This window comes from Streptomyces sp. NBC_00988 (genome assembly GCF_045162645.1).
Classification (GTDB): domain Bacteria; phylum Actinomycetota; class Actinomycetes; order Streptomycetales; family Streptomycetaceae; genus Streptomyces.
Genome location: NZ_CP108730.1, coordinates 4,300,255 through 4,529,306 on the forward strand (window position 1 = coordinate 4,300,255; position 229,052 = coordinate 4,529,306).

205 protein-coding genes, 4 tRNA genes and 3 pseudogenes (2 of these 212 only partly in view) are annotated in these 229,052 nt (G+C 70.2%); 116 read left to right on the top strand and 96 right to left on the bottom strand.

Annotated features, from left to right (window positions below; genetic code table 11):
* Together OG496_RS19550 and OG496_RS19555 are read left to right on the top strand one after the other, a co-directional pair.
* A protein-coding gene (locus OG496_RS19550) for a hypothetical protein (protein ID WP_405971790.1) crosses the window boundary here: on the top strand, positions 1-811 show its 3' portion. It extends 470 nt beyond the left edge of the window; only the last 811 of its 1,281 coding nucleotides appear in the window; its start codon lies off the left edge, out of view; the stop codon is at positions 809-811.
* A gap of 125 nt (positions 812-936) precedes the next feature.
* Positions 937-1,104, top strand: coding sequence for a hypothetical protein (locus OG496_RS19555; protein ID WP_366491177.1), 168 nt, complete (start codon positions 937-939; stop codon positions 1,102-1,104).
* 77 nt (positions 1,105-1,181) lie between these two features.
* Here OG496_RS19555 and OG496_RS19560 read toward each other — a convergent pair whose 3' ends face one another.
* From OG496_RS19560 to OG496_RS19570, 3 genes are read right to left on the bottom strand one after another with little or no spacing between them, the layout of a single operon-like run.
* The gene (locus tag OG496_RS19560; protein ID WP_366491176.1) at positions 1,182-2,132 is read right to left on the bottom strand and encodes a 3-oxoacyl-ACP reductase; all 951 of its coding nucleotides are present in this window, start codon (positions 2,130-2,132) and stop codon (positions 1,182-1,184) included.
* 28 nt (positions 2,133-2,160) lie between these two features.
* Positions 2,161-3,237: a Zn-dependent alcohol dehydrogenase gene (locus OG496_RS19565; protein WP_384159741.1), complete on the bottom strand. Its 1,077-nt coding sequence runs from the start codon at positions 3,235-3,237 to the stop codon at positions 2,161-2,163.
* Positions 3,238-3,293: 56 nt separating this feature from the next.
* The gene (locus OG496_RS19570) at positions 3,294-4,163 is read right to left on the bottom strand and encodes a MaoC/PaaZ C-terminal domain-containing protein (RefSeq protein WP_405971791.1); all 870 of its coding nucleotides are present in this window, start codon (positions 4,161-4,163) and stop codon (positions 3,294-3,296) included.
* Between the two features lie 511 nt (positions 4,164-4,674).
* Between OG496_RS19570 and OG496_RS19575 the strand changes: the two genes are divergently transcribed.
* The 3 genes from OG496_RS19575 (at position 4,675) to OG496_RS19585 (ending at position 7,843) form a co-directional block, all read left to right on the top strand.
* Positions 4,675-5,637 (top strand): ABC transporter ATP-binding protein, encoded by a 963-nt coding sequence (locus OG496_RS19575; protein ID WP_405976648.1) that lies wholly within the window; start codon positions 4,675-4,677, stop codon positions 5,635-5,637.
* Positions 5,638-5,807: 170 nt separating this feature from the next.
* Positions 5,808-6,524 (top strand): ABC transporter permease, encoded by a 717-nt coding sequence (locus OG496_RS19580; protein WP_366491395.1) that lies wholly within the window; start codon positions 5,808-5,810, stop codon positions 6,522-6,524.
* Between the two features lie 17 nt (positions 6,525-6,541).
* On the top strand, positions 6,542-7,843 hold the full coding sequence (locus tag OG496_RS19585) for a sensor histidine kinase (protein WP_405971792.1): 1,302 nt from the start codon (positions 6,542-6,544) through the stop codon (positions 7,841-7,843).
* On the opposite strand, the gene OG496_RS19590 is transcribed toward OG496_RS19585, so the two are convergent.
* The gene (locus tag OG496_RS19590) at positions 7,821-9,383 is read right to left on the bottom strand and encodes an alpha-L-arabinofuranosidase B (protein WP_405971793.1); all 1,563 of its coding nucleotides are present in this window, start codon (positions 9,381-9,383) and stop codon (positions 7,821-7,823) included. The two genes, OG496_RS19585 and OG496_RS19590, sit on opposite strands and share 23 nt — an antisense overlap.
* A 357-nt stretch (positions 9,384-9,740) precedes the next feature.
* On the opposite strand from OG496_RS19590, the gene OG496_RS19595 reads away from it, so the two are divergent.
* On the top strand, positions 9,741-10,373 hold the full coding sequence (locus tag OG496_RS19595) for a response regulator transcription factor (RefSeq protein WP_033281879.1): 633 nt from the start codon (positions 9,741-9,743) through the stop codon (positions 10,371-10,373).
* A gap of 18 nt (positions 10,374-10,391) precedes the next feature.
* On the opposite strand, the gene OG496_RS19600 is transcribed toward OG496_RS19595, so the two are convergent.
* From OG496_RS19600 to OG496_RS19625, 6 genes are all read right to left on the bottom strand, one after another.
* The gene (locus tag OG496_RS19600) at positions 10,392-11,156 is read right to left on the bottom strand and encodes a class I SAM-dependent methyltransferase (RefSeq protein ID WP_405971794.1); all 765 of its coding nucleotides are present in this window, start codon (positions 11,154-11,156) and stop codon (positions 10,392-10,394) included.
* A gap of 223 nt (positions 11,157-11,379) precedes the next feature.
* Positions 11,380-12,333: a GNAT family N-acetyltransferase gene (locus OG496_RS19605; RefSeq protein ID WP_405971795.1), complete on the bottom strand. Its 954-nt coding sequence runs from the start codon at positions 12,331-12,333 to the stop codon at positions 11,380-11,382.
* Between the two features lie 136 nt (positions 12,334-12,469).
* Positions 12,470-13,300: a hypothetical protein gene (locus tag OG496_RS19610; RefSeq protein ID WP_405971796.1), complete on the bottom strand. Its 831-nt coding sequence runs from the start codon at positions 13,298-13,300 to the stop codon at positions 12,470-12,472.
* Entirely contained in the window at positions 13,300-13,848 is a 549-nt protein-coding gene (locus OG496_RS19615; RefSeq protein ID WP_366491168.1) for a SigE family RNA polymerase sigma factor, read from the bottom strand. Before OG496_RS19615 ends, OG496_RS19610 begins: the two co-directional genes overlap by 1 nt.
* A gap of 51 nt (positions 13,849-13,899) precedes the next feature.
* Positions 13,900-15,456 carry an MFS transporter gene (locus OG496_RS19620; RefSeq protein ID WP_405971797.1) on the bottom strand — a complete coding sequence of 519 codons (1,557 nt, stop codon included), beginning with the start codon at positions 15,454-15,456 and terminating at the stop codon, positions 13,900-13,902.
* A 102-nt stretch (positions 15,457-15,558) separates the two neighbouring features.
* Positions 15,559-16,776, bottom strand: coding sequence for a lipid-transfer protein (locus OG496_RS19625; RefSeq protein WP_405971798.1), 1,218 nt, complete (start codon positions 16,774-16,776; stop codon positions 15,559-15,561).
* Between the two features lie 203 nt (positions 16,777-16,979).
* Between OG496_RS19625 and OG496_RS19630 the strand changes: the two genes are divergently transcribed.
* Together OG496_RS19630 and OG496_RS19635 are read left to right on the top strand one after the other, a co-directional pair.
* Positions 16,980-18,713, top strand: a complete 1,734-nt coding sequence (locus OG496_RS19630) for an MFS transporter (RefSeq protein ID WP_405971799.1) — start codon at positions 16,980-16,982, stop codon at positions 18,711-18,713.
* Positions 18,714-18,823: 110 nt separating this feature from the next.
* The gene (locus OG496_RS19635) at positions 18,824-19,474 is read left to right on the top strand and encodes a class I SAM-dependent methyltransferase (RefSeq protein ID WP_405971800.1); all 651 of its coding nucleotides are present in this window, start codon (positions 18,824-18,826) and stop codon (positions 19,472-19,474) included.
* 2 nt (positions 19,475-19,476) lie between these two features.
* On the opposite strand, the gene OG496_RS19640 is transcribed toward OG496_RS19635, so the two are convergent.
* Positions 19,477-20,457 carry an alpha/beta fold hydrolase gene (locus OG496_RS19640; RefSeq protein WP_405971801.1) on the bottom strand — a complete coding sequence of 327 codons (981 nt, stop codon included), beginning with the start codon at positions 20,455-20,457 and terminating at the stop codon, positions 19,477-19,479.
* A gap of 113 nt (positions 20,458-20,570) precedes the next feature.
* Between OG496_RS19640 and OG496_RS19645 the strand changes: the two genes are divergently transcribed.
* The 3 genes from OG496_RS19645 to OG496_RS19655 all read left to right on the top strand — a co-directional run bounded on the left by OG496_RS19645 (position 20,571) and on the right by OG496_RS19655 (position 23,469).
* A complete protein-coding gene (locus OG496_RS19645; RefSeq protein WP_405971802.1) occupies positions 20,571-21,485 on the top strand; it encodes an N-acetylmuramoyl-L-alanine amidase in 915 nt (304 codons plus the stop codon).
* An 86-nt stretch (positions 21,486-21,571) separates the two neighbouring features.
* Entirely contained in the window at positions 21,572-22,345 is a 774-nt protein-coding gene (locus tag OG496_RS19650) for a hypothetical protein (RefSeq protein WP_366491161.1), read from the top strand.
* A 119-nt stretch (positions 22,346-22,464) separates the two neighbouring features.
* Positions 22,465-23,469 (top strand): LLM class F420-dependent oxidoreductase, encoded by a 1,005-nt coding sequence (locus OG496_RS19655; RefSeq protein WP_405971803.1) that lies wholly within the window; start codon positions 22,465-22,467, stop codon positions 23,467-23,469.
* A 19-nt stretch (positions 23,470-23,488) separates the two neighbouring features.
* Here the strand turns inward: OG496_RS19655 and OG496_RS19660 are convergent, their stop codons facing one another.
* Complete coding sequence (locus tag OG496_RS19660) at positions 23,489-24,064, bottom strand: hypothetical protein (protein ID WP_393757011.1); 576 nt, start codon at positions 24,062-24,064, stop codon at positions 23,489-23,491.
* Positions 24,065-24,207: 143 nt separating this feature from the next.
* Between OG496_RS19660 and OG496_RS19665 the strand changes: the two genes are divergently transcribed.
* Positions 24,208-24,498 (top strand): hypothetical protein, encoded by a 291-nt coding sequence (locus OG496_RS19665; protein WP_033281865.1) that lies wholly within the window; start codon positions 24,208-24,210, stop codon positions 24,496-24,498.
* A 46-nt stretch (positions 24,499-24,544) separates the two neighbouring features.
* Here OG496_RS19665 and OG496_RS19670 read toward each other — a convergent pair whose 3' ends face one another.
* The 3 genes from OG496_RS19670 to OG496_RS19680 are packed head-to-tail and all read right to left on the bottom strand — an operon-like array spanning position 24,545 to position 27,752.
* Positions 24,545-25,612: a prenyltransferase/squalene oxidase repeat-containing protein gene (locus OG496_RS19670; RefSeq protein ID WP_405971804.1), complete on the bottom strand. Its 1,068-nt coding sequence runs from the start codon at positions 25,610-25,612 to the stop codon at positions 24,545-24,547.
* A complete protein-coding gene (locus tag OG496_RS19675; protein ID WP_318016035.1) occupies positions 25,609-26,343 on the bottom strand; it encodes a class I SAM-dependent methyltransferase in 735 nt (244 codons plus the stop codon). The genes OG496_RS19670 and OG496_RS19675 overlap by 4 nt, the downstream gene beginning before the upstream one ends.
* Complete coding sequence (locus tag OG496_RS19680; protein ID WP_405971805.1) at positions 26,337-27,752, bottom strand: glycosyltransferase family 4 protein; 1,416 nt, start codon at positions 27,750-27,752, stop codon at positions 26,337-26,339. The genes OG496_RS19675 and OG496_RS19680 overlap by 7 nt, the downstream gene beginning before the upstream one ends.
* Before the next feature lie 210 nt (positions 27,753-27,962).
* On the opposite strand from OG496_RS19680, the gene OG496_RS19685 reads away from it, so the two are divergent.
* Both OG496_RS19685 and OG496_RS19690 read left to right on the top strand, forming a co-directional pair.
* Positions 27,963-28,595 carry a TetR family transcriptional regulator gene (locus tag OG496_RS19685; protein ID WP_365299915.1) on the top strand — a complete coding sequence of 211 codons (633 nt, stop codon included), beginning with the start codon at positions 27,963-27,965 and terminating at the stop codon, positions 28,593-28,595.
* 7 nt (positions 28,596-28,602) lie between these two features.
* Positions 28,603-29,226: a maltokinase N-terminal cap-like domain-containing protein gene (locus OG496_RS19690; RefSeq protein ID WP_405971806.1), complete on the top strand. Its 624-nt coding sequence runs from the start codon at positions 28,603-28,605 to the stop codon at positions 29,224-29,226.
* Positions 29,227-29,244: 18 nt separating this feature from the next.
* Here OG496_RS19690 and OG496_RS19695 read toward each other — a convergent pair whose 3' ends face one another.
* Together OG496_RS19695 and OG496_RS19700 are read right to left on the bottom strand one after the other, a co-directional pair.
* Positions 29,245-30,144, bottom strand: coding sequence for a hypothetical protein (locus OG496_RS19695; protein ID WP_405971807.1), 900 nt, complete (start codon positions 30,142-30,144; stop codon positions 29,245-29,247).
* Complete coding sequence (locus tag OG496_RS19700; protein WP_366491153.1) at positions 30,141-30,515, bottom strand: peptidase inhibitor family I36 protein; 375 nt, start codon at positions 30,513-30,515, stop codon at positions 30,141-30,143. Before OG496_RS19700 ends, OG496_RS19695 begins: the two co-directional genes overlap by 4 nt.
* A gap of 195 nt (positions 30,516-30,710) precedes the next feature.
* Here OG496_RS19700 and OG496_RS19705 point away from each other — a divergent pair, with 195 nt between their 5' ends.
* Positions 30,711-33,896 carry an AfsR/SARP family transcriptional regulator gene (locus OG496_RS19705; protein ID WP_405971808.1) on the top strand — a complete coding sequence of 1,062 codons (3,186 nt, stop codon included), beginning with the start codon at positions 30,711-30,713 and terminating at the stop codon, positions 33,894-33,896.
* An 11-nt stretch (positions 33,897-33,907) separates the two neighbouring features.
* Here the strand turns inward: OG496_RS19705 and OG496_RS19710 are convergent, their stop codons facing one another.
* A complete protein-coding gene (locus OG496_RS19710) occupies positions 33,908-34,141 on the bottom strand; it encodes a ferredoxin (protein ID WP_033281857.1) in 234 nt (77 codons plus the stop codon).
* Positions 34,142-34,148: 7 nt separating this feature from the next.
* Positions 34,149-35,606 carry an aldehyde dehydrogenase gene (locus tag OG496_RS19715; RefSeq protein ID WP_405971809.1) on the bottom strand — a complete coding sequence of 486 codons (1,458 nt, stop codon included), beginning with the start codon at positions 35,604-35,606 and terminating at the stop codon, positions 34,149-34,151.
* Positions 35,607-35,731: 125 nt separating this feature from the next.
* Here OG496_RS19715 and OG496_RS19720 point away from each other — a divergent pair, with 125 nt between their 5' ends.
* Together OG496_RS19720 and OG496_RS19725 are read left to right on the top strand one after the other, a co-directional pair.
* Positions 35,732-36,757 carry an MBL fold metallo-hydrolase gene (locus OG496_RS19720; RefSeq protein WP_366491394.1) on the top strand — a complete coding sequence of 342 codons (1,026 nt, stop codon included), beginning with the start codon at positions 35,732-35,734 and terminating at the stop codon, positions 36,755-36,757.
* A 42-nt stretch (positions 36,758-36,799) separates the two neighbouring features.
* Positions 36,800-37,246 (top strand): nuclear transport factor 2 family protein, encoded by a 447-nt coding sequence (locus OG496_RS19725; RefSeq protein ID WP_405971810.1) that lies wholly within the window; start codon positions 36,800-36,802, stop codon positions 37,244-37,246.
* Here the strand turns inward: OG496_RS19725 and OG496_RS19730 are convergent.
* Together OG496_RS19730 and OG496_RS19735 are read right to left on the bottom strand one after the other, a co-directional pair.
* Positions 37,240-39,372 carry an ATP-binding protein gene (locus tag OG496_RS19730; RefSeq protein WP_405971811.1) on the bottom strand — a complete coding sequence of 711 codons (2,133 nt, stop codon included), beginning with the start codon at positions 39,370-39,372 and terminating at the stop codon, positions 37,240-37,242. The two genes, OG496_RS19725 and OG496_RS19730, sit on opposite strands and share 7 nt — an antisense overlap.
* Before the next feature lie 186 nt (positions 39,373-39,558).
* Positions 39,559-40,284 carry an alpha/beta hydrolase gene (locus OG496_RS19735; protein ID WP_405971812.1) on the bottom strand — a complete coding sequence of 242 codons (726 nt, stop codon included), beginning with the start codon at positions 40,282-40,284 and terminating at the stop codon, positions 39,559-39,561.
* 145 nt (positions 40,285-40,429) lie between these two features.
* Here OG496_RS19735 and OG496_RS19740 point away from each other — a divergent pair, with 145 nt between their 5' ends.
* Both OG496_RS19740 and OG496_RS19745 read left to right on the top strand, forming a co-directional pair.
* Positions 40,430-41,338 (top strand): helix-turn-helix domain-containing protein, encoded by a 909-nt coding sequence (locus OG496_RS19740; protein ID WP_405971813.1) that lies wholly within the window; start codon positions 40,430-40,432, stop codon positions 41,336-41,338.
* Between the two features lie 40 nt (positions 41,339-41,378).
* Positions 41,379-42,611 carry a hypothetical protein gene (locus tag OG496_RS19745; RefSeq protein ID WP_405971814.1) on the top strand — a complete coding sequence of 411 codons (1,233 nt, stop codon included), beginning with the start codon at positions 41,379-41,381 and terminating at the stop codon, positions 42,609-42,611.
* A gap of 33 nt (positions 42,612-42,644) precedes the next feature.
* Here OG496_RS19745 and OG496_RS19750 read toward each other — a convergent pair whose 3' ends face one another.
* On the bottom strand, positions 42,645-43,394 hold the full coding sequence (locus OG496_RS19750; protein ID WP_405971815.1) for a glutamate ABC transporter substrate-binding protein: 750 nt from the start codon (positions 43,392-43,394) through the stop codon (positions 42,645-42,647).
* A gap of 457 nt (positions 43,395-43,851) precedes the next feature.
* A complete protein-coding gene (locus OG496_RS19755) occupies positions 43,852-44,544 on the bottom strand; it encodes a phosphotransferase (protein WP_405971816.1) in 693 nt (230 codons plus the stop codon).
* Positions 44,545-44,909: 365 nt separating this feature from the next.
* Between OG496_RS19755 and OG496_RS19760 the strand changes: the two genes are divergently transcribed.
* From OG496_RS19760 to OG496_RS19770, 3 genes are all read left to right on the top strand, one after another.
* Positions 44,910-45,326, top strand: coding sequence for a transglycosylase SLT domain-containing protein (locus tag OG496_RS19760; RefSeq protein ID WP_366491143.1), 417 nt, complete (start codon positions 44,910-44,912; stop codon positions 45,324-45,326).
* Between the two features lie 71 nt (positions 45,327-45,397).
* Positions 45,398-46,090, top strand: coding sequence for a YoaK family protein (locus OG496_RS19765; RefSeq protein WP_366491142.1), 693 nt, complete (start codon positions 45,398-45,400; stop codon positions 46,088-46,090).
* A 67-nt stretch (positions 46,091-46,157) separates the two neighbouring features.
* Positions 46,158-46,742, top strand: coding sequence for a TerD family protein (locus OG496_RS19770; RefSeq protein ID WP_365299941.1), 585 nt, complete (start codon positions 46,158-46,160; stop codon positions 46,740-46,742).
* A gap of 86 nt (positions 46,743-46,828) precedes the next feature.
* Here the strand turns inward: OG496_RS19770 and OG496_RS19775 are convergent, their stop codons facing one another.
* The gene (locus OG496_RS19775; protein WP_366491141.1) at positions 46,829-48,064 is read right to left on the bottom strand and encodes a cytochrome P450; all 1,236 of its coding nucleotides are present in this window, start codon (positions 48,062-48,064) and stop codon (positions 46,829-46,831) included.
* A gap of 231 nt (positions 48,065-48,295) precedes the next feature.
* Here OG496_RS19775 and OG496_RS19780 point away from each other — a divergent pair, with 231 nt between their 5' ends.
* Positions 48,296-49,465 (top strand): steroid 3-ketoacyl-CoA thiolase, encoded by a 1,170-nt coding sequence (locus OG496_RS19780; RefSeq protein WP_366491140.1) that lies wholly within the window; start codon positions 48,296-48,298, stop codon positions 49,463-49,465.
* Here OG496_RS19780 and OG496_RS19785 read toward each other — a convergent pair.
* Positions 49,449-50,348 carry a LysR substrate-binding domain-containing protein gene (locus OG496_RS19785; protein WP_366491139.1) on the bottom strand — a complete coding sequence of 300 codons (900 nt, stop codon included), beginning with the start codon at positions 50,346-50,348 and terminating at the stop codon, positions 49,449-49,451. The two genes, OG496_RS19780 and OG496_RS19785, sit on opposite strands and share 17 nt — an antisense overlap.
* Positions 50,349-50,503: 155 nt before the next feature.
* On the opposite strand from OG496_RS19785, the gene OG496_RS19790 reads away from it, so the two are divergent.
* A complete protein-coding gene (locus OG496_RS19790) occupies positions 50,504-51,397 on the top strand; it encodes an SDR family oxidoreductase (RefSeq protein ID WP_405971817.1) in 894 nt (297 codons plus the stop codon).
* Here OG496_RS19790 and OG496_RS19795 read toward each other — a convergent pair.
* Together OG496_RS19795 and OG496_RS19800 are read right to left on the bottom strand one after the other, a co-directional pair.
* Entirely contained in the window at positions 51,381-51,593 is a 213-nt protein-coding gene (locus OG496_RS19795; protein ID WP_405971818.1) for a DUF397 domain-containing protein, read from the bottom strand. The genes OG496_RS19790 and OG496_RS19795 overlap by 17 nt on opposite strands.
* The gene (locus OG496_RS19800) at positions 51,550-52,416 is read right to left on the bottom strand and encodes a Scr1 family TA system antitoxin-like transcriptional regulator (RefSeq protein WP_405971819.1); all 867 of its coding nucleotides are present in this window, start codon (positions 52,414-52,416) and stop codon (positions 51,550-51,552) included. The genes OG496_RS19795 and OG496_RS19800 overlap by 44 nt, the downstream gene beginning before the upstream one ends.
* A 116-nt stretch (positions 52,417-52,532) precedes the next feature.
* Here OG496_RS19800 and OG496_RS19805 point away from each other — a divergent pair, with 116 nt between their 5' ends.
* Positions 52,533-52,964 carry an ATP-binding protein gene (locus OG496_RS19805; protein ID WP_405971820.1) on the top strand — a complete coding sequence of 144 codons (432 nt, stop codon included), beginning with the start codon at positions 52,533-52,535 and terminating at the stop codon, positions 52,962-52,964.
* Positions 52,965-53,291: 327 nt separating this feature from the next.
* On the opposite strand, the gene OG496_RS19810 is transcribed toward OG496_RS19805, so the two are convergent.
* The gene (locus tag OG496_RS19810) at positions 53,292-55,352 is read right to left on the bottom strand and encodes a bifunctional glycosyltransferase 87/phosphatase PAP2 family protein (RefSeq protein ID WP_405971821.1); all 2,061 of its coding nucleotides are present in this window, start codon (positions 55,350-55,352) and stop codon (positions 53,292-53,294) included.
* A 287-nt stretch (positions 55,353-55,639) separates the two neighbouring features.
* On the opposite strand from OG496_RS19810, the gene OG496_RS19815 reads away from it, so the two are divergent.
* Together OG496_RS19815 and OG496_RS19820 are read left to right on the top strand one after the other, a co-directional pair.
* Complete coding sequence (locus OG496_RS19815; RefSeq protein ID WP_405971822.1) at positions 55,640-56,791, top strand: DUF2330 domain-containing protein; 1,152 nt, start codon at positions 55,640-55,642, stop codon at positions 56,789-56,791.
* Between the two features lie 56 nt (positions 56,792-56,847).
* Entirely contained in the window at positions 56,848-57,528 is a 681-nt protein-coding gene (locus OG496_RS19820; RefSeq protein WP_405971823.1) for an O-methyltransferase, read from the top strand.
* A 22-nt stretch (positions 57,529-57,550) separates the two neighbouring features.
* On the opposite strand, the gene OG496_RS19825 is transcribed toward OG496_RS19820, so the two are convergent.
* Positions 57,551-57,943, bottom strand: a complete 393-nt coding sequence (locus tag OG496_RS19825; RefSeq protein ID WP_366491133.1) for a hypothetical protein — start codon at positions 57,941-57,943, stop codon at positions 57,551-57,553.
* An 83-nt stretch (positions 57,944-58,026) separates the two neighbouring features.
* Between OG496_RS19825 and OG496_RS19830 the strand changes: the two genes are divergently transcribed.
* On the top strand, positions 58,027-58,467 hold the full coding sequence (locus tag OG496_RS19830) for a DUF1992 domain-containing protein (RefSeq protein WP_405971824.1): 441 nt from the start codon (positions 58,027-58,029) through the stop codon (positions 58,465-58,467).
* Here OG496_RS19830 and OG496_RS19835 read toward each other — a convergent pair.
* Positions 58,456-59,190: a hypothetical protein gene (locus tag OG496_RS19835; RefSeq protein WP_405971825.1), complete on the bottom strand. Its 735-nt coding sequence runs from the start codon at positions 59,188-59,190 to the stop codon at positions 58,456-58,458. The genes OG496_RS19830 and OG496_RS19835 overlap by 12 nt on opposite strands.
* A 5-nt stretch (positions 59,191-59,195) precedes the next feature.
* Positions 59,196-59,834 (bottom strand): hypothetical protein, encoded by a 639-nt coding sequence (locus OG496_RS19840; RefSeq protein ID WP_405971826.1) that lies wholly within the window; start codon positions 59,832-59,834, stop codon positions 59,196-59,198.
* 177 nt (positions 59,835-60,011) lie between these two features.
* Between OG496_RS19840 and OG496_RS19845 the strand changes: the two genes are divergently transcribed.
* Positions 60,012-60,638: a dihydrofolate reductase family protein gene (locus tag OG496_RS19845; RefSeq protein ID WP_399395065.1), complete on the top strand. Its 627-nt coding sequence runs from the start codon at positions 60,012-60,014 to the stop codon at positions 60,636-60,638.
* A 10-nt stretch (positions 60,639-60,648) separates the two neighbouring features.
* Positions 60,649-60,822, top strand: a pseudogene (locus OG496_RS19850) (GNAT family N-acetyltransferase); the annotation flags it as partial.
* Between the two features lie 14 nt (positions 60,823-60,836).
* On the opposite strand, the pseudogene OG496_RS19855 reads toward OG496_RS19850, so the two are convergent.
* A pseudogene (locus tag OG496_RS19855) lies at positions 60,837-61,839 on the bottom strand (IS5 family transposase).
* Between the two features lie 73 nt (positions 61,840-61,912).
* Between OG496_RS19855 and OG496_RS19860 the strand changes: the two are divergent.
* Positions 61,913-62,239: pseudogene (locus OG496_RS19860) on the top strand (GNAT family N-acetyltransferase); the annotation flags it as partial.
* Positions 62,240-62,241: 2 nt separating this feature from the next.
* Here the strand turns inward: OG496_RS19860 and OG496_RS19865 are convergent.
* Complete coding sequence (locus tag OG496_RS19865; protein WP_405971827.1) at positions 62,242-64,323, bottom strand: DHA2 family efflux MFS transporter permease subunit; 2,082 nt, start codon at positions 64,321-64,323, stop codon at positions 62,242-62,244.
* 157 nt (positions 64,324-64,480) lie between these two features.
* Between OG496_RS19865 and OG496_RS19870 the strand changes: the two genes are divergently transcribed.
* Positions 64,481-65,512 (top strand): peptidoglycan-binding protein, encoded by a 1,032-nt coding sequence (locus OG496_RS19870; RefSeq protein ID WP_405971828.1) that lies wholly within the window; start codon positions 64,481-64,483, stop codon positions 65,510-65,512.
* A gap of 302 nt (positions 65,513-65,814) precedes the next feature.
* On the opposite strand, the gene OG496_RS19875 is transcribed toward OG496_RS19870, so the two are convergent.
* A complete protein-coding gene (locus OG496_RS19875) occupies positions 65,815-66,474 on the bottom strand; it encodes an HAD-IA family hydrolase (protein ID WP_405971829.1) in 660 nt (219 codons plus the stop codon).
* A 236-nt stretch (positions 66,475-66,710) separates the two neighbouring features.
* Positions 66,711-67,292, bottom strand: coding sequence for a TMEM165/GDT1 family protein (locus tag OG496_RS19880; RefSeq protein WP_366491124.1), 582 nt, complete (start codon positions 67,290-67,292; stop codon positions 66,711-66,713).
* Between the two features lie 396 nt (positions 67,293-67,688).
* Here OG496_RS19880 and OG496_RS19885 point away from each other — a divergent pair, with 396 nt between their 5' ends.
* The 4 genes from OG496_RS19885 to OG496_RS19900 all read left to right on the top strand — a co-directional run bounded on the left by OG496_RS19885 (position 67,689) and on the right by OG496_RS19900 (position 72,668).
* Entirely contained in the window at positions 67,689-68,333 is a 645-nt protein-coding gene (locus OG496_RS19885) for an HNH endonuclease family protein (protein WP_366491123.1), read from the top strand.
* Between the two features lie 125 nt (positions 68,334-68,458).
* Positions 68,459-70,087 carry an alkaline phosphatase D family protein gene (locus tag OG496_RS19890; protein WP_405971830.1) on the top strand — a complete coding sequence of 543 codons (1,629 nt, stop codon included), beginning with the start codon at positions 68,459-68,461 and terminating at the stop codon, positions 70,085-70,087.
* A 98-nt stretch (positions 70,088-70,185) separates the two neighbouring features.
* Positions 70,186-72,108, top strand: coding sequence for an FAD/NAD(P)-binding protein (locus OG496_RS19895; protein WP_405976649.1), 1,923 nt, complete (start codon positions 70,186-70,188; stop codon positions 72,106-72,108).
* A 98-nt stretch (positions 72,109-72,206) separates the two neighbouring features.
* A complete protein-coding gene (locus tag OG496_RS19900; RefSeq protein WP_366491391.1) occupies positions 72,207-72,668 on the top strand; it encodes a DoxX family protein in 462 nt (153 codons plus the stop codon).
* Positions 72,669-72,719: 51 nt separating this feature from the next.
* Here the strand turns inward: OG496_RS19900 and OG496_RS19905 are convergent, their stop codons facing one another.
* Positions 72,720-73,259 (bottom strand): superoxide dismutase family protein, encoded by a 540-nt coding sequence (locus OG496_RS19905; protein ID WP_366491120.1) that lies wholly within the window; start codon positions 73,257-73,259, stop codon positions 72,720-72,722.
* 219 nt (positions 73,260-73,478) lie between these two features.
* Between OG496_RS19905 and OG496_RS19910 the strand changes: the two genes are divergently transcribed.
* Entirely contained in the window at positions 73,479-74,120 is a 642-nt protein-coding gene (locus tag OG496_RS19910) for a VTT domain-containing protein (protein WP_366491119.1), read from the top strand.
* Between the two features lie 464 nt (positions 74,121-74,584).
* Here OG496_RS19910 and OG496_RS19915 read toward each other — a convergent pair whose 3' ends face one another.
* Positions 74,585-74,815 (bottom strand): DUF2277 domain-containing protein, encoded by a 231-nt coding sequence (locus tag OG496_RS19915; protein ID WP_405971831.1) that lies wholly within the window; start codon positions 74,813-74,815, stop codon positions 74,585-74,587.
* 117 nt (positions 74,816-74,932) lie between these two features.
* Here OG496_RS19915 and OG496_RS19920 point away from each other — a divergent pair, with 117 nt between their 5' ends.
* Positions 74,933-75,838 carry a ketopantoate reductase family protein gene (locus OG496_RS19920; RefSeq protein WP_405971832.1) on the top strand — a complete coding sequence of 302 codons (906 nt, stop codon included), beginning with the start codon at positions 74,933-74,935 and terminating at the stop codon, positions 75,836-75,838.
* 31 nt (positions 75,839-75,869) lie between these two features.
* On the opposite strand, the gene OG496_RS19925 is transcribed toward OG496_RS19920, so the two are convergent.
* Positions 75,870-76,370: a GNAT family N-acetyltransferase gene (locus OG496_RS19925; RefSeq protein ID WP_405971833.1), complete on the bottom strand. Its 501-nt coding sequence runs from the start codon at positions 76,368-76,370 to the stop codon at positions 75,870-75,872.
* A 250-nt stretch (positions 76,371-76,620) separates the two neighbouring features.
* Between OG496_RS19925 and OG496_RS19930 the strand changes: the two genes are divergently transcribed.
* Both OG496_RS19930 and OG496_RS19935 read left to right on the top strand, forming a co-directional pair.
* Entirely contained in the window at positions 76,621-77,787 is a 1,167-nt protein-coding gene (locus OG496_RS19930) for a hypothetical protein (protein WP_405971834.1), read from the top strand.
* A gap of 89 nt (positions 77,788-77,876) precedes the next feature.
* Positions 77,877-78,227, top strand: coding sequence for a hypothetical protein (locus tag OG496_RS19935; protein ID WP_405971835.1), 351 nt, complete (start codon positions 77,877-77,879; stop codon positions 78,225-78,227).
* 29 nt (positions 78,228-78,256) lie between these two features.
* Here the strand turns inward: OG496_RS19935 and OG496_RS19940 are convergent, their stop codons facing one another.
* Complete coding sequence (locus tag OG496_RS19940; protein ID WP_405971836.1) at positions 78,257-78,601, bottom strand: hypothetical protein; 345 nt, start codon at positions 78,599-78,601, stop codon at positions 78,257-78,259.
* Positions 78,602-78,658: 57 nt separating this feature from the next.
* Positions 78,659-79,549 (bottom strand): SDR family NAD(P)-dependent oxidoreductase, encoded by an 891-nt coding sequence (locus OG496_RS19945; RefSeq protein ID WP_405971837.1) that lies wholly within the window; start codon positions 79,547-79,549, stop codon positions 78,659-78,661.
* A gap of 134 nt (positions 79,550-79,683) precedes the next feature.
* Here OG496_RS19945 and OG496_RS19950 point away from each other — a divergent pair, with 134 nt between their 5' ends.
* Together OG496_RS19950 and OG496_RS19955 are read left to right on the top strand one after the other, a co-directional pair.
* The gene (locus OG496_RS19950) at positions 79,684-80,157 is read left to right on the top strand and encodes a MarR family winged helix-turn-helix transcriptional regulator (protein WP_405971838.1); all 474 of its coding nucleotides are present in this window, start codon (positions 79,684-79,686) and stop codon (positions 80,155-80,157) included.
* A gap of 62 nt (positions 80,158-80,219) precedes the next feature.
* Positions 80,220-81,059 carry a hypothetical protein gene (locus OG496_RS19955; RefSeq protein WP_405971839.1) on the top strand — a complete coding sequence of 280 codons (840 nt, stop codon included), beginning with the start codon at positions 80,220-80,222 and terminating at the stop codon, positions 81,057-81,059.
* Here OG496_RS19955 and OG496_RS19960 read toward each other — a convergent pair.
* Both OG496_RS19960 and OG496_RS19965 read right to left on the bottom strand, forming a co-directional pair.
* Positions 81,056-81,475 (bottom strand): hypothetical protein, encoded by a 420-nt coding sequence (locus OG496_RS19960; RefSeq protein WP_399395041.1) that lies wholly within the window; start codon positions 81,473-81,475, stop codon positions 81,056-81,058. The two genes, OG496_RS19955 and OG496_RS19960, sit on opposite strands and share 4 nt — an antisense overlap.
* A 260-nt stretch (positions 81,476-81,735) precedes the next feature.
* Positions 81,736-81,810 (bottom strand) — tRNA-Val (locus OG496_RS19965).
* A gap of 192 nt (positions 81,811-82,002) precedes the next feature.
* On the opposite strand from OG496_RS19965, the gene OG496_RS19970 reads away from it, so the two are divergent.
* Both OG496_RS19970 and OG496_RS19975 read left to right on the top strand, forming a co-directional pair.
* Positions 82,003-82,812, top strand: a complete 810-nt coding sequence (locus OG496_RS19970) for a DUF4097 family beta strand repeat-containing protein (protein ID WP_405971840.1) — start codon at positions 82,003-82,005, stop codon at positions 82,810-82,812.
* A 71-nt stretch (positions 82,813-82,883) separates the two neighbouring features.
* Positions 82,884-84,275: a hypothetical protein gene (locus OG496_RS19975; protein ID WP_405971841.1), complete on the top strand. Its 1,392-nt coding sequence runs from the start codon at positions 82,884-82,886 to the stop codon at positions 84,273-84,275.
* A 69-nt stretch (positions 84,276-84,344) separates the two neighbouring features.
* Here the strand turns inward: OG496_RS19975 and OG496_RS19980 are convergent, their stop codons facing one another.
* The 3 genes from OG496_RS19980 to OG496_RS19990 all read right to left on the bottom strand — a co-directional run bounded on the left by OG496_RS19980 (position 84,345) and on the right by OG496_RS19990 (position 89,131).
* Positions 84,345-85,514: an amidase domain-containing protein gene (locus OG496_RS19980; protein WP_405971842.1), complete on the bottom strand. Its 1,170-nt coding sequence runs from the start codon at positions 85,512-85,514 to the stop codon at positions 84,345-84,347.
* Between the two features lie 109 nt (positions 85,515-85,623).
* Entirely contained in the window at positions 85,624-86,904 is a 1,281-nt protein-coding gene (locus OG496_RS19985; protein ID WP_366491104.1) for a hypothetical protein, read from the bottom strand.
* Between the two features lie 43 nt (positions 86,905-86,947).
* A complete protein-coding gene (locus tag OG496_RS19990; protein ID WP_405976650.1) occupies positions 86,948-89,131 on the bottom strand; it encodes a transglycosylase domain-containing protein in 2,184 nt (727 codons plus the stop codon).
* Positions 89,132-89,432: 301 nt separating this feature from the next.
* Between OG496_RS19990 and OG496_RS19995 the strand changes: the two genes are divergently transcribed.
* Complete coding sequence (locus tag OG496_RS19995; protein WP_405971843.1) at positions 89,433-89,648, top strand: zinc ribbon domain-containing protein; 216 nt, start codon at positions 89,433-89,435, stop codon at positions 89,646-89,648.
* A gap of 20 nt (positions 89,649-89,668) precedes the next feature.
* Here OG496_RS19995 and OG496_RS20000 read toward each other — a convergent pair whose 3' ends face one another.
* From OG496_RS20000 to OG496_RS20010, 3 genes are read right to left on the bottom strand one after another with little or no spacing between them, the layout of a single operon-like run.
* Complete coding sequence (locus tag OG496_RS20000; protein ID WP_405971844.1) at positions 89,669-90,472, bottom strand: HAD family hydrolase; 804 nt, start codon at positions 90,470-90,472, stop codon at positions 89,669-89,671.
* Positions 90,472-92,919 (bottom strand): phosphoribosyltransferase, encoded by a 2,448-nt coding sequence (locus OG496_RS20005; protein WP_405971845.1) that lies wholly within the window; start codon positions 92,917-92,919, stop codon positions 90,472-90,474. The genes OG496_RS20000 and OG496_RS20005 overlap by 1 nt, the downstream gene beginning before the upstream one ends.
* A gap of 14 nt (positions 92,920-92,933) precedes the next feature.
* Positions 92,934-94,100 (bottom strand): HpcH/HpaI aldolase/citrate lyase family protein, encoded by a 1,167-nt coding sequence (locus OG496_RS20010; RefSeq protein ID WP_405971846.1) that lies wholly within the window; start codon positions 94,098-94,100, stop codon positions 92,934-92,936.
* A gap of 176 nt (positions 94,101-94,276) precedes the next feature.
* Between OG496_RS20010 and OG496_RS20015 the strand changes: the two genes are divergently transcribed.
* Positions 94,277-95,062 (top strand): TerD family protein, encoded by a 786-nt coding sequence (locus OG496_RS20015; protein WP_405971847.1) that lies wholly within the window; start codon positions 94,277-94,279, stop codon positions 95,060-95,062.
* Positions 95,063-95,177: 115 nt separating this feature from the next.
* Here OG496_RS20015 and OG496_RS20020 read toward each other — a convergent pair whose 3' ends face one another.
* The 6 genes from OG496_RS20020 to OG496_RS20045 all read right to left on the bottom strand — a co-directional run bounded on the left by OG496_RS20020 (position 95,178) and on the right by OG496_RS20045 (position 99,732).
* On the bottom strand, positions 95,178-95,912 hold the full coding sequence (locus OG496_RS20020; RefSeq protein ID WP_033286889.1) for a Tellurium resistance: 735 nt from the start codon (positions 95,910-95,912) through the stop codon (positions 95,178-95,180).
* A 116-nt stretch (positions 95,913-96,028) separates the two neighbouring features.
* Complete coding sequence (locus tag OG496_RS20025; protein WP_405971848.1) at positions 96,029-97,174, bottom strand: DUF475 domain-containing protein; 1,146 nt, start codon at positions 97,172-97,174, stop codon at positions 96,029-96,031.
* 154 nt (positions 97,175-97,328) lie between these two features.
* Positions 97,329-97,904, bottom strand: coding sequence for a TerD family protein (locus OG496_RS20030; RefSeq protein WP_033286888.1), 576 nt, complete (start codon positions 97,902-97,904; stop codon positions 97,329-97,331).
* A gap of 104 nt (positions 97,905-98,008) precedes the next feature.
* Positions 98,009-98,584: a TerD family protein gene (locus OG496_RS20035; protein WP_019060360.1), complete on the bottom strand. Its 576-nt coding sequence runs from the start codon at positions 98,582-98,584 to the stop codon at positions 98,009-98,011.
* A gap of 113 nt (positions 98,585-98,697) precedes the next feature.
* On the bottom strand, positions 98,698-99,156 hold the full coding sequence (locus OG496_RS20040) for a peroxiredoxin (protein ID WP_026150930.1): 459 nt from the start codon (positions 99,154-99,156) through the stop codon (positions 98,698-98,700).
* Positions 99,157-99,294: 138 nt separating this feature from the next.
* Positions 99,295-99,732 (bottom strand): DUF3052 domain-containing protein, encoded by a 438-nt coding sequence (locus OG496_RS20045; protein ID WP_019060358.1) that lies wholly within the window; start codon positions 99,730-99,732, stop codon positions 99,295-99,297.
* 428 nt (positions 99,733-100,160) lie between these two features.
* On the opposite strand from OG496_RS20045, the gene aceE reads away from it, so the two are divergent.
* Together aceE and OG496_RS20055 are read left to right on the top strand one after the other, a co-directional pair.
* Complete coding sequence (aceE, locus tag OG496_RS20050) at positions 100,161-102,908, top strand: pyruvate dehydrogenase (acetyl-transferring), homodimeric type (protein ID WP_405971849.1); 2,748 nt, start codon at positions 100,161-100,163, stop codon at positions 102,906-102,908.
* A gap of 98 nt (positions 102,909-103,006) precedes the next feature.
* Positions 103,007-103,804: a potassium channel family protein gene (locus OG496_RS20055; protein WP_405971850.1), complete on the top strand. Its 798-nt coding sequence runs from the start codon at positions 103,007-103,009 to the stop codon at positions 103,802-103,804.
* A 19-nt stretch (positions 103,805-103,823) separates the two neighbouring features.
* Here OG496_RS20055 and OG496_RS20060 read toward each other — a convergent pair whose 3' ends face one another.
* Both OG496_RS20060 and OG496_RS20065 read right to left on the bottom strand, forming a co-directional pair.
* Complete coding sequence (locus tag OG496_RS20060; protein ID WP_366491095.1) at positions 103,824-104,102, bottom strand: DUF4190 domain-containing protein; 279 nt, start codon at positions 104,100-104,102, stop codon at positions 103,824-103,826.
* A gap of 249 nt (positions 104,103-104,351) precedes the next feature.
* Entirely contained in the window at positions 104,352-105,971 is a 1,620-nt protein-coding gene (locus OG496_RS20065) for an MFS transporter (RefSeq protein WP_405971851.1), read from the bottom strand.
* Between the two features lie 83 nt (positions 105,972-106,054).
* Between OG496_RS20065 and OG496_RS20070 the strand changes: the two genes are divergently transcribed.
* The 3 genes from OG496_RS20070 to OG496_RS20080 all read left to right on the top strand — a co-directional run bounded on the left by OG496_RS20070 (position 106,055) and on the right by OG496_RS20080 (position 108,923).
* On the top strand, positions 106,055-106,690 hold the full coding sequence (locus OG496_RS20070) for a TetR family transcriptional regulator (protein ID WP_399395019.1): 636 nt from the start codon (positions 106,055-106,057) through the stop codon (positions 106,688-106,690).
* Between the two features lie 93 nt (positions 106,691-106,783).
* The gene (locus tag OG496_RS20075) at positions 106,784-108,016 is read left to right on the top strand and encodes an alpha/beta hydrolase (RefSeq protein ID WP_405971852.1); all 1,233 of its coding nucleotides are present in this window, start codon (positions 106,784-106,786) and stop codon (positions 108,014-108,016) included.
* Between the two features lie 58 nt (positions 108,017-108,074).
* The gene (locus OG496_RS20080; RefSeq protein ID WP_405976651.1) at positions 108,075-108,923 is read left to right on the top strand and encodes a DUF4429 domain-containing protein; all 849 of its coding nucleotides are present in this window, start codon (positions 108,075-108,077) and stop codon (positions 108,921-108,923) included.
* Between the two features lie 105 nt (positions 108,924-109,028).
* Here OG496_RS20080 and OG496_RS20085 read toward each other — a convergent pair whose 3' ends face one another.
* Together OG496_RS20085 and OG496_RS20090 are read right to left on the bottom strand one after the other, a co-directional pair.
* On the bottom strand, positions 109,029-110,048 hold the full coding sequence (locus tag OG496_RS20085) for an aldo/keto reductase (protein WP_399395015.1): 1,020 nt from the start codon (positions 110,046-110,048) through the stop codon (positions 109,029-109,031).
* Positions 110,045-110,506: a MerR family transcriptional regulator gene (locus tag OG496_RS20090; protein WP_366491090.1), complete on the bottom strand. Its 462-nt coding sequence runs from the start codon at positions 110,504-110,506 to the stop codon at positions 110,045-110,047. Before OG496_RS20090 ends, OG496_RS20085 begins: the two co-directional genes overlap by 4 nt.
* 97 nt (positions 110,507-110,603) lie before the next feature.
* On the opposite strand from OG496_RS20090, the gene OG496_RS20095 reads away from it, so the two are divergent.
* Both OG496_RS20095 and OG496_RS20100 read left to right on the top strand, forming a co-directional pair.
* The gene (locus OG496_RS20095; protein WP_399395013.1) at positions 110,604-111,071 is read left to right on the top strand and encodes a GNAT family N-acetyltransferase; all 468 of its coding nucleotides are present in this window, start codon (positions 110,604-110,606) and stop codon (positions 111,069-111,071) included.
* Between the two features lie 19 nt (positions 111,072-111,090).
* On the top strand, positions 111,091-111,915 hold the full coding sequence (locus OG496_RS20100) for a serine hydrolase domain-containing protein (RefSeq protein ID WP_405971853.1): 825 nt from the start codon (positions 111,091-111,093) through the stop codon (positions 111,913-111,915).
* A 21-nt stretch (positions 111,916-111,936) separates the two neighbouring features.
* Here OG496_RS20100 and OG496_RS20105 read toward each other — a convergent pair whose 3' ends face one another.
* A complete protein-coding gene (locus OG496_RS20105) occupies positions 111,937-112,587 on the bottom strand; it encodes a pirin family protein (protein WP_405976652.1) in 651 nt (216 codons plus the stop codon).
* Between the two features lie 73 nt (positions 112,588-112,660).
* Here OG496_RS20105 and fasR point away from each other — a divergent pair, with 73 nt between their 5' ends.
* From fasR to OG496_RS20130, 5 genes are all read left to right on the top strand, one after another.
* Positions 112,661-113,866 (top strand): fatty acid biosynthesis transcriptional regulator FasR, encoded by a 1,206-nt coding sequence (gene fasR / locus OG496_RS20110; protein WP_328683584.1) that lies wholly within the window; start codon positions 112,661-112,663, stop codon positions 113,864-113,866.
* An 89-nt stretch (positions 113,867-113,955) separates the two neighbouring features.
* Positions 113,956-114,873, top strand: coding sequence for an ACP S-malonyltransferase (locus OG496_RS20115; RefSeq protein WP_405971854.1), 918 nt, complete (start codon positions 113,956-113,958; stop codon positions 114,871-114,873).
* 18 nt (positions 114,874-114,891) lie between these two features.
* Positions 114,892-115,887 carry a ketoacyl-ACP synthase III gene (locus OG496_RS20120; RefSeq protein WP_366491085.1) on the top strand — a complete coding sequence of 332 codons (996 nt, stop codon included), beginning with the start codon at positions 114,892-114,894 and terminating at the stop codon, positions 115,885-115,887.
* A 105-nt stretch (positions 115,888-115,992) separates the two neighbouring features.
* Positions 115,993-116,241, top strand: a complete 249-nt coding sequence (locus OG496_RS20125) for an acyl carrier protein (RefSeq protein WP_015660680.1) — start codon at positions 115,993-115,995, stop codon at positions 116,239-116,241.
* Between the two features lie 115 nt (positions 116,242-116,356).
* Positions 116,357-117,628 (top strand): beta-ketoacyl-[acyl-carrier-protein] synthase family protein, encoded by a 1,272-nt coding sequence (locus tag OG496_RS20130; RefSeq protein WP_327404364.1) that lies wholly within the window; start codon positions 116,357-116,359, stop codon positions 117,626-117,628.
* Positions 117,629-117,700: 72 nt separating this feature from the next.
* On the opposite strand, the gene OG496_RS20135 is transcribed toward OG496_RS20130, so the two are convergent.
* On the bottom strand, positions 117,701-118,195 hold the full coding sequence (locus OG496_RS20135) for a DUF3145 domain-containing protein (protein WP_366491084.1): 495 nt from the start codon (positions 118,193-118,195) through the stop codon (positions 117,701-117,703).
* 254 nt (positions 118,196-118,449) lie between these two features.
* On the opposite strand from OG496_RS20135, the gene OG496_RS20140 reads away from it, so the two are divergent.
* Both OG496_RS20140 and OG496_RS20145 read left to right on the top strand, forming a co-directional pair.
* Positions 118,450-119,355: an SGNH/GDSL hydrolase family protein gene (locus tag OG496_RS20140; RefSeq protein ID WP_405971855.1), complete on the top strand. Its 906-nt coding sequence runs from the start codon at positions 118,450-118,452 to the stop codon at positions 119,353-119,355.
* A 10-nt stretch (positions 119,356-119,365) separates the two neighbouring features.
* The gene (locus OG496_RS20145) at positions 119,366-120,346 is read left to right on the top strand and encodes an aldose epimerase family protein (RefSeq protein ID WP_405971856.1); all 981 of its coding nucleotides are present in this window, start codon (positions 119,366-119,368) and stop codon (positions 120,344-120,346) included.
* 82 nt (positions 120,347-120,428) lie between these two features.
* On the opposite strand, the gene OG496_RS20150 is transcribed toward OG496_RS20145, so the two are convergent.
* The gene (locus OG496_RS20150) at positions 120,429-122,912 is read right to left on the bottom strand and encodes a beta-glucosidase (RefSeq protein ID WP_405971857.1); all 2,484 of its coding nucleotides are present in this window, start codon (positions 122,910-122,912) and stop codon (positions 120,429-120,431) included.
* Positions 122,913-123,019: 107 nt separating this feature from the next.
* Between OG496_RS20150 and OG496_RS20155 the strand changes: the two genes are divergently transcribed.
* A complete protein-coding gene (locus OG496_RS20155; protein WP_366491080.1) occupies positions 123,020-123,625 on the top strand; it encodes a TetR/AcrR family transcriptional regulator in 606 nt (201 codons plus the stop codon).
* Between the two features lie 51 nt (positions 123,626-123,676).
* Here OG496_RS20155 and OG496_RS20160 read toward each other — a convergent pair whose 3' ends face one another.
* Positions 123,677-124,042, bottom strand: coding sequence for a YrdB family protein (locus OG496_RS20160; protein WP_405971858.1), 366 nt, complete (start codon positions 124,040-124,042; stop codon positions 123,677-123,679).
* 25 nt (positions 124,043-124,067) lie between these two features.
* Positions 124,068-124,457 (bottom strand): RidA family protein, encoded by a 390-nt coding sequence (locus OG496_RS20165; protein WP_405971859.1) that lies wholly within the window; start codon positions 124,455-124,457, stop codon positions 124,068-124,070.
* A 49-nt stretch (positions 124,458-124,506) separates the two neighbouring features.
* Here OG496_RS20165 and OG496_RS20170 point away from each other — a divergent pair, with 49 nt between their 5' ends.
* Both OG496_RS20170 and OG496_RS20175 read left to right on the top strand, forming a co-directional pair.
* A complete protein-coding gene (locus OG496_RS20170; RefSeq protein WP_405971860.1) occupies positions 124,507-125,475 on the top strand; it encodes a LysR family transcriptional regulator in 969 nt (322 codons plus the stop codon).
* 76 nt (positions 125,476-125,551) lie between these two features.
* On the top strand, positions 125,552-126,814 hold the full coding sequence (locus tag OG496_RS20175; RefSeq protein WP_405971861.1) for a pyroglutamyl peptidase: 1,263 nt from the start codon (positions 125,552-125,554) through the stop codon (positions 126,812-126,814).
* On the opposite strand, the gene OG496_RS20180 is transcribed toward OG496_RS20175, so the two are convergent.
* Both OG496_RS20180 and OG496_RS20185 read right to left on the bottom strand, forming a co-directional pair.
* On the bottom strand, positions 126,809-127,606 hold the full coding sequence (locus OG496_RS20180) for an EI24 domain-containing protein (RefSeq protein WP_405971862.1): 798 nt from the start codon (positions 127,604-127,606) through the stop codon (positions 126,809-126,811). The two genes, OG496_RS20175 and OG496_RS20180, sit on opposite strands and share 6 nt — an antisense overlap.
* A gap of 26 nt (positions 127,607-127,632) precedes the next feature.
* Positions 127,633-128,496 carry a hypothetical protein gene (locus OG496_RS20185; protein WP_405971863.1) on the bottom strand — a complete coding sequence of 288 codons (864 nt, stop codon included), beginning with the start codon at positions 128,494-128,496 and terminating at the stop codon, positions 127,633-127,635.
* Between the two features lie 195 nt (positions 128,497-128,691).
* Between OG496_RS20185 and OG496_RS20190 the strand changes: the two genes are divergently transcribed.
* A complete protein-coding gene (locus tag OG496_RS20190) occupies positions 128,692-131,277 on the top strand; it encodes a M14 family zinc carboxypeptidase (protein WP_405971864.1) in 2,586 nt (861 codons plus the stop codon).
* On the top strand, positions 131,274-132,428 hold the full coding sequence (locus tag OG496_RS20195; RefSeq protein WP_405971865.1) for a serine hydrolase domain-containing protein: 1,155 nt from the start codon (positions 131,274-131,276) through the stop codon (positions 132,426-132,428). The genes OG496_RS20190 and OG496_RS20195 overlap by 4 nt, the downstream gene beginning before the upstream one ends.
* Before the next feature lie 58 nt (positions 132,429-132,486).
* Here the strand turns inward: OG496_RS20195 and OG496_RS20200 are convergent, their stop codons facing one another.
* Positions 132,487-133,485: an NADP-dependent oxidoreductase gene (locus tag OG496_RS20200; protein WP_405971866.1), complete on the bottom strand. Its 999-nt coding sequence runs from the start codon at positions 133,483-133,485 to the stop codon at positions 132,487-132,489.
* Between the two features lie 127 nt (positions 133,486-133,612).
* On the opposite strand from OG496_RS20200, the gene OG496_RS20205 reads away from it, so the two are divergent.
* Positions 133,613-134,050, top strand: a complete 438-nt coding sequence (locus OG496_RS20205) for a MarR family transcriptional regulator (RefSeq protein WP_366491072.1) — start codon at positions 133,613-133,615, stop codon at positions 134,048-134,050.
* Between the two features lie 34 nt (positions 134,051-134,084).
* On the opposite strand, the gene OG496_RS20210 is transcribed toward OG496_RS20205, so the two are convergent.
* Positions 134,085-134,822 carry a hypothetical protein gene (locus tag OG496_RS20210; RefSeq protein WP_405971867.1) on the bottom strand — a complete coding sequence of 246 codons (738 nt, stop codon included), beginning with the start codon at positions 134,820-134,822 and terminating at the stop codon, positions 134,085-134,087.
* 414 nt (positions 134,823-135,236) lie between these two features.
* Between OG496_RS20210 and OG496_RS20215 the strand changes: the two genes are divergently transcribed.
* The 8 genes from OG496_RS20215 to OG496_RS20250 all read left to right on the top strand — a co-directional run bounded on the left by OG496_RS20215 (position 135,237) and on the right by OG496_RS20250 (position 145,780).
* Complete coding sequence (locus tag OG496_RS20215) at positions 135,237-136,394, top strand: mandelate racemase/muconate lactonizing enzyme family protein (protein WP_365300054.1); 1,158 nt, start codon at positions 135,237-135,239, stop codon at positions 136,392-136,394.
* Positions 136,391-137,395, top strand: a complete 1,005-nt coding sequence (locus OG496_RS20220; RefSeq protein WP_405971868.1) for a zinc-binding dehydrogenase — start codon at positions 136,391-136,393, stop codon at positions 137,393-137,395. Before OG496_RS20215 ends, OG496_RS20220 begins: the two co-directional genes overlap by 4 nt.
* A gap of 121 nt (positions 137,396-137,516) precedes the next feature.
* Positions 137,517-138,491 carry a hypothetical protein gene (locus OG496_RS20225; protein WP_366491069.1) on the top strand — a complete coding sequence of 325 codons (975 nt, stop codon included), beginning with the start codon at positions 137,517-137,519 and terminating at the stop codon, positions 138,489-138,491.
* A gap of 228 nt (positions 138,492-138,719) precedes the next feature.
* Positions 138,720-139,829 (top strand): multiple monosaccharide ABC transporter substrate-binding protein, encoded by a 1,110-nt coding sequence (gene chvE / locus OG496_RS20230; RefSeq protein WP_405971869.1) that lies wholly within the window; start codon positions 138,720-138,722, stop codon positions 139,827-139,829.
* 47 nt (positions 139,830-139,876) lie between these two features.
* A complete protein-coding gene (gene mmsA / locus OG496_RS20235) occupies positions 139,877-141,427 on the top strand; it encodes a multiple monosaccharide ABC transporter ATP-binding protein (RefSeq protein ID WP_405971870.1) in 1,551 nt (516 codons plus the stop codon).
* Positions 141,424-142,668, top strand: a complete 1,245-nt coding sequence (mmsB, locus tag OG496_RS20240) for a multiple monosaccharide ABC transporter permease (protein ID WP_365300062.1) — start codon at positions 141,424-141,426, stop codon at positions 142,666-142,668. Before mmsA ends, mmsB begins: the two co-directional genes overlap by 4 nt.
* A gap of 73 nt (positions 142,669-142,741) precedes the next feature.
* Positions 142,742-143,899, top strand: coding sequence for an aldose epimerase family protein (locus tag OG496_RS20245; protein WP_366491066.1), 1,158 nt, complete (start codon positions 142,742-142,744; stop codon positions 143,897-143,899).
* 180 nt (positions 143,900-144,079) lie between these two features.
* A complete protein-coding gene (locus OG496_RS20250) occupies positions 144,080-145,780 on the top strand; it encodes a pyridoxal phosphate-dependent aminotransferase (RefSeq protein ID WP_405971871.1) in 1,701 nt (566 codons plus the stop codon).
* A gap of 82 nt (positions 145,781-145,862) precedes the next feature.
* Here the strand turns inward: OG496_RS20250 and OG496_RS20255 are convergent, their stop codons facing one another.
* From OG496_RS20255 to OG496_RS20265, 3 genes are all read right to left on the bottom strand, one after another.
* Positions 145,863-147,470 (bottom strand): methyltransferase, encoded by a 1,608-nt coding sequence (locus OG496_RS20255; protein WP_405971872.1) that lies wholly within the window; start codon positions 147,468-147,470, stop codon positions 145,863-145,865.
* A 54-nt stretch (positions 147,471-147,524) separates the two neighbouring features.
* Entirely contained in the window at positions 147,525-148,712 is a 1,188-nt protein-coding gene (locus OG496_RS20260; RefSeq protein WP_405971873.1) for a 4-hydroxybenzoate 3-monooxygenase, read from the bottom strand.
* Positions 148,713-148,843: 131 nt separating this feature from the next.
* Positions 148,844-150,190 (bottom strand): DUF3500 domain-containing protein, encoded by a 1,347-nt coding sequence (locus OG496_RS20265; RefSeq protein WP_405971874.1) that lies wholly within the window; start codon positions 150,188-150,190, stop codon positions 148,844-148,846.
* 202 nt (positions 150,191-150,392) lie between these two features.
* Between OG496_RS20265 and OG496_RS20270 the strand changes: the two genes are divergently transcribed.
* Positions 150,393-151,397: a catalase gene (locus OG496_RS20270; RefSeq protein WP_405971875.1), complete on the top strand. Its 1,005-nt coding sequence runs from the start codon at positions 150,393-150,395 to the stop codon at positions 151,395-151,397.
* A 44-nt stretch (positions 151,398-151,441) separates the two neighbouring features.
* On the opposite strand, the gene OG496_RS20275 is transcribed toward OG496_RS20270, so the two are convergent.
* The 3 genes from OG496_RS20275 to OG496_RS20285 all read right to left on the bottom strand — a co-directional run bounded on the left by OG496_RS20275 (position 151,442) and on the right by OG496_RS20285 (position 154,187).
* Positions 151,442-151,975, bottom strand: a complete 534-nt coding sequence (locus OG496_RS20275; protein WP_405971876.1) for a hypothetical protein — start codon at positions 151,973-151,975, stop codon at positions 151,442-151,444.
* Positions 151,976-152,016: 41 nt separating this feature from the next.
* Complete coding sequence (locus OG496_RS20280) at positions 152,017-153,042, bottom strand: NAD-dependent epimerase/dehydratase family protein (RefSeq protein ID WP_405971877.1); 1,026 nt, start codon at positions 153,040-153,042, stop codon at positions 152,017-152,019.
* A gap of 275 nt (positions 153,043-153,317) precedes the next feature.
* Positions 153,318-154,187, bottom strand: a complete 870-nt coding sequence (locus OG496_RS20285) for an alpha/beta fold hydrolase (RefSeq protein ID WP_405971878.1) — start codon at positions 154,185-154,187, stop codon at positions 153,318-153,320.
* A gap of 76 nt (positions 154,188-154,263) precedes the next feature.
* Between OG496_RS20285 and OG496_RS20290 the strand changes: the two genes are divergently transcribed.
* On the top strand, positions 154,264-154,761 hold the full coding sequence (locus OG496_RS20290) for a MarR family winged helix-turn-helix transcriptional regulator (RefSeq protein WP_405971879.1): 498 nt from the start codon (positions 154,264-154,266) through the stop codon (positions 154,759-154,761).
* A 186-nt stretch (positions 154,762-154,947) separates the two neighbouring features.
* A complete protein-coding gene (locus OG496_RS20295) occupies positions 154,948-155,712 on the top strand; it encodes an intradiol ring-cleavage dioxygenase (RefSeq protein WP_405971880.1) in 765 nt (254 codons plus the stop codon).
* 91 nt (positions 155,713-155,803) lie between these two features.
* Here the strand turns inward: OG496_RS20295 and OG496_RS20300 are convergent, their stop codons facing one another.
* Positions 155,804-156,457 carry a DUF4360 domain-containing protein gene (locus tag OG496_RS20300; protein WP_366491056.1) on the bottom strand — a complete coding sequence of 218 codons (654 nt, stop codon included), beginning with the start codon at positions 156,455-156,457 and terminating at the stop codon, positions 155,804-155,806.
* 268 nt (positions 156,458-156,725) lie between these two features.
* On the opposite strand from OG496_RS20300, the gene OG496_RS20305 reads away from it, so the two are divergent.
* Positions 156,726-157,583 carry an intradiol ring-cleavage dioxygenase gene (locus tag OG496_RS20305; protein ID WP_405971881.1) on the top strand — a complete coding sequence of 286 codons (858 nt, stop codon included), beginning with the start codon at positions 156,726-156,728 and terminating at the stop codon, positions 157,581-157,583.
* A 182-nt stretch (positions 157,584-157,765) separates the two neighbouring features.
* Here the strand turns inward: OG496_RS20305 and OG496_RS20310 are convergent, their stop codons facing one another.
* Positions 157,766-158,335, bottom strand: coding sequence for a TlpA family protein disulfide reductase (locus OG496_RS20310; RefSeq protein ID WP_405971882.1), 570 nt, complete (start codon positions 158,333-158,335; stop codon positions 157,766-157,768).
* A gap of 36 nt (positions 158,336-158,371) precedes the next feature.
* Positions 158,372-158,845 carry an Rrf2 family transcriptional regulator gene (locus OG496_RS20315; protein WP_366491053.1) on the bottom strand — a complete coding sequence of 158 codons (474 nt, stop codon included), beginning with the start codon at positions 158,843-158,845 and terminating at the stop codon, positions 158,372-158,374.
* Positions 158,846-158,963: 118 nt separating this feature from the next.
* On the opposite strand from OG496_RS20315, the gene OG496_RS20320 reads away from it, so the two are divergent.
* Entirely contained in the window at positions 158,964-161,939 is a 2,976-nt protein-coding gene (locus tag OG496_RS20320) for a glycoside hydrolase family 35 protein (RefSeq protein WP_405971883.1), read from the top strand.
* Between the two features lie 12 nt (positions 161,940-161,951).
* Here OG496_RS20320 and OG496_RS20325 read toward each other — a convergent pair whose 3' ends face one another.
* From OG496_RS20325 to OG496_RS20345, 5 genes are all read right to left on the bottom strand, one after another.
* Complete coding sequence (locus tag OG496_RS20325) at positions 161,952-163,466, bottom strand: alpha-N-arabinofuranosidase (RefSeq protein ID WP_405971884.1); 1,515 nt, start codon at positions 163,464-163,466, stop codon at positions 161,952-161,954.
* A gap of 92 nt (positions 163,467-163,558) precedes the next feature.
* Positions 163,559-164,527, bottom strand: coding sequence for an arabinan endo-1,5-alpha-L-arabinosidase (locus OG496_RS20330; protein WP_405971885.1), 969 nt, complete (start codon positions 164,525-164,527; stop codon positions 163,559-163,561).
* A gap of 21 nt (positions 164,528-164,548) precedes the next feature.
* Positions 164,549-165,421: a carbohydrate ABC transporter permease gene (locus OG496_RS20335; protein WP_405859126.1), complete on the bottom strand. Its 873-nt coding sequence runs from the start codon at positions 165,419-165,421 to the stop codon at positions 164,549-164,551.
* Positions 165,418-166,356 carry a sugar ABC transporter permease gene (locus tag OG496_RS20340; protein ID WP_366491048.1) on the bottom strand — a complete coding sequence of 313 codons (939 nt, stop codon included), beginning with the start codon at positions 166,354-166,356 and terminating at the stop codon, positions 165,418-165,420. Before OG496_RS20340 ends, OG496_RS20335 begins: the two co-directional genes overlap by 4 nt.
* Positions 166,353-167,702, bottom strand: coding sequence for an extracellular solute-binding protein (locus OG496_RS20345; RefSeq protein ID WP_405971886.1), 1,350 nt, complete (start codon positions 167,700-167,702; stop codon positions 166,353-166,355). Before OG496_RS20345 ends, OG496_RS20340 begins: the two co-directional genes overlap by 4 nt.
* 259 nt (positions 167,703-167,961) lie before the next feature.
* On the opposite strand from OG496_RS20345, the gene OG496_RS20350 reads away from it, so the two are divergent.
* Genes OG496_RS20350 through OG496_RS20365 form a run of 4 tightly spaced genes read left to right on the top strand, consistent with a single transcriptional unit; the run spans position 167,962 to position 172,263 of the window.
* A complete protein-coding gene (locus OG496_RS20350; RefSeq protein ID WP_366491046.1) occupies positions 167,962-169,302 on the top strand; it encodes a DUF6545 domain-containing protein in 1,341 nt (446 codons plus the stop codon).
* Between the two features lie 38 nt (positions 169,303-169,340).
* The gene (locus tag OG496_RS20355; protein WP_405971887.1) at positions 169,341-169,877 is read left to right on the top strand and encodes a toxin; all 537 of its coding nucleotides are present in this window, start codon (positions 169,341-169,343) and stop codon (positions 169,875-169,877) included.
* The gene (locus OG496_RS20360; RefSeq protein ID WP_405971888.1) at positions 169,874-171,079 is read left to right on the top strand and encodes an MAB_1171c family putative transporter; all 1,206 of its coding nucleotides are present in this window, start codon (positions 169,874-169,876) and stop codon (positions 171,077-171,079) included. The genes OG496_RS20355 and OG496_RS20360 overlap by 4 nt, the downstream gene beginning before the upstream one ends.
* Positions 171,076-172,263: an MAB_1171c family putative transporter gene (locus tag OG496_RS20365; protein WP_405971889.1), complete on the top strand. Its 1,188-nt coding sequence runs from the start codon at positions 171,076-171,078 to the stop codon at positions 172,261-172,263. Before OG496_RS20360 ends, OG496_RS20365 begins: the two co-directional genes overlap by 4 nt.
* Positions 172,264-172,357: 94 nt before the next feature.
* On the opposite strand, the gene OG496_RS20370 is transcribed toward OG496_RS20365, so the two are convergent.
* From OG496_RS20370 to OG496_RS20385, 4 genes are all read right to left on the bottom strand, one after another.
* Positions 172,358-173,200, bottom strand: coding sequence for an SMP-30/gluconolactonase/LRE family protein (locus tag OG496_RS20370; RefSeq protein WP_405971890.1), 843 nt, complete (start codon positions 173,198-173,200; stop codon positions 172,358-172,360).
* A complete protein-coding gene (locus OG496_RS20375) occupies positions 173,197-173,970 on the bottom strand; it encodes an IclR family transcriptional regulator (RefSeq protein WP_328683543.1) in 774 nt (257 codons plus the stop codon). Before OG496_RS20375 ends, OG496_RS20370 begins: the two co-directional genes overlap by 4 nt.
* 144 nt (positions 173,971-174,114) lie before the next feature.
* Positions 174,115-175,332, bottom strand: coding sequence for a helix-turn-helix domain-containing protein (locus tag OG496_RS20380; RefSeq protein ID WP_405976653.1), 1,218 nt, complete (start codon positions 175,330-175,332; stop codon positions 174,115-174,117).
* Between the two features lie 28 nt (positions 175,333-175,360).
* The gene (locus OG496_RS20385; protein ID WP_327404313.1) at positions 175,361-175,513 is read right to left on the bottom strand and encodes a hypothetical protein; all 153 of its coding nucleotides are present in this window, start codon (positions 175,511-175,513) and stop codon (positions 175,361-175,363) included.
* A gap of 329 nt (positions 175,514-175,842) precedes the next feature.
* On the opposite strand from OG496_RS20385, the gene OG496_RS20390 reads away from it, so the two are divergent.
* The 10 genes from OG496_RS20390 (at position 175,843) to OG496_RS20435 (ending at position 187,990) form a co-directional block, all read left to right on the top strand.
* Positions 175,843-176,820, top strand: coding sequence for a DUF3068 domain-containing protein (locus tag OG496_RS20390; protein WP_405971891.1), 978 nt, complete (start codon positions 175,843-175,845; stop codon positions 176,818-176,820).
* A 238-nt stretch (positions 176,821-177,058) separates the two neighbouring features.
* The gene (locus OG496_RS20395; RefSeq protein ID WP_405971892.1) at positions 177,059-178,246 is read left to right on the top strand and encodes a glycosyltransferase family 4 protein; all 1,188 of its coding nucleotides are present in this window, start codon (positions 177,059-177,061) and stop codon (positions 178,244-178,246) included.
* A gap of 50 nt (positions 178,247-178,296) precedes the next feature.
* A complete protein-coding gene (locus tag OG496_RS20400; protein ID WP_405976654.1) occupies positions 178,297-179,070 on the top strand; it encodes a class I SAM-dependent methyltransferase in 774 nt (257 codons plus the stop codon).
* Positions 179,067-183,395: a DUF3367 domain-containing protein gene (locus OG496_RS20405; RefSeq protein WP_405976655.1), complete on the top strand. Its 4,329-nt coding sequence runs from the start codon at positions 179,067-179,069 to the stop codon at positions 183,393-183,395. The genes OG496_RS20400 and OG496_RS20405 overlap by 4 nt, the downstream gene beginning before the upstream one ends.
* Positions 183,392-184,693 carry a condensation protein gene (locus OG496_RS20410; RefSeq protein ID WP_405971893.1) on the top strand — a complete coding sequence of 434 codons (1,302 nt, stop codon included), beginning with the start codon at positions 183,392-183,394 and terminating at the stop codon, positions 184,691-184,693. The genes OG496_RS20405 and OG496_RS20410 overlap by 4 nt, the downstream gene beginning before the upstream one ends.
* A complete protein-coding gene (locus OG496_RS20415; RefSeq protein WP_405971894.1) occupies positions 184,690-185,427 on the top strand; it encodes a methyltransferase domain-containing protein in 738 nt (245 codons plus the stop codon). Before OG496_RS20410 ends, OG496_RS20415 begins: the two co-directional genes overlap by 4 nt.
* Before the next feature lie 23 nt (positions 185,428-185,450).
* Complete coding sequence (locus OG496_RS20420) at positions 185,451-186,356, top strand: hypothetical protein (RefSeq protein ID WP_405976656.1); 906 nt, start codon at positions 185,451-185,453, stop codon at positions 186,354-186,356.
* Positions 186,353-186,562, top strand: coding sequence for a Trm112 family protein (locus OG496_RS20425; RefSeq protein WP_262057673.1), 210 nt, complete (start codon positions 186,353-186,355; stop codon positions 186,560-186,562). The genes OG496_RS20420 and OG496_RS20425 overlap by 4 nt, the downstream gene beginning before the upstream one ends.
* Positions 186,559-187,512 (top strand): FkbM family methyltransferase, encoded by a 954-nt coding sequence (locus OG496_RS20430; protein WP_366491037.1) that lies wholly within the window; start codon positions 186,559-186,561, stop codon positions 187,510-187,512. The genes OG496_RS20425 and OG496_RS20430 overlap by 4 nt, the downstream gene beginning before the upstream one ends.
* A complete protein-coding gene (locus OG496_RS20435) occupies positions 187,400-187,990 on the top strand; it encodes a hypothetical protein (RefSeq protein ID WP_405971895.1) in 591 nt (196 codons plus the stop codon). Before OG496_RS20430 ends, OG496_RS20435 begins: the two co-directional genes overlap by 113 nt.
* A 3-nt stretch (positions 187,991-187,993) precedes the next feature.
* On the opposite strand, the gene OG496_RS20440 is transcribed toward OG496_RS20435, so the two are convergent.
* Complete coding sequence (locus OG496_RS20440) at positions 187,994-188,872, bottom strand: RimK family alpha-L-glutamate ligase (RefSeq protein ID WP_405971896.1); 879 nt, start codon at positions 188,870-188,872, stop codon at positions 187,994-187,996.
* 156 nt (positions 188,873-189,028) lie between these two features.
* On the opposite strand from OG496_RS20440, the gene OG496_RS20445 reads away from it, so the two are divergent.
* Genes OG496_RS20445 through OG496_RS20455 form a run of 3 tightly spaced genes read left to right on the top strand, consistent with a single transcriptional unit; the run spans position 189,029 to position 192,951 of the window.
* Positions 189,029-190,069: a MerR family transcriptional regulator gene (locus tag OG496_RS20445; RefSeq protein ID WP_405971897.1), complete on the top strand. Its 1,041-nt coding sequence runs from the start codon at positions 189,029-189,031 to the stop codon at positions 190,067-190,069.
* A 58-nt stretch (positions 190,070-190,127) separates the two neighbouring features.
* On the top strand, positions 190,128-191,594 hold the full coding sequence (locus OG496_RS20450) for an acyl-CoA synthetase (protein WP_405971898.1): 1,467 nt from the start codon (positions 190,128-190,130) through the stop codon (positions 191,592-191,594).
* Positions 191,595-191,601: 7 nt separating this feature from the next.
* Positions 191,602-192,951, top strand: a complete 1,350-nt coding sequence (locus OG496_RS20455) for a carboxyl transferase domain-containing protein (RefSeq protein ID WP_405976657.1) — start codon at positions 191,602-191,604, stop codon at positions 192,949-192,951.
* Positions 192,952-193,018: 67 nt separating this feature from the next.
* Here the strand turns inward: OG496_RS20455 and OG496_RS20460 are convergent, their stop codons facing one another.
* Positions 193,019-196,666, bottom strand: coding sequence for a S8 family serine peptidase (locus OG496_RS20460; RefSeq protein ID WP_405971899.1), 3,648 nt, complete (start codon positions 196,664-196,666; stop codon positions 193,019-193,021).
* Between the two features lie 310 nt (positions 196,667-196,976).
* Between OG496_RS20460 and OG496_RS20465 the strand changes: the two genes are divergently transcribed.
* The 3 genes from OG496_RS20465 to OG496_RS20475 all read left to right on the top strand — a co-directional run bounded on the left by OG496_RS20465 (position 196,977) and on the right by OG496_RS20475 (position 200,537).
* Entirely contained in the window at positions 196,977-198,017 is a 1,041-nt protein-coding gene (locus OG496_RS20465; protein ID WP_262057666.1) for a rod shape-determining protein, read from the top strand.
* Positions 198,018-198,034: 17 nt separating this feature from the next.
* The gene (locus OG496_RS20470; protein ID WP_405971900.1) at positions 198,035-199,453 is read left to right on the top strand and encodes a GAF domain-containing protein; all 1,419 of its coding nucleotides are present in this window, start codon (positions 198,035-198,037) and stop codon (positions 199,451-199,453) included.
* A 241-nt stretch (positions 199,454-199,694) separates the two neighbouring features.
* Positions 199,695-200,537, top strand: a complete 843-nt coding sequence (locus OG496_RS20475; RefSeq protein ID WP_405971901.1) for a DUF1932 domain-containing protein — start codon at positions 199,695-199,697, stop codon at positions 200,535-200,537.
* A gap of 1 nt (position 200,538) precedes the next feature.
* On the opposite strand, the gene OG496_RS20480 is transcribed toward OG496_RS20475, so the two are convergent.
* The 4 genes from OG496_RS20480 to OG496_RS20495 are packed head-to-tail and all read right to left on the bottom strand — an operon-like array spanning position 200,539 to position 204,205.
* A complete protein-coding gene (locus tag OG496_RS20480; protein WP_405976658.1) occupies positions 200,539-201,018 on the bottom strand; it encodes a hypothetical protein in 480 nt (159 codons plus the stop codon).
* Positions 201,019-201,064: 46 nt separating this feature from the next.
* Positions 201,065-201,265 (bottom strand): hypothetical protein, encoded by a 201-nt coding sequence (locus tag OG496_RS20485; RefSeq protein WP_366491027.1) that lies wholly within the window; start codon positions 201,263-201,265, stop codon positions 201,065-201,067.
* Positions 201,266-201,269: 4 nt separating this feature from the next.
* Positions 201,270-201,908, bottom strand: a complete 639-nt coding sequence (locus OG496_RS20490; RefSeq protein WP_405971902.1) for a hypothetical protein — start codon at positions 201,906-201,908, stop codon at positions 201,270-201,272.
* The gene (locus OG496_RS20495) at positions 201,905-204,205 is read right to left on the bottom strand and encodes a polymorphic toxin-type HINT domain-containing protein (RefSeq protein WP_405976659.1); all 2,301 of its coding nucleotides are present in this window, start codon (positions 204,203-204,205) and stop codon (positions 201,905-201,907) included. Before OG496_RS20495 ends, OG496_RS20490 begins: the two co-directional genes overlap by 4 nt.
* A gap of 143 nt (positions 204,206-204,348) precedes the next feature.
* Here OG496_RS20495 and OG496_RS20500 point away from each other — a divergent pair, with 143 nt between their 5' ends.
* The 13 genes from OG496_RS20500 (at position 204,349) to OG496_RS20560 (ending at position 221,087) form a co-directional block, all read left to right on the top strand.
* The gene (locus OG496_RS20500) at positions 204,349-206,121 is read left to right on the top strand and encodes a LamG domain-containing protein (protein WP_405971903.1); all 1,773 of its coding nucleotides are present in this window, start codon (positions 204,349-204,351) and stop codon (positions 206,119-206,121) included.
* Positions 206,122-206,417: 296 nt separating this feature from the next.
* Positions 206,418-207,152 carry a polyprenyl diphosphate synthase gene (gene uppS, locus OG496_RS20505; RefSeq protein WP_405971904.1) on the top strand — a complete coding sequence of 245 codons (735 nt, stop codon included), beginning with the start codon at positions 206,418-206,420 and terminating at the stop codon, positions 207,150-207,152.
* Positions 207,153-207,208: 56 nt separating this feature from the next.
* Positions 207,209-208,642 carry an oxygenase MpaB family protein gene (locus tag OG496_RS20510; RefSeq protein ID WP_405976660.1) on the top strand — a complete coding sequence of 478 codons (1,434 nt, stop codon included), beginning with the start codon at positions 207,209-207,211 and terminating at the stop codon, positions 208,640-208,642.
* 220 nt (positions 208,643-208,862) lie between these two features.
* A complete protein-coding gene (locus OG496_RS20515) occupies positions 208,863-210,083 on the top strand; it encodes a cytochrome P450 (RefSeq protein ID WP_405971905.1) in 1,221 nt (406 codons plus the stop codon).
* 416 nt (positions 210,084-210,499) lie between these two features.
* Positions 210,500-211,636 (top strand): acyl-CoA dehydrogenase, encoded by a 1,137-nt coding sequence (locus OG496_RS20520; RefSeq protein WP_405971906.1) that lies wholly within the window; start codon positions 210,500-210,502, stop codon positions 211,634-211,636.
* A 35-nt stretch (positions 211,637-211,671) separates the two neighbouring features.
* Positions 211,672-212,892, top strand: coding sequence for a GNAT family N-acetyltransferase (locus tag OG496_RS20525; protein ID WP_405971907.1), 1,221 nt, complete (start codon positions 211,672-211,674; stop codon positions 212,890-212,892).
* Positions 212,880-213,395 carry a type II toxin-antitoxin system RatA family toxin gene (locus tag OG496_RS20530; protein ID WP_405971908.1) on the top strand — a complete coding sequence of 172 codons (516 nt, stop codon included), beginning with the start codon at positions 212,880-212,882 and terminating at the stop codon, positions 213,393-213,395. The genes OG496_RS20525 and OG496_RS20530 overlap by 13 nt, the downstream gene beginning before the upstream one ends.
* Complete coding sequence (locus OG496_RS20535; protein WP_405971909.1) at positions 213,392-214,636, top strand: aspartate aminotransferase family protein; 1,245 nt, start codon at positions 213,392-213,394, stop codon at positions 214,634-214,636. The genes OG496_RS20530 and OG496_RS20535 overlap by 4 nt, the downstream gene beginning before the upstream one ends.
* A gap of 59 nt (positions 214,637-214,695) precedes the next feature.
* Entirely contained in the window at positions 214,696-215,010 is a 315-nt protein-coding gene (locus OG496_RS20540; protein WP_405971910.1) for an acyl carrier protein, read from the top strand.
* Positions 215,007-216,266, top strand: coding sequence for a beta-ketoacyl-[acyl-carrier-protein] synthase family protein (locus OG496_RS20545; RefSeq protein ID WP_405971911.1), 1,260 nt, complete (start codon positions 215,007-215,009; stop codon positions 216,264-216,266). Before OG496_RS20540 ends, OG496_RS20545 begins: the two co-directional genes overlap by 4 nt.
* 53 nt (positions 216,267-216,319) lie before the next feature.
* Positions 216,320-217,348, top strand: coding sequence for an SDR family oxidoreductase (locus OG496_RS20550; protein WP_405971912.1), 1,029 nt, complete (start codon positions 216,320-216,322; stop codon positions 217,346-217,348).
* A 523-nt stretch (positions 217,349-217,871) separates the two neighbouring features.
* Positions 217,872-219,983: a LamG-like jellyroll fold domain-containing protein gene (locus OG496_RS20555; protein ID WP_405976661.1), complete on the top strand. Its 2,112-nt coding sequence runs from the start codon at positions 217,872-217,874 to the stop codon at positions 219,981-219,983.
* Positions 219,984-220,670: 687 nt separating this feature from the next.
* On the top strand, positions 220,671-221,087 hold the full coding sequence (locus OG496_RS20560) for a PIN domain-containing protein (protein WP_405976662.1): 417 nt from the start codon (positions 220,671-220,673) through the stop codon (positions 221,085-221,087).
* 189 nt (positions 221,088-221,276) lie between these two features.
* Here the strand turns inward: OG496_RS20560 and OG496_RS20565 are convergent.
* The 3 genes from OG496_RS20565 to OG496_RS20575 form a co-directional block, all read right to left on the bottom strand.
* Positions 221,277-221,353, bottom strand: a tRNA-Ile gene (locus OG496_RS20565).
* Positions 221,354-221,531: 178 nt separating this feature from the next.
* Positions 221,532-221,604: transfer RNA gene (locus OG496_RS20570), tRNA-Asn, on the bottom strand.
* A gap of 6 nt (positions 221,605-221,610) precedes the next feature.
* Positions 221,611-221,683 (bottom strand) — tRNA-Asn (locus tag OG496_RS20575).
* A gap of 177 nt (positions 221,684-221,860) precedes the next feature.
* Here OG496_RS20575 and OG496_RS20580 point away from each other — a divergent pair.
* The 4 genes from OG496_RS20580 (at position 221,861) to OG496_RS20595 (ending at position 227,500) form a co-directional block, all read left to right on the top strand.
* Entirely contained in the window at positions 221,861-222,166 is a 306-nt protein-coding gene (locus tag OG496_RS20580; protein ID WP_020684218.1) for a hypothetical protein, read from the top strand.
* 51 nt (positions 222,167-222,217) lie between these two features.
* On the top strand, positions 222,218-223,675 hold the full coding sequence (locus tag OG496_RS20585) for an FGGY family carbohydrate kinase (protein ID WP_366491014.1): 1,458 nt from the start codon (positions 222,218-222,220) through the stop codon (positions 223,673-223,675).
* Positions 223,676-223,838: 163 nt separating this feature from the next.
* Complete coding sequence (locus OG496_RS20590) at positions 223,839-225,572, top strand: ABC transporter ATP-binding protein (protein ID WP_405971913.1); 1,734 nt, start codon at positions 223,839-223,841, stop codon at positions 225,570-225,572.
* Complete coding sequence (locus OG496_RS20595) at positions 225,572-227,500, top strand: ABC transporter ATP-binding protein (protein WP_405971914.1); 1,929 nt, start codon at positions 225,572-225,574, stop codon at positions 227,498-227,500. Before OG496_RS20590 ends, OG496_RS20595 begins: the two co-directional genes overlap by 1 nt.
* Before the next feature lie 71 nt (positions 227,501-227,571).
* Here the strand turns inward: OG496_RS20595 and OG496_RS20600 are convergent, their stop codons facing one another.
* Positions 227,572-228,882: an RNA polymerase sigma factor gene (locus OG496_RS20600; RefSeq protein ID WP_405971915.1), complete on the bottom strand. Its 1,311-nt coding sequence runs from the start codon at positions 228,880-228,882 to the stop codon at positions 227,572-227,574.
* 81 nt (positions 228,883-228,963) lie between these two features.
* On the bottom strand, positions 228,964-229,052 hold the 3' end of the coding sequence (gene dnaG, locus OG496_RS20605) for a DNA primase (protein ID WP_405971916.1). Its footprint extends 1,816 nt past the window's final position; the window shows 89 of its 1,905 coding nt (coding positions 1,817-1,905); the start codon falls outside the window, past its right edge; it ends in the stop codon at positions 228,964-228,966.

Below are 229,052 nucleotides of genomic sequence, written 5' to 3' on the forward strand. Positions count from 1 at the left end.
GGCCTTTGGGCCGGAGCATCTCGCGATGGTCCCGGGGCGGTGTTCGGGCGGGGTCTGGCTGGACCGGGCGGGGCGGATGCTGGCCCTGGACCGGGAGGTCGGCGGGCGGACCAAGGCGATCGTGGTCGACCTGGAGCGGGACGGGGAGGTGTCGCCGCTGCTGCAGATCGCCGCGGACAGCGACGACCGGCTGCTCGCGGCCGATCCCGACAGCGGGCTGCTCCTCATCAGCTCGGACGCGCCGTCGCCGGGCCGGGGGGACCGGCTGGGCTGGGGGGTCGTCGGCTCCACGCTGCCGGTGCGGTTCCCGGAGTGCCTGCGGCTGCCGGACTGCACGGTGACGCCGTTCGCGATCCAGCCGGGGCAGGTGCTGATGCCGGAGAACTGCGGGGTCGCGCTACGCGTCGACGGGCCGGCCGGCACCTGGTTCGCCGTATGGCGGCCCGCCGAGCGGCAGTTGCTCCAACTCCCGGCGCCCGAGGGGTGGTTGGCGGGCGCCGGGCTGTGGACCGAGGACGGGGTGCTGCGACTGCCCTACGCCACACGGGAAGTGCCGTGCGGTGTGGCGCGGTTCGCGGTGCCCAGGGGGGCGGGGGGAACGGGGGACGCGGGAAGCCCGGGGGTGGGGGCCCCTGCGGCTACGGGGGGTACGGGGGAAACACGCCCGGAGGATCCGGTTCGGGACGGGACGGTGGGCGCGCCTGGGGAGGCCGCGCCCGAGCCGTCGGAACCGGATCCTCCGGTGCCGGTCGCACCGCGTCCGGTGCCCTTGCGGGAGGCTCCGTTGAAAGGCCGGGTGGCCGTCGGGTAACAAAGTGGTGCGGCTCGGTAACGAAGTCGTTCCGGACGGCAATCCGCCTCGCTTCACCCCGGGAACGCCTGGATAAGATCGCCGGGCTGTATGAAGGATCATGTTGCAACGGGGTGAACTTTCCGATGAACGACTCGAACACCGCGCAGACCATGTCTGCCGACACACACGACGCCTCCGGCCACGGCAAGCACCGGGGCCCGGTCTCGGTGCAGGACGGCGATGCGGCCGCCCACGGCCGACACCGCAAGCCGTCCGAGCAGTCCACGCAGTCGAAGTACGCGGCTGTCTGACGACACGTCAGGCGCCCTGCACCACCTCGCACGACACGGCCCCGCTCGTCTCCGGACGGGCGGGGCCGCCGCGTTCCCTATGCCGTGCCCGGCTCCCGCTTGAGTCCCAGCACCTCGGCCGCCGCGAACGTCTCCCCCGGCGGTCGCTCCGCGTAGTGCGGAGTGAGTACGGCGTCCAGCTCGTCGTAGCTGAAGATGTCCTGCTTGCTGTCGAACTTGGCCTGCACGTGCGGGCGTTCGACGATCGCGACCATGCCGCCGTGGACGACGAGGAGCTGTCCGTTGATGCGTTCGGCGGCGGGTGAGGCCAAGTAGCCGACGAGCGGGGCGACATGCTCGGGCGCGAGGGGGTCGAGGCCGTCGCCGCTCTCCCCGAACCCGGCGAAGACGTCCTCGGTCATCCGGGTGCGGGCACGGGGGCAGATGGCGTTCGCGGTCACGCCGTACTTGGCGAGGGCGAGGGCCGTGGAGGTGGTCAGGCCGACGATTCCGCCTTTCGCGGCAGCGTAGTTGGGCTGTCCCGCCGAGCCTGCGAGATACGCCTCGGAGGAGGTGTTCACGATCCGCCCGTACACCGGTGCGCCGCTCGCCTTGGACCGCTCGCGCCAGTGCCGGGCCGCGAAGTGGGTCGTGTTGAAGTGGCCCTTGAGGTGGACCCGGATCACCGCGTCCCACTCGCCCTCCGTCATGGAGAAGACCATGCGGTCGCGCAGGATGCCCGCGTTGTTGACGAGGATGTCGAGTCTGCCGAACTCGGCGATCGCCAACTCGACCAGTTCGGCGGCCTGTTGGAAGTCGGCCACGTCCCCGGTGTGGGCGGTGGCCCGGCCGCCCGCCGCGCGGATCTCGGCGGCGACCTCTTCGGCGGGACCGGCGGACGCCGCCCCCGAACCGTCCCGGCCCGGCTGCCCGTAGTCGTTGACGACGACGGCCGCGCCGAGCCGGCCGAGTTCCAGCGCCTCGGCCCGGCCGAGGCCGCGTCCGGCGCCGGTGACGATCGCGGAGAGGCCCTCAAGTGGCAGTGACATCAAGGTCCTTTCAGTAGAAGAGGCGCCCTCAGATCTCGATGCACGTGCGCAGGGCCGTCCCCTGGCGCATCTGGTCGAGGGCCTCGTTGATGTCGGCCAGCGGCACCCGGTGGGTGATCAGGCTCTCCAGGTCGACGCGACCCGCCCGCCACAGGGCGATCGTGCGCTCGTAGGAACGCAGCACGTCTCCGCCGCCGTACATCGAGGGCAGGATGCGCTTCTCGTCGAAGAACAGCTCGAACATGCTGAGTTGGAGATAGTCGTCGAGGGCGCCCGCGCCGACGACGACGAGGGTGCCGCCGCGCCGGGTGTTCTCGTAGGCGGTGCGGGCGGTGGCGGAGCGGCCGACGACCTCGAAGACGTAGTCGAACCCCTCGCCGCCGGTGACCTGTTGCTTGGCGTCGGGCAGCTCGTCCGGTGAAATCGCCCTCGTGGCGCCGAACTTGAGGGCGGCCTCGCGGCGGGAGGCGACCGGGTCGACGGCGACGATCTCGGCGGCGCCCTTGAGCCGGGCACCCTGGATCGCGGAGATGCCGACGCCTCCGCAGCCGATCACGGCGACCGACGAACCGGCTTCCACGTCAGCGGTGTTGAGGGCGGCGCCGAGTCCGGTGGTGACCCCGCAGCCGATGAGGGCGGCGATGTCGAAGGGCACGTCGTCCGGGATCGGGACGGCGCAGCCCGCGTCGACGACGACCTCCTCGGCGAAGGTGCCGGTGCCCGCGAAGCCGAACACATCGCCGCTGGGGCGCTTGAAGTTGGGGGTGCCCGCGTTCATGAACCCGGCCAGGCACAGCTGGGTCTGGCCGCGCTTGCAGGCGGGACACACCCCGCAGGCCGGCAGCCAGCAGACGACGACCCGGTCACCGGGCTTCAAGTGGCTTACGCCCTCGCCGACTTCGAGGATCTCGCCGGCGCCCTCGTGTCCGGGTACGAAGGGCGCGGGCTGTGGCAGTACGCCGGCCATCGCGGACAGGTCCGAGTGGCACAGCCCCGTGGCGCGCACCCGGATCCTGACCCGGCCGGGCCCGAATCCCACGGCCTCGACGTCGTCGAGGACCTCCAGTTTGTCCTGGCCTATCTCGTGCAGTACGGCTGCGAGCATGATGCGGCTCCCCTCAACTCGGGCCTGGCTCAAGAGTGTTCGGCGGTCATTCGGGGTCAGGAGTGTTCGACGGTCGTGTCGGCGAGGACGGGCGCGTCGTCCCGTTCCACGGCGCTCACCGCGACCCGCACGGACCCGGCGCCGGTGTCGCCCTGCCGCCACATGCGGATGCGCAGCGTCTCGCCGGGGAACACCACTCCGGCGAACCGTGTGTCGTACGCGCGCACCCGGCTCACATCGCCGCCGAGCAGCGTGTCGACGACCGCCTTCAGCGTCATGCCGTAGGTGCACAGCCCGTGCAGGATGGGCCGGTCGAACCCGGCGAGCTTGGCGAACTCGGGGTCGGCGTGCAGTGGGTTCCAGTCGCCGGAGAGGCGGTAGAGGAGGGCCTGGTCCTCGCGGATGGCACGCTCAACCACCTTGTAGGGCTCGCCCGTTGGGGCCTCCAGGCGGGTGGAGGGGCCGCGGTCGCCGCCCCAGCCGCCCTCTCCCCGTACGAAGATCTGCGCGTCGTTGGTCCACAACAGGCCGTCGGCGTCGGCGACTTCGGTACGCATGACGAGGACGGCCGCCTTGCCCTTGTCGTACACGGCGGCGATGTGACTGGTGCTGGTCGCGGTGCCCCGGGCCGGGATCGGGCGGTGCAGGCGCAGGGACTGGCCGCCGTGCAGGACGCGGGCGAGGTCGACCTCGACGCCGGGCATGGACAGGCCGCTGATGACGCCGGGCGAGCCGTTGCCCGCGACGGTGGCGAAGCTCGGCAGGACGTGCAGCCGGGACTCCAGGGTGTAGCGCAGCTCGTCGGGGTCGGTCGCGGGGGTGCCCGCGCCGAGGCCGAGGTGGTAGAGCTGGACGTCCTTGGTGTTCCAGGAGATCTCTCCCGAGCGGGGTTCGGCGGCGAGTGCCCTGGCGGCGTCGATCGGCATGGGACTCCTGTTCGGTGGCGGCGAACGTCGGTGGCGGCGGCGTGCGTCATGGTGGCGAGAGACCCCGGTGCGGCCGTCCGCACCGTCGGCCGCACCGAGGTCGTCACGGGCCGACCTAGAACGCGTTCCAGTCCGGCGCCCTTCTGTATAGCCGAGCGCCCCGCACTTGTGAAGGCTCCTGACGGTGCGTCAGGTCGGTGTCGGCTCCGGCGTCCGCACCGACGCCCGTGACATTTGTCCTGCCCGAGTCCGTACATGCGCATCTGCCGGGCGAGGGGTGCGGATCCGTAGCGTCGTAGCCATGACACAGACAGGTGGGGCGGCGGGCCGGGCGGCACGTGGTTCGGCGGGCCGGGCGGCAGACGGGACTGCGGAACGAGTGGCAGGCGAGACGGCGGGCGCGGCGGCTGGCGGTTCGGCACGCCGGGCGGTCGGCGGTTCGGCGGGCCAGGCGGTCGGCGGTTCGGCGGGCCGGGCGGTCAGTGGGACTGCAGACCGGACAGAGCGTGCCGTGTCCTTCGTGGGGGCGGTCAAGAGCTTCGGCGCGGTGCGGGCCGTGGACGGGGTGGACCTGGAGATCGGGCGCGGCGAGACGGTCGCGCTGCTCGGCCGCAACGGCGCGGGCAAGTCGACGACGATATCCCTGCTGCTCGGGCTGAACGCGCCCGACGCCGGCACGGTCGAACTCTTCGGCGCCGCACCCGAGTTGGCGGTACGCAACGGCCTGGTCGGAGCCATGCTCCAGGAGGCGCGGGCGGTGCCCCGGGTCACCGTCGGCGAGCTGGTCGCCTTCGTCGCCCGGCGCTATCCGTCGCCGATGCCCGTCGCGCGGGCCCTGGAGCTGGCCGGTATCGGCGACCTGGCCGGGCGGCGGGTGGACCGGCTGTCGGGCGGGCAGACACAGCGGGTGCGGTTCGCCGTAGCGCTGGCGGGAAACCCGTCGCTGATCGTCCTCGACGAGCCGACGGCCGCCCTGGATGTGGAGGCGCGGCACGCGTTCTGGCAGTCGATGCGGGCCTTCGCCCGGCGCGGGCACACCGTCCTGTTCTCCACGCACTACCTGGAGGAGGCGGACGCGCACGCCGACCGGATCGTCGTCATCGACCGCGGCCGGATCGTCGCGGACGGCACCGGCGAGCAGCTCAAGCGGGCGGCCGGCGGCAGCCTCGTCTCCTTCGACCTGGCCGGCCGCGCCACCGAGGACCTGGCCCTGCTGCCCGGCGTACGGTCCCTCGAAGTCCGCGGCGACCGCGCCCTGTTGCGCACTGACGACTCGGACGCGACGGTGATCGCCCTGGCTGCGCGGAACGCGATCCGCGGCCTGGAGGTCACGCCGGCGTCCCTGGACGACGCGTTCCTGGCGCTGACGTCCCCCGAGGCCGACGTCCCGCGAACCGGAGTCGGCGCCATGGACCCGGTGGCCCTGAACGACACGTTCCTCGCCGACACCCGCGCCGGGACGGAGACCCGCTGATGCTCGACCGTCCACGGCTCGACGGCCTCCGCCCCCTGCGCCACGCGGACCTCGCGGCCGACCTCATCGCCGCGTCCGGCACGGACATCACCCGCCGCCGCAAAGCCACCCCCGCGTCCCCGAAACGCACCTCCCCTTCCCGCACCTCCCCCCGAGACGGAGCCCGTCCGATGTTCGACTACCTGCGGCTCGAAGTACGCCGAACCCTGCGCGACATCGGCTTCGTGATCGGCGGTATCGCGATGCCGGTGATGATGTACCTGCTGTTCACGAACCTCGGCGGTGACGACAGCGGCTACAAGGCCACGGCGATGGTCGGCATGGCCGCCTACGGCGCGGTCGGGTCCGCCCTCAACACCGGCGGCGGGGTCGCCGAGGACCGGGCGATCGGCTGGCTGCGGCAGCTGCGGGTGACGCCGATGACCCCGCGCCAGGTCGTGCTCGGCCGGGCGCTGACCGGTTCGGTGACCGTGCTGCCCGCGATCGTCGCGGTGCTCGCGGCGGGCGGTCTGGTGAACGGCGTACGGCTGGACGCCTGGCAGTGGGCGGCGATCGCGCTGCTGCTGTGGCTCGGCTCGATCCCCTTCACCCTGCTCGGTCTCGGCAACGGCTACGGGCTCACCTCCCAGACCACCGGCGTCGCGAACATGGCCTGCACCATGGGGCTCGCGGTGCTCGGCGGCCTGTGGTTCCCGATCAGCCTCTTCCCCGGCTGGCTGCGCGCGATCTCCCACTACACCCCGACCAACCGCTTCGCCGAGCTCGGCACCTCCGTCGCCGACGGGCACGCCCCGGCACTCGGCGCGATCGTGGTGCTGACAGCTTGGCTGCTCGCGTTCGGTTCGTACGCTGTGCTGGCGTACCGCCGGACCGGGCGGACCGTGTGACCGGGGGAGCGAGAGAGATGTCCTGGATGCGAGGGATCACCTGCCAGGTACGCCATTGGCGGGCGGAGCGGGCCCGGTGGAAGGCCGACATGGCGGAGTTCAAGGCCGCGCAGAAGGAGGCGCGCCGCAGGGGCGAGCGGCCCGAGAACCCGGGCCCGCCGCCGACCGGCTTCACCCTGCTGCCGTGGCTCCTGATGGGCATGGGCTCCTTCTCCAACCTCCTCCAGGGCAAGACCTCCAACCCCTGGATCGGCGGCCTGGGCCTGTTCGCCTTCAACTCCCTCTACATCTATGTGGTGTTCCGCTCCTTCGTGAAGGAGAAGCGCCAGGCGGTCTCGACCGTGGTCGCGCTGGTCGTGATGGGCCTGATCACCTGCGGCCTCGCCCTCGGCTACGGCGGCAGCTGGCTCTACTTCTTCCCCCTGCTCGGCCTCGCCACGGGCGCCGTCGTCCGCGGCCCGCGCCTCGGCCAGGTAGGCCTCGCCCTGACCGCACTCGCCGCCGCGGTCTCCGTGTACCGGGCCGGCTGGGACGCGATCAACATCGCGTACGGCACGTTCCTGTCGACGATGGTGACCGCGGCGATCCTCTCCCTCTCCGAAGCCGTACGCGAACTGCGCGCCGCCCGCGAGGAGTTGGCCCGCCGCGCGGTCGAGAAGGAACGGATGCGGTTCTCCCGCGATCTGCACGACCTGCTCGGGCACACCCTCTCGGTGATCGTCGTGAAGTCGGAGGCGGCCCGGCGCCTCGCACCCCGCGACATGGAGGCGGCGCTCGGCCAGATCACCGACATCGAGGCGGTGGGCCGGCAGGCGCTCACCGAGATCCGCGAGGCGGTCACCGGCTACCGCGAGGGCAGCCTCGCCACCGAACTGGACCGCGCCCGCTCCGCCCTGTCCGCCGCCGACATCGACCCGGTCGTCCGGCAGTCGGGCCCGCTCCTGACCCCGCAGAACGAGGCCCTGCTGGGCTGGGTGGTCCGCGAGGCGGTCACCAACGTCGTACGGCACAGCGGCGCGACCCGCTGCGAGATCACGTTCGACGGGGTCATGGACCGCGTCCGCCTGACGATCGCGGACGACGGACCAGGGGACAGCCTGAGGGACGGGAACTCCCCTGCGACCGGCCCCGCCGAGAGCATCGGCGGGACCGGCCTGAAGGGCCTGACGGAACGCCTCGCGGTGGCGGGCGGCTCCTTGCAGGCCGGCCCGTCACCACGCGGCGGCTTCACGGTCACCGCCGAACTCCCGGTGGAGGCAGCGGAGTTGACGCCCTCTGTCGTGACTACGGCTGGGTCTACGGCGCCCAGGGAGCCGTGACGACCCAGCTCACGTCGTCCGTCCACGAGGTGGCGCTGTCGAAGGCGTTGGAGCCGCCGTCGCTCGCGATGTAGACGTTGTAGTTGTAGTGCCGGAGGTATCTGGTCGGGTAGTTGTACGACGCGAACGAGGTGCCCGTGCCGCTCTTGCCGGTCGAGGCGCAGAACGTGGCGTCCTGTCTGAACTGCGTTGTCCCGACCATGGGTTGGCGGTAGAGCTGGTAGTTGTAGTGGCGCAGGAAGTCACCCGGGTAGTTGCGTGACTCGAACGAATAGCAGGAGCTGTCGGCGAGTCCCCTGCGGACGATCCAGGTGGCGTCGCCCTTGTCGAGCGCCGCGCTGCTCGACGTGATGGCCGAGAGGACCGCCGCGTTGTTCTGGTGGCGGATGTAGTCGCCGGTGCAGCACGAGGTGGTCGCGCGCAGCGAGATCTCCGAACCGGCCGCCAGCGTCCCGGTGGTGCCGGTCGAGGCGCCGTAGCCGACGGACACGATGTTCGCCTGTACGGAGTCGTCGGCGGCGTCGGTCGGGATGCCGGCGGTCATGACGCCCTCGAAGAACGAGCCGATGGAGCCGTTGCTGTTGTCCCCGCCGGTGCCCAGGACGATCGCGCCTTCCTGATGCATGGGCGAGTAACCGCTCGTGGTGGGTTCACCCCCGGAATAGGAGGTCGTGAGACTCCCCGACTGCGCGTTTCCGGATTTCAGCGCGAAATGGTCCTGACCGTTGTTTTTCAGCAAAGCGGTGACGAACGGTATCGCGCCGGTGCCGGTGTTCGCGGTGTTCTTGCTGTACCCGGAGTCCGACTGGAACAGCCCGTTCTCCAGGTCTGCCTGCACCCAGGGGCCGCCGCCGTAGCAGGGCGAGAACCAGCACTCTGTACCGAAGTTGATCGCGTCCATGTGACCGTTGCCGGTGTCCTGGTTGTTGGTCTCCGCGTTGCCGTAGTCGAAGCAGCAACTGCCGTTGACGTGGGTGCCGGACGTCACCATGTACATCCCCTCGGCGGCACCGTTGGTGGCCACGCCCGAGGTGGAGTTGTCGCGGTAGCCCATGCCGGCCGAGATCTCCAGGCCGTAGACCTGATGCCCGCCGGCGGTCACCGGCAGCGCGTCCGCGGGCGCCCCGACATCGGCGACGCCGGCACCGCCCGCGCCCTCGATCGTGAGGTCGTTGTGGCGCGCGGACTGGTCGTAGATCTTGGTGATGATGCAGGTCGTACCGGCACAGAACGAGTCCTGCGCCGCCGCGTTGGCATACCCACCGGCCGCCAGCAGGCCGATGTTCGCGGTGGCGCTGTCGGAGGCCCGCTGCACCTGGTACAGCGAGCCGTTGTACGACGAGTAGAGCGCCCTGACGAGACTGTGCGCGGCGACGCAGGGCGTCCCGGCGGTGGCGTAGATGTCGCACGGCAGCGAGGTGGCGGCCGACGCCTGCGGCACGCCGACGGCCAGCGCGAGGACGGTCACGAGCGCGGACAGCGCGGCGAGGGTGGCGTTTCTCAGCCGGCGCGGCCGGGTGCGGAGGAATCTCAGGAACACGGTGCACCTCTTCTGTTGCGGGTAGGGCGGTGCGGGTGGTCGGTGCGGGCTGTTCGGAGTTGAAGCGCGGGTGGAGCCGGGTGCTCGGAGTTGCGGCGCGAGCGGCTGGTCGATATACCGAACGCCGTTCGATCGATATACCGAACCCATTCGCGATCGAAATGTCGAACTGTCGAGAGCTTGTCGAAAGGTTTCCGAAATCGGCCCGGCATCCGGGAATTCCGAGGTGATTGCAGAATGCCGAGGCGATTGTTTGCCCGCAGCCGGGGACCGTCAAGACTCGCGGACGCGAACAATGAAGAGTTTTTGACAACCGCCCCGAGGTCCCCCGGGCCTTACTCTTGCCCCGTGGATGAGATGCCCCGGGACCACCGGCCCGCCAAGTCCGTCAGAGTGCTGCTCGCCGAGGACCAGGGCATGATGCGCGGCGCCCTCGCCCTGCTGCTCGGCATGGAGGCGGACCTGGAGGTCGTCGCCCAGGTCGGGAGGGGTGACACGATCGTGGACGCCGCCCTCACCCACCGCCCCGACGTCGCCCTCCTCGACATCGAACTCCCCGGCATGAGCGGCCTGGACGCCGCCGCCGAACTCCGCGAACAGGCCCCGGACTGCCGGGTGTTGATCCTCACGACCTTCGGCCGCCCCGGTTATCTGCGCCGGGCGATGGAAGCGGGCGCGGCGGGCTTCCTGGTGAAGGACGGCCCGGTGGAGGACCTGGCCGCCGCGATCCGCCGCGTCCTCACCGGCGAGACGGTCATCGACCCGGCCCTGGCCGCCGCCGCGCTGAGCGCGGGCCCCAATCCACTCACCGCCCGCGAGTGCGACGTCCTCAAGGCCTCGGTGGACGGCGCGACGGTCTCCGACATCGCCACGAAGCTCCACCTCTCCGAGTCCACGGTCCGCAACTACCTCTCGTCAGCGATCGGCAAAACAGGCACCCGCAACCGCATGGAGGCCATGCGGGAGGCCCGACAACAGGGCTGGCTGTAGCCCCCCGCCTTCCCCGCCCTAGGCTCCGGACCCCCGGCGGAACAACGCCGTCCAGAGGAAGTCCTCCCCGAAGCGGGGCGCGGCGTCCGGTTCATCGCGCATCCGGCGCAGCTCGACCACCCCCAACTCCCCGAATATCCACCGCAGTTCATCAGCCATGTAGGCCAACCCGCCCTGAAGCCCGGAGCCGCGATAGAGCTCGGCATCGGGCAGTTCGCACCCCACACCGCCGGCGGCGAAGCACGTGAGCGCGAAGTGCCCGCCGGGAGCGAGGACTTGGTCCAACAGGGCGAGGTAGCTGATGCGCCGGTGCGGGGGCAGGTGGTGAAAACAGCCGGAGTCGTAGACGAGGTCGTAGGGGCCGGGGAGTTGGGTACCGGCGAGGGCGAATATGTCCCCGCAGTGGAATCGGGCCCGGATTCCCGAGGCGTGCGCTCGCTCCTCCGCCCACGCGACAGCCGTGGGCGACAGATCCACACCGTCCACCTCGAAGCCGCGCGCGGCCAGTTGGAGCGCGTTGCGCCCCGGGCCACACCCCAGGTCCAGGGCGCGGCCACCCTCAGCTATCAGCCCCTGGTCGAGATACCCGACCAGGTTCTCGTCCGGCTTCGCCACGAAGAACGGCACCGGCTTGTCACGGTCGGCATAGAACCCGTCCCACCAGGAGGCAGCCCCGGAGGTCCAACGATCGGCCTCCGGCGCGAACAGCCCGTCCAGGAGCCGGAGTACGTCATCGACCGTCCGAATGTCACGCCCACGCTGGTTCCGATCCGTCCGGTCCATCCGGCCCCCTCTCAGATGCGCCGATCGTAGGAGCGAACGGACCGAAAACCCAGGTCAGCAAGCATCTGGGAAGTTCGCACGAACCCCGTCAACTCCCCTGTACCGGGCGGGAGTCGACGCCTAAAGGGCACCACCCCAGCGGCGCGGTGAAACCACGCCGGCACCCCGCCCGAGGGCCACCAGGACGGCAGTCCCGGTCACGCCGACCGCACTTTTCAAGAACTCAGCCCACGCCCGCAGCCTTCACAAGCGGCGCGTCCCGCGACAGCTCCCGGAATCCGAGGCCGTAGTAGAGCCCGCGCGCCCGGGGATGCCCCGGCGCGCCCAGGCAGGCGACCGTCATGTGTGTGGCCCCGGACGCTCGCGCCCGGCGCATCCCGTGCAGGAGCATCGCCCTTGCCAACCCCCGGCGCCGGTGGGCCGGGTGCGTTCCGACCGGCTCGAACTCCGCCGTCCTGTTCACCTCGTCGAGCCACATGATCGTCGACGAGGCCATCGTGCCGTCCGGTGCCTCCACCAGGATGTGGAGGTCGCCGCGGTATCCCGGTGCCTGTCGGACACCCTCGTAGCTCTCGGCCGTGTATGCCGAGGGGGCCCAGGCGTCGAGATGGGCCTGGACCGCGGCCTCGGGGCCGGCCTCGTCGGCGGTGCGGAACCTGAACCCCGCTGGAAGTACCGGCTGTTCCACATCCGTCAGGTCCCGCTCGTTGAGCTGGGTCCAGGACCCGGTGTCGCCGAGCGCGGCCGAGTCGGTCTCGTAGCCGTGTGCCGCCCATCGCTTCAGGGCGGACTCGTCGGAGGCGCTGGGCATCACCGTCCGCTCGATGCCCGCCGCCGTGCCGTCGTACCAGTCGATCACCTCGTCGATCAGCTCGGCATGGTCGGGGTGGACCTGATACGTGAGGCAGGCGTCGGTGATGTCCTTGACCGACCCGTCGTTCCGCCGCAGCCGGTGCGGAAGCCGGGCCCAGCCCCACGCCACCAGCTCCCCGCCGGAGAACCACAGCCGACGCGGCCGGCCCCTGTCCTCGTCGGCGCGCCCCTTGCCCCAGTTCCAGGCCAGCTCGCCGAACATCGCTTCGGCGTTCACCAGCTCCGGGCGGACGGCGGTGACACGCTGCGCCAGCCCCTGCATGAGCCGCAGGTCCGCGGCGGTGACAAGCTCGACGTTCGTCATAGTGCGCCACCGTGTCAGAGCCCCGCGAAGTCGGCGAACCGTTTTCCGGGGCGCCGACGTCCATCGCCGCGCGTCACGACACCCTGAGAGCCAACACACCCTGCTTCAGAGCCAGTTCAGCTCCCCCACTGCGGCGCTACTTCGTCACCTTCACCGAGTCGAACGTCGTCCCCTCCGGCCCGACGCACACGAACCAGTCGGACGGTGAACCGGCCACCGGCCGGATAGCCGACTCGTCGCTGTTGACGTCGGCGCCCTCCGCGACCCTGCGGGCGACGGTCGAGCTACCGTCCTTCCAGCTGCACGTGACCTCCTGGGCGGTCTTGGCGACCTGGCCGATCACCAGGCGCTGGGGGGTGGTGTGCTTCGGGTCCAGGGAGAGCGCGACCGATTCGAGGTCGGTGCCCGCCATCCTGTCCTTCGTGTCGACCGAGTTCTCCGTGAGGACGGACTCCTTCCCGTCCCCGATGGTCCGGCGCGCGAAGAACGAGTACTTGCCGACCAGTTGGGACGACTTGCTCGCGTCCACCGGCACCTCGCCGAACGCCTTCATGCGCTGCAACTGGGCCCAGGCCTCCCCCTCGGTGCGCGGGGCGCCCCACACGTCGACGGTGATCTGCCACTCCTTGCCGCCGATGTCACCGATGCCGATCACGGTCCCCTGCGGCTCGTACACATTCCGCTCCTCCGGAGTCAACGGCTCGGTCGACTGCTGCTTCACCGCCGGTGACACCTCGACCCCGTTCCCGTCGCGCAGCCCGGCCAGGGCGAGCGTGCCCGACCCGCCGACGATCACCAGTGCCGCGGCCGTGGCGAGTGCCCAGCGGCGGGCCCGGCGTCGGCGGCCGCCGCGGATCACCGCCTGGTAGGGGGCTATACCGATCTCGACCTCGTCCGCGGCGTCGGCCAGCAGGAGGGCGATGTCTCTGTCCGTCATGGTCTGGTTCGTCTCCCGGTCCGCGCTCATCACTTCCGCCCTCCCTGCGTCACCATCTCGGCGAGTCCCGGTATGGCGCGGAGTTTCGCGATCCCCTTGGCCGCGTTGCTCTTCACCGCGCCGACCGAGCAGCCCATCGCCTGGGCCGTCTGTGTCTCGGTCAGGTCCTCCCAGTACCGCAGCACCACCGCCTCCCGCTGCCTCGGCGGCAGTTGGGCCAGTGCCTGCAACAGCGCGCTGCGGTCCTCGGCCTGGGCGATGCGGTCACCGGTGTCGGCGATCTCGCGCGCCAGGCCCGAGTCGTCCTTGGGCGCCAGGAACTCCTTGAGCCGTCTGCGGTGTTTGCGTGCGTGCGCGTTGATCATCACGCGCCGTACGTACGCCTCCGGATCGTCGGCCGCGCCGACCTTGCGCCAGGCCACAAAGGTCTGTTCGAGCGTCGACTGGACCAGATCCTCCGCGGCGTGCTGCTCCCCCGTCAGAAGAAATGCCGTCCGCATCAGCCGCGGCCAGCGGCCGATGACGAAGCTCTGGAACCCGTCATCCCGAGCCTCCCGAGCCTGCTTGCGATCCCCCATGGGCACCTCCTAGATATCTAAAGGAGTCCACGAGCCGCCCGGACCGTTGCCTCACTTCTCGAAACTCGTGGAAGCCGCGCCGTCCGAAGCCACCCCCGGGTCCGCGCCCACCACGACCTCCCCGTCCGCACTCGCGCTCACCCGCGCCACAGCAGGCCCCGCCCCCCTCCCCCACGGCAGCCACACCACCATCAGCACCACCCCGCCGAGCAGCACCCCCGCCCCCGTACGGAACGCCAGCGCATACCCCTCGGTCAGCGCCTCCGGCGTACCGCCACCGCCGCCCGCCACCCGCGCCGTACGCGCCGCAGCGATCGTCGACATCACGGCGAGCCCCAGCGAACCGCCCATCGTGCGCGAGGTGTTGACCAGCCCGGAGACCAGCCCGGCCTCCCCCGGCGCGGCCCCGGACGTGGCGAGCGCGGCGAGCGGCGTGGCCGTCAGACCCGCACCCAGCATCATCAGGATTCCGGGGAACATGATCTCGGTCAGGTAGTCGCCCCGCGCGGTCATCAGGGACTGCCAGCCGAAGCCCACCGCCGCGAGGAGCGTCCCGATGACGGCCACGTTGCGCGCGCCGAGCACCGGCATGAAGCGGGGGGCCGACTTGGAGCCGAGGAGGACCGCCAGCGAGCTCGGCACCAGCGCGAGCCCCGCCTCCAGCGGTGTGTAGCCGAGCACGTTCTGTGTGTACAGGGTCATGAAGAACCACATGCAGAACATCGCGGAGCCGCACAGGAACATCGCCGCGTTCGCCGACGACACCGCCCGTGCCCGGAACAGCCCGAGCGGCATCAGCGGAGCCGCCGTACGCGCTTCGACGACGAGGAAGAGCGCGATCAGCGCGAGTCCGGCGGCCAGCGGAAGCAAGGTGGCGGTGGCCGTCCAGCCCCTGGCCTCGGTCTGCGAGATGCCGTACGCCAGCACGCCGAGCCCGGCCGTGACCAGGACGGCGCCCGGCAGGTCGAGCCGCCGCCGGTCTCCGGCGCGGCTCTCCGGAAGCCAGCGCAGGGAGCTGAGCAGCACCACGGCGCCGACGGGCACGTTGATGAGGAGCACCCACCGCCAGGACAGCGTGTCCACGAGGACCCCTCCGACGAGTCCGCCCGCGGCCCCGCCGCCGGCGCCGACCGCGGTCCAGGTGGCGATGGCCCGGGCGCGGGCCGCGCCCTCCGCGACCGCCGAGGTGACGATGGTCAGCGTCGAGGGTGCCAGCACCGCGGCCCCCAGTCCCTGGACGGCCCGGGCGAGCAGCAGCTGCCAGCCGTCCTGGGCCAGTCCGCCGCACAGCGAGGCGAGGGTGAACAGCGCGAGCCCGACCAGGAACATCCGCTTGCGGCCGTAGAGGTCACCGGCCCGGCCGCCGAGGAGCATGAACCCGGCGAAGGCGATGGCGTACGCGTTGACGACCCACTGCAGCCCGGACGCGCTCATCCCCAGGTCGGTCCGCATCGACGGCAGCGCCACGTTGACGACGGAGACGTCGAGCACGACGAGGAACTGCCCGGCGCACGCGAGCGCCACGACCAGCCAGGCGGGCGGTGCCGCGCCGTGCGGGAACAGGCGGGATATTCGGGAGACGTCAGCGGCTCGGGGCATGGTGGTCATACTCTCAACCGGCCCGCGCCCCTTGCATCGGCATTTCGCCCGGGTCGTGGGACGGCAATAGGACCTAGACCACAGGGCCCCGTAGGACCTACACCACAGGACCTACCTCAGGGCCTGCGTCGCCCGCAGCAAGGTCACCACGGCCGCCCCGCCCAGCCCGATGTTGTGTGCGAGCCCCACCTCGGCCCCCGGCACCTGCCGCTCCCCCGCCGTCCCCCTCAACTGCCAGACCAGTTCGGCGACTTGGGCGATCCCGGTGGCCCCCAGCGGATGCCCCTTGGATATCAGCCCGCCGGACGGGTTCACCACCCACCGCCCGCCGTAGGTCGTCCCGCCGGACTCGACGAGCTTCCCGGACTCCCCGGGCTCGCACATGCCGAGCGCCTCGTACGTCAGCAGCTCGTTGATCGAGAAGCAGTCGTGGAGTTCTACGACGTCCACGTCCTCGATGCCGAGTCCGGACCGTTCGTAGACCTGGCGGGCGGCGGCCCGGGACATGGGCTGGCCGACGACGTCGACGCACGAGCCGGACGCGAAGGACTCCTCGGTGTCGGTGGTCATCGCCTGGGCGACGATCTCGACCAGCGAGCCCGCACCCGCACCCGCACCCAACTCCCGCTGCTCCGCGAAGCGTTCGGAGACCACGACCGCCGCCGCGGCACCGTCCGAAGTCGGTGAGCACTGAAGCTTCGTGAGTGGGTGGTGGACGACGCGCGCCGCGAGGATGTCGTCGACGTCGTACACGTCCTGGAACTGGGCGTACGGGTTGTGGGCGGAGTGCCGGTGGTTCTTGGCGGCGACGGCGGCGAGCTGCGCCTCGGTGGTGCCGTACTTCTCCATGTGTTCGCGGGCCGCGTCGCCGAAGATCTGGGCGGTGGGCGGGGTCATCTCGAAGCCGTGGCGGGCGGCCATGACGCCGTAGTGCCGGGCGACGGGGGACGTGGAGAAGTCACCGCCGTCCGCTCCCCCGCCCAGCGAGCCCCTCTTCATCTTCTCGAAGCCCAGTGCCAGCACGCAGTCCGCCGCCCCGCCCTCCACCAGCTGCCGGGCCAGCATCAGCGCGGTCGAGCCGGTGGCGCAGTTGTTGTTGACGTTGTAGACGGGGATGCCGGTGAGACCTAGCTCATAGGCGGCGCGCTGGCCGGCGGTCGAGGGCTGGAAGCAGTAGCCGACAGGAACCTGTTCTACGTCGCCGTAGGAGATCCCGGCGTCCGCGAGGGCGGCGTTCCCGGCCTCCCGCACCATGTCCCAGTACTGCCACTCCCGGGTCTCGGGCTTCTCGAACCTCGTCATCCCGACGCCTGCGACATAGGCCTTCATGGCGGGCGAGATTAGAACACGTTCCAGTGAATGACCAGACCTGACGAGAGGTCAGATATTCATGGGACGGTCAAGGATTCGTTAGTACGCCGAAGCATCGGAATAGTTGCCCATGCATACGAGGTTTACCGTGCACTTATCCCGCACGGATCAGTCCGCCCCGCACGGATCACGCCACACCTACGGCCTGGAGGCCCTACTCCATGACGCACACGTCGACCGACCAGCCCGCACGGAGGCCGTCCGGCGCCGTCGTGCCGGTGCTCGCCTTCGCGGGCATCGTTGTCGCGGTGATGCAGACCCTGCTCGTCCCGGTCATCAAGGACCTGCCGCAGCTGCTGAGCACCGAGCCCAGCAACGCCACCTGGGTCCTGACCTCGACCCTCCTCTCCGGAGCCGTCGCCACGCCGATCATGGGCCGCCTCGGCGACCTCTACGGCAAGCGCCGGATGCTGATCCTCAGCCTGGCCATCATGGTCGTGGGAGCGCTGGTCAGCGCCCTCACCAGCGACCTGCTCACGATGATCGCGGGCCGCGCGCTCCAGGGCTTCGCGATGGGCGCGATACCCCTGGGCATCGGCCTGATGCGCGACATGCTGCCCCGCGAGAAGCTCGGCTCGGCGATGGCTCTGATGAGTTCCTCGATCGGCGTCGGCGGCGGCCTCGCGCTGCCCGCCGCGGCGCTCGTCGCCCAGCATGCCGACTGGCACGCCCTCTTCTACGGCGCGGCGGGCCTCGGTGTTCTCGCGATCGCGCTCACCCTGCTCGTCGTACCGGAGTCCCCGATGCGCGCCGAGGGCACCTTCGACGTGCTCGGCGCGATCGGCCTGTCCGCCGGTCTCGTCCTCTTCCTGCTCCCCATCACGAAGGGCAGCGACTGGGGCTGGACCTCCGGCACCACGCTCGGCCTGTTCGCCGCAGCAGCCGTCGTGCTCCTCCTCTGGGGCGTGATGGAGCTGCGTCTGAAGGCCCCGCTGGTCGACCTGCGCACCACGGCCCGCCCGGCGGTCCTCTTCACCAACCTCGCCTCGATCATGGTCGGCGTCTCCTTCTACGTCGTCTCCCTCGTCCTGCCCCAGCTCCTCCAGCTGCCGAAGTCCACGGGCTACGGCCTCGGCCAGTCGATGGTCACCGCCGGTCTGCTGGTCGCTCCGCTCGGCCTGACGATGATGTTCACGGCCCCCGTCTACGCCCGTCTCTCGGCGAAGTACGGCCCCAAGGTCACCCTGATCCTCGGCATGCTGATCATCGGCATCGGCTACGGCGCCGGCCTCGGCCTCATGAGTGCGGCCTGGCAGTCCCTTGTCATCGCCGTCGTCCTCGGTGCGGGCATCGGACTCGCGTACTCGTCGCTTCCCGCGCTGATCGTGGGGGCGGTGCCGGCGTCCGAGACCGGTGCGGCGAACGGGCTCAACACCCTTATGCGGTCCATCGGTACGTCCGTGTCCAGCGCGGTGATCGGGATGGTGCTGGCGAACACCGCGAACCATGTGGGCGGGGTCGCCATCCCGACCATGCACGGGTTCCACGTCTCGTTCCTGATCGCCACGGGTGCGGTTGCTGTCGGCCTGTTGATGGCGCTGTTCCTTCCCAAGCCGAATCGGGCGCCGCAGTTGAACTTCAGCAGCGAGGAGGAGGCGAACCTTGAGCGGGCCGAGGAGGTTCTTCGGGGGTTCCGGGGGCGGGTTCTCGGTGCGGACGGGTCGCCTATCGCCCGGGCCAAGGTCACGCTGATCGACCGTCGTGGTCGGCAGGCCGGGGCGACGCTCTCCGAGGAGGACGGGAGTTACGTCCTCGCTGTGCCCTCGCAGGGGGCGTATGTGCTGGCGGCGCGGGCTTCGGGTCATGGGCCGCTTGCCTCGTCCGCGACGCACGGCGGGGACGAGATCCCGGTGGACCTGGATCTGTCGTTGCCCGGCGAAACCGTCAGCGCGTAGTCGGTAGTTGTTCGTCTGCGGGCGCGTGGGGGCTGGTCGCCCAGTTCCCCGCGCCCCTGAAGAAGTAGCCTGACCGCGCCCACAAGTCGGCCAGTACTGAAGGAACCGCCATGCCCCTGGCACCCAAGCCCGAGATCCTTGCCGCGTTCGAGGCAGCCAAGGGGTTCATGCCAGCCGGTGAAGGGCTCGCCCTGTACGCCGCCGCCGTAGAAGCCGGAGGCCTGGGCCTCCCCCTCCTCGAAGTCGGCACGTACTGCGGGCGCTCCACACTCCTCCTCGCCGACGCTGCCCGCGAAGCCGGTGTCACGGCGCTCACCCTCGATCACCACCGGGGTAGCGAGGAGCAGCAGCCGGGCTGGGACTATCACGACCCGGAGACCGTCGACCCGGAGATCGGGCTGATGGACACGCTGCCCACCTTCCGGCGCACCCTGCACAAGGCCGGGCTGGAGGAGCACGTGGTCGCGCTCGTCGGGCGGTCGCCGCAGGTCTCGCGTATCTGGGGCACGCCCCTCGGCCTCGTCTTCATCGACGGTGGGCACACCGACGAGCACGCGAACGGGGACTACGAGGGCTGGGCGCCCCATGTCGCCGAGGGCGGGCTGCTCGTGATCCATGACGTGTTCCCGGACCCGGAGGACGAGTTCACCGGGCAGGCCCCGTACCGGGTGTATCTCCGGGCGCTGGAGTCCGGCGCGTTCACGGAGGTCTCGGCGACGGACTCCCTGCGTGTCCTACGGCGCACCGATACCGGTATCTGAGATCAACTCGGCAGCCCGGCAAGCCAGTTGAGCAGGTGCTGGTTGACCTCCGCCGGGCGCTCCTGCTGGATCCAGTGGCCGCAGCCCTCCACGATGTGCGAGCCGCGCAGGCCGGGCAGGGTCACCGGGTAGGCGGCGATCGCGTCGGACAGCCAAGTGGTGGAGGCGTCCAGGGAACCGCCGAGGAACAGGGACGGCTGGGCGATCGGTGCGCCGTCGTAGGCCACCAGGTCCTCCCAGTCGCGGTCCATGGTGCGGTAGCGGTTCAGGGCAGTGGTCAGGCCCGTTCGCTCGAACTCCCCCGCGTAGAGGTCAAGTTCATCCGCACCCAACCACGCGGGCGCCTCCGTCGGGAACCGGTCGCGCAGGGTGCCACCGCCACCCCTGCTCACGAAGTGCGGGTCGGGGGCGCCGGGTGCGGGCATCGTGTCGGCGGAGAAGGCGCCGTAGAAACCTGCCAGCCAACCGCGTACGTCCGGTTCGATCTCTGCCTCCGCCCGGCCGCGCTCCTGGAAGTACGAGACGTAGAACTCCTCGTCCCCGCCCATCCCCGCGAAGATCTCGCTGGGGCGCGGGCCGCCGCGCGGGGCGTAGGGGACGCTCAGCAGTCCTACGGCCCGGAAGACGTCCGGTCGGAGGAGGGCGGAGTTCGCGGCGATGCCCGCGCCCCAGTCGTGGCCGACGATCACCGCCGACCGCTCGCCGAGCGCGTGCACGACAGCCACGGCGTCGTCGACCAGGTCGAGCATCCGGTACGCCGACACGTCCTCGGGGCGCGAGGAGCGGCCGTAGCCGCGTACGTCGACGGCGACCGCGCGGTGGCCCGCCGCGGCCAGCGCCGGGAGCTGGTGGCGCCACGAGTACCAGGACTCCGGGAAGCCGTGGACCAGGAGGACCAGGGGGCCGGTGCCCTGTTCCACGAGGTGGATGCGGCCCGCGGGGGCGGGGACGAGCCGGTGCGTGACGTCCTTGACCATGGTCATGAGTCCTCCGGGACGGGGGCTGGTCCATCGATCCTCCGTCCGGGCCGGGAAGGCGCGCGACTCCTGTTGCCGCTTCAGCAAACCCACCCTGTGAGGCGGCTAGGGTGGCTCCCGTGTCGTACGTAGGTCCGGACTTCGATCCTCCGCAGCCCCGCCGTCCCCGCCGAGGGCCCCTGACCGTGGCGCTGGCCGCGCTGGTCCCGGGGGCGCTGATCGGGTGGTTCGTGTACGAGGCCGTCGGCGGCCCGGGCGACAGCTCGGGCAACACGGCCTCCGCCTCCGCCGCCTCGTCCAGCGCACCCGTGTCCCCGACGGGTACCGCGTCCAACGACGACAAGCCGCCGGGGCCAAGTCCCTTGAAGGGCAAGGTCGTTGTCATCGACCCGGGGCACAACGTCACCAACTTCCAGCACAGCGCCGAGATCAACCGCAAGGTGGACATCGGCACGAACTGGAAGGAGTGCGACACGACCGGGACGTCGACCAACGCGGGTTACGCGGAAGCCCAGTTCACGATGGACGTGTCCCACCGGCTGAAGGCGATCCTCGAAAAGCAGGGCGTCACGGTGAAGTTGACGCACGACGGTGACTCGCCGTCCTGGGGGCCGTGCGTGGACCAGCGGGCCAGGATCGGGAACGACGCGCACGCGGACGCCGCGATCTCCATCCACGCCGATGGCGCACCGGTCGGCGACCGGGGTTTCCATGTGATCCTGCCGGGCTCGGTCCACGCGGGCGGCGCCGACACCCGCGCCATCGTCGGCCCCTCCGCCGTCCTCGGGAAGGGCATCGCGGGCGACTACCGTCGCGCGACGGGCGAACAGTTCTCCAATTACATCGGCGAAGGTACCGGTCTCGTCACGCGTAAGGACCTGGGCGGTCTCAATCTGTCAACGGTTCCCAAGGTGTTCATCGAGTGCGGCAACATGCGCGATAGCAATGATGCTGCACTGCTGACGAACGGCGCCTGGCGACAGAAGGCGGCGCAGGGGATCTCTGAGGGAATCGTGAGTTTCCTGCGCGGGTAGCGATCAGTGGGCTGATCCGGGCGGACACCCTGACAGGGTGGACGATAGGGTCAACCGACGACGAGACGACCTACGAAGGACCTGAAGTGAATATCCGCTCCCTCACACGAGGCGACGGCGTGGTGATCGGAGCAGCGGTATTGCTCTTCATCGCGTCCTTCCTCAAGTTCTACACGGCCAACGGGATCGACCTGGACATCACCGCGTGGACGAGCCTCGGTAACGGCCTCGGCACCTACATGGGCGGCGTCATCGGTGCCGCTCTCGTCGTCGTCAACCGTTGTCTGCCGCAGCCGCGCAAGGTCGTGGGCCTGGACCTCGGGACAGTCGGCGTGGCGTTCACGGTTCTCACCGCGTGGGCCCTGTTCTGGACGCTGGTGGACGTCGGCGACAACGTCAGCGCCGGTGCCGGCCTCATCCTCGGCTTCATCGCCGCCCTCGTCATGGCCGGCGGCGCCATCGCCACCCCCCTGCTCCCGCCTCTCCAGGCCGCCCTCGTCCCGGCCCCCAAGCCGGCCGCCCCGCAGCCCTACGGCGCCCAGCCGCCCGGTGGTTACGGCTACCCGGGCGCCGGTGCGCCGCAGCAGCCGTCGTACGGCACTCCGCCGCAACAGGCGCAGGCCCCGCAGCCGTTCGGGCAGCCCGCGCCGGCTCCGGCCGGGGACTTCTCGCCGTTCTGGTTCGCGGTGCCGGTGGCCCGGCCGCTGTTCGCGGAGGACGGTTCGCCGTCGCCGATCGCCGAACTGGCGCCGGGTACCTGGTACTTGGCCGTGGAGCAGCGTGGTCCGGCGCTCGTCGCGCAGACCCAGGACGGCCGTCGTGGCGTCCTGCAGGACACGTCGGGGATCCAGCGCGGCTGAGTCCCCCGCCAGCGTTCACCGCGGCCCCTCGCCCTTCCGGGTGGGGGGCCGTTGTCGTACAGTCGCAGCCGTCGATCGATTGACTGACAGACCGTCAGATCAGTTGCTGTGGAGGCGATATGCGGCTCGGTCTCGCACTCGGGTACTGGGGGCGCGGGCCCTCCGCCGACCATGTGCCGCTGGCCCAGGAGGCCGAGCGGCTCGGGTACGACTCCGTGTGGACGGCCGAGTCGTGGGGCTCCGACGCCTTCACCCCGCTGACCTGGATCGCGGCGCGGACCTCAACGATCAAGCTGGGTACGGCCGTTGCGCAGATGGCGGCCCGCTCCCCGACCACCACCGCGATGCACGCGCTCACGCTCGACCATCTCTCCGGCGGGCGCGTGCTGCTCGGGCTCGGGCTGTCGGGGCCGCAGGTGGTGGAGGGGTGGTACGGACGGCCGTTCCCCAAGTCGCCGCTCACCGCGACCCGGGAGTACGTCGAGGTCGTACGGCAGGTGCTGCGGCGGGAGGCGCCGGTCGAGGTGGCCGGGCGGTTCCACGCGCATCCCTACCGGGGCGCGGACGGTACGGGGCTCGGCAAGGCGCTCAAGTCCATTACGCATCCCCTCCGTTCGGACCTGCCGGTGCTGCTCGGGGCGGAGGGCCCGAAGAACGTGGCACAGACCGCCGAAATCGCGGACGGGTGGCTGCCGTTGTACTGGTCGCCGAGCCGCCCCGAGGTCTACGGGACGACCACGTTCCGCGACGGCTTCCTCGTCGCGCCCATGGCGCAGGTGAAGGTCTGTGACAACGTGGCCGAAGGTCTTCTCCCCGTGAAGATGATGCTCGGCTTCTACATCGGCGGGATGGGGCACGCGGCCCGTAACTTCCACGCCGATCTGATGGCACGCATGGGGTACGAGGAAGAGGCCCGGCGGATACAGGAGTTGTTCCTCGCGGGCCGCCGGGAGGAGGCCGTGCTCGCCGTCCCGGACGCGTTCGCCGACGAGATCTCGCTCGTCGGACCGCGTGAACGGATCGCGGAACGGCTGGAGTTGTGGCGCAAGGGCCCGGTGACGGACCTGCTGGCCCTTGCGCCCGACGCGCACACGCTGCGGGTGCTGGCGGAGCTGAACTCCTAGGAGCCGCTCCAACTCATCGTCAGCCGCCCGCCAGTTGGCCTGCCGACGGCACCTTGTCGGTCACCTCGGCGCCGGCGCTCTTCCCGGCGTCCTTGACCTTGTTGATGATGTCGTCGAAGGAACCCGCCGTGGCATCCGTCGAGTCGCCCTTGCGGAGCTTGGACGGCAGGTCCTTGAGGGAGTCGATGCCGGCGCTGAGCGGCGCGACCGCCTTGGCGAGCGTGGGGTCGCCCTTGGCGTTCTTCGTGGCCGCCTTGAGCCGGTTGTACGCGAACGCGCCCGCGAGGCCCGCCTTGATGAGCGCGAACCTGCGTCCGCTCGCGCCCTTCTTGAACTTGCCCGCCTTCCAGGGCTTCACGATCCACTGGTAGGTGGCACCGGCGGCGAGGCCCGCGTTCGCGACGAAGCGGGTCTTGGCGAACTTCTGCCGTTCGGCGGAGGTGCTGGGGCTCGGGGTCGCGGCGGCGGCCGCAGCCACGACGGCCGCGGTGTCCTGCGTGGCGTCATCGGTGGCGCTGCCGCAGGCCGTGGCACCGGCGAGCAGGGCGCAGCACAGAGTGAGCGCCACGAAGAGGCGCCGTATCGGTACGGGCACGGGGTCCTCCGGGGTGTTCTCCCCGAGTGGGTGTCCTTACCCCGGCAGCCTGACCCGGCCCGGCCGCGCGCGCCACCCGGGCGGGACCGTACGGGTTTCGTCCGGCCGGGTTTCATCGCGTCGGAAGCGGCAATCCGCTTGGCATGTCCCCCTACTACCGACGCGGTTCGAACTCGGTCGGCAATGTCATCGTGATCATCGCCGACATCATGGCCCTCATCCTGGCCCTCTGGATTCTGATGTACCTGTTGGACGCCAACCGCGCGAACGACCTCGTGCAGTTCGTCCACCGCTCGGCCAACTGGCTCGCCGGCTGGTCCCGCGACCTGTTCACCTTCGACGAGGCGTGGGCGCGCGTCATCTGCGGCTACGGCCTGGCAGCGGTGGTGTACCTGTTCATCGGGCATGCGATCGCCAACAAGGTTCACCGCTGAGCACTGTCCGGTGGGGGCTGAGCACACAGTTCCCACCGGCTCGCGCTCAACAACAGTCCGGATCCAGCCCCAACGGCAGATGCTCGGCGCCGAAGACCGCGCACGTCGCGTCATGGCCCCCCAACGCGGCCACCGCAAGCAGCAACGACCCCGCGGTCCACGTGGTCAGCTCGCGCGGCCACACCGCATCGTCGTCGAAGACGTACCCGGTCCAGTACAGCCCGCTCTCCGGATCACGCAGGTGCTGAATGGACTGGAGAATCTCCAACGCCCGATCGGACTCGCCCAACACCCAGAGCGCAAGGGCGAGTTCGGCGGACTCACCGCCGGTGACCCACGGGTTGGGGACGACACACCGCACACCCAGCCCGGGCACGACGAACCGGCTCCAGCCCTCCTCCACCCGGGACTTGGCCTCCGCACCGGTCAACGCACCACCCAGCACCGGGTAGTACCAGTCCATCGAGTAACGGCCCTTGTCCAGGAACCGTTCCGGATGCCGCCGGATCGCGTGCCGCAGCGCCCCGACCGCCAACTCCCAGTCGGGCTGCGGCTCTTCACGCTGTTCGGCGATCGCGAGGGCACACCGCAACGCCTGATGGATCGACGAGGAACCCGTCAACAGGGCGTCCGCCGTGTCCGTACCGTCGTCCTCCCGCTTCCACCCGATCTGCCCGCCCGGCTGCTGCAACCGCAGCACGAACTCGACCGCCGCGAAGACGTTCGGCCACAGCCGGTCCAGGAACGTGTCGTCACCGGTCGCGAGGTAGTGGTGCCAGACGCCTACGGCGATGTAGGCGACGAAGTTGGTCTCACGCCCCCGGTCCGTGACCGCATCCGGATCCCCGTCCGCGTACGCGGCGAACCAGGACCCGTCCTCGTTCTGGTGCCGGGCAAGCCAGTTGTACGCCCGCTCCGCGGCCTCGTGCTCGCCCGCCGCGTCCAGCGCCATCGCGGCCTCGGTGTGGTCCCACGGGTCGAGGTGATGGCCCCGGAACCACGGGATCGCCCCGTCCTCCCGCTGCACGGCGAGGATGCCGGCGACGGTCGCGGCGGCCTGCTCCGCGGTGAGGACCCCGGGCAGGACGAGGTGTTCTGTCCGGGGAGTGGTCACTTGGCTTCCGCCAGGGGAAGGTGCGGCTTGGTCGCGTAGGCCACGAAGCTCTTGCCGATCAGCGGGTTCAGCGCCTGTTCGGCGACCCGGGTCGCGAGGGGTTTCTTCATGATGTCCCAGACCAGGAGCTTGTGGTACGCCTGCACCGGCAGCGCCTTGTCGTTGTCCACGCCGAACGCGCACTTCAGCCACCAGTACGGCGAGTGCAGCCCGTGCGCGTGGTGCGTGCCGTACGGCTTGAGGCCCGCCTCGCGGATCTTGGCGAGGAGTTCGTCCGCCTTGTAGATGCGGATGTGGCCGCCCTCGACCTCGTGGTACGCGTCGGACAGGGCCCAGCAGATCTTCTCGGGGCCGTAGCGCGGGACGGTGATGGCGATGCGGCCGCCGGGCTTCAGCACCCGGACCATCTCGGCGAGCACCCCCTTGTCGTCGGGGATGTGCTCCATGACCTCGGAGATGATCACGACGTCGAACGACTCGTCGGGGAAGGGGAGTTGGAGCGCGTCACCCTCCATCGCGGTGGCGGTGGCTCCGGCGGGGGCCTCGCCGGCCTCCTTCATCGCCGCGAACCACTTGGCGACCTCGCGGATCTCCTCGGCGTTCTGGTCGAGGGCGACGACCTGTGCCCCTCGCCGATAACACTCGAACGCGTGCCGCCCGGCACCGCACCCGAGGTCCAGGACACGGTCGCCAGGGGCGAGCGGGAACCGGGAGAAGTCGACGGTCAGCACGTGGCCCTGCTTTCGGGAGAGACGCCGGTAACGCTGGTCGGAGAGGGAGAAGGGGAAGGAGAAGGAGTTGCAGAGGGCGACAACGATGCCGAGGCCGCGCTGCCCGTCCGGCCTGCGGCGATCGCCTCGCGGTACCTGGCCGCCGTGCCCTCGGCCGCCTTCGCCCAGGTGAAGCGGGCCAGGACGCGTTCGCGGCCCGCCGCGCCGAGTCGGGCCCGGAGTGCCGGGTCGGCCAGGAGCCGGCTCAGGGCGGTCGCGAGTGCGCCCGGGTCCGCCGGCGGGACCGCCAGACAGGTCTCGCCGTCGCGTCCGGCGACTTCCGGGATGGCCCCGCCCGTCGTGGCGACGAGGGGCGTACCCGTGGCCATCGCCTCCGCCGCCGGCAGCGAGAAGCCCTCGTACAGCGAGGGCACGCAGGCGACCTCCGCCGAGCGGACCAGGTCGACGAGTTCGGCGTCCGAGATGCCCTTCACGAAGTCGACGGCGCCTTCGAGGCCGTAGCGCTCGACGGCCTGGGCGACCGGGCCCTCAGTGGGGCGTTTGCCCACGACGATCAGGTGGGCGTCGGGGTGTTCGGTGCGGACCTTCGCCAGGGCCTCGACGAGGAAGACGAGGCCCTTGAGGGGGACGTCCGCGCTGGACGTGGTGACGATGCGGCCCGGCACCTGCGGTACGGCCGGGTTCGGGGAGAACAGGTCGGTGTCGGCGCCGATGTGGACGACGTGGATGCGGTCGTCGCGGACGCCGAGGTGGTCGATGATCTCCTGGCGCGAGGTACCGGAGACGGTGAGCACGGAGGGCAGGCGGCGGGCGACCCGCTTCTGCATCCGCGTGAACGCGTACCAGCGGCGCTTGGACATGCGCTGGCGCCAGTTCTCGGCCGCGTCCAGCTCCAACTGCCGGTCCACGGTGATGGGGTGGTGGATCGTCGTCACCAGCGGCGCGCCGACATCCCCCAACAACCCATAACCCAGCGTCTGGTTGTCGTGCACGATGTCGAACTCGCCGCGCCTGGCCTGGAGATGGTGGCGGGCGCGGAGCGAGAACGTGAGGGGCTCGGGGAAGCCGCCGGTCCACATCGTCGCCACTTCGAGGGCGTCGATCCAGTCCCGGTACTCGTCGCGCTTCGGGGTGCGGAAGGGGTCCGGTGAGCGGTAGAGGTCGAGCGAGGGCAGCTCGGTCAGGGAGATGTCGGGGTAGCCCTCGTCGAGCACGGGGTACGGCTGCGAGCCGATGACCTCGACGCGGTGCCCGAGGCGGGCCAACTCGCGGGAGAGGTGGCGGACGTAGACGCCCTGGCCCCCGCAGAACGGGTTCCCCTTATAGGTGAGGAGTGCGATACGGAGCGGTCGCTCGCCGTCGGCTGCCGAGTCCTCCTGGGGACCCGCCTGACTGGCCTCAGCGGTCACTCTGAGCCCCCTTCTCCCTGCACTGTCCCGCGAGATTACGCCGGGACGCTAATCTAGAACAAGTTTCAGACTTGATCGTCCAGGAGGTTCTGAATCTACCGGCCGGTACGGGTGCTGTGAGAAGTGGATCAGGTGATTCACACCACGGCCGACGCCCTGCCATGATCGGTGTGATCACCCGCCCTCACCGACAGTCACGGATCGGGAGCCATGCCAGCGCAAGCCAAGCCCGAAGCCACTGCGCGGACCTCGCCGCCCCTCACCGAGCGGCAGGAGGCCCGGCGGCGCCGCATCCTGCACGCGAGCGCGCAGCTGGCCAGCCGGGGCGGGTTCGACGCGGTGCAGATGCGGGAGGTCGCGGAGTCCTCGCAGGTCGCGCTCGGCACGCTGTACCGGTACTTCCCGTCCAAGGTGCATCTCCTGGTCGCCACGATGCAGGACCAGTTGGAACACATGCACGGCACGCTCCGCAAGAAGCCGCCGGGCGGTGACACGGCGGCCGAGCGGGTCGCGGAGACCCTGATGCGGGCCTTCCGCGCGCTCCAGCGCGAGCCGCACCTCGCCGACGCGATGGTCCGCGCGCTGACCTTCGCGGACCGCAGCGTCTCCCCCGAGGTCGACCAGGTCTCCCGCCAGACCACGGTGATCATCCTGGACGCGATGGGCCTCGAACACCCCACGCCCGAGCAGCTGTCGGCGGTCCGGGTCATCGAGCACACCTGGCACTCGGCGCTGATCACCTGGCTCTCGGGGCGGGCGTCCATCGCCCAGGTGAAGATCGACATCGAGACGGTGTGCCGATTGATCGATCTCACGGAACCTGGCGGGGCCGGGGACCGATAATTCCCCCATGGCGATCATCCACCGCACCTACCTGAAGCCCACGAAGCTCGAACTCCTCACCACCTGGCTGCCCACCCGCGCCTGGTATCACGGCTCCCCCGAACCGGAGTTGGTGAAGTCCGGCGGGTTCCGGCTCGACGACCCCGAGGGCGAGGTCGGCATCGAGTTCATGGTCGTCACCGACGGCCAGGGCGCCTACCTCGTGCCGCTCACCTACCGGGCCGCCCCGCTCCCCGGCGCCGAACACGCCCTCGTCGGCACCATGGAGCACGGTGTCCTCGGTCCGCGCTGGGCCTACGACGGCTGCCACGACCCGGTGCTGACCGCCGGATTGGCGGCGTTCATCGAGGGGCGGGTGGAGGCGCAGGCGCAGAGCGTCTCCCACACCCTGGACCGGGAGGTCGCCCGCTCCTGGACCGGTACGGCGCCCATCCCCGCCCTCGGCGCGCCCAACGACACGGACGAGACAACCGAGTTCGCCGCACCGGACGGCCCGACCCTGCGGCTGCACCGGGTGCTGACCCCCGGCTCCACGGCCCCCGAGGACGCGCTCGGCCAGGTCACCGGCGCCTGGGCACAGGCCGACGGCACCCGGGTCCGAGCACTGTTCGCCACGCTCCAGCCCAACTAGTCCGTCCAGCCCGGTGGTTCATGCGGTGGCGGAGGCCAGCGCCTTGCGCCTGTCCGCCACGTAACTCGCCACCGTCTTCCTGTCGGCCGCCGTCAACAGCCGCTTCTCTACGGCCTGTTGGGCATCCCGGACGGCTTCGGACAGTCCCGTGTCCGCCTGGCACTCCGCGTCGGCGCGTGCGGTGCGGATCTCGTCGTTGCCGAGCGCGCGCAGGGCCGTCTCGTCCGACACGGCCTTCCGCAGACGGGAGTTGACGGCCTCCCGGGGCGCCTGGAGGTCCTTCGCCGAGTGCCCCGCCTTGGTCATGCACGAGGACCAACGGCGCACGGCGGCAAGGTAGTTGGAATTCTTCTCCACGGCCCCGAGCACACGGTTCACCAGGCCTACGGTGAGGGGCTCCACCGTGTTCCAGTCCGCGCCGTAGAGCTCGGTGCGGGCCCGGGCGACGCAGCCGTCGGTGGAGTAGGCGAGGCTGACGCCGTCGGGCAGGCGCAGGCTCACCCGGTGGGCCGGGGTGCCGGTCAACGCCCGTTGCCAGGCGGCCTGGTGGGGTTCGCTCGCGGGGACGGGGGTGGACCGCTGGTAGAGGTACTCGCCGACGACGCCGTAACCGTCCTGGGTCGCCTTCCGGACGGTGAGCAGGCCGTAGGGGTTGGTCTCCTCGCCGCGTGCGGAGGCGGTGCGGGGCTGTGCCGTGTAGGTCTGGCCGCGGGCGCTCATACAGGCGGCGACGGCGCGTTCCTCGCGGTCGTGCAGGCGTACGGCGTCGGCGTACGTGGACACGGTGGCGCCCGCCAGGGGACGGACGTCGAGCGCCTCGGGCCCGCGGGCCGACTGCTCACCCCCGAGGGAGCAGCCGGCCGCGGTCAGCACAAGGAGCACCGTGAGCAGTGTCCGCCGCGCCGTGGTTGTGCTCACACGCACCAGTCGTTGGAGGCGACGTTGTGCCAGTACACGGTGTTCGCCAGGGAGCCGCTGTAGTAGCCCTTGGGGATGATGTAGCTGGAACCCGTGTAGCCCGTGCCCGAGTAGATCCGGACGTTGCAGTTGTTGCCGTTGTTGTACAGCGACTCGGCGTTGTTGAACTTGTTGTACTGGAGCAGGTTCGTGTTGTCGCCGTAGACCACGCCGGGGTCGCCCGCGCCGTTGACGCCGAGGTAGGCGCACAGTCCCCCGGAGGGGCAGTCCGACAGTGCCGCGTTCGCGGGGGCGGCGGTGATGAACGCGCCGGTGGTGGCCAGGGCCACGCTTCCCAGGGCGATGCCGGCCTTGGCCAGGATCCGCTTCATTCTCTGTGTTCCTCCATCACTCGGGGTGCCACCCACGGGATCAAGTCGTCCGTGGTGCGGGCGAGTTGCCGTGTCCAAGGTGGCGGAGGGAGGTGGTCGTGGACCTTGCGCAAACCTTGTCCCGCAGGTGGGCAGGTGGTTGGGTGCGCGGTGGAGAACCTGTGAAGCACGTGGGGTGGGACGGTGGAGACGGGCGTGAGCGGATTTCGGCTGCTGGGGCCCGTGGAGTTATGGGTGGCGGGCCGTCCGGTCGATCTGGGCCCCGCCAAGCGGCGCACGGTCCTGGCGGCACTGCTGGTGGACGCGGGCCGCTGGGTGCCGGCCGAGACCCTCATCGACCGGGTCTGGGGCGAGGACCCGCCCGCGCAGGTGCGCGGCACGTTGTACGCCCATGTCGCGCGTATCCGCCGGGTCCTGGCGGAGTCGGGGCCCCAGCTCCGCGGAGACGGCGGGGGCGCTGCGGACTCCGAAATCCCCACCCCCGCACCGGTGTTGGTGCGCGGCGCCGCAGGCTACCGCCTCGATGTCGCGCCGGAGCTGGTCGACGCGCACCGGTTCCGGGATCTGGTCGCGCGGGCCCGTCGGGGTGAAGTCTCCGCTACGGCACGGGTGTTGGCGTCGCGGGAGGCCATGGGCCTGTGGCGGGGCACACCGTTGGCCGGGCTGCCGGGTGAGTGGGCGGGGCGTACCCGGGAGAACTGGCTGCGTCAGTACGTCGACGCCGTGCTCGTCTGGGCGGACGCCGAACTCCGGGTCGGCGGGCACCTCGTGGTGATCGACACGCTGTCCGCCCTCGTCTCCGAGCACCCGCTGGTCGAACCGCTCACCGTGGCGCTGATGCGGGCGCTGCACGCCGCCGGGCGCACCCCGGAGGCACTCACCTGTTACGCCGGTCTGCGCAGACGGCTCGCCGAGGAACTCGGCACCACCCCGGGGGCGGAGGCCCGGCAAGAACACCAGGACCTGCTGACCGGGAAGGCCACCCCTTCCCGTACCCCGTCCGGCGGCGGCACCGAGCGCGCCCGGGTCGTACCCGCTCAACTCCCCCTGGACGTTGCGGGGTTCACCGGGCGCGAGGATGAACTCGCCCGGCTGGAGAAGGTGTTGAGCGCGAGCGGGCGGCAGCCCACCGCCGTCGTGGTGTCGGCGGTGTCCGGGACGGCGGGCGTGGGCAAGACGGCACTGGCGGTGCACTGGGCGCACCGGGCCCGGGACCGTTTCCCGGACGGCCAGTTGTATGTGAACCTGCGCGGCTACGACCCCGACCGTCCGGTGACCGCCCCCGACGCGCTGGTCCGGTTCCTGACCGCGCTCGGGGTGTCCGAACAGGACATCCCGCCGGAGCCGGACGACCGGGCGGCGCGCTACCGCACCGAGGTCGCGGACCGGCGGATGCTGATCGTGCTGGACAACGCCGCGACCGTGGAGCAGGTCCGTCCGCTGCTGCCCGGCACCGGTTCCTGCGCGGTGCTGGTGACCAGCCGCGACAGCCTGGCCGGGCTGGTCGCACGGGAGGGCGCCCAGCGTCTCGACCTCGACCTGCTGCCCGCCGACGCGGCCCGCACGCTCCTGCGCCGACTCATCGGCCCGCGCGCCGAGGCCGAGCCCGCCGCCGTGGACACCCTCGCCGCGCAGTGCGCCCGGCTGCCGCTGGCGCTGCGGGTCGCCGCGGAACTCGCCGCCGCCCGCCCCGGCACTCCATTGACCGACCTCGTCGCCGAACTCGCCGACCAACAGGGGCGGTTGTACCTCCTCGACGCGGAGGGCGACCCCCGGGCCGCCGTCGTCACGGTCTTCTCCTGGTCGCTACGGCAGCTGCCCACGGCGGCGGCCCGCACGTTCCGGCTGCTCGGCCTGCACCCCGGCCCCGACCTCGACGCACACGCCACCGCCGCGCTCACCGGCAGCACGGTGCCGGACGCCCGCCGCGCCCTGGAGGTCCTCGCCCGCGCCCATCTGGTGCAGCGCGTGGACGCCGCCCCCGCACCGACCGGCACATCCACGCCGGACGCCCGCAGCGCCCCCACCCGCCTGATCCAGCGCGCGGACACCGCCCGGTACGGCATGCACGACCTGCTGCGGGCCTACGCCGCCGGGCTCGCCACGGCCCAGGATCCGCCGGAGGAGCGGGAGTCGGCGCTGGACCGGCTCTTCGACCACTACCTCGCCACCGCTGCCGCCGCCATGGACCAACTCCACCCGGCCGAGGCCCACTTGCGCCCCGCCGCTCCCGAAACCTCGGCCCCCGTCCCCGACTTGTCGGATCCGGACGCGGCACGGGCCTGGCTGGACAGCGAGCGGACCTGCCTGACGGCGATGTCCGCGCACACCGCCGCCCACGGCCGGCCCGCGCACGCCATCCGGCTCTCCCTCACCCTGTACCGCCACCTCATCAGCGGCCACCACACCGACGGCCTCACGATCCACGGCCACGCCCGCGACGCCGCCCGCCTGCTCGAAGACCCGGCGAGCGAGGCCCGCGCCCTGCTCGGCATCGGCACCGCCCACTACCAACTGGCCCGCCACGAACCGGCCCGCCGCCACCTCCAGGAGGCCCTGACCCGGTTCCGCGAGGCCGGCGACCCCACCGGCCAGGCCCGCGCCCTGACCAACCTCGGCCTGGTCGACGAACGCCTGGGCCGCTTCCTGTCGGCCGTCGAGTACCTGGAACAGGCGCTGCTGCTGTACCGGAGCATCGAGGACACATCGGGCGAGTCGATCGCGCTAAAGAATCTCGCCCATGTCGAGGGCCAGTTGGGCCGCTACGACGATGCCGCCGACCACCTCCACCAGTCCCTGGCCCTGCTGCGCCGCGCGGGCAACCGCTACCTGGAGGCCCACGCGCTCATGGACCTCGGCACGGTCGAGACGTGCCTCGACCGCCTCGACGAGGCGGCTCACCACCAGGAACAGGCCCTGACCCTGCTCAGAGAGGTGGGCGACGGCTATGGCGAGGCGGGTGCCCTACGCGGCCTGGGCATCGTCCACTCCCGCCGCGACCACCACGCGCAGGCCGCCGAGTGCCACCGCCAGGCACTCGCCCTCTACTCCCGCAACGGCGACCGCGACGGCGAGGCCAGAGCCCTCAACGGCCTCGGCGAAGCCGCCCGGGCCGCCGGCCACCCCACCGACGCCCTCACCCACCACACCGACGCCCTCACGATCGCCGAGGACATCGGCAACCCGGGCCAACAGGCCCACGCCCACGCGGGATTGGCCGAAACCCACCTCGCACTCGACGACACCGCCCGCGCCGCCCACCACTACGAGCGCGCACTCGCCCTGTACACGGAACACGGCATGCCGGAGGCGGGCACGATCAGGAAGCGGCTGGCCTCGGTGACCCCTGGGATTCGCCCTCCCGGGGCCACCGGCCGCTGAACCAGGGCGAGTTACTCCTCCGGCGGGAACACCGGCTCCCCGCTCCCCAGCAACGTGATCATGATGGCCTCCACCGGGCACCCCTCCGCCGCCGCGAGGATCCTCTCGTTGGCGTCGGTCTCCGGTTCGGCCGGGTGGGACTGCATGGCCGCGTCGAGGTGGAAGCGGTCGGGGGCCTGGTGGGTGCACTGGGCCGAGCCGATGCAGATGGAGCGGTCGACCTCTACCTGCCAGCGGTCGCCCATCGCCGGGTCACCCCTCCCAGCCGGCCGGGAGGTGGATCATCTTGTGTTCGAGGAACTCGGAGAAGCCCTCCGGCCCGAACTCCCGTCCCAGACCACTGTTCTTGTAGCCGCCGAAGGGGCCGAGCATGTCGAGGCTGAAGGTGTTGACGTTGTAGGTGCCGGTGCGGACCTGCCGGGCGATGTCGATGCCGTGGGCCACGTCGCCGGTCCAGACGCTGCCGCTGAGGCCGTAGTCGGAGTCGTTCGCGATCTTCACGGCCTCGGTCTCGTCGCCGTACGGGAGGAGGCAGATGACCGGGCCGAAGATCTCCTCGCGGGCGATGCGCATGGAGTTGTCCACGTCGCCGAAGAGGGTCGGCTCGACGTACCAGCCGCGGTCCAGGCCGGGTGGACGGCCGCCGCCCGTAAGGATCTTGGCGCCTTCCTCCTGGCCGATGCGGATGTAGTCGAGGTTGCGCTGCTGCTGCCGCTTGGCGACCAACGGGCCGACCTGGGTGGCCGGGTCGAGCGGGTCGCCGACCACGAGGGCACTCGCCGCCGTCGCGAACGCGTCCGCGAACTCGTCGTAGCGCGAGCGGGGTACGAGGATGCGAGTCTGGGCGACGCACGCCTGGCCGTTGTTCATCCAGGCGGCCGAGACGATGCCGGGTACGGCGGTCGCGATGTCCGCGTCGGGCAGCACGATCGCCGCCGACTTGCCGCCCAACTCCAGCGTCACGCGCGTGAGATGGCGGGCCGCGACCTCCATCACACGCTTGCCGGCCGGGACCGAACCGGTGAAGGAGACCTTGTCGATGCCGGGGTGTCCGACGAGGTACTCACTGACCTCGCGGTCGGCCGGGAGGATCGACAGGACACCGTCCGGCAGCCCCGCCTCCTTCGCTATCTCGCCCAACAGGTAGGCGTCCAGGGGCGATTCGGGCGACGGCTTCAGGATCGCCGTGCAGCCGGTGAGCAGCGCGGGCGCGAGCTTGGCGGCGGCCACGAACTGCGGGACGTTCCACGGGACTACGGCCGCGACCACCCCGACCGGCTCCCGGCGCACGAGGATCTTCCCGAGGACGCCGTCTCGGTACTCCTCGTACGTGAAGCTCTTCGCGACGGTGATCGCCGCGTCCCACACCATCATCGCGCCGAGGGCCTGCCCGAGGATGCTCCAGGAGTACGGCGACCCGTTCTCGGAGGAGATGACGCGGCCTATCTCCTCGTACCGGGCGGCGATCGCGTCCTTGATGCGGGTGACGACCGCGACCCGTTCGTCGAGGGTCATGCGCGGCCAGGGTCCCTCGTCGAAGGCGCGGCGGGCCACCGCGACCGCCCGGTCCACGTCCGCCGTGGACGCGTGCGGGACGCGTCCGATGACCTCCTCGGTGTGCGGGGAGATCACCTCGATGACGTCCGTGCCCAGGGGATCGGTCAACTCCCCGCCGATGAACAGCTGTCGGTGTTCCACGAGCTCGGTCATGGCCGATTGCCTCCCCGGTACCGCTGTCTGACGATCCATCAGATACGAAGACTGAATACCAGTTCCGGTCGATGGAGTCCACGTATAGTGACCGGAAGGCGGCGATTGGGGAGTCCATGACGTCCATGGGGCAGGTCCACGACCACGGCGGCGGCGTCCGCTCCATCGAAGTCCCCATCCCCGACAACCCGTTGGGGACCACCCTCGTCTACGTCGTCGACACCGACCGCGGACCGGTCCTGGTCGACACGGGCTGGGACGACCCGGCCTCGTGGGACACGCTGGTCCAGGGCCTGTCGGCCTGCGGGACGTCGGTCGGCGAGGTCCACGGCGTGCTCATCACCCACCACCACCCCGACCACCACGGCCTGTCCGGACAGGTGCGCGAGGCGTCCGGGGCGTGGCTCGCGATGCACGCGGCGGACACGGCGATCGTACGGCGGGCCCGTTCCACCGAACCGGGCCGCTGGCTGGCGTACATGACCGCGAAGCTCACGGCGGCCGGCGCCCCCGAGGAACACCTCGCACCCCTGCGCGCCGCCCGCCCGCGCAGCGTGCCGGGCCTGGCCCCCGCCCTCCCCGACCGCGAGATCGTCCCCGGCGAACTCCTCGACCTGGCAGGGCGTCGACTGCGCGCCATCTGGACCCCGGGCCACACCCCCGGCCACGTCTGCCTGCACCTGGAGGAGAACCACCCGGCCCGACTCCCGGGCCACGGACGCCTGTTCTCCGGCGACCACCTGCTCCCGGAGATCACCCCGCACATCGGCCTGTACGAGGACCCGGACGACGACACGCTCCCCGATCCGCTCGGCGACTACCTCGACTCGCTGGAGCGGATCGGCCGGCTGGCCCCGGCGGAGGTGCTCCCGGCCCACCAGCACACGTTCACCGACGCGGCCGGTCGCGTAAGGGAGTTGCTCACCCACCACGAGGACCGCCTGGCCGACCTCCTCTCCCTCCTCTCCGAACCCCTCACGCCCTGGCAGGTCGCCGAGCGGATGGAGTGGAACCGCCCCTGGGCCCAAATCCCGTACCAGTCAAGGAACATCGCGGTCTCGGAGGCCGAGGCGCACCTCCGCCGACTGGTCAAACTGGGCCAGGCGGAGGAGATGACGGGGAGCGAACCGGTGACGTACGTGGCGGTGTAATTCGTTCGTGGGGCAAGGGGTGCGGCTGGTACCAACGACCCCATGGACCTGGACCCTTTGCAGCGACTCCTCGCCGAACGTGCCTGTGAGCGCGTCATCCTGGACTTCGTCCGCCGGCTCGATCTCGGTGAACCCTCCTCCGTCGCCGAGCTGTTCACGGAGGACGGCACCTGGGAGTGGCCGGACGGCGAGCGGCTCGTGGAGGGGCGGGGGGCGTTGCGGAAGTACTTCGGTTCCCGTCCCGCCGGGCGGCTCTCGCGGCGGCTGATGTCGAACGTCCTCGTCACCCTCACCTCCCCCGGCACGGCGATCTCGACGGCGTACTTCACGACGTACCGGATCGACGGCTATCACGGCGGCCAGGTCACCGCCGGTCCCCCGGTCCAGGTCGGGCACTACGAGGACAACTTCCGCAAGGTGGAGGGGAGTTGGCTGATCGCGACCCGGACCCTGTTCCTGCCGTTCGGCGGCCCCACCCCGCGTCACTGACCGCCGGGCCGGCTCGTCGCGTACGCGATTCCCTCGTCGTACGACATCGCCAGGCCCTCCCGGTATCCCGTCTCGTAGGCGTCGTCGCCGAGGTGTTCGCGGACGCGGAGTTCGCAGGTGCGGCGGGTGGCGATGAGGTCCGGGGAGTCCATCTGGGCGCGGCCGGTGAGTTCCCAGAGGCGGGTGCCTATGCCGAGGAGGCGGGCGGCGCGGTGGGCGTCGCCGGTCGTCGCGACGGCGGCGGCCAGGACATCGAGGGAGAGGGCCGCGCCGGCCGTGTTGTGCAGCAGGGCGTGGCCGGCGATCGAGGTCCGGGCGCCCCGCACGGCGGCCGGTACGTCGCCGCGCGCGAGGTCCGCGTGGGCGATCAGACAGTCGGCGTACGCCCCGCACCAGTACTCGCCCTGTTTCCGGCTGGCCGTCCGCACCTCGTCGGAGACCTCGCGCCCGCGCTCGTACTCGCCGCGCAGGACGTGCGCGAGGGAGAGCGCGAGCCGGACCTGGAGCTGGGCGGCACCGAACGCGTCGTCCTGTATGGGGAGTTGGGGTGCGGCGGCGAGGACGTCGATGGCCTCGGCGAGGCGGCTGGTGAGGGCCAGTTGGCCGCCCCGTACGTACACGGCGGCGACCGCGGCGACCGGGGAGCCCTGGTCGCGGGCCGCGTCGGCGCAGCGGACCGCCCAGTTGGCCGCCGCCTCCTGGTCGCCCTGGAGGATGGCGACGGCGCCGCGCGACCACAGGGCGAGGGTGCGGCCGTGGCCGGGCGGCGGGTCGGCGGCGAGGGCCTGGTCGAGGCAGGCCTGGGCCTCGCGGAGGTAGCCGCAGTGCCGCCACAGGAACCCGACGTGGCCCGCCATCTCCACGGCCGCCGTACGGTCCGGTTCGGCGAGCGCGCTTTCGACTGCCGCCCGGAAATCGGCGTGTTCGCTCAGCACGCGCTCGCACCAGGCGACCTGCCGTCCGGTGTTCCACTCGGCGCAGCCCTGCTGGGCGAGGCGTGCGTAGTGCTCGCGGTGGCGGCGCCGTACGGCGCGTTCCTCACCGAGGGCGCACAGCCAGTCGGTGCCGTACTCGCGGACGGTGTCGAGCATCCGGTAGCGGGCCGAGATGACGGGGTCGGGCAGGACGATGGACTGCGCGACGAGCCTCGCGAGCAGCCCGGCGATCCGCTCCGGGGCCAACGGGCCGCCCGCGCACACCTGTTGGACGGTCTCCGTGCAGAAACCGCCGGTGAAGACGGACAGTCGCGCCCACAGCAGGCGTTCGAGGGGCGCGCAGAGTTCGTGACTCCAGCCGATGGCGGTGCGCAACGTCTGGTGGCGGGGCGGGCGTTCACCGGGGGCGGAGCTCAACAGGTCCAGGGGCGAGGGCAGATCGGAGGGCGAGGGCAGGCGTTCGCCGAGGCGGGCGTGGAGCTGGTCGAGGGTGAGGTCGGCGAGGCGGGCGGCGGCGAGTTCGAGGGCGAGGGGGATGCCGTCGAGGCGTCGGCAGACGGCGGCGGCGATCGCACGGCCGGCCACGTCGTCGTCGCTCAACGGGCGCCCGGCGGCCGCGGCACGCTCGGCGAACAGGGCCACGGCGTCACCCGCGGGGGCGGAGTCGTCCACGGGGAGCGGTTCGAGGTGGAGGACCTCCTCGCCGGGCAGGGCGAGCCGTTCCCTGCTGGTGACGAGGATGCGCAACCCGGGTGCCCGGGACAGCAGCGCGGCGGCGACCTTGGCGCAGTCGGCGAGGAGGTGCTCGCAGGAGTCGAGGACGATCAACAGCCGTTTGCGGTGGGCCCATTCGGCGATGACGTCGATCACGGGGCGGGTCGACTGGTCGGCGAGCCGAAGGGTCTCCATGACGGCGAGGTCGACAAGTCCCGGGGTGTGCAAGGGGGACAGCTCGGTCAGCCAGACACCGTCGGGATAGGCGTCCCGCACCTCCGCCGCCACCCGCAGGGCGAGTCGCGTCTTGCCGACCCCGCCGACCCCGACCACGCTCACCAGCCGCCCCGCCGGACCGGCCCCCGGGTCCAACGCGGCCTGAAGCAGGGCGAGTTCAACACGCCGCCCGACGAAACTATGGGTCTCGGGCGGCAGATTCCCGAGGTTCCCGGGGTTCGGGTGAGTCGTGTCCGGCACGAGGCCCAGTGTGTCCGCACACCACCGACTCCACGCGCGTGTCCCGGAACGCGGTCCACGGCTGCCCGGAATAGTCGCGACACCACCAAAATGGCCGTACTTTATGACCACTTGCAGCACGATTTCGACGCGCGGTGATCGAGAGCTGATCAACTCCCGGTTTGGTGCGGCACCCCCTCGTCCGGTTCAGCCCAGCTTGAGCAGCAGGTCGGTGAGTTCGGCCGGCTTGGTGATCATGCAGTCGTGGCCGGTCTCCAGTTCCCACACCTGTGCCGGGGTGCCGTTGGGCTGGATCGCGGGGACGGGACGGCGTTCGAAGCCCTCCGGTTCGCTGCCCACGCAGTGGATGTGGGTGCGGGGGATCGCCTTCGCGGCGGGGTTGTCCAGCCGTACGGGTTGCTGGAGGCAGAGCGCCGGCTGGTCCGAGACCATCGTGCGCAGCCAGGCCACGTCCGCCGGATCGGTGACCCCGAACAGGCCCCCGGGCGGCGGGAGTTCGGGCAGCGGCGGAATCCGCCAGGGGGTGTCGGACCGCGCGGCCAGGTCGATGAGGACCTGGGTCACGGGCAGGATGTCGGTCGCGCGTTCGCCGTCCACCGGGACCATGGCGTCCAGGTAGACGAGTTGGGCGATCCGGTCCGGGAGCCTGTTGGCCACGGACGAGACGACCAGCCCGGCGTAGCTGTGCCCCACGAGGACCACGTCGGTGAGGTCCTCCTCGGTGATCAGCCCGACGACGTCGTCGACGTGGGTGTCGAGACCCACCTCGGGGCCGAGCAGGTGCGCCTTGTCGCCGTACCCGGTGAGGGACGGCGCGAGCACCCGGTGTCCGGCCGCCGTCAGCAGCGGGACCACCCGGTCCCAGGCCTGCCCGCTGTGCCAGGCGCCGTGTACGAGTAGATATGTGGACATCGTGTCGCTCCTTGGTGTGGTGGCCGGGGTTGTCGCGTGGCCACCGGTGACGCTGCCGCCCGGGATCCACCCCAGCCAGGGCCCCGCCGACCCTGGGGGTGACAGGACCAGGCAGGCCCCCACCCGCCCGATTTACAGTGAGGAGATGGCCGACGAACCGAACCTGCTGGGCGAGTACGTGCGCGCCCGCCGCGAACTCGTCACGCCCGAACAGGCCGGCATCCCGGTCTACGGGGTCCGCCGCGTACCGGGCCTGCGCCGCGAGGAGGTCGCGATGCTCGCCGGCATCAGCGCCGACTACTACCTGCGGCTGGAACAGGGCCGCGACCGCAACCCCTCCACGCAGGTCCTCGAAGCCATCGCCCGCGTGCTGCGGCTCGACGGCACCGCGACGGCCCACCTGCTGCGCCTCGGCGCCGACGGCCCCCGCAGGCAGCGCGCCCGCCCCCAGCGCCGTAGGGAGACGGTCCCGCCGAGCATCACCAAGCTGCTCACGACGCTCCCGCTCCCGGCCATGGTCGAGGGCCGCTACTTCGACGTCCTCGCCGCCAACCCCCTCGCGACCGCCCTGTCACCACGCTTCACGGCGGGCGCCAACCGCCTGCGTTCCCTGTTCCTCGACCCCGCCGAGCAGGCGCTCCACCCGCAGTGGGAGAACTCCGGCGGAGGCATCGTCGCCGCCTTCCGCGAGGCGGTCGGCACCGACACCGACGACCCCCGGTTCATCGAGCTGGTCGGCGAACTCTCCCTCGCCAGCCCCCTGTTCAGCAGGCTCTGGGCCCGCCACGACGTCCAGTCCTGCGAGGCGGCGCCCAAGTACCTCGACCACCCCCAGGTCGGCCCCCTCCACCTGAACCGCGAACGCCTGAGCATCGACGGCGCCCCGGGCCGGACCCTCGTCATCTACCACCCGGACCCGGGCACCGACGCGGCCGACAAGCTCGCCCTCCTGGCCTCCTCGATCCGGACACCGGCCCCCCTCGCGGCGGACGGGAACGGCGGGGAGAACTCCGGGCACCGACGACATGTTCTGTTCAAGGAGGCCGCCGGTTAGCCTGCCGTACGACACTTCGGGGAGCGGGGAGCGCGGTGCGATGACAGCCGACGTGCGCCCGTTCACCGAGGCCGCCGAGGGCACGGGACCATCGGAACTCGACTACCGGGGACCGCAGGGCTGGGCCACCGTGGTCCACCGTGCCCACCTGGGAAGTTTCACCCTGGTCGGCGCCGACGACACCCGGCCGGTCCGGGACTTCGAACCCGAGCGGTGCCGCACGGAGGAACCGCGCACCTGGACGTACCGGGTGGGCCTGTCCGGACCGCAGCGGCTGCGCGTCGAAACGGCCGAGCGGTGGTCGATCTCCGTCACCCCGCTGGAACAGGACGAGCCCGAGGACGGAGGCGTCTTCTGCCGCCGGGGCATCGGGCACCAGACGGTCGAACTCACCGGACCGGAACCGCCGGGACCGGCGGTCCTTGAGTTCACCAAGGTCGAATGCGCTCACCCCACGAGCCTGTTCCTCAGACTGCGCACGGACTTCGGCGACGAGGCCTTCTGGCAGGTCGGCGACCACGACCGGGCCAGGTTCCTGTTCGGCCACGACACACCGGCCATCTGGTCCACGACCGGCCGGGTCGAGGTCGCCAACGCCGTCGACTGCGAATGGCGGCTGCGCGTACTGCCGTTGTCCGCGGCCCGCCCGCTGGACGGCGTCACCACCCGCGGGACCGGCCCGGAAGTCCTCGTCCACACGGGGAGACCGGCCGCGCTCGCACTGTGGTCCCTGACCGACGCGGGGAGCGACTCCACAGCGGATTCCCCAGTGGATTCCAGAGTGGATTCCACTGTGGAGGTCCGCATCGAGTCACGCGGCTACAACGTGACCTTGTCCGCCGATCCCCACCACCCCGAGCACGGCGGGATCCTCGGACTCGGACCCGGGCCGACGCTCCTCCAGACCGGTCGCGGAGGCTGGGACCTGCGTGTCACCCCGCTCGACGCGGTACGCACCTTCGACAAGGGAACCACCGGCACGGGTGGGGAGGTGCTCCGCTACACGGGGCCGCCCGTCACCGCACGGGTCATCACCCGCTCGTGGCACACGTGGTCCGGCATGGTCTCGGTCCGCACCCTCACCCCCGAACTCGTCTGGCAGGACTGGGTCAACACCAAGGGCGGCCTGCCGGGACGGCTCCGGGGCAAGAGCCTGAACCTGCTCCCCGGAACGCTGCTGGCGGTCAACGGACCCCGTGACGGGTCCAGCTGGCAGATCCGCATCGGGTCCGGGACCGGCCACGGGCTCACACGGCGCCGCAAGTCGCGATAGCACGGCGCCGCAAGTCGCCGTAGCCCCGCGCCGTCAGTCCCCGTAACGCGGCGCCGGCGGATAGAAGTCCCCGTACGGGCCCAACCACCGTTCGTGCAGGGCCCGGAGTGCTCCCGTGGCGCGCAGGTGCGCGAGCACTCCGTTGACGAAGCGGACGAGTTCCGGCGTCTTCTTCGAGACGGCGATGCCGTGCGGCTCGTAGGTGAAGCGCGGGCCGGTGATGCGGGTGGCGGGGTCCTGGGCGCTGAGTCCGGCGAGGACGTTGTCGGTGGTCGACACGGCGGCCACGTCGCCCTGTTGCAGCTGGAGGAGGCAGTCGGTCCAGTCGGGGACGGCGACCGGCCGTACCGCCGGGCGGGCGCGGCGCAGCTCGGTCAGTGAGGTGGTGCCCTGGGCCGTGCACACCTTCTGCCCGGCGAGATCGGCCAGGGTCTTCACCGGTGAGGTGTCCGTGACGAGGACGCGCTGGCCGGAGTCGAGGTAGTCGCTGCTGAACAGCACCTGTTCCATACGTTCGCAGGTGATCGTCATGGAGTGGGCGACGAGGTCGACCTCGCCACGCCGCAGTATCCCGATGCGTTGCGCGGACGGCACGGTCCTGAACTGCACCCGGTCCGGCCGCCCGAACAGGGCACGGGAGATCTCTCGCACCAGGTCGATGTCGAGCCCGGTCAGCTGTCCGGTGTCGGAGTCGCGATAGCCGAAGAGATAGGTGTTCTGGTCCACACCCACGATCAGCCGCCCGCGCGCGACGATCCGCGCCATCGCCGTACCGCTCGGCATCCGGCCACCCGGCGTCGGCATAGGTGCCGTCGGCTTCAACGACCGCAGCGGATCACAGTCCCCACCGGTCGCCGCCCGTGCGCTCGCGGAAGCGGAGACGGACGCGGAGCCAGAGCCAGACCCGGACCCGGACCCGGACGCGGGAGCAGACGTAGCCGCAGACGCAGACGCGCTGTCGGCAGACGTACGCGCCCCGGCGGACGGACGGCGCTGCGGGACGGACGACTCCGTGCAGGACACCGCCAGCCCCATCACGGCCAGCGACGCCAGCACCACGGCAAGACGCCGCCGGCGAAACGGGCCCCGACCGATCCCCGCGACAGCCGGCGACCGTCCCTCTTCTCCACGTGCCCGAAGTTCCCTCACACTGCCTCGCAGTCCTCGGAACCCAGCCGAGGACGCCGTCCGGCGCCCTGGCCCGTCACACCCTCGTCGGCGGTGACGCGTTCACGTCGATTCACGGTTCCCGCAGAGCCACCAGCGATCGCACCAACTCCTCGGCCGCACCGAGGAGTTCGACCTCGCGCGGAGTCATCGTCGGATTGACCGCCCGCCTCCGCCGCGCCTCGGCCAGCCCCTCCCCCGTGAGCCCGGAAGGATCCGCGAGCAGCGAGACGAGCATCGCGCGGGCCGGTCCGGCGACCGGCTGGTCGTCGTCCACGGCGACCTGGGCGAGGATGATCGCGGAGAGCCCCCAGTCCAGCCCGGGGTCACCGTCCTCCGCCGTGGCCCAGTCGATGACGCGAGGGCCGTCCGGGGTGAGCAGCACGTTCTCGGGGTGAAGGTCGAGATGCAGCACCCGAGTTCCGGGCCGCCGACCGGGGATCGCGTGCAACTGCCGTAGCAGAGAGGCGAGTACGGCCCCCGCCTCCACCGCGTCGATCGCACCGGCGACGAACGCCTCCACCATGGTGGGCCCGGTCAGCCGCTCCATCACAAGGTCGGTACGCGAGGTACCCAGGTCCTCCGTGCGCACCCGGGGCACGGGATAGCCGTGGGCCCGCACATGCTCCATCACCGCGCCCTCGGCCGCCGCGTCCCCCCAGTCCTCGCGGTTGCGGCGCAGCACCCACGCCGCGTCGATCTCGTAGACGTCCGCGGTACGGCCGGAGCCGATCAGCTTCCCCGTCGCGTTCCCCCTGGCCGGCATGGCCAGAAATCTAACCCCTGCGTGAGGCGGTGCGCACCGGCCGTCACAGAGGTGGTGAAGCGGCCCACATGACCCATGTCACGAACTACTGGGATTAGTAGTGTTTAGGCATGTCATGTACGCGCCCCAAACACCCTCTGACCTGGGGTTTGAGAGCCAGGTCACACAGTTCACCTTTCACCCACATGCGACCACAACTAGTAAAAGGGGTCTTTGCGGACACGGATCGAGAGTGCTTCTCTGGAGCAGTCGCACGGCGCCGACGAGCCCTCACGGGCCTCGGCGCCGACGCATTGCCCCCCGCCGCGCACCGCGTGACACCGGCAGGCGTACGACGCCTCTGTCCCCGAAGAAACAGGTTCTCCGTGTCCGTCTCCCGCATCGTCGCTCGCATCGCCTCCCCGAAGAAGGCCCTGACCGCCGCCGCTCTGGCCGCCGCCACCACCGGTCTCGTGCTGACCTCGGCTCCCGCCCAGGCCGCGACGACCTCCGCCTCCTCCGCTCAGTCGATCGCGCACAAGATGATCCCGAGCGCCGCGCAGTACAACGCGTTCAGCAAGATCGTCGAGCACGAGAGCGGCTGGAACGTCACCGCCACGAACTCCTCCTCCGGCGCCTACGGCCTGGTCCAGGCCCTCCCGGGCTCGAAGATGGCCTCGGCCGGCTCCGACTGGAAGACCAGCGCCGCCACCCAGATCAAGTGGGGCCTGGACTACATGAACTCCCGCTACGGCAGCCCCACGGCCGCCTGGAGCTTCTGGCAGTCCAACGGCTGGTACTGATCACCGGCCCCACACACGCACCACGCGGCGGCGGTCCCCGGCACACCGGGGGCCGCCGCTACATTGCGTTCATGGCCGAGAACACACCGCCCCAGTCCTACGACCGTGAAGCGCGCGGAGTGCGGCTGGTGGCCGTGCTGCTGGGGCTGACCGTGGTCAGCGGGCTCATCGACGCCGTCAGCTATCTGGGCCTCGGGCATGTCTTCACCGCGAACATGACCGGCAACGTCGTCGTCCTCGGCTTCGCCGCCGCCGGGGCGCCCGGTTTCTCGGTGGCGCACACCCTCACCTCCCTCGGCTTCTTCGCCGTGGGCGCGGTGGCCGGCGGCCGGATCACGGCCCGCATGGACACCGGTTCCCGCCGCACCTGGGCCCGGGTGAGCCTGGGCGCGGAGGCGCTGCTGGTCGGTGTGGCGGCGGTGATCGCCTTCGCGGCACCGGACGCGCACGCCACGACGTACCCCCTGATCGCGCTCACCGCCTTCGCGATGGGCCTGCGCAACGCCACGGTCCGCAAGCTGGGCGTCAGCAACTACTCGACCACCACGGTCGTGACGATGACCATGACCGGCCTGATCTCCGACTCGGTCACGGGCAAGGCCTCGGGCCCCGGCGCCCGCCGCCGCGCCGCCGCCCTCGTGGCGATGCTCGTCGGCGCGTTCCTGGGCGCCTGGCTCACTCTGCACCACGGTCTGCGCTACCCGCTCCTGCTCGCGGCCCTGGCCGCCGGAGTGTTCGCACTGACCGCATCTGGCCGGGAGTAGCCCAAAGGCCGGTCAAGAAGGCAGAATTCGTGCGTCTGAGTCCCACGATCAAGAGGATCGATCACGCATGATCACGCTCACGAAGGAAGACGGTCCGGCGGATCTGGACGGAGTGACCCATCTGGAGATCGGGGCGTCCTGGGACCCGACCGTCGGCAGCAGCGGCGGCTTCATCGGGAAGCTGCGCCAGAAGGCCGGTACGGACCTCGACCTCATCGCCATCGCGATGCAGGGCCAGGACCCGGTTCGGCTCGCGGGGCTCGACTCCGTGGACCCGCTGGGCAACGGCTCGCTGGTGCACAGCGGCGACAACCAGACCGGCAAGGGCGAGGGCGACGACGAGACGGTGACCGTCGACCTCGCGCGGATACCCACCAACATCACGTCGATCGTCTTCGTCGCCGCCGCCTACAAGAAGGGCAGTTCCTTCCAGAAGGCACGCAACATCGCCTTCAAGGTCTACGACGCGACAGGCGGCAGCACCCAGCAGGTCGCCGAGATCTGGCCCAACCTGCTCAGCGACCACAACAGCTGCGCGGTCGCCAAGGCGGTCCGGGACGGCGGGAGTTGGAAGCTCCAGGTCATCAATGAGACCGGCAAGATCAAGCAGGGGGACGAGCGGGAACTGATGAAGTTCGCCGTACGGAAGTAAGCAGCCGCCTTGCGGACATGAGCAGGGGACGGGCCGGCGGCGCCGGGATGCCGCCGGCCCGAGCTGTGAGGTCGACCGGGGTCACCTCAACCGGCGGTCACCTGAAGCTCTTTGACGCCGTTGATCCACGCGGAGCGCAGCCGGCGCGGGTCGCCCGTCAGGGTCAGGTTGGGCATCGCGTCGGCGATCGCGTTGAAGATCAGGTCGATTTCGAGAACGGCCAGGGACTTGCCGAGGCAGTAGTGCGGGCCCCCGCCCCCGAAGCCCAGGTGCGGGTTCGGGTCGCGCATGACGTCGAACTGGTCCGGGTTCTCGAAGACTTCGGGGTCGTGGTTGGCGGAGGCGTAGAAAATGCCGACGCGGTCGCCCTTCTTGATCGACTTGCCGCCCAGCTCAGTGTCTTGGGTCGCCGTCCGCTGGAAGGCGTTGACCGGGGTCGCCCAGCGGACGATCTCCTCGGCGGCGGTCGACGGGCGCTCCCGCTTGTACAGCTCCCACTGCTCGGGGTGGGTGAGGAACGCATGCATGCCGTGGGTGATGGCGTTGCGGGTGGTCTCGTTCCCCGCCACCGACAGCATCAGCACGAAGAAGCCGAACTCGTCGGAGTTCAGGTTGCCTTCGTCCTCGGCGGCGACCAGTGTGCTGACGATGTCATGGGCCGGGCACTGCTTGCGTTCGGCGGCCATCCCCATGGCGTAGGCGATGAGTTCGGCGGCGGACTCGGCGCCGACCTGCTCCGTGATGGCGTACTCGGGATCGTCGTACGCGATCATCTTGTTGGACCACTCGAAGATCTTGACGCGGTCCTCCTGCGGGATGCCGATGAGTTCGGCGATGGCCTGGAGGGGCAGTTCGCAGGCGACCTCGGTGACGAAGTCGAAGGGGCCGGAGTGGGCGCGGGCGCCCGCCACGATCGAGTGGGCCCGGTCGCGCAGGCGGTCCTCCAGCGCGCGGATCGCCCTCGGGGTGAAGCCGCGTTGGACGATCTGGCGGACGCGGGTGTGCTCGGGCGGGTCCATGTTGAGCAGGATCAGCCGCTGGACGTCGATCGACTCGCGCGTCATGTGCTCGCCGAAGCGGATGATCGCCGTGTTGAGGGTCGAGGAGAAGATCTCCGGGTGGGTGGAGACGTACCGGACGTCGGCGTGCCGGGTCACGGCCCAGTAGCCCTCGTCCTGGAACCCCGCGATGTTGAGGGGCTGCGGTATCCAGCGCACCGGCTCGGCCGCGCGCAGTTCGGCGAACTCCGGTAGCGGGACGCGGTGGTGGAGCAGGTCCGGGTCGGTGAAGTCGAACCCGTCGGGGAGAGCTGGACAGGGCATGGGCACTCCAGCCGTTTTCTGACGGTCCATCAGGAACATGGGAATGCCCGTGAAGGTAATAACGGGTTCTACAAGTCGCAAGAGGCACGGCAAGCCGAATTCCCTGCACGACCCTTGCGGTTGTGGACGCCCTGTCAGCAGACTGCACACAGAACTAGAACGCGTACTAGTTTGCGTGGCGGGTGGCCGGGACGCCCGCGCCGCGCGGTGTACGAGGAGAGGACGTGTCCCATGGTCGCGGAACCCGTCATCGTGGAAGCCGTACGCACCCCCATCGGCAGGCGCGGCGGAGCGCTCGCCAACCTGCACCCCGCCTATCTCCTGGGCGAGACCTACCGTGAACTCCTCGGCCGCACCGGCATTCACGCCGACTGCGTCGAGCAGGTCGTCGGCGGCACGGTGACCCACGCCGGCGAACAGTCCATGAACCCCGCGCGCAACGCCTGGCTGGCCATGGGTCTGCCGTACGAGACAGCGGCGACCACGGTCGACTGTCAGTGCGGCTCCTCGCAGCAGGCCTCGCACATGACCGCCAACATGATCGCGGCGGGCGTCATCGACGTCGGGATCAGCTGTGGCGTCGAGGCGATGTCACGGGTGCCGCTGGGATCGGGGTCGAAACACGGACCCGGGAAGCCGTTCCCGGACGAGTGGAACGTGGACCTGCCCAACCAGTTCGAGGCCGCCGAACGCATCGCCCGCAACCGGCAGTTGACCCGCGAGAACGTCGACTCGCTCGGCCTCATCTCGCAGGAGCGGGCGGCCATCGCCTGGTCCGAGGAACGCTTCAAGAAGGAGACGTTCGCCGTCCAGGTACCGACGACGGAGGACGAACAGCGCGCAGGCCTCGGCATGTGGCGACTCGTCGACCGCGACGAGGGCCTGCGCGACACGTCGATGGAAGCACTGGCGCGACTGAAGCCGGTCATGCCAACAGCCGTACATACGGCGGGCAACTCCTCACAGATCAGCGACGGCGCCTCGGCGATCATGTGGGCGTCGAAGCGGATGGCGCGGGCGCTCAAGCTCCGCCCCCGGGCCCGGATAGTGGCTCAGGCGCTGGTTGGATCGGATCCCCACTTCCACCTCGACGGCCCGATCGACGCGACACGTGCGGTGCTCGGCAAGGCGGGCATGACGCTCAAGGACATCGACATCGTCGAGATCAACGAGGCCTTCGCGTCAGTGGTGTTGAGCTGGGCGCAGGTCTTCGAACAGGACCTGGAGAAGGTCAACGTGAACGGTGGTGCGATCGCCCTCGGCCATCCGGTCGGGGCGACGGGCGCCCGCCTGATCACCACGGCTCTCCACGAACTGGAGCGCTCCGACAAGGAGTTCGCGCTGATCACGATGTGCGCGGGCGGGGCGCTGGCGACGGGCACGATCATTCAGCGTCTGTAGCAAGCCAGTTGTCGGGGTGCAGGTGCTCCTCGGCGCAGGCGCGGAAGGCCGCGAGGAGTGGGCGGCGCTCCTCGCCCGCACGGACGGCCAGCACGACCGGGACCGGGGCCACGCCGTCGATCGGGACCGTCGTCAGATCGAGCCGCAGGCCCTTTCTGACGGCGCCCGCCGGAACGATCGCCACCGCCTCGCCCGCCGCGATGACTTCGAGCTTGTCCTCCAGCTCCCTGACGAACGGACCGTCCGGCGCGGGCCGGCCGTCCGGGCGGGGGTCGACGCGCCAGAACGCGTTGAACTCCTCGTCGGGGAACCGGGGTACGGGCTCGTCGGCGATGTCGTCAATGCTGACGCGCTCCTTGCCGGCCAGCCTGTGGCCGACCGGCATCAGCAGCATCCGGGGCTCCTCGCAGAGGACGCTGACGCTCAACCCCTCGGTGGCGAACGGGAGTCGGCCCACCACCACATCGACCCGGTGCTCCAGCAGGGCGGACGGCAGCTCGCCCCAGCCGAGAAAACGACTGTGCACGTCGGCCTCCGGGTGCCCGGCACGCAGAGCACGCACAGCCGGGGTGATGATGAGCCCGGTCATGAACCCGACGACGACCCGACTGGGCTGCCCGACCTCCCGCACCACGGCCACCGCCTCCGCCGCCGACCGCAACAACGCCCGCGCCCGGGGCAGAAACGCCTCCCCCGCCTCGGTCAACCGCGTTCCCTGCGTGGCCCGATCGAAGAGCCGCACCCCCAACTCCCCCTCCAGCCGCCGCACATGACGACTGAGTGACGGCTGCGCGAGATGCAGGACGGCCGCCGCCCGCCCGAAGTGCAATTCCTCGGCGACGACGGTGAAGCAGCGCACCAGACGCAGATCCAGGTCACTCATACCTCGACTGTACGACGGCACAACCGCGCGAGCTGCACTGATACCGGAAATGAATCACGTGTTCCGGAGTCGGTCTTGGACGGGCGGGGTGCGGCGGGCGCAGGCTGGAGGCACACCGATTCTTCCGACCCAACAGTGATCTGGGTGATTTCGTCATGCGTGTTTTCGTCACCGGAGCGACCGGATTCGTGGGCAGCGCGGTCGTCCGCGAACTGCTCGACAACGGCCACCAAGTGCTGGGCCTGGCGCGTTCCGACGCGTCGGCCGAACGGCTCGCGGCGACCGGCGCGGAGGTGCACCGGGGTTCGCTGGAGGACCTCGACGCCCTCCGCGCGGGCGCGTCAGCGTCCGACGGTGTGATCCACACCGGTTTCATCCACGACTTCTCGAACTACGCCGCCTGCGTGGCGATCGACCTGAGCGCGGTGAGGACCCTAACCGAGACCCTCTCGGGCTCTGACCGCCCCCTAGTCATCAGCTCCGTGATGAGCCACGGCCGCACCGAGGACGACGTACCCGACCCCACCGCCCGCCCCGACCTGCTCCGCCTCCCGGCCGAGGTGACAACCCTGACGGCGGCGGCCCGGGGCGTCCGTTCCTCGGTCATCCGGCTGCCGCAGGTGCACGGCGAGGGCGATCACGCCTTCGTCCCCGGCGTCATCGACATCGCCCGCACCAAGGGCGTCTCCGCCTACCCCGGCGACGGCACGAACGCCTGGGCCGCCGTCCACCGCGACGACGCGGCGGTCCTCTTCCGGCTGGCCCTGGAGAACGCCCCCGCAGGCACGGTCCTGCACGCGGTCGACGACGAGGGCGTCCCCGTACGGGAGATCGCCGAGGTCATCGGCAAGCGGCTGGACCTACCGGTGAAGAGCGTGCCGGTCGAGGAGGCCGGCGCCCACTTCGGCTGGCTGGGCCACTTCTACTCGTCCGACCTGGTGGGCACGAGCACGGTCACCCGCGAACGGTTCGGCTGGACCCCGACCCGAATCGGCCTGCTCGCCGACCTCGACCACGACTACTACTTCGAGGTCAACCAGCCGTCGTAGCGGACCAGTTGACGAAGCTCGTGAACGCGGCGGGACCGAGGGTGAGGATCGGCCCCGCCGGGGTCTTGGAGTCGCGGATGGCGAGAGTGGTGGGGGTGTTCGGGGTGGTGGTGCAGGGGGTTTCGGCAATCTCTATGCAGTTGCCACCCTCGTCACCGCTGTAGCTGGACTTCCGCCACTGAGTCCCCGACGGCATCGCGTTGTTCCCCATAACGTTCCTCCATTACGCGCCGCATCAGCTTCGCTGAGTCTTTGATGGAGAGAGCGGCAGCCTGGAGATGATCGTAACGGAGCGAGCACTTCTTGACGGTGGCTGGGTTGGCGGTTGGATACCCGCTGCCGCCATAGCCCTCCGTGTAGACGATCGTCGGGTCGCTCTCGAACCGATAGAGGTCGAAGGAACCTTGCAGCCCCGCGTGAGCTCCCACCGCGAATGGCAGGATCTGGATGTTGATTCGAGGGTTGTCCTCATACGCCAACAGGCGCGCGAGTTGACCCCTCATGGCCTCGGGCCCACCGATCTGTTGGTACAGAGCGGACTCGCTGAGGATCGCCCAGAAGACGGGTGGCTCCGCCTTGTCAAAGATGTTCTGTCGAGCCAGCCGCACTGCGGTGCGGTCGTCGAGGTTGCCCTGGTCCAACGCACCGAGCACGGCACGCGCGTACGCCTCGGTCTGGAGGAGACCGTGGATCATGTGCGTCTCGAAGCTGAGGATCTCGACAGCCCTCGCCTGCAACTCGGCCACCTGCCGGAACCAGGACGGGAGTTGACTGCGCAGCACCAGATCGAGCAACCGGGTCAGGAGCCCACCGGTGTTGAGTGCGGCGTCGACCTGCCTGCTGAACTCCAGCGTCGGGAGCTTCTTGGCCGTCTCGATCTGGCCGATCAGTGACCCGGTGTAGTTGATGATGACGCCGAGCTGCCGCTGTGTGAGACCGGCCGCTTCCCGATAGCGACGCAACTCGTAGCCGTAGTAGTCCAGCGGCGAAGCCCCTGGATCAAGCGTGGCGATGTGCACGCGAAGCCCCCTGTCTCCCAACAATGTCCACCCGTAAACGGGTTGTATTCATGCCATTGCCGAGGGTAGCGACGGGGCGCCAGTCTCGTAATGTGAACGAACCAATTCCCCCCGCCATGCTGGCCGTTCCCCACCGTCAGCAGTACGTCATGCACCTCACCGTGGGTGAACACTCGGCCCGGCACATCCGCCGCATCGTCCGCTCGTTCCTCCTGGAGTGGGACATGCGGGAGCTGTCCGACACCGTCGAACTCGCCGTGACGGAGCTGGTCGCCAATGTCGTACGGCATGTTCCGGACCGGCGCTGCGGACTGCTGTTGCTGCGCCAGATGACCGGCGTACGGGTCGAGGTCAGCGACAGCTCATCCCAACTCCCGGATCTGCACACCGACTTCGACGCCGAGTCGGAGAACGGGCGCGGGCTCGTGATCCTGGACGCGGTGACGGACAAGTGGGGGGTAACGCGGGCTTCCGCAGGAGGGAAGGCGGTGTGGTTCGAATGCCAGCGCCACCCACCCCTCCAAGCCGGGGTCATTTCTAACCAGTGACAGCCCATGACACTGGTTAGTTTTACCCCCGGCTTCCAGCAACCACCCGCCCACCGTCCCACCGTTGGCCGCTGATCCGAAGCGGCGTACGGGCGAGACGCGAGCGCACTCCTCCACACCGGCCGGCAGCACGGTTCAGGCAAGGAGGTCCCTACCTGGCCACCCGTTCCTCCGGGCCACTCGCTCGCTTCTCAAACGGGCTGGAGCGGCCCTAGTCAAGGGTGGAGCGCAGCGGAATCGGCGCAGCCGACGCGACCGCAGGGAGCGCCCTTTACTCGGGCCGCGGAAGCCCGACACTGGCCAAGAAGCGAGTGGCCCCCACGCCCCTCAAAGGCGCTGCACATCACCAGCACTCACCGGCTCAGTACTGACCTCAAGGGGTTTCGGCCGCAACGACCGCGCCCGCGGCCCCTGGAAGACGTACGCCAGCCCGAAGCCCGCAGCGACGACCGCCGCACCACCCGCCGCGTCCAGCACCCAGTGGTTACCGGTCGCGACGATCGCGGAGACGGTGAAGAAGGGATGCAGCAGACCCAGCGCCTTCATCCACCACTTGGGGGCAAGAGCGAAGATCACGACACCGCACCACAGCGACCAGCCGAAGTGCAGCGAAGGCATCGCCGCGTACTGGTTGGTGAGGGCGGTGAGGGTGCCGTAGTCCGGCTTGGAGAAGTCCTGGACGCCGTGGACCGTGTCGATGATGCCGAGGCCGGGAAGCAGGCGCGGCGGAGCCAGCGGATAGAGCCAGAAGCCGACCAGGGCCAGCAAAGTGGCGAAGCCCAGCGCCGAACGAGCCCACCGGTAGTCGACCGGCCGACGCCAGTACAGGACAGCCATCACCGTCAGCGGCACCACGAAGTGGAAGGACTCGTAGTAGAAGTTGAAGAAGTCCTTCAGGAAGTCGACCTTCACGACCCAGTGGTTGATCGCGTGCTCGATGTCGATGTGCAGGAAGCGCTCGATCGAGAGGATCTCGTGGCCGTGGTGCTCCGCCGTGGCCCGGCCGCCCGAGTTGGTGCCGCCGGTCGCCGCGAGGCGGACCTGCTGGTAGGCGGCGTAGGTGACACGGATCAGGAGGAGTTCGAGGAGGAGGTTCGGACGGGTCAGGACGCGGCGCAGCTGCGGGATCAGCGGGACGTGCTTCCAGCGCGTGGGGACCGGCTCGGCGTACTCGGTGGGGATCGGCCGCCGGTAGTGCTCCGACGTACGGGACAGGAACGGCACGACGGTCGCGGCGGCGAGCGCCATGAGCAGGACGACGTTGTCACGCAGCGGATAGACGGCCGCCATGTTCGGCAGCATCATCTTCGCGGGCAGCGTGACCACGAGGATCACGGCCACCGGCCACACGTACCGGTCCGAGGCCCGCTTGCCGACCCGGCCGACCACCGCGAGCAGCACCCACAGCAGCTGGTGCTGCCAGGTCGTGGGCGACACGGCGATCGCCGCGCAGCCCGTGACCGCGACCGCGAGCAGCAGCTGCCCGTCGCGCGCGTACCGCACGGCCCGGCGCAGGCCGAGGTACGTGACGGCCGCGCCGAGCGCCAGGAAGACGCCGATCTCCAGCGGCCCGGTGAGGCCGAGCCGCAGCAGCGCGCCGTGCAGCGACTGGTTGCCGAGGCCGTCCGCCGCGCCGCCGAGACCCGCGCCGGCCATGTGGTGCACCCAGTAGGTGTACGAGTCGTGCGGCATCGCGGCCCACGCGATCGCCACGCTCGCGGCGAACGTCAGAAGGGAGGTGATCGCGGCCCGGCGCCGGCCGGTGAACCACAGCAGCGGCGCGAACAGCAGCACCGTCGGCTGGAGCGCGGCGGCGAGACCGATCAGCACCCCGCTGGACCGCTCGCCGCGCACGGTGAAGCAGCCGAGCAGCACGAGCAGGACCGGGATGATGCTGGTCTGGCCGAGCCAGAGCGTGTTGCGCACCGGCAGCGACAGCATGAGCAGGCTGATCGCGACGGGCGCGGCGAGCAGCGAGGCACGGCGGGTGACGGGCTTCGGCAGGGCGCGGGAGACGACCAGGCCGAGCGCGACGACCAGCAGCAGCGTGCCGAAGGTCCAGCCCCAGCCGAGGGCCTGTTCCGCGGCCCGGGTGAGCGGTTTGAGGACGAGCCCGCCGAAGGGGGTGCCGGTGAACTGCGTCGAGTCGTACAGCGAGCCCTTCACATGAAGGACGCCGTTCGGCCCCACCCAGGTCTCCAGGTCGGTCAGCCGCTCCCCCTGCGGGGTGCTGAGGACCACCGCCACCTGCCGTACGGCGAGGACCGCGGCGACCAGCCACAGACCCAGGCGCGCCACGCGCAGCCGTGCCCTGGCCGTCTGGGCGGCACTCGACCCGAATGCTCCCGCGGCTCCCGCCGGTCGCCCGCTGTGCTCCACGTTCGCCACGCCTCGTAGGCCTCCGCCCAGCTCGTCCCACGCGTCACGCGCGCGGTTGTTCCCTCTGGGAACCCTATGAGGTTCGCACCCCCTGCGGGAGAGACGCAGGCAACCCCCCCTTCACCTGACGGCCGCCTCCCCTTTTGTCCGGACGACGATAGTCCGCCTCGGGTTGCCTGGGCACAGCAAATAACCGCGCGCTTCCGACCGGCCCGATGGCCCGATAGCTTGTGGACATGATCGGTTTACTGATCGTTTCGTTGCGGGGGCCGACACGGGGGTCAACGCGGAGGGCGATGCGGAAGGCGATGCGGGGGCGGGCACGCACGCGCGTGACGGCCGTCGTCCTGGCGCTGTTCGCCCTGCAGCTCGGATCGCTGGTGTCCCCGGCCTGGGCATGCGGCTGCGGCGCCCTGGTGCCGGGCGGTTCGCAGCAGGTCGCCGTGGGGCGCGAGGCGTCCGTGGTGCGCTGGGACGGGCGCCAGGAGCAGATCGTGATGCGGCTCACTGTCTCCGGGGACGCGCGGCGGGCCGCGTGGATCATGCCGGTGCCGCACCGGGCCACGGCCACGCTCGCCGACCCCGCGCTCTTCGACGCGCTGAACAGGCTCACCGCGCCCGCGCACCGCACCCGCCATCACTTCTGGCCCCAGGACGGCGACTGGCCGCTCGTCTCCGGCGGCCCCGGCGGCGGCCCACCGCCCGGCGCCGTGACGGCCCCCGGAGTGGGCGTGGTCGGCCGTGAGCGGCTCGGCCCCTTCGACGTGGCCCGGCTGACGGCCACCGACCCGGACGCGCTCGGCGACTGGTTGCACACGAACGGGTTCGTCCTGCCGTCCCGCCTTGACCAGGCCCTTCAGCCGTACGTCGACCAGCGCTGGGAGTACGTCGCGATCCGCCTCGCCCCCGCGACCGCCGGCACCCCGCTCCAGGGCGCCCTCGACCCCCTGCACCTCACCTTCGCCGCCGAGTCCCCCGTCTACCCGATGCGCCTCTCCCGCCTGGCCCCCACCCCGCAGTCGCTCGGCCTGTACATCCTCGCCGCCCACCGCATGGAACCCAGCAGCACGATCGGCGGCTCGCAGCCACTGGTCGCCTACGCGGGCCGCGTCACCACCACCTCCGGCCCGCTGGCCGCCCTCGCCAAGGGCACCCCGTTCCTGACCGCCGTGAACCAGGAGTTCCCCGACCCGTCCCGCATCACCGGCGACCACCTGCTGCGCCGCACCGCCACGGACGCCACGTTCCAGCAGGTGATCTACGAGGACCGTCTGACCAAGGTCGCGGGCGTCCCGGCGTGGCTGCTGACGATCGGCGGAGGCCTGGCCGCGCTCACGACGACCGGCGTCCTGCTGGCCGTAGGGCGGTCCCGGCGGTCACGGCGGCCGGTGATCCCACCGCCACCGGCGTTTCCACCACCGCCGACGCGCGCGCCGCCGGGCCATTGACGACGCTGCTCATCGGGGTAAGCACAACTCACCGGACACACGAAAGGCACGAGCACATGAGCGAGTCGCAGCTGTGGGACGACGTCGACGACTACTTCATCGGCCAACTCGCCCCGGACGACGAGGTGTTGGAGGCGACCCTGCGCGACAGCGAAGCCGCCGGACTCCCGGAGATCGCCGTGAGCGCCGCCGAGGGCAAACTGCTGCACCTCCTGGCCCAGATCCAGGGCGCCTCCCGCATCCTGGAGATCGGCACGCTCGGCGGCTACAGCACGATCTGGCTGGCCCGCGCGCTGCCCGCCGACGGCCGGCTGATCTCCCTGGAGTACAGCCCGAAGCACGCCGAGGTCGCCACCCGCAACCTCGCCCGCGCGGGCCTCGACAAGGTCGTCGAGGTACGGGTGGGCCCGGCCCTGGAGTCCCTGGCCGAACTCGCCGACGAGACCGCCGAGAACCCGGCCCCCTTCGACCTGGTCTTCATCGACGCCGACAAGTCCAACAACCCGCACTACGTGGAGTGGGCCCTCAAGCTCACCCGCCCCGGCAGCCTGATCATCGTCGACAACGTGGTCCGCGGCGGCCGGGTGGCCGACCCGGACAACACGTCACCGGACGTCCAAGGCACGCGCACCGCGATCGAGTTGATCGGCTCGCACGCGCGCCTGTCGGGTACGGCGATCCAGACGGTGGGCAGGAAGGGGTACGACGGTTTCGCACTCGCGCGGGTGCTGGCCTAGCTCTCCCGGCCCTCCCGGGGTCTCAACCCTCGTGATAGAAGCCGACGTTGACGCTGCGCGGCCCGGTGCGGTCCTTGATGACGATCTCGCCGCTCCCGCCGCGCGGCAACGGCACGCTGCCGCCGTAGCCGACGGTCTGGGCGTACTCGCCGACGATCAGGCGTACTTCGGAGGACGGGTCGGGCTGGGAGCCGCGCAGCCAGCTCACCTGCCAGATGCCCTCGGGTCCGCACAGGAACTCCAGATGGACCCGCGAGATGAACAGCCAGTCGTCCGGTGTCACCAGCCGGCACACCGTCTCGTCGCGGCCCACCCGCAGCACCGCGCCCGGGTCACTGGGCGCGTCGGCCATCAGCATGCCGGCCGTGGCGCCCTCGTCCGTCCCGGAGACCGAGGCCATGGTGAGTTCGAGCACGTGCGCTCCCCTATGAAGTGTCCTTACAGCAGCGGGCGCATGATAAATCGCCCGGCGCCATCGCGTCCGGCACAATTGAAGTCATGACCGAGCGAAAGCCACCGGGTGTGTCCTTCGAGTCCTGGGTCGACAAGCAGATCCGGGACGCCGAGCAGGCCGGAGAGTTCGCCCAACTCCCGGGCGCGGGGAAGCCGTTGCCGTCCGGCGCCGACACGACGTACGACGAACTGTGGTGGATCAAGCAGAAGATGGCCCGCGAGGGCATCTCCGTGCTGCCGCCGACGCTGGCCCTGCGCAAAGAGGCCGAGGACGCCCTCGCTGCGGCGTACTCGGCCCCTTCGGAGCGGATCGCACGGCGGATCATCACCGAAGTCAACGTGAAGATCCGCGACATGATGTTCAAGCCGCCGCCCGGCCCCCCGCTGGGAATGAAGCCGTACGACGTCGAAGAGGTCGCGCGGGAGTGGCGGGAGCGCCGGGCGGTTGACGGAACAGGTGGACCTGACGGCTCGTCAGATGTGTAGAAGCCGCTCCGTCAGTTCGCGGTAGTCCCGCAGGGCCAGGCGGAGTTGCTCGGTGTCGTCCGAGGCGTCGGAGCCCTTGGACTCCCAGGAGCCGTGCAGGGTGGCACGGCGCTTGGTGACGGCCTCCGTGAAGCGGGCGGCGACCTCTTCCAGTACGTGGTCGGCCTCCTCCACGGCGGACCGGGGCTCGTCGACGAACCCGGTGACCGCGTGCTGCAGCCGCAGGCTGAACTTGTCGCTCTCGTCGTGCGGCAGCAGGCTCCCGTTCTCGGCGTCCTGCGGAACACGCCGTCCGTTGCCGGAGGCGGCACCGGTGCTGACGGCCGGGGCGGGCTCGGGGGCGTGGACGGGGCGGGACGACTGCTCGGTGCGGTCGGAGGAGCGCTCGGTGCCGACCGTGTCACCGGTGCGCGGGCTCGGGATCGCCCGGTCGGTTTCGCGCGACGAGGTCGTCGATGACGTCGTCGTCGGGGTCGAAGCGGTCGGCGTCCTCTCGGACGACCCGAGCGGTGTCACCTTCTCGGACCCACGCGATGCCGACTTGTCGTCGGTGGTCCTGCTGTCAGTGGACTTGTCGTCGCCGGTCCTGCTGCCGAACGGCCTGGTGCCGGACCCGGACTCACGCGACGCCTTCTCGGCATCCCGCTGCTCGCTGGTCTTGTCGGCTTCCTTGCGGTCGGCATGCTCCGCGTTGTCGCCGGTCGGCCGTATCGCGTCGGACATATAGCTCAACTCCCCTTCAGTGCCTGCTTGTTGAATGCGCCGATCGAGTGGCGGCCGCCGCGCCCGTGACTGTTGCCGTTACGGCTGTCGTCGCTCACCAGGTCGTCGAAGAGGGCGCGGGCTTCGAGCATGGCCTCGCGCATCTCCTCGGTGCCGGCCTGGCTCTCCGGTGTGCCGTTCGTCCGCGCGGTGACGACGCGGTGCACGCGCCGGTAGCCGTGGACGTGGTCCGCGTGGTGCACGGACAGCGCGTCGAACTGCTTCTCGTACTCCTGGACGTCGGGGAAGCCCCGGGCTCCGGCCACCTCACCGAGCAGCTGGTCGACGTCGGCCACGGCCTGGCGGGGCGAGTCGACGAAGAGCTCCTGGGCGGAGGCCCAACGGGCCTGGAACTGCTCACGGGCCGCGGGCTCCAGCGGCTGCTCGTGCAGCGAACCGTGCTCCTGGACGCGCGCGCCGAGCTCCTGCTCGGCGGCCTTCGCGTCGCCGTCGTGCCGGGCCACGGTCCGGTCGTACTCCGGCCCGAAGCGGCGCTTCAGGCCCGAGCCGCCGGTCGCGCCTCGGGCACGCAGCGCCAGGGCGGCCGCGGCAGCGACCACGCCGACCACGATCACGATCAAAACGATGATCACGCCTGTGGACATGAGTGCCTTCCGGGTTCTTGGCCAACCGGCTCTCGTAGTCGGTCGGTTCCTCTACCGGGTTGCCTCAAAGGCCCTCTTCAAACGACGGCCGCACCTCGGCGGAATTCATGGTGCCGGTGTGTCGATCCCGCCCCGCCCCGTTCGACGCACGGGTAAGGACCGATCGAGGAGGTAGTCATGAGTGAGGTTGTCGCACGGCTGGCCGTGTCGCTGGACGGGTACATCGCGGGGCCGGAGTCGGGGGCGGAGCATCCGCTGGGCATCGGCGGGGAGCGGTTGCACGCGTGGGTGTTCGGGCTGCGGAGCTTTCGGCGGATGCAGGGATGGGAGGGCGGGGCGGGCGGCCCGGACGACGAGTTGCTCGCCGAGTGGATCGAGCGGCTGGGGCCGGTGGTCATGGGGCACGGGATGTTCGTCAGCGGGGAGGTCCCGTGGGGTGACGAACCGCCTTTCCACGCACCGGTGTTCGTCGTCACGCACCAGCCTCGCGAGTCGGTGGTGAAGAAGGGCGGCACGACCTACCACTTCGTCACCGAAGGGCCGGGCCGCGCACTGGAGTTGGCCCGCGAGGCGGCCGGCGGCAAGGACGTCTCCCTGGCCGGCGGCGCTGACCTGGTCCAGCAGTTCATCCGCGCCGGGTGGTTGGACGAACTCCTCCTGCATGTCGTACCCGTGCTCGCGTGCGGCGGGCGGCGGCTGTTCGACAACGTGGGCGACGCGCACATCGAGTGGCGGAAGACCCAGGTCCTGGACTCCCCCGAGGTGACCCATATTCGGTTGCGCCGCATCCCCACCGGCTCCTGACAATGTCCGCATGACCTGGACGATCGCCCCGGAACCCCACGACTCCCCCGTCGCCGCCGCACTCTGGCGGGCGTACTACACCGAGGTCAGCGACCGCTGGTACCTGCTGCACGAGAACCGTCGGACGGACCCCGCCGAGCTGGAGCGGGAGATCGCCGCCCGCACCGGCTCCGAACTAGGGCCTGTGTGATGTCGTGATCAAGCGGTTGCTTGCAGCAGGTCGTTGATCCAGATCATCGAGGCGCGGAGGTGGAGGCCGGCGAGATAGCTCTCGGGCGTCTTGTCGTATCGAGTCGCGATGCCCCGCCAGGCCTTCAGCTTGTTGATCAGGCGCTCGACGGTGTTCCGTTCCTTGTAGAGATCGGCGTCGTGACCTGTGGGCCGGCCGCCCCGGCTGCCTTTCCTCTTCCGGTTGGCGGCCTGGTCCTTCTTCTCCGGGATGACGGCCTTGATGCTGCGTTTGCGCAGGTAGGAGCGGTTGGCGCGGGATGAGTAGGCCTTGTCCGCGGCGACAGCCCCGGGCCGGGTTCGGGGACGGCCGACCGGCAGACGGACCCGCACCTTCTGCAGCACGGGGGCGAATTGCGGGCTGTCAGCAGCCTGTCCCGCGGTCAGGACGAACGACAAGGGACGGCACTTGCGGTCCGCAGCGAGATGAATCTTGCTCGTCAGCCCGCCTCGGGACCTGCCGAGCAGGGCTTCCTTCAGACGGAGCTTGCGCCGTCGCCTGAGGTGCCGCAGTTCTTCCCGGCCGGGGGCGTCGCGTCCGTCCTGTCCGTTCTGTTCCGGCGGGCCGCCCCCTTTGCCGGGCCCGTTCCTGGTCGGCGGCGGCTTCCTCGAGGGCGTCCATGACTTCCTTGCCGATGCGCATCCCGGCGGCGTCGTGGTGGGCACGGACGGTGGTGGAGTCCACGCTGACCAGGGACAAGTCGGCCTGCTCCTGGCGGGCGGCCTCAGCGATCATGCCTTCCAGTAATGCGGTGAAGACGCCGGCGTCCCTCCAGACGCGGAAGCGGCCGTAGACCGTCGGCCATGGGCCGAACTCGCCCGGCATCTCCCGCCACTGGCTGCTGGTGCGGAACCGCCAGATCACCCCCTCGAACTGCTTACGCAGCCGCTCAGGGTACGGACCGTAATCGCCTATCGGCAGGAACGGTTCGATCAACTGCCACTGCTCGTCGCTGAGTTGCCTGCGCGTCACGAACGCCTTCCTACCGGATCCGCGTTCCAGACGGATCCAGATCGGCACGATTGATCACGACATCACACAGGCCCTAGCCCCGCCCGGCGGCCAGTTGCTGGTGGGGTGGTACGAGGGTGCGGCAGTCGGATCGGCGGGCGTACGACTCCTCGACGCGACGACCGCCGAGCTGACGAGGGTCTTCGTCCACGAGGAGATGCGCGGCCGGGGCGGCGCCCCGAGGCTCGTGACGGCCGCCGAGGACGCCGCCCGCGAGCTGGGCGCCAAGGTGATGATCCTCGACACCCGGAACGACCTGGTGGAGGCCCGCGCCCTGTACGCACGGCTCGGCTACGAGGAGACCGAGCGGCACAACGACGACCCGTACGCGGAGCACTGGTTCCGCAAGAACCTCAACTGAGCTCAACTGGCCCTGGTCACCGTCCCGTTGTGCGGCTGCTCGCTGTCCGACCCGCACAAGTCGCCGTTCAGTTCCTTCACCAGCTGGATCAGGTCGGTAGGCCGGTCCGGCCCCCACCAGTCGCCCAGGGTCTCCGCGAGGGACTCCTCCCGGGCCTGGGACAGCTTCTCGGCCACTTCCCGTCCCTGGTCGGTCAGTTGGAGGTCGAGGCCCTCCCGTACGGCGAGGCGGCGGCCCTCGATCTGACGGACGGCGGCGAGGATGACGGGCAGTGGCACGGAGCTGCGCTCGGCGAGCACACCCGGTTCCGCCCAGCCGTCCCGCTTGATCCGCAGGAGCAGCCAACTCGCCGCGGGCTGAAGGTCGTAGCCCGCCTTGGCAGTGATCGTCTGGTAGATCTCGCGGCGGCCCTCCCTCGTGCCGAGCACGGACAGCGCGCGGCACACCTCGTCGTACGAGGACCGCTGGACGGGGTTGCTGGCGAGGGTCTCGGTGACATCCGGCGCCGTGACCGAGCCGCGCAGCTTGTCCTCCTTGAGGAACCACGCCAGGACGAAGCCGACGAGGGCGACGGGAGCGGCGTAGAGGAAGACGTCGGTGATGGAGGAGGCGTAGGCGTGGAGTGCCTCCGGGCGTACGGCGGACGGGAGTTGCGAGATTCCGCGCGGGTCCGACTCCAGGCCGTCCGGGGTGACGCCCGGCGGGAGCGTGGTGCCCTGGAGGGCGTCGGTGAGTTTGTCGCCGAGCCGGCTCGCAAAGATCGTGCCGAAGATGGCGACGCCGAACGAGGCCCCGATGGACCGGAAGAAGGTCGCGCCGGAAGTGGCGACGCCGAGGTCCTCGTACGAGACGGCGTTCTGCACGATCAGCACCAACACCTGCATGACCAGACCGAGTCCGAGCCCGAAGACGAAGAAGTACGCGCTCATCTCGGCGGTGGAACTGCCCTCGTCGAGGCGGTGGAGCAGGAGCAGACCGAGGGCGGTGATGCCGGTGCCCGCGATGGGGAACACCTTCCAGCGGCCGGTGCGGCTGACGATCTGGCCGGACGCGGTGGACGAGATCAGCATGCCGAACACCATCGGCAGCATGTGGACGCCGGACATGGTCGGGGTGATGCCCTGCACGACCTGGAGGAAGGTCGGCAGATAGGTCATCGCGCCGAACATCGCGAAGCCGACGATGAAGCTGATGACGGCGGCGAGCGTGAAGGTGCGGACGCGGAAGAGCTTGAGCGGGAGGACGGGTTCGGCGGCGCGGCGCTCGACGGCGACGAACGCCCCGATCAGGACCACGCCGAGCACCGCGAGCCCGATGATCTGCGGCGAGCCCCAGCCCCAGGTCGTGCCGCCGAGCGAGGCGACGAGGACCAGGCAGGTCGCGACCGCGGCGATGAGGAAGGTGCCGAGGTAGTCGATGACGTGCCGGGTCGACTTGCGCGGGATGTGCAGGGCGGTCGCGATGACGGCGAGGGCGACGACGCCTACTGGCAGGTTGATGTAGAAGACCCAGCGCCAGCTCAGATGCTCGGTGAACAGCCCGCCGAGCAGCGGCCCGAGGACACTCGTCGCGCCGAAGACGGCGCCGAACAGCCCCTGGTAGCGCCCGCGTTCACGCGGTGAGACGACGTCACCGACGATCGCCATCGACAGCACGATCAGCCCGCCGCCGCCGAGCCCCTGCAACGCCCGGAAGCCGATCAGCTGGGGCATGTTCTGCGCGGCACCGCAGAGCGCGGACCCGATGAGAAAGATCACGATCGCGATCTGGAACAGCCTTTTCCGGCCGTACTGGTCGCCGAGCTTGCCCCAGAGCGGGGTCGCGGCGGTCGAGGCGAGCAGATACGCCGTGACCACCCACGACAGATGCTCCAGCCCGCCGAGATCGCTGACGATCGTCGGCAGCGCGGTCGACACGATGGTCTGGTCGAGGGCGGCGAGCAGCAGCCCGAGGAGCAGCGCCCCGATCGAGACGAGGACGTTGCCCGACACGTGTTCCTGGGCGGAACTGCCCCGCTGCGGGGGCCTCTCCGGTGGCTGCGCGTCCTGCACATTCCCCGTCATACCGTGCGCATCGCCGGCCATGAAGACCTCCTGCGGCTCTCGTTACACATCCATGGTGATCGGTATGGCCGGTTACGGCCTGTTGAGTCCGTTTGGAAGCTGTCATTCCGGGGGTCGGAGGAGACGACGTGAAGGAGATCCGCATAACCTCTGGAGTTCGACGGGGAGGGACGAACACGTGAACGAGGCGAAGGGCCACATATGCCCGCAGTGCGGGGCACCGCGGGCAGCCGACGGCTCCCCGTCCTGCGCCTGCACCCAACGAGCGTCCGACGCGCTGCGCGACGCGCGCACGGCGGAGGCGGCAGCGGCGGAGGACTTCGACCCGCTGCGGATCAGACCGTATGTGGAACTGGACGGCAACCCGCAGGAGCAGACGCCCGCACCGGTGACACCGGCGACTCCCGAGGGTGAGACCCAGCAGCTGCCGGCGGTGGAGGAGACGATGCTGCTGCGCGCGGTGACACCCTCACCGGCCGCACCGGCTCCTCAGGAGGAGACGTCGGTCCTCCCGATCCCGACGGACCTGAGCCTGTTCGCGGACGGCGGGAGCGGCAACGGGGACGGGGACACCCCGGACCCCCTCACGGACGACGAGGACTCCCCGCGCCGCCACCGCCGCCGCACCGTCCTCCTCGCCGTCACGGGAGCCGTCGTGGCGGTGGCCGCGGTGGCGGGTTTCGCGAGCGGCATGTTCTCGTACGAGACACCGTCCCGGGACGAGGCGGCCCCTCAGGGCGTACGGGCGAGCGTCCCGACGGCGTCGAAGAGCGCGGCACCGGCAACACCGTCCACGAGCGGTTCTACGTCCGCACAATCGACGTCGGCGTCCCCGACCCCGTCACTCAGCGAGACCCCGTCACCGACGGCGTCGTCGACCCCGTCCGCTACGGCGTCCAAGTCCGCGAACGCCAGCAAATCCCCGACCCCCACCACGTCCACGTCAACGTCCTCCGCCACGAACCGCCAGAGCAGCAGCACCCCCAACCCGGTCCTCCAACGCGGCGACGAAGGCCCCGAGGTAACCGAACTCCAGCTCCGCCTGACCCAGTTGAGGCTCTACACCGGCCCCGACAACGGCATCTTCGACAAGCAGGTCCAGACATCGGTACGCACCTACCAGGTGGCCCGAGGCATCACGTCCGACACGCTGGGGGTGTACGGGGCGGCTACGCGGGCGCGGCTGGAATCGGAAACGACCGAGCCGTGACGCTGCGCTGGCTGGGGGCTTATAGGCGCCGGGGTTGTGGGGAGTGCCGGGGTTGTTGGGTGACAGGGCTGCGGGGGCCGGGATTGCGGGATGGGCCGGGTTGCCGGGGGCACCGGGGCTTGCGGGGAGCGCCGGGGTTACGCACAGGCCCGCAGGACACCCCCCGAGAGACAGCCCCCTAAAGGGGCGCGGGGAACTGCGCGACCAGCCCCCACGGCGCCGCACCCGCAAGACAACCCCAGGAGGCACAACCGACGCGCCACCCACCCCGCCCCACTGATCACGCCCCCAAACCGCACCCCCTACCCCACGTGCAGCCGAATCTCCCCGTCCCCCGCGTCCTCCACCCGCACCTCACGCAGATCCCGCACCACCACATCCGCCCGGTGGAACCCGGCCTGCGGCCCGACCCCCACCACCCGCATCCCCGCCGCGCGCCCCGCAGCGATACCCGCCCCCGAGTCCTCGAAGACGATGCAGTCCGCAGGCGCGATGCCCAGTTCGGCCGCGCCCTTCAGGAAGCCCTCCGGGTCGGGCTTGCTCGCGCCGACGGACTCGGCGGTGATCCGGACCTCCGGCAACTCCAGCCCCGCCGCGCCCATCCGGGCCGTGGACAGGGCTACGTCCGCCGACGTGACCAGCGCGTGCGGCAGACCCCGTAGAGACGCCAGGAACTCCGGCGCGCCCGGGATCGGCACAACACCCTCGACGTCCGCGGTCTCCTCGGCGAGCATGCGGGCGTTCTCGACGTGGTTCTGTTCCATGGGCCGGCCGGGCAGCAGCAGCGCCATCGACGCGTACCCCTGCCGGCCGTGCACGACCTTCATGACCTCGTCCGCGTTCAGCCCGTGCCGGTCGGACCAGTTCCGCCAGATCCGCTCGACGACGGCGTGCGAGTCGACGAGGGTTCCGTCCATGTCCAGCAGGAGGGCACGGGCGGTGAGCACGGTGGTGGCCGTCATCGGCAGGCTCCAAGGAACGGGAGAGGTGTACGTCGGTCGACCTGGTCACCCCGGTCGACCCCCGGAGGGACAAGGTGGCCCCGCCCGCCGGTCAGGGAAAACGGACGGGAACCACTTTGTTTCCCTACGGTACAAAACAGGACCGGCATCGCGCCACCACCCCCCGGAACAGTTCACCCACCGTTCAGCTCACCGCGCCCGCACCGAAGGCACCCTCGCGAGCCCCCCGCGCAGGGTCACGCGCTCACGGCCTCCCACAGACTCCACGCCCCCAGCGCCAGCATCAGCACCGCCGCGATCTGCGTGATCAACTTCAACGGCACCCGCTTCATCAGCGCCTTCCCGCCCACGATGCCCAGCCCGGCCACCGCCCACAGGGCGAGTACCGCACCGAGCCCGACGGAGAACGGATCGTCGTAACGGGCCGCGAGGTTGGCCGTCATGATCTGGGTCAGGTCACCGAACTCGGCGATCAGGATGAGCATGAAACCGGCACCGGACACCCGCCAGAAGGACTGGTCCTTCGGCTTGCGGACCTCCTCCTCGTCCTCGCCCTTCTTGAAGAGGAGCACCGCGGCCCCGCCCAGGAAGAGCACACCGGTGACCGCGGCCACCAACTGCTGCGGCAGCAGCGTCAGTACGCTGCCCGCCGCCACCGCGAGCACGACATGGAGCAGGAACGCGGCGGCGACACCGGCGAAGACGTACGAGGCGCGGTAACGGGTGCCGAGGACGAGTCCGGCGAGCGCGGTCTTGTCGGGGAGTTCGGCGAGAAAGACGACGCCGAAGACGAGCGCCGTCACACTGATGCTGATCAAGATTCCTCAATCGGTCGGGGCTGCCCCACCGAGAGTGTGATTGCTGTCCGCGGACACCTCGGCACGGCAGCGCACACGAAAAACGACTAGTGCACTGCTTTACCGAAGGTCTCGCTGGCCGACCCATCCCACCTGCGAGATGAACCTGCCTCCGGGCGCCGGCTCAGACGAGCTGAGCAGTATGTCGACGGTCCGGCGAAGAGCTACTCCCCTTCTGCGCCATCCACTGTACGCGAGGACCAGCTCTGCCCAGCCGTGAGGAAAGTCTCGCCGTACCCCTTGTTGTGTCATGAACACGTCACTAGCTTCTTACCGGACGCACACCTTCCCGCAACACGGCACCGCGAGCATTTCCCCGCTCGCACTCCAACACCCCCACACCACAAGGGAGTTCGTATGCCGAAGTTCTACGCGCGTCGACGACTGAGCATACTCGCGGCTCTTACCGGATTCATAGCTTTCGCCGGGCTCTTCAACGGCCCGACCGCCTCCGCCGCGCTTCCCACCCCGGTCAGCGCCGCCACCGCCCGCACCTACCTCGCCTCGCTCACCGTGGCCACCGAGGTCCGGACCGGCTACGACCGTGACCTGTTCCCCACCTGGATCACGATCAGCGGCACCTGCAACACCCGTGAGTACGTCCTCAAGCGGGACGGTACGAACGTCGTCACCAACTCCGCCTGCACCGCGACCAGCGGCAGCTGGTACTCGGTCTACGACGGCGCCACCTGGACCGCCGCCTCCGACCTGGACATCGACCACCTCGTCCCGCTCGCCGAGGCCTGGGACTCCGGCGCCCGCAACTGGACCACCGCCGCGCGTCAGGGCTTCGCCAACGACATCACCCGGCCGCAGCTGATCGCCGTCACGGACAACGTCAACCAGTCCAAGAGCGACCAGGACCCGGCCGAGTGGATGCCCCCGCTCGCCTCGTACGCCTGCACCTACGTCCGTGCCTGGGTCCAGGTGAAGTACTACTACGACCTCTCGGTCGACACGGCCGAGAAGGCCAAGCTCACCTCGGTGCTCAGCGGTTGCTGAGCCCCGCAGTCAAGTGGTCATCCGCGGAACCTAGTCGCTGACCTCCGTCGTTCCGTACCGTACGGGGCGACGGAGGAGGGCGAGCCGGAGGCGAGCCCGACCAGACAAGGGGCGGGTGATCACCTGTGGCCGGACTGAATCTTGGACCACTGCTTCGCTACGCCGACGGCTCGTCCGCGACCATCTGGGTCGAGGCGAGCCGTCCGTGCACCGCCGAGGTGCGTTGCGCGGACGGCGCCCGGGGCACCGCCCGGACCTTCCAAGTGGCGGGCCACCACTACGCGTTGGTGCCGGTGGAGGGCCTCACGCCGGGGACGTCGACACCGTACGACGTGTTCCTGGACGGTACGCGCGTGTGGCCGCTGCCCGACTCCCCCTTCCCGCCGTCCGTGATCCACACCCCGGACGCCGACGGTACGGTCCGTGTCGCGTTCGGTTCCTGCCGCTGGGCCGCGCCGCCCGCCGACGACCACGACCCGGTGGGCCCGGACGCCCTGGACACGCTGGCCTCGCGCATCGCCCGCGACCCGAAGGCCGAACGGCCGGACGTACTCCTCCTGTTGGGCGACCAGGTCTACGCCGACGAGGTCTCCGACGCGACCCGCCACTGGCTCTCCGCCCGCCGCGACCTGCGTGAGCCGCCGGGCAGCGAGGTCGCGGACTACGAGGAGTACACGCGCCTCTACTACGAGTCCTGGCTCGACCCGGAGATCCGCTGGCTGCTCTCCACCGTGCCGTCGTGCATGATCTTCGACGACCACGACGTCATCGACGACTGGAACACCAGCGCCGCCTGGCTGTCGGACATGCGGGCCACCCCGTGGTGGCGCGAGCGACTGCTCAGCGGCCTGATGTCGTACTGGGTGCACCAGCACCTCGGGAACCTCTCCCCCGCCGAACTCGCCGCCGATCCGCTCTACTTGGCGGTCCGGAACACCCCCGACGGCACCGACGAACTCCGCGCCTTCGCCTGCCGCGCCGACGCCGACCCGGCCACCGTCCGCTGGAGCTACCGGCGCGACTTCGGCCGCGTCCGCCTGCTGATGGTCGACAGCAGGGCGGCCCGCGTCCTCGACGAGCAGAACCGCGCGATGCTCGACCCCGGCGAGGCCGACTGGCTGCGCACCGAGGCACTGAAGGACCCCGGTTCCTACGACCACCTCCTCATCGGCACCTCCCTGCCCTGGCTGCTGCCCCACCTCATCCACGACGCCGAGTCCTGGGACGCGGCCCTGTGCCGGGGCGAACGGGGCGCCCGCTGGGCCGAGTTCGGCGAGAAACTGCGCCGGGCGGCCGACCTGGAGCACTGGGCGGCGTTCCCGGAGTCCTTCGAGAACCTGGCGGACCTGATCGCCGAGGTGGGGACGGGAGACGGGGCGCCGGCGTCGGTGCTCGTACTGTCGGGCGACGTACACCACGCGTACGTCGCGGAGCCCAAGTGGCAGACAGGCAGCCCGCGTTCGCGCGTCCTCCAGCTGACCTGCTCCCCCGTCCACAACTCCATCCCCCCTTACATACGCGTCGGCTTCCGCTTCGGCTGGAGCGCGGTCGCGCGCGGCCTGGGCCGCCGCCTCGCCCGGCACGGCCGTTGCCCGCACCCGTCGGTCAAGTGGCGCAAGACGGGCGGCCCTTGGTTCGGCAACCAGCTCATGACCCTGACGCTGCACGGCCGTTCGGCCCGGCTCCGGCTGGAGCAGGCGCGGGCGGACGGGACGCTGAAGACCGTGGAGGAGTCCCCGCTGACGCCCTCGTGACCTCGGTCGGGGCATGATGAGGCGGGCCGTCCGCTTTCCCAGTGGGCGGTCTGCTCCATTGCGCCCCCACACGCCCGGGAGTCACCCCTTTGTCTGCAGTGAACGCGTCCGACGGCGAACCGGCCCCCACCCCGGCCTCCGTCTCGGTCGCCGTGGTCGGCGCCGGTCCGCGCGGCACCAGCGTCCTGGAACGCCTCTGCGCCTCCGCGCCGGACCTCCTCCCGCCCGGCACCCGGCTCACCGTCCACGTCGTCGACCCGGCACCCCCGGGCCCCGGCCGCGTCTGGCGCTCCGCGCAGTCCCCCGAGCTGCTGATGAACACCGTGGCCTCCCAGGTGACCCTCTTCACCGACGCCAGCGTCGACTGCTCGGGCCCGGTCCGCCCCGGCCCGAGCCTGCACGAGTGGGCGCCCGCCGAACTGGGCCCGGACGACTACCCCACCCGCGCCCACTACGGCCGCTACCTGGAGTGGGTGTTCGCCCGCACCGTCCGCGAGGCCCCCGAGTCCGTCCAGGTCGCGACACACAGGGCACGCGCGGTACGCCTCGACGACACGACGGACGGCCACCAGGCCCTCACCCTGGACAACGGCCGTACCCTGTCCGCCCTTTCGGCCGTGGTCCTGGCCCAGGGCCACCTCCCGACGACCCCGGACACCACCCACCGCCGCCTCACCTCCTACGCCGACCGCCACGGCCTGCGCCACATCCCGCCCGCCAACCCGGCCGACGTAGACCTGTCCGTCGTACGGCCCGGCGAACCAGTCCTGTTGCGCGGCCTGGGCCTCAACTTCTTCGACCACACAGCCCTGTTGACGACAGGCAGAGGCGGCCGTTTCGTCCGCTTGGAGAACGGCGGTCTGCGCTACGTCCCCTCCGGCAACGAGCCCCGCCTGTACGCCGGTTCACGCCGAGGCATCCCGTACCAGGCCCGCGGCGACAACGCGAAGGGCCCCTACGGCCGCCACACCCCCCTCGTCCTCACTCCCGAGGCGATATCCGCCTTCCGCAAACGCGCCGACTCCGCCGAACCGCCCGAATTCCTCACGGAGATATGGCCGTTGGTGGCGAAGGAGGTCGAGACGACCTACTACACCGCGCTGCTACGGCCCTCCCGGCACCCGGAGTTGACGGAATTCACCGAGCGCTTCCTCGCCGTCCCGCACCGCGACCCCCAAGAGGCCCTGCTGCTCGACGAGTTCAGGATCGAGGCCGCCGACCGCTGGAGCTGGGACCGGCTGTCCCGCCCGTACACGGAAGCCGATCTCGCGCATCCCACCGCCTGGCGGGACTGGCTGCTGTCGTATCTGCGGGAGGACGCCGAGCACGCGGCGCTCGGCAATGTGGACGGCCCGCTCAAGGCGGCCCTGGACGTGCTGCGCGATCTGCGCAACGAACTCCGGCTGGTCGTCGACCACGGCGGTCTGGCCGGCGCCTCCCGCCGTGACCACCTGGACCGCTGGTACACGCCGCTCAACGCGTTCCTGTCCATCGGCCCGCCCCGGCGCCGTATCGAGGAACTGGCCGCGCTGGTGGCGGCGGGCGTGGTGGAGGTGCTCGGGCCGCGGCTGGAGGTGCGGGAGGCGGACGGCGCCTGGGTGGCGCGCTCCCCGGAGGTGCCGGGCTCGGCGGTACGTGTGACAACCCTCATAGAGGCGCGACTCCCCGAACCGGATCTGCGCCGTACCGCCGACCAACTGCTCGGCCGGCTGCTGAGGACGGGCCGGTGCCGGCCGCACACGGTGGACGGTTACGAAACGGGAGGACTCGACGTAACACCACGTCCGTACCGTCTGATCGACCGTCAAGGAGACGTCCACGCAAGGCTGTTCGCGTTCGGGGTGCCCACGGAGGGCGTGCACTGGGTGACCGCGGCGGGCGCTCGTCCAGGGGTGGATTCGGTCACGCTTTCGGATGCCGACGCGGTGGCAAGAGCGGCTCTACGTGCGGCGACGGCCGAACCGGAACCGCAAACGGAAGCTGAACAGTGGCCAAATGTTGAACTTGCAAGCATTGATTAGGTTCACCTAACGTTGATCGCTCACTCGGCTCGTCCCCCAGACCGGTCCGCGACCCGGACCGGCCCGACCGAAGGAGCACCCCCCACGTGACCCCTCACATCAACGGACGCCTCAACAGGGCCCAGCCGTACGCCGTCGGCCTGTTCCGGATCGTCGTCGGCCTGCTCTTCGCCTGCCACGGAGCGGCCTCGCTCTTCGGCATCCTCGGCGGCGCCGCCGGCACCGACGGCGGCACCCTCGCGGCGGGCACCTGGCCCGGCTGGTACGCGGCCGTGATCCAGCTCGTCGGCGGCACGTTCGTCCTGCTCGGCCTCGGCACCCGCGTGGCCGCACTGATCACCTCGGGCTCGATGGCGTACGCGTACTTCGACGTCCACCAGCAGGCGGCCCTGTGGCCGATCCAGAACGGCGGCGAGGCCTCGGCGATGTTCTGCTGGGCCTTCCTGCTGCTGGTGTTCACCGGGTCCGGCGCGCTGGGCGTGGACCGGCTGTTCGCGAAGCGGTCCGCCACGGCGGCCGGTGAGCGGACGACGGCGGATCAGGCGCCGGTAGCCGCCTGACCTACCGCGTGACTGGCCGGTGCCCCCTCCCAGGGGCACCGGCCGGTCGCGTCAGGGAGCCCAGCCGAACGGCACCGTGAAGCAGGCGGCGCGGGTGTGGCTGCCGGGCATGTCGTGGATGACGACGGAGGACGCCTCGCCCTGCCGGAAGCCCCAGTCGTGCCGGGCGCTCGCCTCGGCGGCGCCGTGCTCGTCGGCCGTGAAGTCGAGCCAGACCTCGTTGTCGGCGTTGGTGGCGGCCGGGTCCGTGGACGGCTTGTGCTGGAAGTGCCCGCCCGCGGCGGCCGGGTCGGCGCCGCAGGGCTTCTGGTGCACATGGACGCCGTACGCGTGCCCAGGCACCATCCCATCCACCTTGAGCCGCACGGTCGTAGCACCACCAACCGTGATGTGCTGACTCACCTGGATCCACGCGGCGGCGGGAACCAACTTGCTGTCGTACGTCACCGCCGCCGACGGCACCAGGGCGCCGACCGGAGCGAACCGGGCGTCCGTCCGCATCCAGTACCCGTCAGGAGCACCACTGCCTCCTCCTCCGCCGCTCGCCAGAAGAGCCGCGACGACGGCGCCCGCGCATATGCCTGCCACCATGATGTGTACCGTTCCTCACGTTCAGGTGCGTTTAGATCCCCTTTACGTTGCTACGGGATGCGAGCCCGCCCCGCCCCTCGGGACAGGGCAGCCGGGTGAACACGCTGTGCGGATCACACGCGCCCCCCGTGAATCTCCTGTACCCACCCAGGCGTACGCTGTATGGCTGTCACTGGCCGTCTTTGCCGCGGCCCACGGGGGAGTTCACGGGGAGACGCGTTGTTCGAGAGTGTGGGGTCGCTGACCGGCAGCCCATGGATCTACGCCATGGTCGCCCTGTCCGTACTCCTTGATGTGTTCCTGCCGGTTCTGCCGAGCGGTGTCCTGGTCATCGCGGCCGCGACGGCGGCGGCAGCGGGCACCGGCGCGGCGGCGGACGCCGTTCCCGTCCCGCACGAGGTCCCCAGCATCCTGGCGCTGATCGCGTGCGCCGCGACCGCGTCCGTACTGGGCGACCTCGTCGCGTACCGGCTGGCCTGGCGCGGCGGCGCCCGCCTGGACCGCGCGATCTCCCGCTCCCGCCGCCTCACCACCGCGCAGGAACGTCTCGGCCTGGCCCTGGCCCGCGGCGGCGGAGCCCTGGTCATCCTGGCCCGCTTCGCCCCCGCCGGCCGCTCGGTAGTCTCCCTCGGCGCAGGCGCCGCCCACCGCCGAGCCCGGGACTTCCTCCCCTGGTCGGCCCTGGCGGGCCTGTCCTGGGCGGCGTACAGCGTGGCCCTCGGGTACTACGGGGCACAGTGGCTGGGCGCGACGTGGCTGGCGACGGGGGTGTCGCTGGTGGCGTTGTTCGGGGCGGGGGCGGGGGCGGCGTTCGTGATGCGCCGGCAGCCGGGAGTGGCGGCGGAGGTCAGCGCCCCTTAGGGGGCGGGTTTGTTACGGCTCGGGGGCGCGGGTTCGTTTTGGATCGGGGGCGCGGGTCCGTTGCGGATCGGGGTGCGCGCCCGTTTCTCAGGGACGCGGCTCCGCTACGAGTCAGGGGCGCGGGTCCGTCTTTCAGGGGCGCGGGGCTGTATCAATGTGCAGCTCCGCCGCGCGGGCGCGACCAGCCCCCACCGGCCCGCGGATTCCTTACGGGCCAGAGCCACGCGTTCGTTTCCTAGGGGCCCGCGCGTTCACTACGGATCAGGGGCGCGCGTCCGTTCTTCAGGGGCGCGGGGCTGTATCAATGTGCGGCTCCGCCGCGCGGGCGCCACCAGCCCCCACCGGCCCGCAGATTCGCTACGGACCAGAGGCGCGCGTGGGTTTTTTAGGGGCGCGAGGCTGTATCAATATGCGGCTCCGCCGCGCGGGCGCAACCAGCCCCCACCGGGCCCGCGCTTTGATCACTACGCTCCCCGCGGAGTGCCCGCTCCCCTCACCTCAAGCCCGGCAAGCAGCTCGGCTGTGGCCTCGGCGATCACATCCACCGTGTGGTCGAAGACCTCGCGATTGTGCGCGGCGGGCGCCCGGAATCCGGAGACCTTGCGCACGTACTGCAACGCGGCGGCGCGAACCTCCTCCTCCGTGGCCTCGTCGGGCAGGGCGGGCGGTCGAAGCGTTTTGATACTGCGGCACATACGTCCAGTCTCCCGCGTCAGAAGCGATACCGCCGCTCCTCTCCCGAACACACCTGCGATGATCCCCTCCGAGGCGGCCACCGTTCACGGGGCCGACCGACGAGAGGACGCGACAACATGGCGAACAACGAACTCACCGTGGCGGTACTGGGCCCCGGCGGCGTAGGCGGCCTGCTCGCGGCGCTGCTGTCCCGCGCCGGCCACCGGGTGATCTGCCTGGCCGGAGAAGAAACGGCCGACACCCTCCGTACGAACGGAATCCGGGTCCACAGCGCCCGCTTCGGCGACTTCACGGCCCCGGTCGAGGCGGACACGGAACTGCGCGAACCGGTAGACGCCTGCCTGATCACGGTCAAGGCGACGACTCTGGACGGGGCCCTCACCCGAGTCCCGGCGAAGACCCTGGGTGACGGCCTCCTCGTCCCGTTCCTGAACGGCGTAGAACACCCGACGCACCTCCGCGCCCACTACACCCCCACCCAGGTCGCCCCCGCGATCATCCGGGTCGAGTCAACTCGCACCGCCCCAGGGGTGATTGAGCACGGCAGCCCGTTCGCGGAGATCGACCTGACAGGCGACACGGTCCCCCGTGACCGCCTGGACACACTGGCGGCAGCCCTGCGCGCGGCCGGCCCCAAGACCCAGGTCCTGCCCGACGAAACGGCCGCGCTCTGGGCCAAGATGACGTTCCTGGCCCCTCTCGCCCTCCTCACCACCCGCTACGCCCTTCCCCTGGGCGACGTACGCACGCGCCACCGCGAGGAGTTGACGGCCCTGCTGGAGGAGACGGCGGCGGTGAGCCGCTCGTACGGCGGCCCGTCGGACCCGAAGGGGGCACTCGCGCGCTACGACACCTTCCCTCCGCAGACCAAGTCGTCGATGCAGCGCGACGCGGAGGCGGGCCGCCCGCTCGAACTGGACGCGATCGGCGGGGCGTTGCTGCGGGCGGCGGAACGGCAGGGCATCACGGTGCCGGTAACAGCAAGGCTGGTAAGGGAGTTGGAGATTCCGACCACCAACTGACGGACGGGTCCCCGTCAAACGGCCGGCGGGATCACCCTTGGAGGTCGACCCGCCAGTCGTTGGAGGTCATCCAGCACCCCTTGGGGTACTCGAACTCCACCTCACCGAGCAGGGTGAACCCGGCTTTCCGGCACACCGAGTTCGACGCGGGATGGCCAAGGCCCGGAAAGGCATGCAGATACCGGTGCCGCCCATCGGCCCGCGCCACGTCGACAACGGCACGGGCCGCCCGGGCAGCGAGCCCGCGCCCCTGGAACTCGGGCAGGACACCCCACCCGGCCTCCCACACCGACTCGCCCCGCCACTCCCGCTCCCAGAACCCGATCGAGCCGACGGTCTCCCCGCTCCCCGCCAACTCGACCCGGTACATGCGCCCCCGCTCCAGCCCGACATACCGCCGATGCCGGGCATCAAGCTGCGCCGCGCTCTCGGGACCGCCCAAGTGCGCGGTCATCTCAAGGCTGTTGTTCCGCTCCAGCAACCAGAAGTCACCCTCACCCCAGGGCTGAAGCCGTACGAGTTCCACGTCCATGCCGAGCACACTAGGCGGCCCCACTGACACTCGGCTCACACCGCACACGGCCGGCCCCGCGCCCCGACATGAACGCGGAACGGTCCCCGGAGGTATGGCGGATGACCGCCGCATGCCTGTTCCGCGTAGACCTCGACCAGTTCGGTTCTCGCCGTCCGGAGCACGCAACCCGCGCCACATGCCGTGGGTCGGACTGGTGTGGTGGCCGGGTGACGGCCCTCGCGTCGCTTCGAGAAACGGTGGTTCCGCCATGTCAGAAGAGCACGACGAGGACCAGTCCGCAGCACGGCCCGGCGACCGGAGCCGGCGCCTGCGGCGGCGGGCCGCCGCGGTGGCCGGTGCGGTCGGCATCGCGCTCGTCGGGGTGGTCGGGGCACTGCTCGGGCCCTGGGGCGACGCCACACCCGGCGCACGGGACTCCCCCGCGACGCCGACGTCCGTCCCCACGTCCAGGGCCGACCTGCTCGCCACGCTCACAGCCCTGCTGCCCGAGGGCAGGGTCACCGAGCGGAAGGAAATGGGCGCGGAAACCGGTCCGGACGCGGAGGTCGTCTACGACGACGGCAACGGCCCGGCGGCCATCGGCATCGGCCTCACCAGCTTCGAGCCGGGCGTCCAGGCCGAGATGACCATCGGCTGCCCGGACACGACCCAGACCGAGTTCGACAGTTGCGTCACCAGCGAGCTGCCCGACAAGACGCGGATCACGTTGCTCAAGACGTACACAGATCCCACTGACCGGCGCACGGACACCAAGGTGTGGTCGGCCGCCCTGCTCACCCCGAGCGGACAGTACATCTCCGTCACCGAGTGGAACTCCACCGCCGGGTACGGCGCTCCGGTCAGTCGGGCCGAACCACCGCTGTCCGGTGCCCAGTTGAAGAAGCTGGTCACGTCCGAGGTGTGGCGGCGGGCCGTCGGCCCCTATGACGAGGGCAAGAGGAAGGAGTGGGCGGCGGCGCCCACGCCGAGCGAGGACGGCGGGCTGACCGGGGGCGCCGTCCTGGACACCCTCGTCCCGCTCCTCCCCAAGAACGTCCAGGTGTTGTACGAGGACGAGGACTACCCGTGCGTCTTCGTCCACGACGGCAGGACCAACAACGTGGCCGAGATCGACAGCACGGTACGGGTCGACATCCAGCACGTCATGCCGACCACGGCCGACGAGTTGTACGGCGCCGACGCCGAGACCCTGCCCGACGGCACCAGGGTCACCACCCGCCAGGAGTCCGGTGACAAGGGGGTCGCGGCCAGCGCGCTGTGGACCGTCGACACCGTGCGGACCGACGGTCTCCGTGTCGTGATCAGCGCCTACAACCCCGGCCACCACGGCACGCCACGCCTACCGACCCCGGCTCTCACGATGGAGCAGCTCCGGGAGATCGCACTCAGCCCGCAGTGGGACCAGTACCGCTAGTCGCTCCGGACACCGGCCCCGCAAACCCGATCGTGTGAAGTCCCCCAAGGAACTCGCGACTCAAATTCGAACAGGCGTAGCATTAGCGCGTGGCTACGACCTATGACTTCCCGAGTGACCTCCTCGCCGGTCAGGAGGAGCTGCATCAGGTCCGAAACGAGCTGTCGGCCCTGCTGAAGCGGCTGCCCTGGTCGGTCGAGCCCCTGGACGGGTTCAGCGACGTGGGCGGCTGGCGCAAGGTGGAGCGCCCCGCGTCGCCCGGCTGGACGCCCGACGAACAGGCCGAGGTGGAGAAGCTCCGGCAGCGCGAGCACGAACTCGCGGTCTTCGTCAGCGGCCACCGCTTCTGGACGGAGGTCGCGGCGACGGAGCGCGTGGAGACACGCATGAAGCTGAAGCACGCCCACGAGACGCCTCCGGCGGACGACAAGGGCGACTGAGGGGACCAGGGCAGCTCCGCCGCCCTCAACTACGGCTTTCGCAGCGCCCGTTGGGCCACCAACAGGACCGTCACGGCCCCCACGGCACCGGCACCGACAGCCCGGAAGCCGCGTGTCGAACGCCACGACAACACCGACCACCGCGACTGCGCGGACAACACGGACCCCGTACTCAGCCACGACCCGGCCGAGACCAACGACAGGGCCGAGCCGATCGACCCGACCGACAGCGCGCTCCCGATCGACCCCACGGACAGGCTCGACCCGACGGACCCGATGGACAGCACCGACCCCACCGAGCCGATCGACAACACCGAGTCCTTCGACCACAGGGACAACACGGAGCCCGAGGCGGTCGTGCCAGGTTCGCTCATGCGCCCATCCTGCCCATCACCCCCGGAAACCGCGAGACCGCCGCACGAAGCCGCCGTTCAGAGGCCGTGCGGACGACGGACACCCTGGACCAGTTCGGCCGTGGCCTTCCACAGCGCCCCCTGAACGGCTTCGCCGCGCCCCGCCTCAGGGCAGCGCAGAGCCTTCGCACCCTTGGCGGCGAAGTACCCGCCGGCACTCTCGGCGAACGCGGGATCGGGGTCGGTCGCGAGCTTCACGATGATGTCGGAACCGTGCTGGGGATCGCCGATGTGCAGCGAGGTGAGAACCTTCTCCAGGGCTCCGGCGAGGGGCAGTTCGCGTCCCAGACCGGTGGTGTTGAACCCGGGGCAGCAACAGGTGACGGCGACCCCCGAACCCTTCAGCCGGCGCCCGAGTTCCTGCGTGAACATGATGTCCATCAGCTTGGAGCGGCCGTAGAGCAGGCTCGAACCGCGACGCGTGAACTCCGCCGTATCGGTCAGGTCGGCGGGCAGGTCGAGGACACCGGCTCGCGTCGAGGCCCGGGAGGCGACGGTGACGATCCGGGCGGGCGCGGACGCCGCGAGCCGTTCGCGCAGGGCGTCGGTGAGGACCCAGGGCGCGAGATAGTTCACGGCGGTCATCTCGGCGTAGCCCTCGGAGGTGACCCGCTGGGAGAAGGCGTGCAGGCCCGCGTTGTTGATCAGTACGTCGATCCGCGGATACCGGGCGGCGATCTCCTCGCCGGCCCGTCGCACCTCGGCGAGCAACGACAGATCCGCCAGGAAGACATCCACGGAGGCGCCCGGCACCAGCCGCCCGATCTCCTCCCGCAACGCGTCCGCCTTCGCCCGACTGCGGGCGACGACACCGAGACGGACACCACGCCGAGCCAGCTCGAACGCGGCGAGCCGACCCATACCGTTCGTCGCACCGGTCATGACGATCACGGGCGGCTGGTCAGCCATGCGATCAGCCATACGATTCGCCTCCTGGCCGTATTATTGAGGTACCTCATCAAGTCCACGAACAACGTAACACTCGATGAGGTACCTCACCAATGAAGCCCGAAGGAAACGACGGAAACGAGGACCGAGGAACAATGACGGCGCGCGACCACACCCCGACCACCGCCCCCGCCCCCACTCCCGCCAAGGTCGGGCTGCGCTATCTGTCCCTCGCACACCACCTGCGCAAGACGGTCGACGACACCATGACGGCCGCCGGTCTCTCCCTCGCCCGCACGAAGGTCCTCCAGGTGCTCGAACTCCGGGGCTCCGTACGCCAGTCGATACTGGCGCAGGAGTTGGGCCAGGCCCCCCGGTCGGTCACCCAGTCCGTCGAGGCGCTGGAGCGCGAGGGGTTGATCGAACGGACGCCGGACCCCGAAGACGGCCGGTCGAAGCTGATCCACCTCACACCGAAGGGCGCCAAGGCACTGACGGCGGGGACGGCGGCCGGAGAGGAGGCTCTACGGAAAGCCCTGGGCCCGTTGGGACACGACCGACTGGCAGCACTGGACCGCCTCCTGGACACGATCGAGGCGGGCCTGCCGACTCCCCTGCGACAGCCGTGACACTCGCCATGGCCTCAACTCCCCACTCCGGCAAGGGAAGTGTCAGGGTTAGCCTGACGGTCATGACCGATGCCGAAGACGCGTCCTCCATACCCGTACCGGCCTCACCCGAGCTCCACAGGCTGTCGCCGCGCGACGAGTCACGCGTGGCCCTGGCCCTGACGCTCCGTCAATTGGCCGACGCCGTACTGGATGCCGTACCGGTCGAGCCGGACCCCGCGCCGGGTGACCTGCTCCGTACCGCCCTGAAGCTCCAGCGTCGTATGGACGACGTCGTACGGGAGGCGGTGGTCGCCGAGCGCGAACGCGGCACCACGTGGAACCAGATCGGTGACGCCGCCGGCATCACCCGGCAGTCCGCCCACGAGAAGTGGTACAGCGACGTCCACGGCTGGGCGGCCATCGGACGCAGCGCCCTGCCGCCGGAACTGAAGACGCTGGAGGTGGCGGCCGAGGCGGACGCCCGCTACGCCAGGCTGCGCCCCGACCGGCCGCACGCGGTCACCTCGGGCCTGGACGCGATCCGCTACCCCGGCTCCCACGCCTACGAGGCCAGCCTGCGCGCCCGCGGCTCCGCCCTCCACCTCCGCCGCACGGACCTGGACGCCCGGGCCACCCAACTCAACGACGAATACGGTGAGTTGCACGCCCACGGCCCGACCTCCGCCCCCATCGGAGACGACCCACTCCTGATCGAGACCCACCGCGGCCACGCGGACGCGGTACGCGCCAACCGGCTCGCCATCGCCGCGGTCCACGACGAGATATCCGCCATCTACGACGAACTCACCACCGCGGAACCCTCGTTGGCGGACGAACACCACACCCAGTCCACCTGGCACCACAACGCCGCGGACCAGGCCCGCAGTTACGCCGACCTCCTCAACGGCAGGACGAGCTAAAGCTGATCCCGCCACCACGGCACGCCGAGACCGCCGACCTGAATGGCCTTGGCCCGCATCAGGATCTTGTCGTCGAGGGCGGAGACGAGGGCACGCAGTTCTCGTGCGCTCTTCGTGGGCAGGGCGTGCAGCACGGCTTCGAGGTGATCGCGGAAGTACCCCATGTCGCAACAGCCGGGAATGCCACACCGGTTGGCGGTCACCGGGTCCGCGATCAGCCTGAGCGGCCCGTGGGCAAGGGCCTTCCAGTGCCAGAACGCCTCGGCGGTCTCGGCGGGCAGGAAACGGGAGCGTTCGAGCCGCCGCAGATCAGCCGTGCAGGAGCCCGACAGGCGGTCGATGGACGGATACCGTCGTCGGCTCGCGTGCCGGACGGGGACTTCGCCTCGCAGGGCGGACGGGCGCCTACGCGGCACTGCCCTTTCGGTTGTCGGTCATGAGGGCAAGGTACAGAACCGCACATCAGGCAGCCACCGGGTTTCCGTCCGGCACACGGTTGCCCTGGGGGCGGCCACGATTGGACCGGGCCGGGTCTCCCGGGCGGGTCCGGATGGTCGGTGACAATCCGGTGGCCGATGTCGCCGGTGCCCAGGCCCTCGGGATCCCCGCGGACCCCGGCCACGGAAAGAGGCCTCCCGGAGATCTCTCCGGAAGGCCTCTGACCTGCTGCTTATCCTGGTGGGCGCGGACGGTTTCGAACCGCCGACATTCGCCTTGTAAGGGCGACGCTCTACCCCTGAGCTACGCGCCCAGGACGAGTCGACAGCCTACATTGCCGGGGGGCCTGTCCTGCAAACCCGTATCCCCACGGAGAGATCCCGGGGGTTTACCCCACCCCGAGTCCGGGAGCGCACCGGATGCCCCCGCAGCGCGCCGCTCTCTACGGTCGAAGGGCGCCGTAGGAGTCACCGGGACTCCGCGTCCGTCCCAGGGGGAAATCACCGTGACCCGCACCGGCACCCACACCCGTAGCCGCGCTCGCACCCGCACCACCCGCGCCCTCACCGCCACCGGCACCCTCGCCCTGCTCCTCCTCACCGCCACCGCCTGCGGTACCGCGTCCGCCGGGGACGACAAGCACCCCGATCACCGCACCTTCGCCCTGGCCGGTCGTACGCTCACCATCGACTCCGACGACTCCGCGCTGGAAGTCGTCGCCGCGGACTCGAACCCGGCCGGGAAGATCGAGGTCACCCGGTGGTGGCAGGGGAGCGTGGCGATCGGGTCGGATCCCAAGGTGACCTGGGTGATGAAGGGCGACCGGCTGGTGCTGCGGACGAAGTGCTCCGGGGTGATCGCCGACTGTTCGGTCAAGCACCGGATCGAGGTGCCGCGCGGGGTCGCCGTGAAGGTGGAGGACGGGGACGGGAGTGTGCGGGCCCGGGGGTTCGCGGACGCGCTCAGCATCCGTACGCACGACGGGTCCGTCCACGTGACCGACTCCACCGGGCCGCTGACCCTGCACAGCGGGGACGGGTCCGTGCACGCCGAGGTGTCCTCCCGGCAGGTGCGGACGACCACCGGTGACGGATCGGTGCACCTCGAACTCGGCGCCGTACCCGACCTGGTGGAGGCCGACAGCGGCGACGGGTCCGTGACGATCGCGTTGCCCACGGGCGCCGCCGAGTACCGCGTGACCACCAAGACCGGCGACGGATCGGTGGATGTGTCGGTGCCCCGGGACTCGTCGAGTTCTCATGTGGTGACCGCCCACACCGGCGACGGGAAAGTCACGGTGCGGAACGCGAACTGACCGGCCCGTGTGTTCGTCCTCTACCGGTGGGAGAATGACAACGGTCAGGATGGAAGACACGGGAGAGGGATGTGACGGCGACACCAGCGCAGCCGTATTCGCCGCTCACACGGCCGCGGCACGGCAGCGCCACCGCCCGTGCCGCTCTCGACACCCTCGCGGTGATGAGCCTCCCGCTGCTTCTCGGTGTGCTCGCTCTCCCCGCCACGTTCGCCGGCGGCGGGACCCGGCGCTGGTTCGGCGGGCGGGCCGAGAGTCAGCGGGCCGAGGCGCAGGCGGCGAAGGACGCCGCGGCGGCCGCGTTCTACGAGCTGGACACCGCCCAGCGGGATCTGCGGATCTCGATAGACACCATCACCGCGGTCGACGACACGCCGGCCGCCCGCCGCGCGGTCACCGACTTCGAGGCGCTCGGCCGCCGCATCGACGAGGCCAGCGGCCGGTACATCAACGCCGTCGACGCGCACGACCTCGACCGCGACGACCTGGAGGCCGCGGCAGCGAACCGTGCCCGTACCGAACTGACCGCAGCCAAGGACCAGTTGGGCCAGGTCAAGCAGGAGCTGGACCGGTTCGAGAGCGGGCTCGGGCCGTTGCTCGGCAAGGCCGAGACCCAGCTCGCCCGGCTGGCGCCCGCCGTCGAGCGCGCCCGGCAGGCACTGCTCGCGGCCAGCAACGCCCTGGACGCCGTCCGCGCGTCGGGGCTGCGCGCCGACGCTCTGGCCGCCCGGCTCGCCGCGCTCGGGCCGGAGCTGACCAAGCTGAACCAGGGCGCCGGGCAGCACGGCGTACCGCAGACGCTGGAGCGGGCCACGCAGGTCGCCCGGGAGGCGGAGGCCATCCGGGCCGAGGCCGACGGGCTGCCCGAGCGGGCCGCCGAGATCGACCACCGGCTGGTCTCCCTCCGCACCCGCGCCCAGGCGCTCACCACCCGCGCCGGTCAGGTCGACCCGGTACTCAGTGAACTGCGGCGGCGGTTCTCGGCCGCCTGCTGGCAGGACCTTCAGCACGTTCCCGACCAGGCCGGCGAGAACGTACGGCAGGCCGAGCTGAAGCTGAAGGAGGCGCAGGCCGCCCGGGACGCGCAGCGCTGGCCGGACGCCACGTCCCTGCTGTCGACCGTACGGGCGCTGCTGAACACCACCGACGAGGCCGTGTCGGCCGCCGGTGACCGGCTGCGCCGGCTGAACGCCGTACAGAAGGACCCCCAGCAGGAGATCGACCGCACCCGCTTCGCGATCCGCGACGCCCAGCGCCTCGCGATGTCCGGCCGCACCACACCCGAACCGCGCCACGCCCGCCCCCTCGACGACGCCGTAGCCCGCCTCGACCGCGCGATCACCACGCTGGAGGGCCGCCACCCCGACTACTGGCACTTCCTGACGGAGACCGAGTCCGTACGGCAGTCCGTGGCCAGGGTCGTCAGCCAGATCCGCGAGGAACGCGGGACCCCCGGACACTGAACGCGCACCGGCCCCCCGTCGCGTACCGAAGCGACGGGGGGCCGGTGAAGCTCTGCCTGACTACGGACCTCAGGTGCGGTACGCGTAGTAGTACGCGTTCGGGTACGACGCGATGAGGCTCGCCACCGACCTGCGCAGGGTGTTGTTCGAGTGGTACGTGACGTACGGGACGCCATTGCTCTTGGCCGTCACGATCATCGTGTGGTCCTTGGCGCCGTCGCGGTCGAAGTCCATCTGGAGGACGTCGCCGACCTCCAGCTGGTAGACGTTCGCCAGCGGGGTGGTGCGCTTGGAGTTCTGCGCGAACCAGGACCACTCGTTGACGCCGACGAAGGAGTCCGACTGGATGTCCGCGGTGCCGAACCACTTCGTGTAGTCGTAGACATAGCCCGGGACGTGCTTCCAGCCGCCGGCCTTCAGGGACTGGCTGACGAAGTTGGTGCAGTCGCCGCCGTCCGCGTGGCCGTTGAAGTCCGGGTAGTCCGTGTTGTAGACGTTCCAGTACTTCTCGGCGTAGGTCGCCATCGCCTTGTAGTCGTACGTCGTGCTCGTCTTCGGGACCGCCACCGGGTTGCGGGTGGTGGCCGCGCGCGGCGCGTCCGGCGTGGTGTTGCCGTCGTCGGCCGGGGCGGGCGACGCCTTGACCGCGGGCTTGGCCACCGTGTTGACGGCGAGGCCGCCGGTGTCGGTGTCCTGGATGTTCAAGAGCTGCCAGGTGCCCTGCTGGTCGGCCTTGAAGGTCAGTTCGTGGTGGGCCTGGAAGCCGGTGGTCTTCGGCTCGTTCCCCGTGGCCTTCGCGTACGTCAGCGTGGTCGTCTCGGTGACGTCGGCCTTCGCGGTCCGGCCGGTCACCCGGGTCGCGTCCAGCGTCACCTTGGTGGCGCCCGTGCTGTACGTCTCGCCGAGCTTCGCGATGCTGCTCTGGCGGCCGCGCAGCTGGCTCAGCGCCGACTTCTCGTCGCGCGACTGGGTGCTGGAGAGGCGGACGTCGCCGGAGAAGCGCGAGGTGCTCTGCTTCGTCGTGGCCCCGTGGACGAGCGCCTGGGTGCGGTCGGTGAAGACCGCATCGGCCAGCTTCTGGAAGGTCGCCTTGGTCGCGGCGTTCACGGTCGGGTCGTCGACGACGGCAGCGCCCGCGCTCCAGTTGGGCACGAGGGCGACGCCGGCGACGACCGAGGCGGCGGCCGCCGAGATTATGGCCGTACGGCTCCGCTTACGGCTCAGTTTTCTGGATTTCAATGGTGTTCCCCTCTACGCCGGTACGCCTACCGGGCGAGGGCATCTTCGCACGCCATGTGTGGCTCCTGTGAAGGGGGTTGCACTTGGTCAGTTCACCAGTCCCGAGAGGTCACTTGACCACCGTGGACCAGTCCGGCGACTGGGCCGGGTCCAGGCTGCGCAACTGCTGCAAAGTCTGGGGCGACTGAACGTCCATCCAGTCCGAAAGCTCCTTGAAGGACACGCACTTGACGCCCTTCTTCGTGCAGATCCTCGGGATGATCTGGTCGATGGCCTTCATGTAGATGCTGTCGTTCCAGTTCTCGAAGTGGTTGCCGATGAAGAGGGGCGCCCGGCTGCCGTAGTAGACGCGGTTGAAGCCGGCCATGTACGAGTCGACGGTCTTCTTCTCCCAGTCGGCGAACTTCGAGGGGTCGCCCTGGGTGGCGCCGCCCGACTGGTTGTAGAGGAAGTTGAAGTCCATCGACAGGGCCTGGATGTTGTCCCCGTAGGGGAGCAGTTCGAGCGGGAAGTCCCAGAGGCCGTCCTTCTTGGTGGGCCATATCTGGAAGTCGCCCGGGGAGCTCGCGTCGTAGCGCCAGCCGTAACCCTTCAGCGCCTTCAGGAGGTTGGGCTGGCCCTCCAGGCAGGGGGCGCGGCCGCCGACGACCTCCTTCTTGAAGTCGAAGGGCAGGGCCGGGATGTCGGTGTAGCCGGTGTTGGTCTTCCAGTTCTCGACGAAGGAGAAGAACTGGTCGATCTCGCTCTTCCACTGCGCGACGCTCCAGTCACCGCCGCCCTTGGCCTCGCAGAAGTGGCCGTTGAAGTGGGTGCCGATGTCGTTGCCCTGCTCGTAGGCCAGGCGGAGTTGCTCCAGCGTGTCCCGGATGTGCTGGTCGGTGGGGAAGTCGATCGCGGCCGAGCCCACCGGGTGCATCGGCGGGTGGTAGAGGTCCCTCTTGCTCTTGGGCAGCAGATAGATGCCCGTGAGGAAGAAGGTCATGTGGGCGTTGTACTCCTTCGCCATCTCCCGGTAGTGCGAGAAGAGTTTGTCGTCCCCCTGCAGCGCCCCGTCCCAGGAGAAGACCACGAACTGAGGTGGTTTCTCACCGGGCTTGAGCGGTACGGCCTTCAACTGGTCCTTCTGCGGCCCCGTGTACGAGGTCGAGCCGTCCCCCAGCACCTGCGTCTTGCCGTCCCACACGGGTTCCTTGGTCGACTTGGGCTCGGCGTTCTTGCCGGCCGACGCGGTCGGCGTCGTGTTGTCCCGGTTCAACGCCAGGTACCCGGTCACCAGTGAGGCGACGACAAGGAACACGGCCAGGGTGAGGAACCCCGGCTTCGGGGTACGACGGCGCGGTTCAGGGGCTCTGCGGCGGCGGCCGGACGGTGCCTTCGTCGGGGGCTTCATGGGCGGCTCATTCTGCGAGGAGGTGGCGGGGTCGCTGCGGTGGTCAGCCGAGCGGGGTCATGGCTCTCGACCAGATGCCGTAGGGGACGTCGGTGACTGGGGTGCCGGAAACTCCCTTCAGGGGCAGGGGTTCCAGGCTCTTGCTCAGATCGATGCGGTAGACGACGACGGCGGTCGACACGGACTCGGCCGTGCCGACGTACCAGGCCGCGGTGTCGTCCTGCGTGGTGCCGGTCTTGCCCGCCACCTCGGTTCCGGCGGTCTGGGCCGCGGTGGGATGCGCGAGGCCGAAGGAGTCCGTGAGCGCCTCCGTCACCTCGCTCGCGGTGGTCCTGCTCATCGCCCGGACCGGCTCCGTCCGCTCCAGGGCGACCGTGGCACCGTTACGGGTGATACGGCGGACCGAGTACGGCTCGGTGTGGACGCCCCCGGCGTCGAACGTGCCGTACGCGCTCGCCATCCGCAGCGCGCTGGGCGTGGCGTTGCCCAGCGACAGCGCGGGTACCTGCGCCCCGAAACTGGAGGACAGCAGTCCGGCGTCCTCGGCGGTCTTCCGTACGGTCGTCAGGCCGGTGTCCATGCCCAGCTGCATGAACGGGGTGTTCACGGACTGGGCGAGGGCCTGGCGCAGACTGATCTGCCCGTAGGACTTGTTGCCGTCGTTGTGCGCGGCGACCTTCTTCCCGCTGCGGTCCCAGTACGGCCCCTCGGGTGTAGTGACCGGCACGGCGTCGTCCCCGTCGTACAGCGTGTCCGGGGTGACCGAAGTCGGCGGTCTGCCACGGGTCTTGGTGACTCCGTGCTCCAGAGCGGCCGCGTAGACGAACGGCTCGAAGGCCGAACCGGCGGGCACCGTCGTGGAGTTGGAGTCGTTGTAGCCCTGCGTACGGTGGTCGGGGCCGCCGTAGACGGCGAGGATCCGGCCGTCGGAGGCCACCGAGGAGGCGCCGTAGTGCGCGGTCTTCGCCGTGTCGGCGTTCTTCTTCCGCGCGTCCTTGCGGGCCTTGTTCACGGCGTCCGTCAGCTCGGTCTCCCGCTTGCGGTCGAACGTCGTGTAGATCTGGTAGCCGCCGAGGTCGAAGTCCTTGTCCGAGATGTGCGCGGTCTTCTTCACGTACTGCGTGGCCAGTTCGACCAGGTAGTCGCTCTGCTTGCCGGTGTCGTAGGTCTTCGACTGCTTGAGCGGCTCGGGGAAGGTCTTGTACTTCGCGCGCTCGGCCGGCGACAGCTTTCCGATCTTCACCATGCGGTCGAGGATCCACGACCAACGGGCCACCGCCCGGGCGTGGTTGGCCTTGCTGAGCGTCGGGTCGTAGAGGCCCGCGCCCTTCAACAGCGAAGCCAGGAAGGCGCCTTGGCTGGCGTTGAGCTGGCTGACGTCCTTGCCGTAGTACGCCTGCGAGGCGCGCTGCAGGCCGTAGGTGCCGCGGCCGAACCAGCTGGTGTTGAGATACCCCTCCAGGATCTTGTCCTTGCTCATCTTGTTGTCGAGCTTGAGGGAGATCATCGCCTCGGTGAACTTGCGGCTCACCGTCTGGTTCTGGGTCAGATAGACGTTCTTGACGTACTGCTGGGTGATCGTCGAGCCGCCCTCGGTGTCCCCCTCGCCGACCGTGCGGTACAGGGCGCGGGCGATGCCCTTCATGGAGATGCCGGGGTCGCTGTAGAAGCTCTCGTTCTCCGCGGCGAGCACCGCCCAGCGGACGTCGGTCGGGATGTCCTTCAGCGGCATCGCCTGCCGCTGCACCCAGCCGGTCCGGGCCATGGGCGTCCCGTCGGACCAGAAGTACACGTTGTCCTGCTGGGTGGCGTACGTGTTGAGGTTCGAGGGGATGTCGGTGGTCGCGTAGGCGACGACCAGGAACAGTCCGCTGAGTCCTACGGCGGCGAGGGCACCCCCGAGCCACTGCCGCCAGGAGGGTATCCAGCGGCGCCAGTCCGTACGGCCGGGGCGCGGATACACCGGGCGCAGCTTGCGGACGTACGGCGTGAGGAAGGTCACCACCGGGACGAGGCGGGCGATGACCGGAGCGAAGCGTGGACCGAGGGCTGCGGCGAGGCGGGAGAGACGGCTGCGGAGGGACGCGCGGTGGGCTTTGCGGCCCCGGTGGCGTACCGGTTTCGTCTCCCCCTCGGGTATCTCCGGCGCCTCCGGTATCTCCAGGTCGGACAACCGCAGCTGCATGGTCTCGTCCGGCCTGAACCCGGCGGGGAGCTTCAACTGCATGGTCTCGTCCGGTGCCTGGCGCTCCTCCCCGTCCCCCTCGTGGGTCACGACGCGACTCCCCTCCGCACTCCGTATTGCTCGCACAGGCAGACGCATTGACGTACGAGGGTCTGAAAAGGTTGCCGTGAACACGACTGCAAATCCCGGTTCCCCCCGGCCTCACAGATCACGCGGCGCACTCAAATTACCAGTGGTCTTCGCAAGTTCTCCATATAAGAAAACGACAGAACAGGACACAGCCGAAACCTTCATGAAAAAACAAGGTGCCGCACTCATGTGGCAGTGGGGCTAGCCTGCTGTCATGCCTCGCTACGAGTACCGCTGCCGCACGTGCGGATCCACGTTCGAACTGAGCCGGCCCATGGCGGAGTCCTCCGCGCCGGCGGACTGCCCCGCGGGCCACGCCGACACCGTGAAGCTGCTGTCGGCTGTGGCGGTGGGGGGTACGTCCTCCGCCCCCGCGGCCGGAGGTGGCGGCGGGGGCGGCGGTTGTTGTGGGGGCGGGTGCTGCAGCTAGGCGGATACAGCCCCGCGTCCCTAGGGGGTTGCCCTCAGGAACTCCTGGAGGATCCGTTCGCCCGCCAGGACGCCGCGCTCCGGTAGAGCCGTGACGTTGGGGGCCGTCCAGGCCTCGTCCGCCAACTCTCCGTGGCCTGGGCGCCAGGCCTTGTCTGCTGCCAGCAGCAGGTCGGCGTCCAGCAGGGAGTCGCCGGCTGCCAGGGTCAGGGTGGCGTTGGTGCGGTGGGCCACCTCTCGCATCGCCGCGCTCTTGGTGAGGGGCTTGGGTACGGCGTAGATCTTGCGGCCCTGCAACGACACCGTCCAGCCTCGGTTCTCCGCCCAGACCGCGAGCTCCTTCACCCACTCCTCCGGGAGCAGCTCGCGCTCGACGACGAGGTAGGCGAAGAGGTCCTCGGCGATGCGGTGCTTGCGGACCCAGGCCGGGTCGGCGGAGTCGGCCAGGTGCTGCCGGACCTCCTCCAGCGGCGCGCACTCGGCGGCCAGCTTCGCCTGTACCCGGGCGTGCCAGTCCTCGTCGGTCACGCCGTCGACGAGGAGGTGGCCGCCGTTGGCGCAGATCGCGAACTTCGGTTCCGGGCCTGGCAGGTTGATGCGCTGGTACTGCTTGCGGGTGCGGGTGGTGGTCGGCACGAAGACGGCCGCGTCACCGAGTTCGGTGAGCAGTCCGGCCGACGTCTCCGTCATGAAGGACAGCGGCCTGCTCTCGTGCACCTCGACGCAGAGCAGCCGGGGCGCCCGCGCGTCCGGCATGGTCAGGGCGAGGGCGGCCGAGGAGTAGATGAGCGTACGGTCGAGGTCGCTCGCGACGAGTACCGGCATCAGACCGCCACCGCCTTGCCGTCGGCGCCGGTCGCACCGCGCGTGTACTTGGGGTGGATCAACCCCACGCAGGTGTACGGCAGTTCGGCCACTTCCTCGACCGGTACGCCCCGCTGCTCGGCGAGCAGTCTGACGTGGTCGAGGTCGGCACCCGCACCGGCCCGCGCGAGGATCTTCCAGGGCACCCGGCGCAGCAGCACCCGGGTGGTCTCGCCGACGCCGGGCTTGACGAGGTTCACGTCGTGGATGCCGTACTCCTCACTGATCCGCTCGACTGCCGCCCAGCCCTCCCAGGTCGGGGTCCGGTCGGCGGCCAGCAGTTCCTTGGCGAGGACGGTCACCGCGTCCGACACCTCCGGGAAGCGGGCGGCCACGGCGTCCAGGAAGTCCACCGAGACGTCCACGCCGGCGAGTTCGCGGTAGAACTTCGCGCCGTGGAAGTCGTGCGGGCCGACCAGGTCCGAGCGGAGCACCGTACGCGAAATCAGCCCCGACACGGTCGAGTTGAGGCAGGCGGAGGGGATGAGGAAGTCCTCGCGGGTGCCGTACGTCTTCACGCACGAACCCGGGTCGGCGAGCACCGCGATCTCCGGGTCGAAGCCGGTGATGCCGTCGGACTCCTCGAACTCCCTGACCGCGTCGGCGAGTTCGCGGGTGATCGCGCCCTTGCCGGTCCAGCCGTCGACGAACACGACGTCGGCGGGGTCGTGGTGGGCGGCGAGCCAGCGGAGCGCGTTGGCGTCGATGCCCCGGCCGCGCACGATCGACACGGCGTAGTGCGGGAGGTCGAGACCGTGGCGGTACTGGGCCCAGCGGCGCATCAGGACGCCGACAGGGGTGCCTGCGCGGGCGAGGGAGACGAGCACGGGGTGCGGTGAGCGCTCGGCGAGGACGAGTTCGGTGACTGCCCCGACGGCCAGCGCGAGTCGCCCGGCGGCCTCGTCCAGGGCGGTGTGGAACAGCTGTTGATACTGCTCGCTCGGCTGGTACTCCACCGGCAGCGACTCCGCGTAGTGCGCGCCGCCGCTCTGGATGGCCTCCTCGCGCTCCTCGGTCGGCGCCTCCAGCGTCACGTCCGAGAGGTCCTGCAGCAGCCAGCCGACCTCTTCCGGCGCGTACGAGGAGAAGGCGGGGCCGCGGAGGGGGTCGGGGAGCATGGGGGGCCTTTCGGGGACGTACGAGGGCACCACCGCGAGGACGACGTGCGGGGTGTGTTCGGCGAGCCTCGCCAACAGGCCGTCCGGGGCGTGGAGTTCGGGGGTGTCGGCGGTGTCGTCGATCACGGCGACCACGGCGTCGAAACCGGCGCCGGCAATGTTGTAGGCGTAGCGGTCGCCCGGGCCGTCCGCGGGGGTGTCGTGGGCCGGGAAGGTGAGGCGGGTGCGGATCGCGTAGCCGGGGTCGTCCACCGCGAGGACGGGTGAGCGGGTGGTCGTGGAGTAGGTGACGCCGGCGTCCACGACCTGTTCCAGCTCGCGGGCCAGCCTCAACGGGGCGTACATCAGCTCTTCGAACCCGAGGATGTGCACACGGTGCGCGTCTTCCGGGAGCGCCTCGGCCAGGCGGGCTGCCATCGCGGGGAGGGCAGCTTCCAGGCGTATTCGGTGCGCGGGGGTGAAGCCGTGTCTTCCGCCGTCGGGGAGGTTTCTGGGCCAGCGGAGTTCGACTCGGGTGATGCGGTTGTCGGTCGGGGGCGGGCCGGTGGGGACCGCAGACGGCTCACTAGCCGTTTCGTACCGCGCCACCAGCTCCTGCCCCTTCTCCAGCACCCCCTCCGGCAGGCTCACCGTGCCCGAAGCCGCCGTCACCAGGTCCACCCTCGCGCCTATCTCCGCCGCGAACTCGTCCAACCGGCCCGCGTCCGCCGCCGAACGCATGTCGACCAGGGCAACGACCACATACCGGTCACGCGGATAACGCTCGTGCAGGTCGCGGATCGTGTTCAGGACCGTGTTGCCGGTGGAGAACTCGTCGTCGACCAGGACCAACGGGCCCTCGCCGGCCAGCAGTTCGGGGTTCTCGGGGAGGAGGAGGTGGGACGTCGCGTGGGAGTGGGACTCCTCGAAGCCGCCTGCCGTGGCCACGCCGGCGACCGGGCGGCGGGTCGAGTGGAGATAGGGGGCGAGGGCGATGCCGTCCGCCACCGCGTGGCCGAGGCCCGTCGCGGTCTCCGCGTAGCCGAGGACCACCGCACGGGCGCACTCCTCCGTGCCGAGGAGTTCGCGTACCCGGCGGCCCAGCGTGAAGCCGTAGCCGTACACGATCGACGGGGACTGGGGGACGTGCTTGCCGAGTACGTTCGACACGAGCAGGTGGGCTCGCTTGGGGTTGCGGCGGAGGGCCAGGCCCAGGAGGTCGGTCAGCTCGGGGTCGCCGAGCAGTTCGACACCGAGCCGCTCCGCGACCCAACTGCCCGACCAGACCCCGTCGTTCACTGCCTTGTTCATACGTCCCTTGCGATTCAGCCGGGGATTCCGGCGGCGAGCAGCTCCACGAAGCCGACGTCCTCGCGTGCGACCCCGAAGATCTCGGCGCGCAGCATCGTCCGCTCGGCCCAGGCGCGGTGCGGCTTCACCTCGTTCATCTTGTTCGTGTACGCCGAGCGCAGCACGCCCCCGCCGCCCCGCTCCGGCCGCAGGATGTCCTGCGCGTCGGAGAACTCCTCGTGGCTGACCACGGACAGCGCGTGCACGGGCAGCACGTGCGAGGGGTGGATGCAGGTCTTGCCCAGCAGCCCGTTGGCCTGGTCGAGGGAGATCTCGCGCAGCAGCCCGTCCATGGCGTGCTCGATCAGCACCTCGCGCAGCTCCTCCGCCTGGCCCTCCAGGAAGGGGCTGCGGCGCAGCTGCGGCTTGAACATGCGCTCCTGGACCCGGAAGTACTCCCACACCGGGCCGGTCACCGTGAAGCCGGTGCCGTCGGCGCGGCCCAGCATGTTCACCACGTCGCCGATCACGTTGGCGACGATCTGGACGTCGTAGGCCGTCATGTCGGAGGCCCGGCGCAGGCCGTAGGAGGAGCAGAAGTCGGTGACGCCGAGGCGCAGGGCGAGGACGCGGTCGCGGTACTTGTCGACCGCGCGGGAGATGCCCTCCAGGGTCTCGACGCGCGACTCGCGGTACAGCAGCTCGGGCGATTCCAGGACCGGCATGCCGAACAGCCGGTGGCCACTCGCCGCCTCCGCGGCGGCCAGCGCCTCCAGGAAGGGTGTGCCGCTCTCCTCGGTGAACTTGGGCATCACAAAGCCGGAGAGGAGCCTTACGGCCGGGCCCATGCGTCGTACGAGATCGGGGATCTGCTCGGGCACGCGGACCCGGATGAACAGCAGGGGGAGTTCGGTGTCCGGGCGGGCGGCCAGCTCGGTGAACTGCCGGACCAGGTTCTCCTCGGCGGCCGGCACGTCCTCGTCGCCGATCGAGTCCTCCAGGCACAGCACCATGGACACGACGCCGAGTCCCGCCTGCTTGACGATGTCGTCGGCGAGGCGGGGGCGGGTGGCCGGGCTGTAGAGCGTGGCGCCCAGGGCTGCGGCGAGCAGCCGGGCCGGGGAGTCCGCGTCGAACTCGCACGGCTCCTGGAAGAAGAGACGCTGCCGTACCTCAGGGGCAATGTGCCCGAAATGACGCATAAAGCTCCCCCGTGGTGCCGTTGTGGTTCGTGATTGTTTTCGATAGGTGGCCGGTAATAGTACGTACAAACCCATGTCAGGGGTTCCCGCCGGGCATGAACTTCAGGTAACTCGGCCGTGTCGGTGTCCGAACCCCCACGTTGTCGTGACCAGGACCGAGAGGGCAGGATGACCGCATGACGCACGCGATGCTGAAGGGGTCGAACGTCCCGCTGGAAGCCACCACGGTACGTGCCGTGCTGCGCTGGACTCCCGGGCAGGGGGTCCCGGACGTGGATGCCTCCGCGCTGCTCCTCGGCCCCGCCGGTCAGGTGCGTTCCGACGAGGACTTCGTCTTCTACAACCAGCCCCGGCACCCCTCCGGGAAGGTCTGGTGGCTCGGCAAGAAGCGTGTCGCGGAGGGCCCCACCGACACGATCCAGACAGATCTCGCCGGTGTCGAGCCCGAAGTCAGCCGGATTCTGGTGGTCGCTTCGGCGGAGGACAACACCTTCGACCGCGTACAGGGGCTGCGCATCCTGCTGTACGACGCGGCCGTCGCCGAGGGTGAGCCGCTGCTGTATTTCGACATCAAGCCGGAGACCGGTGAGGAGACCGCGCTGATCTGCGGCGAGCTGTACCGGCGGGGTGACGGGTGGAAGTTCCGGGCGCTGGGTGAGGGGTACGCGAACGGGCTGCGTGGGCTGGCGATGGACTTCGGGATCACGGTGGACGAGTCGGAGGGGGTGGCCGCGGGTACCGTTCCGGAGGTTTCACAGCCCTTGCCTCCGGCGGTTCCGGTGCAGTCCGGGTACGGGTACCCCCCGTCCGAGGAGCCCGTGACTCAGCCGGCGTACGGGTATCCGCAGACGGCGCCGGCGCCGGCGCCCGCGGGGACGTATGGGTATCCGCAGCCGGTGCCTGTTGCCGCTGCGCTGGATCCGGACTTCCGGTTGCCCCCGCAGGGGCCGCAGTTCATCTGACGTGGGGTCGGTAGTTCGTTTGGTGCGCGCTGGTGGGGGCTGGGCGCGCCCACGCGGCGGAGCCGCAAATAGACACAGCCCCGCGCCCCTTTGGGGTGCTGCCCCTGAAGGGTGACTATCGCTCGACCTTTGTTTTGTAGCCCCTGCCCCACTGCAGGCCCCAGCCGTACAGGCGGTCCAGTTCTGCCTGGAAGCCGTAGACGAATTTGACCTCGCGGCGGACCACCAGCTCGCCCTTGACGTTCTCGATCATGACGACCGCGCAGGAGCGGGCTTGCGGGTGGCGTTCGTCGAGGCCTATCTCGATGCGGGGGCCGTTGCTGGGGTAGAGGGTGACGATGGCGTGGGTGCGGTCGAAGGCGGGGGTCTGGTCGTAGATGTAGACGAAGACCAGGAGGCGCTTGATCTGGTCGCGGTGGTCGAGGTTGACGTACATCGTCTCGCCGGACGCGGAGCCGAAGCGGTCGTCGCCGCTGAGCTTCACGTACGGGGGTGAGTTGACGTCTCCCAAGAGGCCGCCTAGGGGCTGCACTACGCCCTTGGTGCCGTCCATCAGCTCGTAAAGGCAGCCGAGGTCCAGGTCGACGTTGACCATGCTCTGGCTGTGGCCCATGACCTCCGGGGGCTTGAGCGCCTTGAAGGGGTGGCGCAGGAGGCTGTCGCGCTGGAGGCCGCCTATGTCGGAGGTCCGCATCCGCCAGGTGAGGTTGACGCGGAGGTTGCCGGTGGCCGCGCCCTGTTTGGTGAGCGAGACCTGGTGGTGCCGTTTGGTCAGTTCGATCGCGTTGCTGGCCGCGCTGCCCGAGTCGAAGTCGGCCTCGCGCCGCCAGATTCCGTCGAAGAAGCCCATTCCCGCCCCCACGTTCGCATCCACACTGCGTATGACAAAGCCGTCGGGGCGGCCTGACAGAGGACATGTCCTCGACGGCCGCCCCGAACAGAAGCGTTCCCTTACCAGGGAGCTTGTCACACCCCGGACGGGACCTCAGTCTTCTCGTCCGAGCCTGCTTTTCCCTCGGCTTCCGCGAGGGCCTTGTTCCGGCGTACCGAGGACCAGAAGGACCAGCCGATCAGGATGACGCCGACCAGGCCGGTGATGACCTCGTTGATCTGGTACTGGATGGTGACCATCAGGATCACGGCCAGGGCGCCGATCGCGTAGTGCGCGCCGTGCTCCAGGTAGACGTAGTCGTCGAGGGTGCCCTGGCGGACCAGGTAGACCGTCAGGGAGCGGACGTACATGGCGCCGATGCCCAGGCCGAGGGCCATGAGGACGATGTCGTTGGTGATGGCGAAGGCGCCGATCACGCCGTCGAAGGAGAAGGACGCGTCCAGGACTTCCAGGTACAGGAACATGAAGAACGCCGCCTGGCCTGCCAGGACGACCGCCGAGCGCTGCTTGCCGGTGCGCGCGGCCTCTTCCTCCTCCTCGTGCTCCCTCTCCTCTTCTTCTTCGAGCTTGTCCTCGAAGTAGCCGGAGAGTCCGCCGACGATCATGTACGTGATCAGACCGGAGATACCGGCGATCAGCACCGTCTGCGCCTTGTCGGCGTGTGCGCCACCGTGCTGGTGGGCGTGGGCCGCGAAGGTGAACGAGGTGATCAGCAGGACGATCAGCGCGATGCAGACCGACAGCATGTCGACCTTGCCGAGCTTGGCGAGCGGGCGCTCGATCCAGCGCAGCCACTGGATGTCCCGGTCCTCGAAGATGAAGTCCAGGAAGATCATCAGCAGGAACATGCCGCCGAAGGCCGCGATCGCCGGGTGGGCGTCGGTGACCAGCTGCTGGTAGTGGTCCTTGTTGTTGAGCGCGAGGTCGACCGCGTCGATCGGGCCGATCTTGGCGGTGACCGCGACGATGACGACGGGGAACACCAGCCGCATGCCGAAGACGGCGATCAGGACACCGACCGTGAGGAAGATCTTCTGCCAGAAGGCGGACATCTTCTTCAGGATCCCGGCGTTGACCACCGCGTTGTCGAAGGACAGCGAGATCTCCAGGACGGCCAGGATCGCCACAATGCCGAAGGCTTCCCACCCCCCGTAGAACGCCGCTGCGACAAGGCCGAGCGCGGTGACCGCGAACGACCAGCCGAAGGTTTTCAGAAGCACTGGCTACCCAATCGTGTGTTGGGGGTTCCCCCAGACGGAGTCTGGGGGAGGGTCTCCCCCCGCGCCGCACTCGGCTTTACTTAAAATTTGACGTCGAGCACTGAGTCTAGAGGGAGACTTCGCCGTCCGGGACAGCCGGTGTGGATAACGCCCTTTACGAGACGTTGACCCCGAAGTCCAGGGCGATGCCCCGCAGTCCCGACGCATACCCCTGGCCGACCGCCCTGAACTTCCACTCGCCCTGGTAGCGATAGAGCTCGCCGAAGATCATGGCCGTTTCGGTGGAGGCGTCCTCGGAGAGGTCGTAGCGGGCCAGCTCCTGGCCGTCGGCCTGGTTGACGACGCGGATGAAAGCGTTGCTGACCTGGCCGAAGGTCTGGCCGCGGTTGTCGGCGTCGTGGATGGAGACCGGGAAGACGATCTTGTCGACGTTGGCCGGCACCTTGGCGAGATCGACCAGGATCGACTCGTCGTCACCCTCTCCCTCACCGGTGAGGTTGTCGCCGGTGTGCTCCACCGAACCGTCCGGGCTGGTGAGCTGGTTGTAGAAGATGAACCACTCGTCCCCGAGCACCCGGCCGCCGTTGCACAGCAGCGCGCTGGCGTCGAGGTCGAAGTCGGCTCCGGTGGTGGAGCGTGCGTCCCAGCCGAGGCCGATCAGGACGTTCGTGAGGTTCGGTGCGGCCTTGGACAGGGAGACATTGCCCCCCTTGGCGAGCGTGACGCCCATAGTGCTGGTCCTCCCCGAGGCGATGCTTCTTTGGTTGTCCTGCACTCCCCCAGCGGGGGACCCCCCGGGCGCCGCACGCGAACCGTGCGGCGCCTGGGCGGACGTCAGACGTTGACGCCGAAGTCCTGGGCGATGCCGCGCAGACCCGAGGCGTAGCCCTGGCCGATGGCGCGGAACTTCCACTCCGCGCCGTTGCGGTAGAGCTCGCCGAAGACCATCGCGGTCTCGGTCGAGGCGTCCTCGGAGAGGTCGTAGCGCGCGATCTCGGCGCCGCCGGCCTGGTTGACCACGCGGATGAACGCGTTGCGGACCTGGCCGAAGGACTGCTGGCGGTTCTCGGCGTCGTAGATCGAGACCGGGAAGGTGATCTTGTCGACGTCGGCCGGGACCGCCGCGAGGTTCACCTTGATCGCCTCGTCGTCGCCCTCGCCCTCGCCGGTGGTGTTGTCACCGGTGTGCTCGACGGAGCCGTCGGGGCTCTTGAGGTTGTTGAAGAAGACGAAGTTCGCGTCACTGGCGACCTTGCCCGCGCTGTTCAGCAGCAGTGCGCTGGCGTCGAGGTCGAAGTCGGTGCCGGTGGTGGTGCGGACGTCCCACCCCAGACCGACGATGACCGCGGTCAGGCCCGGGGCCTCCTTGGTCAGTGATACGTTGCCGCCCTTGCTGAGGCTGACTCCCACGAGTCCTCCATTGGTGTCCAGGGGCGGGGATGCCCCGTAGTGCGTCGGTATCGGATCAACGTCTCGATCCTAGTGACGGGTTCCCGACCCTCGCAGGCTCTGGAACCTAACAATCACAGGCTGTCGAGCGCCTTCACGTACTCGTTGAGGTCGCGCGCGTCCGGCAGGCCGTTCACGACCGTCCAGCGCACGACACCCTCCTTGTCGATGACGAAGGTCCCGCGCACGGCGCAGCCCTTGTCCTCGTCGAAGACGCCGTACGCGCGCGAAGTGTTGCCGTGCGGCCAGAAGTCGGAGAGCAGCGGGTACTCCAGGCCCTCCTGCTCGGCGAAGACGCGCAGGGTGTGGATGGAGTCGTTCGAGACCGCGAGGAGCTGGGTGTCGCGGTCGGTGAACTGCGGCAGGTTGTCGCGCAGGGAGCACAGCTCGCCGGTGCAGACGCCGGTGAAGGCGAAGGGGTAGAAGAGCAGCACCACGTTCTTGTCGCCCCGGAAGTCGGACAGCTTCACGGTGGCGCCGTGGTTGTCCTTGAGCTCGAAATCGGGGGCCTTGTCGCCGACCTGGATCGCCATCTCGTCCTGCATCCCTTCGGTGGGGCTGTTCGGGTGAGTCCACCCTGCGACCACCCTACGCAGCGATCACCGCATGCGGACGGACGGGCTGGCGTGGCCAGCCCGTCCGGGATTCAACGATCGAGGTACCTCCGGGGACTACCTCTTGGACTTGGCTGCCTTGGGCGTCACCAGCCGGCTGCCACTCCAGTCCTTGCCCACGCTGACGCTCTTGGCCGCGGAAAGGCCCGCGGTCGTGGCGGCTTCCGAGATGTCGCTGGGCTCGACGTAGCCGTCACGGCCGGTCTTCGGCGTCAGCAGCAGGATCGAGCCGCCCTCCTCGACGTACGAGATGGCGTCCACCAGCACGTCGGTCAGGTCGCCGTCCTCGTCGCGGAACCACAGCACCACGGCATCGGCGACGTCGTCGTAGTCCTCGTCCACCAGGTCGCTGCCGATGACTTCTTCAATGGCCTCGCGGAGTTCCTGGTCTACGTCGTCGTCGTAGCCGATCTCCTGGACCACCTGCTCGGGCTGGAACCCCAGCCTGACGGCAGGGTTCGTCCGCTCCTCCGCGTGGTCCGCGGTCGCGCTCACGGGTTGCCTCCTGATCATGTCTTGATGAATGTCCAGCCACGCGCGTGCGCGAAGCATTGGCCGTAGTCCACACGGACGGGCCGGATCGCGCAAGTACCCGGCGATTCGGAACGCCGAAACGGTGACGATCCTGGCCGTGTCGCCGCAACTCCAGGCACGCTATCGCGGCCGCCGGTGACGTACACCACAGCGTTCTGCCCGGTTTGCACGTTTGAGAACCCTCCGAGGGTACGCGACTCGAATGACTTTGCTAAACGAGTCACGGTTACCTCACGGTAGAGATGACGATTGCCGTCCTGCGGTAGACCATGGGGAACGGTGCAGAACCATGGAAATCCAGCGCCGATAAGCCTCATTAAGCCCCCATCAGCCTCCATCGGCCTCAGACAGCCCCTTCACACAGCTCCCTCTGACAGGTAAGGAACAGCGTGGCTTCCGGATCCGATCGCAATCCGATCATCATTGGCGGCCTTCCGAGTCAGGTTCCTGACTTCGATCCCGAAGAGACCCAGGAGTGGCTCGACTCGCTCGACGCCGCCGTGGACCAGCGTGGCCGCGAGCGGGCCCGCTATCTGATGCTCCGGCTGATCGAGCGGGCCCGCGAGAAGCGCGTGGCCGTGCCCGAGATGCGCAGCACGGACTACGTCAACACGATCGCCACCAAGGACGAGCCGTTCTTCCCCGGCAACGAGGAGATCGAGCGCAAGATCCTGAACGCGACCCGCTGGAACGCCGCGGTGATGGTGTCGAGGGCCCAGCGGCCGGGCATCGGCGTCGGCGGCCACATCGCCACGTTCGCCTCCTCCGCCTCGCTCTACGACGTGGGCTTCAACCACTTCTTCCGGGGCAAGGACCAGGGCGACGGCGGCGACCAGATCTTCTTCCAGGGGCACGCCTCGCCGGGCATCTACGCCCGCGCGTTCCTCCTGGACCGGCTCAGCGAGCAGCAGCTGGACGCGTTCCGCCAGGAGAAGTCGAAGGCGCCGTACGGGCTGTCCTCGTACCCGCACCCGCGGTCGATGCCGGACTTCTGGGAGTTCCCGACCGTGTCGATGGGCCTGGGCCCGCTCGGCGCGATCTTCCAGGCGCGGATGAACCGCTACATGGAGGCGCGCGGGATCGCGGACACGTCGAAGTCGCACGTGTGGGCGTTCCTCGGCGACGGCGAGATGGACGAGCCGGAGTCGCTCGGCCAGCTGTCGATCGCGGCGCGCGAGGGCCTGGACAACCTGACCTTCGTCGTCAACTGCAACCTCCAGCGGCTCGACGGCCCGGTGCGCGGCAACGGCAAGATCATCCAGGAGCTGGAGTCGCAGTTCCGGGGCGCCGGCTGGAACGTCATCAAGCTGGTCTGGGACCGCACCTGGGACCCGCTGCTGGCCCAGGACCGCGACGGTGTGCTGGTCAACCAGCTGAACACCACGCCGGACGGCCAGTTCCAGACGTACGCCACGGAGACCGGCGCGTACATCCGCGAGCACTTCTTCGGGCACGACCACCGGCTGCGCGCGATGGTCGAGAACATGACCGACGACCAGATCCTGCACCTGGGGCGCGGCGGGCACGACCACCAGAAGGTGTACGCGGCCTTCGCGGCGGCCAAGCAGCACCAGGGCCAGCCGACCGTCGTCCTCGCCCAGACGGTCAAGGGCTGGACGCTGGGCCCCAACTTCGAGGGCCGCAACGCCACGCACCAGATGAAGAAGCTGACGGTCGCCGACCTCAAGGGCTTCCGCGACCGGCTGCACCTGCCGATCACCGACCAGGAGCTGGAGTCCGGCGCGCCGCCGTACTTCCACCCGGGCCGGAACTCGGAGGAGATCCAGTACATGCACGACCGGCGCAACGCGCTGGGCGGCTACGTCCCGACGCGCGTCGTCCGCTCGAAGCCGCTGGCGTTGCCCGAGGACAAGACGTACGCGAGTGTGAAGAAGGGTTCGGGCCAGCAGTCGATCGCCACCACCATGGCGTTCGTACGGCTGCTCAAGGACCTCATGCGGGACAAGGAGATCGGCAGGCGGTTCGTGCTGATCGCGCCGGACGAGTACCGCACGTTCGGCATGGACTCGTTCTTCCCGAGCGCGAAGATCTACAACCCGCTGGGCCAGCAGTACGAGTCGGTCGACCGTGAACTCCTGCTCGCCTACAAGGAGTCGCCGACCGGCCAGATGCTGCACGACGGCATCTCCGAGGCGGGCTGCACCGCTTCGCTGATCGCGGCGGGTTCGGCGTACGCGACACACGGCGAGCCGCTCATCCCGGTCTACGTCTTCTACTCGATGTTCGGTTTCCAGCGCACCGGTGACCAGTTCTGGCAGATGGCGGACCAGTTGGCGCGCGGATTCGTGCTGGGCGCGACCGCGGGGCGTACGACTCTGACCGGCGAGGGACTCCAACACGCGGACGGCCACTCGCAGTTGCTGGCGTCGACCAACCCGGGGTGTGTCGCCTACGACCCGGCGTACTCGTACGAGATCGCGTACATCGTGCAGGACGGGCTGCGGCGGATGTACGGCTCGGACGCGGAACACCCGCACGGCGAGGACGTCTTCTACTACCTCACCGTCTACAACGAGCCGATCCAGCACCCGGCCGAGCCCGCGGACGTCGACGTGGAGGGCATCCTCAAGGGCGTCCACCGCATCAGTCAGGGGGCTTCGGGGACGGTTCCGGCGCAGGTCATGGCGTCCGGGGTGGCCGTGCCGTGGGCGCTTGAGGCGCAGCGGATCCTCGCCGAGGACTGGAACGTCCGGGCCGATGTGTGGTCCGCGACCTCCTGGAACGAACTGCGGCGCGAGGCGGTCGAGGTCGAGCGGCACAATCTGCTGCATCCCGAGGAGGAGCAGCGGGTTCCTTATGTCACGCGGAAGTTGAGCGGGGCGGAGGGGCCGTTCGTGGCTGTTTCCGACTGGATGCGGTCGGTTCCCGACCAGATCTCGCGGTGGGTGCCGGGGACGTACCAGTCCCTGGGGGCGGACGGTTTCGGGTTCGCGGACACGCGCGGGGCGGCTCGGCGGTTCTTCCACATCGACGCGCAGTCGATCGTGGTGGCCGTGCTGACGGAGTTGGCCCGGGAGGGGAAGGTCGACCGGTCGGTGCTGAAGCAGGCGATCGATCGGTACCAGTTGCTGGATGTCTCTTCGGCTGATCCGGGTGCGGCGGGCGGGGACGCGTAGCCGTTTTTCGTCTGCTGGGGCGTGGGGGCTGGTCACACAGCTCCCTGCGCCCCTTCGGGGCACCCATCGGAGTGCGCCCCGCCACCTAACATGCCGTCATGAACGAACCATCCGCACAAGCTCGTTGGGAGCAACGGACTCAGCGGCCCCTGTTAGGCCTTGCGGTGGGTTTTGCCGTGGCGTACGCCGTGCCGATCGTGGACTCGACCGCCGGGCACCGGCTGACGACGGTGTGCACGGTGGTCGAGTGGGTGGTGTGGGGGGCGTTCGCCGCCGACTATCTGATGCGGCTCGCGATGTCCCGGGACCGCCGGCGGTTCGTGCGGACCCACTGGATGGACCTGTGCGCGGTCGTGCTGCCGATGCTGCAGCCCCTACGGCTGCTGCGCATGGTGTCGACGCTGATACTGGTCGGCCGCCGGGCCCGGATGGCCTCACAGATCCAGCTCACGACGTATGTCGCCGGCGCGGTCATCGGCCTGCTGATGTTCGGTTCACTGGCGGTCCTCTCCGTCGAACGGGACTCCCCCAACGGGAACATCCGGACGCTGGGTGACGCCGTCTGGTGGTCCTTCACCACGATGACAACCGTGGGCTACGGCGACCACGCCCCCACCACCGGCCTCGGCCGCATGATCGCCGTCGGCCTGATGCTGTCCGGCATCGCCCTGCTCGGTGTCGTCACCGCGAACATCGCCACGTGGTTCATCGCCCGCTTCGAGAAGGACGACGTGGAGGAACGCCGCCAGACCCTGGCGATCGAGGCACTGGCGGCGGAGGTGCGGGCACTGCGGGCGGAGGTGGCGGCGTTGTCGGGGGTGCGGGTGGGAGCCCTGTCGGGGGCGGAGGCGACGGGTGTTCCGCTGCTGCCGGTCGGGGACGAGCTGTCCCGTTAGCCGCAGATCCGGTTCCGGCTCAGAAGAACGTCCACAGAACCGCCGCCAACGTGTCGATCGCTCCCAGCACCAGGGCCACCAGCGCCATCGCCCGGCGGGAGCCCGTCCACCTGCGGCCCATGGCCAGCCAGCCGCAGATCACCGCGATCGGGCCCAGGACGATTCCCAGGGTGAAGAAGCCGGCGATCGCGCAGACCAGGCCGATGATGCCCAGGGTCGCGCGGTCCGGCCCGGTCCCTGACCCCATGCGGCCACGCGAGCGGGGGTTCCTGCGCGTTCCGTTGCCGAAGCCTGTCATCGTCAACTCCCTGGGCGTCCATGCCAGTTCGGCCGGTTCTCCTACGGTGACCGGATACCCCCGTACGCACAAAAAAAGCCTGCTTGCGCGCTGCCCCCCTCCGGCAGCGCGCCGCAGACCAACCCGTCCCCCCTGCCCTGCGGAGGACTTGACTTACTGTGACCTGCGGCGCGTACCGGACGCCAGGAATCTTTAGCGGAGTCACCCTGATAGGCGAAATCGGCCTGGAACAGGGTTGGATGCGTGCCGTCAGATGTGGGCCGCGCCCGCTCCCGCCTCCGCGTTCTCGCCGCGCTTGGTCAGGAGCGCGACGAAGACCGCGACCACCGCTACGCCGGCCGCGACGAGGCAGGCCAGGCTCATGCCGGAGATGAACGTGTCGTGGGCGACCTGCGTGATCTTCGCGGCGACCGTCTCCGGGGTGCCCGGGGCGATCGGGGCCACGCCGACCTGGACCGCTTCGGCGGCCGCGTCGAGCTGGGGCTGGGTGAGCTTGGGCAGGCCCGCGTCCTTCCAGTTGCCGGCCAGGTCGCTGTCGACGCGGGATGCCATCACGGCGCCGAGGACGGCCGTACCGAGGCTGCCGCCGATCTGCATCGCGGCCTGCTGGAGACCGCCGGCGACGCCGGAGAGCTCCATGGGCGCGTTGCCCACGATGACCTCGGTCGCGCCGACCATCACCGGGGCGAGGCCGAGGCCCAGCAGGGCGAACCAGATCGACATGACCGCGCTGCCGGTGTCCGAGGTGAGGGTGGACATGCCGTACATGGCGATCGCGGTGGCCGCCATGCCGCCCGCCAGCGGGATGCGCGGGCCGAGCTTGGTGATCGCCGCGCCGGCGAGCGGGGAGCCGACGATCATCATCCCGGTGAGCGGGAGGAGGTGGAGACCGGCGTCGATCGGGCTCATACCGTGCACGTTCTGCAGGTAGAACGTCACGAAGAACAGGCCGCCCATGAAGGCGATCGCCATCAGGACCATGAGGACCACACCCGCGGACAGCGGGACCGAGCGGAACAGGCCCAGCGGGATGAGGGGTTCCTTGACCCGGGTCTCCCAGAAGGCGAACAGGGCGAAGCCCAGCACCGATACGGCGAGGAACGACCATGTCGTGCCGGAACCCCAGCCCCAGGCCGGCGCCTTGATGAGGGCCCAGACGAGGCAGAACATCGCGCCGGAGAGCAGCACGATGCCGAGGACGTCGAAGGAGCGCGGCGCGTTCTCGGCGCGGTGGTCGCGGAGGATCAGCGCGCCGAGGACCAGCGCGATGGCACCGACCGGCACGTTGATGAAGAACACGGACTGCCAGTTGACGTGCTCGACGAGCACGCCGCCGAGGATCGGGCCGCCCGCGGTGGAGGCGCCGATGACCATGCCCCACAGGCCGATGGCCATGTTGAGCTTCTCGGCCGGGAAGGTGGCCCGCAGCAGACCGAGCGCGGCCGGCATCAGCAGCGCGCCGAACAGACCCTGGAGCACGCGGAACGTGACGACGAACGCGATGCTGTGCGAGAGGCCGATCGCGCCGGACGCGAGGGCGAAGCCGCTCACGCCGATCAGGAAGGTCTGGCGGTGGCCGAAGCGGTCACCGAGCTTGCCGGCGGTGATGAGGGAGACCGCGAGGGCGAGGAAGTAGCCGTTGGTGATCCACTGGACGTCGGCGAAGCTGGCGCCGAGGTCCTTCTGGATGGCCGGGTTGGCAATCGCGACGATGGTGCCGTCGAGGGCCACCATCATGACGCCGACGGCGACGGTTATGAGGGTGAACCACGGGTGGCCGCGCAGCCCCGTGGACGGCGTCGGGTCGGACGGGGCGGCTGGTGCCTTGTCCCCCGGCCCCGTCGCGCTGATGGTGGTCTGACTAGTCATACGCGCGAGGCTAATGTCAGCCACTGACAGTTGACAAACAGGGTCAGATGTCGGCGACTGTCAACAATCGCGAGGAGAACAGCATGGAGACGTTGCGCGAGCGCAAGAAGGCCCGTACGCGGGACGCGCTGCTGCACGCCGCGCTCGAACTGTTCACCACCAAGGGCTACGAACAGACCACCGTCGACGAGATCGCCGAGGCCGTCGACGTCTCGCAGCGCACCTTCTTCCGCTACTTCACGAACAAGGAGGAGGCCGCGTTCTTCGTGCCCCGGCTCACGGAGACGCACTTCGTCGCGGCCGTCCGCGCCCGCCCGCCGCACGAGGCCCCGCTGGAGGCGCTGCGCCGGGCCGTGCTGGAGAGCTGGGACACCATCAACGAGGCGATCCAGCAGGTCGTACCGCTGGACCTGCACATGCGCACCTACCGCGTGATCGAGTCGACGCCCGCGCTGCTCGCCGCGCATCTGCGGCGCTCGCAGGAACTGGAGGAGGAGCTGGCGCGGATCGTCGCCGAGCGCGAGGGACTCGACGTGGACACGGACCCCCGGCCGCGCCTGGTCGTGGCCGTGTTCGGCGGGGTGATGCGGGTGGTCGAGCGGATGTGGATCGCGGGCGACGACCTCAGCATCGAGGCGATGCGCGAGCTGACCGCCGACTACCTCGACGGGGTGGGACCGGCCCTCGCCGGGAACTGGCGCACGAGCCGCGCGGGGTGAGTCGTACTGAGTTTCTCGTCACGTACCGCTGAAACGTGATCCCCGTCACTCGGTTAACGCGAGACCCTCTCGTTCTCCTAGTGTGTCCTCCCAGTGACTTCCTTCGACTCCTCCCCCACGCTGAACGCCTGGCGCGCACTGGCCGCGCTGGCCGTGGTGTTCGTGATGCTGGCGACCACCGGCTGGACCGCGGTCCGCAGCCACCCCGGGAAAACGGCGCTCCAGGCCTCCCTCTCCGCATGGGAGCACGGCCATATAAACGGGCGCGAGCTGCCCGACCCGGACGCCTCCCCGACCCGGCTGGCCCGGTTCTTCGCCTCGCTCACCGCGCAGCAGCGGACGCGTCTCGCGCACCGCTACCCGCTCGCGGTCGGCAACATGAACGGCGCCCCGGTCTCGCTGCGCTACCGCGCCAACCGCGTCGCCCTCGACCAGCAGCGCAAGGTCGAGAAGAAGCGCATGCACGACAACCGCCTCACGCCCCTCGGGCAGCAGGAGGCCGGCCGCCTCATGCACCGCTTCGAGGCGCTGATGACCGACAGCCGCCACATCCTGGCCTTCGACCCCGAGGGTTCGGGCCGGATCGCCGAGGTCTTCGGCGACCTGGACACCGCGCAGCGCGTCTCGGTCATCGTCCCCGGCGTCGACACCGACCTGCTCACGTTCCAGAAGACGGGCAAGAACTACTCGGCGCCGGTCGGCATGGCCCAGAACCTGTACGCCGCCGAGAACACGGCGAAGTCCGCGACCGGCACGACCGGCACCCGTACGGCGGTCATCGCCTGGGCCGACTACACCTCCCCCGGCGGCCTCGGCATCGACTCGGCCACCGCGGGACGCGCCGAGGCCGGCGCCGTACGGCTGAACGCGCTGGTGCGGGCGCTGCCCGGGACCTCGCAGGTCGCCCTGTTCTGCCACAGCTACGGCTCGGTGGTGTGCGGGGTCGCCGCGCACGAACTGCCGGCCCGGGTGACCGACATCGCGGTGGCCGGCAGCCCCGGCATGCGGACCTCGAAGGCCTCCCATCTGCACACGCTCGCGCGGGTGTGGGCGATGCGGGACGCCGACGACTGGATCCAGGACGTGCCGTACATGGAGCTCGGCGGCCTCGGGCACGGCGAGGACCCGGTGTCGAACGCCTTCGGCGCGCGCGTGCTGTCCGCCAAGGATGCGGAGGGCCACACCGGTTACTTCGCGGCGGGCACAGACAGTCTCGCCAACTTCGCCGACATCGGGGTTGGCGCGTACCGCTCGGTGACGTGCGCGCACGAAGGTGACACCTGCCGAGAGGGTTTGTCCGGCGCCTCGGCCGCCGGACGCGCGTAGAAACAGCAGGAAGTGCGGTCTGCGCGGGGATGGGACGGAGGAGCGTGTGCCGCCTACGATGAGCCGCATGGGTGACGTACTGGCCGGATTTCATGCCGCCTGGGAGTTCGAGTCCGACTCCGTGGTCATCCGTTACGAACGTGGCATTCGAACACCCAAGCTATTTCAGGCGCTCGGTGAACGCAGGATCCCCTTCGAGGCGATCCAGGCGGTGACGCTCGCCCCCGGCCGGCGCGGCACGGTCGTGCTCCGCGCGGAGCCCCGGCCCGGCGCCGACCCGCTGATGGAGGCGGCCGCGGGCCAGCTGAAGGAGAGCTGCGATCCCTATCGGCTGGTGCTGCCCGCCGAGCGCGAGACCCTTGCCGAGTACTACGCCGACGAGTTGCGTGCGCAGCTGAAGCCGGACGACGGGCCTGCGGAGCGTCTCCTTGTGGCCGCGCCCGAAGTGCCGTTGCGGTTCAAGGCGTACGACGGGAAGGCGTCCTTCGACGGGAAGACCGTGTCGTTCCGGTGGTTCTGGACGGGGGCGTCGTCCGCCAAGTGGAAGGCCGGCGACCAGAGCTTCGCGATCGCCGATCTGAACGGTGTCGAGTGGCGGTCGCCCGAGGTCTTCGAGGGGCATCTACGGCTGTTGCGCGGGGCCGAGTCGCTGCTGCCTGTCGATCAGGATCCGGCGGCTGTGGTGTTCGGGCTGGGGTACGGGCCTGTGCACGAGTCGTTGCCGTTCGCGGCGGCTGTGCTGGCCGCGGTTCGCTCCGCGCGGCCCAGCGCTGTGATTCCGGCCGCTCGGCGTGATCCTGCGGATATCGCCGAGCGGATTCGGCATCTGGCGGAGTTGCATCAGGCGGGGCTGGTGACGGATGAGGAGTTCAGCGTGAAGAAGGCGGAACTCCTCGCGGAGCTGTAGCGGAGCTTCGGCTGCGGGCCCGCTGTGGCTGGTCGTGCCCACGCGGCGGAGCCGCACAGGTCACAGCCCCGCGCCCCTGTGGGGCACGACCCACCAGGGCGCCTGTCAGTTCTCCCTGCTCGTCGACGCGAACGACATGTCCGCGTAGCGGTCCCCCGCCACCTTTCCGGCGATCGGCTCCAGCAGGCTCAGCTCGTCGTCCGTCAGGATGATCCGGGTCGCCGCTGTGTTCTCCTCCACCCGGGTGGGCTTGGTGGTGCCCGGGATCGGGATGACCGGGAGGCCGTGGACCTGGGCTCGCTGTTGCACCCAGGCCAGGGCGATCTGGCCGAGGGAGGCGCCGTGGGCCTCGGCGACCGTGCGGATCGGGTCGAGGAGCGCGCCGTTGGCGGCCGCGTTCTCGCCGGTGAAGCGGGGCTGGTTGCGGCGGAAGTCACCCTCCGTCAGGTCCTGTTCGGCGTTGGCGAAGGAGCCGGTGAGGAAGCCCCGGCCGAGCGGTGAGTACGGCACGACCGCCACGCCCAGCTCGACGGCGGCGCCGACCAGGCTGATCTCGACGTCGCGGCTGAACAGCGACCACTCCGACTGCACGGCGGCGATCGGGTGCACGGCGTGCGCGGCCCGCAGCTCCGCGCCCGTGATCTCGCTCAGCCCGAGGTGCTTCACCTTGCCCTCGGCCACCAGCTCCGCCATCGCGCCGACGGTGTCCTCGATGGGGACGGCCGGGTCACGGCGGTGCATGTAGTAGAGGTCGATGACGTCGATGTCCAGACGCCGCAGGCTCGCCTCCACCGCCTGGCGGATGTACGGGCGGTCGTTGCGGATGACACGCCGGGTGGGCTCGCCCGCCGGGACCGACAGGGCGAACTTCGTGGCGATGACGACCTGGTCGCGGTGCGCCTTGAAGAACGGCGACAGGAACCGCTCGTTGTCCCCCACGCCGTACACGTCCGCCGTGTCGTACAGGGTCACGCCGAGCTCCAGCGCCCGGTCCAGGGCGGCCCGCGACGCCTTCGCGTCCGCGGGGCCGTAGGCGAAGCTCATGCCCATGCAGCCGAGCCCCTGTACGCCGACCTCGGGGCCGTTCGCGCCGAGTCGTGCGGTCGGGATCGTGCTGTCGGTCATCCGGCTTTCTCCTTCTCGTATACGTGGGCCTCGCCGTAGAAGGCGATCTTCCGGTCGAGTACGGCGAGGGTGTCGTGCAGCTCGGCGATCCTGGCCAGGACGTCCCGTCGGGTCGCCTCCAGGAGTTCGAACCGGTCGCCGTAGGTGTGCGCGCCCTCGCGCACCAGCTCGGCGTAGCGGACCATGTCGGCGACCGGCATGCCGGTCAGGCGGAGCTTGCCGACGAGGTCGAGCCAGTCGAGGTCGCGGTTGCTGTAGCGGCGCTGGCCGGTGTGCGAGCGGTCGATGTGCGGCATCAGCCCGATGCGCTCGTACCAGCGGAGGGTGTGTGCCGTCAGGCCGGTGAAGGCGACGACCTCGCTGATCGTGTAGTTGTCCGCGCCGTCCGGACGCCGCTCGCCCTGCGGCGGGCCCGCGCAGCTGTCGGTACTGGTACCCGTGGTCTCCATCACCGTCATGACCACCACGCTATGGCCTTGGAGTGCACTCGAAGCAAGCGGAACCGGTAAGAAATCTGCAGGACGGGCCGGGGGTGCGGTGGATAGCGTGCGGGACATGAGTCTCGTACGACGGGCCGCCCCCGACGATGCCGCCGAACTGCTGCGACTGCGCCAGGTGATGATCGACGCGCTGCCCGGTTCGGACCCGGGCACGGACTGGCACGCGGAGTCCCTGCCGACGCTACGGGAGCGGCTCGCGTCGGACGAGGACTTCGGGGCCTTCGTCGTCGAGCACCCGGAGCGGCCGGGGGCGCTGGCGGCGCTCGTGGTCGGGACGGTCGACTACCGGATCGGGAAGGCGGGGAACCCGCGCGGGAAGGCCGGGTTCGTCTTCAGTGTGGCCACCGACCCGGACGCACGGCGCCGGGGGTACGCGCGCGCGTGCATGGAGGAGCTGCTCCAGTGGTTCCGCGAGCGCGGCGCCGGCCAGGTCCTCCTCACCGCCTCCCCCGACGCCGAGCCGCTCTACGCCGCCCTCGGCTTCACCCGCAAGCCCGACCCCATGATGGGGCTGATGCTCTGAACCACTTAGGCTCGACGGCATGTCCTTGCAGAGCCTCGCGCTGATCGAGAACTGGCCGGTACCGACCGCCGCGGCAGGTGTCGTACGAGCCGACGGGACCGTCCTCGGGACCCACGGCCCGACCGGCCACCGCTTCCCGCTCGCCTCGGTCACCAAGCCGCTCGCGGCGTACGCCGCCCTCGTCGCGTACGAGGAGGGCGCGATCGAGCTGGACGAACCGGCGGGCCCGCCCGGCTCCACGGTCCGCCATCTCCTCGCCCACACCTCGGGGCTGGCGTTCGACGAACACCGCGTGACGGCCCCGCCCGGACAGCGCCGCCTGTACTCGAACGCGGGCTTCGAGCAACTCGGCGACCATCTCGCGAAGGCGACGGAGATCCCGTTCGCGGAGTATCTGCACCAGGCGGTGCTGGCCCCGTTGGGCATGAACTCGACCTCGCTGCAAGGCTCCCCGGCGAAGGACGGCATCTCGACAGTCACCGACCTCCTCCTCTTCGCCGCCGAACTCCAGGTCCCGCGCCTCCTCGACCCCCGCACGGTCGCCGAGGCGATGACGGTCCAATACCCCGGCACCAAGGGCGTGTTGCCCGGCTACGGCCACCAGAACCCCAACGACTGGGGCCTCGGCTTCGAGATCCGCGACTCCAAGTCCCCGCACTGGACGGGGAGTTCGTCGTCCCCGCGCACGTTCGGCCACTTCGGGCAGTCCGGTACGTTCCTGTGGATCGACCCGGCGGCGGGCGTGGGGTGCGTGGCACTGACGGACCGGGCGTTCGGGCCGTGGGCGGTCGAGGCGTGGCCGCCGTTCACGGACGCGGTACTCGCCGAACTCTCCGAGCGCTGACGGGCGTTGGCTCTCCGGGCGCTAGGTCATCTCCCACATCAGCAGCTCGGCCCCGGTAGCCGCCTCCACCACCAGATCCCGCGCGTCCGTGATCCGCGCCGCGTCCCCCGGCCCCAACTTCTCCCCGCCCAGGCCCACTTCACCGCGCACCACATGGACGTACACATGCACGGCGTCCGGTACGGCCGTGCGCTCACCGGGCGTGAGACGGCGGACGTGCAGCATCGCACCGGCCTCCGGCACGGCGTAGGGCGTGGAGTCCGCGATGCCGTGGACGATCCCGTACGACGGTTCGCCGCCGGGTTCCAGGGGGGCCAGCCACATCTGCACGAAGGTCAGGGGGCCGTCGGCGTCGTTGCGCTCGGTGTGCCGCACCCCGGCCCCCGAACTGAGCCGCTGGACGTCACCGGGCCGGACGTGGGTGACGTGACCGGTGGGATCACGGTGGCTCAGCTCCCCCTCCAGGACCCAGGTGATGATCTCCGTGTGGCTGTGCGGGTGTTCGTCGAACCCGGCGCCGGGCGCGAGCCGTTCCTCGTTACAGGCGATGATCGCGCCGAACCGGAGGTTGTCCGGGTCGTAGTGCGGCCCGAAGGAGAAGGCATGCCATGACTGGATCCCGGCCTGCGGGTCACCCCCTGGGTAGCGCTCGACGGAGCGCCGTACGTCCATCACGCCCACAACGGTAGCCCTCGGTGGAGACCCGCCACCGCATACCGCCGTCCGGATAAGGCAGTCTTGTCCCGTGCCCGAACCCGAAACCAGCAGACCCGCAGGCCCCGTGCCCCGTGCCCACTCGCACCCGGCGACTCTGAAGCGGCTGGAGCAGTCGTCCGGGAGTCTCGCCGCCCAGGCCATCGCGCGCATGGACGAGACGCTGCCGTGGTACCGGGCGATGCCACCGGAGAACCGTTCCTGGATCGGGCTGGTCGCGCAGGCCGGTATCGCCGCGTTCACCGAGTGGTTCCGGCATCCGGACGCGCCGCAGGCCATCTCCACCGACGTGTTCGGGACCGCTCCCCGCGAGCTGACCCGCGCCATCACTCTCCGGCAGACCGTCGAGATGGTGCGGACGACCATCGAGGTCATGGAGTCCGCCATCGACGAAGTCGCCGCCCCCGGCGACGAGTCCGTACTCCGCGAGGCGCTCCTCGTGTACGCCCGGGAGATCGCCTTCGCCACCGCCCAGGTGTACGCGCAGGCCGCCGAGGCGCGCGGCGCGTGGGACGCCCGGCTGGAGTCGCTCGTCGTGAACGCCGTGCTGAGTGGCGAAGCCGATGAGGGGGCCGTCAGCCGGGCCGCCGCCCTGGGGTGGAATTCGCCCGAGCATGTGTGTGTCGTTCTGGGTACCGCGCCCGATGGCGACAGTGAGCTGACCGTCGAAGCCATCCGGCGGGCCGCCCGGCACGCAAAGCTGCAGGTGCTCACCGGGGTGCTCGGGGACCGGCTCGTCGTCATCGCCGGCGGGAGCGACAACCCGCTCGCCGTCGCCAAGTCGCTGATCGGGCCTTATGCGGCCGGGCCCGTCGTGGCCGGGCCCATCGTGCCCGATCTGCTCGCCGCCACCCGGTCCGCGCAGGCCGCCGCCGCCGGGCTCAAGGCGTGCTCCGCCTGGCAGGACGCCCCGCGCCCGGTACTGGCGGACGACCTGCTTCCGGAACGCGCGATGGCCGGTGACCCCGGCGCCCGGGACCAGTTGGTGGAGGAGATCTACAGACCGCTGGAGGAGGCCGGGTCCGCGCTCCTGGAGACGCTCAGTGTCTATCTGGAGCAGGCGAGCAGCCTCGAAGGTGCCGCGCGGATGCTGTTCGTCCACCCCAACACCGTGCGCTACCGGCTTCGACGTGTGACTGACGTCACCGGCTGGTCGCCGTCGGATGTACGGTCGGCGTTCACGCTGCGGATCGCGCTGATCCTGGGACGTCTGGCCGATGGAGATCCCCAGAACTAGCCTTTTGTCGGGGCTCCACAAAACCCCTTCCCGTTCTTCGTCCCTGTCCCCACGGGCGGCCGTGCCCGTCTCCAAGAGAGAGTGTGAGAGTGCTCGTACTCGTCGCTCCCGGCCAGGGCGCCCAGACGCCCGGCTTCCTGACTCCCTGGCTCGACCTCCCCGGTGTCGAGGACCGTCTGCGTGCCCTCTCGGCCGCCGCCGACCTCGACCTGGTGCACTACGGCACCGACGCCGACGCGGACGAGATCCGTGACACCGCCGTCGCCCAGCCGCTGCTCGTCGCCGCCGGACTGGTCTCCGCGGCCGCTCTCGGTGCCGTGTCGCCGGATGCTGTCGCCGGTCACAGCGTCGGCGAGATCACCGCCGCCGTCCTCGCGGGCGTCCTGGACGACACGGCCGCCCTGACCCTCGTACGCAAGCGTGGTCTGGCGATGGCCGAGGCCGCCGCGATCACCCCGACCGGGATGTCCGCGCTGCTCGGCGGCGACCCGGACACCACGGTCGCGCACCTGGAGAAGCTGGGCCTGACCCCGGCGAACGTGAACGGCGCGGGCCAGATCGTGGCCGCCGGCACGCTGGAGCAGCTCGCCGCCCTGGAGGCCGACAAGCCCGAAGGTGTGCGACGGGTCGTGGCGCTCAAGGTGGCCGGCGCGTTCCACACGCGGCACATGGCCCCGGCGGTCGACACGCTCGCCAAGGCCGCGCAGGAACTGACGCCCGGCGACCCGACGATCACGTACGTCTCGAACAAGGACGGCAAGGCCGTCGCCACCGGCGCCGAGGTGCTGGAGCGGCTGGTCGGCCAGGTCGCCAACCCGGTCCGCTGGGACCTGTGCATGGAGACCTTCAAGGAGCTCGGCGTCACCGCGCTCCTAGAGGTGTGCCCCGGCGGCACCCTGACCGGCCTCGCCAAGCGCGCCCTGCCCGGCGTCAAGACGCTGGCCCTGAAGACCCCCGACGACCTCGACGCGGCCCGCGAGCTCATCGCAGAGCACGCCAACGCCTGAAGAAGGAGCCGTACGAACATGTCGAAGATCAAGCCGAGCAAGGGCGCACCGTACGCGCGCATCCTCGGTGTGGGCGGTTACCGGCCGGTCCGTGTCGTCCCGAACGAGGTGATCCTGGAGACGATCGACTCGTCCGACGAGTGGATCCGCTCGCGCTCGGGCATCGAGACGCGGCACTGGGCGAACGACGAGGAGACCGTCGCCGCGATGTCCATCGAGGCGTCCGGCAAGGCGATCGCGGACGCGGGCATCACCGCCGAGCAGATCGGCGGCGTGATCGTGGCCACGGTCTCGCACTTCAAGCAGACCCCGGCCGTGGCGACGGAGATCGCCGACAAACTGGGCACGAACAAGGCCGCCGCGTTCGACATCTCGGCGGGCTGCGCCGGCTTCGGCTACGGCCTGACCCTCGCCAAGGGCATGGTCATCGAGGGCAGCGCGGAGTACGTGCTCGTCATCGGCGTGGAGCGGCTGTCCGACCTGACCGACCTGGAGGACCGCGCGACGGCCTTCCTGTTCGGTGACGGCGCGGGCGCGGTCGTGGTCGGCCCCGCCAAGGAGCCGATGATCGGTCCGACCGTGTGGGGTTCGGAGGGCGACAAGTCCGACACCATCAAGCAGACCGTGCCGTGGACCGAGTACGACAGCACGGGCAAGTTCCCTGCGATCACGCAGGAGGGCCAGGCGGTGTTCCGCTGGGCCGTGTTCGAGATGGCGAAGGTCGCCCAGCAGGCGCTGGACGCGGCCGGGATCACCCCGGACGACCTGGATGTCTTCATTCCCCACCAGGCCAACGAGCGGATCATCGACTCGATGGTGAAGACGCTGAAACTGCCGGAGCACGTCACGGTCGCGCGTGACGTACGCACCACCGGCAACACCTCGGCCGCCTCGATTCCGCTCGCTATGGAGCGGCTTCTGGCGACCGGCGAGGCCAAGAGCGGCGACACCGCGCTCGTCATCGGCTTCGGGGCGGGTCTCGTGTACGCCGCGACGGTCGTTACCCTCCCCTAGGCACTCCGTGCCGGATCATCATCGGATCCGGTACGGCTGTACTCACCCGCCGCTGCCGCGGCGGGAACGCCACACCCTCTGGATCACAAAGAAGGAGCGCCTGACATGGCCGCCACTCAGGAAGAGATCGTCGCCGGTCTCGCCGACATCGTGAACGAGATCGCCGGCATCCCGGTTGAGGACGTCCAGCTGGACAAGTCCTTCACCGACGACCTGGACGTCGACTCGCTGTCCATGGTCGAGGTCGTCGTCGCCGCCGAAGAGCGCTTCGACGTCAAGATCCCCGACGAGGACGTCAAGAACCTCAAGACGGTCGGCGACGCGACCGACTACATCCTCAAGCACCAGGCCTGAGCCACCCCTTAGGCCCGGACCACCTGGTCCGAGCCGCCCCATAGGCCCGGCTGCATGGCCCCGCCACCCGGCGGTGGCGCCGCTTAATCCTCGTACCGTTGGAGAAAGAATTCCCGTGAGCCCGACCAATCGCACCGTGGTCGTCACCGGTATCGGCGCAACCACACCGCTGGGTGGCGACGCAGCCTCTACCTGGGAAGGCATGATCGCCGGCAAGTCCGGCGTGAAGCCCCTGGAGCAGGAGTGGGCCGCCGAGCAGGCCGTCCGTATCGCCGCGCCGGCCGCTGTGGACCCCTCCGAGGTCATCCCGCGCCCGCAGGCCCGCCGCCTGGACCGCTCGGCGCAGTTCGCGCTGATCGCGGCCAAGGAGGCTTGGGCCGACGCCGGTTTCACCGACAAGGCCGGCGAGGACCCGGCGGTCGACCCCGACCGTCTGGGCACCGTCATCGCCTCCGGCATCGGTGGTGTGACGACCCTGCTCGACCAGTACGACGTACTGAAGGAGAAGGGCGTCCGCCGCGTCTCCCCGCACACCGTCCCCATGCTGATGCCGAACGGCCCGTCCGCCAACGTGGGTCTGCTCGTGGGCGCCCGCGCGGGCGTGCACACGCCGGTCTCCGCGTGCGCCTCCGGCGCCGAGGCCATCGGCTACGCCATCGAGATGATCCGCACCGGCCGCGCCGACGTCGTCGTCGCCGGTGGCACGGAGGCGGCCATCCACCCCCTCCCCATCGCCGCGTTCGGCAACATGATGGCGATGTCCAAGAACAACGACGACCCGCAGGGCGCCTCGCGTCCCTACGACACCGGCCGCGACGGCTTCGTCCTCGGCGAGGGCGCGGGCGTCCTGGTCCTGGAGTCCGCCGAGCACGCCGCGAAGCGCGGTGCCCGGGTGTACGCCGAGGCGGTCGGGCAGGGCATCTCCGCCGACGGCCACGACATCGTGCAGCCGGAGCCGGAGGGACGTGGCATCTCGCAGGCCCTGCGGAACCTGATGGACAACACCGATCTGGACGCGGCGGAGATCGTGCACGTGAACGCGCACGCGACGTCGACGCCGGCGGGTGACGTGGCCGAACTCAAGGCGCTGCGCAAGGTGTTCGGCGACGACGCGGACCACATGGCGGTCTCCGCGACGAAGTCCATGACCGGGCATCTGCTGGGTGGCGCGGGTGGTGTCGAGTCGGTCGCGACCGTGCTCGCGCTGTACAACCGCATCGCTCCGCCGACCATCAACGTCGAGAACCTCGACCCGGAGGCGGAGGCCAACGCGGACGTCGTCCGCGGCGAGGCCCGCAAGCTTCCTGTCGAGGGCCGTATCGCTGCCCTGAACGACTCGTTCGGGTTCGGTGGGCACAACGTGGTGCTGGCGTTCCGGACGGTCTGAGAATTGCCTGTACGACGCTGAAGGGCCCCCACCGATCGGTGGGGGCCCTTCAAGCACGTCCGGAACAGGAACTCACACCACCTGGTGCAGCCAGCGCACCGGAGCGCCCTCGCCCGCATACCTGAACGGCTCCAACTCGTCGTCCCAGGGCTTGCCGAGGAGCTTGGCGATCTCCGCTTCCAAGTCGGTCTCGCCCTGTTGAGATCTCGCCAGAGCCGCGCGGAGGCGGTCCTCCGGGATGAGGATGTCGCCGTGGATGCCGGTGACGGCGTGGAAGATGCCGAGGTCGGGGGTGCAGCTGTAGCGCTCGCCCTCGGCGGTGGGGTTGGGCTCGGCGGTCACCTCGAAGCGGAGGAGGTGCCAGCCGCGGAGGGCGGAGGCGAGTTTGGAGGCCGTGCCCGCCTCGGCCTGCCAGGAGAATTCGGAGCGCCAGGTTCCGGGGGCGGCGGGCTGTCGGATCCAGTCGAGGCTGACGCGTGTGCCGAGCACCCCGGCGACGGCCCACTCGACGTGCGGGCACAGCGCGCGCGGCGCGGAGTGCACGTACAGAACTCCACGTGTCGTCACCGGGACCTCCGGACAGAGCGGGGCATCTTGCTGACTGGCGAACGGCGGCGGCAGGGCAGCCACGTTGAGGGCGAGGCTACCGTGCGGCGGCGCGCGGAGTGTGACGTACCGTCCCTCCCGGTGCCAGGAAACGCCGCCATTCACCCATGGGGACGCTTGTACGGGGGTGCGCCGTTGCATCGCACACATTCGGGAACCCTCGCGCGTTGTTATGGGTTGAGATGTGACACGACACCAAGGGGCTGGGCCAGGGCATGCGAATCCGACGTCACCGTTCACAGGCCGTGCTCGCCGTCGTGGCGGCGACCGTCCTGGGAGCCGCCGGCTGCGACTCCGGCGGGGGTGGCTCCGCCGGCACGCACAGCAAGAGCGGTACGGCGGCCAAGGCGAAGCCCTCCCCCGCCCCGCTGTGGGACAGCAGCCCGTCCTCGGTCGCGGCGGTCGGCGACTCCATCACCCGCGGCTTCGACGCCTGTTCGGTCCTGTCGGACTGCCCGGAGGTGTCCTGGGCGACGGGCAGCTCGGCCTCGGTCGACAGTCTCGCCGTACGGCTGCTGGGGAAGACGGGCGCGGCCACGCGCAGCTGGAACTACGCGGAGACCGGGGCGCGGATGGCCGACCTGCCCGCGCAGATCGGCCAGGCGGCCGCCCACAAGCCCCAGTTGGTCACGGTGATGGTGGGGGCGAACGACGCCTGCGCGGCCTCGACCTCGGCCATGACCTCCGTCGCGGACTTCCGCGCCGACTTCGAGACCTCGCTGAAGACGCTGCGCCGGTCACTGCCGAAGACACAGGTCTACGTCGCGAGCGTGCCGAATCTCAAGCGGCTCTGGTCGCAGGGGCGGACCAACCCGATGGGCAAGGAGATCTGGAAGCTGGGCATCTGCCCCTCGATGCTGGCCGACGCGGACGCCCTGGACTCGGCGGCGACCGAGCGGCGCGACACCGTGCTGGACCGGGTGGAGGCGTACAACAAGGTGCTTGAGCAGGTGTGCGCGACGGACGAGCGGTGCCGGTTCGACGGGGGCGCGGTCTACGACTACCGCTTCGGCACGGACCAGTTGAGCCACTGGGACTGGTTCCACCCGAGCACGGACGGCCAGGCGCGGCTCGCCGAGATCGCCTACCGTCGCGTCACCGCGCGCACACCCTTGACCTAGGGTTTCCCTCATGAGCGAACTTTTCGGCACCCTTCCCGACGGCACGCCCGTGCACCGCTGGACGCTGGAGCGGGCCGGTGTGCGGGTGCGGGTGCTGTCGTACGGCGGGATCGTGCAGTCGGTGGAGGTGCCGGACCGGGACGGGCACGTGGCGGACGTGGTGCTCGGGTTCGCGGATCTGGACGGCTATCTCGCCCATCCCGAGCCGTATCTCGGGGCGTTGGTGGGGCGGTACGCGAACCGGATCGCGGGCGGCCGTTTCCCGCTGGACGGCGTCACGTACTCGCTGGCGCAGAACAACGCGCCCAACTCCCTGCACGGCGGCGAGCGCGGCTTCGACAAGCGGGTGTGGGACGTCGAGCCCATCGAGCACGGGCTGCGGCTCAGCCGGGTCAGCGCGCACGGCGAGGAGGGTTTCCCGGGGCGGCTCGACGTCACGGCGACGTACACGCTGGACGAGTCGGGCGCACTGCGCTTCGTGTACGAGGCGACGACGGACGCGCCGACCGTCGTGAACCTCACGAACCACAGCTACTTCGACCTGGGCGGCGCGGGCAGCGCGGGCGGCGCGGGTGGTCATGAACTCCGGCTCGCCGCCTCGCGGTTCACGCCGGTCGACGGTGATCTGATCCCGACGGGCGCGCTCGACGACGTGGCGGGCACGCGCTTCGACTTCCGGGAGGCGCGGAAGGTGGGCTCCGGCTACGACCACAACTTCGTGCTGGACAAGGGTGTGACCCCGGCCGCCGTCGAGATCGCCGAGCTGCACGACCCCGCGTCCGGGCGGGTGTTGACGGTGGCGACGACCGAGCCCGGCATCCAGCTCTACACCGGTGAGCATCTGGCCGACCCGTTCGCCCCGGGTGCCGGGATCGCCCTGGAGACCCAGCACTTCCCGGACTCCCCGAACCGCCCCGAGTTCCCGAGCACGGAACTCCGCCCGGGCGACACCTACCGCTCGGAGACGGTGTACGGCTTCTCGGCCCGCTGAGTCGGGTGCCGGGGCAAGAATGAGCCCCGGTCCAGGGGTCAGGTCCCGGACCGGGGCTGTCTGAGGGGGACGGCGTCCCGGGTCAGACGTTAATCGTCGTCGCGACCCTGCGGTCGGTGATCGAGCGCCCGGCCTGGATCTCGTACGAACCCTTTACAAATGCCCACGCGTTCGCCGTCTCATCCCAGATCTCGAAAGATCGGCGCGGAAGTTCGACGACCACGTCGACGCTCTCGCCGGGCCCGGCCTCGACACCGGCGAATCCGGCCAGCCAGCGTGCGGGACGCTCTGGGTCGGTCTCGGTGTCGGTCTCGACGGGGGCCAGATAGACCTGGACGACCTCACGGCCGTGCCGGGCACCGGAGTTGGTGACACGGACGGTGACGGACGTACCGCCGCCCTCGATCTCCCCCTCGATCGATTCATAGCTCCAGTCGGTGTAACCGAGGCCGTGCCCGAAGGGGTACGACGGGGTGCGGCCCTCCTTCTCCCAGGCGCGGTAGCCGATGAACACGCCCTCGGTGTACGGGAGTTGGCCGTCCGCCGGGACGACCTGGGTGACCGGGGCGTCGGTGAGGGAGCCCCAGGTGGTGGGGAGCCGGCCGCCGGGTTCGTGGATGCCGGTGAGGACGTCGGCGAGGGCGGCGCCGCCCTCCTGGCCGGGGAACCAGCCGAGCAGGACGGCGGCGACCTCGTCGCGCCAGGGCAGTTCGACCGGGGAGCCGGAGTTGACGATCACGACGGTGTTCGGGTTGGCGGCGGCGACGGCGTGCACCAAGTCGTCCTGGCGGCCGGGGAGTTGGAGGTTCGTGCGGTCGTAGCCCTCCGACTCGACGCGTTCGGTGGTGGCGACCACGACGACGGCGGCGCTGGCGGTACGCGCCAACTCGACGGCCTCGACGATGAGTTCGTCCGGGTCGCGCTGCGGTTCCTGGTGGACGAGCGAGAAGCCGATGACCTTGAGGTCGCGGTTCTCGGAGAAGCTCACGACGTAGGTCAGGGACACCTCGACCGGGGTGCCGGCGGTGAGGTCGACGCGGGCGCGGGGTTCGGGGGCGCCGAAGAAGGAGCTGAACGGGTCGTCCTTGAGCGGGCGTTGGACGTCGTCGTAGTACGTCGTGCCGTCGACGGTGAGGGTGAAGGCGCCGAGTCCCTTGATGCCGAAGGTGTGTTGGCCGGTGTCGCGCGGGGTGAAGGTGCCGGCGAGTTCGACGGTGTGGAGGGTGTCGTGGGTGACGCCCTCGGGGAGGTCGGCGCCCATCCACCGGAGCTGTCCGCTGGGCGCGGAGGCGGTGCCGATGACCTGGCCCGCCGCGTCCCGGCAGACGGCGCGCAGCTCGAACCCCTTGTCGGCGTCGGCGAGTTCGGTGTTCGGGTCGGCGCCGACGGCGTAGGTGAGGGTGCCTTCTGGGAGGGCGGCGGTGAGGCCGTCGAGCGGGGAGACGACGTGGGGCGGGAAGACGATGGCGGAGCCGCCGCCGAGGACGCGGGCGTCGCGGGCGGCGGCGCCGAGGAGCGCGACGGTGCCGTTCGGCTTCAGCGGGAGGGCGTCGTTCTCGTTGCGGACGAGGACGAAGGAGCGGCGGGCGATCTCGCGGGCGAGGGTCTCGCCGTCGACAGGGGACGGGAGTTGGGCTTCGGCGACGACGGGTTCGGCGCCGTCGAGGATGCCGACGCGGGCGGCGAGCCGCAGCACGTTCCGTACGGCGGTGTCGACGGTGGCCTCCTCGACCTCGCCGTCGCGCACGGCCCGGGCGAGGGCCTCGCCGTAGACGGTCTTCGGGCCGGGCATCGCGACGTCGAGGCCGCCCTCGATGGCGCCGGCGGTGGAACGGGCGGCGGTCCAGTCGGAGACGTTGAAGCCGTCGAAGCCCCATTCGCCGCGCAGGATCTCGTTCACCAGGTAGCGGTGCTCGGTCATCGTCGTGCCGTTGACCGTGTTGTAGGCGGTCATGATGCCCCAGGGGTGGGCGTTCTCGACGATGAGCTCGAAGGGGGCCAAGTACAGCTCGCGCAGGGCGCGTTGGGAGATCACGTTGTCGACGGTGAAGCGGTCGGTCTCGGCGTCGTTGGCGACGAAGTGCTTGACGGTGGTGCCGACGCCGCCTGCCTGTACGCCTGTCACGTACCCGACGCCGATCCGTCCGGTGAGGTACGGGTCCTCGCTGTACGCCTCGAAGTGCCGTCCGCCGAGCGGGGAGCGGTGGAGGTTGACGGTCGGGGCGAGGAGGACGTGAACGCCCTTGCGGCGGGCCTCCTGGGCGAGCAACACGCCTGCCCGGTGGGCGAGTTCGGGGTCCCAGGCGGCGGCGAGGGCGGTGGGGGACGGCAGCGCGACGGAGGGGTCGTCGGCGGTCCAGCGCACACCCCGGACGCCGATCGGGCCGTCGGACATGACGAGGGACGTCAGGCCGATCTCCGGGAGCGCGGGCAGCGACCACATGTCCTGCCCGGCGAGCAGCCGCGCCTTGGCATCCAGGCCGAGCTTGCCGAGGGCCGCCTCGACGACTGCGTCGACTGCTCCGACCGCTTCATCCGCTTCGACCGCTTTACGGGGTCCCGCCATCCCGGTGCCTCCTCGTTGAGTCCGTGTGGTGCCGTGCCTCCATCGTGCATCGGTTACCTGTAGAGCGGTAGGTTTCGTAACCTTGCTGTTATGTGAACGGTCGCCGGGTGTCGTACGGTGACGCCATGAACGCCACGAACTCCAGGACCCGGCGCGAGGAACGACGCGCCGAGATCGTGCGGGCGGCCCTGGAGGTGATCGCCGAGCGCGGCTACCGGGGCGCGAGCCTGGCGGCGGTGGCGGAGCGGGTCGGCCTGACCCAGCAGGGTCTGCTGCACTACTTCCCCACGAAGGACGCGCTGCTCGTCGCCGTCCTGGAGGAACGGGACCAGTGGGACGCCGTACCGGACAGCCGGTGGCGCGTCGACCTGCTGGCCTCCCTGGTCGAGTACAACGCGATGCGGCCCGGCATCATCCAGACCTTCTCCGCGCTGCTCGGCGAGAGCGTCACGGAGGGGCATCCGGCGCGGGACTACTTCACCGAGCGGTACGTCCGGGTGCGGGCGAACATGGCGGGGGTCCTGCGCGCCGAGTACGGCGACCGCCTGCCGAACGGCCTGACGCCCGAGCGGGCGGCTCCGCTGCTGGTGGCGGTGATGGACGGGCTGCAGTACCAGTGGCTGCTGGATCCGGAGTCGGTGGACATGCCGGGGGCGTTCAGGGACTTCCTGGCGTTGCTGGGCGAGGAGGCGCAGGGGGGCGAGGAGGCATAGGGAGCGAGGAGGCGTAGAGGGCGGCCGGCTCCAGGTCGGTCAACTCCCGCGCTACTGCCGCCAGATGACGGCCAGCGTCTTGCTCACCACGCACACGAGGGCGAGGACGAGGGCCCAGTCGTAGACCCCGGCGAGGACCAGCGCGACGACCCCGGCCCCGAACCACACCACCTCGAACCCGACCCGGCCGGCGCCCCGCACCTTGTACTTGGCCTTCGGCGACCCGCACAACCCCCACAACACGGCGAGCACGACAGGCCCACCGACACCGAGCAGCCAGGTCAGCGGCGTGGCGAGATCCCGTGTGAACCCCCAGTAGCCGACGGCGACGAGAGCGCCGACCTCGATGGCGAAGAGGACGCCGAGGTTCGCCGCCTTGGCCGTGTCCACTGCCTTCACTGCCTTCGCTGCCGTCATGGGCGGCAGTATCGCCCGGAGGGGATCACCCTGTCGCGGGGGCGACGGCCACGACTTCGACCTCGATCAGCGCCTCCGGCCGGAACAGGCGGGGCACCTCGAAGGTCATGCTGGTGGGCGGGGTGCCGGTGAGGAACTCCCCTCGTACGGTGCCGTATTCGTCGAGCCTGGTGATGTCGGTCAGGTAGGTGCGGATGTTGATGACGTCGGCAAGGGTCGCGCCGTGGGCCTTGAGGAGGGCGGCGATGGTCTTGAAGACGGCTCGGCTCTGTTCGGCGAGGGTGGCGCCCTCCGCTATCTGGCCGGAGAGGAACAACAGGGCGCTTCCGTCGGGGTGTTCGACGCGGGCGACCTGGGAGTAGTAAGGGCTCAGGGGCTGGGGTGCGGAAGCCGGGTTGTCCAGGGTGATGCGCATGGCGTCGACGCTAGGTCCGGCTCTGCGGTGCGACAAGCGAATGTCTAGCATGACTGACATGCCCATCCAGCATGGCAGTTCACCGGACGACACCGTTCCCGACCTCTCCACCGTGTGGCTGCGGGTGTTCCTGGAGGTCGCCCGGCACGGCTCGTTCACGGTGGCCGCGCGGGTGTTGGGGTGGACGCAGTCCGCGGTGTCGCGGCAGATCTCCTCACTGGAGGCGGCGTTGGGCGGGGCGCCGTTGTTCGACCGGCTGCCGAGGGGTGTGCGGCTCACGGAGGCGGGGCAGGTGCTCGTACCGCATGCGGAGGCGGTGGCGGAGTCGCTGCACGGGGCGGTGCGTGAGCTGACGGCGTTGCGTGAAGTGGCCGGTGGGCGGGTGCGGTTCGGGGCGTTCGCGACGGCCGACTCGGCGCTGGTGCCGCGCGCGCTCGCCGCGTTCCGGGACCGGCACCCGGGGGTACGGCTGTCCCGCGAGGAGGGCCTCACCCCGCACCTCCTGGACCGGCTGACCTCCGGGCACCTCGACCTGGCGATCGTCTCCACGACGGGACGGGCGCCACTCGACGCGTACGAACTCCACCATCTCCTCGACGAGTCGCTGTACGTCGCCGTACCGGCCGACCACCCCCTCGCGGGGCAGGGACCGGTCCAGCTCGCCCAACTCGCCGACGCCGACTGGATATCCGGCAGCACCCGCCCCGAGGGCACCCTTCTCGACGCGGCCCTGCGACAGGGGTTCCGGCCGCGTATCGCCCACGTCGTCGCCGAGTGGACCGCGAAGGAGGGGTACGTCGCCGCTGGGCTCGGCGTGGCCCTGGTGCCGTCCCTTGCCTCCGGGGCCATACGGGCTGACGTGGCGTTGGTACCGGTGCTGGACGAAGGGGCGCCGGCTCGGGCGGTGTATGCAGCGACGGTTCGGGGGCGGGCGCTGTCGGTGGCGGGGGCGGCGTTCCTCGGGGTGCTGGAGGAGGAGGCGAGGCGGATCGGGTCGTCCGGCGCACCCGTGGCGTAGACCACTCCCGTCACGCGATACTGCGGCCGTCCGGCACCGCACCGCACCCCACTGCGAACGGAAGGCCTCAACCACCTTGAACGTCATACGAGTTCGGACCAGCATCCTCGGACTGGCCCTGCTGGCCGGTTTCTCCGCTCCCAGTACCGGGGCGGCGGCCGACACCACCCTCTCCCCGACCGTCGAGGAGCAGCGGCTCGACAAGGCGGTCCCCCAGGAGATCCTCGAACACTCCGGATTCGACACCGTGGCGCCGGAGTTCACCCACGCGCTCGAAGCCGCGCGCAGTTACGCGCAGGCCCGCCGCGTCGTCGTACGCGAAGGAACCGCGCTGTGGCGGCGGGCGGTCGACCGGGCGCAGGGGCGGGGGCCGGCCGGCGGGGATCTCAGCCGGGACGACGATCGGCCGTTGTACTGGGCACGGTTGGGGATGACTCGGGAAGTGCGGGGCTGGGAGCCCGAGTTCGGGATCAGTGATGGCCAACGGAACGCTCTGCTCTCCGAGTTGGAGACGACTTCGCGGGGGCAGAGCAGTATCCGGTATCCCCGGGAGAAGGGGGAGGCGGGGATCAAGCGGATTCTCGTCACCGGGTTCGACCCGTTCACGCTGGACGCGGACATCCGGATCTCCAATCCGTCCGGGGCCACCGCGCTCGCGCTCGACGGCACGGTGATCCAGACGGCGGACGGGCCGGCGCGGATCGAGACGGCCATGTTCCCCGTGCGGTGGGCGGACTTCGCGGACGGGACCGTGGAGCGGGCGTTGCGGCCGTATCTGCCGAAGGTGGATCTGTTCACGACCGTGAGTCAGGGGCGGGTGGGCCGTTTCGACGTCGAGCGGACCAACGGGGCCTGGCGGGGCGGGTATCCGGACAACGACAACGTGTCGAAGACCGAAACCGTGCCCGTCGCCGACCCGGCCTCGCAGCCCCAGTGGACGTCAACGACCCTGCTGTACAAGGCGATTGTGGCCGCCGACACCGGGCGGTTCCCCGTCTACGACCACACCGAGGTGACGGAGATCCCGGCGGGCGCGACCGCTCCTGTCGTACGGCCGGACGGGCCCACCGAAGGGTCCACGGCCCGTGCCGGGGGCGGCGGCAACTATCTCTCCAACGAGATCGCCTACCGGGCGACTCTGCTACGGGATCGGCTCGGGCTGCACGATTCGCTGCCGGGCGGGCATATCCACACGCCGGTGCTGCAGTTCGGGGCGGGGAACACGGACCCGGCGACCGGGGCGATCACCGATCCGGAGTTCGTGCGGAACCGGGTGGACATCATCGCGCAGGTCAGGGCGATGGTGACGGTGGCGATGGACGCGACAGCCGGTTCATAGCGTCGTAGAAGACGATTCGCCCTCGTCCTCCGCGCTCTCCCCCTCGGTCTCCTCCCCCAGCAGGTCCCGCGCCATCATCGTCGCCCCCGCCACCGCCCCCGGCATCAGGAACACCGCGACGAACGGGACCAGGAAGGAGAGGCCGAGGGGGGTGCCGAAGCCCCAGATCAGGGTCTTGCGGGAGCGGAGGAGAGTGAGGCGGGCGCGGAGGTCGACGCCCCGGCGTTGGAGGGCGACCGCCGTCAGCTCCTCCGTGAGGAAGAAGCCGGTGACGAAGAAACCGATCACCGGGATCACCGTCTGCCCGATGAACGGGACGAAGCCCAGGGCGAAGAGGAGGACGCCCCACAGCACCGCGCGGACCAGGATGCGGAGGCTGTCGCGGGCCGAGATCCACAGTTCGTGCCAGAGGGGGAGGCCCGATTCGGGGGCCGTGCCGTCCGGGGAGACGTCCCGGTCGACCTTCTCGGAGAGGGTCTCGTAGAACGGCTGGCCTATGAGGAGCGTGACGGCCGTGAACGTCAACACCGAGAGCAGCAGGGCCAGTACGAACAGCACCGCCGTGAGGAAGCCGCGGAACAGGCCCTGCCACGGGCTCGACCAGTCGTCCGCGAAGGGCGTCGCCCAGGTGACGAAGTCCTGGCCCCAGAGCGCCAGCGCGACCAGCGCCGCCACGTACAGGACCAGCGTGATCAGGCCGGGGATCAGCCCGAAGCCGTAGTGCCTCCCGTGCCGCGCCATCCAGCGCTGGCCCTTCAGGAGATAGCTGAATCCCGCGCCAAGATCATGCATAGGGTGAACTTTACTCAGCGTCAGCGCTATGTGGTCGCCACCGCCACCACAACCCCCCGGTCCGCCGCCGGCGACACCGCCGCCGTCACCCGTACCGCCGTCGCCCGGGCCACCCGGCCCGCGCGGGAGGTCGCCGCGAGGAGGGCCGGCTGGACGCGTTCCAGGGCGGAGACCAGGAGTTCCTCGCCCGCGACCAGGACCGGGCCGGCCACCTTCGTGGTCGCCGCCGCGGCTTCCGTGAGGTCGGCGAGGGGCGGGAGGGCGGCCCGGATCACGTTCACGCCCGCGGTCGCCGCCCGTTGCGCGAGGGCGACCTGGAACGGCAGCAGCGGAGCCAGCGCCGCCGTCAACGCCTCGGCCACGCGCCGGAGTTCGGGGGACGCGTCGGCCAGGGTGTCGGCCAGCGCGCGGATCAGCGGGGTGAGGGCCAGCAGGACGCCCGCGGCCACCCCCGCCGCCGCGGGCAACAGCGGGGACGCCGCCTCGACCAGGTCGCCGAGTGCCGTGGCGAACTCCTCGACCGCCGGTTCCACCGCGTCCAGGACGGGCAGCAGGCTGTCGCCGAGCACCGTGAGCAGCGCCTGCGCCGGTGCGCTCACCGGGTGCACGGCAAGCGGCGCGCCGGTCGTGCCGAGTCGGGTCAGGGTGTCGACGATGCGGTAGAACGCCTCCTGGGCCTGCGGCGACGCGCTCGCCTCGGCCAGTTCGGCGGTGGTCTCGCGCAGGACCCGTAGCGCCTCCGCGCCCGAACCGTCCCGTGGATCAAGGGTGTTGATCGCGATCCTGGTGATGTTCCCGGCCGTGTCCAGGAGTTGGCCGGTGATGTCGGTGGTGCTGCGCGCCATCCGCAGCACCTCGTCCCTGCTGGGGATCGAAGGAATCGTTGCCATGGGACCTGGGACCTCCTCGCCGTACGCGGTCATGCACAGCCGGCCGCACCCGCTGCCTCTGCTCAGCATGCCCCGTCCCCGGCCCCGCGAATGCGCCATCCGGGGCATCGACGACACCGACAACTTCCTGTTCACCGTTGAGTCGAACAGGTGCGGCTCGCCGTACCGATCTCTGGAACCAAAGAGGAGGTACGCGTGCGCACCATTGCCAGAGCCGTCCCCCCGAGACCCGTTCTGATCACCGCCGTCGCCCTGACCACCGCCGCCGGTTCGCTCCTGCTCCAGCCCCGCACGGCGGACGCCACGCCCCGGCCCGTCCCCCGCCGGGGTTCCGCGCCCGACCCGACCATCCGTGAGGGCTCCGGCCCCGACCGGTACGCCGGCCTCGCCCCGGCCGCCGCCGCCCGCCGCGCCCTCACCGCCACCGTCCCGCGCACCGACCCCAGCCTCGGCTATCCCCGCCGCCAGGTCCTCTCCCCCGACCCGGCGAACCCCGCCGACACGTCCCTCAAGCTCGGGCTGACCCCGTACCACGCCCTCGCCCCGCGCCTGAACTCCCTCCAGCGGCTGGGCGATCGGGTGAGTGTCGAGGTCGCGGGCGTCTCGGCCGGCGGGCACCGGCTCTACCTCGTCACGGTCACCGCCCCGGAGACCGCCGACCAGGCCACCGCCCAGGAACGGATGCGCGACCTCATCGAGAACGCGCCCGCCACCGCCGCCAAGTCACCTGAGATCAAGGCCGGTTACAAGACCCCGGTCCTCTTCGACAACAACATCCACGGCGACGAACGCGAGGGCACCGACGCCTCCCTCGACCTCATCCAGCAGCTCGCCACCTCCAACGACACCAAGACAAAAGACCTGTTGGCGCACAGCCGCCTCTACTTCAACATCACGGCGAACCCCGACGGCCGTATCGCGGGCACCCGCGTGAACGCCAACGGCTTCGATCTGAACCGTGACCTGATCACCGCGTCCCAGCCCGAGGCCCGCGCGATCCGCGCGCTCACGATCGACAAACAGCCCGCCGTCCTGCTCGACCTGCACGGTTACGTCAACGGCACCCTCATCGAGCCGACCACTCCCCCGCACGGCGAGAACTACGAGTACGACCTCTTCCTCAAGAACACCTACGCCAACGCCCTGGGCATGGAGACCGCCGTCAACGGCCTCGGTTACACACCGGCCAAGGACGGCGTCGAGCCCGTCCAGATCCCCTTCCGGGACCAGGCGGAGGGCTGGGACGACTGGCCCCCGGTCTTCACCCCGCAGTACGCGGCCTTCCAGGGCGCGGTGGCCGCCCACACGGTCGAGATCCCGCTCCAGGTCAACAACGCGGCCTACGACACCCTCCCCACCGCCGAGCTGCACCGCCGCGCCGCGATCGACGTGGCCGTCGCGGGCGCGGCCATGCGCTCGACCCTCGACTTCGCCCGTTCCCACCGCAGTTCGCTCATCGCCGACCAGATCGAGATGTTCCGGCGGGGCGCGACGGGCGCCGAACAAGTGCCGGTGTCGGCGGGGACCGTGCCGGGGGTCCCGGGCATCGGCCCCGAGGACGTCTACACGACCGAATTCCCCCGCGCCTACACCATTGCGGCCGACACCGCGGGCGCCCGTCTCGTCGCGCACCTCGTCGCCAACGACGTCCGCGTGCTACGCGCGGCGACCGGCGCGTACGTCGTCGACATGCGCCAGCCCAAACGCGGCCTGGCGAACGCCCTGTTGGCCGACGGCCGGGACATCAGCGGCAAGGTGACGGCGATGTACGACATCTCGGCCTGGAGCCTGGGCCGGCTGTGGGGCGCCACGGTCGAGCCCGTACCCAGCCTCCCCACCGCGCCTCTCACCACCGTCGCCGCCCCCTCCCCCGTCGCCCGCGTCGCCCCGCACGGCGACCTCCGCCTCCGTCTCACCGACCCGGCCGAGTTCGCGGCCCTCAACTCGCTTCTCCGTCAAGGGATTCCGGTACGGCAGGCAGCGGACGGCAGCGCGATCGTGCCGGACACGCCCTCGGCGCGGACGAGGGCGACCACGGCGGCTCAGACGTACGACGTGGCGTTCGAGGCCACAACCCTCCCCGGCATCACGGCACTTCACCCCGTCCGCGTCGCCGCGGCCGTCACCTCAGGTGAGCTGTTCGCGCTGCGGGAGATGGGCTTCGACGTCACGCCCGTGTCGACGGACGTCCTGAACGCCGGGTTCGACTGGTCGAGGGCGGATGTGCTGTTCGTGTCCACGGAGTTGGAGTACGGCGACCTGACCCCAACCGCCCGCACCGCCCTGGGCACCTTCCTCTCGTCCGGGCACGGACTCGTCGGCCGGGGCGTCACCGGCGCCGCGTTCGCCTCCGCGACCGGACTGCTGACGGCCACGCCCGTCGAGGGCACCGAGGAGGCCAACGGCGTTGTACGGGTGGTGAATTCAGGCCAGGTCACAGCGGGCGCCCCGTCCTACGGCTTCGTCTACGCGCCGGTCTGGTTCACCGGACTCGGCCCCGCGGTCCGCGTCGAGCAGTCGTACGCGACCGGAAATCCTCTCCTCGCCGGGCACTGGCGGACGCGGGCCGACGGCTCCGGCGGTCCCGCGGGCGCGGCGGGGCGGCCCTCGGTCGTCAGTGGCCGACACGCCGTCCTGTTCGGCACGGAGCCCCTCTTCCGGGATCATCCCAAGGGGGAACTCCCGCAGGTCGGACGGGCGTTGTTCACCATGGCACACACGAACGACGGCACACGCGCATGGGCACACGCGAGCAGCGGATCAGTCGAGGAGAGCAGATGACCCAGGAGATCCACGGCACCGTAGCCGACGGCTTCGAGACGGTGCGTGAGGAGTTCGCCGCGATGGTGGCGGTCGAACGCGCCGATTATGAGGGCCAGTTGTGTGCATACGTACACGGCCGGCGGGTCGTCGACCTGTGGGCGGGGCCACCTGGTACCGACGGCGACTCGCTCTATGGCGTGTTCTCGTCCACGAAGGGCGCCGCGCACCTCGTGGTGGCGCTCCTCGTGCAGGACGGCACGCTGGAGCTGGACCGCAAAGTGACGTACTACTGGCCGGAGTTCGCGTCCGAGGGGAAGGGCGCGCTGACACTGCGCGAGCTGCTCGCGCACCGGGCGGGGCTGGTCGGCACGGACACCGGGTTCACGCTCGACGAGCTGGCCGACGACCGGGCGGTCGCCGAACGCCTCGCCGACCAGCGGCCGTTCTGGCGCCCGGGCACGGTCTTCGGCTATCACGCCCTGGTGATCGGCGCGTTGACCGGCGAGATCGTACGGCGGGCCACGGGCCGTTCGCTCCGGGACGTGCACGAGGAGAGAGTGCGCGCGCCGTACGGGCTGGACTTCTTCCTCGGGCTGCCGACGGTGCACGAGCCCCGATTCCGCACCGTCCAGCCCCAGTTGCTGACCCCGGAGCAGGAGGCCGCGCGTGCGGCGGAGCCGGCCGGGCCGCACAGTCTCGCCGCGATCGCGTTCAACGAGCACGCGGCGCAGCCGACCGTCCTGGAGTCGCTGCCGAACGAACGGGTGATCCGGGCGAAGGGGCCCGCCTCGGTCGGCGGGGTGGCGTCGGCGCGCGGTCTCGCCGGGCTGTACGCGGCGGCGATCAGCGAAGTCGACGACAGGGCCGCGCTGTTGAAGCCGGACACGGCGGCGGAGTTCGGCCAGCTGCACTCCGTCGGGTACGACGTGGTGACCGGCACGCACCGGGCGTACGGCCTCGGTTTCCAGGCGACCGCGGACGCCTGGTACCCGTTCCTGGGCGCCGGCACGATCGGCCACAGCGGCGCGGCCGGCTCCCAGGCCTTCGCCGACCCCCGCAGCGGCCTGGCCTACGGCTACACCCGGCGCCGCTTCGCCTTCCCGGGCGGGGCGGCCCTGGAGAACGAGGGGTTGGTACGGGCGGTGCACAGCGCGGCGCTGGCCCAGTGACGGACGGAGGCCGCACCCCACGTCCAGGGGTGCGGCCTCGTCGTGGAAACGTCTCGCGTCAGAGCTTGACGATCATCTTGCCGGTGTTCTCCCCGCGCAGCTGGCCGAGGAACGCCTCCAGGTTGTTCTCGATGCCCTCGACGACCGTCTCGCGGTACTTGAGCTCGCCGGAGGCCACCCACGCGCCGACCTCCTGGACGAACTGCGGCTGCAGGTCGTAGTGGTCGCCGACGAGGAAGCCCTCGATGCGGCCGCGGGTCTGGATGAGGCGGCCGAGGTTCTTCGGGCCGGGGGTGGGCTCGGTGTTGTTGTAGACCGAGATCATGCCGCAGATCGCGATGCGGCCGCGCTCGTTCAGGGAGCCGATCGCCGCTTCGAGGTGGTCGCCGCCGACGTTGTCGAAGTAGACGTCGACGCCGTCCGGGGCGGCCTCGCGGAGCTGCTTGCCGACCGGGCCGTTCTTGTAGTTGAAGGCCGCGTCGAAGCCGTACTCCTCGACGAGGAGCTTGACCTTGTCGTCGGAACCGGCGGAGCCGATGACCCGGGAGGCGCCCTTGAGCTTGGCGATCTGGCCGACCTGGCTGCCCACGGCACCCGCGGCGCCGGAGACGAAGACCGAGTCGCCCTCCTTGAAGGACGCGGTGCGCAGCAGGCCGGCGTAGGCGGTGAGGCCGGTCATGCCGAGGACGCCGAGATAGGTGGAGAGCGGGGCGAGGTCGGGGTCGACCTTGACGGCGCCCTTGACGTCGATGGTCGCGTACTCGCGCCAGCCGCCGAAGTGCAGGACGTGGTCGCCGGCCGCGAAGCCCTCGGCGTTCGACTCGACGATCTCGCCGACCGCGCCGCCCTGCATGACCTTGCCGAGCTCGAAGGGGGCCGTGTACGACTTGGCGGCGCTCATGCGGCCGCGCATGTACGGGTCGACCGACAGGTACTTGTTCCGCACCAGCACCTGGCCCTCGGCCGGGGCCCGGGTCTCGGTCTCCACCAGGGCGAAGTCCTCGGGCTTCGGCCAGCCGACCGGGCGGCTGAGCAGGTGCCATTCGCGGTTGATCATCACAAGCGCCTTTCGTAGTGCAGGGGGCCGTGCGGGGTGGTTCGCATACTGCCGAATACTTCAGTACCTGAAACAACCATGCCCCTGAATATTTCATGATGTCAAGTAACCGGGTACGCTTGAGTCCATGGCCACACCCGAAAAGACGCGTCGCTCCGACCCCGTGACCATGGAGGTCGTCGAGCTGATCGGCGATGTCGTGGCGCGGTTCTACCAGGACTACGAGGAGGCGGCGGGCGACCACAAGCTGACCGGGGCGCAGGCCAGGCTGCTCAGCCTGCTGTCCCTGGAGCCGCTGCCGATGCGCAAGCTGGCGCGCAAGCTGAAGTGCGAGCCGTCGAACGTCACGGGGATCGTGGACCGGCTGGAGACGCGCGGCCTGGTGGAGCGCCGCCCCGACCCCGCCGACCGGCGCGTGAAGCTGGCGGCGGCCACGGACGAGGGGCGCCAAGTGGCCCGTAGCCTGCGGGAGTCGCTGCGGTTCGCCCGCGAGCCGCTGGCCGGGTTGTCGGACGAGGAGCGGCTGGCGTTGCGGGGGTTGCTGCGGCGGATGCTGGAGGTCTGAGCCGAGCCACCCACGGGCGTCTGAGCCGGGCGGCTCAGGAACACCACCAGAGGATCTGCTTGCAGGTTTCCGAGGGCGACGGTGTCGGGCTCGGGTCCGAGGACGACGGTTCCGAGGACGGGGTGGTGGCCGGGTCCGTCGAGGACGTCGACGCGGGGGACGTGGTGCCGGCGCCTGTGGTCGGGGTCCGCGACTCCTCGGGGTCCTTCGTCTCCTTCGCGGACTTCGAGGGCGACGCGGACGGTGATGCCGACGCGTCCGGGGACGCCGTACCCGCGCTGGTTCCGACGGTCTTCGTGACGTCCAGGGGCTCGGCCGTCTGGCTGGCCTCCGCGTCCGCCCCGCCCTCCGCCGACGCGCCGGGCGCCGCGGACCTCTGGGTCGAGAACGGCGCGTCCGTGCCCAGCTCTGCCAGGCTCAGGCCGCCCGCCGCCAGTACGAAACCGGCCGTTATGAGAAGCACCCGGCGCCGCCGCCGGCGGTGTGCCGCGGCCTTGCGATCGCGACGGCTCGCGCTCGCCGTGTCCGGGCTCCCGGCGTCGCCGTCGTCCCCGGCCATGGCGAGGGCGCTCTCGTCCCGGCCCCGTCCGCGGTTCTTCCGCCGCGCGGCGCGCCCCTGGTGTTCGGCGCCCTGGTCGTACGGGCTCTCGGTGTCGCCGTCGAAGTCGCCGCTGTCGCCGCCGGCCCGCCCGCGCCCGCGACTCCTCCGCCGCGCGGCGCGCCCCTGGGGCTCGCCGTCCCCGTCGTCTTCCGCATGCCCGTCGCCGGGCACGCCCGCGTCCTCGCGCGGGGCGCCGTCCGTTTGTGAACGCGCGTCAACTGCGCGCGCGTGGGCGCGAGTTGACTCGACCGGGGCTTCGACTGGTGCGCCGCACCCCGGGCACGCGAGGGCGCCGTTCAGGTGCCGGCCGCAGGGGTGGCAGTAGTCCATGACGCGGGAAGACTAAGTTCCTGACAGGTAACGTTCATAGGCGCGCCTGTGAAAGTTGTGTAGGGACGTGGCGGGAAACTACAAGAATCGACACGAACCGACGCGGCCGAGCGGTACGCCGATCGCACCTCTTGCCGAAACCGTTACATGTTCGACCCATTGACACCCCCGCCCCGCCGTCCTTACTGTCTGCCCAGCATTTCGAACGTGAGCCGAAATTTCGAACAGCACTGAAGAGCACAGGGGGCATCTGCCGTGCGCATCACGGGAATCAGCACGCACGTGGTCGGGACGCCATGGCGCAATCTGACGTACGTCCAAGTGCACACCGACGAGGGCGTCACCGGCGTCGGCGAGACCCGGATGCTGGGCCACACCGACGCGCTGATCGGTTACCTGCGCGAGGCCGAGGCAAACCACATTCTCGGTTCCGACCCGTTCGCCGTGGAAGACCTCGTACGCCGGATGAAGTACGGCGACTACGGGCGCGCGGGTGAAATCGTCATGTCCGGCATCGCCGTGATCGAGATGGCGTGCTGGGACATCAAGGGCAAGGCCCTCGGCGTGCCGGTGTGGCAGCTGCTCGGCGGCAAGGTCACCGACAAGGTGAAGGCGTACGCGAACGGCTGGTACACCACCGAGCGGACCCCGGAGGCCTATCACAAGGCCGCCCAGGGGGTCATGGAGCGCGGGTACAAGGCGCTGAAGATCGACCCCTTCGGCACCGGTCACTTCGAACTCGACCACGAGCAGACCCTGTACGCGGTCTCCCTCATCGAGGCCGTGCGGGACGCGATCGGTCCGGACGCCGAGCTGATGCTGGAGATGCACGGCCGGTTCTCGCCCTCCACCGCCGTACGGCTCGCGCACGAACTCGCGCCGTTCAAGCCCGCGTGGCTGGAGGAGCCGGTTCCGCCGGAGAACCTGAAGGCGCTGGAGAAGGTCGCCGCGAAGGTGGACATCCCCATCGCGACGGGTGAGCGCATCCACGACCGGATCGAGTTCCGCGAGCTGTTCGAGAGCCAGGCCGTCGACATCATCCAGCCCGACGTCGGCCACATCGGCGGCATCTGGGAGACGCGCAAGCTCGCCGCCACCGCCGAGGCGCACTACGTCCTCGTCGCCCCGCACAACGTGGGCGGCCCTGTCCTGACCGCCGCCTCGCTCCAAGTCGGCTTCTCCTCGCCGAACTTCAAGATCCTGGAGCACTTCAACGACTTCGCGGACGCGGACATCAAGAAGGTCGTGAAGGGCGCCCCGCAGGTGATCGACGGCTACTTCCACCTCTCGGACGCGCCCGGTCTCGGCGTCGAGCTGGACACCGACGCGGCGGCCGAATTCCCGCAGCAGCAGGCGCGGTTCGACCTCTGGGCGGACGGCTGGGAGCAGCGCAAGCCGAAGGGTTCGAAGTGAGCACCGCGGTCGTCATCGAGGCACCGGGCGAGCACCGGCTGGCCTCGCACGAGCCGCGGCAGCCGGACGCGGGCGAGGCGCTGGTGCGCGTGCACGCGGTCGGCATCTGCGGCAGCGACCGCGAGGTGTACCAGGGCAACAGGCCCGAGGGCTACGTCCGTTACCCCCTCACCCCGGGCCACGAGTGGTCCGGCACGGTGGAGGCCGTAGGCACCGGGGTGCCCGCGACTCTCGTGGGCCGCAAGGTGGTCGGCGAGGGCTTCCGCAACTGCCAGGTCTGCGACCGCTGTCACGCGGGCGAGACGACCCTGTGCACGGCGGGCTACGAGGAGACCGGCTTCACCCAGCCGGGCGCGATGGCCGCCACCCTCACCCTCCCCGCCCGGCTCCTCCATGTCCTCCCGGACGAGGCCGACTTGACGGCGGCGGCGCTGCTGGAACCGGCGGCCTGCATCGCGGCCGCCGCGCTCAAGGCCAACGCGCGGCCGGGTGAGCGGGTCGCGGTGGTCGGTACCGGCACGCTCGGGATGTTCGCGGTGCAGTTCCTGAAGGCGGGCTCGCCCGCCGAGTTGCTCGTGGTGGGCACCCGGCCCGACCGCGCGAAGCTGTCGAAGGACTTCGGCGCGAGCCGATTCCTCACCAGGGACCAGGAGTTGCCCGACGACTTCGACGTCGTGATCGAGACCGCCGGGTCCGCGTCCGCCGCGCGCACCGCCGCCTCCCTGCTCCGGCGCGGCGGACGCCTCGTTCTCACCGGTATCCCCGCGCCGGGCGCCGAGGGTCTCGACCCCACCGATCTCGTCGTACGGCAGCTGGAGGTGCACACCGTCTTCGGGGCACCGCCGGACGCCTGGGCGCACACGGTGCGGGTGTTCGGGGCGGGGTTGCTCGATCCGCTTCCCCTGGTCACCCATGAGCTGCCGCTCGCCGAGTTCCCGCAGGCCATCGAGCTGGTGGGGTCCGGCGATCCCAAGGTCGGCAAGGTGCTGCTGCGGCCGTAGGAAACCCCAGCCGTACGCCGGCACGGAGTGACCTGACCACCCCGTGCCGGCGTACCACCAGAGCTTTTTTCTACCCCGAGCCGCGAACCTCGTCCGAAATACCGAACGCGAAGGACAGCAAGTGACCGACACCGCCACGGCAGCCCGCAGGCCCGGGGAGCAGGCCCTCTCCGCGCTCGGCCTGGGCGCGCCCGCCCTCGACCCCGCCGACGCCTCCACCCACACCTTCCCGGACGGCGGTCGCTGGCGCACCGAGGTCCCCTCGTGCGAGGGGCCCGAGGCGCTGGCGGTCATCCTCAAGGAGTCCTCGCGCCTGGACGTGCCGATCCACCGGATCAGCCAGGGCAGCGGTGTCTGGATGCTGACCGACGCCGAGATCACCGAGATGGTCGAGGCCACCGCCGAACGCGACATCGAGCTCTGCCTGTTCACCGGGCCGCGCGGAACGTGGGACATCGGCGGCTCGGTCCGTTCCGACTCGCGTGGCGGGGGTCTGCGTGCCCGGGGCCACGACGCGGTCGCCGGGTGCATCGAAGACGCCGTCCGCGCAACGGAGTTGGGCGTCAAGTGCCTGCTCGTCGCGGACGAGGGCGTGCTGTGGACGTTGCACCGGGCGCGGGTGGCCGGGATCATCCCGGCCGACACGACGCTCAAGGTCTCGGCGCTGATCGGTCCCGTCAACCCGGCGGCGTACGCGGTGTACGAACGCCTGGGCGCGGACTCGTTGAACGTGCCGAGCGATCTGACGCTGGATCACCTGACCGAGATCCGGCGGGTGTCGGCGGCCCCGATGGACATGTACATCGAGGCGCCGGACGACCTCGGTGGCTACGTCCGGATGTACGAGGTCGCCGAACTGATCCGCCGAGGCGCCCCGCTGTACCTCAAGTTCGGCCTCTCCAAGGCCCCCGGCATCTACCCGTGGGGCACCCACCTGCGGGACGTCACCCTCGACACGGCGCGCGAGCGGGTCCGTCGGGGCCGCCTCGCCCTCGACCTCCTGGCCCGCCACGACGCGGACGGCGACATGGCTCCGCTGGGGTCCAGGTTGCCGGGGGCTCTGAACCGCTTCCCCACCGAGACTGCCACCGGATGAGCGTCGGGGGCTACGGGCCGGTCGGTGGCTGGTCGCGCAGTTCCCCGCGCCCCTTGTAAACGCGCTCCCGGCTTCCAGGGGCGCGGGGCTGTATCGATGTGCGGCTCCGCTGCACCACCCGACAGAACCTGCACCATCCCAAACCACTCCACAACGCACCCCGCGTTCCGAACCACCCCCCACGCACTCGCTGCACTCTCAACGACGAGAAGAATGAGGCCAGTTCACATGCGCATCCGCAGAAGCGCCCTCCCCCTCATAGCCGGCGCCGCCACCCTCGCGCTGACCCTGTCCGCGTGCGGACAGAGCGGTTCGGGCGGCAGCAAGGAGAAGGAGAGCAGTGCCAAGGGCGGCACGATCGGCATCGCGATGCCGACGAAGTCCTCCGCGCGCTGGATCTCCGACGGCAACAACATGGTCAAGGACCTCAAGACCAAGGGCTACAAGACCAAGCTGGTCTACGGCGAGGACGACCCGGACACCCAGGTCTCGCAGATCGAGAACATGATCACCCAGGGCGTCAAGGGCCTGATCATCGCGGCGATCGACAACAAGTCCCTGAACAACGTGCTCCAGGAAGCCGCCGCCGCGAAGATCCCGGTCATCGCCTACGACCGCCTGATCCTCGGCACCAAGAACGTCGACTACTACGCGTCGTTCGACAACACCAAGGTCGGTGTCCTCCAGGCCACTTACATCGTCCAGAAGCTCGGTCTGGACAGCGGCAAGAAGGGCCCGTTCAACATCGAGCTGTTCGCCGGCTCGAACGACGACAACAACACCAAGTACTTCTTCAACGGCGCGATGAGCGTGCTCCAGCCGTACATCGACAAGAAGGAACTGGTCGTCAAGTCCGGGCAGACCGCGCTCAACAAGGTCACCACCCTGCGCTGGGACGGCACCAAGGCGCAGAACCGCATGGAGGACATCCTCACCGGCTCCTACAAGAGCGGCCGGGTCGACGCGGTGCTGTCGCCCTACGACGGCATCTCCATCGGCATCCTGTCCGCGCTGAAGTCGGACGGCTACGGCTCGTCCAGCAAGCCGCTGCCGGTCATCACCGGCCAGGACGCCGAGCTGGCATCGGTGAAGTCGATCATCGCCGGTGAGCAGACCCAGACCGTCTACAAGGACACCCGCCAGCTCGCCAAGGTCGCGGACACCATGATCGACGACGTCCTCAACAAGAAGACGCCGCAGACCAACGACACCAAGACCTACGACAACGGCACCAAGGTCGTCCCCGCCTACCTGCTGCAGCCGGTGAGCGTCGACAAGACGAACTACGAGGACGTGCTGGTCAAGGGCGGGTACTACACGGCCGCGCAACTCAAGTAAGTCCGCGGCCCGTTACCCGACCCCACACTTGATTGGTAGGCACGACCATGGCGGGACCCGTCCTGGAAATGCGCTCGATCGTCAAGACCTTTCCCGGTGTCAAAGCGCTGTCGGACGTCACCTTGACGGTCCGTCAGGGCGAGGTCCACGCCATCTGCGGTGAGAACGGCGCCGGGAAGTCCACCTTGATGAAGGTGCTCTCCGGCGTCCATCCGCACGGCAGTTACGAGGGCGACATCCTCTTCGAAGGAGAGGAGTGCCGCTTCCGCGACATCCGGGCGAGCGAGCAACGCGGCATCGTGATCATCCACCAGGAGCTGGCGCTGGTGCCGTTCCTCTCCATAGCGGAGAACATCTTCCTCGGCAACGAGCACGCCTCGCGCGGGCTCATCAACTGGAACGAGACCCTGCGGCACGGCACCGAACTGCTGCGCCGGGTGGGCCTGAGCGACCACCCGGAGACCCGCGTCGCCGACATCGGCGTGGGCAAGCAGCAGCTCGTCGAGATCGCGAAGGCGCTGTCGAAGAAGGTGAAACTGCTCATCCTGGATGAGCCGACGGCAGCCCTGAACGACGAGGACAGCGGCAAACTCCTCGATCTCATCCTGGAGTTGAAGAGGCAGGGCATCACCTGCATCATCATCTCGCACAAGCTGAACGAGATCCGCAAGGTCGCCGACTCGGTGACGATCCTGCGCGACGGCCGCTCCATCGAGACCCTCGACGTGAAGGCGCCGGAGACGACCGAGGAGCGGATCATCTCCGGCATGGTCGGCCGCGACCTCGACCACCGCTTCCCCGAGCGCACCCCGCACGAGGGCAAGCCCGAGGCGGCACCCGCTCTGGAGATCCGCGGCTGGACCGTGTTCCACCCGATCGACCAGCAGCGCAAGGTAGTTGACGATGTGTCAATAAATGTGCGCAGGGGCGAGATCGTCGGCATCGCCGGACTCATGGGCGCCGGCCGCACCGAACTCGCGATGAGCGTCTTCGGGCGCTCCTACGGCCGCTACGCCGGCGGCACGGTCCTCAAGGACGGCCAGGAGATCCGCACCAAGTCCGTCGCGGAGGCGGTCAAACTCGGCATCGCCTATGTCACCGAGGACCGCAAGCACTACGGCCTCAACCTCATCGACACGATCAACCGGAACATCTCGCTGGCCGCCCTGAACAAGGTCTCCCAGCGCGGTGTGGTCGACGAGCAGGAGGAACGTCAGGTCGCCGAGCGGTTCCGCAAGTCGATGAACATCAAGGCGCCGACGGTGTTCGAGCCGGTGGGCAAGCTGTCCGGCGGCAACCAGCAGAAGGTCGTCCTCAGCAAGTGGATCTTCGCGGGTCCCGACGTGCTGATCCTGGACGAGCCCACGCGTGGCATCGACGTGGGCGCCAAGTACGAGATCTACACGGTCATCGACCAACTCGCCGCCGAGGGCAAGGCGGTGGTCTTCATCTCCTCCGAACTGCCGGAGCTGCTCGGCATGTGCGACCGCATCTACACGATGGCGGCGGGCCGGCTGACCGGTGAGGTGCCCCGGGCCGAGGCCACGCAGGAAGTGCTGATGCGCCAGATGACGAAGGACAAAGAGGTAACCCGATGAGCACGGACGTGACCGCCAAGAGCCCGGCCCCCGCGCCACCGGGCAAGAGCGGATCGGCCGCGGGCGGCGGCCTGTTGCACCTTGTGCTGGACGGCCTGCGGCGCAACATGCGCCAGTACGGCATGCTGATCGCCCTCGGTCTGATCGTGATCTTCTTCGAGGTCTGGACCGGCGGGGACCTGCTGCTGCCGCGCAACGTCTCCAACCTGGTGCTGCAGAACAGCTACATCCTGATCCTCGCGATCGGCATGATGATGGTCATCATCGCCGGGCACATCGACCTGTCGGTCGGTTCGCTGACGGCGTTCGTGGGCGCCTTCGCGGCGGTCCTGATGGTCAATCACCAGGTGCCGTGGCCCGTCGCGTTGGTGCTGTGCCTGCTGATGGGCGCCGTAGCGGGCTCCGTACAGGGGCTGTTGATCGCCTACGCGGGGATACCGTCGTTCATCGTCACCCTCGCCGGCATGCTGCTCTTCCGCGGCCTCACCGAGATCCTGCTCCAGGGCCAGACGCTGGGCCCCTTCCCCAACGGCCTGCAGAAGATCGGCAACGGCTTCCTGCCCGCGGTCGGCCCGAACACCAACTACCACAACATCACGCTGCTGTTGGGTCTCGTGATGATCGCCGCGGTGGTGTGGCAGGAGGTACGCGACCGGCGCCGGCAGCAGGAGTTCTCGCTCGACGTGCCGCCCGTCAAGCTGTTCCTGCTCAAGCTCGTCGCGATCGTCGCCGCGATCGCCTGGCTCACCATGCTGCTCGCCAGCTACGACGGTGCGCCGATCATCCTGATCATCCTCGGTGTCCTGGTGGCCGGTTACGGCTACGTGATGCGCAACACCGTCTTCGGCCGCCACATCTACGCGATCGGCGGCAATCTGCCGGCCGCGAAGCTGTCCGGCGTCAAGGACAAGCGCGTCACCTTCCAGGTGTTCCTGAACATGGGCGTGCTCGCGGCCCTGGCGGGTCTGGTGGTCACCTCCCGCCTCAACGCGGCCTCGCCGAAGGCGGGCGACGGCTTCGAACTGGAGGCCATCGCCTCCTCGTTCATCGGTGGCGCGTCCATGAGCGGCGGTGTCGGCACCGTCCTCGGTGCCATCATCGGCGGTCTCGTCCTCGGCGTGCTGAACAACGGCATGAACCTCCTCAGTGTCGGCACCGACTGGCAACAGGTCATCAAGGGCCTCGCCCTGCTGACCGCGGTCGGCTTCGATGTGTGGAACAAACGCAAGTCCGGTTCGTAAGTCCAGATTGGGCCCCGCACGTCTGTCATTCGCACAGCACGGCGGGGCCCCTTCCATGTGCAGGAGCCGCTCAATGGAACTGAACAGACGCACGGTCATTGCAGGTGCCGCGGCAGCCGGTATCGCCGCGAGCGCACTGGGTACGGGTACGGCGCAGGCAGCGAGCCCGGGAGGCAAGAAGCCCGTGAAGGAACTCTTCGGCACCCTCGCCGACGGGAGCAAGGTCTACCGCTGGTCGCTGGAGAACGGCGGCACCCGGCTCAAGGTGCTGTCGTGGGGCGGAGTCGTCCAGTCCCTGGAACTCCCGGACCGGCACGGCCGGTACGCCAACGTGTCGCTCGGCTTCGACAACATCGCCGACTACGTCGCGAAGACCCCGTACTTCGGCGCGCTGATCGGCCGCTACGGCAACCGCATCGCCAAGGGCCAGTTCACCCTCGACGGCAAGAGCTACCAGCTCTCCGTCAACGACGGTGTCAACAGCCTGCACGGCGGCACCCAGGGCTTCGACAAGCACATCTGGGACGTGGAGGGCTTCACCTCCGGCTCCGACGTCGGCCTGCACCTGTACTACACCAGCGTCGACGGCGAGATGGGCTACCCGGGCACCCTCAAGGTGAAGGTGACGTACACGCTCAACAAGCACGGCGACTGGCGCATCGACTACGAGGCCACCACCGACAAGCCGACCGTGGTCAACCTGACGAACCACACATACTGGAACCTCGCCGGCGAGGGCAGCGGCACGATCGAGAACCACGAGCTCACGATCCCCGCCTCCCGCTACACGCCCACCGACTCGGGGTTGATCCCCACGGGCGAACTGGCCAAGGTCTCCGGCACCCCCTTCGACTTCCGCAAGACGAAGCCGATCGGCCGCGACATCCGGGCCGCCCACGTCCAGCAGGTGCAGGCCAAGGGCTACGACCACAACTGGGTCCTCGACAAGGGCATCACCCCGAAGCCCGAACACGTCGCGACCCTGCACGATCCGCACTCCGGCCGCACCCTGAAGATCGCCACCGACCAGCCGGGGCTGCAGTTCTACACCGGCAACTTCCTCGACGGCACTCTCACAGGTACCGGCGGCCACACCTACCGCCAGGGCGACGCCCTGTGCCTGGAGACCCAGCACTTCCCGGACTCGCCGAACCACGCGAGCTTCCCGTCGACGGTGCTGCGGCCTGGTCAGACGTACAAAACGTCGACGATCCACACGTTCAGCGCCTGAAGCCTCGCGGCTGACGCGTAGTTCGGACCCGGGGTTCCCGAACTCACACCATTTTCACATCCGTTGAACAGTGCCACTCCTGTCTCCGTACTCATGGGTGGCCCGTGCTCCCCCGCGCGGGCCACCCAAGACGACGGGCCCGGTCGTCCCCGCCGGGCCCGCCTTCATACGGAGGTTCCATTGGCCGACTCCAACGTCACCTCGCTGTTCCGCAGTACGGCGGCGCACAGCCCGTCGATGGCAGCGCTGGCGCGTGAGAGCGACGGCACCGGCCCCGTGGACTTCTGTATTCCGTGCAACCCGTACTTCCCCACCCCCGCCATGTTCGACGAGATGGCGGCCCGGTTGCGCGAGATCATCACGTACTACCCGAGCAGCGCCGACACCATCACGGCCGAGCTCTGCAACCTGCTCCAACTCCCCCCGAGCTGCGTCGCGATGGGCAACGGTTCCACCGAACTGATCACCTGGATCGACCACTTGATGGTCCGCGAGTCCCTCGCCATCCCCGTCCCCACGTTCGGCCGCTGGACCGACCAGCCCATGGAGACCGGCAAGCGGGTCGACATGTTCCCGCTCCAGGAGTCCAGCGGCTTCGCCCTCGACCTCACGCAGTACGCCGAGTTCATCCGCAAGCGCAACACCAAGGTCGCGGTCATCTGCAACCCGAACAACCCCGACGGCGGCTTCATCCACAAGCAGGCCCTCGTCCAGTTCATGGACGCGATGGCCGACCTCGACCTCATCATCATCGACGAGTCGTTCCTGGAGTTCGCGGACGCCGAGGTCGAACCCAGCGTCGTACAAGAGGCGATGCTGCGCCCCAACGTCGTCGTGCTGCGCAGCCTCGGCAAGAACTTCGGCCTGCACGGCATACGGTTCGGCTACCTCGTCGCGAACCCCGCCCTGGCCGGCCGCATCCGCTCGATGCTCCCCAAGTGGAACCTCAACGCCTTTGCCGAACATGTGGTGTTCATCCTCAAGGAGCACGGCGCGGAGTACGCGCAGAGCCTCCAGCAGGTGCGCCGCGACCGGCTCGACATGGCGAGCCATCTCTCCGCGCTGCCCGGCCTGACGGTCTATCCGTCGCAGGGCAACTTCCTCTTCGTACGCCTCCCCGTCGGCGCCGAAGGCACGGTGGTCCGGGACAGGATGCTCACCGAGCACCGCATCCTCGTCCGCGAGTGCGGCAACAAGATCGGCTCGTCCAGCCGCTTCCTGCGGCTCGTGGTGCGCCCCCAGACGGACGTGCGTCGCCTGGTGTCCGGCATGGAACAGGTGCTCTACGGGACCAGGAGGGGAGCCGCCGTACCCGAGCTGGGTACAGGGACCAACTACAGCTCGGGTACGGCGGCCGTGGACCGCCTGGTCGGGGCGACGAACGGGGCCGGGATGCAGAACCTCGCCGCGCAGGCGCTCCTCGGTACGGGGACGTCGGGGGTCGGCATGCCGATGCAGATGCCGATGCCTGCGGTGGCTCAGATGCCCATGCAGCCGCAGCCGGTGCCCATGCAGGTGCCTCAGCCGCAGCCGGTGCCTCAGCCCCAACAGCCGCAGCCCCAGCCGCAGTTCGAGCCGATGGTGGCCGCCGCGCAGGTTCAGCAGATGCCGATGCAGCAGATGCCGATGCAGATGCCGCAACAGATGCCTCAGCAGCAGCCCTACGGCGTCCCGGCACCCGCCCCGGCACCCATGCCCCCGCAGGGCCCGACCCCGACCGGCGTCCCCGCCCGCAACGGCCTCACGGCCGCCCAGGTGCGCGGCGCCACCAGCCCTAATGGGATGCAGAACTTGGCGCCGGCGCCTGCGACCGGCTGGCCCAACGCCCAGGCTCAGGCTCAGAGTTGGCCCAATGCCGCGGGGATGGGGCAGGCGGGCTGAGGGTCCTTCGTTGCCGGGTGCGGGTGCGCTGTGGCTGGTCGCGCCCGCGCGGCGGAGCCGCACATCGACACAGCCCCGCGCCCTAGAGGGAGTTGGCCCTTACGGCGTTCAGTAGTGACGCCCCCAGCGGCAGCGGGTGGCAGCCCTGTACCTCGAAGCCCGCCTTCTCCAGTAGGCGCCCGTAATGGTCCTCGTCGCGTTCTTGGCCGCCCACGTTGCACAGCATGTGGACGTCCCATGCCACCGCTGTCGGAGTGGGCAACAGGCGTTCCACCACCAGGAGTTGGGCGCCCGGGCGCATCGCCTCCGCGCACCTGCCGAGGATCGTGAGGCAGCGGTCGTCGTCCCAGTCGTGGAGGACTCGGGAGAGGAGGTAGACGTCTCCTCCCTCCGGTACGGAGCGGGTGAAGTCGCCGGCGACGAAGGAACAGCGTTCGGTGAGTCGGGTGCGGGCGGCTTCCAGGGCGCCGGGGCGTTCGTACAGGACGCCCTCCAGGTGGGGGTGGGCCCGGAGCAACCGGCCCAGCAGCGCGCCGTTTCCGCCACCCACGTCCACCACCCGCCGTGCCTTCGAGAAGTCGATCAGCCTGGGAACCGGGGTGAACATCTCCGCGCTGGCCGCCATCGACCGGTGGAACAGGCTGCCCAGTTCGGGGTGTTGGGCGAAGTAGGCGAAGTGGTGCCGGCCGTTGCGGTGGGCGAACGCTTCCTCGCCGGTGCGTACGGAGTGGGTCAGGCCCGCGAAGGAGTCGTAGAACGGGCCCGCGTAGAGCTGGGCCAGGGGCTTCAGGGAGAACTCCGTCGCCGTGCGCAGGGGTTGGCCTGCCGCCGTGAGGTGGTAGGTGTCGTCGGCGGCCGTCAGCAGGCCCAGTGTCGTCAGGTAGCGGAGCAGGCGGCGCAGTGCGTCCGGGTGCGTCGAGGTGAGGGTTGCCAGCCGCTCCGCCGACATGCCGGGGTGGTCCGCCAAGTGGTCCGCGATGTTCAACTCGGCCATCGTGGCGACCGCTTGGGTGGCCCAGGCTCCGGTCATCACGGTGAGCAGGGTTGTCGTCGGGTCGGGGAGGGGCAAGTGGCGGCCGGGGAGGCGGAGTTCGAAGCGGCGGTGGGTGGTGGTGCGGTGGTAGAGGACGGTGACGTTCTCGTGGCCGTTGTAGCCGCCGCCGTCGGGGACCGCGCCGCCCCGCTCCTGGAGGAGGAGTCGTAGGCCCGCGGGGACCACCGGGCCGGGGGCCGTGACCGCGAAGGCGTGGTGGGACTCGTGTTCCGCCTCGCGTTCGTCGGCGGCCACCGCTTCCAGTGCGGACTCCGGGGGGACCGGGAGCGCGAAGATCTCCACGCTGCGTCCCCCGACCGCCACGTGCACGATGCCCACCGGGATCTCGGCGAGCTCCGGGCCGTAGCGGCGGGTCAGGCGGTCGCGGACCACGACGCTCGGGGTCACCGGGCCCGGTTCGAAGCCGAGGCGGCGGAGTTCCTCGCAGAGGCCGTCGAGGGAGTCCGGGAAGACCAGGACGGCGGTGTGGTCGAAGACCAAGTGGCGGGAGACGTCCGCCCGTTCGGCCGACGTGAGGGCCGGGAGGAGTTCGGCCAGGACCTTGTCCGTGTCGTGGGTTTCGACGTAGGCGGCCGCGCGCTCGATGCGTGCTACGTCGGCTGCGGCGAGGCGTGCCTGTACGACGGGGAGGTTCATGAAGGGGTTCCCGGTGAATCGTGGGGACGGGAGACGAGCGAGCGGGAGACGGGATCAGATGCCCGTGTAGTTCTCGGCGAAGAAGTCCTGGTGCGTGCGGGACGTGCGCAGGCTGTCGAGGCGGGCGTACTGGAGCGCGCGGCCGTAGCGGGCGTGGGCGTCGACGGTGTCCTCGGCGGACGGGCCGTGCAGCAGGCCGCTCATCCAGTGCGAGAACTCGTGCGCCCGCCAGACGCGCGGCAGGCAGTCGGCCGCGTAACGGGCGAGGTCGCTCTCGTCGGCGTGCTTCAGCGCCGACGTCAGTGCCTGCGCGAGGCGTTCGGCCTGGAGTACGGCGAGATTGGCGCCCTTGGCTGCGGAGGGGCTGATAAGGCCGGCGGCGTCGCCCGCCAGCCAGAGGCGGCCCTCGCCGGGGGTGTCGAGTACGTCGGAGCGCAGATCCACGACCGTCTTCTCCAGGACCGGACCGTCCTTGAGCAGGCCGAACTCGTCGACACGGAACCGGGTCGCCAGCTCGGTCCAGATGCGGTCCTCGTTCCAGTCGGCGGAATCGGTTCCGCGCGGGCACTGGAGGTAGTAGCGGGTGACGGTCGCCGTGCGGGCCATGTGGCCGGCGAATCCCCGTTCGTGCAGGGCGTATCCGACGGCTTCCATGCTCGGCGGGGCCTCGACGAGGACCGCGAGCCAGCTCACGCCGTGGTCCCAGCGGGCGGTGCGCGTCCCGTGGGCGGCCATGGTCGCGCGGGCGACTCCCCGATGTCCGTCGCACCCGGCGACGTAGCGCCCGGTGACGTCCGTGCCGTCGGACATCCGCACCCGGCCGCCCTCGGAGATCTCCTCGACCTCTGTGTCGAAGCGGATCTCGCCGCCGCGCCGGAGGTATTCGGCGAGGAGGTCCCGTACCAACTCCTGCTGGGGGTAGACCGTGTGGACCTCGCCGCGCCCCAACTCGCCGTAGTCGAGGGTGAATTCATCCTGCTCGCTGCGGAACAGGCAGGTCTGGTGGGTGTGGCCCTTGGCCAACAGCCCGTCCGCCAGGCCGTGTCGGGTGAGGACGCGGACGGAGTGGGCGGCCAGGAATCCCGCTCTGGCCCGCCCCTCCACCACCTCGCGTCCGCGCCGTTCCAGGATCACGCAGTCGATGCCGCGGTCCAGCAGCAGGTTCCCCAGGACGAGCCCCGCCGGGCCCGCCCCGACGATCACCACCCCGGTCCGTGCCCCGGAGTCGAATCGTTTCCCCACGTCCACCCCTGATCTTGCTTTTTCGGCCAAGGGGTTTCATATCAGCCAGATCAGGGTGATGAGGAATCGAAAGCGGCTTCTTAGCCCATAAGGGCCAACTGGGCATATGTCACTGGCTGTTGACGCGGTCGTCAGTGGTCGTTTTCCAGGTGCAGCTTGAGCAGGTCAACGCCGTAGTCGCCGCCGTTGGGGGTCCGGATGATGGTGTGGATGTGCTGCTGGGTGGGGGTGCCGTTGGGGCCGCCCATTCCCCCCTTGGTTCCGTACGCCAACGGCGACTGCGCGTCGTACTCGACGAGGACGACCGGGCTGTGCACGCGGTAGTAGAAGGCCGAGGAGTCCTTGGTCTCGCCCATCCAGTAGAAGTAGGTCGCGTCGAGGTGGTCCTCGACCTCCGACATCTTCACCTCGGCGTGGCCGTCGTTCATGTTGCCGACGTAGACGCGCACGAGGTCGAGGAGGTGCTGGCGCTGGGCGCTGGTGAAGTCCTTGGCGACCAGGCCCTGGTAGGCGAGCTTGGCGTTGTCCTGCCCGGCGCCGGCCTTCATGTCGTCGCCGGACTTCTTGGTGCTGGAGATCACCTTGGCGCGCTGGGCGGCGGTGAGCGAGCGCAGGAGGGTGAGACCGGCCTTGGTCTCCGTCTTGAACAGGGTGATCTTCTCGCCCTTGTAGGTGGCGGAGGTCGGCTCGGACCCCATGAAGGTCGGGGTCATGACGACCTGGTCGCCGAGCACGAAGTAGTTGATGGCCACGTGGTGGCCCTCGTACTGGAAGCCCCACGGCTCGGTGGTGGACGGCGTGCCCATGAAGGTGAAGAAGTACGCGCCCTCCGTGAGCGTCTCCCGATTCCCGCCGCTGTAGTCGCCGAGGAAGGCGTTGAGCTTCATGATGTTGCGGGTCTGGGTGAGCCCGTCGGCGGACAGGGCGGCGCCGAGCAGCGCGTAACCGAGGTTCCGCTTCGTGGCAGTGATGTCGCCCATGCGGACGCCCTTGCGCTGGTACCCGTCGACGTTGCTCCAGGCCAGCCACTCGTCGTTGTCGACGTCGAACGTGCAGGACTTGCGTTCCTTGGCGCTGAGCCCGTCGAGGAAGGCCTGCGCGGCCTTCACGATCCCGTCCGTCGACACGTCGGTGGAGTGGATCGAGTAGAGCCCGTCGGTGATCTTGCCGTCGGTCGAAACGCCTTTGAAATCGGTGTACTTGACCTCGCTCTGCCCAGGACCCATGCCGTTGCCCCCTCCCCCGGGCCCGCCGGAAGGCATCGCGCCGGTGGGCATGCCACCGCCGGGGCCGCCCGAGGGGGCGCCGTTCGGGGCGCCGGAGGACGAGGACGCGGTGGCGGTGGCGGTGGCGGAGGCGTCCGACGAGCAGCCGGTCATGGTCGCGACGGCGGCGACTCCGCCGGCTAGCAGCGCCTTGTTCATGAACCAGCGGCGGCTGCGGTCGGCTTCGGGGGTGCGGGGGCGGTGTCCGTGCATACGGGCCAACCTCCCGCACCAACCTGAGCCGAACCTGAAGCCGAATCTGAAGCCCCGTCCAGCGCCCCCACCACACCGTCTCGGCCTTCGGGTCCATCGCCTTGCCACCGCCGCCGTGGAAGCCGATCGAGTCGACGTTCTTCCCCGTGACCTCGTAGGTGACGACCGCGAACCCGACACCCGCCAATGCGATGATGCCGCCATGGCACAGTCACCGCAGGAACCCCAGGACTCCTCGGTCACCGAGGACGGAATGACCGCGGCCCAGGCCGTCGACCGGATCGAGGCCGCCGCGCACCCGCGTCCACACGATCGCCGACTGCACGCCCGCGGGGCCGTGTACGACGCGCGGTTCGTGCCCACCGGGCAGATCGCGAAGTGGACGACGGCGACCTGCCTGACCGCCGAAGCCGACGCAGTGATCCGGTTCTCGAACGGCTCCGGCAACTTCGCCGCCGACGACCGGGCACGCGGCGTACGCGGGATGGCGGTCAAGTTCCTTGACGGGGACGGCAGTAGCGATGACGCGAAGGCCGTCATGGATCTGGTGGCCGCGAACTTCCGGGTGTTCCCCAGCCACAACCCCGAGGGGTTCATCGACCTGGTCGAGGCGCTGGGCATGGCCGGCACTGAGGGCGGGTTCGCCGACCGTGCGAAGGGAAAGCTGGCCGCAGCCGGGAAGTTCGCGACCGTCCTCGCCCAACACCCGGAAAGCCGGGGCGCGTTGAAGTCCTTCGCCGGGCAGCAGGCGCCCGCCAGTTTCGCCACCACCCGCTACGACGGCCTGCACGCCTTCGTCCTGGTCGACGAGTCGGGCGTACGGCGCCCCTTCCGCTACCGTCTCGTGCCCCAACTGGGCGAGGTCGAGATCGATCCTGCGTACGCCGAGACACTCGCCCCCGACTTCCTCATCGGCGACCTCGACTCCCGCCTCGAAACCGGGCCCGTCACCTTCACCGTGGTGTACCAGCTCGCGGAGCCGAACGACCGGACCCACGACCCCTCCCAGGCATGGCCGGAACAGCGCCCACTGATCCCCGCCGGACACCTGCACGTGACGGCCCGCTCGCCCCGCGAGGACCACTGGCAGCAACAGGTCTTCGACCCGACCCGCCTCGCCCCCGGCGTAGAAGCGTCCGACGACAAGATGCTGGCCTTCCGCCGCCACGCGTACTCCGTCTCGGCGGAACGCCGGCTGGCTCCCTGACCACCACCCTCCCCCCAGAAATGTGACACTCACCCACCCGAGTGTCACATTTCTCCAGCCCGCCCCCGCCCTCCACCCCGCTTCCGCTCCCGACGCCGACTTGCCCGCCGCTCCTTTCCGGGCAGCGCACCACCGAGTTCCCCCACTGGTGCGAGGTCATGACAGCCGTCGGCCGTACCGCCCCGGCACCACCACACCAGACGCCCGCTTCCGCCGTCGTTCCACCCCTCCCAGTCGGCCGCCGTCCCCTCGGGGCGAAGATGCGTGCCGATCTTGTGGAACGGACACACCGGCCACGCCTGCCAGAGCCGCTCGGTCACCGTCTCCTGCGCCGCGTCCGCAACGAGGCCGAGGGTGAGGGTGAGGTCGTCGGGGGCGTCGTCGTCCGGTTCCCGGAGACCGTTGTGGTGCCAGCTGCCGTCGGACACGGCGACGTAGACCTGCTCCTCCCAGACCATCAGCATGAGGGGCGGCTGGTCGGGCAGGGTTGCCGCGAGGTCACGGTTGACCGTGTCGAGGGCGGCCTCAAGTCGCGGGTATCTGCCAGGTTCCGCACGTTGGGGGTCGAAGGGCTTCACCGAGTGATCTTCTCCCACCGGACGGGAACCACATGTCCGAATTACCGAGTACTGACGGGCTGAGCCGCCTTCCAAGCGAGGTAGTGACGGACCGGCGCGTCGGTGAACGAGATGTGGCGCGGGGTCCAGCCCAGCAGGCGGTGGGCCTTGGCGCTGGTGACCAACTCGTCCTGGTCGGCGGCCAGTTGCATCATGCCGCCGGCCTCCGCGCTCTCCAGGGCGATCTCGCCGGTGTGGCCCGCGGCCCGTACGGCGGTGCGCTGCATGTACAGGGCGGTCAGCCGCTGGTCGTCGGCGATGACGAAGGTCTCCCCGTCCACGGCGGCCGGGTTGTCGAGGATGCGGACGTAGGCGTCGGCGAGGTCGTCGACGTGGACCCAGCTCCAGCGCTTGGCGGTGTCGCCGTAGAAGACGGGGTTGCCCGCCTCGGCGGCGGCGAACCACTGGGCGGTCATGGACGTTGTGGCGGGGCCGCCGTACATGAAGCCGGGGCGCACCACGGTGTGAGCGAGGCCGGAGGCGGCCAACTCCCGTTCCAGCGCGAAGCGGAAGCCGATCGGGCTCTCGGAATTGCCGGGGGTGTTCTCGTCCATGAGGGGCAGGCCGGTGCGGCCGTAGGACGAGATGCCGGTGGTGAAGACGAGGTGACGGCTTCGGCCGTCGCGCTCCTGGGCGGCGAGCAGCTGGGCGAACAGGCGCTGGTCGCCGCCGATCGGGTCGCTCATGTCCATCAACAGGTGGACGACCGCGTCGGTGCCGTCGAGGTGGTCCCGCCAGCTCTCCGGCTTACCGAAGTCGCCCTCGACCGCGGTGATTTCGTCCGCGACGAGCGCGTGTGCCGCAGGCGCGGAGGTGTCGCGCGTCAGGCCCAGCACGGTGTGTCCGGCGCGGGCGAGGGCGGCCGAGACACGACGGCCGGCGTAGCCGGTGGCGCCGATGACGAGAATCTGCATGAGAAGTACTCCGTGTGCTGTGTCGTGCCGCGCGTCGAGCGGCGGGGTCAACTGACGGGTTCGGGTGAGGAGTTCAGGGGGCGTGGTGAAGAAGCGGACGAGCCGGTCTGCCATCCGGGCCAAGCTGTCGGCCGCGAAAGTGTGCGCGGCCCCCGGGACGGTGTTGTGCCCCCCGTCAGGCGGCGAGGTCAACAGACGGGCTCAGGTGGCGAGTTCGGGGAACGGGCTCAGGCGGCGGGGGTCGCGGTGAAGAGACGGGCGAGGCGGTCTGGCGTCCGGGGCCGGCTGTCGGCCGCCAAGGTGCGTGCGGCCCCCGGGGACGATGTCATGGCGAACGTCGGGCGGCGAGGTCAAGTGGTGGGCTCAGGTGGCGTGTTGAGGTGACGGGTTCAGGCGGCGGGAGGGGTCGTGAAGAAGCGGGCGAGCCGGTCCGCCGTCCAGGTCGGGTTGTCGGCCGCGAAGGTGTGCGCGGCGCCCGGGACCGTGTCGTGGCGAACGTCGGTCGCGGCCTCGCGGGCGCCGGTCAGCAACACGTTCTGGGGCAGGCCGTGTTCGCCGTTCAGGACGAGGACGGGCATGGTCAGGCGGTCGCCGGCGCGGGCCGCCTCGCCGTCCTCGATGAGGGTGGCGTAGTGCTCGAAGCCGCCGCGCATCGCGTCGGGGCGGGTGTAGGCGCGCAGCAGGTCGGCGCGGTCGGCGGTGGTGATGCCGCCGCCGGTCATCATCGACCAGAAGCCGGACAGGTACTGCTCCTCCTTGCCGGCGGTGAGCATCGCGGCCAGGTCGCTCTGCGCGTGGAAACCGAAGTGCCAGGAGCCGCCGGTCGCCGGGTTCATGTGCTCCTCCAGGCCGTGGCCGGGCAGGAACGCCTCGCTGAGCACCAGCCGGGCCACGTCCTCGGGATGGGCCTGGGCCCAGGCGTGCGCGGTCATCGTGCCGACGTCGGTGCCGACCACGAAGGCCCGGTCATGGCCCAGGTGCCGCAGCAAGCGGCGGAGGTCCTCCGCCTCCTCGCGCTTGGTCCAGTGGCCGGGCGGGATCTGTGAGTCGCCGGATCCACGCAGGTCGGGGGCGATCACCGTGAAGCCGTGCGCCGCGAGCAGGGGCAGCAGCGCCCGCCACTCGATCCAGCTGAACGGCCAGCCGTGGATCAGGACCACGGCGGGGCCGGATCCGCCCACGACGTAGTGGAGTTGGACGCCGTCGACATCGGCGACAGCGTGCGCGAAGCCGTCCGGTGCGGGTGCTCCGGGATGCATACGACCACCTCTTACTTAATTAGTTAAGCAATAACCATTGCACCCACTTGCTTAACTAGTCAAATACAGTGGTCGCATGGAGCCCACCGCCGCCACCGACACCACTCCCGACGTCGATCCGCTCAGCGCCGACGAGCTCCTGCTCTGGCAGAGCCTCGGACGCCTCGTCCACTCCCTGCCGCGAACCCTGGAGCAGGACATGGCCCGCACCGGCGTGACCATGACCGAGTTCGCCGTCCTGCTGCTGCTCAGCGAGGCACCCGACCGCCGTATGCGCATGTCCGCGCTCGCCGCGGCCTCCGGCGTCACCGCGCCGCGCGTCACGCGCATCATCGACGGCCTGTCCCGCCACGACCTGGTACGCAAGGAACGGCACAGCGAGGACGCCCGCGGCAGCGAGGCCGTCCTCACCGACGCCGGGCTGCGCGCCATGCACGCGGCGCAGCCCGCCCACCTCGCCAGCGCCCGGCGCCGGGTCCTCGACCGCATCCCGGCCGACCTCCTGCCGGCCATGGCGGCGACGCTCGCCGAACTCGCCGAACTCACGGAGGGCGGTCGCCGCCGGCGGCCGTAGCAAGCCCGCCGGCTCCAGTCCCGTAACCGAACCGGCTCCAACCCTCGCAACCCCGCCGACTCCAGCCCCCGCAACCTCACCGGCCCCTGCCGCCGTAACCCACCTGTCTCGCAATGGACTTGACGGACCATCACTTTGCGATTCGCACAGCCGGGCTACAGCTTCCGCTCCTAAGGTGCCGTGTTCATGACAGACATCAACGGAGCCACCCCCACCCCGGTCGGACGACGTACCGTCCTGATCGCCACCGGCACCACGGCCGCCGTACTGGCCGTGGGCGCCGCCGCTCCCCAGTCCCCCACGACCACCACCGCGGCGGACGCGACTCCCGCTGCGGCGGCGGCAGTCTGCACCCTCACCAAGGAGATGACCGAAGGCCCCTACTACCTCGACGGCGCCCTGGTCCGCGCCGACGTCACCGAAGGCAAGGCCGGCATCGCGCTCAAACTCGCCCTCACGGTCGTGGACGACAGCACCTGCGCCGTCATCCCCAACGCGCTCGTCGAGATCTGGCACAGCGACGCGCTCGGCGAGTACTCCGGCTACGTCGGCAACAACGGCCACAGCGAGGCGGACGACGGCACCTTCCTGCGCGGCGGTGTCCTCACCAACTCCGCCGGGCTCGCCAACATCACGACGATCTACCCCGGTTGGTACCGCGGGCGCTGCATCCACATCCACGTGAAGGTGCACACCGGCGTCACGCTCACCTCGGACGGCTCGTTCACCGGCGGCAGCGAACTCCACACGGGCCAGCTCTTCATCGACGAGACCATCACCACGGCCGTCGCCAAGATCTCCCCGTACTCGACCAACACGGTCACCCGCACCACCCTCGCGCAGGACTCGATCTACGACGACGGAGGCGCCGCGTCCGGCCTCCTGACCGTCACGGGGTCGACCTCCGCGGGCTACACGGGCACCCTGACGCTGGGCGTCAGCCAGAGCTGACGCGGCCCTGAACTCCCCCCACGAAAAAAAGGGGTGGCCCGCGGTGCGACACGGGCCACCCCTTCCTCATGTCACCTCAGATCACCGCACGTCAGGTGCCCGGGCAGTGCTCCCACGCCATGTGGTACACCGTGCTGATGTCGCCGTCCGTCGAGTCCATCGTCATGAAGCTGACCGCACTGGACGACGAGGAACCGGCGCTGACCCGCAGCTCCGTGTTGATGTTGAAGTTGCGCTGAACTCCGCAGGGCGCCCAGACCAGTTGGGCCACGTCCGTGGTGTCGTTCGCCTGCCAGTTGTCGTCGTAGGGACCGTTGAACGGGTGGTTCTTGCTCGCGGTGTTCGACGAGCCCTGGAAGTAGTACGAGGCCTTCTGCGCACCGCTCGCGCCGCGCTGGAGCGAGGCGAAGCCCCGGTAGTCGGCGCTCGCGATGGCGTAGGTGAAGCCCTGCGGGACGTGGACGACCAGGTTGAGCTGGCAGTTCTTGCGGAACGCCGTGGGGTCGGAGTTGCCGCCGACCTGGGCGAGATACGCGCTGTAGGTCACCGTGAAGGCGGTGTTGTCCTCGGAGACGGCGACCGCCGTCGTGCCCTGCGGGCAGCCCGAGCCGTTCACCGTGGCGACGTTGATGACGATCTTGTCCGGGGGCGGGTTGTCGAACACGGGGGAGGACGAGTGCTGCGCGGGCAGCGCGGTGGTGAGAAGAGCGGCGACGGCGCCGCTCAGGAGGAGCCCACCAGGCATGGTTTCTCCTTGGGGTTGGGGGGTGGCTGCGCCCCAAGTCTTTGAAGAAACAATGAAGTTCCTGTGAAGACCGACGACGCGCTCGCATCGTAGGGAGCCGCACAGGGAGCGGTCAGGGCGAACTCAGGCCATTCACAGACGCGTCTTTCACATTCTCTCCACAGTGTGTGAACTCTGTTGAAATAAGCGGCCGTTGGCCGTTCCGTCCCCAGGCCCTTCACAGCCGCACATCAAGGAATCCTTCAGAAACGGCCCTAACTTCCTTGCCATGACGGGAAACAACGAGAACGACCAGCAACTCGACCAACAGCCCGCCCGGCACCGCCGGGACAAGGGCGTCCAGCGCCGCCGCGTTCTGATCGGCGGCGGCACCGTCGCCCTGGCGGGCGGTCTCGCGGCCGCCGGCTTCGCCTCGGCCGACACCCCCACGACCACCACCGACGCCTCGACCTCCACCGAGACGTCGACGACCACCGTGACCACCGACGCGTCCGCGTCGGCCACGAGCGGCGTCTGCACCCTCACCGCCGAGGTCACCGAGGGTCCGTACTCGCTCGACGGCGCTCTGATCCGCGAGGACATCAGGGAGGAGAAGGAGGGCGTCGAGGTCCAGTACACCTTCACCGTCGTCGACCAGGACAACGACTGCGCGCCGCTCGCCGACGCCCTCGTGGAGCTCTGGCACTGCGACGCGCTCGGCGAGTACTCCGGGTTCGTCGGCAAGAACGGTCACACCGAGGACGACGACGGCACGTTCCTGCGCGGCGGTGTCCTCACCGACTCCGACGGCGAGGCGAACATCGTCTCCATCTGGCCGGGGCACTACGTCTCCCGCGCCGTCCACGTCCATATGCGGGTGCACACGGACGTGACACTCGCCGACGGCACGTACACCGGCGGCACGCTCGTCCACACCGGCCAGCTCTTCTTCGACGCCGACCTCAACGAGGAAGTGCAGGCCACCTCCCCGTACTCGGACAACACCACCGCCGAGACATCCCTCGACGACGACACGATCTACGACGACGGAGGCGCCGCGTCCGGTCTGCTCACGCTGACCGCGCTCGGCTCCGACGTGTCCGACGGCTACACGGCGACCCTGACCGTGGGCGTGAGCACGAGTTGACCAGGAGGCGGATGACCAGCACGCACTGATCGGGGATCGCCGATCACACCCCGAGCGGCTGCCGCCCTCCGGCGGACTCGGACTCGGTCCGCGTCTCCAGCGCCCTCTCCCGGCGATGGGCACGGACCGAGTACGCCAGGGCGGCAGCCCACATCCCGTACAGCACGACATACACCGGAGTGCTACGTCGGCAGCAACGCCTCGACGATCTTCGCGAGCTGGTCGCGCGTCACCGCGCCCATCCGCGTCGCCGCCACTCTCCCCGCCGGGTCGATGACGATCGTGTACGGCATCACCTGCGTGTTCACCAGGCCGCGCGGCAGCCGTAGGGCCTGCTTGCCCGAAGGATCGTGCAGCGACGGATAGCCCAGGTGGTGGTCCTTCTGGAACGCGAGCCCGGCGGACCGACGGCTGTCATTGTCGAGCCCCAACACCCGCAGCCCCCGATCACCCCACGTCTCCTGGATCAGCTTCAGCTCGGGCGCCTCCGCCCGGCAGGGCCCGCACCAGGACGCCCAGGCGTTGATCAGGACGACCTTCCCCCGGTAGTCCGACAGCCGGATCGCGTCCCCGTCCAACGAGGTCCCAGTCAGATCCGCTACGGCGGGACGCCGCCCCTCCTTGAAGGTCCGGGTGAGCGGATCACCGGGACCGGCATCGCTGACCGCCTCCGGGGAGGAGCAGCCCGCGAGGATCACGCAGGCAGCGGCAACAGCCGTGCACGCGCGTCGAGTTGTCATCATCGTCGTCATCACGGTCATTGTCCTCAGCGCGCTGCGGCGACGAGGTCAGGGGTTCTCCCAGGCCGCCGGCTCCGCCGCCAGCGCCCGTACCGGCTCCGGCAGCGCGTCCGCCGCGATGTCCGCGAGGGTGACACCCTCCAGGATCTTGCGGACGTTGGCGCGCAGGGCGATCCAGAGGGGGAGGAGGGGTTCGGCGGTGCCGGTGTAGGCGAGGCCGGTGGGGCGTTCGCCGCGGACGGACACGATCGGGCCGTCCACCGCGCGTATGACGTCCGCCACGGTGATCGCGGTGGCCGCGCGGGCCAGCCGGTAGCCGCCGCCCCCGCCGCGCCGGCTGTCGACGATCCCGGCGCGCCGGAGGTCACCGAGAATTCCCTCCAGGAATTTGTGCGGGATGTCCTGCGCGGTGGCGATGGTCTCGGCCTTCACCGGACCGTCCGGCACAGGGCCGTCGTCACCCCGTACGGCGAGCTCCAGTACCGCCCGTACCGCGTAATCCGCCCGTGCCGAGATCCTCATGCGTCCATTGTGGTCCGTTCTGGCGTAGAGAATGGCCCCGCACGACGGCCTCCTGGGACGACCACGGAAAATGGCTTCGCACGTGCCGCCGACGGACCGGACCCGGGAGGAGCTTCCAGTGGAGCTGAGCAGGCGTACCTTCAGCACCCTCGCGGGCACGGCCGCGCTCGGATTCGCGCTGGGGGGTGGCAGCGGCGGCAGCGGTGACGCGTACGCCGCGCATGTCGTACCGACCGGCCCGGCCCCCGCACCACCGGCCGCGGACGGACAGCCGCACACGATCGGGTACGACCGCTACTCCCTGATCGTCGACGGGAAGCGCCTGGTCCTGTGGTCGGGCGAGATGCACCCCTTCCGGCTGCCGAGCCCGTCCCTGTGGCGCGACGTCCTGCAGAAGATGCGCGCCTTCGGCTACAACGCCGTCAGCATCTACGTCTCGTGGAACTACCACTCCCCCGCCCAGGGCAGCTACGACTTCACGGGCGTCCGGGACCTCGACCTGTTCCTGCGCATGGCCGCCGAGACCGGCCTCTACGTCATCCTGCGCCCGGGCCCGTACATCAACGCCGAGATCGACGCGGGCGGCTTCCCCGGCTGGCTCATCGCCACGAAGGGCACGGCCCGCACCGCCGACCCGACCTACCTCTCGCACGTCGACGAGTGGCTCACCCGGGTCGACTCCATCGTCTCCAAGCACCTGTTCACCCAGGGCACGGGCACGGTCCTGCTCTACCAGATCGAGAACGAGTACGACGCCCAGACCACCCAGCCGTCCGGCGCCGCCTACATGTCCCACCTGTACAAGAAGGTGCGCGCCGACGGCATCGACGTCCCCCTGTTCCACAACGACAAGGGACGCAACGGCTATTGGACCCCGGGGTCCTTCGACACCGGCGCGGACAAGGGCGGTTGGCTGTACGGCTTCGACGGGTATCCCTCGCCGTCCCAACTCCCGCCGGACTGGGGGCACTACGGAATCGGCGGGGCCAAGGGCGGGGCCACCGCCAGCCCCAAGACCCCTGGTTTCGTGCCGGAGTTCGGTGGCGGCTGGTTCGATCCATGGGGCGGGTCCTGGTTCGACGGCAAGGGGTACGCGGAGTCGCGCCGGACGCGTGACGCGGCGTACGAACGGCGCTTCTATCTCACCAACCTCGCCAACGGACTCACCCTGCACAGCGTCTACATGACGTTCGGCGGCACCTCGTGGGGCTGGCTGCCCGCGCCGGTCGTCTACACGTCGTACGACTACGGCGCCGCCTTCGACGAGGGCCGCAACGCGACCGCGAAGCTCGTGCCGATGCACCAGCTCGGCCATCTGCTGCGGACCGTGCCCGACTTCGCCAAGCTGGACCGGGCGGCGGACGTCAAGGCGGACGGCCTGAAGGTCTACCACCTCACCAACGCCGACACCGGCGCGCATGTCTACGTCCTGCGCAACGACGGTACGAAGGCGGTCACTTCGACGCTGCCCACCACGACCGACGACATCGAGGTCACCGTCCCGGCCCAGGACGCCCGGCTCCTCGTCACCCAACTCGCCCTCAGCGGACGCAAGTTGAGGTACTCGACGATCACGCCGATGATGTCCCTCACCGCCGGCCGGCAGGACATCGCCGTGTTCGCCGGGACGCGTGGCGAGATGGCCCACATCGTGGTCGAGTGCCCGGAGGAGCCGGTGGTGACCCGGCTCGACGCGCAGGCCGCCTGGGTCTGGGACCGCGGTCTCCTGCACGTCACCGTCCCGCTCGGCATCGGCGGCCTGACCCGGGTCCTCGTCCAGGCCGGCGGCGTCGACAACTCCCTCCTGCTGGTCTTCGCCGACGAGGCCGGCTCCGTACGCCTGTGGCCGTACGAGACCGGTTCGGGCACCGCCCTGGTCTACGGCCCGGCGCTGCTGCGCGAGGCCACGGTCAGCGGGACGACCGCGCACCTCACCGGCGACACCATCGGCGAGACCGGCCTGGAGGTGTGGGGCCCGCGCGGTATCACCGACGTCACCTGGAACGGGCAGGCGGTGCCCTCGACCGTCACCAACGCGGGCAGCCTGCGCTCGAACCCGGACGCGCTGCTGCCCGGGGTGCCCGCGGTACCGCTGCCCGCACTCGACGGCTGGCGGCGGAAGGTGGAGAACCAGGAGGCCGCGGTCGCCTTCGACGACTCCAAGTGGACGCCGGCGAACAGGACTTCGACGTTCAGCACGACGGCCATCCCCTCCGGGCAGCCGCTGCTCTTCGCGGACGACTACGGCTTCCACTACGGGGACGTCTGGTACCGCGGCCGCTTCACCACGGCCACGACCGACGCCCTGGAGTCGGTGACCCTCGCCTACAGCACCGGCACGCAGGGCCTGTTGATGGCCTGGCTCGACGGCGAACCGCTCGGCACCCACCGGATGCCGGTCCCGACCAACAGCAGTGTGCGGCAGGGCAGTTGGACGGCGAAGGCGACTCTGCCGATCCCGGAGAAGGTGCGCACGGCCGGTTCACATGTCCTCTCCGTGCTGGTGCGGCGGATGCAGCACGACCAGGACGGCAAGGCCCTCGACACCCACAAGGTGGCCCGCGGCCTGACGGCGGCGACCTTCAAGGGCGCCTCCCCGAAAGTGAGTTGGCGGCTCCAGGGTGAGACGACCCCCGATCCGGTGCGCGGGCCGCAGAACAACGGCGGGCTGTACGGCGAGCGGGAGGGCTGGCACCTGCCGGGGTACGCGGACGCCGGCTGGGAGGCCGTCACCCTCCCCCGCGCCGACAAGCGGCAGGGCGTGGCCTGGTACCGGACCACCTTCAAGCTCGCCGTGGACACCGGCATCGACGCCTCGATCGGCCTCGTCCTCGACGACGACCCGACGCGTGCCTACCGCGTCCAGATCTTCCTCAACGGCTGGAACATGGGCCAGTACATCAACGACGTGGGCCCGCAGCACACCTTCGCCCTGCCGAACGGGATCCTCCTCACCCGGGGCACCAACACACTCGCCCTGGCCGTCCTGTCCGACGGCACCACACCGGCGGGCCCGAAGGACGTACGGCTGACGCTGTTGGGGAGTGCGGCCGGAGGAGTACCGGTTTCGCCGGTGGCCTCCCCCGGCCGGTGACACCCATGGGGTTCAGCTGATCCTGATCATGTTCCAGGACAGCGGCTCCAGTACGGCGGTCAGGGTGCCGTCCTGGAGGGTGGTCCCCTCGACCTCGTGCGGGGCCACCCGCTCCGGGTCGGCCAGGGTGTTGCGGGCGTCCGGGTCGGCGTCCGCGAGAGCGCTGTGCTCGACGACCGACGTCAAGTCGAGGCCGTTCAGGCCGACTTCGAGCGGGAGCGACTCGGTGCGGCTGCGGTTGACGGCGAACACCGTGACCGAGCCGTCCTCGCCGCGCACGGCGGTGGCGTGCAGCAGGTCGGCCTCACCGTACTTCCGCGTCCCGTGCTTCGGGGAGTCGACGCGGACGTCGAGGACCTGGCCGCGGCCGTACTGCGAGGCCTGCGCGAAGGGGAAGAACGTCGTCTGGCGCCAGGCCGGGCCGCCCGGTTCGGTCATGATCGGCGCGATGACGTTGACGAGCTGGGCGAGGCAGGCGACGGTGACGCGGTCGGCGTGCCGGAGCAGGGCGATCATGAGCGAGCCGAAGACCACCGCGTCCATGACGCTGTAGTTGTCCTCCAGCAGCCGCGGCGCCTCCGGCCACTCGGCCGGGTCGGCGTTCTTCGTCTGCTCCTCCCAGTCCGACGTGTACCAGACGTTCCACTCGTCGAAGGAGAGGTTGATCTTCTTCTTCGACTTGAGGCGGGCGCCCACGTGGTCGGCGGTCGCGACCACGTTCTCGATGAAGGACTCCATGTCGACGGCCGAGGCGATGAAGGAGTCGAGGTCGCCGTCGGTCGGCTGGTAGTAGGCGTGCAGCGAGATGTAGTCGACCAGGTCGTACGTCTCCTGGAGGACCGTCGACTCCCACTCGGCGAAGGTCGGCATGGCCTGGGAGGAGGAGCCGCAGGCGACGAGTTCGACACCGGCGTCGATCTGGCGCATCGCGCGGGCCGTCTCGGCGGCGATCCTGCCGTACTCCTCGGCGGTCTTGTGGCCCGTCTGCCAGGGGCCGTCCATCTCGTTGCCGAGACACCAGACGTTGATGCCGAAGGGGTCCTTGTCGCCGTGCGCGATGCGCTGCTCGGAGAGGGTCGTGCCGGAGGGGTGGTTGGCGTACTCCTGGAGTTCCAGGGCCTCGGCCACGCCCCGGGTGCCGAGGTTGATCGCCATCATCGGTTCCGCCTGCGGGCCGAGCTTCTTCAGGAACGCGATGTACTCGGAGAGGCCGAAGCGGTTCGTCTCCGTCGAGCGCCAGGCCAGGTCGAGGCGGCGGGGGCGGGTCTCCGCGGGGCCTACCGAGTCCTCCCACTTGTAGCCGGAGACGAAGTTGCCGCCGGGGTAGCGGATGGCGGTCACGCCCAGTTCACGGACCAGGTCCAGGACGTCCTGGCGGAGGCCGGCGTCGTCCGCGGTGGGGTGGTCCGGTTCGAAGATGCCGGTGTAGACGCAGCGGCCGAGGTGTTCCACGAAGGAGCCGAAGAGGCGGGGGTTGACTTCGCCGATGGTGAAGGCGGGGTCGAGGGTGAAGCGGGCGGTGCGCATGCGGGCCTTTCCAGGTTGAGTTTCGTCTGCGGCTTTGTGGGGGCTGGTCGCGCTCACGCGGCGGAGCCGCACATCGACACAGCCCCGCGCCCCTAAAGGAGCTTTGGCCAGCCGGTGTCTGTCCAGCTCAGGGTGTTGAGCCCCAGCTTTGGGGTGCCGTTATCGTCTCCGTCGTAGTAGTGGTATGCCAAGACATCCTTACCTTTGTCTTGGAAGATGGATTCTCCGCCCGGGCCTATGTAGCGGCCGTGGGTTGCCAGGAGCAGGTCGCCGCCGCCCGCCAGCATTGGCTTACCGGTGCTGTCCGCGTACGGGCCCGTGACCGAACTCGCCCTGCCCACCCGGATCTTGTACGTGGAGTTCACGCCCTCGCAGCACGCGTCGTACGACGCGAAGAGGTAGTAGTAGGCGCCGTGCTTCAGCACATACGCGCCCTCCACCGCGTACGGCGCGTCCGGGCGCGTGGCCAGCTGGGCGACCGTCGCGCCGGGGATCGCCTTGCCCGTGGCGGGGTCGAGCCGGACCAGGCGGATGCCCGTCCAGTACGAGCCGAACGCCATCCAGAGTCTGCCGTCGGCCTGGACGATGGCCGGGTCTATGGCGTTCCAGGCGTCCGTCGTCTCCGAGGTGAACGCCTTGCCCTGGTCGGTCCACGATCCGGGGAGGCCCGTCGGGGACGTTGCCACGCCGATCGCGGAGTGGTTGGTGCCCCAGGAGGAGACGGCGTAGTAGAGCCAGTAACGGCCGTCCCGGTAGGAGAGGTCGGGGGCCCAGGGGTCGCCGGTCGAGTTGTAGTCGTACCACCAACTCGGGGGCGCGGCGAAGGCGTTGCCCGCGTCGTCCCACTGGACGCGGTCCTTGGAGGTGCGGGCGCCGATGACGCCGCCGGTCGAATAGGCGACGTAGGAACCGGACTTGAGGCGGATCACCGTGGGGTCGTGGATGATCTGCTGGCCGGTGATGGGCTGTGGGTCGGGGTAGGTGACGGCGGCCCCGGCCGTGGTGGGGAGGATCGCGATCGCTGCTGCGGCGAGCAGGGTCGCCAGTCTGTGGTGCTTCAACTCAGTACCTCCGAAGGTGAGTTACTGGCCGGCCAGACCGGTGTGGGCCACGCCCGCGACGATCTGGCGCTGGAAGAAGACGAAGACGATGATCAGCGGCAGGCCCGCCATGAGGCCGCCGGCCATGAGCTGGGCCCACTGGATGCCGTAGGAGTTCATGACGGTCGCGATGCCGTTCGGCATGGTCATCAGGTCGGGGTTGTTGGTCACCATGTACGGCCACAGGAAGTTGTTCCAGGAGGCGATGAAGGTGAAGATGCCGACCGCCGCGAGGGAGGGGCGGGAGAGCGGGACGACGATGGTGAAGAAGATCCGCCAGCGGCCCGCGCCGTCGATGAAGGCGGCCTCCTCCAGTTCGCGGGGGATGCCCTGGAAGAACTTGTAGAGGATGTAGACCATCGCGGCGGGCGCGCACTGGGGCAGGATCATGCCCCAGTAGGTGTCGACCATCCCCATCTGCTGGACGGTGGTGAAGAGGGGGACGCCGAGGACGGCCGGGGAGATCATCAGGCCCGCCATCACGGCGCCCATCAGGACTGACTTGCCCTTGAACTCGGTGCGGGCGAAGCCGTATCCGGCGAGTGCGGCGACGGTGACCACGATGGCCGTCACGAGGATCGACACGACGAGGGAGTTGACGAACCAGTCCGTGATGTTGCCGGTCTTCCAGAGGGCCTTCCAGGCCTGGCCCGTCCAGACCTGGGGCAGCCAGTGCGGCGGGATCTCGGCCGCCTCGGCCTCGGACTTGAGCGAGGTGAACAGGGCGGCGGCGATCGGCGCCACGAAGAGCGCGGAGACGGCGGCGCCGAGGAGGGTGAGGACGATCTGGCTGGGTGTCCAGGGCCTGCGGGGCTTGGTCCGCAGGGACTTGAGCCGTGGCTGGGTGGTGCTCATCGGGTGCCCTCCTCACGGGTGCGGAGCAGTGCCATCCGGGCGAGGGCCACGGCCGCGATGATCACGAAGAAGATGACGGACATCGCGGAGGCGTAGCCGACGCGGTAGCTGGTGAAGCCCTGTTCGAGGGTGTACTGGACGAAGGAGCGGGTGCTCAGCTCGGGTCCGGGGCCGAAGTCCATCATCACGACGGCCTGGTCGAAGAGCTGGAGCGAGGCGAGGGCCTGGAGCGCGATCACCAGGCCGGTGATGTGGCGCAGCATCGGCAGGGTGATGTGGACCGTGCGGTGCCAGGCGTTCGCGCCGTCGAGCTTGGCGGCCTCGTAGAGGTGGTCGGGGATGCCCTGGAGCGCGGCGAGGTAGAGGAGGAAGCTGAAGCCGACCGTCCACCAGAGGGTCTCGATGACGATGGCGAGCATCGCGTAGGACTTGTCGGTCAGCCAGGGCGTGGTGAGCCCGAAGGTCTCGTTGAACAGGCCGATCCCCTGGGTGAACAGCCACTGCCACATGTTGCCCGCGACCGTCGACGGCAGCAGGAACGGCGCGAAGAAGCACAGCCGCCACAGCCACTTCCCGCGCTCGATGTGGTGCGCGAGCATCGCGAGCAGGAAGGCGAGGACCGTGATGCAGGGCACGACGAGGAGGGTGAAGTACGCGCTGTGGCCGAGCGCGTCCCACATCGCCCGGTCGTGCAGGGCCTCGCGGTAGTTGTCGAGGCCGATGAAGTTCGCGCCGTCGCCGGAAATGTTGGCGTCCGTGAGGCTGAGGTAGACGCCGCGCAGCAGCGGCCAGACGACGAACAGGGTGAAGAGCGCCAGGAACGGGGCGACGAACCAACCCCCGTGCTGGAAGCCCTGGTTGCGGCGGACGGTCGCGGTGGCGGTGGCGGTCCTCGCCCGCGCCGGTGCGATGACGGTCTGGGCACTGGTCGTCATGCGGCTGCACCTCCTTGCGCTGCGGTCCTGCCGTCCATCGGGTTCTTCGAGGCGAGGAGCTTGGTGAGGTGGCTCTTCATCGTCCGGGCCACGGCGGCCGGCTTGGCGGAGCCCATCGTCGAGGAGACGACGAGGGGGCCGAGGTCCTGGGCGAGGACGCCGGTGGAGCCCGCGAACCACACCTTCGGCTCGGTGGCCTGGTGGTACATCGCGGAGACGTACTCGTTCTGCGGGGTGAGCCTCTTGTACGCGGCCGTGGAGAGCGTCGGCGTGTACGCGGGGATGTGGCCGCCGGCCGCCCACTGCAGGGCGTGGGTGACGACGTACGCGGCCAGTTCGTGCGCGGCCTCGTTGGTGGCGCCGCCGCGGCCCGCCTGGTGCGGCAGGACGAAGGAGTGCGACTCGGCGTGCGTCGCCTGCTTGCCGAAGACGGGCGGCAACGGGGTCGCGCCGTAGTCCAGCTTCGCCCCGGAGAAGACCGGTACGGACCAGTCGCCCTCCCAGGTGAAGGGGGCGCCGTTGATGAACTGTTCGCCGGTCGGGGCGCCCGGGATGACGTATCCGTCGGTGACGTGCCGGCGGAAGAACTCCAGGACCTGGGTGGCCTTGTCCGTGTCGAAGAGGACCTGGGTGTCGCCGTCGTCGAACCATCTGCCGCCGAGCTGGGTGTAGAAGGCGACGAAGAACCACCACTGGAAGTTCTGGTCGTTGGTCCACAGGCCGATGGTCTGCAGGCCCTTCTTCTGGACCGCCTTGGCCTTCTTCAGGACGCCGAACCATTCGTCGGTTGAGGTGACTTGGATCATCCGGCCGTCGTCGCCGAGGAGGTCCGCCTTCTTCAGGACGTCCTTGCGGTAGAAGCAGAGCTGTACGTGGATGTCGAGCGGCAGGGCGTACAACTTGCCGTCGATGACACCGCGGTTCCACAGCGCGGGGTTGTAATCGGCCTTGCGCACCCCGTACTTGGCGAGGAGGTCCTCGTCCCACGGGTCGAGGAGCCGGCCCGGCGAGAAGCCCGCGACGCGGCCCATGTGCATGACGCCGAGCTCCGGTGCGTGGTTGCCCGCGGCGGCCATCGCGAGCTTGGTGTAGAAGGGGTTGCCCCACTGGAGGGTGGAGTCCTTGACGTCGATGCCGGGGTGTTCCGCGCGGAAGGCGTCCAGCATCGCGATCATGTTGGCGCCGTCGCCGCCGCTGAAGAGGTTCCAGTAGCGCACCCGGGTGTCCGCGCCGGAGGCGAGCGCGTCGGCGCCGGTGCCGAGAGCGGCGAAGGCGAGGCTGCCCGCGACCGCGAGACCGCCCGCCGTGGCCAGTAGGTGCCTGCGATTCAGGTCAGGTCGTCCCATTGCCTGCCCTTGCTGTAGAGGTCCCGTCGTGTTCGACATGTCGAATGCTGCTCGCAACTTCGAACGGGACCGTAAAATCGAAGCGCTTGCGCGTCAATGGGTTCGACACAGTGCACAGTTCATTCGCGGGGGCGATTTCCGGACACAGCGGTCGTTCCCGGTCCCACAACGGCCACCGGACGACATGACGTTGGCAGTTGTGGGCGCGTAACCTCGGACCGGCTTGTGCAGCGGACGGCGGGAAGGGGGAGCGTACGACGTGGTGACGACCTTCCTCGGCGAGCTGTACACGTCCTTCGTGTGGGTCCCCACGGCGGTCCTCGGCGCCGCCCTCGCGCTGAAGCTGCCGGCGGTCATCCGGATGTGGCGGGACCCGCTGCTGCGGGCGGTCGGCGGGCTGCTGCTGTTCGCCTGCGCGCTGTTCGTGTCCGTGACGCCGTCGGTCATCGGCTGGATCAACCGGGTCACCGGGGTGCCCAACTTCGCGGCGCCGTGGGCGTATTCGCTGCTCACCGCGTTCAGCGGAGCCGGGTTACTGCTCATCGTGGCCTGGCGCAACGGGCTGTCCGACCGTTCGAACGCGACCCGGCGTGCCAGACGGTGGATCATCTCCGTCTACTCGGGTGTGATCGTGGCGCTGTGGGTGCTGTTCGCCCTCGCCGACGTGCCCGTGGAGCGGGTGCGGGACCTGGACACGTACTACGCCGGCACGCCCTTCATGCGCGAGGAGATCCTGCTCTACCTGCTCGCGCACACCGTGGCCGCGCTGATCACCGTGCGGCTCATCTGGAACTGGGTCCGCGCGGACGCCCTGCACGGCTGGCTGCGCTGGGGACTGAGGTTCCTGGGCGCCGGTTACGCGCTGAGCCTCGTCTTCGATCTCGCCAAACTCACGGCGGTGACGGCCCGTTGGACGGGACACGACCTCGACGCGCTCAGCACGGACGTCGCTCCGTGCGCGGCCTCCCTCGCCGCCGTCCTGATCGCCGTCGGTTTCATCCTGCCGCACACCGGCCAGTTCCTGCACGGCCGCCTGCGCGTACGCCTCGCCCACCACCAACTCCGGCCGCTGTACGTCCTGATGCGCTCCGTCGACGGCGACGGCGTCCCCTTCCTGCTGTGCGCGGCGCCCGAACTGCGCCTGATCCGGCGGGAGACGTACATCCGCGACGTCCTCCTCCCCCTCGCCCGCCATCTCGACGAGGACCTCCGCACCCGCGCCCACCGCGCCGCCCTCCGCCTCGGCTGCACCCCGGCCCGCGCGAAGGCCCTCGCGGCGGCGGTGGCGATCCTGGACGCCATCGACTCCGGCCGCCGCGACGACAGCACCGGCCATCCCGACACCGCCGACCTCCTCCAGGAGATCGGGCCCGTCTCCCGTGCCCTGCGCCACCGCGACGCGATCGACGCGGTGCGGATGGCGGTGCGGGGTGAGGGGACTCGGGCCGGCGCGGCGGAGACGGTGGGTGCCGTTCAGGCCAATTCCGCGGCTCGGGCCAACTCCGGGACGGAACCGGCCAGTTCGACGGAGCCCGGCCGCCGTACTCCCCCCGTCCATCCCGCGGAAGCGCCCCGCTTCCTGCTGCCGCGGCGACGGTGAGGTGGCTGAGTCGGCGTATGTCCTGGCATATTGCAGCGGTGCGCACGAAGAAGGAGATGCGCCGGTTCGCCGGTGCCCTCATCGATCCCATGCGCGTCCCGGTCCCGGCCGATCCCGAGGCCCTGTTCGACGCGCTGGTCGACTCCGTCACGCGCTGGCGGGGGCGTGAGATCGTCGTCCGCCGCGAGGTGTTCCCGCCGCACACCGCCAGCGGACTGTGGCTGGAGGGCGACACCTACGACGTCATCGTCATCGACAAGCGGGCCGCCGCCTGGCACCAGATCGTGATCTTCTGCCACGAGGTGTGGCACATGCACCAGCGGACCGCGCAGCCCGCGCCCGCGCCGACCGCCGACGGCAGTCCCCGGCCCGTCGCCGCCCGTACCGACTTCAGCCTCGCCGACGAACAAGAGGCGGACAGGTTCGGCATGTTGATGAGCGGCCGGCTGCGACCCTGGCTCCAGGCAGCGGCCACAGCGAACCCCACGCACGACCCCGCCGCGGCCGACGACGGCACGCAGGGTGTCGCCGGGCGGATCGGCGCCGCCCTCAACTACCGCGGGACCAGAAAATGAGCAGCCTGATCGACTACCTCAGCTGCGGCCTGCTGTGGCTGGGCGTGCTGGTGAAGGCCCCGGACCTGATACGCCACTGGCACGACCCCTATCTCCGTGTCATCTGCGTGTTCCTGGGCCTGGCCGGGGCCTGCTTCCTCCTCGGGGCGCCGCCCACCGTCGGCGCGATCAACCACCTCAGCGGCATCCCGAACCTCGCCGCGCCGCTGACCTACGCGTCGGTCACCGCGTACGGCGCCTCCTCGCAGGTCCTGATCGTCTACTGGCGGGGCGGACCGCACGTCCACCGCACCGCCCGCCGCTGGATCGTGGCCTACACCTTCATCCTCATCGGCATCGCCGTGACGTTCGCGCTGGGCCGCACCCCCGTGGAGCGCCGCACCGACCTGGACACCTACTACGCGACCACGCCGTTCATCGCCGAGATGATCGTGCTGTACCTGGCCGGGCACCTCGCCGCCGTCAGTGTCACCGCGGTGTCGGCGCTGCGCTGGGCGCGGCAGGTGCACGGCTGGCTCCGCGCGGGCCTGATCACGCTGGGCGTCGGCTCGCTGTGCGGCGCCGGGTACAGCCTGACCAAGTTCGCGGCGGTCATTGCCCGTTGGTGCGGCCAGGACTGGACGAAGCTCGGTACGACGGTCTCGCCGGTCGCCGCCGGACTGGGCGCGGTGCTGACCGTCGTAGGCGTCCTGATCCCGCTGACCGGCCCCCGGCTGACCCAGTGGCGGCAGGCCCGGCGGACGTACGCCGGTCTCGAACCGCTGGAGCACGAGCTGGCCGAACTCCTCACCCGCCGCGCGCTACGGCTGCCCCGGCCGCGCTGGTCCTCCCCCACGACCCGGCTGGTGTGGCGGCAGACGAGCATCCACAACGCGCTCGGCCACCTGGACGCGTTCTTCGACCGGGCCCTGTACGAAAGGACGTTGGAGGCCGCGGCACGGACCACCGGCGACCCGGAAGAGGCCGAGGCGACGGCGTGGGCGGCGGTCGTCACGGCGGCCGTGGCCGAGGAGCGGCAACGTGACATGGAGGAACGCGACAGCGACCCGCGCCCCGCGCCCGCCGACGAACCGGGCGGGCTCCCCGACCGCGCCCCCGGCACCGCCCTCCTCCTGCCCATCGCGGACGCGCTGACCCGCTCCCCGCTCGTCGCCGCCGCCCGGGTCCGCACCGGCACGACGGAAGGGAGCACCCGGACATGAGCCTCATGGTGTATCTCGCCGCCGCCGTCTTCGGGCTGTCCTGCACCGTGCTGCTGCGCCGCCCCTGGCGGATCCCGCGCGACCCGCTGACCGTGTCCACCTGCGCGGCGATCGTCCTCGGCTCGCTGGCCCTGGTCTGCTCGGCACCGCTGACCCTGCGCGCGGTCAACCGCCTCACCGGCGTCCCCAACTTCGGTGCCCCGCTGACCTACGGCATGCTCTCCGCGTACAGCTGCTCCCTGCTCGTCCTGCTGATCCACTGGCGGGGCGGCTCCCCCGCCCGGATCCGCCGCATGGTCCTGCGCAGCATGGCCGCCTACGGCGCGCTCATCGTGACCATCGTCGTGCTGTTCACGCTGGCCGACCCGAGCACCGAGCGGCTCACCGACCTCGACACGTACTACGCCGGGACGCCGTACATGCGCGAGATGATCGTGCTCTACCTGCTCGGGCACAGCGCGGCCACCCTGGCGCTGTGCACGGTGTGCGTCACCTGGGCCCGCGAGGTGACCGGCCTGCTCAGGACCGGCCTGCAGCTGATCCTCCTCGGCACCCTGCTGGACGTGGTCGGCTTCCAGCTCGTCAAGTACACGGCGCTGGTGGCCCGTTGGACCGGGCACAACCTCGACTTCCTGTCCACCGGTGTCGCCCCGCCGATGGCTTCCTTGGCCGCCCTGACCTGTTCAGCCGGCTTCGCCCTTCCGCGACTCCTGCCCATGGCCCGAGCCCACTGGCGCGACCTCAACGACCTGCGCGGGCTGGGCCCGTTGTGGTCGGAGGTCCGCTTCGCGTCCATCGCCCCGAAGCCCCCCAGCGCCCTGCGCCAGCTCCCCCGCATGCGCCTCCACTGGCGCGAAGTCTCCATCCACGACGGCCTGTTGGCCCTCACCCCCTACTTCGACGACCACCTCCGCGAACGCACCCGCCACGCCGCCCTCCACGAGGGCCACTCCGCCCACGAGGCCCGGGTGACCGCCGAAGCGGCCATGGTCGCCGACGCCGCCCGCCGAGCCGCCGCCCGCGAGGACCCCTTCAACACCCCGAGCACGTACCGCCTTTACGCCACAGAGGTCTCCGACACGGGCGGCTTGGTAGAGCTGGCAAGGGCCCTGGCACGATCACGCCTGGCGGCGACCCCGGCGGAAAGCAAAACACTGGAGCCCCTGGACAGTTCAGGGGACTGAGATTCCCCAGGGGCGCGGGGCTGTGTCCATGTGCGGCTCCGCCGCGTGGGCGCGACCGGCCCCCACCGGCGGACAGCCACAGCACAAACCCTCATCACCCCGCAAAGGCAGGCTGCGCCACTCCCTTCCCGGCCCCCGGCACAACCAACAGCGACCCAGCAACAGGATGCGGCGACTCAAGCCCCACCCGAGCAGTCGTCACGTACAGGTCAGTCAAATCCGCACCCCCGAAAGCGCACGCGGTGACCAGCGAGGCCGGCAACGAGACAACCCGCTCCAACTCCCCGTCCGGCGTGTACCTCCGCACCGCACCTCCACCCCACAACGCCACCCACACGCACCCGTCGGCATCGACGGTGAGCCCATCGGGAAACCCGGCGCCGACCTCGACCTCCGCGAACCGCCGGCGCTTCGACACCCGCCCGTCCGCGTACTCGAACACATCGATCCGACGGGTAGGCGAGTCGATGTAGTACATCAACCGCCCATCAGGACTCCACCCCGTCCCGTTGCTCACGGCCACGTCATCGAGGATCAGCTGTACGGACCCGTCCCCGGCAACCCGCGACAACGTGCCCCCACAAGCCGCCTCGTCGTACCGCATCGTGCCCACCCACAACGCCCCGTCGGGCGCGACGGCCGCGTCATTGGCGCGCCGCCCGGCAACCGGCTCCCGATGCAACCACCGGAACTCCCCGTCCGGATCGACAAGCCCGACCCCGTCCCGCAGATTGAGAACGAGCCCCCCACCGACACGGGGCTTCGCGGCCCCCACATGCTGCTCGGTCACCCGAACCGTCCGACGCCCCGACGACGGGTCGTACGTGTGCACCCGGGACCCAAGGATGTCGATCCAGATCAACCGCCCCGCCGCGGCGTCCCACGTCGGCCCCTCACCCAGCGTCGCCTCGGCCCGTACAGCCACCTCGTACGTCATCCCACGCTCCGATGCCCGAGCCGCTCCGACAGTTCGACCGCGCCCTTCGCGGCGAGCTGCTCCAGCTCCACCCGCCGCTCGTCGCTCCACCGGATCATGGGAACGGAGATGGAGAGAGCGGCGACAACCTGCCCGGTACGGTCCCGGACCGGCGCCGCGACACACGACACATCCGGATTCGACTCACGGCTCTCGACGGCGACCCCCCGCGACCGGATCTCGGCGAGAGCCTCCCGCAGCGCCCCCGGCTCGACAATGCTGTTCGGCGTCATCGCGACCAACGACACATCCGCGGGGATGCGCGCGGTCAGCTCCGGCTCGGGCAGCGAGGCGAGCAGCATCTTGCCCACGGACGTGCAGTGCGCGGGCAGCCGACGGCCGGCCGCCGACACCATGCGCACCGCGTGCGTGGAGTCGACCTTGGCGATGTAGATGACGTCGGTGCCTTCGAGGATCGCGACGTGCACGGTCTCGTCGCAGGTCTCGGCGACGGACCGGGCAACCTGCTGCCCCTCGGCGGCGAGGTCGAGCTGCTCGGCGTATCGGCTCCCGAGCTGGTACGGACGGACTCCGAGCCGGTAACGTCCCGGTTGTCCGGGCACGGGCACGATGTACGACCGCGCGGCGAGGGTGGTGACCAGTTCGTGCACGGTCGTGCGCGGCAGTTGCAGCTTGCGCACGATGTCGGGGGCGGAGAGCGTCCCGTCCCCGTCGAGGAAGAGCTCAAGGATATCGAGAGCCCGGGTCACGGCAGGTACGAGTCGTCCCACAACCGGCCCCCTTCTAGGTGTCTGCGAGTGGCTGTATGGGGTGTCGCACCGAGCGTCGTGTTCGAAATTTCAACTGACGATCGGCATGACGAACACAGGCTAGCCATAGAGGGTTGCACGGGCAATGGTCGCGTGACCATGTGACTACCGAGCGGCCCTGGGATCGCCCAGTTCACCACGCAACCGCTGGGCGCGCAGCACCAGTTCGAGCTCGAACCGGCGGTCCGGGTGGTCGATCTCGTCCCCCCACAGTTCGCGGATCTGCCGCAGGCGGTACCGCACGGTCTGCGGATGCACCCCGAGCCGCGCGGCCACCTCCGGCGCCCCGCCCCGCGTCTCCAGCCACGCCAGCAGGGTCTCCGCGAGCCGCCGCCGGTGCGTCGGCCCGGAGTGCTCAAGCGGCGCGAGACACCGCAGCGCGAGATCGTCGATCAGCTCCTCCGGCTGCAGCAGCACCAGCGCCTCGGTGTGCTCGGTGCAGTACAGAACACCCCCGCCCGGCAACAGCCCCCGCTCCATCAGCCCTACGGCCGCCTCGGCCCAGCGCGCCGACTTCACCGCGTCGGCCAGCGGCACCGGCGGCCCGATCGCCCCGGCCCAGCCGGTCAGCGCCCGGTGCAGCAGCTCGGGCCGCCCGGCGGCGTCCGGCTCGGGCACGACCATGCGCGGCTGCTCGTACTCCATGTCGAGCAGTACCTCCTGCCCCACGGCGGGGGCGACGGCCTCGCGGGCCGGGCGCAGCAGGACGCCCACGGCGACCTTGTCGGGCAGCGGCCAGCCGATGCGGGCGGCGCGTTCGGCGAGGGCCTCGGTCGGGTCGCCCCGGTGATGCTCGGCGAGGAGGAGTTCCATGAGCCGCCGCTGAAGCCGCAGCCGCTCCCCCGCCTGCCGCGCGGCAGCCTCGGCATAACCGCGCACGGACTGGTCGACGAGCCCGTCCAGATACTCATAACCCGCGTCGACGAGCGCGTACATCGCGGGCGGCGGAATCTCGACCCGCTGCCCGATCTCGGCCAGCCGCCGCCAGGCGAGCCGCACTCCCATCCGGTAGATCGCCTGGAGCGAGTCGAGGCTGCGGCCGTGCAGTCCCTCGCCGCGCCCGAACTCCTGGAAGACGCCCGGCGGTACGGTCGGACGCCCCTCGGCGGTCTCCAGGTGCTGGACGAAGACCTCGATGGCACGACGGATCCCGACCAGAGCCATCGGCTCACCCGACTCGTCGAGCACCAGGGGCAGTTGAGGATGCTCACGGCGGATCTCCCGCAGGATCTCCTCGGCGAGCGCGGGCGCCTCGGCCATGGCGATCGCCGCGAACTCCCGTACCTGGACATGCGGTACGTCGTGCCACGCCGAGCGCGGCATCACGGTCGCCGGTGGTGCGGACACGGGGTCAACTCCCCTGGCCCGCTTGCTCGTACGTGACCAGCGGCGTGTTCGGCTGGGCCGGTCTCGCGTCCAGCAGCGCGACGACACCGAGCGCGGCGCCCACGGCGAGGGCGGCGGCCAGGACCATGGTGAGTGCGGCGGCGAGCAGTCTGGGCATCGCGGGGTCAGCCTCTCTGTCCTGAGGTCCGTGCGCCCTGCCCCTGCCCGTCGGCCCAGTGTCGGCAGACATTGACACTCCGTCAAGGGGCGCCTACGGTTCCCGGCCCAAGGGCCCTGTCGTCACACTCCCGTCTGCCCCGCGACGCCTGGCACGCACATCTGCGGCGTTGTCGTCGGTCGCCGACGCTCCGCGTCGACTCCCTCCTCCGCCTTGCAGCTGCACGCACCAGACGCCGCGGGGCCCGCCCTACGGGCGGACGACGGGAGTGTGACGACAGGGCCCAGAGCGGCCCGAACTCCGTCACCAACTTTCACTGGAGTGTCCGGATGCGCCGTACGACCTCTCCATTTTCCTTGATCCTGCTGGGACTTGGCACGTTTCTGCTGGTCCTGGCGCCGCTGCTGGCGTGGTACGTCGAACCGCGGGCCGCCGTGACCCCGATCGACATCGACACGACCGCCGTCTACCGGGGCACCGGAAGCTACTTCGACACCGGCGAGTTGCGGACCGTGGACGACCAGCGGATCACCGTCACCCAGCAGGTGCGCGGCGATGTCGCCGACAGCGAGAAGAGCGGGGACGCGGTCTGGGACGTCACCACGACCGTCGACACCGACAAGTCCCTGCCGGCCGCCGATCCGCACGACGCGCTGGAGTTCTTCCCCAACCGCTGGGTCACGGACCGTAAGACCAACAAGCCCGTGCACTGCTGCCACGAGAACCCGCACTTCGAGGGCGACGCCTTCCTGAAGTTCCCATTCGACGTGCGGAAACAGCCGTACCAGTGGTGGGACAACTCCCTCGGCGCGACGGTGACTTTGCGTTACGCGGGGACCAAGAAGGTGCAGGGCTACTCGGGTTACGTCTTCAAGGGCACGGTCCCGCCCTCGAAGATCGGCACCCGCCTGGTCCCCGGCAGCCTCGTCGACCAGCCCAACTCCCCCCAGATTTTGGCCGAGGAGTGGTACTCCAACCACGGCATCGAGCTGATCGTCGACCAGCGCACCGGCCGGGTGATCTACGCCCGGACGGGCCCCCGCCGCACCCTGCGCGCCCCCGGTCACGCCTACGACGCGGTCCTCCTCCTGGACGCCGACAAGCTCGCGTTCACCACGGCCACGCAGAAGGAACAGGTGAAACTGGCGAAGCAGGAGAGCGGCCAACTGCGCCTGGTGGGACGGTCGTTGCCGATCGGTGCCGCTGTGGCCGGATTCGCCCTCGCCGCGGCGGGTGGCGTTTTGGTGCTACGCGGCCGCAGGCGCCCGGAATCTCCCGCTTCACCCGAGTATCCACCCACGATGTGACGTGACGTCAGTTCTAATAACCCCGGAAATTGTCATGCGGGTGAGTAGCCGTCGGGAACGCCGGGGCGAAAACTGTCCAACCCACCCCGGCACAGCCCACCCACAGAACTCCGCCCCGCGCCCCGCCCTTTCCCGCTCCGACCCCGGGGATTTCCGCCAGAGTTCCACGCCCTGATCCGCCACAGTTCCGCACCTTGATCCGCCAACGTTCCGCACCCTGAGACGAGTTGGAGCACCCATGCCCCAGCACGTGCCCTACACTCCCCCACCCTCGAATTTGCTCGGGCGGGGGGACCCCCACCGCGCCCCGTTCCCCCCGGTGGCGCAGCACCCCCCGGCGCCGGTGCCGCAACCGCGCCGGATCGTCTTCCTCGCCCACCGGGACCTCGGCAATGCCCAGGCCGGCGGCTCCGAACTCCTCGTGGACAGACTCGCCGACGGCCTCACCCGACTCGGCCACCAGGTCACCCTGTTGTGCGGTGGCCCAGCTGCCTACCGCGACTATCGCGTGGTGTCGGCGGGCGGTGCGTACGGTCATTTCCTGCGCGCCCGTTCCGCCTTCGCCCAACAGATCGGTGACTGCGACCTGTTGGTCGAGGTGTGCAACGGGATGCCGTACTTCGCTCCCGTATGGCATCACGGGCCCACCCTGTGTCTGGTCAACCACGTCCACACGGATCTGTGGAAGATGCGGTTCGGCGGGCCGATGGCACCGGCGGCGAGGATCGGGCGAAGACTCGAACACTGGGCGCTGACCGGGGCGCAGAATCGCGGCCTGTTGGTCGCGGTCTCTCCCTCGACGGCGCATGCGCTGCACGGGATCGGGGTCGAGCGGGACCGGATCCGGTTTGTCCACAACGGAGTTGAGGAGCCGGGACCCCGGGCCGAGCGTTCCGTCGAGCCGCTTTTCGTGGCGGTGGGGCGGTTGGTCGAGTACAAGCGGATCGACCTGCTGCTGCGGTTGTGGGAGCGGGTACGTCCCGTGACCGGCGGGCGGCTTCTGATCGTTGGGGACGGGCCTGAGCGGGAGCGTCTTGAGCAACTCGCCGGTCCTGGCGTGGAGTTCACCGGACACGTCTCTGAGGCTCGCAAACACGAACTGCTGTGTGCGGCCTGGCTGTTGCTGCATCCGTCCGCGCTGGAGGGGTGGGGCCTGGTGGTGACCGAGGCCGCGGCTCGGGAGACTCCGGCGATCGCGTTCGACGTACCTGGGCTGCGGGACTCGGTCGTCGACGGTGAAACGGGTGTCCTGGCGCGTGGAGAGTCCTCCTTCGCCGCCGCCTGGTGCACGTTGGCCCTGTCCGGGCTTCGGCGTGAGGTCATGGGTAAGGCGGCGCGGGATCGTGCGGGGCGCTATCGCTGGGATCGGACGGTCAGACAGTTTCGTTTGGTGGCCGGTGAGGCGGTGAAGGGCTGGGGGTCGTGAGTTGGCTGCGGGGGCGTGGGGGCTGGTCGCGCCCCGCGGCGGAGCCGCATATCGATACAGCCCCGGGCCCCTATGGGGGCGCTCCAGCACACCGGCAATTCAAAGATCCGTCTCTCCAGCGCTCCCTCGCCCTCTTTCGCGCTTTCCTGCATGAGCAGGACGACCCGGAATCCTGCTACTCGCTGCTCGCCACCGACGCCGTCAACCAAGTCGAGGCTTACGACGGGCCTGTCACCGGCCGCACAGTTGTCGATGTCGGTGGTGGGAGCGGGTATTTCACCGAGGAGTTCCGGCGGCGCGGCGCCCACGCCTATCTCTTCGAGCCGGACGCAAGGGAGTTGGGGGCGAAACCGCCCGACGGGACAGTCATCGCGGACGGATATCTGCTCCCCCTGTCCGACGGGGTCGCGGACGTGACGTTCTCCTCCAACGTCCTTGAGCATGTGGCCGATCCGGAGACGTTTCTCAGTGAGCTGACTCGGGTGACCCGGCCCGGTGGGCTGATCTATGTGTCGTTCACCAACTGGCTGTCCCCGTGGGGCGGTCACGAGTGGGCGCCCTGGCACTACCTCGGTGCCGAACGGGCCCGCGCCCGCTACCGGCGCCGTACCGGAAAGCCGGCCAAGCACACTCTCGGCGAGAACCTGTTCGCCGTGCACATCGGTGCCACCCTGCGGCAGGTCCGCGCCCGCGACGACGTCATGGTCGTCGCGGCGCGTTCCCGCTACTGGCCCTTCCTCGACCGAGCCGTCGTCAAGGCGCCCGGGATAAGGGAGTTGGCCACCTGGAACCTCCTCCTCATCCTCCGGCGGTGTCCACCATGACGGCGACCACGGTCCAGGCACCGCCCCCGGCGGCCGACCCCACCACCACGACCATCGCGGGTCCCCCGGAGGGCCCGAGGTCATGGCGCTGGCTGCTGGGGTTCTGGGCCGTGGTGTTCGTGCTGTTCCTCGCCGTGCATCCGGGGCGGCAGACCTTCGACACGAAGCTCGGCGTCACGGTGGACCCCGGTCAATTCCTGTCCGACCTGGGCCAGTTGTGGCACGACCGGGGTTCGTTCGGCGGCATCCAGGACCAGTACGCGGGCTATCTCTGGCCGATGCTCCCGTTCTACTGGCTGGCCCACGCCGTGCAGCTGCCGGTCTGGCTCGCGGAACGGCTGTGGCTGTCGCTCGTCGTGTCGGTCGCCTTCTGGGGCGCGCTGCGCCTGGCCGAACGGCTGCGCGTCGGCAGCCCCGCGTCCCGCCTTCTCGCCGCCGTGACCTACGCGCTGTGGCCGGTGTTCACGATCGTCGTGGGGTCGACGTCCGCCGCGGCCCTCCCCGGCGCCTTCCTCCCCTGGGTCCTGCTGCCGCTGACCAACGAGCGCTATACGGCGCGGATCGCGGCCCTGCGCTCGGCGTTGATCGTCCCCTTCATGGGCGGCGTCAACGCTGCCGCGACCCTGGCCTCGCTCCTCCCCGTCGGCCTGTATCTGCTCTCCCGGCCACCCGGTCCACGGCAGCGCAAGCTGCTCGCCTGGTGGGTGCCGGGGGTGATCCTGGCGACGGCGTGGTGGTGGATCCCGCTCCTCATGCTCGGTGTCTACGGCGAGAACTTCCTTCCCTACGTGGAGACTTCGCAGACCACGACCGCGACCATGTCGGCGACAGAAGGGCTGCGCGGAGCCGGTGACTGGGTCGCCTATCTGCACCTGGGGGAGGCCTGGATACCGGCCGGCTGGACGGTCGCGTCCTCGGTGATCGTCATCGTCTGTTCGGCGCTCGCGGCGGGGCTGGGCCTCGCCGGGCTGGCCCGCCGGGACATGCCGGAGCGGCGCTGGCTGGTGCTGATCGCGGTGTCGGTCGCGCTGGTCCTGTTCGCCGGGTACGGCGGCTCGTTCGGGGCGCCCTTCCACGGGCTGGTGCAGGACTGGCTGAACGGTCCGCTCGTCCCCTTCCGCAACATCTACAAGTTCCAGGCGGGCCTGGCCCTCGCACTCGCCCTGGGCCTGGCCCACCTGGTCGGCGTGGCCGCCGAGACACGCGGGGCCCGCCCGGTGCCGGGCCGCCGGCTCGTCCCGCTGATCGCGGTGATCCTCGTGCTCCCCGGCCTGGCGTGGCCGTATCTCAACGGGTCGATCCTGAACCCGGGTTCGTTCCAGCAGCTCCCCAAGTACTGGCAGTCCACGGCGGACTGGCTGCACAAGTACTCCCCCGACTCCCGCGCCCTGGTCGTCCCGGCGACCGCGCACGGCATCTACACCTGGGGCTCCCCCATCGACGAACCCCTGGACGTCCTCGCCGACTCCCGCTGGGCGGAACGCGATTACGTCCCGATGGGCACCCCCGGCAACCGCCGGGCGATGGACGCGGTGGAACAGGCACTGGCCAGCGGCAGCGAAGTCCCGGGCCTGGCCGACTACTTGAGCCGAGCGGGCATCTACTACGTCGTCGTACGCAACGACCTGGACCCCGACCAGATCGGCTACGTCCCGACCACCACGGTCAAACGCACCCTGGAACAGTCCGGCTACCAACGGGTGACGGGCCTCGGCCCGGTCATGACCGGCGGCCGCATCGCCAACGACACCCCGCTCCAGGTCGAGGGCCTCTACCCGCGCCAACGAGCGGTGGAGATCTACGAACCGACGAGCAAGGACGTGCTCCGCCCCGGCCAGGCGGGCCTGACGCCGGTGTCCGACACGGCGGTGGTCTCCGGCGGCCCGGAGTCCCTCCTCCCCCTCGCCACCGAACTCCGGGGCAGGGCAACGGTGTTGACGGGCGACAACCACCCGGGCCTGGGCTCACCCACGCTCCAGGTGGTGGGCGACGGACTGCGCCGCGCCGACACCCGGTTCGGACTGGTCGACGCCAACACGTCGTACACATACACCCCCGACGAACGCAACGCACCCGACGCCGTCCAGGACGCCGGCAAGAAACCGAAACAAATCCTGCCGACGAAGGGCATCGCCCACCAGACGGTGGCGCAGCTGCGCGGCGCCCGTTCGGTGACGGCGTCCTCCAGCGGCAACTGGCTGTTCTCCCTGCCCCAGTTCGACCCGGTGAACGCCTTCGACGGCAACCCGGACACCGCGTGGGCGGAGGGCGCGGCGGGCTCGCCGAACGGCCAGTGGCTGCGCATCGGCTTCACGGGCGGGTTGTACGACATGCCGGGTTCGTTCAAGGTCACGCCGCTCCCGCAGGAGAGCGTGCGGGCGGCGGCGACGGAGGTGAGGGTGGAGACGGCGAGGGGCACGGCGACGAGTTACCTCCAGCCGAACGGTACGACTCAGACCATCAAGGCACCCTCGGGCTCGACGAGTTGGATGAAGCTGACGATCGTCGACTCGGTCACCCGGCACACCGGCCTGACCGGCGCGGGCTTCTCCGAAATAGCCCTGCCCCACGTCCAGGTCACCCGGCTCCTCAAGCTCCCCACCGACGCGAACACGGCCGACGCCTCCGCCGAGATCGTCTCCCTGCACCGCACGGCCGACCCGACGGGCCTCTCCCCGACGGGCACGGAGGCGGGCCTGCACCGGACGTTCTCGACGTCGACGGCGGGAACGTACGAGATGAAGGCGACCGCGGTGGCAACGCCCGGCGAGGAGTTGGACAAGCTCCTCTACCAGGTGGCCCCCGCCCAACAGCACCGCATCACGGCAACAGCTGACTCCACAGCGGCACTTGGCACGGGCCTCTCCGCCCGCAACCTCACGGACGGCGACCTGACGACGGGCTGGATAGCGGGCGACCGCCCGACGATCCACCTCACCTGGACCGGCAAACAGCCAGTGGGCGAAGTGGTGTTGGCCCCTGCGGGCGGCCTGTCGACGCGCCCGACCGAAGTGGACATCACGTCACCGGACGGTTCGACGATCGCGGGCGTGGACGAGAACGGCGTAGCCCGCTTCGACCCGATCACCACTGACAGCCTGACCATCACGATCACGAAAACGGCCCCCCTGACCCTCCACAACCCGATAGCCGACGACAACCTCCAACTACCGGTGGGCCTGACCGAGGCCTACATCCCGGCCCTGGACCAGTACCGCACCCCCCAACCGGACCCGTCCCGCCCCTTCACCCTGCCCTGCGGAAAGGGCCCGGTGGTGGCGGTGGACGGCGAGTTGTACGGGACGAGCGTGAAGGGGACGGTAGGCGACCTGACAGCACGGCGAGAGGTGGAGGTGACGCTCTGTCAGCAAGGCAAGGATGACGGGGCGTTGGAGCTGACGTCGGGCACACATCGGGTGGAGGCGGGAGACGCGGGCCCGTTGACCCTCACGGACGTGACGCTGACCCGGGGAACGGTCACCGAACCCACCGCCCAGACACGCGAGTTGGCGATCCGGGACTGGCTGGGCGACCGCCGAGAGGTGACGGTCGGCTCGGGCACGGCCTCGTACCTCACCACGTACGAGAACTACAACACGGGTTGGAAAGCCACCCTGAACGGCGAGGAGTTGACCCCACTCCGCCTGGACGGCTGGCAACAGGGCTGGCGCGTCCCCGCAGGCGCGGGCGGCACGATCAAACTCTCCTACGAACCGGCGACGACGTACGAGGCCGGCCTCATCGGCAGCGGAGCCGCACTCGCCGTCCTCCTGGCCCTGGTGATCTGGCGCCGCGACGAACCGAGTTCCGACGAGGTGCAACCGCCCCCACCCTTGCCCGGCCTGTGGCTCGGCACGGTGGCGCTGACGCTGGTCGGAGTGGTGATAGCGGGCTGGTTCGCACTGCTGGTACCGGCCCTGGCGCTGCTCGCCTACCGCCGCCACGCGCTCCTGGTACCGATCGCGTTCGTGGCACTGGCGGGGGCGGGCATCGCGGCGGCAACGGGCGCGGGCGAGCCGGTAGGCGCAGGCGAGGGAGCGTTCAGCCGCGTGGCCCAACTCCTCGCACTGATCGGGTTGTTCGCGGGCCTGGTAGGCGTACGAGAGCGCTCCGCTTCGGAACCAGCACCCGCCCCACCCCTGCCCCAGAGAGAACGAGGCACAAGCGCCCTGGGCGAAAAGGAACCAGTGGAGTCGAGCCGCACGATCTCAGCCCAGGCCAGGGGAAGCGCTCCTGCAGAGGCGCGGGGCCGTGACATTGGCGACTCCGCCGCGCGGGCGCATCCAGCCCCCACCGACCCGCACCAAAAGGACGACCCCCAATGACCACACTCGACCAGCCTCGCTCCCCCACCCGCATCCCCTTCCCCACAGTCGACGAAATCGCCCGCCACTGCCACCAGTCCGCCGAACCGGAAACCGTCCACATAGAGGTCCGCCTCCCAGGCCCCCTAGACCCGGAACGGCTCCGCACCGCATTCACGGAGGCCCTGCACCACCACCCCCGCATCCTCATGCGCGAGGCCCCCGGCCCCTGGTACCGCCGCCGCTACGAATGGGAGCTGACCGACACCCCCGACCTGGAGGTGGTCACCTTCCCGCCCCCCACCCGGGACGCCCTCAAGCAGGCCCGCACCCGCTCCCTCACCCACACCCCACCCCTCACCGCATCCCCACCCATCCGCCTCGAAGCAGTCGAACTCCCTCACGGGACCGCCCTGATCCTCACCGTCAACCACACCGCACTGGACGGCCCCGCCTGCCTCCGCATCCTCGCCACCGCGGCGGAGCTCTACGGCGGCAAGGACAACTCCCCGACCGCCCCACCGACCCGTCCCCCGGACCCTCCGGAACCCCCCACCGACACCCCCTCCGTGTGGACCCCGCCCGCCCGAGTCGCCCCCGGGACCCCCGACCACTCCCCCGGCGGCAACGGCCTCCTCCTCACCGAACTCCCGGTCCCCCACCGCCCCAAGGGCTCCCCGTACACGGTGAACGACCAACTCATGGTCACCACGGCCCTGATGATCGCCCACTGGAACCGCGAACACGGCGCACACCCCCGCCCGATGCGCATCACGATGCCCGTGGACGACCGCCCCCGAGGCACGGACATGCCGATCGGCAACGGCACGAGACTCGTCGAAGTCACCTTCGCCCCGGACGAGTTGACCACCACCCCCGACCACCACATGGCCGAACTGCTCCACCGCACGGCAACCCGGACCCGCGCCCTCAAAGCCCTCCCCCGCCCCCAACTGGGCCACGGAGCATCCCTGTTGACGACCCCGGTCGTCCCCGTCGCCTGGCGAGCCACCCTCACCCGAGGCCTCCGCAAGGCAGCCGCCCCCTGGACCTCGACCACCCTCCTCAGCAACATCGGCCGCATCCCGTACACCCTGGACTTCGGCGACCCGGCGGGCCGCGCGCACGCGGTCTGGTTCTCCGCCCCCGCCCGCATGCCCCGAGGCCTCACCGTGACGACGGCGTCCACCGCAGGGAAACTCCACGTGGCCCTCCGCTGGTCCCGCACCCTCCTCGGCCCCGGTGACGGCGCCCACCTCCGCGACCTCTTCGAGCACTACCTGCACACGACGGAACAGACGGAGGCGCACCCGAAATGACGACCACCACTCCCCCGAACCAGGTGCGCCCCGACCTCCGCGACTTCTACGAGAACCCCGCCGTCCCCGTCGCCTCCGGCCCCTCCCGCACGCTCCGCCAGGCCCGCATCCTCGCCACCGCCCTGGGCCCGGCCACCGAAGACCCCCGCACGATCCTCGACATCGGCTGCGGCGACGCGACGGCCGCCGCCACCGCGGCACCCCTCCTCACCGGCCACCGCGTCATCGGCGTCGACTGGTCCCAGGACGCCCTGACCCGCGCCCGCACCCACCTCCCGTACACGGTCCGAGGCGAACTCACCGCGTTACCGCTCCGCACCGCCTCCGCCGACGCCGTCCTGTTCAGCGAGGTGATCGAGCACCTCGTCGACCCGGACACCGCCCTCGCCGAGATCCGCCGCGTCCTGCGCCCGGGAGGCCATCTCATGCTGTCCACACCGAACTTGGCGGCCTGGTACAACCGCGCTCTGCTGCTCGCCGGCGTCCAGCCCGTGTTCTCGGAGGTGAGCCTGCGCGCGATCCACGGCCGTCCGGGCAAGGAGGTCGTAGGACATCTGCGGCTCTACACCCCGCGTGCGCTACGGGAGTTCGTGGCGGCGGCCGGCTTCGAGGTCGTAGGACTCAAGGGCGCGCCCTTCCACGGCGTACCGCGACCGCTCCGCCCGCTCGATCGACTGGCCTGTGCCAGACCGCAGTTGGCGTCGATCCTGCTGCTGCACGCGCGGAAGACGTAGGGGGCGCGGCCGTGTGGTGGGGAGTGGCGGCGGCCCTGTTGGCGAACGTGCTGTACAGCACCGGCTTCGTCCTGGAGAAACGGGCGCTCGCGGCCCTGCCCGAGGTGACGGTCCGTCAACCGGCAAGACTGCTGCGGCTGGTGCTGGGCAGCCCGTTGTGGATCGGCGGTTCCCTCGCGCTGGCCGCCGGGTTCGGCGCGCAGCTCGCCGTGTACCGGACGCTGCCGATCGCCGCCGCGCAGGGCATCTTCGTGTCCGGCCTGGTGCTGCTCGTGCTGCTGTCCGCCCGCCTGCTCGGCGAGGAGACCAGCGGCCGCGAACGGTACGCACTCGGCGCGATCCTCGCCGCCCTGCTGATGGTCGTGCTGTCCCTGAAGGAGGGGTCCGACCACGTCAGTCGTAACGCGCCCTATCCGCTGATCCTGTTGGTCTGCGTGCCCTCGCTCGCCGCCGGCGTCTGGCTCTACCGGTCCACCGAGCGCAGCGCCGGCCACCGGCACCGGCTGCCCACCACGGGCGTCGAATACGGCGTGGCGGTGGGCCTGTTGTACGGGGTCAGCTCGCTCGCCATCAAGGGCGTGTCGAGCTATCTGACGACAAGTGACCTGGGAGGAGCTGTAGTTGGGCTGCTCCGATCCCCGTACCCGTACCTCCTCCTCTTCACCGGCGCGTTCGGCCTGGTCATGTCCCAGGCGGCGCTGCAGCGTTGCCGGGCCTCGCTGATCGTGCCGGTCTGTACGACGGTGACCAGTCTGTTCACGGCGGTGCTCGGCACGCTCGCGTTCGGCGAGGCCCTGCCGCACGACCCGCTGCGGCTGGCCCTGCGGATCGGGGGCACTCTCCTGGCGGTCGCCGTCCTGCTGACCATGCCGAAGCACGACAACGCGCCTCAACCACCGGTCGAGGCCAAGGAGTTGACGCCCCCATGAACCCGGACGACCCCCTGCTGAAGATCCTGGCCTGCCCGCTCGACAAGGGCCCGCTGCACCTGCTCCCCACGGACGCCCTCTACAACCCGCGCCTGCGCCGCCGTTACCCCATCGTCGACGGCATCCCGCAGCTGCTGCCCTCGTCCGGAGAGCAAGTGACCGACGACGCCGAGCACTTGGAACTCCTCAAACGGATGACCCCATGACCTCCAAGCCCCACACCCCCGTTCCTCGTACTCTCACCGCCCGTCTCGCACCCCTCCTCCCCACCCGTCTGGTCGCCGCCACCGCCCGCGCCGTCTACCCCCGCTTCGAACCCGAACTGGCCCGTCTGGCCGACCTGTTGCCGCCCGACTGCGGCACGGCGGTCGACGTCGGCGGCTGGTACGGCCCCTGGACGCACCGCCTCTGGAGACACGCGCGCGAGGTGGTGACCGTAGAGCCGGTCCCGCACCTGGCCCGGCTCCTCGCCGCTGCCGCTCCCGCGCACGCCCGGGTGATCCCGGCCGCCGCCTCCGACCGTCCCGGCACCGCCCGTCTGTGGCTGCCGCCGGACGACGAGGGCGACCGGGGTGTGTCGTCGCTGGTGCGCCGGGACATCCACGCCCGCGCCGTGCACGTCCAGTGCGTCACGCTCGACGGCCTGAACCTCCGTGACGTCGGTTTCATCAAGATCGACGTCGACGGCAGCGAACTGGCCGTCCTGCACGGCGCGACCGGCCTCCTGACCCGCGACCGCCCCGCGCTCTTCGTCGAACTCGAATCCCGTATTCAGCCGATCGCCCCGGTGGTGACGTACCTGTCGCTGCTCGGCTACGAGGGCTGGGTCCTCCCGGACCGGAACAGGGACTGGGTCCGGCTCGCGGCCTTCCCCTTGGAGAAGCACCAGGCCCGGAACTCGTACGTCGTCTCCCAGGGGCTGCTGCGCCGGGTCCTGCCCTTCGCGCGCGGGCCCCGTTACGTCAACTCGGTGCTCTTCCTCGCCGACGGCCGCACCCCCGGTGTCAGGCCCGATGTCAGTGCCGTGCGCGACGATGGATCGCATGCCCGAAGCGAACCGCCCCGCCCGCCCCTTCAGCCCTCTCGACTTCCAACTGGTCCTGCTGCGCCGCATGGCGGACCACAACCCGGACCTGGTCGAGAACGCCCGTCATGAGCTGGGCGCCTCGATCGCCGACATGCGCGAGGCCAACAAGCGTTGGCAAGCCATGCTGCACTCCCCGCGCGGCCGGGCCGCCGCCTCCCGCTACCGCTCGATCCTCGGCACCCCGGAATCGACCACGAAGCGCAGGATCGGCGACCTCGACTGCGAGGCCTGGCAGTGGCCGGTCCCCCTCTGGCCCGACCTCCGCTTCGAGGTGCTCACCGCCCCGAACGGCGCCGTGTGGAACGAATGGCTGGTCCGCGCCCCGGGCGCCACGCCCCCGCCCCTCCACACCCTCGACGACCTGACCCCCTGGTCCTGCACGGTCGACGAGGCGGCCCGCGCCTTCGCCCCCGCCCGCCCCCTGGAGGGCACGGCCCCCACCCGCTGGGGCCTCGCCTTCACCGCCCCGGACGCGCAGGGCGTCCGCCACCAGTGCGCCGCCGAGTTCACCTGGGGCCTCCTCCAGCGAACGGCGGTCAACGACTGACGATCAACGACTGGCGGCCGCCCCCAGAATCGCCTCGACGACCGCGGCCAACGAGGACTCCGGATGCAGATCGAGGAAGAGGTTCGGCTCGACGAGTTCCAGCTCCATCACACACGGCTGTCCGTCCGGCCCGTCCACAAGGTCCACGCGCGCGTACAGCAGCTCCGGAGCGTCCGGTACGGCGGCCAACGCCCGCTCGGCGACGGAGAGTTCGGCCTCGGTCGCGGTCCACGGCTCCAGGTCCGGGTGGGACACCTTGTCGTCGTCGTACGCCGTCCCGCGCGCCAGCACGGCCCCCTTCCGCGAGGCGTGCACGAACCGCCCCCCGAAGAACAGCAGCGCCCGCTCCCCGCTGACGTCCACATTCGTGAGGTACGGCTGCACCATCGCGGTGAGCCCCTCCGCATGCATGCGCTCCAGCTGTCGTACGGCGGTCTCGTGCTCATCGGGCGTGTAGCGGGCGGCGAAGCGGGCGCCCGCGCCGGAGGTCGGCTTGACGACGTACTCGTGGTCGTCGGGGAGGTCGGCCGGGTCACCGGGGGCGAGATAGCGGGTCGGCACGACGGGCACGCCGGCCGCCGCGAGGTCGCCGAGGTACCGCTTGTCGGTGTTCCACCGCACGACCTGCACCGGGTTCGCGAGCCGTGTCGCCTTCGCGGTCCGCTCGGCCCAGGCCATGAACTCGGCAGGGCGCCAGCTGTAGTCCCAGGTGGAGCGGATGAGCACGAGGTCGTACGCGCCCCAGTCGGTCCCGGCGTCGTCCCACGGCACCCCGACGGCGTCAGCCCCGGCCGCCCGCAACGCCTCGACCAGCACCGGGAGGTCACGGTCCTTGCTGGGCTTGGGTCCGGGGTCGTAGGTGGCGAGCGCGATTCGGGGCACGGAGCCTCCATCGTCGTACGGACTGCGGACAGATCCGCAGGTTAACCGGCCGCCCCGCAACCGCGGCAACCGGATTGACCTTCCCCTTTGGTGAAGCCCCAGCATCGGTGACGGAACCGAGAAGAGGTCGAGGCGCACATGGGCGGTACGGGGAACATGCTGACGATCGGGGCCTTCGCGCGGGCGTGCAGGCTGTCGCCGAAGGCTCTGCGGCTGTACGACGAGCTGGAGCTGCTGCGGCCGGCGCGCGTGGATCCCGACAGCGGATACCGGTACTACGCGGTGGCACAGCTGGAGCGGGCGCGGCTGGTCGCGTGGTTGCGGCGGCTGGGCATGCCGCTGGCGGAAATCCGTGCGTTGTGTGCCCTCGAACCGGCCGCCGCCGCTCGTGAGATCCGTGCCTTCTGGGCGCGGGTCGAGGCGGAGACGGCGGTGCGGCGGGATCTCGCCGGGTTCCTCGTCGACCATCTCGCGGCCGGACCGGCCGTACCGGGAAAGGACACCACCATGCTGGAACTCCGTTACGCCGCCCACTCGGACCGCGGCCGGGTCCGCCCCTCCAACCAGGACACCGCGTACGCGGGCACCCGGCTGCTCGCGGTCGCCGACGGATTCGGCCCGGCGGGCGCGCCCGCGAGCGGCGCGGCGGTGGAGGCGCTGCGTTTCCTGGACACCGAGGAGGTGCCGGCGGGCAATGTGCTCAACCTCCTGGAGGAGGCGGTACGGGGTGCCACCGACGCGGTCCGTGACGTGGCCCATCCCGGCGAGAACGGCACGACCCTGACCGCGCTGCTGTGGACGGGCTCGAAGCTGGCGCTCGTGCACATCGGGGACTCGCGCGCGTATCTGCTGCGCGACGGCGGGCTGTTCCGGATCACACACGACCACTCGGTCGTCCAGTCGCTGATCGACGAGGGCCGCCTGACGCCGGAGGAGGCCGGCTCCCACCCTCAACGCGCCATGCTGCTCAAGGCGTTGACGATCGGCACCCCCGATCTGAAACTCCACGACACCCACCGCGGCGACCGCTACCTCCTGTGCTCGGACGGCCTGACCACGGTCGTCCCGGAGCACCGCATCCGCGAACTCCTCACCGCGAGCCCGGACCCGGAGGAGGCGGTACGGACCCTGGTCGACGCGGCGAACGAGGCCGGGGGCCCGGACAACGTCAGCTGCGTGGTGGCGGACGTGGTGTAGGAACGGGGGTGTCCCCGGCACCTGGGGACCGTTGCCCGACGGCTAAGGAGTGCGCCGCGTGTCCACCCTCTTCCCGGCCCTGACCAACCCGGGCGAGCAGCCCGCTCTCCGGTTCGGTGACCGGTCCCTGACCTACGCGGAACTGGGCGCGGCGGCGGACGCCCTCGCGGCCCGGTGCGCGGGCACCGGCCGGGTCGCCGTCTGGGCCACCCCCTCGCTGGAGACGGCCGTCGCCGTGATCGCCGTACTGCGGGCGGGAGCCGCGGCCGTCCCCCTCAACCCGAAGTCGGGCGAGAAGGAACTCGGCCACATCCTCGCCGACAGCACCCCGACCCTGATCCTGGCCGCCCCGGGCGACGAACTTCCTTCTGTGCTAGGGCACTTGGAGCGCGTCGACGTCGATGTGCGGGGTGTCGGGGCGAAGGGCATCGGGGTGGGGGGTCCTGACGTCTCCCCCGACGACGAGGACCCCGCGCTCGTCGTCTACACCTCGGGCACCACCGGCCCGCCCAAGGGTGCCGTCATCCCGCGCCGGGCGATCGCCGCGACGCTGGACGCGCTCGCCGACGCCTGGCAGTGGACCGGCGACGACGTCCTCGTGCACGGGCTGCCGCTGTTCCATGTGCACGGCCTGGTGCTGGGCATCCTGGGCCCGCTGCGGCGCGGCGGCTCGGTGCGGCATCTGGGCAGGTTCAGCACGGAGGGCGTGGCACGGGAGTTGAACGACGGCGCGACGATGATGTTCGGCGTCCCGACGATGTACCACCGCATCGCCGAGACCCTCCCCGACGACCCCGGACTCGCCAAGTCCCTCGGCCGCGCACGCCTGTTGGTCTCCGGCTCGGCCGCGCTCCCGGTCCACGACCACGAACGCATCACGTCGGCGACCGGCCGCCGCGTGATCGAGCGCTACGGCATGACGGAGACCCTGATGAACACCAGCGTGCGGGCGGACGGCGAGCCGCGCGCCGGAACCGTCGGAGTCCCGCTGCCCGGCGTGGAGTTGCGGCTCGTCGAGGAGGACGGCACGCCCCTTCCCGCGTACGACGGTGAGAGCGTGGGCGAGATCCAGGTGCGCGGCCCGAACCTCTTCACCGAGTACCTCAACCGGCCCGACGCGACGGCCGCAGCCTTCACCGCCGACGGCTGGTTCCGCACCGGCGACATGGCCGTGCGCGACCCCGACGGCTATGTCAGGATCGTCGGCCGCAAGGCCACCGACCTGATCAAGAGCGGGGGTTACAAGATCGGCGCGGGCGAGATCGAGAACGCCCTCCTCGAACACCCCGGGGTCCGCGAGGCCGCCGTCACCGGCGAACCGGACCCCGACCTGGGCGAGCGGGTCGTGGCCTGGATCGTGCCGAGCGATCCCCAATCCCCGCCAGAATTGGCCGAGTTGGCCGACCATGTGGCGGGCCGCCTCGCCCCGCACAAGCGCCCGCGTGTCGTCCACCACATCACGGCACTCCCCCGCAACGACATGGGGAAGATCCTGAAGCGTTCCCTGACCACGACCCATGACTGAGCGACCCGTGAGTGACCGCCTGTCCGCGCGCGAGACCCTGGCCCTCGTCACGGACGACACCACCTTCGCCGAACTCCCCTACCCCGCACGGGAGTCCAAGCCCGACGGCCCCCTCGCCTGGCAGGGCTACGACGCCTCACGCGCCCGCGCCGCCGACCGCACGGGTGAGTCGGAGTCGGTGGTGTGCGGCACGGCGACGGTGGAGGGTACGCGGGCGGTGCTGATCGCCTTCGAGTTCGGCTTCCTGGGCGGCTCGCTCGGCGAACGCACCGGGGATCGTCTGGAGGCGGCGTACACGTACGCCCGTGAACACCGGTTGCCGGTCGTGCCGTTGATCGCCACCGGCGGCAGCCGGATGCAGGAGGGCATGGTCGCCCTCACCCAACTCCAGCGCGTGGCACGCCAGTCGGCACTCACGAGGGAGGCCGGCCTCCCCCAGATCGCGGTACTGCGCGACCCGACCACGGGCGGCGGCTGGGCCACGCTCGGCGCGGGCGCCGATGTGATCCTGGCCCTGCCCGGCGCCCAGGTCGGCTTCGCGGGCTCCCGCGTCCGCCCCTCGGACGCGGACCCGACGGCGTACACGGCGGAGGCCCAGGTGGCGGCGGGCGCGGCCGACGCGGTCGTAGAACCGGAGCAGTTGAAGGAGACCCTGGGGAGGTGGCTGCGGCTGCTGACCACGCCGTGGGCAGGGCAGGCGCCGGTGCCTGCGGCGCTCGACCGGTCGACTCAGCACACTTCGGCCGACTTGCCGGCCACCGGCTGGGAAGCCGTGCAGCGTGCCCGATCGCCCCAACGCCCGCGCGCGGCAAGCTACTTGGATGCCTACTTCACCCGCCGGCTCGCGATCAGCGGCGACCGGTGCGGTGGCACCGACGGGGGCATGCTGTGCGGGTTCGGGGAGCGGGAGGGGCGGACGGTCGCGTATGCCGCGCAGGCCGGGACGGCGACCCGTCCCGCCGGTTATCGCACCGCCGCCCGGCTGATCCGGCTCGCGGAGCGGCTCGGCATCCCGGTGCTGACGTTGGTGGACACCCCGGGTGCGGCGAACGACGCCGAGGCGGAACGGCAGGGCGCGGGCGCGGCGATCGCCGACCTGTTCGGCGCGGTGGCCTCCGCCCGGACGCCCCTAACCACCCTGCTGATCGGCGAGGGCGGCTCCGGCGGCGCGCTGGCACTGGCCGCACCGGGCAACACCTGGGCCACACCGGACAGTTATTTCTCGGTGATCGCCCCGGAACTGGCGGCCGCGATCCTGAAACGGCCGCCGGAGGAGACGGAGTCGACGGCCGACCAACTCCACATCCGCCCGCAGGACTTGGCGGAGTTGGGCGTGATCCGGACGGGATCTGTATGAGCGGCGGCGCCGTCTCCCCTCCCAAGGAGACGGCGCCGCCCGTCTGAAGTGCCGGACGCCGGCAGGCCTACCGGACTCCCACCGCCCGGACGATCTCCTGCCGCACCGAACCGCCCTGGTCGTCACTCGCGGAGGCCCGTAGCGAGATGTACTGAGCGTCCCGGGGCACGGTGAGGGTGCCGTGCCATGACGCGTGGCCGCCGGTGAGCTTCACCGTCCGCCACGACTTCCCGTCGTCGTACGACACTTGGAGCGTGCCGCCGACGATCGTCCCCGTCTCCGGCGCGCCCACCACGTACGAGGCGCTGACCCCGACCGGCACCCGGCCGCCCCGCACATCGCCCGCGAGGTCGGTGTCGACGTCGAAGGCGAGGTTGAGGAGGGGCAGGAAGGTCCACCGATCGGCAGGCGTGGCCGCCGAGTTGAAGGTCCACACGGCGCGGCCCTTGGTGGAGAGTTCCCAGCGGTCGGAGTCGAGGGCGGTGTCGGTGACGACCTTGTAGGTGTGTTCGTCGGCGGGCGCGTCCCAGTCGTAGGCGCCGGAGCTGGTCCGCCGGTCGACCAGGGTGCCGTCCCGGTACACCTCGGTGGTCTGGGTCATGCCGCTGTCGGCGCTCCACGCGTCGCCGAATCCGGTGTGGTCGGGCCCGGAGTCGCCCCAGCCCGGGGTGTTGAACTGCAGCTGGTTTCCCGACCGTTGCTGCCCCCACCCGAGTCCGGTGCCGAGCCACGGATGCCACACGGGCTTGAACCAGTCGAGGGTGCGATGGGTCCCGCCCGTGTACCGCACCAGCCCGCTGCGCTCCTCCAGCGTGCCGTCGCCGACCGTCACGGACTCCGACCAGCGCTGCCCGGGACCGGTCGACACGTAGTCGGTCCGCTCGGCCGGATAGTCGATGTGCTCCCGGAAGCCGAGCCCGATGGGGAAGGCATCGGTGATCGAGTAGCGGAACTCCCCGCCGCTCACCGGCTTCACCGCGTGGAACTTCGTGTCCAGGACGGCGAGTTGACGGCGGCTGGGCGCGTAGGTCAGATCGGCGTCCGGGATCGCCCCTTGATGTCCGGCCGAAAGGTCGTACGTGTAGGGCGTGTTGCGCGTCCCGGTCATGTCGACCGTCTTCGCCGCCCGCAACCGTGCCGCGTCGGCCGCGTTCACCGAGGCGATCTGGAGCGTGCGGTCGGAACCGTCGTCCGCTCCCCACCAGGCGCTGAGCCGCCCTGCCATGTCGTCCGTCACGAACAGCGCCTTGGCGCCCGCGTCCTGGGCGGTCTGCGCGAGCGCGACCGGATCTACACCGTCGCTATCGCCATCGCCGTCGGCGAGGTGAGCGAGCACCGCGCGTCCCCGGACGGCACCGGTGATGGGACCGTCCCCGACATCCACCAACGGCAGCCGACTGTGCCCCTCGATCAGCGTGCCGCCCGACTGCACGACGGCCTCGCCGACCCCCTTGACCTCCAACAGCGGCTTACCGAGCCGCCACACGGTCCGGTACTCGAAGCTGCCCTGCGTGACCTTGTCCGTCGGTGCGGCGAAGACGCTGTCGTACATCACCGGCACCTGAACGGCGTCGAAGAGATCGGAACCGCTCGCGCTCCGGTCGTACTCCATGACCAACTGCCGTGTCTCCGTGCGCTGTTGGACCTTGGCGCTGATCTCTCTGAGCCGCCGCCCGTCCAGAGTGACCTCGCGATCGCGGTCGAGGGTGATCTGGGGTGCCGCGAGGAGACCGAGCCCGAGCGAGTCGGCACCGTGACTGCCGCGCACGTCGAGGAAGGAGGTCAGGCTGTAAGTCCCGGGCTGGAGCCGCAACTTGAGCGTCCCGGAGTCGCCGACAGCCTCCGGGTAGGGGTCGTAGCCCTGCGCCAACCGCTGCACCACCAGGTCGGCGGCCGTGGCAGCCCCGTCCCGGTCCTTCACGTGGACGGTGAGCGTGTACCGCTCGTCCTCCTTGACCAGCCCGAATGCCGTGTGGGCTACGGGAGTTCCGGCGACGGAGGCGATGATCTGTCCGCTGGTGTTCCCGACCTCGGACTTCGCGCCGTCGCCGGTCACGGTGGTGGAGGCGGTGCCGTGCGCGGGCACGGTGAGGGTGGAGTCGGCGAGGGTGGCGACACCGGCCGGAGCGCCCTGGGCAGCAAGGCTCAACTGGACAGCGTCGTCGGATGAGTTGGCGTAGGTGAGGGTCTTGGTGACCGGCCTGTTCGCGTCGTACGGCCAGCTGTAGAAGCCGAGGTCGGCGCTGCCGGTGGCGGTGATGCGGGCGTCCACGGCATCGGGCACGTTCACCCGCCCCGCCCCCAACTCGTAGACGGACGCGTCAAGTTGCTTGGACGTGGACATCAACGCGTCCTTGATCTTCGCGCCGGTCCAGTCGGGATGCTCCTGGGCGAGCAGCGCGGCCACCCCCGCCACATGCGGCGTCGCCATCGACGTACCGCTCATGGAGGTGTAGTACCCACTGCCGTCGACGAGTTGGGAGCGCGCGGCGAGAATGTCGACGCCGGGGGCGGAGAGGTCGGGCTTGAGCGCGTTGTCGCCATGGCGCGGTCCTGCGCTGGTGAAGTAGGCGGCCTGGTCGTTCGCGTCGACGGCGCCGACGGTGAGCGCGGAGTCGGCGGCGCCGGGTGAGCCGATGGACGAGGGGGTGCCGGTGTTGCCGGCGGCGATGACGAAGAGGGCGCCGGTTTCCTGGGACAGGGTGTTCACGGCTTGGGCCATGGGGTCGGTGCCGTCGCTGGGTTCGGTCGAACCGAGGCTCATGGACACGACTTTGGCGTGCACGTCCCGCGCGGCCCACTCCATCCCGGCGATGATCTGCGACTCGCTCCCGGACCCCTGGTCGCTGAGCACCTTGCCCACGGCGAGGGTGGCGTCCGGGGCAACTCCCTTCTCCTGCCCGGAAGATGCGGCCCCGCTGCCGCCGACGGTGGAGGTGACGTGCGTGCCGTGTCCGTTGCGGTCGGCGACGTCCTCGCCGCCGATGAAGCTCTTGGTGACAGAGACTCGTTGGGCGAGGTCGGGGTGGGAAAGGTCAACTCCCGTGTCCAGTACGGCGACTGTGACGCCCTTGCCGGTCAGCCCGGCCTCCCAGGCGTGCGCCGTACCGATCTGCGCGTTGCTCTCGGCCATGTCGGCGGTCACCCGCCCGTCCAGCCAGACCTTCCGCACGCCGTCCTGCCGGGTGAACGCCCGCCAGAACCCGCGCCCCTTGTCCGCGTCGACGGCGACCCCGCGCACACTCGCGAGCGTCCGCGTCCGCTCGGCGCCGCGCGGGGTCGCGGTCTGTGCCCCCTTGTCGTACGTCACGATCAGTGGCAGCTCGTCGGTCCTCTGATCGGTGAGGCCCTGCCGTATCAGCTCACTCACGTCGAACAGCCGCCGGTCGAGGGTGCCCGCCCGTAGATAGGGGAGAGCCTCGTCCGGTACGACGCTGATGTCGCCGTTGGCCGTCTGGGTGCGGACGGCTCCGGTGGCGCCCTGGGGGCGCTCGACGCTCACGGTCTTCCGGCCGCCCGCGAGGTCGGTGACGGTGACTTTGTCGCCGGTGACGAGGGTGACGGTACGGGTGGGGTTCGTGGTGGGGGTGGCCGTGCGGGTGGGGCTCGCGGTCGAGGTGGCGGCGGCCGCCTGTGCCTGTGCCGCCGGCAGCAGCGCGACCACGAGCCCGGCCGACAGCAGCACCGCCCCGCGTCTGACTGGTCCTCTGCTCATGCCCGCCCCTCTTCGTCGAATCACCGAGTCGTCGAGTGCTGGGAAGAGTGTCAGGGGGCTTACGGTGCAAGGGAGTTGATCGGGGCTGGCGGATTGACGCCCTGGCGGCTTCCCGCCAACACGGCGTCACGAGGACGCCCCTCACTGCCCTTTACGCGTTCTTTAACTCGGGCATTACGGACAAATACCCCCATTCAGCGGCACCCCACCCGGCCCACCACAAGGCGCGCCCGCTCCCTCACCCCCGCACGATGCGAAAGAGGCCCGCCGCCCGGCGAAGCCCCGGTCCGCGCTCTCGGGAGAACCTGCCATGACCGTCAGTCTGGAGCAGTTGCGACGCTGCCATTTCGCCGTCGACCTGGGTGCCGCCCGTACCCGTGTCTACGTCAAGGGCGCCGGGCTCGTCGTCGACCAGCCGTCCGCCGCCGCCGTGAACACGCGGACCGGCGCGCTGATCGCCGTAGGAGAGTTCGCGGAGAAGATGACGGGCCGTACGCCCGACTACATCCGGGTGGTCCGGCCGGTGTCCGGCGGGACCGTCGTCGACATCGAGATGGCGCAGCGCATGCTGCGGCACCTGATCGGCGACAAGGTCCGCCGCGCGCTGCGCCGCAAGCCCCGGCTGCGGGCCGCCGCCTGCACCCCGCACGACGCCGATCCGCTGGCGCAGCGGGCGGCGATCGAGACGCTGGTCGGGCTCGGGGCGCGCCGGGTGGAGCTGGTCGACACGCTGATCGCCGCCGCCGTGGGCTGCGGACTGCCCGTCGAGCGGCCCGAGGCCACCATGATCATGGTGTGCGGGGCCGCCGCGACGCAGGTCGCCGTGCTCTCCCTCGGCTCGATCGTCACCGCCGAACGCATCCCGGTGGGCGGCGAGGCCGTGGACCACGCGATCGTCCAACACCTGCGCCACGAGCACGAGTTGATGCTGCCGAGCCAGTCCGTACGGCCGCTGCAGGTCGCCCTGTCCGGCAACGGTCTCACCCCGCACGGCCCGACCACCACCGAGATCCACGGGCGGGACGTGGCGAGCGGCCTCGCGCGTTCCGTACGGGTCGACACCGCGGCCGTACGGGACGCGATCGAGACCCCGCTGACCGCCGTGCTCGACGGGATCGGCCGGGTGCTGCGCAACTGCCCGCCCGACCTGGTGGCCGACCTCGCCGACCGCGGGATCATGATGGTCGGCGGCAGCGCGCTGCTCCCCGGCTTCGACCAGATGCTGCGCGCGGCGACCGGGATGCCGGTGCACATCGCCGAGCGGCCGGACGTGTGTGCCGTGCAGGGTCTGGGTTACATGCTGGAGGGCAAGATCGAGCCGCTGGTCCTGGACCCGCTGGCCACCACCTGAGCCCCGGCCCGGCCGAGGTGGACGACGGCGTCCCCGACCTCTCCCGTCTCCTCGAAGCCGTCCTGAGCGTCGGTTCCGAGCTCGAACTGCGCACCACGCTCCAGCACATCGTGGACGGCGCGGCCGAGCTGACCGGCGCGCGGTACGCGGCGCTCGGGACCACGGACCCCGGGCAGGACGGCCTCACCGAGATCCGTACGGGCGGGGCCGAGCCGCCGCCCGCGGGGGTGCTCAGCGTGCCGATCCACGTCCACGACGAGGTGTTCGGCCACCTCCACCTGGCCGGCAAGCAACACTGCGCCCCCTTCACCGCCGAGGACGAGCAGCTCCTGCACGTGCTCGCCGCCCAGGCCGGCATCGCGATCGGCAACGCCCGCCTGTACGAGACGGCCCGGCAGCGCGAACGCTGGATCGAGGGCGCGGCGGCCGTCACCACCGCGCTGCTCACCGGCGAGACCGCGGCCGACGCGCTGAAGACGGTCGCGGAGGGCGCGCGGGCCCTCGCCGACGCCGCCGCGGGCGTGATCCTGCAGCGCACGGCGGCGGGCGGCATGGAGATCGTCACCGCGTCCGCCTACGAGGACCCGGGCGACATCGTCGGTACGACCATCGAGCCCGGCAGCCCCGTCCTCGTCCAACTCCTGGGCGGTGAACCGGTGTTCATCGACGACTCGGCGACCGACCCGCGCATGACGACGCATGTACGGCACCGGTTCGGCCCCAGCATGATGCTTCCGCTCCAGGCGGACGGCCGTCTCATCGGCACCCTGGCTCTCCCGCGTCGTCCGGGCGACCGCCCTTACACGGCCGTAGAACGCCTGCTGGCAACGCAGTTCGCGTCCCAGGCCGCCCTCGCGCTGGTGCTGGCCGACGCGCAGCACGGCCGTGAACGCCTCGCGGTCTACGAGGACCGGGACCGGATCGCCCGCGACCTGCACGATCTGGTCGTCCAACGCCTTTTCGCCACCGGCATGTTGCTGGAGTCCACGCAGCGCAGAACCGAGGACACGGACCAGGCCCACGAGCTCCTCGGGCGCGCGGTGGACGAACTCCAGTCGACGATCCAGGAGGTCCGCACGGCGATCTTCGCCCTGCAACAACCTCCGGCGGAGGCGCCGACGAGCGTACGGGGCAAGGTACTTCGCGAGACGGCCGCCGCCTCCGCTGTCCTGGGCTTCCAGCCCTCCACCCACTTCAGGGGCCCGGTGGACACCGTCGTCCCCGACCAGGTGGCGACCCACCTCCTCGCCGCGCTCCGCCGCGCCCTCACCGCCGCGTCCGGCCGCGCCGACGTGTCCCGGCTGGAGATCACGATCGACGCGACGACGCCTCTGCCGGACGGCAGGGACGCCGTACGACTGAGGGTGTACGACGACGGAGGGACCGGTGACGGCGACGGTGGCGGCACGACGGTCCGTTGGCAGTCGCCCTTGTGAGAGCGGCGTCGGAGGGGTGTCAGCAGAGCAGGAGGCGGGGTGTCAGTAGGGCAGGATCCGCCCCGACGGCGTCCTGCGGTCGATGGTGTCGTCGCGAGGCGTGATGGGCCGGCGACTGACGCGAACGCGGATCTGTCGGTTCATGGCGCCCTCCCGAGGCTCATATCTCCTATGCCCCTCTCCTATGCCCCACACTCGCCCTCGCGACTCCCAACAACATCAAGTCCGTACGGTGAGGCCCATGACGACCACCTTCACGCTGCTGCATCCCGGCGCCATGGGCGCGAGAGTCGGCGGCGAGGCGACCCGTACGGGTACCCGAGTGCTGTACGTCCCGACGGGCCGCAGCCCCGCCAGCCTCCAACGCGCCCGCGAGGCAGGCCTGGAGCCCGCCGGGTCCCTCGAATCCGCCCTGGCCGCAAGCGACTTCGTCCTGTCGGTCTGCCCGCCGCACGCGGCGGAGGACGTGGCGCGAGAGGTCCTCACCCACCCCTTCCGGGGCGTGTACGTCGAGGCCAACGCGATCAGCCCGGACCGTACGAGGCGTATCGCGGCGGCGTGCACGGAGCGCGGTGTGTTGATGCTGGACGGCGCGATCGTCGGCGGCCCGCCCGGCCCGGGCAGCACCCCGCGCCTGTACCTGAGCGGCGACGAGGAGCAAGTCGCCCGGGTGGCAAGGGCGTTCAAGGACACGCACGTCACGGCCCGCCCCCTGAACGCCTCGCTCGGTGCCGCGTCTGCGCTGAAGATGGCGTACGCCTCGTACCAGAAGTCGGCCCGCGTCCTGGCCGCCGTGTCGCACGCCCTCGCCGCGCGCCACGGCGTGGCAACCGAACTGGCTCTGGAGGCAGGCGCGTTGACGTCCAACATCCTCGCCGAGACCGACCAGCTCCCCAGCGTCGCCGCCCGGGCCTGGCGCTGGGCACCGGAGTTGGAGGAGATCGCGGCCACCCTGCGCACGGCGGGACTGCCGGCGGACATGGCGGAGGGCGCGGCGGCGGTGCTGCGCCGGTGGAACGACGACAAGGACCGCTTCGACCTGCCGGTGGAGGAGGTGCTCACCCACCTCCGCACGGAGGGGTGACTCAGGGCGCCGTCGTGGGCGCGACGGGACGCAACTCCCGCACGGTCCCGCCGAGTCGGGAACGGAACCCCTCCAGCAGCTCCGGCGATGCGCTGACGACCCAGCGGGTGCCGACGAGGTACTTGCCGCCGTACATCGCGGCGGTGTCGAGCCAGGTCACCTTGTAGCGCTCCTCGGGAAACGTGGTGATCCGGTACTCGCCCTGCTCGGTCCTGCACTGGCCCTCGCGCAGCTCCTCCGCCTCGATCCGGATCTCGGCGGTGCAGCCGGTCAGGCCGGCGATCACCTCGACCTTGGCGGGAGCGACGACGCCGGCTTCGGGGGCGGCGGTCACCGCGGTCCCGACCGACTTGCGTTTCTCCTCCGCGACGTCCTCGCCCCCTCCGCAGGCCACGGCCAGCGGGAGCAGGGCGAGTGCGGCGCCGCGGCGCAGGCGGGCGGTGTGGGCTCGGGGTGATGACTGCGGTGTCTGGTGGGTCACGACAGGGGGTACGGGTGTGCCGCGCCGCCTGTTCACCCCGTCACGGTCAGCCCTGGGCCAGCACCACGATCCCGCCCAACAGCAGAAAGACCCCGCCCGCGAAGGCCAGCCCGGCGAGACCGGCCAGCACCGCCGGCCGCAGGATCACCGACGACGGCGCCGCGGCCGCGCTCAGCTGCCTGCGCCGCAGCCCGAGGGCCCGGATCCCGGCGAAAACGGCCATCAGGCCGATGATCAGATACGCCATGACGTCAGTCCTCCAGGTTTTCGAGCAGTTCCGCGAGCTTGGTGATCACGGTGGACGGGGGACCCTCGGCAAGAGGTTCCGGGTGGCCGGGGGCGCGGAGCCGGAAGCGGCCCGGTCTCTGGAATGCCACCGACGCCAGCATGTCGTGGGTGAACGGGTGCGGCATGAAGAGGAAGTTGTGCCCCAGGCCCGGGAAGAACCTGCGCACCGTGGGATTCTCCGCGGCGAGTTCGACCACGTCGCGGTAGTACTCCGTGGCGTCACGGCGGATGATCCGCCACTGCGTCTCCAGCGCGTCGCCCCGCTCGTAGGCCAGTTGCAGCTCCGAGAACTCCACGAAGGGCCAGCGCGCGGCCATCTCCTCAAGCCCGGTCCCGGCAAGCCAGGCACGGGCCGCCTCGGCGAGCTGGTGCCGGTCCTGGGTGGCTCCGTGGGCCCAGCCCCAGTTGTCCCGGACGAACGTGAGGACGTAGGCGTCGTTTCCGGTGAGCACGCCCGCCCGCGAACGGTCATCGGTGAGCGAGACGGGACCGCGGGCGGGGCGTTGCGGTGATGTCGTGAACCGGTGCGGATACTCAGCGCCGAGTTGGGCGTTGAGCACCACTGCCAGTTCGGCGCCCGACAGGGCATCGGGAAAACTCATGGTGTGTAGTCCTGCATCTGCTCCGTGATGTCCACGCCGTTCCGGAACCATTGGATACCCGACCAGGGGCGGCTCTCGTTGACGAAGACGTGATATTGGATCCGTCCCATTTCCCACTCGGTGCCGCGCACGTCCTCCACCTTCTTCGCGGCGCGCCCCTTGGTCGCCGCATTGTGGAACACCAGGACCGGGTCTTCCTGGGCGTCGTCCAGGCCGCCGAGATCCACGACGATGTTGATGTCCCGGTTTCCCACAGCCGCGTTGACCTCGTTGATCCATTGGGCGTTGCCGCCGCCGTCTTTGTGGATGACCGAGTAGTTGTCTCCGTTGAACGTCATGGCGCCCAGTCGTTGGGCGAGCGGCTCTCCGACCTCGGCGAGGCCCAGCACGACTGTGTCACCGGAGGCCGGCGAAACGCCTCGTATCCCGTTGCCCGGCGTCCCGCACTCGCAGCTGGGCGCATGACGCTCCTTCCCGCACACATTGTGGACCAGCACCGGCACCCCACCGGCGACCACGTAGTACGTGTGCAGCTCGCGGACCGTCAGGTTGTACCGGTAGGCCGCCCCCGGCGTCGTCCGCACCCGGGCGATCCGAACACTGTGACCGTCCTCTGCCGTGAGCGCATGGCCCGGTGTCAGCTTGCCCGCCGGTACCCACGTGTGCAGGGTGACGTCCCAGAAGGGATGCTTCGAGGTCGTGTGCAGGGTCGCCGTACGACCGTGGCCCACGCTCACTGTGACGTCGATCAGGTCCTTGTCGTAGTGGACGAGCGTCGCCACGACCTCACGGGAACCACGGTGCTCACCGGTGCTCGCGTCGGCGGACTCGACCTTGTCACCGGTCTTGATCCTGCCGATCTTCTTGGTCTTGCCGCCGGCCATCAGGACGGGCGTGTCCGGCGAGAAGCTGCACGTGGGACCGTCCTCAGTCCCCGAGTTGCCGGTGCCCGGGTCGTCCGAGGACGCCGACGCCTTCCGTGCGGCCGCCGCGTCCTGCTGGACGTCGGACTTCTTCGGCTCGGCCGCGTTCTTGCAGGCCGCGTCGCTCGCGGCGTCCTTGCCCGCGCTCGCGTCGGCGGCGGCGTCACCCGAGCCGCCGGAGCTGCCGGAGCCGTCGTGCGGGGCCGGTTCCGCGGCGGCCTTGGGGGCCGCGTCGCCGCCGCCTCCGGCGGGTGGTGAGTCGCCCTCCTCGGCGGCGAATCCGCCGGCTCCGCCACAGCCCATGGCCGCGCAGTCGCCGCCGAACATACCGCCGATCATTCCGGCGCCCTCGGCCGCGCCGAGTACGCAGGCGGGTGCCGCGACGACGGTTCCGGCGCAGGCGGAGACGACCACCGCGACGGCGACCACCACGACGACCACCGTGACCACCGTCGCGACGACGGGCAGGGCCTTCTTGAAGTAGTGCCCGGCGCAGCCGAAGAAGCCGTGGCAGCCTCCGCTGTGGTGCTTCTTCTGACCGCTGGAGGTGCTGGTGTCCGGCTTGCTGGCGGCCGCCATGCACGCCGAGTCGCAGTAGCCACCGCCGCCGTCGGCCTCCAGCATCAGACCGCTCGGGTCAGCCCCGCTCGCCGGGTTGTCGCCGGCGTAGGTGTAGCCGCCCATCTGGTTGGGGTCGCCGGGTTCGAAGAGGGGGTCGGGGGTGAGGAAGCGGCCGGTGACCGGGTCGTAGTTACGGGCGCCCAGGAGGTTGAGCCCTGTGGTGGCGTCCGCCGGTTGCCCCAGGAAGCCGTGGTTCTCGTCCGGCGCCACCCATGAACTGGGCTTGGTGCCGCGCGGGTTGCCCCAGGGATCGTAGGCGCGGCGGGTGACTGTCAGGGCGGACGCGTCGATGGCGGTGACGGACGTGGCCTGGCCGTTGGCGATCTGGTAGCTGACCGAGCCGCTGCTGGAGCGGGTGACGGTCGTACCGTCCGGGCCGGTGATGTTGCGCAGTCCGGTCCAGGTCTTGGCGGAGACGTTGAGCGTGATCTGCTCGGTGCCGCCGAAGAGATAGAGGACGCGGGTCTTGTCGGTGCCGTCGACGGCGGCGGTCTGCTCCAGCAGGTCGCCCTGCGCGTCGTAGAGGTACTTGCTGGTGTTGGTGTGGGTGCCGGAGGTCGTGGCGACGGTGGCGGTGCGGCCCTCGGCGTCGTAGGTGAAGGTCTGGGACTGGCCCGCCGGTACGGCGCCGGTGGCGGCGCCGGTCCAGGTCTGGCCGCTGCCGCCGCAGGTGGCGATGGTGAGCTGGGTGCCGGCGGTGGCGGAGGCCGCCGGGTCGGTCAGGCAGACCGCGCTGTTGGCGGCCGAGACCAGGGTGCCGGTGGTGGTGACCTTCCACCCTGTGGCAGCTCGACTCCCCGCCCACCGCGGCGGACGGCCAGAGCGTCGACGCCACCGGCACCGACAGCCAGGGCAGGTCCACCGCCACGATCCCCGTCCCGATCCGCGACTGGGGCGTGCACACGCTGTACGTGGCCGGTGTCGACAAGGCGGGCAACATCTCCACCAGCCCCTACGGCTACACCTTCACCGTCCCCTGGAACCCGGCGACCACCATCAAGCCCGGTGACATCACCGGCGACGGCGTGCCCGACCTGCTCGCCACCACGAAGACGGGCGACCTCGACCTGATCCCGGGCGACCACGACCCCGCCCAGGCCGCCGCCCCGGTCCAGACCGGTCCGGTCGACACGGCGCCGCCGGTCAACGGCCCGGTCACCGTGTCCACCAAGGACGAGTCACCGGACGGCACCGGCTGGAACAACTACCTGATCGCCCACCGCGGCAACCTGCACGGGGCGAACGGCGACGACCTCTTCGCGTACAACACGACGACCAAGCAGTTCTACGTCGTCAAGAACGACCTCGACCCGGTGGACGACGCGTCCTTCCCGAGGGCGCCGTACTCCGCGCTCGGCGGCTTCATCGGCAAGCGGTACGACCTCATCACCAAGGACGCCTGCGCGACCTCCGACATCGTCGCGGACGACACCCGCTGCCGCGCAACCGACTACGACAGCCACACCTGGAACATCAGCCAACTCATCACGCCCGGCAACGTGTTCGGCAACACCACCGACTACCCCGCCGTCATCACCGTCGAGAACAAGGAGCTGTGGATCTACCAGTCCGACGGCGGCTACCACCTCAAGAACCCGATCCTGCTCGGCGACGGCGACTGGACCGGCCAGACGCTGATCGCCGCGGGCACCTTCAAGGGCCAGCCGGTCCTGTGGTCACGCGACAAGGCGACCGGCGAGCTCTACAGCTACCCGATCACCGTGGACGCCACGACCCTGGTCCCGGCGCTGCTCCACCCCACCATCCACACCGGCCTGCGGCTGACGCTGCCGCCGACGGCGTACCCCGTGGTCGCCTCGCCGGGCGACGTCAACAGCCCCGTCGGCTTCGGTGCCACCAACCCCGGCGCCCCGGACGGCATGCCCGACCTGTACACCGTGAACGCCTTCGGCCAACTCGTCGAGTACAACTACCGGCAGAGCCCGGTCCTCACCTCCCCGCCCACCTACGACTTCGCCGCCCCGGTCTCCCTGGGCTCGGTCACGGACACCGCCACCCACTGGTGGAAGCTCGCCGAAGGCACCGGCACCACCACCGCCGACAGCACAGGCACCCTGAACGCGAGCCTGTCCGGCGCCTACTCCTGGACCACCGACAGCGCCCGCGGCAAGTCCCTCAACCTGACCGGCACCACGGGCTACGGCGCCACGAGCGGCCCCGCCGTCGACACGTCCAAGAGCTTCACGGTGTCCGCCTGGGTCAAGCTCAACTCGCTCTCCACCACGACCAACAGCACGTTCCTCTCCCAGAACGGCACCGTGAACAACGGCTTCCAGCTGTACTACTCCGCGGGCGTCCAGTCCTGGGCCTTCGGCCGGCACAGCACCGACACGACCGCCGCCACCTGGCGAGCGGTCTACGGCAGCAAGGCGACCGCGGGCCAGTGGACCCACCTGCTCGGCGTCTACGACGCCGGAGCGAAGGAGATCCGCCTGTACGTCAACGGCAGGCTGACGGGCACCAGGGACTGGACCTACACCCCCTGGAACGCCACCGGTCCCCTGGAGATCGGCCGCAAACAGTCCTCCGGCGCCTACGGCGAATACACCAACGGAGCGATCAGCGGCATCCGTGTCTATCCCACGGCCCTGCCCCCGGCGGACGCCGCGTCGGCCGGCGACACCCCGAAGGTCACCCAACTCGACTGACCACCCTGACCGGAGACTCCGCCCCGATCCCCGCCCCGGCTCGACCGGGGCGGGGATCATGCTCTTGGGCCGCTCAGCCGGGGACCCGATTCGGACGGAAGTCCCAAGGGTGAAGTCACGGAACTCCCACCTGGCACAACGCCCGTCGCTGACACGCTGGTTGAGGTGATCACCGGTCGAGGTGATCGGATCAGCTCGATGAGCTGCGCTGTCGGGGGGCGGGCGTGACAGTTCGGCAGGCCGTTGGGGGTTCTGGTGCCGCCGCTCGGCAGGCGGGCGGTGAGGGGCCGCGGGCGGTGCCGCGGCATGTCGCGTGCGTGATGGACGGGAACGGGCGGTGGGCGGCTCAGCGGTCGTTGCCGCGTACGTCCGGTCACCGTGCTGCGGAGACGACCGCGATCGACGTCATCGAGGCGGCGCGGGCGGCCGGAGTCGAGTGGCTGAGCATGTACGCGTTCTCGACCGAGAACTGGGGGCGCCCGAGCGCCGAGGTCGATTTCCTCATGCGGTTGGTGCGCCGGGTGGTGCGCAAGCACGCCCCGCTGCTGCACGCGCGGGGCATCCGCTGTCGCTTCCTCGGTGTCACCGATCCCCGTATTCCCCCGGCGCTGGCCCGGGACTTCGCCGACCTGATGACGCTGACCGCCGACAACCGGGGCCTGACGCTGACCGTCGCCTTCGATCACGGCGGGCGCCGGGACATCGTCGAGGCCGCGCGGTCGCTGATCCGCGACGGCGTGCCGGCCGACGGCGTGACCGAGCAGACCTTCGCCGCCCATCTGCCCTTCCCCGACACCCCCGATGTGGACCTGGTCATCCGCACCTCGGGGGAACAGCGCATCTCCAACTTCATGCTGTGGCAGGTCGCGTACGCCGAGTGGGTCTTCCCGCCGGTGCTGTGGCCCGACTTCCGCGCACCGCACTTCCTGGAGTGCCTGCACGCCTACCGGCAGCGCGAACGCCGTTTCGGCGGCGTCCCACCCGTCCCGAACGGCCTCCCGCCCCTCCCGAACGGAGAACTTCGATCGTGACCGACGCAGGTTCCGGCATCCCCCAACAGCCGCACCCGGCTGGAGACTTGACGCCCATGTTCGGCCCCGGCTCGCAGTTCGACGCGTCCTTCAACGATCCTCGCTGGGCCCTGGCCGTGGTGCGGGCGACCGTACTGGAGGCCGCGCATCCGCAGATCGGCGCCGCCCTGATCGACAGCTCCACGTTCGTGGCCCACCCCTGGCGCAGGCTGTACAACACCTTCCTGAGTCTGCAGCGCATGTTCGGCGCCGACGACGGCGTACGACAGCGGGAGGCGGCCCGGCTCAACCGGCTGCACGCGCGGCTGAACGGGACCGACGCCCACGACCGGCCGTACGACGCGCTGGACCCCGAGGCGCGCGCCTGGGTGGTGGCGACGCTGTTCGAGAGCACCGTCACGATGTTCCGGCTGAGCGGACAGCCCCTGGAACAGGGGACCATGGAGAGGCTGTACGCCGAATTCCAGGCGTTCCTCGCTGCCTTGGGGGACGAGGCCGGTCAACTGCCCGCCACCCTCCACGAGTTCTGGCGGTACTACGACCGTGTGGTGGAGGAGGAGCTGGAGAACACGGAGGCGATGCGCATCATCCTCTACAAGCTCTTCGACCACCTTCCCGCTCCGCCGCTGCTGAACGGTCTGCCCACCCTGTGGGCACTAGGCCGCGCGGTCGGCGGTCCGGTCATCGGGGCCATCACCGTGGCCTCGCTGCCCGAGCCGTTCCGCCGCCGGGCGGGACTGCCCGAACTGCCCGGCGCCCAGACCCTGATGCAGAGCGCGTACCTGACCGTGGGCCTGGCCCGTTTCCTGCCCGACGGCTGGATCCGCGCCGAGAACATCGCCGACCTGCTGTCGCTCTCCCCCGACAGCGACGACCCCCGCGCGCGGACCGTCCGCGCCCTGCACCAGAAAATGAAACGAGCCGGCGCCTTCCTCCGGCTCGTCACGCCCTTCGCCCCGGAACCAGGACCGGAATCGGAGGCCGCCGCACCCGGAGGCATGCGGCGCGACGCGGAGGAGTTCTTCCGGGAGGTGCTGGACCAGACCGGCGACGGCTACCTGGACTGGCCCGACCTCGCCGCCATGGCCCGCGAGCTGTCCACCCGCCTCGACCTCGACGAGCCCGAGGAGACCAGGCTCTACAACGCGTACGCCGACTGGTGGCGGGAGCTCCAGAGCGCCCTCGACACCGACGGCGACGGCCGCGTCAGCGCCGAGGAGTACGCCGCGGCCGCCCCGTCCCTGGCCGGTCCCGCGCTGATCAGAGTGGCGGAGGTCCTCTTCGACGTCACCGACAAGGACGGAAACCAGCACATCGACGCGGACGAGTACCGGGCCCTGTTCCGGACCGCGTTCCGCCGCGACACCACCGGCACCGGAGGCGGTACCGGCGGTGCGTACACCCGCAGCGCGTTCATCAAGGACTTCCTGTCCTTCATGTCCGGCCGCCGGCGCTCGACCCCGTACGACCCGCTGCTCGCCCAGGCGTGACATTCGCACCGACGTTCCCCACCTCCCTCGTTACGGGCACGCATTGCCACCCAAATCACACACAAGCCGACAGAACACCCAGAGTGCGCCTGAAGGGGTAGTTAGGCTGCAATACGCGAATAGGCTGCATAACGATGTATTTCTTTTCTCTCCGTACAAGAAGAATCCGTACCAGGAAGAGATGAGAAGGAAGAGATAGAAGAGGACCGGAGAGGATCAGGTGGGTCCGGAAACGCTGTTGTTCTCGATGTTCACCCCGGAGGGCAGGGTGAACCCGTACCCCGCACTCGCGGAGCTGCGGCGGACCGAACCCGTCTATTACAACGCCGGATTCAACACGTATTTCCTGACGCGATTCGCGGACTGTCAGGCCGTCCTCACCGATCCCGAATTCCTGGTGCCCGATCTCGACTGGTGCGCGCGCGAGGTACCCGACTGGCGTGACCGGCCGAGCGCGGAATTCTTCTACTCCTCGCTGCTGCGCAGCAACGGCACCGACCACGCGCGGCTACGGCGGCTCGTCGGCGGCGCGTTCAGCGCGCGCCGGGTCGCCGCGCTCCGGCACACCGTGCGGGACATCACCGCGCGCCTGCTCGACGACTTCGCCGACGCCACCTCGGACGGCGGCAGCGCCGACTTCCAGGAACTGGTGGGGTATCCGCTGCCCGTCACCGTCGTAGGCCATCTCATCGGGGTGCCCGTCGAAGAGCAGCGGCAGTTCCACGGGCTGGGTCAGGACGCCGGGCGACTGCTCGAACCCGTCCGGTCCCCCGAGGACTGGCGGCGCGCCGACCGGGCCGTCGTGGCGCTGCGCGCGTACTTCACCGGCCTCATCGCCCTGCGCAGGGCCCGGCCCGCCGACGACCTCACCTCGGTCCTGCTGGCGGTGCGCGATGCCGACGACGGCCGGCTCACCGAGACCGAACTCGTCGACACCCTCGTGCTCGTCCTGATCGCCGGTTTCGAGACCACCGCCGGCCTGCTCGGTCTCGCGGTGCACGCGCTGCTCGCCCACCGGGATCAGTGGGACCTGCTCGTGAGCGGACCCGAACTGGCCGCGCGGGCCGTGGAGGAGAGTCTGCGCTGGGACACCCCGGTGCAGATGACCGAGCGCATCGCCGCCGGGCCGATCGACGTGGCCGGGGTGACCGTCCCCGAGGGCGCCAATGTGACCACCGTGCTCGCCGCCGCCAACCGCGACCCCGAACGGCATGCGGACCCCGACACGTTCGACATCCGGCGCGACGACATCAAGGTGCTCGGCTTCAGCGCGGGACTCCACTACTGCCTGGGAGCGGCACTCGCCCGCGTGGAGGGCGCCGAGCTCCTCGAACAGCTCCCGAGACGCTTCCCGTCCCTCGCCGCGTCCGGCCCGCCCCGCCGCCGTGAGTCCATCAGCCTGCGGTCCTTCGAGAAACTGCCGCTGACGGCGAACGGCTGACGCCAGCCACGACCACCGGGTCACCCCCATCGTCCGGATCCGACCGACCGTCCGGGTCACCCCCACCGTCCGGATCCAGCCGACCATCCGGGTCCGACCGACCGTCCAGAGCCGGCCGACCTTGCGGATCCGCCCTACCACCTGGCTCCGCCCCCACCATCCGGATGCGCCTCCACCATCCAGCTCCGCCCCACCCCAATCCCCCTAGGGGCGCGGGGAACTGCGCGACCAGCCCCCACGCACCCGCACCCCGCACACAGCCCAAACCACCCACCCCCGACCCGGCCCCAACCCCACCCGCGCCACCCAGCACACCACCTGTCCATCCCCGCTTGCCGCCCATCCCCGCCCCGGCCATCCACCCCACCAGTTCCCCACCCCCACCGGCCCCCACCGCCGGACGAGAGGCACCCCCCGTGAAGTTCCTGCACCATGAACGCGCCGCCGTGGAAGCCCTGTTGCCGGGGCTGGACGCGGCGCTGGCCCGGCGTCCGCTGGCCGAGCTGGAGAGCGCGCCGAGCCCGGCCATCGCGGAGTTCCGCGCGGCGGGCGGCCCCGCGCTGCTGGTGCCCACCGAGAACGCGGGTATCGGCGCCGGACCTCTCCAGGCCGTACGGGTGCAGCGTGCCGTCGGCTCGCGCTGTCCCTCGCTCGCGGTGGCGACGACCATGCACCACTTCTCGATCGCGGGGCTCGTGCAGGCCGCCGCGTACGGCAACGGCAGCGGCGCGGAAGGTCTGCTGCTCGAAGCCATCGCCAAGGAAGGGCTGTTGCTCGCCTCGGGCTTCGCCGAGGGCAACACCGGCCAGAACATCCTGGGGCCGCACATCACCGCCCGCCGCACGGACAGCGGGAGCATCGTGCTGAACGGCAGCAAGATGCCGTGCAGCCTGTCCCGTTCGATGGACCTGCTGACCGCCTCCGTGATGATGAAGGACGACGACGGGGTGGACCGGCTCGCTGTCGCCCTGATCCCGGCCGGATCAGCGGGACTTGAGGTACGACCCTTCTGGAGCTCCCCCGTCCTCGCGGGCGCCGAGAGCGACCAGGTCGTGCTCACCGATGTCGAACTCGACCCCGCGATGGTGGTGTTCACCCGGGTCACCGCCGACGCCGTCCCCGACGAGCTGAACATCGCCGGCTTCCTCTGGTTCGAACTCCTGCTGACCGCCGGGTACATCGGGGTCGCCAGCGCGCTCGTCGAGCGGGTCCTCGACAAGGCGGGCGGCCCGCAGGACCCGACGCCCTTCCTGGTCGACATCGAGGCCGCGATGCTCGGCGTCGAGTCGGTCGCCCGGGCCATGGACACGGAGGCGTGGAGCGACGCGCTGCTCGTCGACGCCCTGTCGGCCCGGTACGCGGCGCAGGACGCCATCGCCCGTACGACCACGGCGTGCCAGGCGGCGCTCGGCGGCATGGCGTTCATCACGGCGCCCGACAGCACGTACCTCGCCTCCGCCGCCACCGGTCTCACCTTCCACCCGCCGTCGCGGGCCCGTATGGGCGCTCCTCTGCGGGAGTTCCTGAACGGCGCCCCCCTGCGGATCGGCTGAGCGCGGTGCTGACGACGAACAGGAGCGGGCTGCCCATGGAGCCCGCCGACGACACCGCCTGCCGTGTCGAGGTGCTGCGTTCGATCGACTTCCTGCCAGAGTCGGTCTGGCACGAACTGGCCCCGCCGGACGACCCGTTGTGGTCCCGTGCCGTCTTCGAGGCCATGGAGTCCGGCGCCATCGGCCCTGACAGCTATGCCTACTTGGTGGTCCGCAGAGGCCAGCACACCGAGGCCGTACTGCCCCTGGCGCTCTTCCGGAACCTGCGTCTCGACGACATCGTCGGCCCAAGTGAGCGCCAACTCCTCACCCCTGTAAGGAAATTGGCGCCCCGCCTGCTGCGGGTACCGATGCTCTTCTGCGGCAACTTCCTCGGCCAGGGCCACGTCCTCACCTCCCGGCCACTCACCGACGAGGTCAGCCGATTGCTGGTCGACGCCGTTCTCCGGTTCGCGCGCACCGAGCGCCTCGGCACCGTGGTCTTCAAGGACTTCACCCCGGCAGGTCTCAACCCGCTGCGCACCGCCCTCAGTTCGGCGGGCTTCTTCCCCGCGCGGAGCATGCCCGACACCAAACTCCCTTTGTCCACAGCCTCGTTCGACGAGTACATCGAGCAACTCCCGGCCAAACCGCGGCGCAACGCACGCAGCAACATCCGCAAGTTCGCCGCCCACCCGCGACTGCGGATGGAGACCGTCGAGGACTTCGGCCCGCTCGTACCGCAGATGCTCGGCCTCTACCGGCAGGTCATGGACCGGGCGGACCAGCGGCTCGACGTCCTCGACGCCGGTTTCCTCACCGCTCTCACGGCCTCCCCCGGGCCGGACCGACGCCTCGTGGCCTGCTTCGACGGCGAACACGGCGACCGTCTAGTCGCCTTCCTGCTCTGCCTGTTCAGCGGCTCCGGCGCCACCGGCGCGCGCATCGGCCTCGACTACACGCTGGCGCACGAGGCCCGGCTCTACCACAACGTGCACTACGCGGCGATCCGCCTGGCCCTCGACACGGGCTGCCGCCACATCCGCTTCGCGCAGACCGCGTACACCCCCAAGGTCGAGTTCGGCTGCCGGCTGATCCAGCAGTCGTACGCGATCACCCATCTACGTCCGCTGCCGCGCGCGGTGCTGCGCCGGCTGCTGCCCGCGGCTCTCGCGGCGGCACGGACCCAGGCGCTCGGCCCGCACCTGCCCGCACGGGCCACGCGTCCCCCAAGCCGCCCCGACCAGAAAGGTGCCCCCTCTCCATGCCCCGAGTAGAGGTCGAACTCCCCATCGCCGTACCGCCGGAGACCGCGTGGGCCGCCGTCGTGGACGTGGAGGCCTTCCCCGCGTGCATGGACAGCGTGGACTCCGTCACGATCACCCGGCAGACCGACGACCACCACCGGACGAGCGCCTGGGCGGTACGGCTCAAGGGATCCGTGCTCCAGTGGACCGAGGACGAGGTCCTCGATCCGGTCGCCCGGCGCTTCGACTTCCGCCAAGTCACCGGCGATCTCGGCGAGTTCGAGGGCCACTGGGCCGTACGGCCCGCGCCCGGCGGACACAGCACGGTCTCCCTGGACGTCACCTTCGACATCGGCATCCCGCTCCTGGCCGACCTCCTCAACCCGGTCGCGGCGGACGCCCTGCGGGAGAACGCCGCCCAGATGCTGTCGGCGCTGGAACGCCAACTGCTGGCGACCGACGCCCAGTTGAGCGCCCCGGTGAGTGTCCCGCCGCCCACCCGCGAGGCCGAAGAGGAACCCGACCGCGTATGACCACGACCATCGGAGCCCCCTCCGACACCTTCGACCTGATCCGGCGTCACCTCTCCCCCCGGCTCGCCCTGACCGGTTCGTTCGCGGGCCGGGGCGCGACCGAGGTGTCCGGCGACGGCTGCCGGGTGACGCTGTCCGACGGGCGTACGGCACTCGACTTCGGTTCGTACGCCGTCACCCTGCTCGGCCACCGGCACCCGGACGTGCTCGCGGCCGTACGCGCGCAGCTCGACACGATGCCCACCTCGACCCGCAGCCTCGCCAACCCCACGGCCGCCCGCGCCGCCGCCCAGCTCGCGGAGTACTTCCAACTGGCCCTGCCCAAGGTGTACTTCGGGCTCAACGGCGCCGACGCCGTCGAGGTCGCCGTCAAGCTCGCGCGCCTCGCCACCGGACGCGGCAGGGTCGTGGCGGCGGAGGGCGGCTTCCACGGCAAGTCGCTCGGCGCGCTCGCGCTCACCCACAGTCCCCTTTACCGGCGAGGTCTGCTGGGCACGGCCGTCGACGTCGTCCACGTCTCGCCCGACGACCCCGGCGCCGTCCTGCGGGAGGTCCGGGGCGGGGAGGTCGCCGCGGTCGTCTTCGAACCCGTCCAGGGCGAGAACGGCGCGGCCGTCCTGTCCGTCGACGTCCTGCGCCAGTGGTGCGCCGACGCCCAGCGCTACGGCACGTTCACCATCTCGGACGAGATCCAGTGCGGGCTGCGCCGCTGCGGGGAACGTTCCCTCGCCCTCGCGGCCGGCCTGCCCGTCGACGCCGTCCTGGTCGGCAAGCCGCTCGGCGGAGGGGTCGTACCGCTGTCGGCCCTGGTCTGCTCCGCGGAGTTGTACGCCCCGCTGAGCGTCGACCCCTTCCTCCACTCGGCGACCTTCGGGGGCCACCCGCTCAGCTGCGCGGCACTGCCCGCCGCGCTCACCGCGATCGAGGCAGCGGCCGAACACGGCGCGGGACTCGCCGCCGCACTGGACACCGCGCTCGACGAACTCGCGGGCAGGCACGGCGAGTTGATCGCCGGGACCCGCGGCAAGGGCCTGCTGCGCGGTATCGACTTCACCAGCTCCGGGGTGGCCGGCTCGGTGGTGATCGAGCTGGCCGGCGCGGGACTGCTGGTGTCGCCGTGCCTGGGCCGCCCGGGCACCGTACGGCTGCTCCCGCCGCTGGTCAGCACCGAGGCGGACATCGCGGAGGCAGCCGACATCCTCGACATGGCGATCGGCGCGGCGGCGCGGCGCGGCGAGTGACCGGCCGTAGGGCTCCGCACGTCGCCAACTCCCCCACAGCGCACAGGAAAGAGACACGTATGGACCCCATGGATCTGAAGGACAAAGACCAGGACCAGGACAAAGACCAGGACACGCCGGCGCTCGGCCGCGCGGAGTTGTCCCTCACCGTCAGGACGGCCGTGTCGGACGTCCTCGGCACGGAGGTGGACGACATCGACGAGACGACCGACCTCGGCAACGACTTCGGCATCGACAGCCTGGAGTTGATGGATGTGGGCGCCCGGCTGGAGAACGTCCTGCGGGTCAAGATCCAGGTCTCCGACCTCCTGGAGGCCAGGACCGTCGGCGACGCCGTCGACCTGCTGGAGCGGCGCATGGCGAGGCCCGTATGAACGGCATTTCCTCTTCCGGTCGGACCCGGGTCGTCGTCACCGGACTCGGGGTCAGGTCGCCCGCGGGCAACGACGTCGAGGCGGCGTACGCGCGGCTGCTCGCCGCCGAGTCGACAGCCGCCGTAGCAAAGCATCTCGTGGAGGCGGAGCCCGAGGTCGCCGTGGAAATGGCCTGCCTGGTACCCGAGTTCGACATCGAGCCCTACATCACCCGGCGGGAGCGGCGTCAACTCGACCGGGCGGCCGAGCTGTTGCTCTGCGCCGCTGTGGACGCGGTCTCGGACGCGGGCGAGTTGGCCCTCGCCGACCTCCCGTCCTCGCGGGTGGGCGTCCAGGTCGGCACGGGGATGGGCGGCCTGGGGACGATGGAGGGCACGACCTTCGACTACGGGGCGAACCCGATGACGATGCCGGTGCACACCGTCCCCAGGACCATGGCGAACTCGGCGGCCTGCCGGGTGGCGATGCGCTACGGCTTCCGCGGCAACTGCGCCACTTACGCGACCGCCTGCGCGAGCGGCACCACCGCCATCGGCGAGGCCGCCCGCCGCATCCGGTACGGCGAGCTGGACGCCGTCGTGGCGGGCGGCGTCGACGCGCCCGTCACGACCACCATCGTGGGCGCCTTCGCCAAGATGCGGGCCCTGTCCCGGCGTTGCGACGAACCGGACCGGGCCAGCCGCCCCTTCGACACCGACCGCGACGGCTTCGTCATGGGCGAGGGCGCCGCCGTACTCGTCCTGGAGCGACGCGATCTGGCCCTCGCCAGGGGAGCCAGGATCTACGGCGAGATCGCGGGCTACGCCGCCAACTGCGACGCCTTCCACATCGCCGCGCCGGACCCCGAGGCGGCCACGGCGGCCGAGTGCATGCGGCTGGCCGTCGCGGACGCCGGGCTCGCACCGGCCGACATCGGGCACATCAGCGCGCACGGCACGTCGACGGTCCTCAACGACCGGGCGGAGGCGACCGCGGTCCACAGGTGCTTCGCGGGACAGTCGCCGCCGCTGACCGCCGTCAAGGGCGTGAGTGGTCATCTCATCGGCGGATCAGGCGCGTTGGAGGCACTGCTGGGCCTGCTCTGCGCCGACCGGGGTGTGGTCCCGCCGATCGCGAACACGCTCGGCAGCCCCGAGGCCGACCTGGTGGACGTGGTGATCGGCCGTCGGCGCACGATCGCGCGCGGGCCCGTGCTGTCCAACTCCTTCGGTTTCGGCGGCCAGAACGCGTGCCTGGTCCTGACCCCACCGGCGTGACCCGCCACCGGTTACCCGTCTCCTCTCCCCCGACTCACGGAACGGTCAACACCATGCGAACCCTTGTCACCGGCGCCACCGGTGTGGTGGGCACCGAAGTCGTCGACCGGCTGCGCGCGGACCCCTCCGGTCCCGGGCCCCTGATCCGGGTGGCCAGACGGGCGCCGGACGCGGAGGTGACGACCTGGAACATCGGGAGCGAGCCGCCACCGCCAGAGCTGTCGGGGCACTGGGACGTGATCGTGCACACGGCGGCCTCCACCCGCTGGACGATGAGCAGGGCGGAGGCGCTGGCGGCCAACGTGGACCCGCTGCGGGCGGTGCTGTCCCTCGCCGACCGGGACACCCATGTAGTCCACGTCTCGACGGCGTACGTGGGCGGGACGCGGGCCCCGGAGGACCTGCGGGGCCCGGAGTTCGAGGGGTACCGCAACGGCTACGAGTGGTCGAAGGCCGCCTGCGAGTCCTTGGTGCGCGAGGAGCACGGCGGGCCGCTGACGATCGTGCGGCCGCCGCTGATCGTGGGCCGGCGCGACGACGGGCGGATCGCCCGCTTCTCCGGGCCGTACACGATCATCCACGCCCTGGTCTCCGGCCTCGCCGCGGTCGTCGTCGGCGATCCGGACGGCTACGCGGAGATCAGCCCCGTCGACGACGTGGCGGAGGCCGTCGCCTCCGCGGTGCTCGCCGCTCCCCCGCCCACTCCGCGCGTCGAGGTGATCGCGGGCGGCGTCGGGAGTCTGCGCCTCTCCGAGATGATCGGCATCGCGTGCCGGACCCTCAACGAGTTCCGCGCGCGGCACGGCGTCGCCGGTATCGAGCAACCCCCGTTCGTCCCGCCCGACACCTGGAACCGCTTCTTCCTGCCCCTCGCGGACCAGTACCTCTCACCGTTCCAGCACCAGGCGGTCCAACTGCTCGCCATGTTCCAGAGCTACACGAGCATGGCGACGCCCTTCGAACCCACACGCACGGTCCACGACCCGGCAGCGGTCATGGAAACGGCGGTACGGCACTGGGCCGCGCGAAAACCCCGGCTGGCGCTGGCTCAGCCGAATCCGTGGACTCTGCTCGCGGTGTAAGGGGGCTCTCCGGGGCCAACGCGTCCGCGCAGCCGGGCAGATGAGACGTTTCCGCAAGGTCTTGGACGTGCGTGGTGGGGCGGGTGGGACTCGAACCCACGGCCGACGGATCATGAGTCCTTCAAGGATCTTGGCGGGCCTTGTCGATCCACGCCCATCTTGGTCTTTTTCCCAGTTCAGACAGGGTTTGGCGCCTCTCTCTTCCTCGGCCCTTGTCAGTCTTTTCCGATCCCTGTGTCCAACCTGCGTCCGGAACGCTGCCCGGATGGCCACGCACACCTGGTTCACGGACCCTCTCCCCCGGCTGAGGAGAGGATCTCGAAACCATGCGCAGCGGATTTCCTTTCCAACGAGATGATGTTCGACGACACCGAAGTTCTGGAACAGGTCGGCCAGGAAACCCTTTCCGCGCTGTCAGTGGTCTCTGTTAGCTTCAGGCGCTCGTGTGATCCACGAGCATCAAGCGCTCACAGGGGAGGGCCACTTGACCAGGTTCACAAGGACAGGCAGACGTAGACGGACGGTGGTGGGGAGCTGTGTGGCGGCGCTGTTGGCCACGGCTGCCGGGACGGCGTACGCGGTGGACAACCTTCCGCCGAATCAGCCGCTTGTCCAAGACCTCCAGTCGGGAGGCAAGCCATGCGCGACCGGTGACGACACGCCATACGTTTCGACGCCGCCCAGGCTCAGTGCAGTGCTGTACGACCCGGAGGAGGACAACCAGCCCTCCGAATCCAGCCCGCTCAGTGGCGAGTTCGAAGCGTGGTGGACGGACGCGGCCGGAGTGGAACAGCAGCGTACCTACACCACCATCACTCTTTCCTCGGGGTCGCGCCAGTACTGGACGATGCCGAACGACATCCCGGCGAACACCGTCGTCTCCTGGCATGTCCGCGCGAACGACGGCAAGGCGACCTCCCCGTGGAGCGACGAGGGCGACGGCTCGGTCTGCTCGTTCGTGTACGACGACGTGAGCCCGGAGAAGGCGACGATCACCTCTCCCGAATACCCCAACCCGGAGGACGTGTTCTGGGTGGACGGAGTGGGCGTCTACGGCCACTTCACGATGGACTCGCCTTCCGACGACGTGGTGTCGTACACGTACGGCTTCGTGGGCGGTCCTTACGGCACCGTCTCCGCGGAGCGGCCGGGCGCGGCCGTGACCATTCCGTACCTGCCGCTCTCCGAGGGGCCCAAGTCGCTGACGGTCCGCGCGATCGACCGGTCGGGCCGAAGCAGCGGGGAGTCGCGTTACGACTTCAACGTGAAGGCCGGCCGTGCTCCCGTCGCCCGCTGGAAGCTGGACGACCCGGCGGACTCCAGCTCGGCCGCCGCCGAGACCGGCACCGCCGCCCGTGCCGGGACCGGCGTGACCTTCGCCGGCCCGGTGCCCACAGGCACCACGGCCACCGCCACGGTCGGCCTCGACGGCAGCGGCGACGGTTTTCTCACCCCGGACGCCCCGGCGACCGACATCCGTAAGACCTTCGCGGTGAGCGCGTGGGTACGGCCCGCCGAAACCGACCGGAACATGACCGTCGTCAGCCAGGATGCCGACGGGGCACCCGGCTTCGACCTCGGGCTGCGCCACCAGGACTCCGGGCCCGCCTGGTCGTTCGCGATCGGCGGCGCACAGGTGTCCGGCGGCGCCCCCGAGACCGGCGAGTGGGCCCATCTGCTGGGGCTGTACGACGCCGAGACTGGAAAGGCGCGACTGTACGTCAACGGCCACGAGGCCGGGACCGCGGCCGACGCGACTCCCGCCGAGGCGGCCGGCGCTTTCCAGATCGGGCGCGCCCTCGGGGCTGCCGGCTATGGGGACCAGTGGCACGGGGACATCGGTGACGTACAGGTTCACGACCGGGTCGTGGTGCCGGACGAGGTAGCCGAACTGGCCTACCGCAAGCCGAAGTTGCTCGGGCACTGGTCGCTGGAGAACGCGACGGACGGTGTGAGCCCCGAGCAGTCGGACGGCGCGCCGCTGCGGCTCGGCACGGGGGCTTCGATCTACCAGGGCTCCGACAGTTCCTGTATCCCGGAAATCGACCCGGACTGCACCTACGTGCCGCCGCCACTCGTCGGTGACGGGCATCTGCTGCTGGACGGCGAGAGCGGGTACGCCGCTGCCGATGGGCCCGTCGTGGACACCGGGGACAGCTTCACTCTCGGCGTCGTCGTACGCCTCGCGGACTCCGAGCCCGCCCACCCGATGACCGTGCTCTCGCAGGCAGGCGAGCACACCGACGCCTTCAAGGTGCGCTACGAGCCGTCCACGCACGCCTGGCAACTGGTGATGCCGGAGAAGGACGAGGCCGGAGCCCCCGAGAAGGTGGTGTCCCAGATCGTGGGCGCGGACGGAGGCGAGGGCCAAGGCCATCGCCTCGCCGTGGTCTACGACGACGCCACCGACACGATCAAGCTCTACCTCGACGGCTACACCAACGCCGAGGCGACCGCGAGCCTCCCCAACGGCTGGCACAGCACCGGTGCCCTCCAGATCGGCAGGGCCAGATCCGACGACGGCTGGGGCGAGTACCTGCATGGCGACGTGGACGAGGTGCAGGCCTACTCCGGCGCGCTGAGGGACGGCGACATCTCCGGCCTGGGGCAGGGTACGGATCCTTGTCTGTGCTGAGACGTCATCCGTTTGTCGATCACGGGGCCGGCCTGGTCGAACAGGGTTCCTGATCGGGTGATCGCGTGAAAGCCGATGCATGACAGCAGGGCCTCTTGGTAGTTCGGGGTTACGAACCAAACCGATCACCAGGAGGCCCTGTTGCCGCAGTCATTCGCGTCCGCGTGTGTGGAGTCCAACTCGGCGTCCCTGCCGTGTGACTGCCGCGTGCACAGGTTCGGCAACGCGGCGGACGGGCCGGACCGCATCCCGAGGGCTCCGACATGACGGAGGCGGAGTGGCGGGCGGTGCGGCCGTTGCTGCCGGTTCCGGCCTGGCTGTCGGCAGGCAGCATCTCGTAGTCACGCGCCAGGTGCCGCAGCCCCTCCACCTCGCCGGGACGGCCTCCAGCCCCAGGACTGCGGCCAGTTGCCGGCAGCGCATGCCCTCCCGGCCGGCCTCCGACGCCAGCACCGCCACGATCCGCCGGTAATCCGGCGCAAGGACCGACGCCGCCATGCCCTCCACCCGCCGCGGCACCCAAACCCGCGCTGCGGGAAGTCACGGCCCGCCCATCGGCGCCTGCGGGCACTCGACGAGGCCCGCGAACTGGTGGCCGAGGGTGCTCTGGACATCGGCCTACTGCTGGACAAGCGCGTATACCGGCTCACGAGCGCGGGCGCGGCGACCGACGACCGGGGCGCACGGGTGACCGTCGCCGGCTACCTCATCGACACCTCCGCCCTTGCCCGCGTCCTGCTCCGCCAGAACACCGCCGAATGGGACGACAGGATCGCCGCCGACCTCGTCGCGATCTGCGACCTCACCGAACCGGAAGTCCTCTACTCGGCCCGTTCGGCCACGGACCGCGCCGACCTGAAGTCGGCACTCGACGCCCACCACGCCTGGTGCCCCATGCCCGACGGCGTCTACCGCCGCTCCCACATCACCCAGGAACAGCTGACCGCCAAGGGAGAACACCGCAGCGCGGGCCCCGTGGACCTCCTGATGGCCGCAGCCGCGGAAGAGGCGGAACTCACTCTGCTGCTCCACGACGACCGCGACTTCGAAACCATCGCCCGCACGACAGGGCAGTCGGTCCGCAAGATCGACCTCAGGCAGTAGAGCTCGCGCGGTGCCGACGGACACTGAGCCTCTGACCGACCCGGCCGTCTGACGGTCAGTCCGCTGTGGCCCGGGCCGACTCACGACACCCAGGGGTCACCCAGCGACACCACTTCCGGATCCTCGCGCCCAGCCAACGCCCTGAATCCGCACCCAGATGAGACGTTTCCGCAAGGTCTTGGACGTGCGTGGTGGGGCGGGTGGGACTCGAACCCACGGCCGACGGATTATGAGTCCGCTGCTCTAACCGGCTGAGCTACCGCCCCATTACGGCGCGTCGCGCACATTTGTACGCGCCGTCTGCCGCAGCATAGCCGCTCATACGATCTCCTGCTTCGGATGGTCGACTTCGCACGACCATGAGGACTGCGGCACGTCGCGAGCGGTTCCGGGGGACATGAAAAAGGACCCCAACGGGGTCCTCATCACTGCTTCCTGACTGCGCTCTCCCGACTGGACTCGAACCAGTAACCTGCCGGTTAACAGCCGGCTGCTCTGCCAATTGAGCTACGGAAGACCGAAGCTCCCCCGACTGGACTCGAACCAGTAACCTGCCGGTTAACAGCCGGCTGCTCTGCCAATTGAGCTACAGGGGAATGCCTCGTTGCATCGAACGTACCTCCCTGGGTATTCGCCAGGGGGCGTGTGCTCGCTGCGACACATACATTAGCGCAAGCAGGGGGGTGCTCCGCCAATCGGTTCCCCGGCACCGATGCCGCGCCGGAGCCCCGGAGCCCACGCAAGGGAACCTACGCAAGGGAAGGATGGCCGTCATGCGCTACAAGCTCACGTTCGTCGTCGGACTGGCTCTGGGTTACGTGCTGGGCACTCGGGCCGGACGCGAGCGCTACGAGCAGCTGAAGAAGTCGGCACGCCAGGTCGCGCAGAACCCGGCCGTCCGCAACACCGCCGAGACGGCGGCGCAGCAGGGCCGCCAGTACGCGGGCAAGGCGTACCACGCGGTCAGCGACAAGGTCGGCGACCGGGTCCCCGACTCGGTGGCCCAGCGCGTACGGTCCCTGCGTGAGCGCAACGCGAACGGTACGGGCGAGGACGACTGGGGCACCAGCAACACATAGGGAGTCCCGACCCGGCGCCGTCACCTCCCGCCGTACGGCAGAATTTCCGCCATGGGGATAGTCGCCGGGTTGGACAGTTCGCCCGATTTCACTCGTATCGTCGTCTGCGACACGGACACGGGGTCCGTGCTCAGGCAGGGATATGCGCCGCATCCGGTCGAAACCGAGACCGAGGGCGGCGGGCGGCCCTCCGATGTCGATCCACAGGCCTGGCTGCTGTCGCTGGGCGAGGCGGCCGGCGGGGGACTGCTCGAAGGTGTGCAGGCCATCGGTGTGTCCGCGCAGCAGAACGCGCTCGTGCCGGTGGACTCGCAGGGCAACACCGTGCGTCCCGCGATGGTCGGCGGTGACAAGCGGGCGCAGGTCGCGGCGGCCGACCTCATCGACGCGCTCGGCGGGCGCGAGGCGTGGGCGCAGGCGGTGGGTTCCGTACCGCAGGCCGCGCAGCCCGTCACCAAGCTCCGCTGGCTGAACAGGACCGAGCCCGACAACGCACGGCGTACCGCCGCGCTGCTTCAGGCCCATGACTGGCTCGTGTGGCAGCTGCTCGGGCGGCCCGTGCGGAGGACGACCGATCGGGGCGGGGCCTCCGGGACCGGCTATTGGTCCGCCGCCAGTGGTGGTTACCGGCCAGATCTGGTCGAACTCGCCCTCGGCCACCAGGCCATGCTCCCCGAGGTGATCGGTCCCTCGGACGCGGCCGGTACGACCCCTGAGGGGCTGCTGATCTCCGCCGGTACCGGCGAGACCATGGCCGCCGCCTTCGGGCTCGGGATCGGGTTCGGGGACGCGGTCGTGTCGCTCGGCGCCTCCGGGTCCGTGATGGCCGTGCACCACGAGGCGCTCGTCGACCAGAGCGGGATGATCACCTCGCTGGCCGACGCGACCGGGATGCATCTGCCGGTCGTCACCACGCTGAATGCCGTACGGACCTTGCGCGGCGCCGCCGAGCTGCTCGGGCTGCCCGATCTGGAGAGTCTGTCCGAGCTGGCGATGAAGTCGACGCCCGGGGCGCACGGGCTGGTGTTCCTGCCGTATCTGGAAGGTGAGCGGACGCCCAATCTGCCGCACACCGCCGGGACGTTGGCCGGGCTGCGGCGGGAGTCGATGAAGGCGGAGCATCTGGCGCGGGCCGCCTTCGAGGGCATGCTGTGCGGGCTCGCGGACGCGCTGGACGTGCTGCGCGGGCGGGGTGTGGCCGTACGACGGCTCTTCCTGCTCGGGTCGGCCGCCGAGCTGCCCGCCGTGCAGGCCGCGGCGCCCGCGCTCTTCGGGACCCAGATCGTCGTACCGCAGCCCGCCGACTACGCCGCGATCGGCGCCGCCCGGCAGGCCGCCTGGGCGCTCGGTGTCTCGCAGGGCACCCTCGACCCGCGCAACCCGCCGCCCTGGCAGGGACCGGTCGCCCAGGTCTTCGAGCCGGGCGACGAACTGGCCGTAGGACAGGCCGTGCGGCAGCAGTACGTGTCCGTACGGGAACAGACCCATCCGGGCGCGTTCCGCTCGTAGGAACGTGCGGTCGCCGGGACGAATTCGGCACTCAAGGGTGCATAACGGGCCGTAGCGCACTGCTGTTGGCTTAATCGGTTGAGGTAACGCGGGTGGAGTGTCCGACGATAGGGGCGAGGGGCACACCGCCCGCCCTCCACCCGCCGACTCCGAGAGACCCAGCGTGCTCATACGACTTCTGCGGACCTATCTCAGGCCCTACAGGAAACCCATCCTCCTGCTGGTGCTGCTGCAGTTTCTGCAGACCTGCGCCACCCTCTACCTGCCCACCCTGAACGCGCACATCATCGACAACGGTGTGGTGAAGGGTGACACCGGTTACATCCTGTCCTTCGGCGCCCTGATGATCGGGATCTCGCTGGTCCAGGTCGTGTGCAACACGGGTGCCGTCTACTTCGGCGCGCGCACCGCCTCCGCCGTCGGCCGGGACATCCGGGGTGCCATCTTCGACCGGGTGCAGTCGTTCTCGGCCCGCGAGGTGGGCCAGTTCGGCGCGCCCTCGCTGATCACCCGGACGACCAATGACGTCCAGCAGGTCCAGATGCTGGCCCTGATGACGTTCACCCTGCTCGTGTCGGCGCCGATCATGTGCGTCGGCGGGATCATCCTGGCGCTCGGTCTGGACGTGCCGCTGTCCGGGGTGCTGATCGCGGTGGTGCCGACGCTGACCATCTGCGTGACGCTGATCGTGCGCCGGCTGCGGCCGCTGTTCCGGTCGATGCAGGTGCGCCTCGACGCGGTGAACCGGGTGCTGCGCGAGCAGATCACCGGCAACCGCGTGATCCGCGCCTTCGTCCGGGACGAGTACGAGAAGGACCGGTTCCGCAAGGCCAACAGCGATCTCACCGAGATGCAGCTGAAGACCGGCAACCTGCTCGCGCTGATGTTCCCGGTGGTCATGACCACGGTGAACCTGTCGTCGATCGCCGTCGTGTGGTTCGGCGCGCATCGCATCGCGAGCGGCGGCATGCAGATCGGCGATCTGACCGCGTTCCTCGCCTATCTGATGCAGATCGTGATGTCCGTGATGATGGCCACCTTCATGTTCATGATGGTGCCGCGCGCCGAGGTCTGTGCCGAGCGCATCGAGGAGGTCCTCGACACCGAGTCCAGTGTCGTGCCGCCGCTCGCGCCCGTCACCGAGCTGCGCCGGCACGGGCACCTGGAGGTCCGCGGGGTCGGCTTCTGCTACCCGGGCGCCGAGGAACCCGTACTGAAGTCCATCGACCTGGTGGCCCGCCCGGGCGAGACGACGGCCGTGATCGGCTCGACCGGCAGCGGAAAGTCCACCCTTCTGAGTCTGGTCCCGCGCCTGGTTGACACGACCGACGGTGAGGTCCTCGTCGACGGTGTCGACGTGTCGACCATCGACCCGGTGCTGCTGGCCAAGACGGTCGGCCTGGTCCCGCAGAAGCCGTACCTCTTCGCGGGCACGGTCGCGACCAACCTTCGCTACGGCAATCCCGACGCGACCGACGAGGAGTTGTGGCACGCGCTGGAGGTGGCGCAGGCCAAGGGCTTCGTCGAGGGGCTGGAGAACGGGCTGGACTCCCCCATCGCGCAGGGCGGCACGAACGTCTCCGGCGGTCAGCGGCAGCGGCTCGCGATCGCGCGCACGCTGGTGCAGCGGCCGGAGATCTACCTCTTCGACGACTCCTTCTCCGCCCTCGACTACGCGACCGACGCGGCGCTGCGGGCGGCGCTCTCGCAGGAGACCGCCGAGGCGACCGTGGTGATCGTGGCGCAGCGGGTGGCGACGATCAGGGACGCGGACCGGATCGTCGTACTCGACGAGGGACGGGTCGTGGGGACGGGGCGCCATCACGAACTGATGGCGGACAACGAGACGTACCGGGAGATCGTTCTCTCCCAGCTCACGGAAGCGGAGGCTGCCTGATGGCCGGGCCCATGGGGCGGATGATGGCCGGGACGGGCCCCGACGCCCGTTCGATGGACTTCAAGGTGTCCGGCAAGCGGCTGATCGGCCAGTTCCGGCCGGAGCGGCTGACCATCGGCATTCTGCTGGTGTGCGTGGTGATCAGCGTCGGCCTGAACGTGGTCGGCCCGAAGATCCTCGGCAACGCCACCGACCTGGTCTTCGCGGGCATCATCGGGCGGCAGATGCCGGCCGGGACGACCAAGGCGCAGGCCCTCCAGGCGATGCGCGACCGCGGCCAGGGCTCGGTCGCGGACATGCTCAAGAGCACGGACTTCACCCCGGGCAAGGGCATCGACTTCACCTCGGTGGGTCATGTGCTGCTGCTCGCGCTGGGCACGTTCCTGGTGGCCGGGCTGCTGATGGCGGTGGCGACCCGGATGGTCAACCGGGCGGTGAACCGGACCATGTTCCGGCTGCGCGAGAGCGTGCAGACGAAGATGTCGCGGCTCCCGCTGTCGTACTTCGACAAGCGGCAGCGCGGTGAAGTGCTGTCGCGCGCGACCAACGACATCGACAACATCGGCCAGACCCTCCAGCAGTCGATGGGCCAGCTCATCAACTCGCTGCTCACGATCATCGGCGTCCTCGCGATGATGTTCTGGGTGTCATGGCTTCTCGCCCTGGTCGCGCTGGTGACCGTACCGCTGTCGTTCCTCGTCGCCACCCGCATCGGCAAGCGCTCGCAGCCGCACTTCGTGCAGCAGTGGCGCACGACCGGCAAGCTCAACGCGCACGTCGAGGAGATGTACACCGGGCACACCCTGGTGAAGGTCTTCGGGCGGCAGGACGAGTCGGCGGAGCTGTTCGCCGAGCAGAACGACGCGCTCTACGAGGCCGGGTTCAAGGCGCAGTTCAACAGCGGTGTCATGCAGCCGCTGATGATGTTCATCTCGAACCTCAACTACGTCCTGGTCGCGGTCGTCGGCGGCCTGCGGGTCGCGTCCGGCTCGCTGTCCATCGGTGACGTGCAGGCCTTCGTCCAGTACTCGCGCCAGTTCTCCATGCCGCTGACACAGGTCGCGTCGATGGCGAACCTGGTCCAGTCCGGCGTAGCCTCCGCCGAGCGGATCTTCGAACTCCTCGACGCCGAGGAGCAGCAGCCCGACCCGATGCCGAGCGAACGCCCCGAGGAACTCCGCGGCCTGGTCGCCCTGGAGCACGTCTCCTTCCGCTACGACCCCGACAAGCCGCTCATCGAGGACCTCTCGCTGACGGTGGAACCGGGCCACACGGTCGCGATCGTCGGCCCGACCGGCGCCGGCAAGACCACCCTCGTCAACCTCCTCATGCGGTTCTACGAGGTCTCCGGCGGGCGCATCACCCTCGACGGCGTCGACATCGCGCGGATGTCCCGGGACGAACTCCGGTCCGGCATCGGCATGGTGCTCCAGGACACCTGGCTGTTCGGCGGCTCCATCGCCGACAACATCGCGTACGGCGCCTCCCGCGAGGTCACGCGCGGCGAGATCGAGGAGGCGGCGCGGGCGGCGCACGCCGACCGGTTCGTCCGTACGCTGCCCGACGGTTACGACACGGTCATCGACGACGAGGGCTCGGGGGTCAGCGCCGGTGAGAAGCAGCTCATCACCATCGCCCGGGCGTTCCTGTCCGACCCGACGATCCTGGTCCTCGACGAGGCGACGTCCTCCGTCGACACCCGTACGGAGGTCCTGATCCAGAAGGCCATGGCCAAACTCGCCCATGGGCGTACGTCGTTCGTGATCGCGCACCGGCTCTCCACGATCCGGGACGCGGACACGATCCTGGTCATGGAGAACGGCTCCATCGTCGAACAGGGCGCGCATGCGGACCTGTTGGCGGCGGATGGCGCGTATGCGCGGCTGTACAAGGCGCAGTTCGCTCAGGCGGTGGCCGAGGTCGACTAGCTGCTGTGCGGTGAGTGCCACGATGGGCCGTCGTGTGTGTGACGGTCCGTCGTGGCTGCCCGCAGCCGGGGTCAGTCCAGATAGCCCCTCAGCTGATCCGCAAAGGCGTGATCCCGCAGCTTGTTGAGCGTCTTGGACTCGATCTGCCGTATCCGCTCCCGGGTCACCCCGAAGATCCGCCCGATCTCCTCCAACGTGCGCGGACGCCCGTCAGCCAGCCCATACCTGAGCTGTACGACCTTCCGCTCCCGCTCCCCCAGCGTCGACAGCACCGCTTCCAGGTGCTGCCTGAGGAGCAGGAAAGCAGCCGACTCCACGGGACTCGTCGCGTCGCCGTCCTCGATCAGGTCGCCGAGGGCGACGTCGTCCTCCTCCCCCACCGGCGCGTGCAACGAGACCGGTTCCTGAGCCAGCCGGAGCACCTCGCTGACGCGTTCGGGGGCGAGGTCGAGGTGGTCGGCCACCTCTTCCGGCGTCGGCTCGTAGCCGCGCTCCTGGAGCATCCGGCGCTGGACGCGGACGACCCGGTTGATCAGCTCGACGACATGCACCGGGACGCGGATCGTGCGGGCCTGGTCGGCGAGGGCGCGGGACATGGCCTGGCGGATCCACCAGGTCGCGTACGTCGAGAACTTGTAGCCGCGGGCGTAGTCGAACTTCTCGACTGCCCTGATCAGGCCGAGGTTTCCCTCCTGGACGAGGTCGAGCATGGTCAGCCCGCGCCCGACGTACCTCTTCGCCACGGAGACGACGAGCCTCAGGTTCGCCTCGATCAGGCGGCGCTTGGCCATCCGGCCCATGACGACCAACTTGTCCAGGTCGAGGGCGAGTTGGCTGTCCAGGTCGGTCGCGCCGCCGAGTTTCTCCTCGGCGAACAGGCCGGCCTCGACACGGCGAGCGAGGTCGACCTCCTCGGCCGCGGTGAGCAGCGGGATGCGGCCGATCTCTCGCAGGTACTGGCGGAACAGGTCCGAGGAGGGCGCGCCGTTGTCGGCGGCTACCCGGCTGCGGGGCCGTACGGCGGGCTCGGGGGCCTCGGCGGGCTCCACCGCTTCGGCCGTCGGTTCTTCGAGCTCGGGCGGGCTCTCCGGGTCCGCGGTTTCGGGGTGGTGCGCGGCACGGCTCTGCGGGGGGACGGTCGCGAGGACATCGGTCTCCGCTTCCGGTTCCGCGCCGTCCGTCGTGCTGGTCTCGGTCTGGTCGAGGGTCTGGGTCTGCACGGGGGCGACCTCCAGGATGATCGCTGCCAGGGGGTACGGCAGCGGTACTTCAGGGGCGGAGTGGGCGGCCTCGCCGCAATCCGTCCCGTACTCGATGAGCGGAACCGCGGGGGTGAAGGACCCGCTGGGGACGGATCGGCCGCGCTCCGAGGACTCAGGCACCGGAACCCAGTGTGGAGTACGACACATCGCCGCCACGAGGGGCGTGCGGTGACTTTTTGAGTCCGTGCCGTGACTACGTGCTCAGAGCGCTGTGGCGCCGTGCACCTGGAGTGCCTGGTCGTACTGCTGAAGTACCCACAACTCGTTCTGTACGGCGGCCAGTTCCGCCG

Bases quoted from the DNA above. Each gene is read 5' to 3' on its own strand.
- OG496_RS19715 (WP_405971809.1), bottom strand. From the start codon at position 35,606: ATGACCGAGCTCGTGGAACACCGACAGCTGTTCATCGGCGGGGAGTTG.
- OG496_RS20310 (WP_405971882.1), bottom strand. From the start codon at position 158,335: ATGACGACGATGATGACAACTCGACGCGCGTGCACGGCTGTTGCCGCT.
- OG496_RS20325 (WP_405971884.1), bottom strand. From the start codon at position 163,466: ATGCGCACCGCCCGCTTCACCCTCGACCCCGCCTTCACCATCGGCGAA.
- OG496_RS20365 (WP_405971889.1), top strand. From the start codon at position 171,076: ATGAGCCTCATGGTGTATCTCGCCGCCGCCGTCTTCGGGCTGTCCTGC.
- OG496_RS20205 (WP_366491072.1), top strand. From the start codon at position 133,613: ATGGCCACACCCGAAAAGACGCGTCGCTCCGACCCCGTGACCATGGAG.
- chvE (WP_405971869.1), top strand. From the start codon at position 138,720: ATGCGCATCCGCAGAAGCGCCCTCCCCCTCATAGCCGGCGCCGCCACC.
- OG496_RS19765 (WP_366491142.1), top strand. From the start codon at position 45,398: ATGGCCGAGAACACACCGCCCCAGTCCTACGACCGTGAAGCGCGCGGA.
- OG496_RS20095 (WP_399395013.1), top strand. From the start codon at position 110,604: ATGAGTCTCGTACGACGGGCCGCCCCCGACGATGCCGCCGAACTGCTG.
- OG496_RS19630 (WP_405971799.1), top strand. From the start codon at position 16,980: ATGACGCACACGTCGACCGACCAGCCCGCACGGAGGCCGTCCGGCGCC.
- OG496_RS20065 (WP_405971851.1), bottom strand. From the start codon at position 105,971: ATGACTAGTCAGACCACCATCAGCGCGACGGGGCCGGGGGACAAGGCA.
- OG496_RS20290 (WP_405971879.1), top strand. From the start codon at position 154,264: ATGGAGCCCACCGCCGCCACCGACACCACTCCCGACGTCGATCCGCTC.
- OG496_RS19615 (WP_366491168.1), bottom strand. From the start codon at position 13,848: ATGGGGGATCGCAAGCAGGCTCGGGAGGCTCGGGATGACGGGTTCCAG.
- OG496_RS19655 (WP_405971803.1), top strand. From the start codon at position 22,465: ATGCGGCTCGGTCTCGCACTCGGGTACTGGGGGCGCGGGCCCTCCGCC.
- OG496_RS20315 (WP_366491053.1), bottom strand. From the start codon at position 158,845: ATGAGGATCTCGGCACGGGCGGATTACGCGGTACGGGCGGTACTGGAG.
- OG496_RS19640 (WP_405971801.1), bottom strand. From the start codon at position 20,457: ATGACCATGGTCAAGGACGTCACGCACCGGCTCGTCCCCGCCCCCGCG.
- OG496_RS20465 (WP_262057666.1), top strand. From the start codon at position 196,977: ATGACCGTCAGTCTGGAGCAGTTGCGACGCTGCCATTTCGCCGTCGAC.
- OG496_RS20060 (WP_366491095.1), bottom strand. From the start codon at position 104,102: ATGACAGGCTTCGGCAACGGAACGCGCAGGAACCCCCGCTCGCGTGGC.
- OG496_RS19820 (WP_405971823.1), top strand. From the start codon at position 56,848: ATGAGCGAGTCGCAGCTGTGGGACGACGTCGACGACTACTTCATCGGC.
- OG496_RS20185 (WP_405971863.1), bottom strand. From the start codon at position 128,496: ATGGCAACGATTCCTTCGATCCCCAGCAGGGACGAGGTGCTGCGGATG.
- OG496_RS19700 (WP_366491153.1), bottom strand. From the start codon at position 30,515: ATGAAGCGGATCCTGGCCAAGGCCGGCATCGCCCTGGGAAGCGTGGCC.
- OG496_RS19710 (WP_033281857.1), bottom strand. From the start codon at position 34,141: ATGGGCGACCGCTGGCAGGTAGAGGTCGACCGCTCCATCTGCATCGGC.
- OG496_RS19625 (WP_405971798.1), bottom strand. From the start codon at position 16,776: ATGAAGGCCTATGTCGCAGGCGTCGGGATGACGAGGTTCGAGAAGCCC.
- OG496_RS19570 (WP_405971791.1), bottom strand. From the start codon at position 4,163: ATGCCGATCGACGCCGCCAGGGCACTCGCCGCCGAACCCCGCTCGGGA.
- OG496_RS20530 (WP_405971908.1), top strand. From the start codon at position 212,880: ATGCCCCGAGTAGAGGTCGAACTCCCCATCGCCGTACCGCCGGAGACC.
- OG496_RS20445 (WP_405971897.1), top strand. From the start codon at position 189,029: ATGCTGACGATCGGGGCCTTCGCGCGGGCGTGCAGGCTGTCGCCGAAG.
- OG496_RS19770 (WP_365299941.1), top strand. From the start codon at position 46,158: ATGATCACGCTCACGAAGGAAGACGGTCCGGCGGATCTGGACGGAGTG.
- OG496_RS20000 (WP_405971844.1), bottom strand. From the start codon at position 90,472: ATGCCGGTACTCGTCGCGAGCGACCTCGACCGTACGCTCATCTACTCC.
- OG496_RS20120 (WP_366491085.1), top strand. From the start codon at position 114,892: ATGTCGAAGATCAAGCCGAGCAAGGGCGCACCGTACGCGCGCATCCTC.
- OG496_RS20265 (WP_405971874.1), bottom strand. From the start codon at position 150,190: ATGCACGGACACCGCCCCCGCACCCCCGAAGCCGACCGCAGCCGCCGC.
- OG496_RS19955 (WP_405971839.1), top strand. From the start codon at position 80,220: ATGACCGATGCCGAAGACGCGTCCTCCATACCCGTACCGGCCTCACCC.
- OG496_RS20180 (WP_405971862.1), bottom strand. From the start codon at position 127,606: ATGCATGATCTTGGCGCGGGATTCAGCTATCTCCTGAAGGGCCAGCGC.
- OG496_RS20305 (WP_405971881.1), top strand. From the start codon at position 156,726: ATGACGGGAAACAACGAGAACGACCAGCAACTCGACCAACAGCCCGCC.
- OG496_RS20080 (WP_405976651.1), top strand. From the start codon at position 108,075: ATGAGCCGCATGGGTGACGTACTGGCCGGATTTCATGCCGCCTGGGAG.
- OG496_RS19750 (WP_405971815.1), bottom strand. From the start codon at position 43,394: ATGCCGAGCGGTACGGCGATGGCGCGGATCGTCGCGCGCGGGCGGCTG.
- OG496_RS20370 (WP_405971890.1), bottom strand. From the start codon at position 173,200: ATGACGTACGAGGTGGCTGTACGGGCCGAGGCGACGCTGGGTGAGGGG.
- OG496_RS20545 (WP_405971911.1), top strand. From the start codon at position 215,007: ATGAACGGCATTTCCTCTTCCGGTCGGACCCGGGTCGTCGTCACCGGA.
- OG496_RS19690 (WP_405971806.1), top strand. From the start codon at position 28,603: ATGGCGATCATCCACCGCACCTACCTGAAGCCCACGAAGCTCGAACTC.
- OG496_RS20270 (WP_405971875.1), top strand. From the start codon at position 150,393: ATGGCACAGTCACCGCAGGAACCCCAGGACTCCTCGGTCACCGAGGAC.
- OG496_RS20460 (WP_405971899.1), bottom strand. From the start codon at position 196,666: ATGAGCAGAGGACCAGTCAGACGCGGGGCGGTGCTGCTGTCGGCCGGG.
- OG496_RS19925 (WP_405971833.1), bottom strand. From the start codon at position 76,370: ATGGACGTGGAACTCGTACGGCTTCAGCCCTGGGGTGAGGGTGACTTC.
- OG496_RS19865 (WP_405971827.1), bottom strand. From the start codon at position 64,323: ATGGCCGGCGATGCGCACGGTATGACGGGGAATGTGCAGGACGCGCAG.
- OG496_RS20475 (WP_405971901.1), top strand. From the start codon at position 199,695: ATGACGACCACCTTCACGCTGCTGCATCCCGGCGCCATGGGCGCGAGA.
- OG496_RS20585 (WP_366491014.1), top strand. From the start codon at position 222,218: ATGGGGATAGTCGCCGGGTTGGACAGTTCGCCCGATTTCACTCGTATC.
- OG496_RS19785 (WP_366491139.1), bottom strand. From the start codon at position 50,348: ATGAGTGACCTGGATCTGCGTCTGGTGCGCTGCTTCACCGTCGTCGCC.
- OG496_RS19905 (WP_366491120.1), bottom strand. From the start codon at position 73,259: ATGGTGGCAGGCATATGCGCGGGCGCCGTCGTCGCGGCTCTTCTGGCG.
- OG496_RS20510 (WP_405976660.1), top strand. From the start codon at position 207,209: ATGTTCGGCCCCGGCTCGCAGTTCGACGCGTCCTTCAACGATCCTCGC.
- OG496_RS19815 (WP_405971822.1), top strand. From the start codon at position 55,640: ATGCGGAAGGCGATGCGGGGGCGGGCACGCACGCGCGTGACGGCCGTC.
- OG496_RS20395 (WP_405971892.1), top strand. From the start codon at position 177,059: ATGCCCCAGCACGTGCCCTACACTCCCCCACCCTCGAATTTGCTCGGG.
- OG496_RS20020 (WP_033286889.1), bottom strand. From the start codon at position 95,912: ATGGGCTTCTTCGACGGAATCTGGCGGCGCGAGGCCGACTTCGACTCG.
- OG496_RS20390 (WP_405971891.1), top strand. From the start codon at position 175,843: ATGCGCCGTACGACCTCTCCATTTTCCTTGATCCTGCTGGGACTTGGC.
- OG496_RS20145 (WP_405971856.1), top strand. From the start codon at position 119,366: ATGAGCGAACTTTTCGGCACCCTTCCCGACGGCACGCCCGTGCACCGC.
- OG496_RS20125 (WP_015660680.1), top strand. From the start codon at position 115,993: ATGGCCGCCACTCAGGAAGAGATCGTCGCCGGTCTCGCCGACATCGTG.
- OG496_RS20165 (WP_405971859.1), bottom strand. From the start codon at position 124,457: ATGCGCATCACCCTGGACAACCCGGCTTCCGCACCCCAGCCCCTGAGC.
- OG496_RS19915 (WP_405971831.1), bottom strand. From the start codon at position 74,815: ATGTGCCGCAGTATCAAAACGCTTCGACCGCCCGCCCTGCCCGACGAG.
- OG496_RS20200 (WP_405971866.1), bottom strand. From the start codon at position 133,485: ATGATCAACCGCGAATGGCACCTGCTCAGCCGCCCGGTCGGCTGGCCG.
- OG496_RS20255 (WP_405971872.1), bottom strand. From the start codon at position 147,470: ATGAACCTCCCCGTCGTACAGGCACGCCTCGCCGCAGCCGACGTAGCA.
- OG496_RS20150 (WP_405971857.1), bottom strand. From the start codon at position 122,912: ATGGCGGGACCCCGTAAAGCGGTCGAAGCGGATGAAGCGGTCGGAGCA.
- OG496_RS19665 (WP_033281865.1), top strand. From the start codon at position 24,208: ATGTCCCCCTACTACCGACGCGGTTCGAACTCGGTCGGCAATGTCATC.
- OG496_RS20335 (WP_405859126.1), bottom strand. From the start codon at position 165,421: ATGAGCACCACCCAGCCACGGCTCAAGTCCCTGCGGACCAAGCCCCGC.
- OG496_RS19720 (WP_366491394.1), top strand. From the start codon at position 35,732: ATGGGGCAGGTCCACGACCACGGCGGCGGCGTCCGCTCCATCGAAGTC.
- OG496_RS19620 (WP_405971797.1), bottom strand. From the start codon at position 15,456: ATGACCACCATGCCCCGAGCCGCTGACGTCTCCCGAATATCCCGCCTG.
- OG496_RS19555 (WP_366491177.1), top strand. From the start codon at position 937: ATGAACGACTCGAACACCGCGCAGACCATGTCTGCCGACACACACGAC.
- OG496_RS19940 (WP_405971836.1), bottom strand. From the start codon at position 78,601: ATGAGCGAACCTGGCACGACCGCCTCGGGCTCCGTGTTGTCCCTGTGG.
- OG496_RS19840 (WP_405971826.1), bottom strand. From the start codon at position 59,834: ATGTCCACAGGCGTGATCATCGTTTTGATCGTGATCGTGGTCGGCGTG.
- OG496_RS20425 (WP_262057673.1), top strand. From the start codon at position 186,353: ATGAACCCGGACGACCCCCTGCTGAAGATCCTGGCCTGCCCGCTCGAC.
- OG496_RS20285 (WP_405971878.1), bottom strand. From the start codon at position 154,187: ATGCATCCCGGAGCACCCGCACCGGACGGCTTCGCGCACGCTGTCGCC.
- OG496_RS19790 (WP_405971817.1), top strand. From the start codon at position 50,504: ATGCGTGTTTTCGTCACCGGAGCGACCGGATTCGTGGGCAGCGCGGTC.
- OG496_RS20490 (WP_405971902.1), bottom strand. From the start codon at position 201,908: ATGAGTTTTCCCGATGCCCTGTCGGGCGCCGAACTGGCAGTGGTGCTC.
- OG496_RS19930 (WP_405971834.1), top strand. From the start codon at position 76,621: ATGTCAGAAGAGCACGACGAGGACCAGTCCGCAGCACGGCCCGGCGAC.
- OG496_RS19920 (WP_405971832.1), top strand. From the start codon at position 74,933: ATGGCGAACAACGAACTCACCGTGGCGGTACTGGGCCCCGGCGGCGTA.
- OG496_RS19945 (WP_405971837.1), bottom strand. From the start codon at position 79,549: ATGGCTGACCAGCCGCCCGTGATCGTCATGACCGGTGCGACGAACGGT.
- OG496_RS19610 (WP_405971796.1), bottom strand. From the start codon at position 13,300: ATGAGCGCGGACCGGGAGACGAACCAGACCATGACGGACAGAGACATC.
- OG496_RS20485 (WP_366491027.1), bottom strand. From the start codon at position 201,265: ATGGCGTATCTGATCATCGGCCTGATGGCCGTTTTCGCCGGGATCCGG.
- OG496_RS20160 (WP_405971858.1), bottom strand. From the start codon at position 124,042: ATGACGGCAGCGAAGGCAGTGAAGGCAGTGGACACGGCCAAGGCGGCG.
- OG496_RS20525 (WP_405971907.1), top strand. From the start codon at position 211,672: ATGGAGCCCGCCGACGACACCGCCTGCCGTGTCGAGGTGCTGCGTTCG.
- OG496_RS19735 (WP_405971812.1), bottom strand. From the start codon at position 40,284: ATGTCCACATATCTACTCGTACACGGCGCCTGGCACAGCGGGCAGGCC.
- OG496_RS20170 (WP_405971860.1), top strand. From the start codon at position 124,507: ATGACTGACATGCCCATCCAGCATGGCAGTTCACCGGACGACACCGTT.
- OG496_RS20100 (WP_405971853.1), top strand. From the start codon at position 111,091: ATGTCCTTGCAGAGCCTCGCGCTGATCGAGAACTGGCCGGTACCGACC.
- OG496_RS20070 (WP_399395019.1), top strand. From the start codon at position 106,055: ATGGAGACGTTGCGCGAGCGCAAGAAGGCCCGTACGCGGGACGCGCTG.
- OG496_RS19985 (WP_366491104.1), bottom strand. From the start codon at position 86,904: ATGAAGCCCCCGACGAAGGCACCGTCCGGCCGCCGCCGCAGAGCCCCT.
- OG496_RS19805 (WP_405971820.1), top strand. From the start codon at position 52,533: ATGCTGGCCGTTCCCCACCGTCAGCAGTACGTCATGCACCTCACCGTG.
- OG496_RS20245 (WP_366491066.1), top strand. From the start codon at position 142,742: ATGGAACTGAACAGACGCACGGTCATTGCAGGTGCCGCGGCAGCCGGT.
- OG496_RS20345 (WP_405971886.1), bottom strand. From the start codon at position 167,702: ATGGGACGACCTGACCTGAATCGCAGGCACCTACTGGCCACGGCGGGC.
- OG496_RS19685 (WP_365299915.1), top strand. From the start codon at position 27,963: ATGCCAGCGCAAGCCAAGCCCGAAGCCACTGCGCGGACCTCGCCGCCC.
- OG496_RS20540 (WP_405971910.1), top strand. From the start codon at position 214,696: ATGGACCCCATGGATCTGAAGGACAAAGACCAGGACCAGGACAAAGAC.
- mmsB (WP_365300062.1), top strand. From the start codon at position 141,424: ATGAGCACGGACGTGACCGCCAAGAGCCCGGCCCCCGCGCCACCGGGC.
- OG496_RS19830 (WP_405971824.1), top strand. From the start codon at position 58,027: ATGACCGAGCGAAAGCCACCGGGTGTGTCCTTCGAGTCCTGGGTCGAC.
- OG496_RS19565 (WP_384159741.1), bottom strand. From the start codon at position 3,237: ATGCTCGCAGCCGTACTGCACGAGATAGGCCAGGACAAACTGGAGGTC.
- OG496_RS19845 (WP_399395065.1), top strand. From the start codon at position 60,012: ATGAGTGAGGTTGTCGCACGGCTGGCCGTGTCGCTGGACGGGTACATC.
- OG496_RS19635 (WP_405971800.1), top strand. From the start codon at position 18,824: ATGCCCCTGGCACCCAAGCCCGAGATCCTTGCCGCGTTCGAGGCAGCC.
- OG496_RS19835 (WP_405971825.1), bottom strand. From the start codon at position 59,190: ATGTCCGACGCGATACGGCCGACCGGCGACAACGCGGAGCATGCCGAC.
- OG496_RS20280 (WP_405971877.1), bottom strand. From the start codon at position 153,042: ATGGCAGACCGGCTCGTCCGCTTCTTCACCACGCCCCCTGAACTCCTC.
- OG496_RS20295 (WP_405971880.1), top strand. From the start codon at position 154,948: ATGACAGACATCAACGGAGCCACCCCCACCCCGGTCGGACGACGTACC.
- OG496_RS20360 (WP_405971888.1), top strand. From the start codon at position 169,874: ATGAGCAGCCTGATCGACTACCTCAGCTGCGGCCTGCTGTGGCTGGGC.
- OG496_RS20535 (WP_405971909.1), top strand. From the start codon at position 213,392: ATGACCACGACCATCGGAGCCCCCTCCGACACCTTCGACCTGATCCGG.
- OG496_RS20010 (WP_405971846.1), bottom strand. From the start codon at position 94,100: ATGCGTCATTTCGGGCACATTGCCCCTGAGGTACGGCAGCGTCTCTTC.
- OG496_RS19995 (WP_405971843.1), top strand. From the start codon at position 89,433: ATGCCTCGCTACGAGTACCGCTGCCGCACGTGCGGATCCACGTTCGAA.
- OG496_RS20595 (WP_405971914.1), top strand. From the start codon at position 225,572: ATGGCCGGGCCCATGGGGCGGATGATGGCCGGGACGGGCCCCGACGCC.
- OG496_RS20435 (WP_405971895.1), top strand. From the start codon at position 187,400: ATGCCCGAAGCGAACCGCCCCGCCCGCCCCTTCAGCCCTCTCGACTTC.
- OG496_RS19885 (WP_366491123.1), top strand. From the start codon at position 67,689: ATGCCGAAGTTCTACGCGCGTCGACGACTGAGCATACTCGCGGCTCTT.
- OG496_RS19755 (WP_405971816.1), bottom strand. From the start codon at position 44,544: ATGCCGGCCAGGGGGAACGCGACGGGGAAGCTGATCGGCTCCGGCCGT.
- OG496_RS20405 (WP_405976655.1), top strand. From the start codon at position 179,067: ATGACGGCGACCACGGTCCAGGCACCGCCCCCGGCGGCCGACCCCACC.
- OG496_RS19595 (WP_033281879.1), top strand. From the start codon at position 9,741: ATGCCCCGGGACCACCGGCCCGCCAAGTCCGTCAGAGTGCTGCTCGCC.
- OG496_RS19745 (WP_405971814.1), top strand. From the start codon at position 41,379: ATGACAGCCGACGTGCGCCCGTTCACCGAGGCCGCCGAGGGCACGGGA.
- OG496_RS20340 (WP_366491048.1), bottom strand. From the start codon at position 166,356: ATGACGACCAGTGCCCAGACCGTCATCGCACCGGCGCGGGCGAGGACC.
- OG496_RS20430 (WP_366491037.1), top strand. From the start codon at position 186,559: ATGACCTCCAAGCCCCACACCCCCGTTCCTCGTACTCTCACCGCCCGT.
- OG496_RS20015 (WP_405971847.1), top strand. From the start codon at position 94,277: ATGACGCACGCGATGCTGAAGGGGTCGAACGTCCCGCTGGAAGCCACC.
- OG496_RS20195 (WP_405971865.1), top strand. From the start codon at position 131,274: ATGACCCAGGAGATCCACGGCACCGTAGCCGACGGCTTCGAGACGGTG.
- OG496_RS19560 (WP_366491176.1), bottom strand. From the start codon at position 2,132: ATGTCACTGCCACTTGAGGGCCTCTCCGCGATCGTCACCGGCGCCGGA.
- OG496_RS20300 (WP_366491056.1), bottom strand. From the start codon at position 156,457: ATGCCTGGTGGGCTCCTCCTGAGCGGCGCCGTCGCCGCTCTTCTCACC.
- OG496_RS19780 (WP_366491140.1), top strand. From the start codon at position 48,296: ATGGTCGCGGAACCCGTCATCGTGGAAGCCGTACGCACCCCCATCGGC.
- OG496_RS20090 (WP_366491090.1), bottom strand. From the start codon at position 110,506: ATGACGGTGATGGAGACCACGGGTACCAGTACCGACAGCTGCGCGGGC.
- OG496_RS19725 (WP_405971810.1), top strand. From the start codon at position 36,800: ATGGACCTGGACCCTTTGCAGCGACTCCTCGCCGAACGTGCCTGTGAG.
- OG496_RS19740 (WP_405971813.1), top strand. From the start codon at position 40,430: ATGGCCGACGAACCGAACCTGCTGGGCGAGTACGTGCGCGCCCGCCGC.
- OG496_RS20385 (WP_327404313.1), bottom strand. From the start codon at position 175,513: ATGCCCAGACTGCTCGCCGCCGCACTCACCATGGTCCTGGCCGCCGCC.
- OG496_RS20580 (WP_020684218.1), top strand. From the start codon at position 221,861: ATGCGCTACAAGCTCACGTTCGTCGTCGGACTGGCTCTGGGTTACGTG.
- OG496_RS19990 (WP_405976650.1), bottom strand. From the start codon at position 89,131: ATGCAGTTGAAGCTCCCCGCCGGGTTCAGGCCGGACGAGACCATGCAG.
- OG496_RS19775 (WP_366491141.1), bottom strand. From the start codon at position 48,064: ATGCCCTGTCCAGCTCTCCCCGACGGGTTCGACTTCACCGACCCGGAC.
- OG496_RS19875 (WP_405971829.1), bottom strand. From the start codon at position 66,474: ATGACGGCCACCACCGTGCTCACCGCCCGTGCCCTCCTGCTGGACATG.
- OG496_RS20140 (WP_405971855.1), top strand. From the start codon at position 118,450: ATGCGAATCCGACGTCACCGTTCACAGGCCGTGCTCGCCGTCGTGGCG.
- mmsA (WP_405971870.1), top strand. From the start codon at position 139,877: ATGGCGGGACCCGTCCTGGAAATGCGCTCGATCGTCAAGACCTTTCCC.
- OG496_RS19585 (WP_405971792.1), top strand. From the start codon at position 6,542: ATGTCCTGGATGCGAGGGATCACCTGCCAGGTACGCCATTGGCGGGCG.
- OG496_RS20005 (WP_405971845.1), bottom strand. From the start codon at position 92,919: ATGAACAAGGCAGTGAACGACGGGGTCTGGTCGGGCAGTTGGGTCGCG.
- OG496_RS19605 (WP_405971795.1), bottom strand. From the start codon at position 12,333: ATGACGAACGTCGAGCTTGTCACCGCCGCGGACCTGCGGCTCATGCAG.
- OG496_RS19950 (WP_405971838.1), top strand. From the start codon at position 79,684: ATGACGGCGCGCGACCACACCCCGACCACCGCCCCCGCCCCCACTCCC.
- OG496_RS20380 (WP_405976653.1), bottom strand. From the start codon at position 175,332: ATGCCGCGCTCGGCGTGGCACGACGTACCGCATGTCCAGGTACGGGAG.
- OG496_RS20550 (WP_405971912.1), top strand. From the start codon at position 216,320: ATGCGAACCCTTGTCACCGGCGCCACCGGTGTGGTGGGCACCGAAGTC.
- OG496_RS20030 (WP_033286888.1), bottom strand. From the start codon at position 97,904: ATGGGCGTCACGCTCGCCAAGGGGGGCAATGTCTCCCTGTCCAAGGCC.
- OG496_RS19600 (WP_405971794.1), bottom strand. From the start codon at position 11,156: ATGGACCGGACGGATCGGAACCAGCGTGGGCGTGACATTCGGACGGTC.
- OG496_RS20040 (WP_026150930.1), bottom strand. From the start codon at position 99,156: ATGGCGATCCAGGTCGGCGACAAGGCCCCCGATTTCGAGCTCAAGGAC.
- OG496_RS20410 (WP_405971893.1), top strand. From the start codon at position 183,392: ATGACCACACTCGACCAGCCTCGCTCCCCCACCCGCATCCCCTTCCCC.
- OG496_RS20105 (WP_405976652.1), bottom strand. From the start codon at position 112,587: ATGGACGTACGGCGCTCCGTCGAGCGCTACCCAGGGGGTGACCCGCAG.
- OG496_RS19795 (WP_405971818.1), bottom strand. From the start codon at position 51,593: ATGCCGTCGGGGACTCAGTGGCGGAAGTCCAGCTACAGCGGTGACGAG.
- OG496_RS20055 (WP_405971850.1), top strand. From the start codon at position 103,007: ATGAACGAACCATCCGCACAAGCTCGTTGGGAGCAACGGACTCAGCGG.
- OG496_RS20415 (WP_405971894.1), top strand. From the start codon at position 184,690: ATGACGACCACCACTCCCCCGAACCAGGTGCGCCCCGACCTCCGCGAC.
- OG496_RS19580 (WP_366491395.1), top strand. From the start codon at position 5,808: ATGTTCGACTACCTGCGGCTCGAAGTACGCCGAACCCTGCGCGACATC.
- OG496_RS20085 (WP_399395015.1), bottom strand. From the start codon at position 110,048: ATGACCGACAGCACGATCCCGACCGCACGACTCGGCGCGAACGGCCCC.